Origin of the sequence: Pseudomonas sp. B111 (assembly GCF_026428275.1) — a bacterium.
Classification (GTDB): domain Bacteria; phylum Pseudomonadota; class Gammaproteobacteria; order Pseudomonadales; family Pseudomonadaceae; genus Pseudomonas; species Pseudomonas aeruginosa.
Genome location: NZ_CP097857.1, coordinates 5,513,922 through 5,739,644 on the forward strand (window position 1 = coordinate 5,513,922; position 225,723 = coordinate 5,739,644).

A 225,723-nucleotide genomic window follows, 5' to 3' on the forward strand; every position below is an offset into this window, starting at 1 on the left:
GACCCGCGCCCGTCTGCGTGCCGCCGCCGAAGCGGTGGACGCCGGCGGCGCGCCGCTGGGCGAAGGCGAGGCGCGTCTCGACGAGGAACAGCGCCAGGCGCTGCATGCGCGGCTGGCCGAACTGCAGGCGCAACTGAGCGCGTTGCAGGGCGAAGAGCCGCTGATCCTGCCGACCGTGGACTACCAGGCGGTGGCCTCGGTGGTCGCCGACTGGACCGGCATCCCGGTCGGCCGCATGGCGCGCAACGAGATCGACACCGTGCTCAACCTCGACCGGCACCTGAAGAAGCGCATCATCGGCCAGGACCACGCGCTGGAGATGATCGCCAAGCGCATCCAGACTTCCCGCGCCGGCCTCGACAACCCGAGCAAGCCGATCGGCGTGTTCATGCTCGCCGGCACCTCCGGGGTGGGCAAGACCGAGACCGCGCTGGCGCTGGCCAAGGCCATGTACGGCGGCGAGCAGAACGTCATCACCATCAACATGAGCGAGTTCCAGGAAGCCCACACCGTCTCCACCCTCAAGGGCGCCCCGCCCGGCTACATCGGCTACGGCGAGGGTGGCGTGCTGACCGAGGCGGTGCGTCGCAAGCCCTACAGCGTGGTGCTGCTGGATGAAGTGGAGAAGGCCCACCCGGATGTCCACGAGATCTTCTTCCAGGTCTTCGACAAGGGCGTGATGGAGGACGGCGAAGGCCGGGTGATCGACTTCAAGAACACCCTGATCCTGCTCACCACCAACGCCGGCACCGAGATGATCGCCAGCCTCTGCGCCGATCCGGAACTGATGCCCGAGCCGGAAGCCATCGCCAAGTCGCTGCGCGAACCGCTGCTGAAGATCTTCCCGCCGGCGCTGCTCGGCCGCCTGGTGACCATCCCCTACTACCCGCTCAGCGACGACATGCTCAAGGCCATCTCGCGCCTGCAACTGGGGCGGATCAAGAAGCGCGTGGAGGCGACCCACAAGGTGCCGTTCGAGTTCGACGAGGGCGTCGTCGACCTGATCGTCTCGCGCTGCACCGAGACCGAGAGCGGCGGCCGGATGATCGACGCGATCCTCACCAACACGCTGTTGCCGGACATGAGCCGCGAGTTCCTCACCCGCATGCTCGAAGGCAAGCCGTTGGCCGGGGTACGTATCAGTAGCCGCGACAACCAGTTCCACTACGACTTCGCCGAGGCCGAGTGACAACCGGCGACACGCAGAGCAGTAGAAGGAACCGTCGATGGGATTGATGCAACTGACCCGCCTGGTCCAGGTGGATTGCCCGCTGGGGCCGGACGTGCTGCTGTTGCAGCGCATGGAGGGACGCGAGGAACTGGGACGGCTGTTCGCCTACGAGCTGCACCTGGTATCGGAAAATCCCAACCTGCCGCTGGAGCAGTTGCTCGGCAAGCCGATGAGCCTGTCGCTGGAGCTGCCCGGCGGCAGCCGGCGCTTCTTTCACGGTATCGTCGCGCGCTGTAGCCAGGTGGCCGGGCACGGCCAGTTCGCCGGCTACCAGGCCACCCTGCGGCCCTGGCCGTGGCTGCTGACGCGCACCTCGGACTGCCGCATCTTCCAGAACCAGAGCGTGCCGGAGATCATCAAGCAGGTGTTCCGCGACCTCGGCTTTTCCGATTTCGAGGATGCCCTCACGCGCCCCTACCGCGAGTGGGAATACTGCGTGCAGTACCGCGAGACCAGCTTCGACTTCATCAGCCGGCTGATGGAACAGGAGGGCATCTACTACTGGTTCCGCCATGAGCAGAAGCGCCACATCCTGGTGCTCTCCGACGCCTACGGCGCGCATCGCAGCCCGGGTGGCTACGCCAGCGTGCCGTACTACCCGCCGACCCTCGGCCATCGCGAGCGCGACCACTTCTTCGACTGGCAGATGGCACGCGAGGTCCAGCCCGGTTCGCTGACCCTCAACGACTACGACTTCCAGCGCCCCGGCGCGCGCCTGGAGGTGCGTTCGAACATCGCCCGGCCGCACGCGGCGGCCGACTACCCGCTGTACGACTATCCCGGCGAATACGTGCAGAGCCAGGACGGCGAGCAGTACGCGCGCAACCGCATCGAGGCGATCCAGGCGCAGCACGAGCGCGTGCGTCTGCGCGGCGTGGTGCGTGGGATCGGTGCCGGGCACCTGTTCCGCCTGAGCGGCTATCCGCGCGATGACCAGAACCGCGAGTACCTGGTGGTCGGCGCCGAATACCGGGTGGTCCAGGAACTCTACGAAACCGGCAGCGGCGGCGCCGGCTCGCAGTTCGAGAGCGAGCTGGACTGCATCGACGCCAGCCAGTCGTTCCGCCTCCTGCCGCAGACCCCGGTGCCGGTGGTGCGCGGTCCGCAGACCGCGGTGGTGGTCGGTCCCAAGGGCGAGGAGATCTGGACCGACCAGTACGGCCGGGTCAAGGTGCATTTCCACTGGGATCGCCACGACCAGTCGAACGAGAACAGCTCCTGCTGGATTCGCGTGTCCCAGGCCTGGGCCGGGAAGAACTGGGGTTCGATGCAGATCCCGCGGATCGGCCAGGAAGTGATCGTCAGCTTCCTCGAAGGCGACCCGGACCGGCCGATCATCACCGGGCGGGTCTACAACGCCGAGCAGACGGTGCCCTACGAGCTGCCGGCGAACGCCACCCAGAGCGGGATGAAGAGCCGTTCGAGCAAGGGCGGCACGCCGGCCAACTTCAACGAGATCCGCATGGAGGACAAGAAGGGCGCCGAGCAGTTATACATCCACGCCGAGCGCAACCAGGATAACCTGGTCGAGAACGATGCCTCGCTGTCGGTCGGCCACGACCGCAACAAGAGCATCGGCCACGACGAGCTGGCGCGCATCGGCAACAACCGCACCCGCGCGGTGAAGCTCAACGACACCCTGTTGGTGGGCGGGGCGAAGAGCGACAGCGTCACCGGCACCTACCTGATCGAGGCCGGCGCGCAGATCCGCCTGGTCTGCGGCAAGAGCGTGGTGGAGTTCAACGCCGACGGCACCATCAATATCTCCGGCAGCGCCTTCAACCTCTACGCCAGCGGCAACGGCAACATCGACACCGGCGGCCGCCTCGACCTCAATTCCGGCGGTGCCAGCGAGGTCGACGCCAAGGGCAAGGGCGTGCAGGGCACCATCGACGGCCAGGTACAGGCGATGTTTCCGCCGCCGGCGAAGGGCTGAGGCTGCTTAGCGGAAGGGAAAGCCGCGTTCATATTCCTCGCGGCTGATCTCCCGGCCGAAGCGCAACGCGTCGTTGAACAGCCGGTTGTGATACGCCACCGGCTCCGGGCATTCCGCTGTGCCGTAGAAGCGCACGTAGATCAGCGCGGTGCGGTGGTCCCAGCGGTAGGTGACCGCCTCGAAATCGTAGTCGAGGTAGATGTCCCGACTGGCGAAGGCTTCGCCCTTGTGCATGCCCATCGCCGCTACAGCGCGCTGCCGCGGTCGTTGCCGGGTGCGACCAGCAGCAGATGGTCCATTTGCCGGCGTCGGCAGCGTTCGACGAACTCCAGCGCCGAACCCATGTCGCGGAGGTAGCGGGCGAAGTCGTCGGCATCGATCCGGTAGTACTCCTCGTAGTCCACCAGGCGGTTGCCCACCGGGAAGGACAGGTAGTGCTGGCCGGAGTCGGTCTCGATACCGATGCTGAAGACGTGCTCGCGGCTGACCAGGTAGGTTTGCAGATTCATCGGTTGCTTCTCGCTGGTTCGTTCGGCTGGCGTCAGCGTCCGTGCCTCACGGGGTGTCGGGAACGAAATCCGGCCCGTCGAGTTTGTCGCGTACCGTCGTGGATGTGCGCAAGAACGGACCCCACAGGCCGTTGCTGCTGTTCCAGGTAGCGCCCGCCCAGCGGGTGTCGCGGATCAGTTCGTCCTTGTTCGCCTCGAGCTGCCGCTTCAGCGCGACCGCGACGGCGCCGAGGTCGACCTCGAACAGATTACCGTAGGGGCCCTGCGGATTCGCGCGTTTCTTCGACAGGCAGAAGCGGTAGTACCAGATCCAGTTCTGGGCGACGTAGATCGCCCGGTTGCGATCGGGATAGGTGGCGAGGATCTTCAGCAGGGCGTCGGCGAAGCGGCGGGGAAGGTAGGGAAAACGACCGCTTTGCCAGCATGGCAACAAGCAGCGCTCGATGGCCCGGCACACGTCCTGCGGTTCCTCTTCGCCGCTATGGCTTTCGATGAAATAGGGCTGCTCGCCGACGAGGAACGCGACCAGATCGTCATTGGTGAGTGCCCGTGCCAGGAGGTTTTCGCAGACCTCAGCGGGCGTATCGCTCACGGCAGATCGACCTTCAGGCCGCGGCCAGTGCGTATGCCGACGTAGTAGGCGTCCTTGAGGGCCCTGGAGAGTTCCGGGTCGGTTTCGTCGAATTCCTTCACGGCGATGCTGCCGAGGGTCAACTGGTGCAGTGCGGAACGATCCAGGCTGCGGTCGAGCAGGACGGACCTGATGTACTGCAACTGCTTTTCCGCGGACAGCAGGACCTCGTATCCCGGATAGCGGGCCAGCCGGTCGGCGACCAGCGCCAGAGCGCGGTCGATGTATTCGATGGGTGTCATGATCCCTCCCGGGGAAGCAGACCGAAGGAGCCTTTCTCGTTGGAGAACAGTTGTTGCGCGCCGCCTTTGGCGGGATAGGACTGTCCCTTTACCGACCAGAAGTCATCGGTCGGCGCAGCGGTGCTGCGCAGAACCTCGACCTTCTGGGTCGTCCTGTAGGAGTTGAGGACCTTGGGTTCGATGGTGTTCGCCGCCCGGTTGGTGCCCATGGGGTTGATTCCCAGCTCCGTGGGCTGCACGCGCGGGCTGAGTGTATACCAGTTGCCCTGCGGCGCTCCGGGGGACTGGTACTGCCACAGGTTCTTGCCGGGCGCGAGGGTTTCCACGCGGACCGGATGGTTGAAGTCCAGGCCGTTCATGTACGACTCGGCATCGGCAGGATCGATGTCCTTCGACTTGAAGAACTTGGCGGCGGTTTCACGATTCCCGCGGTAGTTGATGTCGTGGTCGAGGTTGCCGGAACGACCGAACTTGTTGTTCAGGTAGGCGCGTCGTTGCGCGGTTTCGGAGGTCACCGCTGCCGGACGACGACCGGCGAGTTTCGGCCCGAAGCCCAGCAATGCCATCCCCGCCACGCCCTGGAACAGGTCGCGGTAGCCGGGACCGAGGCGGTCGCCGAGGTCGCCGAGCAGGGCCATGCCGCCCATCATCAGGCCGCCGATGGCGACCACTCCAACCAGCGCCGCGACCCCGGCCATCGCCGCCAGCAGCAGGCCGCCGGCAAGGGCCGCCAGGCCCAGCGCCTCGAGGCCGGTGTGCAGCCATTCCTCCAGATCGAGGACGAAGGCCACCCGCTCGGTGGGGCCGCCGATGAAGGTGTTCTGGCTGCCGGTCTTGATGTGCGCGCCGCAGACCATCTTGCTCTGCAGGCGCGCCGCCGGCTTGCCGTTGATGTACACGGTGGCGCTGCCTTCGGCGATCAGCACCGGGAACGGCCACAGCGGATGGTTCAGCGGCAGGCCGCTGCAGGTGGCGGAGACGTCGTCGCCGGCGCGCATCGCGTTGCGACTGTTCACGTAGACGTTGAAGCTGCCGCGTATGAGCACCCCGGTGGTCGGCTCGGGTAGCTCGAAGATGGTGGTCAGGCCCTTGACGATCTGGAACATCGACAGCCCGCCGGCGGCGATCGAACCGGCCAGGATCACCGCGGCCAGGCCGCCGGTGGCGGCGGTGGCGGCGACCACGGCGGCGCCGATCAGGGCTCCGGCCACGGCTCCGGCGACCATCGCGGCGACACCGAAACCGTGGGCTATCTCATCGCCCAGTCGGGCGGCGGCTTGCGCATCCATGCGTCGGTACTCGGATCAGCTAGGGGTCGGGCGCGGGACCAGGGTCTGCATCGCCTGCTTCCAGGCCGGCTCGTGGTGCGGCAGGTCAGCCGGGGTGGTGGTCAGGGTGGTGATCAGCACCGCCGGGCGGCGCTCGATGAATACCTGGCGCAGCATCAGGTCGCGGCCCTCGCGCTGCCACTGGTAGTCGAGGAGCACGGCGGCGTGGCCGTGGATGTTGATGTCCCAGCGCTTGTGCAGCTTGAAGCCGGGCAATTGCTTCTCGGCGTTTTCCAGTTGGCGGGCGACATAGTCGGCGAACGGCGCGTCGCCCTGGCTGGCGTCGCGGCTGATGACGAAACTGGCTTCGCGGGCGGGGCCGCTGGCGGGGAGCTTGAAGATGTTGATGCTCTGGTCCTGCCAGGCATCGGGAATCTCGAGATCGGCTTCGTGGAGGCGATAGAGCGTCACTGTGTTAACCCCTTCCCTAGGATTCTGAGTGAGTCATTGCTGGACAAAAGCTTTACGGAATGTTGCTCGCGAATCAAGGCTTTCCTGGCCCGAAGCGGCCTTTCGTGATGGCCTTCTGCCTGTTCACCGTCGGTCGGGGCGCTCGTCGGAATCTGTGTCACGCATCTCCCCTTTCCACCGCATCCGCGCCTATGCTGCTTGGGTGGCGCCGCTCCAACGGCGCCAGTGATGGACGTGGATCAAGGATGATTTCATGGCACTTGCGCAACAGACCCGCCTGGTCCGGGTCGACAGTCCGCTCGGCGCGGAGGTCCTGCAATTGCAGCGAATGGAGGGTCGCGAAGAGCTCGGCCGGCCGTTCGCCTACGAGCTGGAACTGATCTCGGAAAACCCCGACCTGCCACTCGACGGGCTGCTGGGCAAGCCGGCCAGCCTGGCGCTGGAACTGCACGACGGCAGCCGGCGGCATTTCCACGGCATCGTCGCCGCTTGCAGCCAGGGATCCGGCAACGGCCAGTTCGCCAGCTACCAGGTCACCCTGCGCCCCTGGCTGTGGCTGCTGACGCGCACCTCCGACTGCCGCATCTTCCAGAACCAGAAGGTCCCGGACATCATCAAGCAGGTGTTCCGCGACCTCGGCTTCTCCGACTTCGAGGACGCCCTGAGCCGCTCCTACCGCGAGTGGGAATACTGTGTGCAATACCGCGAGACCAGTTTCGACTTCGTCAGCCGGCTGATGGAGCAGGAAGGCATCTACTACTGGTTCCGCCACGAGCGGAATCGGCACATCCTGGTTCTATCCGACGCCTATGGCGCGCACCAGAGCCCGCCGAACTACGCCAGCGTGCCCTACTACCCGCCGACCCTGGAACAGCGCGAGCGCGACCATTTCTACGACTGGCACATGGCGCGCGAGGTGCAGTCCGGCTCACTGAGCCTCAACGACTACGACTTCCAGCGCCCCGGCGCGCGCCTGGAGGTGCGCTCCAATATCGCCCGTTCGCATGCGGCGGCCGACTACCCGCTGTACGACTACCCTGGCGAATACGTACAGAGCCAGGACGGCGAGCAGTACGCGCGGACCCGTATCGAAGCCTTGCAGGCGCGCTACGAACGGGTGCGCCTGCGCGGCCGCGCCCGCGGCCTGGGTTCGGGCCACCTGTTCAAGCTCAGCGGCTACCCGCGCGAGGACCAGAACCGCGAGTACCTGGTGGTCGGCGCCGAGTACCGGGTGGTCCAGGAACTCTACGAGACCGGCGGCGGCGGGGTGGGCGCGCAGTTCGAAAGCGAGCTGGACTGCATCGATGCCGGCCAGGCCTACCGCCCCTTGCCGACCACTCCGCTGCCGATCGTCCGTGGCCCGCAGACTGCGGTGGTGGTCGGGCCCAAGGGCGAGGAGATCTGGACCGACCAGTATGGCCGGGTCAAGGTGCATTTCCACTGGGACCGCCACGACCAGTCCAACGAGAACAGCTCCTGCTGGATGCGCGTCTCGCAGGCCTGGGCGGGGAAGAACTGGGGCTCGATCCAGATCCCGCGGATCGGCCAGGAAGTGATCGTCAGCTTCCTCGAAGGCGACCCGGACCGGCCGATCATCACCGGGCGGGTCTACAACGCCGAGCAGACGGTGCCCTACGAGCTGCCGGCGAACGCTACCCAGAGCGGCACCAAGAGCCGTTCGAGCAAGGGCGGCACGCCGGCCAACTTCAACGAGATCCGCATGGAGGACAAGAAGGGCGCCGAGCAGTTGTTCATCCATGCCGAGAAGAACCAGGACATCGAGGTCGAGAACGACGAGAGCCACTGGGTCGGCCACGACCGGACCAAGACCATCGACCACGACGAGACGGTGCATGTGAAGCACGATCGCACCGAGACCGTGGACAACAACGAGACCATAACCATCGGCGTCGACCGCACCGAGAAGGTCGGCAACAACGAGAAGATCAGTATCGGCGCGAACCGCACCGAGGACGTCGGCAGCAACGAGACCATCAGCATCGGCGTCGACCGCACCGAGAAGGTCGGCAGCAACGAGAAGATCAGCATCGGTGCCAATCGCACCGAGGACGTCGGCAACGACGAGACCATCAGCATCGGCGCGAACCGTAGCGAGTCGGTGGGCAACAACGAGACGATCAGCATCGGCGCCGACCGCAGCGAGTCGGTGGGCGCCAACGAGACCATCGACATAGGCGGCAACCAGAGCACCAGCATCGGCAAGAACGAGTCGCGCAGCGTCGGCCAGGGCCGCGATACCTCGGTGGGCAAGGACGATAGCCTGGACGTGGGCAAGAGCTTCACGCTCAACGCCGGCGACTCGATCACCCTGGTCACCGGTGCCGCCAGCATCCGCATGAAGAAGGACGGCAGCATCGTCATCAGCGGCAAGAACATCACCATCGACGGATCCGGGGCGATCAACGTCAAGGCCGACAAGAACGTGGTGGTGAAGGGACGCAAGATCCTCCAGAACTGAAGCGGCGCAGAGCCAGGGAGTCAGCGCATGAGTGTCGAGATCCATCTACCTGGGGCCACGACGGCCCTTCCCGCGCGCCTGGACGGCGTGGTCATCGGCGTCCTCCTCGACGTGCCGGACGCCGCCGCTCCGGTGGTCGCCTATCCCGGTTGCCCGAGCGAGCACGGCCTGGCGGCGGCCACCACCACCCAGCTCAGTCGCGCCGATATCGGCGCCCAGGTGGCTTTGCTGTTCGTCGCCGGCGACCCGCGCCAGCCACTGGTGATCGGGCGTATCCAGCGCCTGCCGCAGGAAGCGTCCGCCCGGCTGGACGGCGAACGCCTGGAGTTCAGCGCCGAACGCGAGATCGTCCTGCGCTGCGGCAAGGCCAGCATCACCCTGACCCGCGCCGGCAAGGTGATCATCCGTGGCGCCTATCTTTCCAGCCGCTCCACCGGGGTCAACCGGATCAAGGGCGGTTCGGTGCAGATCAACTGAGCGCGGCGGGCCCGACATGGAACTGTTGAACGCCACCCCGCTGGCCGCCGCCTACAACCAGGGGCTCGACGCCGAAGGCCGGGAGTCGCTGGTGGTGATCGCCAAGGGCAGTTTCGACCTGCCGCTGGACGGTCGCGAGGCGCGCCTGCTGGACGAGCAGCAGGCGCTGCTGATGGTCGATGAATTCTATGGCGAGCCGGGGCTTTCCGCGCCGCGCCGGGAGTGCGAGTTCGTTCCCTTCAAGCCGTTCTGCGATGTGCTGGTGCTGGGCAGCGCCCAGGCGCCCGGCGGGCGGCCGGTACAGCAGTTGACCGCGGGCATCCGCGTCGGCCGGGTGAGCAAGGCGCTGACGGTGCATGGGCCGCGCCAGTGGGAACCGGGATTGCTCGGTGCCGGCGCGGGCGTCGCGCAGCCGTTCCAGCGCCAGGACATTTCCTACGCCAGTGCCTTCGGCGGCAGCCATGCCTCGCCGGACAACCCCGGTTTCATGGATTGCTACATGGCCAATCCGGCCGGATGTGGCTGGTTTCCGCGCAGCGCCGACACCGCCGAGATCGTCGGCACGCCGATGCCGGCCACGGAAAAGCTCGGCGAGCCGGTGGACAGCCCCCACGGCCGCTTCACGCCGATGGCGCTCGGCCCGCTCGGCCGCCACTGGCAGGCCCGGGTCGGCTTCGCCGGCCGCTACGACGACGCCTGGTTGGCCGAGCGCTTCCCGTTCCTGCCCGCCGACTTCGACGAGCGCTACTTCCAGTCCGCGCCGGCCGACCAGTGGACCGACCATCTGCGCGGCGGCGAGGAGGTCCTGCTGCTCAACCTCACCGGCGAGGAGCGCGCGGCCTTCCGCGTGCCGCGCAGGGAGGTCCCGGTGACCTTCTTCCTGAAAAAGGGTGGCCACGAAACCGCGCAGGCACGGATCGATACCCTGCTGGTGGACTGCGACGCCCGTCGCGTGGAAGTCACCTGGCGCATTCGCCGGCCGTTGAAGCGCAACCTGTTCGAGATCGCCCAGGTGCTGGTCGGCAGCAAGTCCGCCGCCTGGTGGCGCGCCCGCGAGCTGGGCAAGGACTACTACCCCTCGCTTGCCGCGTTGGCACGCAGCCGCCAGGCCGAGGAGGACGAGGCATGAGCCAGGCCCTGAGCATCGTCGCCTCCGGCATGGTCAGCGCGGTCGGCCTCAGCGCGCCGGCCAGCTGCGCGGCGATCCGCTGCGCCCTGGACAACTTCCAGGAAACCCGTTTCATCGACCAGGGCGGCGAATGGTTGGTCGGCGCTCCGGTGATGCTGCCCGAGCCGTCCTCCGGCTACGCGCAATTGGTGGGGATGGCTGCCATGGCCATCGCCGAATGTGTGGCCGGATTGCCCGCCGAGGACATTCGCGAAATGCCGTTGCTGCTTGGCGTTGCCGAAGTCGACCGGCCCGGACGACTGGCGGGGTTGGAGCAGCCTTTGCTACAGGCCATCGAAGAGCGCCTGGGTTACCGCTTCCATGAACGTTCCTGCGTCATCCCGCGCGGTCGGGTGAGCGCCGCGGTGGCGCTCCTCAACGCGCGAAAGCTCATGGAACAGGGGTGTTCGAAGGTGCTGATCGCCGGAGTCGATTCCTACCTGACCGCGGCGACGCTGGCGGCCTACCAGGAACGCGACCGGCTGCTGGGCAGCCACTGCCAGGATGGCTTCATCCCCGGCGAAGGCGCGGCGGCGGTACTGGTGACGGCCGCGTGCGCCAGCGAGGAACCGCAATTGCTGTGCCTGGGGCTGGGGTTCGGGGTGGAGAAGGCTACCGTCGAAAGCGAGGGCCTGCCGCTGCGGGCGGACGGCCTCACCCAGGCGGTGAAAGCGGCGTTCGCGGACTGCGGGTTCGGTTACGAACTTGTCGACTATCGCCTGGCAGACCTCCCCGGCGAGCAGTATTACTTCAAGGAGGCCGCGCTGGCCTTGAGTCGAACCCTGCGGGTGCGCAAGGAGCGCGTCGAACTCTGGAGCCCTGCGGATTGCATCGGCGAGTGCGGAGCGATGACAGGCCCCGCGCTGCTGTGCATCGCCCTTGCCGCCTCACGCAAGGGGTATGCACACGGCCCGCAGGTACTCTGTCATTCGGGTAACGATGCTGGCGAACGGGCCGCGGTGGTGCTTGGCTACCAGCGAGTGAGGGCGAACTAGATGGCCAACGAGGTCTATGCCAACGGCCGCGAGCTCTCCTGCAAGTCGGCCTCGGGGAAATCGATAGCGTCGTTCCCCGACGTCTGCTTCACGCCGCCTCAGGCACCACCGACGCCGTTGGGCGTGCCGGTCCCCTACCCTAATACCGGCATGTCGAAGGACACCACCCGAGGTAGCCGGACCGTAAGGATCACCCGCAAGGAAGTGATGCTCAAAAACAAGAGCCACTTCAAGAAGAGCTACGGCGACGAGGCTGGGCGTGCGCCGAAGAAAGGCATCATCACCAGTACCAATACCGGCAAGGTCTATTTCACTTCATGGTCGATGGACGTGAAGATCGAAGGCCTGAACGTCGTCCGCCATCTCGACCTGACCACCCACAACCACAACCCCTCTCCCGGCAATACCGCGACCTGGCCGCACACCTCGAAGATGAAGGCGGCCTTCAAGCCGGGCGGCAAGTGTGCCGGCATGGAGCACCTGCGCCTGCAGCCCTACAGCAAGGCGTGCCCTAGCACGGCGGGCGGGGGCGCACAGACCGGCCACCACCTGATTCCTGGTCGCTGTATGCGCGGCAAGGCCGGCTACAGCCACTCCAAGGCCCCGGTGATCTGTGTGTCGCGCGGCAACCAGCACCAGGGCTCGCACAAGCGTTGTCACGCGAAGTTCGATCCGGTCGAACTGGACCACTTCGACAAAGGCAAGCCGTTCAAGTACGAAACCGCGCGCAACACCGCGGCTGCTTCGGCAGGGGGAGCGTTGAGCCCGCCGCGCGAGCTGACGAAAAAAGAAAAGGAGTGCGTCGCCTTCCAGCTCGACCAGTACTACAAGGCCAAGCCCAAGAAGGGGCCGGGCTGCACCACCGCCACGAACCTCCGCGCCTCGGGCGCGGCGGGAAAAGTCATACCACCCGCGCGTTCCGCGCCGGCACCTGCGGGACGTCCATAGGAACTGAACCATGGCAAAGAGCGAGACCGCCCTCTATTTCACCAACGTCATTGCGATCGGGCCTCGAGAGGCGCTGCTCGCCGGGCACCTCTACCTGGAGGGCGCGGAACCCAGCGTGACCCGGGTGATGATGATCGACCAGGACGACTGGTTCCACGTCTACGATATCCCCGAAGTCGTCTACAGCGCCCTGCAGAGGAGTCCGCGGCGCGGGCAGCAGAAAGGTGACTACTGCTTCCTGGGACGCGCCGGCCTGTTGCGTGAACACCCGTCCGGGCAGTCCAGCACGGATGCCACGCTGGACATCGACAACGTCTACCTGATGGATCTCTGCGAGGTGGACGGTGAGCTCTATGCCTGCGGCACCCAGAACCAGGTGCTGCGGCAGAACAAGGGCGTTTGGCAGCGTATCGACCAGGGGCTTTATGTCCCCCTGGGGGACGAGGTTACCGCTTGCCTGAACGGTATAGACGGGTTTTCGCGCGACGATGTGTATGCCGTCGGCGATGCCGGCGCCATCTGGCATTGGGACGGCAAGGGCTGGCAGGCATCGGCGGCGCCCACCAACCTGCCGCTCTACTGCGTGCACTGCGCCGCCGATGGCACTGTCTACATAGGCGGTTCCGGCGGCATCCTGCTACGCGGCAGCGCACAGGTCGGCTGGACCGATATCGGCGACCGCGACCTGTGCTCGGAGGTACTGGAGAATATGGTGGAGTTCGCCGGCAAGCTCTATGTGACCGCGACCGACCAGTTGCTCGAGTACGACGGTACGCGCCTGAGTGAGACCAAGGTGCCAGTGCAGGGTAAGAAGGCTTACTACGCCATCGATGCCAAACCCGAGGTGATGTGGGTGGTGGGCGATGAATGCGTGCTCAGCTACGACGGCGGCACCTGGCAGCGTCATGTCTGCCCGGAGAACTGATCGACGATGAATGTCGCCGCTGTCATCGACCAGCACGTCGAGGAGGCCGGCTTTCTGGCGGGGCTGCGCGACCATGCCGTGCGTGCTCCCCACTACGACCTGGCGCACCTGCTGGATCTCGACAATCGGATTGAGGCGCATCTGGATGCGTTGCAGATAGGTGGACTGAGGAGCCTGGACCTGGTGCTGAAGGCGCTGGACACAAACGCCGAGGGAGAGGTTTTCGTCGCTGCGATACTGGTGTTTCGTGGCACGAACGGTACAGCCCTGGCCCAGTTGTGCGAGCACCTACGGCGTTTTCCCGAGGGCGCGCGATTCTTCGCCGCAGCCCTCGGCTGGCTCGACTGGGACCAGGCGCGGCCCTGGGTGGAGCGCCTGCTGGCCTCGCCCGAGCCGCTGTTCCGCGCCATTGGCCTGGCCGCCTGCGGCATGCACCGGCATGACCCGGGGCCGGCGCTGCTGTCCGCCCTTGGCCACGCCGACCCGGCGGTGCTGGCGCGCGCCGCGCGCACCGCCGGCGAACTGCGTCGGCGCGACCTGATGGCGAATATCCGCGCCTACCGCGCCCACGACGACCCGAGCCTGCGCTTCTGGGCCAACTGGGCCACCGCGCAGATGGGCGACGAGGAGGCGTTAGGGCCATTGCGTGCGTTCGCCGGGCAGCCCGGCCCGTTCCAGCTGCCGGCGACCATGGTGCTGCTCGCCTGGCAGCCGCGTGACACCAGCATGGCCTGGATTCGCCAACTGATGCAGGCGGCGGACACGCGGCGGATCGGCATCCAGGCCACCGGCCTGTTCGGCGATCCGGTGGCGGTGCCCTGGCTGATCCAGCAGATGCGCGACGAGAGTCTGGCGCGGGTCGCCGGCGAGGCCTTCAGCCTGATCACCGGCGCCGACCTGGCGTTGCTCGACCTGGAGCTGGAGGCCTTGCCCGACTACGACCCAGGCCCCAACGACGATCCCGACGACGACAACGTCGCCCTCGACGACGACGAGAACCTTACCTGGCCGGAGGCGGAGCGAGTCTCCGCCTGGTGGCGTGACAACGGCGCGCGCTTCGTCGCCGGGCGCGCCTACCTGCTCGGCGAACCTCTGGGCGAGGCGCGCTGCCGCCAGGTCCTGCGCAACGGCCAGCAACGCCAGCGAATGGCTGCGGCGTGCCTGCTGGCGCGCTTCGTGCCGAACCTGCCGCTGTTCCCCACCGGTGCGCCGGTGCGCCGCCAACTGGACCTGTTCTGATAGCTGGCTGGCACCGGGCGGCCAGGTCATGGCCGCTGGCGCGGTGCGCCGGGTTTTCCCATTCGACGAATTTCCCTGCACGTAGCCAACCGGTTGACTGAAACCTTTCACCACTTATGCGGGGCGAATGGAAATGCCACTCGTTTGCCATGATAGCCTGTCGACATCCTCTGGAAATATCGTGAAAAAAGCTGGCAACGTGCGAGATAGAGGGATTTTTTAATTTATGGTTAAGCTTCGGGCATTAGCGTTGAGCACCAGAAGTGACCGATCGGTCACGTAGGTCGCTCTGCGTTTGTTGTGCCTTTTTCCTATGGGGAAAGCGTCGGCAGACGTGGGAAAATTCAATCGATCCATTCATCGAGGTTCCGAACCATGCCAGACCGTATGCGGGGCGTTAAGTCCGATTCTCCAGAGCAGGAAAGCGCTGACGACGCATTGAAAAGGATTGTCGATGGATTCCAGCATTTCCGCCGGGAGGTCTTTCCCGAGCAGCAGGCGCTGTTCAAGAAGCTCGCCAATAGCCAGCGGCCGCGGGCGATGTTCATCACCTGCGCGGATTCGCGCATCGTTCCCGAGCTGATCACCCAGAGTTCCCCCGGCGACCTGTTCGTCACCCGCAACGTCGGCAACGTGGTGCCGCCCTACGGGCAGATGAACGGCGGCGTCTCCACCGCCATCGAATACGCCGTGCTGGCGCTGGGCGTGCACCACATCATCGTCTGCGGCCACTCCGACTGCGGGGCGATGCGCGCCGTGCTCGACCCGCAGACCCTGGAACGCATGCCGACGGTCAAGGCCTGGCTGCGGCACGCCGAGGTGGCGCGCACGGTGGTGGCGGACAACTGCGACTGCGGCGCCAGCCACGACACCCTCGGGGTGCTCACCGAAGAGAACGTGGTGGCCCAGCTCGATCACCTGCGCACCCACCCCTCGGTGGCCTCGCGCCTGGCCAGCGGGCAACTGTTCATCCACGGCTGGGTGTACGACATCGAGAGTGCGCAGATCCGCGCCTACGACGCCAAGCAGGGTCGCTTCCTGCCCCTCGACGGCGAGCATCCGGTGCCGATGGCCACGCCCGCGCCGCGCTACCTGAACTCGTGATAGCGGCGGCCGTGCGGGCCGCCGGATAACAACAGCGTTTTCGCGTCACCTTTCGCCGTTCCTGCCATGGACGACCTCTGGGAAGCCCCGTTCCGGGGCTGAACGGGTCGCTATTACAAGAAAAAACACACTGCGCACACACAACCGGCGCCGGGCCTGGTCCTGGCGTCGCTCCCTCGTCGTGGAAAAAATTCGCAGGAGAACTGTGCCATGCATGTTTCAAAGGTGTTTCCGTCCCTCCGGGACACGTTGCCGCGGGACCTGATGGCCTCCGTGGTGGTGTTCCTCGTCGCCCTGCCGCTGTGCATGGGCATCGCCATCGCCTCCGGGATGCCGCCGGCCAAGGGCCTGCTCACCGGCATCGTCGGTGGCCTGGTGGTCGGCTTCCTGGCCGGCTCGCCGCTACAGGTCAGCGGCCCGGCGGCCGGCCTCGCGGTGCTGGTCTTCGAACTGGTGCGTACCTACGGGGTGGCCATGCTCGGGCCGATCCTGCTGCTCGCCGGCGCCATCCAGCTGCTCGCCGGGCGGCTGCGCCTGGGCTGCTGGTTCCGGGTCACCTCGCCGGCGGTGGTATACGGGATGCTCGCCGGCATCGGCATCCTCATCGTCCTTTCGCAATTGCACGTGATGCTCGACCTGGCGCCCAAGGCGTCCGGCCTCGACAACCTGCTGGCATTCCCCCAGGCGGCGTTCGCCGCGCTCGGTTCGCTGGGCATGGACAGCGGCCTCGACGCGGCGCTGCTCGGGCTGGGCACCATCGCGGTGATGTGGGGCTGGGACAAGCTGCGTCCGCAACGCCTGCGCTTCCTACCCGGCGCGCTGCTCGGCGTGAGCCTGGCGACCCTGGCCAGCCTCTGGCTGGCGCTGGACGTGCGACGGGTCGAGGTACCGGCCAACCTCGGCGAGGCCATCGACTGGCTACGCCCGGTCGACCTGCTGGCCCTGGCCGATCCCTCCCTGCTGCTGGCGGCGGTGGTGGTGGCCTTCATCGCCAGTGCGGAGACCCTGCTCTCGGCGGCGGCGGTGGATCGCCTGCACGACGGCCCGCGCTCGGACATGGATCGCGAGTTGTCCGCCCAGGGGGTCGGCAACATGCTCTGCGGCCTGCTCGGCGCGCTGCCGATGACCGGGGTGATCGTACGCAGCTCGGCCAACGTCAACGCCGGTGCGCGAACCCGCGCCTCGGCGATCTTCCACGGCCTCTGGTTGCTCGCCTTCGTCCTCCTGCTCGGCAGCCTGCTGCGGCAGATTCCGGTGGCGAGCCTGGCCGGGGTGCTGGTCTATACCGGGGTCAAGCTGGTCGATTTCAAGGCCCTCGGCAACCTCTCTCGCTACGGCCGGATGCCGATGCTGGTGTACGCGGCCACCGCCCTGGCCATCGTCTTCACCGACCTGCTGACCGGCGTGCTGGTGGGCTTCGCCCTGACCCTGCTGAAGCTGGTGCTGAAGGCGGCGCGGCTGAAGATCGCCCTGCGCTACACCGGCGAGCATGAAGCCGAGCTGCGCCTGAGCGGCGCCGCGACTTTCCTCAAGGTGCCGGCGCTGTCGCGGGTGCTCGACGAGGTCAAGCCGGGGACCACCCTGCACGTACCGATGGATAACCTCAGCTATGTCGACCATGCCTGCATGGAGCTGCTCGAGGATTGGGGGCGGATGGCACCGGTGCAGGGCTCGCGCCTGGTGATCGAACCGCGCGCCTTGAAGCGTCGCCTGGAAGGGCGCCTGCGCGGCAGCGTCGGGTTGGGCGGCGCGCGCAATGGCGGGGCGGTCAGCCCAGGCTGAGTTCCACCCCGAGCTGCTTCGACAGGCACGGCCACTGCTGCCAGGCGGCGACCACCCGCGGGTTCTTCAGGTTCTCGCGGTAGGCGCGGGCCGAGTCGGCGTCGAAGGTGGTGGCGTCGAGCATGTTCTCCACCGCATGGTGGACGGCTTCGTCCAGCCGATTGGCGAACGGTTCGCCGATCAACTGGTGGGCCACCAGGTTGGCCACGGTGGTGTCCAGCGGGATCAGCGCCTGGCCGAAGTGGGCGATGTAGCGGTCGTTCACTTCTTCCACCAGGCGGTGCGCCAGGTAGGCCTCGTCGAGCAGGGCGTCGAGGCCGTCGTGGCCGGCGAGCAACGCCGGCGGGGTGAGGAAGAACTGCTCGGCGACCTTCAGCACCGGCTTGATCCGTTCCTCGATGCCGGCTTCGCGGGCCACGCTGTTGGCGGCGTCGAGCAGGTCCGGCACCTGTTCGACATAGGCGTGGACGAAGCGGGTGAGTATGTCTTCCGTGTTCTCGCCTTGCGGCTGGATGGTGCGATGCAGGCGGGGCAGGCAGCTGGCTATCAGATCAGCCAGGTGACCGTGGCGGGCTTCGCTGAGGTGCGCCTGCTGGATGAGTTCACGGAGGGCAGCGGTGTTCATGGGTTCTCCCATACAACGGGGATGGTGAAGAAGAGGAGAAACATAGCCGGCGGCGCGCGCCGGCTAAGACGCGATTGTCATAATCGCTTCGTGGTTATGCGAGGATGATATATCAGGCGGCCACCATTCGCCTGCAAAGCCACGCCGCTCGCGGCTTTTAGAGAAGAATCGGCACTTTCCAGCGACGTTTTTACGCTGCGTTGTTATGTCGCAGCCGCTGTCTATACTCCCACTCGAATGCTGAACCTGATGAACCCGGCCTGCCTTGCTGTGTGCCGAGGTGCGACGGTCAAAGTTCGTTGTCTTGGCGGTCCACCCCTTGGCCGTTGGCGTCTGCCGGCGGGATAAAAACAACGATAAGGGGAACCCGAATGCTGCGACATCCACGAGTCTGGATGGGCTTCCTTTTGCTCTCGGCGATCAGCCAGGCGAATGCCGCCTGGACGGTCAACATGGCCCCGGGCGCTACCGAGGTGAGCCGGTCCGTCTTCGACCTGCACATGACCATCTTCTGGATCTGCGTGGTGATCGGCGTGCTGGTCTTCGGCGCGATGTTCTGGTCGATGATCGTCCACCGCCGCTCCACCGGCCAGCAGCCGGCGCATTTCCACGAGAGCACCACGGTGGAAATCCTCTGGACGGTGGTGCCGTTCGTGATCCTGGTGGTGATGGCGGTGCCCGCCACCCGCACCCTGATCCACATCTACGACACTTCCGAGCCGGAGCTGGACGTGCAGGTCACCGGCTACCAGTGGAAGTGGCAGTACAAGTACCTGGGCCAGGACGTCGAGTACTTCAGCAACCTGGCCACCCCGCAGGACCAGATCCACAACCGGCAGGCGAAGGACGAGCATTACCTGCTGGAGGTGGACGAGCCGCTGGTGCTGCCGGTGGGCACCAAGGTGCGCTTCCTGATCACCTCCAGCGACGTGATCCATTCCTGGTGGGTGCCGGCCTTCGCGGTCAAGCGCGACGCCATCCCCGGCTTCGTCAACGAGGCCTGGACCAAGGTCGACGAGCCCGGCATCTACCGCGGCCAGTGCGCCGAGCTGTGCGGCAAGGACCACGGCTTCATGCCGATCGTGGTCGACGTCAAGCCCAAGGCCGAGTTCGACCAGTGGCTGGCCAAGCGCAAGGAAGAGGCGGCGAAGGTCAAGGAACTGACCAGCAAGGAGTGGACCAAGGAAGAACTGGTCGCGCGCGGCGACAAGGTCTACCACACCATCTGCGCCGCCTGCCACCAGGCCGAAGGCCAGGGCATGCCGCCGATGTTCCCGGCGCTGAAGGGCTCGAAGATCGTCACCGGGCCCAAGGAGCACCACCTGGAAGTGGTCTTCAACGGCGTGCCCGGCACCGCCATGGCGGCCTTCGGCAAGCAGCTCAACGAGGTCGACCTGGCCGCGGTGATCACCTACGAGCGCAACGCCTGGGGCAACGACGATGGCGACATGGTCACCCCGAAAGACGTCGTCGCCTACAAGCAGAAACAACAATAGGAGACCGCCATGAGTGCTGTGATCGATACGCCCGACCACCATGCCGGCGACCACCACCACGGACCGGCCAAGGGCCTGATGCGCTGGGTGCTGACGACCAACCACAAGGACATCGGCACCCTCTACCTGTGGTTCAGCTTCATGATGTTCCTGCTCGGCGGCTCGATGGCCATGGTGATCCGCGCCGAGCTGTTCCAGCCCGGCCTGCAGATCGTCGAGCCGGCGTTCTTCAACCAGATGACCACCATGCACGGCCTGATCATGGTCTTCGGCGCGGTGATGCCGGCCTTCGTCGGCCTGGCCAACTGGATGATCCCGCTGATGATCGGCGCGCCGGACATGGCCCTGCCGCGGATGAACAACTTCAGCTTCTGGCTGCTGCCGGCGGCCTTCGGCCTGCTGGTCAGCACCCTGTTCATGCCCGGCGGCGGTCCCAACTTCGGCTGGACCTTCTACGCGCCGCTGTCGACCACCTTCGCCCCGCACAGCGTGACCTTCTTCATCTTCGCCATCCACCTGGCCGGGATCAGCTCGATCATGGGCGCGATCAACGTGATCGCCACCATCCTCAACCTGCGCGCCCCGGGCATGACCCTGATGAAGATGCCGCTGTTCGTCTGGACCTGGCTGATCACCGCGTTCCTGTTGATCGCGGTGATGCCGGTGCTGGCCGGCGTGGTGACCATGATGCTGATGGACATCCACTTCGGCACCAGCTTCTTCAGCGCCGCCGGCGGCGGCGACCCGGTGCTGTTCCAGCACGTGTTCTGGTTCTTCGGCCACCCCGAGGTGTACATCATGATCCTGCCTGCCTTCGGTGCGGTCAGTGCGATCATCCCGACCTTCGCGCGCAAGCCGCTGTTCGGCTACACCTCGATGGTCTACGCCACCGCCAGCATCGCCTTCCTCTCCTTCGTGGTCTGGGCGCACCACATGTTCGTGGTCGGCATCCCGGTCACCGGCGAGCTGTTCTTCATGTACGCCACCATGCTGATCGCGGTGCCCACCGGGGTGAAGGTGTTCAACTGGGTGACCACCATGTGGGAGGGTTCGCTGACCTTCGAGACGCCGATGCTGTTCGCCGTGGCCTTCGTCATCCTGTTCACCATCGGCGGCTTCTCCGGACTGATGCTGGCGATCGCCCCGGCGGACTTCCAGTACCACGACACCTACTTCGTGGTCGCCCACTTCCACTACGTGCTGGTGCCCGGCGCGATCTTCGGCATCTTCGCCTCGGCTTACTACTGGCTGCCGAAGTGGACCGGCCACATGTACGACGAGACCCTCGGCAAGCTGCACTTCTGGATGAGCTTCATCGGCATGAACCTGGCGTTCTTCCCGATGCACTTCGTCGGCCTCGCCGGCATGCCGCGACGGATCCCCGACTACAACCTGCAGTTCGCCGACTTCAACATGGTTTCGTCGATCGGCGCCTTCATGTTCGGCACCACCCAGCTGCTGTTCCTGTTCATCGTCATCAAGTGCATCCGCGGCGGCAAGCCGGCCCCTGCCAAGCCCTGGGACGGCGCCGAGGGCCTGGAGTGGAGCATCCCCTCGCCGGCGCCCTACCACACCTTCAGCACCCCGCCCGAGGTCAAGTGAGGAGCGCGCCATGAGCGATGCCAAGGTCGATACCCGCCGCCTGGTCGGCCGCCTGCTGCTGGTGACCGTGCTGATGTTCGCCTTCGGCTTCGCCCTGGTGCCGCTCTACGACGTGATGTGCCGCGCCCTGGGGATCAACGGCAAGACCGCCGGCAGCGCCTACAGCGGCGAGCAGCAGGTGGATGTCGGGCGCGAGGTGAAGGTGCAGTTCATGACCTCGAACAATATCGACATGGTCTGGGAGTTCCGCTCCGCCGGCGACCAGTTGGTGGTGCATCCCGGCGCGGTGAACCAGATGGTGTTCTACGCGCGCAACCCGAGCGACAAGCCGATGACCGCGCAGGCCATCCCGAGCATCGCCCCGGCCGAGGCCGCCGCCTACTTCCACAAGACCGAATGCTTCTGTTTCACCCAGCAGGTGCTGCAACCCGGCGAGAGCATCGAGATGCCGGTGCGCTTCATCGTCGACCGCGATCTGCCCAAGGATGTGCGGCACGTGACGCTGGCCTACACCCTCTTCGATATCACTGCGCGGAAGCCGCCCGTACCGGTTGCGGGACGATAAGGAGAACAACATGGCAAGCCACGAACACTATTACGTCCCCGCCCAGAGCAAGTGGCCGATCATCGCCAGCATCGGCCTGCTGGTGACGGTGTTCGGCCTGGGTACCTGGTTCAACGACCTCACCGCAGGCCACAAGGAATCCCATGGCCCGTGGATCTTCTTCGTCGGCGGGCTGATCATCGCCTACATGCTGTTCGGCTGGTTCGGCAACGTCATCCGCGAGAGCCGCGCCGGACTCTACAGCGCGCAGATGGACCGCTCGTTCCGCTGGGGCATGAGCTGGTTCATCTTCTCCGAGGTGATGTTCTTCGCCGCCTTCTTCGGCGCGCTGTTCTACGTCCGCCACTTCGCCGGTCCCTGGCTCGGCGGCGAGGGTGCCAAGGGCGTGGCGCACATGCTCTGGCCGAACTTCCAGTACAGCTGGCCGCTGCTGCAGACCCCGGACCCGAAGCTGTTCCCGCCGCCGAGCGCGGTGATCGAGCCGTGGAAGCTGCCGCTGATCAACACCATCCTGCTGGTCACCTCCAGCTTCACCGTGACCTTCGCCCACCACGCCCTGAAGAAGAACAAGCGCGGCCCGCTCAAGGCCTGGCTGGCGTTGACCGTGCTGCTGGGGATCGCCTTCCTGATCCTGCAGGCCGAGGAGTACGTGCACGCCTACAACGAGCTGGGCCTGACCCTCGGCGCCGGTATCTACGGCTCGACCTTCTTCATGCTCACCGGCTTCCACGGCGCCCACGTGACCCTCGGCGCGCTGATCCTCAGCATCATGCTGATCCGCATCCTGCGCGGTCACTTCGATGCCGAGCACCACTTCGGCTTCGAGGCCGCCAGTTGGTACTGGCACTTCGTCGATGTGGTCTGGATCGGCCTGTTCATCTTCGTCTACGTGATCTGACCGCCACCGGGGGAATCAGAAATGCCAGGGCGCGTGGCTGTTCAGCTCGCCGCTGTAGAAGCCCCAGGCGACCAGCGCCAGGGTCGCCGCGGCGAGCACCACGCGGACGGTCAGCGAATTGACCACGCGGGAACCATGGCCCTGGTCCTTGACCAGGAAGAACAGGCCGCTGAACAGGCTCACCAGGGTAGCCAGCAGTAGCAGGACGATCGCCACTTTCAACATGGTGGGACTCCGGCGATGGGGGGATTCATGCAGTATAGCCAGCGCCTCGGGGAGGCCGGACGCAATGACAGACGCAGCATGCGTGGCGCGTTCCGCCCCGGCCTGCTGCCGACCCTGGTGGTCCTCGGCCTGCTGCCGGTGCTGCTCTGGCTGGGCACCTGGCAGTTGCAGCGGGCCGACGAGAAGCGCGCCCTGCTGGCCAGCTACGAGGCCCGGCGCGGCGCCGAGCCGGTGTCGCCCGGGCAGCTAGAGGGGCTGCGCGACCCGGCGTACGTCCGCGTGCGCCTGCACGGCCGCTTCGACGAGCGGCATACGCTGCTGCTGGATAACCGGCTGCGCAACGGGCAGGCCGGGGTCGAGGTGCTGCAACCCTTCTACGACCAGGCCAGCGGCCTCTGGCTGCTGGTCAACCGCGGCTGGGTCGCATGGACTGACCGACGCTCGCCGCCGGCGCTGGAAACCCCCGACCGCGTCCTCCTGCTCGATGCCTGGACCTACCTGCCGCCACCCGGCGGCCTGCACCTGGCCGACGCGCCGGCCGGCGGCTGGCCGCGCCTGGTGACCCAGCTCGACATCCCGGCGCTGTGGCAGGCCTTCGGTCGCGCCGGGCTGCCCTGGGAAATCCGCCTGGAACCGGGCGACGCCAGCTTCGACACCGACTGGCCCCTGGTCTCGATGCCGCCGGAGCGGCACACCGGCTACGCCGTGCAGTGGTTCGCCCTGGCGACGGCCCTGCTCGCCCTCTACCTCTACCTCGGTGTGCGCCGCGCACGGGAGAAAAACCATGAGTCTCGCGATTCCGATGCCTGAACGTCCGCGCCGCGCCCGTGGCCGCCTGCAACTGCTGGCGATCATCGGCCTGGTGGTGGGGCCGATGCTGCTCGCCAGCGCCATGTACAAATGGAATTTCTGGGTTCCGCAGGGGCGCAGCTACAGCGGCGCGCTGATCGGCAACGGCCAGACCCCCGCCGACCTCGGCGTGCAGGGACGCAGCCAGGGCGAGCAGTGGCAACTGCTGGTGACCGCGCCGGGCACTTGCGGCGAGGACTGCCAGCAACTGGTCTACCTGGCCCGCCAGGTCAACATCGCCCTCGGCCGCGAAGCCTCGCGCGCCGGCCACGCCCTGGCCGCCAGCGGCGAGCTGCCGGCGGACTTCGCCAACCTGGTGAGGCAGGACTACCCGCGCCTGCAGCGCTACGGCCTGGACCCGGCCCTGTACGACAAGGCCGGCGGCGGCGAGCGGCCGCTGCTGTGGGTGGTCGACCCGCACGGCAACCTGGTGCTGCGCTACGACGCCAAGGCCAACGGCAAGAAGCTGCTGAAGGACGTGCAACTGCTGCTCAAGCTCTCGCATATCGGTTGATCGGCGTGGCCGGCGCGGTTCCCGGCCCGATGAGGACAGAACGACAAGAAAAAGGGGCCCGCGAATGTCAGGCGCAACCCGCAAACCCGGTTTCACCGTCGCCGTGCTGGCGACCCTGCTGGCCGCCGTGGTGGTCCTGCTCGGCGCCTATACCCGGCTGACCCACGCCGGCCTCGGCTGTCCGGACTGGCCAGGCTGCTACGGCTTCGTCCACGTGCCGCTGAGCGAGGCGCAACTGGCCCACGCCGAACTGCACTTCCCCGACGCCCCGGTGGAGGCACAGAAGGGCTGGAACGAGATGATCCACCGCTATTTCGCCGGCGCCCTCGGCCTGCTCATCCTTGGCCTGGCGTTGCATGCGCTGGTCCGCCGCGGGCGCGACGGCCAACCGCTGAAGCTGCCGCTGCTGCTGCTCGCGGTGGTGATCGCGCAGGCCGCCTTCGGCATGTGGACGGTGACCCTCAAGCTCTGGCCGCAGGTGGTCACCGCCCATCTGCTCGGCGGCTTCACCACCCTGGCGCTGCTCTTTCTCCTCGCCCTGCGCCTCTCCGGACGCTTCGCGGCGCGGCGCTACCCGGCGGCGACCCGCGGACTGGCGGGGCTGGCCCTGCTCCTGGTGATCGGCCAGATCGCCCTCGGCGGCTGGGTCAGCAGCAACTATGCGGCGGTGGCCTGCATCGACCTGCCCACCTGCCATGGCGAGTGGTGGCCGCGGATGGACTTCGCCAACGGCTTCCACCTGACCCAGCACATCGGCCCCAACTACCTCGGCGGCCAGCTCGACAGCGACGCGCGCACGGCGATCCACATGACCCACCGGATCGGCGCGCTGTGCGTGACCCTGGTCCTCCTGCTGCTCGCCTGGCGCCTGCAGCGCAGCGGCGTGGTCTGGCCGACCGCGCTGATGCTGCTCGGCCTGTCGCTGCAGATCGGCCTGGGCATCAGCAACGTGCTGCTGCACCTGCCGCTGCCGGTGGCGGTGGCGCACAACGGCGGTGGCGCCCTGCTGCTGCTCAGCCTGGTGCTGGTCAACTATCGCCTGCGCGCGCCGGCCAGCGTCCGCGCGCCGGCACCGTCGCCGCAGCGCGTGCGCCGCACGCTGCCGCCGGCGCAAGGTTCGCGGCTGAAGGCCGCCTGACAGACAGAAGGATGGAGGTAAGGATATGGCCACCGTCATCGATCGCCACAGCCAGCCGACCTGGCGCGACTTCCTCGAACTGACCAAGCCCAAGGTCGTGGTGCTGATGCTGATCACCTCGCTGATCGGCATGCTGCTCGCCACCAAGGCGCCGCTGGATGGCTTCGTGCCCTGGCAGGTGCTGATCTTCGGCAACCTCGGCATCGGCCTTTGTGCCGGCGCGGCGGCGGCGGTCAACCATGTGGTGGACCGGCGCATCGACTCGATCATGGCGCGGACCCACAAGCGGCCGCTGGCCGAGGGCCGGGTGTCGCCGAGCATGGCGCTGGGCTTCGCGCTGCTCCTGGCGCTGGCCGGGATGGCCGTGCTGCTGGCCTTCACCAACCCGCTGACGGCCTGGCTGACCCTCGCCTCGCTGCTCGGCTACGCGGCGCTCTACACCGGCTTCCTGAAGCGCGCCACGCCGCAGAACATCGTCATCGGCGGGCTCGCCGGGGCGGCGCCGCCGCTGCTCGGCTGGGTCGCCATCACCGGCCACCTGAGCGCCGAGCCGCTGTTGCTGGTACTGATCATCTTCGCCTGGACCCCACCGCACTTCTGGGCGCTATGCATCCACCGCAAGGACGAATACGCCAAGGCCGACATCCCGATGCTGCCGGTGACCCACGGCGAGCGCTACACCAAGCTGCACATCCTGCTCTATACCCTGGTGCTGTTCGCGGTGAGCCTGATGCCGTTCGTCATCCACATGAGCGGGCTGGTCTATCTGCTCTGCGCCCTGGCCCTGGGCGCGCGCTTCCTCGACTGGGCCTGGGCGCTCTACTGTGACAGCCGGCCACATGCGGCGATAAAGACCTTCAAGTACTCTATCGTCTACCTGTTCCTGCTGTTCATGGCGCTGCTGGTGGACCACTATCTGCCGCTGAAGCTGCTTCTCTGATCCCACTCTAGAGCCTTGCCCACCCATGACTCGAGTCAACAAGACCGTCCTCGTCCTCGTCGCCCTGGTTGCCCTGGTCCTCGGCCTCACCGTGCACAAGGTGCTCACCGCCCAGCGCCAGGCCGATCCCACCGTGCTGCTCGACGCCGGCATCGTGATCCTGCCGCAGACGCGCAAGGTGCCGGCGCTGGAGTTCACCAACCAGGACGGCCAGGCGGTCAGCACCGCCAGTCTCAAGGGTCGCTGGCACCTGCTGTTCTTCGGCTACACCTTCTGCCCCGATGTCTGCCCGACCACCCTCGCCCAGCTCCGCGAATTGCAGGGCAAGCTGCCGCAGGAGGTGCGCGACGACCTGCAGGTGGTATTCGTCAGCGTCGATCCGAACCGCGACACGCCGCAGCAGATCAAGCAATACCTGGGCTACTTCAACGCCGGCTTCCAGGGGCTCACCGGTACTCCGGAGAACATCCAGAAGCTGGCCAACGCCATGAGCATCCCCTACATCCCCGCCGACACCAGCAAGCCCAACTACACCGTCGACCACAGCGGCAACCTGGTGATCATCGGCCCGGACGGCGAGCAGCACGGCTTCATCCGCGCGCCGCTGAACAACGCCAAGCTGGAAGCCCAACTGCCCGGCGTGCTCAAGCCGCAGGCCTGATTCCCTTCCCTCCCCCCACCGTCCGCGGCGTTCCGGGCCTCAGGCCCGGCGCATGCCGATGTGCGGGATGTCGTCTTCCAGGTAGACCTCGGTGACCGCGACGAAGCCATAGCGGCTGTAGTAGCCCTGCAGGTGGGCCTGGGCCGAGAGGTATACCGGGGTGTCCAGCCAGAGGCGCTCCGCCGCCTGCAGCGCGCGTTCCATCAACTGGTGACCGAGCCCCTGGCCGCGCGCGGCCGAGGAACTGACCACTCGGCCGATCACCACCTGGCCCTCGTGGCGAACCGGGTCTAGCAGGCGCAGGTAGGCGAGCAACTGGCCGTCGCGCCAGGCCATCAGGTGATGGGTATCGCCGACCAGGTCGAGGCCGTCGACTTCCTGGTAGGGGCATTTCTGTTCCACCACGAAGACCTCGGTGCGCAATTGCAGCAGTGCGTAGAGTTCCTTCAGGGTGAGGTCGGCGTGGTGCTTGCAGGTCCAGTCGAGCGACATGGTCGGGATTCCGGGACAGGGGACAGGAACGCGGTTATGCCATGGGCGGCGGGCCGCTGGAAAGGCGTGGCCGGTCGGTTTCGTTTCAGAACCCACGCGGCTATCCTTTGCCGAACGGCTGGAGGTGTCTCATGCGTTGGGAAGAACTGAGCGAGCAACCCTGTTCGCTGGCGCGGGTGCTGGCGATCCTCGGCGATCGCTGGACCCTGCTGGTATTGCGCGACTGCTTTCTCGGCGTGCGCCGTTTCGACGACTTCGAGCGCAGCCTCGGCGTGACCCGCCACGTCCTCGCCGACCGCCTCAAGCGCCTTGTCGAAGCGGAGATACTGGCCAAGGTGCCCTACCAGGAAAGGCCGCTGCGCGAGGAATACCGGCTTACCGAGAAAGGGATGGAACTGTACCCGGCCATCCTTTCCCTGGTGAACTGGGGCGACCGCCACCTCGCCGGCGTCGAGGGGCCGCCACTCGAGCATGTGCACAAGCATTGCGGCCAGCACATGCATGGCGTGCTGGTCTGTTCCGAATGCGGTGAGCCGCTGCACGCGCGGGACGTGACGGTACGCGAGGGGCTGTTCTGGAAGGGGCGCCTGCTGCGGCGCGGCTGAGCGTTCCAGGCCTGGCCGCCGACGCGAATCGGCGGATAAACGCCGATGGCGTTACGGCAGGAAGGACGCTGTCGTACCAGGCTCCGCCGACCGGTCCCCTCTCTTCAGGGAGAGGACGTGCCGGGCAGGCCGGGACAGGCAGAGTAATTGGTGCGCGGATATCACTCGAGCCCTTGCCAGTTGACAAGTTCCTTTTAAGAACTAACTATCGTCTCTATTGGGTTCTAAAAAAGAACTAACAAGAGAGGCCTCTGCAATGACCCAGCGCAAAGCGGTTCTGGTAATGGGCGCCGGCGACGCCACCGGTGGCGCCATCGCCCGGCGGTTCGCCCGCGAGGGCTACGTGGCGTGCGTCGCCCGGCGCAACGCGGAGAAGCTGGAGCCGCTGGTGCAGGCCATCCGCGACCAAGGCGGCGAGGCCCTGGCCTGCGGCTGCGACGCACGCCAGGAGCAGCAGGTGATCGACCTCTTCGCCCGCATCGAGGGTGAGGTCGGTGCGCTGGAGGCGGTGATCTTCAACGTCGGCGCCAACGTCTGGTTCCCGATCACCGAAACCACCGAACGGGTCTATCGCAAGGTCTGGGAGATGGCCGCCTTCGGCGGCTTCCTCACCGGCCGCGAGGCGGCGCGGGTGATGCTGCCGCGGCAGCGCGGAACGATCATCTTCACTGGCGCCACCGCCTCGTTGCGCGGCCGCGCGCATTTCGCCGCGTTCTCCGGCGCCAAGTTCGCCCTGCGTGCCCTGGCCCAGAGCATGGCGCGCGAGCTGGGGCCGAAGGGCATCCACGTCGCCCACCCGATCATCGACGGCGCCATCGACACCGACTTCATCCGCGAAACCCTGCCCGAGCTGTACAAGCGCAAGGAGCAGGACGGCATCCTCGATCCCGAGCACATCGCCGAGACCTACTGGCAGATCCACTGCCAGCCGCGCGACTGCTGGGTACACGAACTGGACCTGCGCCCCTGGATGGAAACCTTCTGATCCCCGCCACGGAAAGAGCCACGCATGAGCAAGCAAATCGAGTTCTTCTTCGACTTCGGCAGTCCCACCACCTACCTCGCCTGGACCCAACTGCCGCGCATCGCCGCCGCCCATGGCGCGAGCATCGCCTGGCGGCCGATGCTGCTGGGCGGCGTGTTCAAGGCCACCGGCAACCATTCGCCGATCGAGGTGCCGGCCAAGGGGCGCTACACCCTCCACGACCTGGCGCGCTATGCGAAACGCTACGGCGTGCCGCTGGCCTTCAACCCGGCCTTCCCGATCAACACCCTGACGCTGATGCGCGGCGCCCAGGGCTATCTCGGCGGCGAAGGGTTCCACCCCTACCTGAAAGCGGTGTTCGAAGCGTTGTGGGTACGACAGCAGAACCTCGGCAAGCCCGAGGTGGTCGCCCAGGTGTTGGCGGAGGCCGGGTTCGATCCGGATGAGTTCCTCCGCCTGGTTGGCGACGAGCAGGTCAAGGAGGGGCTCAAGGCGACCACCGAAGAGGCGGTGCGGCGCGGCGTCTTCGGCGCGCCCAGCTTCTTCGTCGGCGACCAGTTGTTCTTCGGCCAGGATCGCCTCGATTTCGTCGCCGAGGCCCTTGCCGGCTGACCTCCCCTTCCCCGCGGCGAGCCGCTCTGGCCCGCCGCCTTGCGCCATCCGAGCGCCCTTCTCCCGGCTGCGGCCCGCGCGTGCCGCGGTTCCTGGCCATTCGTCGCGCCCGCCGATAGCGGCTTGTCAGGCCGACTTCTTTGCGTATAGGCTGAACTGGTCAGACCGGTAATACCACAATAAAAATGCGTTCATCGCCCGCCTCCGCGAGGCCCGATGGAAGCGCCGAATGGAGACTCCTGCGATGTTCATCAAGCGCTGTTCCCGCTCGATATTCCTGCAAGTCGTGATTGGCCTGGTGATAGGCGTCATCTGCGGGGTCGGCATTCCCGACCTGGCCGTGCAGATGAAGCCGCTGGGCGATGGCTTCATCAAGCTGATCAAGATGCTCATCGCACTGATCGTCTTCTGCGTGGTGGTCAACGGCATCTCCGGCGCCGGCGACCTGAAGAAGGTCGGCCGCATCGGCCTGAAGTCGGTGATCTACTTCGAAATCCTCACCACCATCGCCCTGGTCCTCGGCCTGGTGGTCGCCTACAGCCTGGGCCTGGGCAGCGGCGCCAACATCCATCTCAACGAACTGCCCGCCGGCGACGTCGCCCTGTATACCGGGCGCACCCAGGAGATCCACGGCCCCGTGGCATTCCTCATGGGCCTGATCCCGACCTCTGTGTTCAGCGCCTTCGCCGAGAACGACATCCTCCAGGTCCTGTTGTTCTCCGTGCTGTTCGGCAGCGCCCTGAACCTGGTCGGCGAGCAGGCCAGCGGCGTGGCCCGCCTGATCAACGAATTCAGCCACATCGTGTTCCGCATCATGGGCATGATCGTGCGCCTGGCACCGCTCGGCGTGTTCGGCGCGGTGGCCTTCACCACCGCCCGCTACGGCGTCGACTCGCTCAGCCACCTGGGCGCGCTGGTGCTGGTGTTCTACGCCACCTGCCTGGTCTTCGTCATGGCGGTGCTCGGCAGCGTCCTGCGTCTCTCCGGGGTGCGCATGCTGCCGTTCCTGCGCTACTTCCGCGAAGAGCTGCTGATCGTGATGGGCACCGCCTCCTCCGACGCGGTGCTGCCGCAGGTGATGCGCAAGCTCGAGCACATGGGCATCCGCAGCTCCACGGTAGGCCTGGTGATTCCCACCGGCTACTCGTTCAACCTCGACGGATTCTCGATCTACCTGACCCTGGCGGTGGTGTTCATCGCCCACGTCACCGGCACGCCGCTGGCGATGACCGACCTGGTCACCATCCTGCTGGTTTCGCTAGTGACCTCCAAGGGTGCCCACGGCATTCCCGGCTCGGCCCTGGTGATCCTCGCCGCCACCCTCACCGCGGTGCCGGCGATCCCGGTGGCCGGCCTGGTGCTGGTGCTTTCGGTGGACTGGTTCATGGGCATCGGCCGCGCGCTGACCAACCTGATCGGCAACTGCGTGGCCACCGTGACCATCGCCCGCTGGGAAAACGACATCGATATGCCGCGCGCGCAGGCCATACTCGACGGGCGCCTGGAGGCGCCGGCCAAGGCCGACGGCGAGCCGCTCAAGCGCAGCGCGGTGGCCGGGGAAGGCAAGCTGCATGGCTGACGCGCCGAGGCGCGTTGCACGTCCGATTGGCAAGTAAAGGGAGGCGACATGTTTTCTTCGTCCAAGCTGGTCAACGCGGTTGCCCAGCGCCTGCTCGACACCATCGAGCAGGGTCGCTGGGTCGCCGGCCAGATGTTGCCCGGCCAGCGCGAGCTGGCTGAGCAGATGGAAATCAGCCGGCCGAGCCTGCGCGAGGCGATCATGGTCCTGGAGACCCTGGGCGTGGTCCGTTCGCTGCCGGGCAAGGGCGTGATGGTCCTCGAACGCAGCGAGCCGCTGCGCGAGGTCGCGGCGCCCGGCGAGGCGACCATGGAAGACGTCCTGCAACTGCGCTATGCGCTGGAGCCGTTCATCGTCGGCATCGTCGCGCAGAGCGCCGGGGCGGCGGAGATCAGCGAACTGCGGCTGTTGCTGCTGGACCTGCGCGAAGCGGTCGAGGATGGCGACCCGCAGGCTCTGGTGGAGGCCTACACGGCCTTCCACCGGCGCCTGGTGAAGCTCACCTCGAACCCGATCTTCCTCAGCGTTTCCGAGCAGATCGGCAGCGCCCTGGAACGCAGCGACAACCTGGTCCGCCGCCAGCCGGAATACGCCGAGGAGATCCTCCAGGAACACGACGCCATCCTCCGTGCGATCCGCCAGCACGACAGCGAGCGGGCGAGCCAGGCGATGCGCCAGCACATCCTCAACGAAGGCGCGCGCCTGAACATCGACCTGCGCTTGCCGCAGGTCTGATCGCCCGCGCCAGGGTTCCAACCCGGGACCGTCGCGGCGCCCGGACGGCTTTCGTCCGCCGCCTGCGAAGGCCCACAAGCACGACTCGACAGGTGTGAACATGGTCGGATTCGACGCACGTACCCAGCAGGGCGCCGCGCTGCGCCCCACCAGCCATTTCGTCTACGAAAGCATCTACACGGCAATCCTGGAAAAGCGCCTGGCGCCGGCCGCCAAGCTGAGCAAGGAAACCCTCGGGCAGATCTTCCGGGTCAGCAACGGCACCATCCAGCGTGCCCTCACCCGTCTCGCCGAGGACGGCGCGGTGGTGATGCCGCCGAAGGAGGTCGCCAGCGTCGCCCGCCCGGACGAGCGCCAGGCGCGGCAGGTGCTGGACGCGCGCCTGCTGGTGGAAAGCGAAGTGGTGCGACAACTGCCCGCGGGGCTGGATCCCGCCGCCCTTGCCGAGCTGCGGGCGCTGGTCGACGAGGAGCAGGCTTGCCTCGCGGCCCGCGACAGCGCCGGGCTGATCCGTCTCGCCGGGCGTTTCCACCTGCGCCTGGCCGAACTGACCGAGAATCCCTTGCTGCAGGGTTTCGTCCGCGGCCTGGTGGCACGCGCCTCGCTGGACATCGCGCTGAACAAGGGGGCGGTCTATACCGCCGAGGCCTGCGCCGCGCAGCGCGCCCTGCTCGATGCCCTGGAGGACGGCGACAGCGCGGCGGCGGCCGCGCTGATGGACGCTTACCTGCGAGGCCTGTTCGCCCGCATGCGCTTCCTGCCGCCACCCACCACCGACCTGCGCGAGGCATTCGGCATGAAGGCCCCTCGCGGGGAAAAACGCCGGAGGGCCTGACCTCCCCGGCCGCCGCCTACCAGATCTGGCAGGCGGTGGTGGCTGGTGGCCAGCCTATAGTGAAGCGGGTCAGGGATGGCGCCGTGCTGGTCGAAGTAGCCAAGGGTCCGTTGTGAGCGCCCGGTCCTGTCCGTGACGTCCTACAGGAAGCTGTGAACGCATGGTTAACGGAGATCGACATGGCATACGCAGAATGGATCGCAGTGAAGGTCGTGGTATCCAAATCCATCGGCACGGTGGGCATCCGCAACGCCACCTTGCAATGGGGCAAGTTCTACCGCTACACCAACAAGGACGACGAGATTTCCACCGAGGAAGTCAGCAGCATGAACGTGCAGGCCGGCAGCCCGCAATGGATCGCCTCCTGCGGACGGGAGAACGCTTCGTCCGGCACCCAGGGCAGCTTCGACTGCTACGACGGCAACACCAAGATGGGCACCTTCAGCTGGGATGACCCGTGGAAATCCGGCGCCACCAACACCTGGGGCTTCACGCCGGCATCGGCGGACTATGCCGGCATCACCAGCGGCGGCAACGCCACGGGCACGGACATCGGCGAGGTCACCCTGACCCTCGGCCGCTTCTCCTGACGGTACCTGGAGCTGGCCGGCAGTCCGTCGGTCAGCTCCAGCGCTCATCCCCGTCCGTGGCGAACGCTCGCCGCAGCGCCTCGATGGCGACCTTCACCTTGGCCGGCTGGGCCTCTCGCCGTGGCGTCACCGCATAGATGCCGAGCCCGGGAATCCTCCACTCCGGCAAGAGCTGTTGCAGGCGCCCGTCGTTCAGCGCGTCGCGCACCTCCGGCAGCGGCTGGTAGGACACGCCGAGTCCGTCGAGGGTGAACTGACGCACCGCGAGCATCCCGTTGGCGGCCACCCGTGGCTCCAGGCGCAGTTTGCAGACTTCCCCGCCCGGCCCGCTGAGCGTCAGGTGGTTGAGGTGGTTCGAGGTGTTCAGGGAAATCCAGTCGACCTCGGTCAACTGCTCCGGACGGTTGATGGGCGCCCGTTGGCGCAAATAGGCCGGCGCCGCGCAGAGCACGCTGCTCCAGTCGCCGAGGTGGCGCGCCACCAGGCTGGAGTCGGCGAGATTGCCGACGCGGATCGCCAGGTCGATGCGCTCGGCGACCAGATCGATGCGCTCGTCCTGGAAGAACAGTTGCAGGCGCAACTGGCGGTGGTTCTCCAGCAACGGTTTCAGCGCCTGGGTGATCAGCGTGCCGGAGAACCCCACCGGCGCCGCCAGGCGCAACTCACCCACCGGCGCATCGCGCCATTCGCCAAGCCGCCGCTCGGCTTCCTCGGCGATCGCCAGCATCTGCGCGCAACTGCGATAGAACGCCTCGCCGGCCTCGGTCAGGGTCAGCCGGCGGGTGGTGCGATGCAGCAAAGTGACCTGGGCGCGGCTCTCCAGCTTGCGGATCTGCTGGCTGACTGCCGAAGGGGTCATGCCCAGGCTCTGGGCCGCGGCTGCCATCGAGCCCTTGTCCACCACAGTGGCGAAGATCGCCATGCCTTTCAGCGAATCCATGCCGGTTCCTCCTTGCGGGAGACTGCTCCTGGGGAAAAATCACCGGAAAAAGCGCGAGAAAGCATGCCCAGCGGGCGAGGTCGTCGGGTTTCGGAAAAATACGGATGCATATGGGAGCGAAGCATAAGTCAGTTAAAGAACTAATCAGGTTGCAGTGGTCGCAAGTTGGTCGCTCTCATTTGTCTGGTCGAAAAATGTCCATTTCTTGTGAGTTATGGATGTTTTGTCCGAAATAAATAACTACGTACAAGTCAAGGTAAATATTCGTTTTGAAACATCTTGTAACCGTGTGACCACTTTCAGGGGGTAATTTCGACCCTGTCGATGCGCAAAATCTGGATTTCCTTGCCTTTTACCCGAAAAGGGGCGCTGAACGGCCAGCGCTCCAGGGTCAGGGTGCGTACGCCTGGCACCTCGCTGGGCCGCCCTGCCCCCTGGTTGGCTACCTGCTGCAGCGGTTTCACCTGCTCGACGATGTCCTGGACGGCTTTCAGGGCTTTTTCCGGGCCGATCAGCACGACGTAATGGTCGTAGATGGCGTCCAGGTCGGCGGCCGCCTTACGGGTCCACTTCAGGCTCATTGCAGCCCCCAGCGCTTCTCGATCTCGGTGTGTTCCAGCAGGCGACCGGCATTGGCATCGGCCAAGCCTTCATCGATGGCAGCGACCTGCCACTGCTGCCTTTCCAGGTACTGCGCGAGCGCCTGCCGCAGGTGATACGGGCGGTCGCGGTGGGTGGCGCGGGCCAGTTCGTCGAGGGCCGCGACCAGGGCGTCATCGGCGCGGAACGAGACTACGGTGCTCATTTTCTGATCAGCTTCGTTTTCGTTGTATACGGTGTTTACAGTGAAAACAAATGTATACGAAAGCCCTCGGGCGAGCAATCGCCAGGCTGTTTCGTCCGACGAAAAAACCTTTATCGATCAGTGGGTTGAATGAGGAGCCCGCCCCGAGCGGGGCGGGCGGAAGGGGGGCGCGGGATTACCAGGCCTGGTTGAAGTGGAAGCCCTGCCTGGGCGAGAAGCGGGTGTTGACGAGCTTGTAGCCTTCCTCGCCGCGTGGCTTGACCAGCGAGACCTGGCCGACCTGCGGTTGGGTGATCTGTTGCAGGGTGGTCAGGCTGGCCTGCTTGAGCACCTCGGGGTTCTTCGCCCAGTCCTTCACTTCGCGTGGCTTGACCTCGACGGTGACCAACCAGCCCTTTTCCACGGCCGGGCCGTAGTCGTCGGGCTTGGCGGGGTCCACCGAACGGACGCTGACGTCGAAGCCGCTGCTGTAGCAGAAGGCCTTCGACTCGGGCTTGTAGTCCTCGCGGCCGGCGGGCGTGAGGTCGTAGGAATCGCCGTCGCGGCGCAGCAGGCCGACGCCGACCAGCGCGTCGTAGACCGCAGCGTTGCCTTTCGCCGGGCCGGGGCCGGAGAAGCTGTCGGAGAGCGTCACCGGGAAGGTCTTGAACAGGGTGGAGCTGGCGCAGGCGGGTTTGTCGAAGCCGCGCTCGGCGAGCAGGCGGGCGATCTCCTCGCTGGACGGAGCGGAGTCCGAGCAGGCGGCGAGGAACAGTGGGAGGGCGGCGACGAGGCCGCGCAGAACGCGTGTAGGCATGGGCATGTCCTTTGTCCATTGGCGCAGCCGGATCGGCTGCGCGGCGAATTCTAGCGGCTGTGGCACCATGGGCGCACATTCGACCCAAGGAGGAGAACCCATGCGCCTGCCTGCGAACCTCGGCCGCCTGCTGCCGGCCCTGTGCCTGGGCGTCCTGTTGAGCGCCTGCAGCACCTTCGGCCAGCGCGATCCGTTGCGTATCGACCTGGTCGGCCTGGAACCCCTGCCGGGGCAAGGCATGGAGATGCGCTTCATGGTCAAGCTGCGGGTACAGAACCCCAACGACGAGCCGATCGAATACAACGGCATCGCCCTCGACCTCGACGTCAACGGCCAGCCCCTGGCCAGCGGCGTCAGCGACCAGACCGGCGAGGTGCCGCGCTTCGGCGAGCGGGTGGTGAGCGTGCCGCTGACCGTCTCCGCCTTTTCCGCCTTCCGCCAGGCCTGGGGCCTGAGCAACAACGCGCCGACCCGGGGCATGCCCTACGTGGTGAAGGGCAAGCTCGCCGGAGGCCTGTTCGGCACCGTGCGCTTCAGCGAAAAGGGCACCCTCGACTTCTCCGGGCCGGCCCTCGGCGCGCCGAAGACCAAGGGGCTCTGAGGCGGTTCGGCAGGGGAGCGAGAAACCCTATATAATCTGCGGTTTTCGTCCCCCTGCTGAAGAGAGAATGCCGTGAGCACGCTGCCGCCCTGTCCCCAATGCAACTCCGAATACACCTACGAGGATGGTGCGCTGCTGGTCTGCCCGGAGTGCGCCCATGAATGGTCGCCGAACGAGGCCGCTACGGCGTCCGATGATGGCAAGGTGATCAAGGATTCGGTGGGCAACGTTCTCCAGGACGGCGATACCATCACCGTGATCAAGGACCTGAAAGTGAAAGGCTCCTCGCTGGTGGTGAAGGTCGGCACCAAGGTGAAGAACATCCGCCTGGTGGACGGCGACCACGACATCGATTGCAAGATCGACGGCATTGGCGCGATGAAGCTGAAATCGGAATTCGTCAGGAAGGTCTGAGACGACCTTGCCTGAAGAAGCCCGGCCATTGGCCGGGCTTTTCTTTGGAGGGCTGCCTGGGTTCTTCCCCCGGTGGTGGGCTCAGACCCGCGCCGTCTTCCCGGCGTAGTCCTCGCCGAGGCGCGGCTTGCGTCGCGCGTTGAGCAGCCCGAGGCAGACGGTGAAGATCGTCAGCAGAGCGGTGGCGAACACCTCGTGACGGTGCTCCGGCATGATCAGCATGATGCTCAGTGCGGCGACGATGAACAGGATCACCGCCCAGGTCAGCCAGGGATATAGCCACATGCGGAACTCGATGGGCTGGCCGCTGGCCTGCAATTGCTTGCGCATGCGCAACTGGGCCACGGCGATCACCAGGTACACCAGTAGCGCCACGGCGCCGGAGCTGGCGAGGAGGAAGGTGAAGACCTTCTCCGGTGCGAAGTAGTTGACGATGGTGGTGAGGAAGCCCACCGCGGTGCTGGCCAGCACCGCCGGGCGTGGTACGTGGGCGGTGTTGGTCAGCTTGAGCACGCTCGGGGCGTCGCCGCGCTTGGCCAGGGAGAAGACCATCCGCGACGAGGTGTAGATCGCCGAGTTCAGGCAACTGGCCACGGCGACCAGTACCACCAGGTCGACGATCAGCTTGGCGTGCGGGATGTCCAGCAGCTCCAGGGCGCGCTGGTAGGAGCCGACCTGGATCAGCAGCGGGTCGTTCCACGGCACGATGGAGATCACGATGAAGATCGACACCAGGTAGAACAGGCCGATCCGCCAGATCACCGAGTTGGTGGCGCGGGTGATCTGCTTCGCCGGGTCCTTGGACTCGGCGGCGGCGATGGTGACGATCTCGGTGCCCATGAAGCTGAACATGGTCGTCAGCAGGGCGCCGAGCACCGCGCCGTAGCCGTTCGGCACGAAGCCGCCGTGGCTCGCCATCAGGCTGGACAGGCCGCTGACCTCGCGTTCCGGCAGGCCGCCGACGATGGCCACCGCGCCGAGCACGATGAAGGCGATGATGGCGATCACCTTGAGCAGCGCGAACCAGAATTCGAACTCGCCGTAGCGGGCCACGCTGAAGAGGTTGGTGACGGTGAGCAGGAAGGTCACCGCGAGGGCGAAGATCCAGGTGTCGATGGCCGGGAACCAGGCGTTGAGGATGGCCGCGGCGGCGATCGCTTCGAGGGGGATCACCAGCACCCAGAACCACCAGTAGAGCCAGCCGATGGTGAAACCGGCCCAGCGGCCGATGGAGCGATCGGCGTAGGTGGAGAAGGAACCGGTATCGGGGGAGGCGACCGCCATTTCGCCGAGCATGCGCATGACCAGCACCACCAGGGTGCCGGCGATCAGGTAGGCGAGCAGGGCGGCCGGGCCGGCGGCGGCGATGGCATGGCCGGAGCCGACGAACAGGCCGGCGCCGATCACCCCGGCGATCGACAGCATGGTGACGTGGCGTTGTTTCAGGCCGGGCGCGAGCGAGGCGTTGCGCTTGTTCGGCAGTTGTGAAGCCAGTACGACTTTGGACATCGTTGAGACCCTTTAATTGTTCTTGGGCAAGGTCTGGGCCGCCTTGTGGGCGACGCCATGGGTGCGGCCGTGGGTGAGGTTTCACGGCGGTGGAACGTTGCGGACTCCTGATTGCGGAAAAAGAAAAAAGGCATGGTCGTTACCGACCATGCCTGTTGTCGTCAGCCTTCAGAGGCTGGGGAAGGCGAATTGCGAGGCCTCGTGGCTGGCCCGCTGCGGCCAGCGCTGGGTGATGGCCTTGCGCCGGGTGTAGAAGCGCACGCCGTCCGGGCCGTAGGCGTGGAGGTCGCCGAACAGCGAGCGCTTCCAGCCGCCGAAGCTGTGGTAGGCCACCGGCACCGGCAGCGGGACGTTGACGCCGACCATGCCGACCTCGATCTCGTCGCAGAACAGGCGGGCGGCCTCGCCGTCGCGAGTGAAGATGCAGGTGCCGTTGCCGTATTCGTGGTCGTTGATCAACTGCATGGCCTCTTCCAGGCTGTTGACGCGAACCACGCACAGCACCGGGCCGAAGATCTCTTCCTTGTAGATGGTCATTTCCGGGGTCACCCGGTCGAACAGGCTGCCGCCGAGGAAGAAGCCGTTCTCGTGGCCGGCGACCTGGTAGCCGCGGCCGTCCACCACCAGCTCCGCGCCCTGGGCCACGCCGCTGTCGATGTAGCCGGTGACCTTGGCCTGCGCGGCGGCAGTGACCAGCGGGCCCATGTCGAGGCCGCAGGAAGTGCCGGCGCCGATCTTCAGCGCCTTGATCTGCGGAACCAGCTTGGCGATCAGCGCGTCGGCCACCTGGTCGCCGACGCATACCGCCACCGAGATCGCCATGCAGCGCTCGCCGCAGGAGCCGTAGGCGGCACCCATCAGCGCGCTGACGGCGTTGTCGAGGTCGGCGTCGGGCATCAGCACCGCATGGTTCTTCGCGCCGCCCAGGGCCTGCACGCGCTTGCCGCGCTTGGTGCCCTCGGCATAGATGTATTCGGCGATGGGGGTCGAGCCGACGAAGCTGATGGCTTTCACTTCCGGCGCCTGGAGCAGGCCGTCCACGGCTTCCTTGTCGCCGTGCACCACGTTCAGCACGCCCTTCGGCAGGCCGGCTTCGTGGAACAGCTCGGCGATCAGCAGGGTGGAGCTGGGGTCGCGCTCGGAGGGCTTGAGGATGAAGGTGTTGCCGCAGGCGATGGCCAGCGGGTACATCCACAGCGGCACCATCGCCGGGAAGTTGAACGGGGTGATCCCGGCGACCACGCCGATCGGCTGGAAGTCGCTCCAGGCGTCGATGTTCGGGCCGACGTTGCGGCTGTACTCGCCCTTGAGGATTTCCGGGGCGGCGCAGGCGTACTCGACGTTCTCGATGCCGCGCTTGAGTTCGCCGGCGGCGTCTTCCAGGGTCTTGCCGTGCTCTTCGCTGATCAGCTTGGAAATCCGCGCCTCGTTCTGCTCCAGCAGTTGCTTGAAGCGGTACAGCACCTGTGCGCGCTTGGCCGGCGGGGTGTTGCGCCAGGCCGGGAAGGCGGCCCTGGCGGCATCGATGGCTTTCTGCAGGGTCTTGCCGTCGGCCAGCGGGACCTTGTGGATGGCTTCGCCGGTGGAGGGGTTGAAGACGTCGGCGCTGCGGCCGTTGTCGGCGACCATTTCGCCGTTGATCAGGTGGTGGAGGGTGCCCATCTTGTCTTGTTCTCTCTTCGCTAGGGGTGACGAAAGGGCCGTGGCCCTTTCCCTTTACCCGCTCCCTGGGGAGCGGGTGCGGATTACTTGATCTCGGTCTCGACGAAGACCACTTCGTGTGCGCTGGCGTTGATCACGTTGTGCTCGACGCCGGCCTTGCGGAAGTAGGCCTGTCCGGCGACCAGCGGCGCGTGGCGGTCGCCCTCGGGGGTTTCCAGCAGCAGCGTGCCGTCGGTCAGCGGTACCACCACATAGTCGTGTCCGTGGCGGTGGCGCCCGGTTTCCGCGCCGGGGGCGAAGCGCCATTCGGTCACGATCACCTCGGCGTTGTCCACCTGCACGGTGGGTACGGCTTGCGGGCGGCCGCTCATCAGGCGATGCCGTTGAGCGCTTCGCCGACCGCGTCGAACAGGCGGTCCAGCTCTTCCGGCCTGGCGTTGAAGGTCGGGCCGAATTGCAGGGTATCGCCGCCGAAGCGCACGTAGAAACCCTGTTGCCAGAGCTTCATGCCGGCCTCGAACGGACGCACGGTCGGATCGCCGTCGCGCGGGGCGATCTGGATCGCGCCGGCCAGGCCGCAGTTGCGGATGTCGATGACGTTCTTCGCGCCTTGCAGGCCGTGCAGGACCTTCTCGAAGTGCGGCGCCAGTTCGGCGGACTGCTGCACCAGGTTGTCCCTGGCCAGGATGTCCAGCGCGGCGAGGCCGGCGGCGCAGGCGACCGGGTGCGCGGAGTAGGTGTAGCCGTGGCTGAACTCCACCGCGTGCTCGGGCAGCGCCTGGTTCATGAAGGTGTCGTAGATCTCGCTGCTGGCGATCACCGCGCCCATCGGCACGGCGCCGTTGGTGACCTGCTTGGCGACGTTCATCAGGTCCGGGGTGACGCCGAAGTACTCGGCGCCGCTGTAGGTGCCCAGGCGGCCGAAGGCGGTGATCACCTCGTCGAAGATCAGCAGGATGTTGTGCTGGTCGCAGATCTCGCGCAGGCGCTGCAGGTAGCCGACCGGCGGTACCAGTACGCCGGCGGAGCCGGACATCGGCTCGACGATCACCGCGGCGATGTTCGAGGCGTCGTGCAGTTCGATCAGCTTGAGCAGTTCGTTGGCCAGCTCGACGCCGCCGGTCTGGGCCATCCCGCGGGTGAACGCCATGCCTGGTTGCAGGGTGTGCGGCAGGTGGTCGACGTCCATCAACTGGCCGAACATCTTGCGGTTGCCGCCGATCCCGCCGAGGCTGGTGCCGGCGACGTTGACCCCGTGGTAGCCGCGGGCGCGGCCGATCAGCTTGGTCTTCTGCGGCTGGCCTTTCAGGCGCCAGTAGGCGCGGGCCATCTTGATCGAGGTGTCGGCGCACTCGGAGCCGGAACCGGTGAAGAACACGTGGTTCAGTTCGCCTGGCAGCAACCCGGCGATCTTCTCGGCCAACTGGAAGGACAGCGGATGGCCGTACTGGAAGCCCGGCGAGTAGTCGAGGGTGCCGAGCTGGCGAGCCACCGCCTCCTGGATTTCCTTGCGCGAGTGGCCGGCGCCGCAGGTCCACAGGCCGGACAGGCTGTCGTAGACCTTGCGGCCCTTGTCGTCGGTCAGCCAGCTGCCTTCGGCGGCGACGATGATCCGCGGGTCCTTCTGGAAGTTGCGGTTGGCGGAGAAGGGCATCCAGTGGGCGCGCAGGTTGAGTTCGCTGGAAACCGGCGGGGCCACGTTGAGCGGCTGGTTCATCGTTCGATCCTCGGGCTTTCTTGTTGGAAGGTTCCGCGCACGCGGCGGCGGAGCGTTGGGATCAAGCTTGGCCCTGACGAAAGGTTAGATAAAGCTTATTCTTCTCACGTTTAGTTTCGACTGGGTAAAACAATAATGGCCAAATCCCGCAACCCGTCGCTCGGCCAGGTCAGCGATTTCGATATCCGCCTGCTGCGCATCTTCAAGACCATCGTCGAGTGCGGCAGTTTCTCCGCCGCCGAGAGCACTCTCGGCCTCAGCCGCTCGGCGATCAGCCTGCACATGGGCGACCTGGAGAAGCGCCTGGGCATGCGCCTGTGCCAGCGCGGCCGCGCCGGCTTCGCCCTGACCGACGAGGGCCGCGAGGTCTATCGCGCGACCCAGACCCTGCTGGCGGCGCTGGAGGGGTTCCGCGCCGAGGTCAACGACCTGCACCAGCACCTGCGCGGCGAACTCAACATCGGCATCATCAACAACCTGGTGACCCTGCCGCAGATGCGCATCACCCACGCCCTCAGCGCGCTCAAGGGGCAGGGACCGCAGGTGCGGATCAACATCGGCATGACCACCCCCAACGAGATCGAACTGGGCGTGCTCGACGGCCACCTGCATGTCGGCGTGGTGCCGTTGATCAGTCCGCTGTCGGGGCTCGAGTACCTGCCGCTGTATGACGAGCACGCGCAGCTCTATTGCAGCCGCGGCCACGCACTGTTCGAACGCGCCGACGGCGATATCGCGGTGGACGAGGTGCTCGCCGCGGACGCCGTGGCGCCCAGCTACCGCCTGCCCGCCGAAGCCCAGGCGCGCCACCAGGAGCTGAACAACAGCGCCAGCGCCTCGGACCGCGAGGGCATGGCGTTCCTGATCCTGACCGGCAACTTCATCGGCTACCTGCCGTCGCACTACGCCGCCGACTGGGTCGCCGCCGGGATGCTGCGGCCCCTGCTGCCGGAGCGTTTCCACTACGCCATCGCGCTGACCATCGTGACCCGCAAGGGACGCCGGCCGAACCTGGTGCTGGAACGGTTCCTGGAGGCGGTGGCGGTGTCGTGAGGGCGCGGATGGAGTGACGCGAGCTTCGGCCGCCCGCCGAACGGCGTCTTTTCTCTACGGCGCGAGGAGGTGGCATGCAGCGACGGGCCGAGCCAACGCGGGAAAGAGGCTCTCAGCCCTTCGCATGGCGCCGCTCCCCCATCACCCAGGTCTCCGCCACCGCGCGGTCGTCGCCCAGGGTGTTCAGCACGAACAGGGTATCGGCCAGGCCGCGCGCATGCTCCATGCGCTGGGCGATCATCGGCGTGGCGGCCAGGTCGAGAGCGACGAAGTCGGCCTCGCGGCCGGGCAGGAAGTTACCGACCAGGCCGTCCAGGTCGAGCGCCCTGGCGCCGCCGAGGGTGGCCAGGTAGAGCGCCTGGAACGGATCGAGGCTGGTGCCGCGCAATTGCTGGATCTTGTAAGCGTCGGCGAGGTTGGCCAGCAGCGACAGGCTGGTGCCGCCGCCGACGTCGCTGCCGATGCCGACGCGGATGCCGTATTGCTGGGCGCGGCCAAGGTCGAACAGGCCGGAGCCGATGAACAGGTTGGAACTGGGACAGTGCGCCAGCGCCGCGTTCTTGTGCGCCAGGCAGCGGCATTCGCGTTCGGAGAGATGGATGCCATGGGCGAACACGCTGCGTTCGCCGACCAGGCCGGCGCGATGATAGACGTCCAGGTAGTCCTGTGCCTGGGGAAACAGCTCGCCGACCCAGGCGACTTCCTTGAGGTTCTCCGAAAGATGGGTGTGCAGGTAGACGCCGGGATACTCGTCCAGCAGGCGCGCCGCCGCGGCCAGTTGCTCGGGCGAGGAAGTCGGCGCGAAGCGTGGGGTGACCGCGTATTGCAGGCGCCCGTTGCCGTGCCAGCGCTCGATCAGCGCGCGGCTCTCGGCGTAGCCGCTGGCCGCGGTATCGCACAGCGCCGGCGGCGCGTTGCGGTCCATCAGCACTTTGCCGGCGATCATCCGCAGGCGGCGCTTCTGCGCGGCCTGGAAGAATGCCTCGGCGGATACCGCATGGACCGTGCCGAACACCAGCGCGGTAGTGGTGCCGTGGCGCAGCAGTTCGTCGAGGAACAGCTCGGCCTGGGCGGCGGCGTAGCCGGCATCGGCGAAGCGCTGCTCGGCGGGAAAGGTGTGGGTTTCCAGCCAGTCCAGCAGTTGGGTGCCGTAGGAGGCGATCACTCCGAGTTGCGGGTAATGCACATGGCAGTCGACGAAGCCGGGCAGCAGCAGGCGCTGCGGATGCTCCTCCAGCGGCAGGTCGGCGGGCAGTTGTGGCAGCAGGTAGGCTGCGTGATCGAGCGCGCGCACGTGGCCGTGTTCGATCCACAGCAGGCCGTCCTCGAAATACTCCCAGGCCTTGTCGCCGAGCTTCGCCGGGTCGCCGAGGAAATGCAGGATCCGCCCGCGATGGGCCGAACTGCTCATCGCGCTCCCGCCGTGGTCGGAGCGCAGGACAAGTGGGGGGACGAAGTTGCCAGCAGGTACTGCATCGTTCATCTCCTCTGCTGCCGGAACGGCGCTTTCGCCTCTTTAGTCCGGGAAATCGCCGGAAATATCCCGTCCTTGGCACGTGATCCCGCGGTGCAGGACGGATGACCGCCTAGCGGTCATCCGTCCTGCACATGGCTGCCGCCATTATGCACTGTGCGCATGCTGTGGATAAGTCTGTGTGTAGCGCGTGTGCGGAGAGATTGCACGAGCCATTGCGGGATGCGCCCATCTGGCTTCCGGCAGGCGATCCGCGAAAAGCGTTCCGGCACCTTGAATCCGCCTTGCGAAATGCCCGGTCGGCAACTGGCGCTTCTGTGGGTTTGTCTGTGGAAAAGCTGTTCGCATTCCCCGTTGAAAAAATGCCTTCGGCGGTCGGGGGAAAGGCGTTGGACGGGGCCGCAGGATTTCTCCCGGTTGGCGAAAGAGCCAGGGAAAAGGCGCTGTGGAATGCGCCACGACGGTGCGTCGCGAAACTGTGGACAGTGGATCCACCCATGGCGCCGCCGAGCATGCTTCCGTCGATCGCCGCGGACTTTCCTGAAAAGCCGGAAAACCCAGTATTCATGGGCGTTCTGGCGTCGAAAGGGGAAGTCCTGGAGACATTTTCACGGGCATTCCCGTTCCGCGGGTTTCCTGTGGAAAAGCTGTTGGCAAACTGTGCCGGAAGCGGGCCGCCGGGGCTGCCCCAGGGATTCGGCCGAGCCATGGCTTGGCCGGGAGAGATCGTTCTGCCGGGTTCCTCCGAACGGCTGTAGATATCTTGTGGATAAAGCTGTTGGCAAAGTGTTGGAGAAAATGCCTTGCCAGGTCGCGCTCATGGCCTGCCGGGTTGGCTGTTTTCTGTCCATCGCCGATGTTGCGAAAATTGCCGGGACGGTCGGCGCGGGAGGCTTCCCAAGGTCCCGGATGGGCTCCCGACACGCTGTGGATAACTCTGTGAGCAAGGTGGTGATGACTGTTTTGCGACAAATGCTCACGCGGGTGCGCCGCAGGGTTGCCCGCAAATGTGCCGCGGCGTCCCAGGCGTGCCCCGGCTTGGTGCCGCTCGGCGCGGCAGCCTGGCCCGTGGCTCCCGGCGCAAGCCGCGTTCCAGGGCTTTCCTGACCTCCTGGCCAGGTATTTGCACCGGCCGCGGCATCGTCGAGCAACCGACCGGGTCCGCCATGTCCGCACCTACCTCCTTCGCGCCGCCGCGCCTCGAACTGCGCGGGATCAGCAAGCGCTATCCGGGTTGCCTGGCCAACGACCGCATCGACCTGTGCATCGACGCCGGCGAGATCCACGCCCTGCTCGGTGAGAACGGCGCCGGCAAGAGCACGCTGATGAAGATCATCTACGGCGTGACCCGTCCCGATGCCGGCGAGATCCGCTGGCAGGGCGAGCCGGTGCAGGTGCGCGACCCGGCTCGCGCCCGGGCGCTGGGGATCGGCATGGTGTTCCAGCATTTCTCCCTGTTCGAGACGCTCAGCGTGGCGGAGAACATCGCGCTCGCCCTCGGCGCCGAGGCGGGCAGCCCGCGCCGGTTGGAGGCGCGTATTCGCGAGGTGTCGCAGCGCTACGGCATGCCGCTGGAGCCTCGCCGGCTGGTCCATGGGCTGTCCATCGGCGAGCGCCAGCGGGTGGAAATCGTGCGCTGCCTGATGCAGGACATCCGCCTGCTGATCCTCGACGAGCCGACCTCGGTGCTGACCCCTCGCGAGGCCGAGGATCTCTTCGTCACCCTGCGCCGTCTTGCGGAGGAGGGTTGCAGTGTCCTCTTCATCAGCCACAAGCTGGCCGAGGTCCGTGCGCTCTGCCAGCGCGCCACGGTGCTGCGCGGCGGACGGGTGGCCGGACAGTGCGTGCCGGCGCAATGTTCCGATCTCGAGCTGGCGCGGCTGATGGTGGGCGACGCCGAGGGCCTGGCGGCGGAGTATCCGAAGGTCACCGGCGGCGCGCCTTTCCTCCAGGTGCGCGACCTGCACTGGCGCAACCCGGACCCCTTCGGCGTGTCCTTCGCCGGCCTCGACCTGGAGGTGCGCAGCGGCGAGATCCTCGGTATCGCCGGGGTCGCCGGCAACGGCCAGGACGAGTTGCTTGCCCTGCTCAGCGGCGAAGTGCGCCTGCCGCGCGCCCAGGCCGAGCGCATCCGCCTCGGCGGCTGCGCCGGCGCGCACCTGGCGCCGGATGCGCGGCGCCGCGCCGGCCAGGCCTTCGTGCCCGCCGAGCGGCTGGGGCACGGCGCGGTGCCGGAGATGAGCCTGGCGGACAATGCGCTGCTCACCGCCTTCCAGCAGGGCCTGGTGAGGCGCGGGTTGGTCCGGCGGCGCAAGGTGCTGGCGCTGGCCGAGGAGATCATCCGCCGTTTCGCCGTGAAGGCCCCGGCTGCCGGGGCGCCGGCACGCAGCCTTTCCGGCGGCAACCTGCAGAAGTTCATCCTCGGCCGCGAGATCCTCCAGGCCCCGCGCCTGCTGGTGGCGGCGCATCCCACCTGGGGCGTGGACGTCGGCGCGGCGGCGCTGATCCACCGCGCGCTGATCGCCTTGCGCGATGCCGGTACGGCGATCCTGGTGGTCTCCGAGGACCTCGACGAGCTGTTCCTGCTCAGCGACCGCATCGCCGCGCTGTGTTCGGGTCGGCTGTGCCCGGCGGTCGCCACCGCGAGCGCTTCGCCGCAGCAGGTCGGCGGCTGGATGGCCGGTCAATTCGAGGCGCCGGCGGCGGTCGCCGGCGCCGTTGCCCAAGGGAGCCTGTGATGCTGTTGTCCCTGGAACCGCGCGGCCGGCAGTCGCGCTGGATGCTGCTGGCCTCTCCGCTGCTGGCGGGGTTGCTGACCCTGGTCTGCGGCGCGCTGCTGTTCGCCTGTCTCGGCCACGATCCCTGGCAGACCCTGCATACCGTGCTGGTACAGCCGCTCAGCGACCTCTATGGGCTCGGCGAGCTGCTGGTCAAGGCCATGCCGATCCTGCTCTGTGCCCTCGGCCTGGCACTGGCCTACCAGGCGCGCGTGTGGAACATCGGCGCGGAGGGCCAGTTGCTGGTCGGCGCCCTGGCCGGCAGCGCGGTGGCGATCCAGTTGCTCGACTGGCAGAGCCGCTGGGCGCTGGCCTGGGTGCTGCTCGCCGGCACCGCTGCCGGGGCGCTCTGGGCCGGGTTCGCCGCCTGGCTGCGAACGCGCTTCAACGCCAACGAGATCCTGACCACCATCATGCTCAACTACATCGCGCTGAACCTGCTGCTGTACGGCGTGCACGGGCCGTTGAAGGACCCGGATGGCTTCAACTTCCCGCAGTCGGCGCTGTTCGGCGAGGCCAGCCGCCTGCCGGCGCTGTTCGAGGACAGCCGGGTGCACCTCGGCGCATTGTTCGGCCTGCTGGCGCTGGCGGCGGTCTGGGTGCTGGCGCAGCGCAGCTTCCTCGGTTTCCAGGTCCGCGTGCTCGGCCTCGACCGCCGCGCCGCCGGTTTCGTCGGTTTCCGCGAGAAGCGCCTGGTCTGGTTCGTGCTGCTGTTCTCCGGCGCGCTGGCAGGCCTGGCCGGCGTCTGCGAGGTCGCCGGGCCGATCGGCCAACTGGTGCCGCAGGTCTCGCCGGGCTACGGCTATGCGGCGATCACCGTGGCCTTTCTCGGCCGTCTCAATCCGTTCGGCATCCTCTGCGCCAGCCTGCTGATGGCGTTGCTCTACCTCGGCGGCGAGGCCGCGCAGATGAGCCTCAACCTGCCGTTGGCGCTGACCGGGCTGTTCCAGGGGATGATGCTGTTCTTCCTCCTCGCCTGTGACGTGCTGATCCTCTACCGCCCACGTTTGCACGGACGCTGGCGCAAGCGCCCGGCGCTGCGCGACGCCCTGGCCTGAGCCGAACCGCCGAGGAACCACGATGGATATCGATCTGCTCGACAACCTACTGTTCGCCATGGTCCGCACCGGTACTCCGCTGCTGCTGGTGGCCCTGGGCGAACTGGTCTGCGAGAGAAGCGGAGTGCTCAACCTGGGCCAGGAGGGGATGATGCTGTTCGGCGCGGTGATCGGCTTCATGGTCGCCTTCTCCAGCGGCAGCCTGTGGCTCGGCGTGCTCCTCGCGGTGCTCGCCGGCATGCTGTTGGCGGCGCTGTTCGCCGGGGTCGCCCTGTACCTGAACGCCAACCAGGTGGCCTGCGGCCTGGCGCTGACCATCTTCGGCGTCGGCCTGTCGTCGTTCGTCGGCGCCGCCTGGGTCGGCAAGCCGCTGCAAGGGTTCGCCCCGCTGGCGCTGCCGGTGCTGGGCGAGTTGCCGCTGCTCGGGCGCATGCTGTTCGCCCAGGACGCGCTGGTCTACCTGAGCCTGGCGCTGTTCGCCGCGGTCGCCTGGATGCTCCTGCGCAGCCGCGCCGGGCTGGTTCTCCAGGCGGTCGGCGAGAACCCCGACGCGGCCAGCGCGATGGGCCTGCCGGTGCTGCGCGTGCGCACCCTGGCGGTGCTCTTCGGCGGCGCCATGGCCGGCCTGGCCGGTGCCTACCTGTCGCTGGCCTACACGCCGATGTGGGCGGAGAACATGACCGCCGGACGCGGCTGGATCGCCCTGGCGCTGGTGGTCTTCGCCAGTTGGCGGGTGTTCCGCGTGCTGCTCGGTGCCTGGTTGTTCGGCCTGGCCAGCATCCTGCACCTGGTGGCCCAGGGGATCGGGCTGTCGATTCCGGCCAACCTGCTGGCGATGCTGCCCTATGCGGCGACCATCCTGGTGCTGGTCCTGCTCTCCCGCGATGCCCTGCGCACCCGGCTGTATGCCCCGGTTTCCCTGGGCCAGCCGTGGAAGGCCGGGCACTGACGAGGGCAGATTCTTCGATTAGTTGTTTTAACTATTTATATATTCTTCGATAGATTTAGATAATTTCACTGATGGCCTAAATCAATGGGGCATTTTTGCCGAACCCCGTTAAGATTCTCCCAGTCGATTTGAAACACCCCATTCAACTGAGAGAGGAACGACTGATGTCCCTGATCAACACTCAAGTCCAACCGTTCAAGGTCAACGCTTTCCACAACGGCAAGTTCATCGAGGTGACCGAGGAATCCCTGAAGGGCAAGTGGTCGGTCCTGATCTTCATGCCGGCTGCCTTCACCTTCAACTGCCCGACCGAGATCGAAGACGCCGCCAACAACTACGGCGAGTTCCAGAAAGCCGGTGCCGAGGTCTACATCGTGACCACCGACACCCACTTCTCGCACAAGGTCTGGCACGAAACCTCCCCTGCCGTCGGCAAGGCCCAGTTCCCGCTGATCGGCGACCCGACCCACCAGCTGACCAACGCCTTCGGCGTGCACATCCCGGAAGAAGGCCTGGCCCTGCGCGGTACCTTCGTGATCAACCCGGAAGGCGTGATCAAGACCGTCGAGATCCACTCCAACGAGATCGCTCGTGACGTCGGCGAGACCGTACGCAAGCTGAAGGCCGCCCAGTACACCGCCGCTCACCCGGGCGAAGTCTGCCCGGCCAAGTGGAAGGAAGGCGAGAAGACCCTCGCTCCGTCCCTGGACCTGGTCGGCAAGATCTAAGACCGCGCCGGCGGCATTCGCCGCCAGCCTCTCCGGCGGACGATCCCTCGCGGATCGTCCACCCTTCACCCAGCCAACGCGCCGTGCAGGGCGGATGTCCCATCCGCCGGGGATACGTTTGCCCGAATTTCGAGGAGCTGAACCATGTTGGACGCCAATCTTAAAACCCAGTTGAAGGCCTACCTGGAAAAGGTCAGCCAGCCGTTCGAGATCGTCGCGTCCCTCGATGACAGCGACAAATCCCGCGAGCTGCTGGGCCTGCTGCAAGACATCGTCGGCCTGACCGACAAGATCACCCTGAAGACCGACGGCAGCGATGCGCGCAAACCGTCGTTCTCGCTGAACCGCCCCGGTGCGGACATCGGCCTGCGCTTCGCCGGTATCCCCATGGGCCACGAATTCACCTCGCTGGTGCTGGCCCTGCTGCAGGTAGGCGGCCACCCCTCCAAGCTCGACGCGGACGTGATCGAGCAGGTCAAGGGAATCGAGGGCACCTTCGAGTTCGAAACCTACTTCTCGCTGTCCTGCCAGAACTGCCCGGACGTGGTCCAGGCGCTGAACCTGATGGCCGTGCTCAACCCGAACATCCGTCACGTCGCCATCGACGGCGCGCTGTTCCAGGATGAGGTCGAGGCGCGCCAGATCATGTCGGTGCCGAGCATCTACCTCAACGGCGAAGTCTTCGGCCAGGGCCGCATGGGCGTGGAAGAGATCCTCGCCAAGATCGACACCGGCGCCGCCGCCCGCGACGCCGAGAAGCTGACCGCCCGCGACGCCTTCGACGTGCTGGTGGTCGGCGGTGGCCCGGCCGGAGCCGCGGCGGCGATCTACGCCGCGCGCAAGGGCATTCGCACCGGCGTCGCCGCCGAGCGCTTCGGCGGCCAGGTGCTGGACACCATGGCCATCGAGAACTTCATCTCGGTGCAGGAGACCGAAGGGCCGAAGCTGGCGCGGGCGCTGGAAGAGCACGTGCGTCACTACGAGGTCGACATCATGAACCTGCAGCGCGCCAGCAAGCTGGTTCCGGCGAAGAACACCGGCGAGTTGCACGAGGTGCAGTTCGAGAGCGGCGGCAGCCTCAAGGCCAAGACCCTGATCCTCGCCACCGGCGCTCGCTGGCGCGAAATGGGCGTGCCCGGCGAGCAGGAATACAAGGCCAAGGGCGTGTGCTTCTGCCCGCACTGCGACGGCCCGCTGTTCAAGGGCAAGCGCGTGGCGGTGATCGGCGGCGGCAACTCTGGCGTCGAGGCGGCCATCGACCTGGCCGGCATCGTCGCCCATGTGACCCTGCTGGAATTCGACAGCAAGTTGCGCGCCGATGCCGTGCTGCAACGCAAGCTCTACAGCCTGCCGAACGTCGAGGTGATCACCAGTGCCCTGACCAGCGAAGTGAAGGGCGACGGCCAGAAGGTCACCGGCCTGGTGTACAAGGACCGCAACTCCGAGGAGTTCAAGTCGATCGAGCTGGAAGGCATCTTCGTGCAGATCGGCCTGCTGCCCAACACCGAGTGGCTCAAGGGCAGCGTCGAGCTGTCGCCGCGTGGCGAGATCATCGTCGACGCCCGTGGCGAGACCTCGCTGCCCGGCATCTTCGCCGCCGGCGACGTGACCACGGTGCCGTACAAGCAGATCGTGATCGCCGTGGGCGAGGGCGCCAAGGCTTCGCTGAGCGCCTTCGACCACCTGATCCGGACCTCCGCGCCGGAGTGACCCGACCAGCGACCGTCGAACCAGGGACGCCCGGAGCGCGAAAGCGCCCCGGGCGTTTTCGTTGGCGCGACCGCCCGCCTCAGGCCGGGATATCCAGGTTCGCGTGGCCCGGCGCGGCGGCCGCCTCGGCGTAGACCTTCTCGTCCTCCTCGATCACCCGCGAGGCCGGCCCCACCAGCAACGGGTCGGGCTCATGGGCGATGCGCCGGTCCTTGTCCGGGTAGTCCAGCGCGTGCAGGAAGTGGCGGATGCAGTTGAGTCGCGCGCGCTTCTTGTCGTCGGACTTGATGACCGTCCACGGCGCGTCGGCGGTGTCGGTATGGAAGAACATCGCCTGCTTGGCGGCGGTGTAGTCGTCCCACTTGTCCAGAGACTTGATGTCGATGGGCGACAGCTTCCAGTGCTTGAGCGGATCGTCGCGGCGCGAGATGAAGCGCCGCAGTTGCTCCTCGCGGCTCACCGAGAACCAGTACTTGAACAGCAGGATGCCGCTGTTGCTCAGCATGCGCTCCAGCTCGGGGGCCTGGCGCATGAACTCCAGGTATTGCAGTGGCGAACAGAAGCCCATGACCCGCTCGACGCCGGCGCGGTTGTACCAGGAGCGGTCGAAGAAGACCATCTCGCCGGCGGTGGGCAGGTGCTGGATGTAGCGCTGGAAATACCACTGGCCCTGCTCCTGGGAGGAGGGTTTCTCCAGGGCTACGATCCGCGCGCCGCGCGGGTTCAGGTGCTCCATGAAGCGCTTGATGGTACCGCCCTTGCCGGCGGCGTCGCGGCCTTCGAACAGGACCACCACGCGCTGGCCGGTCTCCTTCACCCAGCTCTGCACCTTGAGCAGTTCGATCTGCAGGTCGTGCTTGGCTTTCTCGTACTCGTTGCGGCGCATCCGCGTGTGATAGGGATAGTTCGCCGGCAGGCTCGCCGAGGTGCTGTCCTCGCTGCTGCCGTGGGGCGCGCTGGCGACCTGCAGGGCCACCGGCTTCTGGCTGATCGCCTGGATCTCCTCGCGGGCTTTCTGCGCCGGGCTGGCCACCCGCGGGCGGCGGGTCGCCGGCTTGCGTGGGGCGCGGCGGGCGGCTGGCCGGGCCGGCTTGGCCGGCTGCGCGGCGGGTTGCTCGGGGGAGGGGGGAGTGACAGTGGGTTCTTCGCTCATGCGGGGCTCCTTCCGTTCTACGTTTTCAGCTATGCAGTCCCCCACTCTATGCCCCTGCCGGAGGTCGTCCGTTGACCCCCATCAAACCGCGCCCGGCTGCCGCCGGGAGGAAAGCCTTACACCTCTCCGACAATCCCTTGTAGGATATCGCCACGCGCGCGGCGTCCCGTCGCCCCGCGGACCTGGATCAGCAGACAGGGTGAACACTGAGCTGGCTCTCATCAACCGAGGGCCGGCAGCGTTCGCGCCGGCCCGCCGATCCGACGAAGGTCCGCACATGTCCCGCACCTGGATTCGCAACCCCCTCGCCATCTTCACCGCCAACGGTCTCGACGCCGCCGGCGGCCTGGTCGTCGAAGACGGCCGCATCGTCGAGCTGCTCGGCGCCGGCCAGCAGCCCGCGCAGCCCTGCGCCAGCCAGTTCGACGCCAGCCGGCACGTGGTCTTGCCGGGACTCATCAACACCCATCACCACTTCTACCAGACCCTCACCCGCGCCTGGGCGCCGGTGGTCAACCAGCCGCTGTTCCCCTGGCTGAAGACCCTCTATCCGGTCTGGGCGCGGCTGACCCCGGAGAAGCTCGAACTGGCCACCAAGGTGGCGCTGGCCGAGCTGCTGCTGTCCGGCTGCACCACTGCCGCCGACCACCACTACCTGTTCCCCGGCGGCCTCGAACAGGCCATCGACGTGCAGGCCGGGGTGGTCGAGGAACTGGGCCTGCGCGCCATGCTCACCCGCGGCTCGATGAGCCTCGGCGAGAAGGACGGCGGCTTGCCGCCGCAGCAGACGGTGCAGGAGGCCGAGACCATCCTCGCCGACAGCGAGCGACTGATCGCTCGCTACCACCAGCGCGGCGAAGGCGCCCGGGTGCAGATCGCCCTGGCGCCCTGCTCGCCGTTCTCGGTGACTCCGGAGATCATGCGCGCCAGCGCCGAACTGGCGGCGCGCCACGACGTACGCCTGCACACCCACCTGGCGGAGACCCTCGACGAGGAAGACTTCTGCCTGCAGCGCTTCGGCCTGCGCACCGTGGACTACCTGGACAGCGTCGGCTGGCTCGGCCCGCGCACCTGGCTGGCCCACGGCATCCACTTCAATGCCGAGGAGATCCGTCGTCTCGGCGAGGCCGGCACCGGTATCTGCCACTGCCCGAGTTCGAACATGCGCCTGGCCTCGGGCATCTGCCCGACCGTGGAGCTGGAGGCGGCCGGCGCGCCGATCGGCCTGGGGGTCGATGGCTCGGCTTCCAACGACGCCTCGAACATGATCCTCGAGGCGCGCCAGGCCCTGTACCTGCAACGCCTGCGCTACGGCGCCGAGCGAATCACCCCGGAACTCGCCCTGGGCTGGGCCACCCGTGGCTCGGCACGCCTGCTCGGACGCAGCGACATCGGCGAGCTGGCCCCCGGCAAGCAGGCCGACCTGGCCTTGTTCAAGCTCGACGAGCTGCGCTTCTCGGGTAGCCACGACCCGCTCTCGGCGCTGCTGCTATGCGCTGCCGACCGTGCCGACCGGGTAATGGTCGGCGGCGCCTGGCGAGTGGTCGACGGTGCCGTGGAAGGGCTCGACCTGGCCGCCCTGATCGCCCGCCACCGCGAGGCGGCGAGCGCCCTGATCGCCGGGTGAGGCGGGCGCCGACGGAGGAGGCGCCAGGCTTCCTCTGTCGGTTCGCATAGGTCGGCGCCTGGCCTGCAACCGGCTAGACTTCGGCATCCCCCACCAGGAGCCGACCATGTCCCGCGCCGCCCGCCCCCGCAATCGCTTTTGCAGCCTTCTGCTAGGACTCTCCCTGCTGATGCCCGCCAGCCTTCCTCTGTCCGCTGCCGAAACGGCGGCGGCGCAATCGCCGCGGACCCTGATCATCGACACCGACCCGGGCGCCGACGACGTGATCGCCCTGCTGTTCGCCATGGCCTCGCCGAAGGAGCTGAAGATCCAGGCGCTGACCACCGTCGCCGGCAACGTGCCGCTGGAAAAGACCGCGCGCAACGCCCGGCTGGCCCGCGAGTGGGGCAAGCGCCCGGATATCCCGGTCTACGCCGGCGCCCCGCGGCCGCTGCTGCGCACGCCGATCTACGCCGCCGACGTACACGGCAGCGAAGGCATCACCGGCGTCGAGGTGCATGAGCCGAAGCAGCCGCTGGCCGAAGGCAACGCGGTGGACTACCTGATCCGTACCCTGCGCGCGGCGCCGGAGAAGAGCGTGACCCTGGCCATGCTCGGCCCGGAGACCAACCTCGCGCTGGCCCTGACCCAGGCCCCGGACATCGTCAAGGGCATCCGCGAGATCGTGATCATGGGCGGCGCCCACTTCAACGGCGGCAACATCACCCCGGCCGCCGAATTCAATATCTTCGCCGACCCCCACGCGGCGGAAATCGTGCTCAAGAGCGGGGCGCCGATCACCATGCTGCCGCTCGACGTGACCCACAAGATCCTCACCAGCCCCGAGCGCATCGCCAAGCTGCGCAACCTCGGCAACCGAGCCGGCAAGACCGTCGCCGATATCCTCGACGCCTACGTCCAGTACGACATCAAGTACTACGGCCTGAAGGGCGGCCCGGTGCACGACGCCACGGTGGTCGCCTACCTGCTCAAGCCCTCGCTGTTCAAGGGCAAGCGGATCAACGTGCAGGTCGACAGCCGCGAGGGCATCACCTTCGGCCAGACCGTGGCCGACTGGTACGGCGGCCTCAAGCAGCCGGCCAACGTCGAGTGGATCAACGAGGGCGATGCCCAGGGGTTCTTCGACCTGCTCACCGAGCGTATCGCCCGCCTGCCCTGAGCGGGCTTCCCGCGGCGCCCGGCGTGGGCGCCGCGCTCAGAACGCATAGCCGACGTTGAAGTAGTGGCCGATCCCGCTGGAGTCGGTGCGGCGTCCGTCCAGTTGCTCGCCGTCGCGCCACTGGGTCATGTTGCGGTAGACCTTGGCGCCGTAGCCGAACTTCCAGTGTTCGGTGTGATACCAGAGCCCGAGGTAGGCCTGGAAGCCGTTATCGGTACGGTATTCGCGCTCGAAGGCATCGTCCTTGTCGGGCAGCTTCGAGCCGAACTCGTAGTCGAAGAAGCCCTGGAAGGCGATGAAGCGCTTGCCGCCGAACTGCGCCAGCGGCTTGAACCAGTTCATGTGGGCGACGTAGCCGTCCCAGGCGTTCTCGTTGGACGCGCCGTAGTTCTTGTCGATGTAGCGCGCGTAGAGATTGAGCCCCACCGTACCCAGCCAGGGCAGCTCGGTGTTGGTGCCGATGCCCGACCACAGCACGTTCAGCCCCGGTCCCTGGCGCGCGTCGGCGTAGTAGTAGTCGAAGGCGACGAACCATTCGCGGATCGGGCCGATGGAGAAGTCGCGGCCGAGCAGGCGGTCGATGGAGAGACGCGGCTCGATGTCGACGAACCAGTTCTCGCCGTCGGGTACGTCCGAGCTGGCGTCGTCGAAGAGGTTCTTGTAGTCGATGTAGCCGTACAGGTCGAGCACCCCCTTGCGGCCGCCGAACTCCCATTCCAGGTAGCTGTCGTCGGTCAGGTAGGGGCCGCCGCGCTGGTTGAACGCGCGGTAGACGTGCAGGTTGTTCCAGAGCCCTTCGCGGGCGGCGTTCTCGTCGTTGTTTTCGGCGCCGAAGGCGGCGGCCGCGCACAGCGGGGCGGCACAGCACAGCAGGGCTTTGCGCATGGGAAGTCCTTGCCTGGAGTGGGACGGGTCGGACTCAGCCGCGGGATTGCCCGGCGAGTTGCCGGAGAGCCTGCTCGGCGTCGCCGACGACGATCCTGCCGGGCACCGCCAGCATCAGGTTGAGCGGCAGGCCGAACTCTTCCAGGGCCATGCCGTCGCGGTCGCGGGTCGGATCCTCGCCGACCAGCTCCGGGGCGTGCCGGCGGATCCGCTCGGCGTAGCTGCCGGCGTCGTCGACGTAGCCATAGACCGGCTTGCCGAGAGCGGTGGCGTAGCCGACCTCGAAGGCGGTGCCGCTGTCCGGCTCGGCGCCGCGGAAGAAGTTCAGGTTGGCCAGCACCGCGTCGGCGCGTTCGATCAGGCCGATGTTGGCGCGGTAGATCCAGGCCGCCTGTTCGCGCGGCTCGGCGAGCTGTTTCGGCAGCGCGTTGTCCAGCGGGTAGAGGCCTTCGAAGCCGTAGCGTGCGCACAGTGCCTTGAGCGCTTCGCCGTGGGCGACGGCGTCGGCGCGGAACACGTCGGGACCGGCCAGATAGAGTTTCCGCGGTCTGGCCGCGGCGCGTACGCCCGGCAGGCTGCCGAGCAGGGCGCCGGCGGGCAGCAGCAGGGCCGCCAGGCGCAAGAAGGTACGACGGCTGCTGGAACCGTTGGATCGGCTCATCGGATGCTCCCCCCAGGATGCCGGACGCCCCGCGCGGGGGCCGTTGTTGTCCGGGGATTATGGGCAGCAAGCGACATGCCAGGCGGCGCCTACCTGTCAGCAGATAGGCGGCGGCTCGCGTGCTTCTTCCGGCGCTCGGCGCGGGCGCTTCAGGCGTTCCCGCCGAGTTCCTCGGCGAGGCGTCGCAGGGCCTCGCGCGGGCCGCCGGCGACCAGCCGCGAAGGCACCGCCAGCATCAGGTTCAATGGCAGGCCGAAACCCTCCAGTTGCCAACCGTCGCGGTCCTCGCCGGGGTGCTCGCCGAGCCATTCCGGCGCCAGCCGGGCGAGGCGCTCGGCGTAGGCGCCGGCATCGCTGAGGTAGGCATATACCGGCTTGCCCAGGGCCAGGGCGTAACCCACTTCGAAGGCGGTGCCGCTGTCCGGCTCGCTGCCGCGGAACGGTTCGAGGTTGGCCAGCACGCAGTCGGCGCGCTCGATCAGGCCGACATTGGCGCGGTAGATCCAGGCGGCCTGTGCGGCTGGCTCGCGGATGTCGGCGGGCAGGGCGTGGTCGAGCGGGTAGAGGCCGAGGAAACCGAACTCGGCGCAGAGCGCCTTGAGGGTTTCGCCATGGGCTTCGGCGTCGGGGCGGAAGACGTCCGGCCCGGCCAGGTAGATCGCGGTCATCGCGTGCGTGCCTTGTTACGGAAAGCCAGCGCCCATGGTAGCGCCATCGTGGCGGCGCCGGCATGCACCAAGCGATGGCGCGCTGCACCGTCCTGCAGCCGCGCCGGCATGGCGCGGCACGCAGAAGCGCGGGCTTGAGCGGAGTTGTCCGGGTGGTCAGGTAATTGCATCGGCGGGCGGGCTGAACGCGAAGCCACGCCCGATGGCCAACCCTGCACTCACCGGAGCACGCCCATCCATGAAACACCGTCGCACGCAATCCCGCATGTCCGTCCTGCGCCGCCTTGCCGTCGTCCTCGGCCTCGGCGCCTGCGCTCTCGCCGCCGAGGCCGCCGAACCGCTGAAGATCGGCTTCGTCTATGTCGGCCCGGTCGGCGACCACGGCTGGACCTACCAGCACGAGCTGGGCCGCCGCGAACTGGTGGAGCACTTCGGCGATAAGGTGAAGACCAGCTTCGTCGAGAACGTCGCCGAGGGCGCCGACGCCGAGCGGGTCATCCGCAACCTGGCGAAAGACGGCTACGGCCTGGTCTTCACCACCTCCTTCGGCTACATGAACCCCACCGCCAAGGTGGCCCGACAGTTTCCCAAGGTGACCTTCGAGCACGCCACCGGCTACAAGCGCGACAGGAACCTCGGCACCTACCTGTCGCGCTCCTACGAGGGACGCTACGTCGGCGGCTTCCTCGCGGCGAAGATGACCCGCAGCCACAAGATCGGCTACATCGCCTCGTTTCCGATTCCCGAGGTGATCCGCGACATCAACGCGATCCAGCTGGCGCTGGACAAATACGACCCGCAGGCCGAACTCAAGGTGATGTGGGTGAGCACCTGGTTCGATCCGGGCAAGGAGGCCGACGCGGCCAACGCGCTGATCGACCAGGGCGTCGACGTGGTGTTCCAGCACACCGATAGCCCGGCGCCGATCCAGGCCGCCGAGCGTCGCGGGGTGTACGCCGTGGGCTACGCCTCGGACATGCAGCACTTCGGTCCGAAGACCGTGCTCACCTCGATCGTCAACGACTGGGGCCCGCACTATATCCGCTCGGCCCAGGCGGTGATGGACGGCACCTGGAAATCCGAGGACTTCTGGGGCGGCCTGGCCGAGAGTACGGTGGTCCTGCCGCTGAACCAGGAGGTGCTGCCGGCGCCGGTGCGGGAAGAGGCGGGCAGGCTGATCGAGTCGATCCGCAGCGGAGCCTTCCACCCCTTCACCGGGCCGATCCGCGACCAGTCCGGCAAGGAGCGTTTCGCCGCCGGCGTCAGCGCGACCAATGCCGACCTGGCGTCGATGAACTATTACGTGGAAGGCATCAAGGCCGACCTGCCGAAGTGAGCCCTGGCCTTGTATGGAAAAAGTCGCCGAGCGCAGGCACTTTCCGTACAGGGCCCATCGAGGAGAGCGCGATTGGACCGTCTACCCATCATCGACATCGCCCCGCTCTACGGCGCCGACCGTGGCGCCTGGAACGACGTGGCGCGGCGGATCGACCAGGCCTGCCGCGAGTGGGGCTTCTTCTACATCGCCGGACACCCGTTGCCGGCCGCGCGCTTCGAAGCCCTGTTGGCGGCGGCGCGGGAGTTCTTCGCGCTGCCCGTCGAAGAGAAGCTGAAGATCGATATCACCCGTAGCCGCAACCATCGCGGCTATGGCGCGATCGCCACCGAGCAGCTCGACCCGGCGTTGCCCAGCGACTTCAAGGAGACCTTCGACATGGCCCTGCACCTGCCGGCGGAGCATCCCGACGTGCGCGCCGGCAAGTCCTTCTACGGGCCCAACCGACACCCCGACCTGCCCGGTTGGGAGGCCCTGCTGGAAGGACACTATGCCGACATGCTGGCGCTGGCCCGTACCGTGCTGCGTGCCCTGGCCATCGCCCTGGGGATCGAGGAGGACTTCTTCGACCGCCGCTTCGAGCAGCCGGTCAGCGTATTCCGCCTGATCCACTATCCGCCGGCCGCCGCCCGGCAGAGCGCCGACCAGCCCGGCGCCGGCGCGCACACCGACTACGGCTGCGTGACCCTGCTCTACCAGGACGCCGCCGGTGGCCTGCAAGTGCAGAACCGCCAGGGCGAATGGATCGACGCGCCGCCCATCGACGGCACCTTCGTGGTCAACATCGGCGACATGATGGCGCGCTGGAGCAACGACCGTTACCGCTCGACCCCGCACCGGGTGATCAGCCCGCGCGGGGTGCATCGCTACTCCATGCCGTTCTTCGCCGAACCGCACATGGACACCGAGATCCGCTGCCTGCCGGGCTGCTTCGACGCGGACAACCCGCCGAAGTATCCGCCGACCACCTGTGGCGAGTGGCTGACCTCGCGCTTCGCGCAGACCTATGCCTATCGGCGCGGCGAAACGGCCTGAGCCGCCCGTCGCGCGCGGGAGCGGCTCGCGGGTTTCCCTCGGGCCTGACTCCCGGGACAGGTTAAACTTGCCGGCAAAGACCAGCCTGATCGAGAACCCACCCCATGTACGAATGGCTCAACGCCTTGCCCAAGGCCGAACTGCACCTGCACCTGGAAGGTACCCTGGAGCCGGAGCTGCTGTTCGCCCTCGCCGAGCGCAACCGCATCGCCCTGCCCTGGAACGACGTCGAGACCCTGCGCAAGGCCTACGCCTTCAACAACCTGCAGGAATTCCTCGACCTCTACTACGCCGGCGCCGACGTGCTGCGCACCGAGCAGGACTTCTACGACCTGACCTGGGCCTACCTGCAGAAGTGCAAGGCGCAGAACGTCGTCCACGTCGAGCCGTTCTTCGACCCGCAGACCCACACCGATCGCGGCATTCCCTTCGAGGTGGTGCTCGCCGGCATCCGCGCCGCGCTGCAGGACGGCGAGAAGCTGCTGGGCATCCGCCATGGGCTGATCCTCAGCTTCCTCCGCCACCTCAGCGAGGAACAGGCGCAGAAAACCCTCGACCACGCGCTGCCGTTCCGCGACGCCTTCATCGCCGTCGGCCTCGACAGCTCGGAAGTCGGGCATCCGCCGAGCAAGTTCCAGCGGGTCTTCGACCGCGCCCGCAGCGAAGGCTTCCTCACCGTCGCCCATGCCGGCGAAGAGGGGCCGCCCGAGTACATCTGGGAAGCCCTCGACCTGCTCAAGGTCGAGCGCATCGACCACGGCGTGCGCGCCTTCGAGGACGAGCGGCTGATGCGGCGGCTGATCGACGAACAGATCCCGCTGACCGTCTGCCCGCTGTCCAACACCAAGCTCTGCGTGTTCGACGACATGAGCCAGCACACCATCCTCGACATGCTCGAACGCGGCGTGAAGGTGACGGTGAACTCCGATGACCCGGCCTACTTCGGCGGCTATGTCACCGAGAACTTCCATGCCTTGCAGCAGAGCCTGGGAATGACCGAGGAGCAGGCCAGGCGCCTGGCGCAGAACAGCCTGGATGCGCGCCTGGTGAAGTGAGGGGCGGCGCGCCGGGCAACCCGGCGCGCGACCCGCAAGGCGTTTCGTCGTCGCCGGCTTCTCGGTATTGATGATAAGCATTATCATTTGCGGGCTGCTCAGCATTCCCATGGCGCCGCCCCGGCGCCGGCTTTCGTGCAGCCGTCCCTCACCGATGCCCGACCGCGACCTACCCTCCGGCCCGCGCCCGGATGCCTTGCCGGCAGACGGCGAGGCGGCGCGCCGCGCGGATCTGCTCAAGGCCTTCCTGGCCCAGCGCCAGCGCATGGAAAGCCTGGTCAGCCGCTGGGTCGGCTGCCGGGCGACCGCCGCCGACCTGGTCCAGGAACTGTTCCTGCGCTTCTGGCGGCGCCCGGCCGCCCCGGTGGAGGAGCTTGGCAGCTACCTCCTGCGCAGCGCGCGCAACCTGGCCATCGACCACTTGCGTGGCGAAGGATCGCGGCAGCGGCAACTGGACGACTGGCTGCCGGAGCAGCGCCAGGGCGAGCCGGTCGGTCCCGAGCAGGCGCTCGAGGCCGGCGACCAGTGGCGCCGGGTCGAGGCCGCCTTGCGCGGCCTGCCCGAGCGGACCCGGCGGATTTTCCTGCTCAATCGCATCCACGGCCGCACCTACGCGGAGATCGCCCAGGCCATGCAGCTTTCCCAAAGCGCCGTGGAAAAACATATGATGCGCGCCCTCGACGCCTGCAAGGCGAGCCTGGCCGGCCCGGCCGGCGAGCAGGCAAGGAGCGCCCAGCCATGACCCGACCCGATAGCGACGCCGCGCCCTACGATCCCGTCCTCGAGCAGACCGCCCAGGCCTGGCTGGTGCGCCTGCGCGGTACGCCGGATGCGGCGACCCGGCGGGCCTTCGAGGACTGGCTGGCGCAGCGGCCGGCGCATGCCGAGGCCTATGCTCGCGCCGAGGCGCTCTGGCGCCTGACGGAAATACCGGCGAGCCGCCTGGCCATCGAAGAGGCCGATGCCCTGGAAGCCTACCTGCGGCCGCGCCGAGCGTCGCGCAACCCGCGGCGCTGGGCCTACCCGCTGGCCAGCGTCGCCTGCCTGCTGGCGATGCTCTGGCTGGGCGGCTGGTGGCAGCCCGGCGACTGGCTGCAGGACTGGCGTGCCGACTATGTCGCCGCGCCGGGACAGGTCGCCGAATGGAAGCTGGCCGATGGCTCCTACCTGAGCCTGGACGCCGGCAGCGCGGTGCGCGTGCGTATCGACGGCGGCCAGCGGCGGGTCGAACTGCTGCGCGGCGCCGCCGCGTTGCGGGTGAAGCGCGACACGCTGCCATTCGTGGTCGAGGCCGGCGAAGGCCGGGCGCGGGTACTGGGCACCGAGTTCGAGGTCCGTCGCGGCGCCGGGGAGACCCGCGTCACCGTGCTGCAAGGGCGGGTCGCGGTGAGCGCCGGCACGGGCGCGGGCGCCGCCGAGGAAGTGCTGGGCGCCGGCCAGCAGGTCGGCTTCGCCGACGGCAGGCTGGGCCGGCCCGTGGCCATCGACGCCGCCGCCGCGCTGGCCTGGCGCCAGGGCTGGCTGAGCTTCTACCGGCGGCCGCTGGCGGAAGTGCTCGACGAACTCGCTCGCTACTACCCCGGACGCATTCTCCTGCTCGACGACGCGCTCGGCCGCCAGCCGGTCAGCGGCAGCTTCCGCAGCGACGATCCCGAAGCCGCGCTGAAGTCGCTGCAGGCGGTGCTCGGCTATCGCCAGCAGATCCTGTTCGGACGCCTGGTGGTGATTCGCTGACGGCGGCCCCGGTCCGTTTGGCCGCAGGAATCTTTCCCGGCGAAGAATTTTTTTGCGCTGGGGGGTGAGGTAAATCCGGCGCCGCTTCGTGTAGTGCTCATGACCGCGATTGATTCGCATTAGAAAAGCGACCGACACGAGCAACCCATGACCCCCTTCCTGCGCTTCGCCCTGCGTACTCTCCCCGCCCTGTTCCTCAGCCTCGGCTGTCTCGCCGCCACCGCGCAGGCCGCCGAGGCGGTTCGCTACCGCTTCAGCCAGGCTGCCGCGCCGCTGGCCCAGGCGCTCAACGCGTTCAGCCGGGCCAGCGGGCAGACGCTGCTCTACACCGCCGAGCTGCCGCCGCAGGCGACCGCTCCGGCATTGCACGGTTCGCTGGACGCGGAGGAGGCGCTGCAACGCCTGCTGCAGGGCAGCGGCCTGCGCGCGCGGCGGATCGACGAGCGCACCCTGACCCTGGAGCCGATCCCCGCCAGCGGCGCGCTCGACCTCGATGCCACGACGGTCTCCGCCGCCGCCCCGGCGCAGGGCTACCGGCCGGCGGCCAACGCCTCGATCAGCCGCGGCGATGCGCCGGTACTGGAAATCCCCCAGGCGATCAGCGTGGTCCCGGCACAGGCGCTGCAGGACCAGCGCCCGCGCAACCTTGACGACGCGCTGGGCAACATCAGCGGCATCACCCAGGCCAACACCCTCGGCGGTACCCAGGACGCGGTGATGAAGCGCGGCTTCGGCGACAACCGCGACGGCTCGATCATGCGCGACGGCATGCCCTCGGTGCAGGGCCGCAATTTCACCGCCACCGCCGACCACGTCGAGGTGCTGAAGGGGCCAGCATCCCTGCTCTATGGCATCCAGGACCCGGGCGGGGTGGTCAACGTGGTGAGCAAGAAGCCACAACTGCAACAAGCCAACGCCCTGACCCTGCGTGGCTCGGCCTACGCCCACGGGCGCAACGGCAGCGGCGGCCAGCTCGACTCCACCGGCCCGCTGGGCGACAGCGGACTGGCCTACCGGATGATCCTCGATCATGAGGACGAGGATTACTGGCGCGACTTCGGCAAGAGCCGCGAGACGCTGGTGGCGCCCTCGCTGGCCTGGTACGGCGAGGACACGACGGTCAACCTGAGCTACGAGCACCGCGAGTTCACCACGCCGTTCGACCGTGGCACGGCCATCGACCCGCGTACCAACCGCCCGCTGGACATCCCGCGCAGCCGGCGCCTGGACGAGCCCTTCAACATCACCGAGGGCCGTTCCGAGCTGACCCGCCTGGATCTCGAACGGCAGCTCGACGACACCTGGAAGGCCCACTTCGGCTACGGCTACAGTCGCGAGACCTACGACGACAACCAGGCCCGGGTGATGGCCGTGAATGCCGACGGCACCCTGACCCGGCGCATGGACGGCACCCACGGCGCGGTCAGCAGCGACAGCTTCGCCACCCTCGGCCTGAGCGGAACGCTGCAACTGGCCGGGATGCAACATGACCTGCAATTCGGCATGGACCACGAGAAGCGCAAGATCTTCCGCGCCGACCTGCTGCGCGACAGCAAGACCAGCCGCTTCGACTACCTCGGCCCGGTCTATGGCCAGGTGGTGCCGTCGACCCGGGTGGTCGCCGGCGACAGCGACCAGACCGACAAGCTGCGCAGCGACTCGCTGTATTTCCAGGACTCGATCCACCTGGACGAACGCTGGATCCTGGTCGGCGGCGCGCGCTACCAGATCTACGACCAGCTCGCCGGGCGCGGCCGGCCGTTCAACGCCAACACCGATATCAACGGGCAGAAATGGGTGCCGCGCGGCGGCCTGGTCTACCGCCTGAGCGACGAGGTTTCGCTGTACGGCAGCTACACGCGCTCGTTCAAGCCGAACTCGACCATCGCCCCGCTGAGCACCGGCGAGACCATCGATTCGGCGATCCTGCCGGAGCAGGCGACCTCCTGGGAGCTGGGCGCCAAGCTGGATGTGCCGGGGCGTCTCAGCGGCACCCTGGCGCTGTTCGACATCCGCAAGAAGAACGTGCTGGTCAACGAACTGGACGGTGCCGGCAACAGCAGCGTGCGCGCCGCCGGCCGGGTCCGCTCGCGCGGCCTGGAGCTGGACCTCACCGGCCAGCTCAGCGAACGCTGGAGCCTGATCGGCAGCTACGCCTGGCTCGCCGCGGAAGTCACCGAGGACCCGACCCTGGAGGGCAAGCGCCTGCAGAACGTGGCGCGCAACACCGCGTCGCTGTCGGCGGTCTACGAACTCGGCCAGCTCTTCGGCGGCGACCGCCTGCGCCTGGGCGGCGGCGCGCGCTACGTCGGCAAGCGCCCGGGCGACCCGGCCAATTCCTTCGACCTGCCGTCCTACACCGTGGCCGATGCCTTCGCCAGCTACGACACCCGCTTCGGCGGGCACGGCGTGAAGTTCCAGCTCAACGTGAAGAACCTGTTCGACCGCACCTACTACCCGTCCAGTGCCAATCGACTGTACGTGGCGATGGGCGAGCCTCGGCAGTTCCAGGTATCGACGACGGTGGAGTTCTGAGTCGGCGCTCGCTCCAGGTGGGGTTCCTGGCCTCCTCCTGGACGATGGGAGGCCTCTACCGCCCTCTGGCCAGGCAGGGAGAAGGGCCGCCGCGGTGCTGCCCGGCGCAGGATCGGTGAATCGTTCCGTTCGACGATGGTCCATCCAGTGCCTTCTCCCTTCAGGGAGAAGGACGCGGAGCAGCGCCTGGGCGCGATCTCATCGCACGCCACCTCGTCCCCAACCTGCCCGTTGGGTACCATGCCCGCACCACTCGCCGCCACGGCCACCCCATGAACCTCAACAACCGCATCAAGTTCCGCCACCTCGCCTGCTTCCTCGAAGTCGCCCGCCAGCGCAGCTTCGCCAAGGCGGCGGACGCCGTGGCGGTGTCGCAGCCGGCGATCTCCAAGACCCTCAAGGAACTGGAGGAAATCCTCGGCGCGCGGCTGTTCGAACGGAGCAAGGCCGGCGCCGAGCTGACCGAGGCGGGGGTGACCTTCCTGCGCTATGCCGGCCCCTGCGTGCAGGCCCTGCGCGACGGGGTGAACACCCTGCGCGGCCACGAGGCGCAGGTCGAGACGGTGCGGGTCGGCGTGCTGTCGACGGTGGAGAGCCTGGTGGTGCCCGAGGTGATCCGGCGCCTGCACCGGCGCCACGGCGCGCTGGTGGTCAGCGTCGCCACCGGACCCAGCGCCTACCTGCTGGCGCAACTGAAGGTCGGCGAGCTGGACCTGGTGGTCGGGCGGATGACCGATAGCCCGGAGATCCAGGGCCTGACCTTCGAGCACCTGTACAGCGAGTCGATGATGCTGGTGGTGCGTCCCGGCCACCCCTTGCTCGCCGCGCCCCTCGGCGACCCGCAGCGGCTGGCCGAATTCCCGCTGGTGCTGCCGCTGGCCGGCACCACCATCCGCCGCCACGCCGACAGCCTGTTCGTGCAATGGGGCATCCCGCTCGCCGGACAGCGCCTGGAAACCCTCTCGCCGACCCTCAGCCGCAGCTATGTGTTGCGCAGCGAGGCGATCTGGGTGGCGCCGCGCGATGCCGTGCGCCTGGACGTCGGCAATGGCGAGCTGGCCGAGCTGGACCTGGGTATCCGCGAACCGGGCGGTTCGGTCGGGCTGTGCCACAACGCGGCCTTGCCGTTGCCACTGGGGGCGCAATGGTTCAGCGCGGTGTTGCGCGAGGTGGCCGCCGAGTTGCACTGATGAAGCATAACCAAATGGTTATGTATAGGGCCGGATAATTCACTGTCCCCGTCCCGTCTCCTGCGCAAGACTTCGTTTTCCATGCCTGAATCCACAAGCCTGGCGACCGATAACGCGAATAACAGGAGCCCGACATGCACGACGCCGAAAGCCGTCGTTTCGTCATCCGTGACCGAAACTGGCACCCCAAAGCCTTGACCCCCGACTACAAGACCTCCGTGCCGCGCTCGCCGAGCCAGGCGCTGGTGAGCATCCCGCAATCGCTCTCGGAAACCAGCGGGCCGGACTTCTCCCACCTCAGGCTCGGCCGCCACGACAACGACCTGCTGCTCAACTTCGACCACGGCGGCCTGCCCCAGGGCGAGCGCATCATCATGTTCGGCCGGGTCTTCGACCAGTACGGCAAGCCGGTCCCGCACACCCTGGTGGAGATGTGGCAGGCCAACGCCGGCGGGCGCTACCGGCACAAGAACGACCGCTACCTGGCGCCGCTCGACCCGAACTTCGGCGGCGTCGGCCGGACCCTCACCGACAGCGAGGGCCACTATTACTTCCGCACCATCAAGCCCGGGCCCTATCCCTGGCGCAACGGCCCCAACGACTGGCGCCCGGCGCACATCCACGTGTCCGTCAGCGGCCCGGCGATCGCCGCGCGGCTGGTCACCCAGATGTACTTCGAGGGCGACCCGCTGATCCCCAAGTGCCCGATCATCCGCACCCTTGCCGACCCGGAGGCGGCGCAGAGCCTGATCGGCCGGCTCGACATGAGCATGGCCAACCCGATGGATTGCCTGGCCTACCGCTTCGACATCGTCCTGCGCGGGCAGCGCAAGACCTTCTTCGAAAACGCCTGAGGAGCCGACCATGAGCCACGAACTGCTGCGGGAAACCCCTTCCCAGACCGCCGGTCCCTACGTCCACATCGGCCTGGCGCTGGCCGCCGCCGGCAACCCGACCCGCGACCTGGAGATCTGGAACCGCATGGCCCGCGAAGGCGCGCCGGGCCAGCACATCCTCCTGCTCGGCCACGTCTACGACGGCAACGGCCACCTGGTGCGCGACTCGTTCCTGGAGTTCTGGCAGGCCGACAGCGAAGGCCGCTACCAGGAGCGATACGATCCGGAGCGACCGTTCAACAGCTTCGGCCGCACCGCCACCACCTTCGATGCCGGCGAGTGGACCCTGCACACGGTCAAGCCGGGGGTGGTGCGTAACGCCCAGGGCGTGCCGATGGCGCCGCACATCAACGTCTCGCTGTTCGCCCGCGGCATCAACATCCACTTGCAGACTCGGCTGTACTTCGATGACGAGACCGAGGCCAACGCCGCCTGTCCGGTGCTCAACCTGATCGAGCAGGCGCCGCGTCGCGACACCCTGCTCGCGCGGCGCTGCGAAGTGGACGGACAGCTCGCCTACCGTTTCGACATCCGCATCCAGGGCGACAACGAGACGGTGTTCTTCGACTTCTAGGTGCATCGATCGCGCGGGACGCGCGGGAAGGAAGGGCGCCCTTGCCGGAGCGGCAAGGGCGTACCCAGAACCCGCCGATGGGTACCTGACATTACTCCCGGAGGGTGATGGGTAGTCCCGACAGTACTACAGTCGGAGGCGCTCCGGTCAATTGCGATGATCGAACGAGTGTCCGATAATCGGCGAGCCTTTCCGTGACCCGAGCCCGAACGTCCATGAGCGAACTCCCGGAACACCCCGCCACCCTGGCGCCGCCGACCGTCCTTTCGCCAGCCAAGCGCATCGAGGCCTTCACCGGCGATCCCAACTTCATGACCTCGCTGGCCCGTGGCCTGGCGGTGATCCATGCGTTCCAGGAGCGCAAGCGGCACCTGACCATCGCCCAGATCAGCCACCGCACCGAGATACCCCGCGCCGCCGTGCGTCGCTGCCTGCACACGCTGATGCAGCTTGGCTACGCCACCACCGACGGGCGCACCTACTCGCTGTTGCCGAAGGTGCTCACCCTCGGTCACGCCTACCTGTCGTCGACGCCGCTGGCGATCACTGCGCAGCCGATCCTCGACCGCCTCAGCGAACAGCTCCACGAAGCCTGTTCGATGGCCACCCTGGAGGGCGACGACGTGCTCTACATCGCCCGTTCGGCCACTCCCCAGCGGCTGATTTCGGTGGACCTCAACGTCGGCAGCCGGCTGCCCGCCTATTGCACCTCGATGGGCCGCATCCTCCTCGCCGCGCTGGACGACGACGCGCTGCACGCCTACTTCGGCGGAGTGGAGATGCAGGCCAAGACCAGCCGTACCCTGTATACCCCCGAGACCCTGCTGCCGTGCCTGGTGGAGATTCGTCGCCAGGGCTGGTGCATCGTCGACCAGGAGCTGGAAGTCGGCCTGCGCTCGCTGGCGGTGCCGGTACGCGACTCCGCCGGCCACGTGCTCGCCGCGCTGAACGTCGGCACCCATGCCGGGCGGGTCTCCCGCGCCGAACTGGAAAGTCGCTTCCTGCCGTTGCTGCTGGAGGCCAGCCGCGAGCTGAGCGCGCGCCTGTTCACCTGACGCCGGAGGCGATCCCCTCCACAAGTTTGGAAAAGGAACCCCCGCTTCCATCTGATAGTCGCAATCCTTGGGGACGCGGCTAGAATCCCTGCCAATTCTGGGAGTTTCCGGCCGTATCGGCCGGTATCTGTATGGATCGCGAAGGGGAAGGCATGTCAGACGCCAGAGGCGCTTTTCATTCCAAAGGTCGCTGGTCGCGGATGGCGCTGCCCGCCATCCTGTGCGCCAGCCTGCTTGTCGGTTGCGGCGCCGAGCCGCCCGCCGAGGAACACGTCCGTGTGCTGGCGCAGACGGTGAAGATGGCCGAGTTCGCCTCGGCCACCTCGATCACCGGCGACATCCAGGCACGGGTACAGGCCGACCAGTCGTTCCGTGTCGGCGGCAAGATCGTCGAGCGCCTGGTCGATGTCGGCGACCACGTCGCGGCTGGCCAGGTGCTGGCGCGGCTCGACCCGCAGGACCAGCGCAGCAACGTGGAGAACGCCCAGGCGGCGGTCGCCGCGCAGAAGGCGCAGTCGAAGCTCGCCGACCTCAACTACCAGCGGCAGAAGGCGCTGCTGCCCAAGGGCTACACCAGCCAGAGCGAGTACGACCAGGCGCTGGCCTCGGTGCGCAGCGCGCAGAGTTCGCTGAAGGCCGCCCAGGCGCAGTTGGCCAACGCCCGCGACCTGCTTTCCTATACCGAGCTGCGTGCCTCCGACGCCGGGGTCATCACCGCCCGCCAGGCCGAGGTCGGCCAGGTGGTGCAGGCCACCGTGCCGATCTTCACCCTGGCCCGCGACGGCGAGCGCGACGCGGTGTTCAACGTCTACGAGTCGTTGTTCAGCCACGATGTCGACGGCCAGCGGATCACCGTCAGCCTGCTCGGCAAGCCGGAAGTCACCGCCAGCGGCAAGGTCCGCGAGATCACCCCGACGGTGGACGAGCGCAGCGGTACGCTGAAGGTCAAGGTCGGCCTCGACTCGGTGCCGGCGGAAATGAGCCTCGGCAGCGTGGTCAACGCCAGCGTCGCCGCGCCGGCCGCGCACAGCGTGGTGCTGCCCTGGTCGGCGCTGTCCAAGGACGGCGAGCAGCCGGCGGTCTGGTTGCTCGATCAGGAAAGCAAGGTGCGCCTGCAACCGGTGCGGGTGGCACGCTACGCCAGCGAGAAGGTGGTCATCGACGGTGGCCTGGAGGCGGGCCAGACAGTGGTCACGGTGGGCGGCCAACTGCTCCATCCGGGCCAGGTGGTCGAGGTGGCCCAGCCGCCGCAGCCGACCCAGAGCACCGCCAGCCGCGACGCCGTGGGCGGAGGCCAGCCATGAAGCCGTTTTCCCTCGCCGGCCTGTTCGGCTTCGCCCTGCTCCTCTCCGGCTGCGGCGACGAGCCGCCGCCGGCACCGCCGCGGCCGGTGCTGACGGTGACCGTGAAGACCCTGAAGAACGACGACCTCGGTCGCTTCGCCGGGAGCATCCAGGCGCGCTACGAGAGCGTGCTCGGCTTCCGCACCAACGGACGGATCGCCTCGCGCCTGTTCGACGTCGGTGACTTCGTCGGCAAGGGCGCGCTGCTGGCAACCCTCGACCCCACCGACCAGCAGAACCAGTTGCGCGCCAGCCAGGGCGACCTGGCCAGCGCCGAGGCGCAGTTGATCGACGCCCAGGCCAATGCCCGGCGCCAGGAAGAACTGTTCGCCCGCAGCGTCACCGCCCAGGCGCGCCTGGACGATGCGCGGACCCGCCTGAAGACCAGCCAGGCCAGCTTCGACCAGGCCAAAGCGGCGGTGCAGCAGGCCAGGGACCAGCTTTCCTACACGCGCCTGGTGACCGATTTCGACGGCGTCATCACCACCTGGCACGCCGAGGCCGGGCAAGTGGTCAGCGCCGGCCAGGCGGTGGTCACCCTGGCCCGGCCCGAGGTGCGCGAGGCGGTCTTCGACCTGCCCACCGAGGTCGCCGAGAGCCTGCCGGCCGACGCGCGCTTCCTGGTCAGCGCCCAGCTCGACCCGCAGGCCAGGACCACCGGCAGCATCCGCGAGCTGGGTCCGCAGGCCGACGCCTCGACCCGCACCCGTCGCGTGCGCCTGAGCCTGGCGCAGACGCCGGAGGCGTTCCGCCTCGGCTCGACCATCCAGGTCCAGCTGAGCAGCGCCGGTAGCGTGCGCAGCGTGCTGCCGGCCAGCGTGCTGCTGGAACGCGACGGCAAGACCCAGGTCTGGGTCGTCGATGGGAAACAGTCCAGCGTGGCCCTGCGCGAGGTACAGGTGCTCAGCCGCGACGAACGCCAGGTGGTGATCGGACAGGGCCTGGCCGACGGCGACCGGGTGGTCCGCGCCGGAGTCAACAGCCTCAAGCCCGGCCAGAAGATCAAACTCGACGAGGATGCGCGATGAAGGGCGGTTTCAACCTGTCGGACTGGGCCCTGCGCCACCAGTCCCTGGTCTGGTACCTGATGGCGGTATCGCTGGTGATGGGCGTGTTCTCCTACCTCAACCTGGGGCGCGAGGAGGATCCCTCGTTCGCCATCAAGACCATGGTCATCCAGACCCGCTGGCCGGGCGCCACGGTGGACGACACCCTGGAGCAGGTCACCGACCGCATCGAGAAGAAGCTCGAGGAGCTGGACTCGCTGGATTACGTGAAGAGCTACACGCGACCCGGCGAATCGACGGTCTTCGTCTACCTCAAGGACACCACCAAGGCCGGCGACATCCCGGATATCTGGTACCAGGTGCGCAAGAAGATCTCCGACATCCAGGGGGAATTCCCCCAGGGCATCCAGGGACCGGGTTTCAACGACGAGTTCGGCGACGTGTTCGGCAGCGTCTACGCCTTCACCGCCGACGGCCTGGACTTCCGCCAGCTGCGCGACTACGTGGAGAAGGTGCGCCTGGACATCCGCTCGGTGAAAGACCTGGGCAAGGTGCAGATGATCGGTGCGCAGAACGAGGTCATCTACCTCAACTTCTCTACCCGCAAGCTGGCCGCCCTCGGTCTCGACCAGCGCCAGGTCGTGCAGAGCCTGCAAGCGCAGAACGCGGTGACCCCATCCGGCGTGGTCGAGGCCGGCCCCGAGCGCATCTCGGTGCGCACCTCCGGCAACTTCCGTTCGGAAAAGGACCTGCAGGCGGTCAACCTGCGGGTCAACGATCGTTTCTACCGGCTGTCCGACCTGGCCAGCATCAGCCGCGATTTCGTCGACCCGCCGACCTCGCTGTTCCGCTACAAGGGCGAGCCGGCCATCGGCCTGGCGGTGGCGATGAAGGAGGGCGGCAATATCCTCGAGTTCGGCGAGGCGCTCAATGCGCGCATGCAGGAGATCACCGGCGAACTGCCGGTCGGGGTCGGCGTGCACCAGGTGTCGAACCAGGCCCAGGTGGTGAAGAAGGCGGTCGGCGGTTTCACCCAGGCGCTGTTCGAGGCGGTGGTGATCGTCCTCATCGTCAGCTTCGTCAGCCTCGGCCTGCGCGCCGGGCTGGTGGTGGCCTGCTCGATCCCGCTGGTGCTGGCGATGGTCTTCGTGTTCATGGAATACACCGACATCACCATGCAGCGGGTTTCCCTCGGCGCGCTGATCATCGCCCTCGGCCTGCTGGTGGACGATGCCATGATCACCGTGGAGATGATGATCACGCGCCTCGAACTGGGCGACTCGCTGCACGACTCGGCGACCTATGCCTACACCTCGACGGCCTTCCCGATGCTCACCGGGACCCTGGTGACGGTGGCCGGCTTCGTGCCCATCGGGCTCAACGCCAGCTCCGCCGGCGAGTACACCTTCACCCTGTTCGCGGTGATCGCCGTGGCCCTGCTGCTGTCGTGGATCGTCGCGGTGCTGTTCGCCCCGGTGATCGCCGTGCACATCCTGCCGAAGACTCTCAAGCACAAGTCGGAGCAGAAGAAGGGGCGCATCGCCGAGCGTTTCGACAGCCTGCTGCACCTGGCGATGCGCCGGCGCTGGACGACCATCTTCCTCACCGCGCTGCTGTTCGGCGTGTCGCTGTTCCTGATGAAGTTCGTCCAGCACCAGTTCTTCCCGTCTTCCGACCGTCCGGAACTGCTGGTCGACCTCAACCTGCCGCAAAACAGCAGCATCCACGAGACCAGGGCGGTGATGGACCGCCTGGAAGCGACGCTGAAGGACGACGAGGACATCGACCACTGGAGCGCCTACGTCGGCGAAGGCGCGATCCGCTTCTACCTGCCGCTGGACCAGCAGTTGCAGAACAACTTCTATGGCCAACTGGTGATCGTCACCAAGGACTTGGAGGCCCGCGAGCGCGTCGCCGCGCGCCTGCGCGATCGCTTGCGCAAGGACTATGTCGGCATCAGCACCTACGTGCAGCCGCTGGAGATGGGGCCGCCGGTGGGACGGCCGATCCAGTACCGGGTCAGCGGACCGCAGATCGACAAGGTCCGCGAGTACGCCATGGGCCTGGCCGGCGTGCTCGACGGCAACCCGAACATCGGCGATATCGTCTACGACTGGAACGAGCCCGGGAAGATGCTCAAGATCGACATCGCCCAGGACAAGGCGCGCCAGCTCGGGCTGTCCTCCGAGGACGTGGCGCAGATCATGAACAGCGTGGTGACCGGCAGCGCGGTGACCCAGGTGCGCGACGACATCTACCTGGTGAACGTCATCGGCCGCGCCGAGGATAGCGAGCGCGGCTCGCTGGAGACCCTGGAGAGCCTGCAGATCGTCACGCCCAGCGGCACCTCGATCCCGCTCAAGGCGTTCGCCAAGGTCAGCTACGAGCTGGAGCAGCCGCTGGTGTGGCGCCGCGACCGCAAGCCGACGATCACGGTGAAGGCGTCGCTGCGCGGCGAGATCCAGCCCACCGACCTGGTCGCCAAGCTGGCGCCGGAGGTCAAGCGCTTCGCCGACGGCCTGCCGGCGAACTACCGGATCGAAGTGGGCGGCACGGTGGAGGAGAGCGGCAAGGCCGAGGGCCCGATCGCCAAGGTGGTGCCGCTGATGCTGTTCCTCATGGCGACCTTCCTGATGATCCAGTTGCAGAGCGTGCAGAAGCTGTTCCTGGTGGCCAGCGTCGCGCCGCTGGGGCTGATCGGCGTGGTCGCGGCGTTGCTGCCGACCGGCACGCCGATGGGCTTCGTGGCGATCCTCGGGATTCTCGCGCTGATCGGCATCATCATCCGCAACTCGGTGATCCTGGTGACCCAGATCGATGCCTTCGAGAAAGACGGCAAGACGCCCTGGGAAGCCGTGCTGGAAGCCACCCACCACCGCACCCGGCCGATCCTGCTGACGGCGGCGGCGGCCAGCCTGGGGATGATCCCCATCGCCCGCGAAGTGTTCTGGGGGCCGATGGCCTATGCGATGATCGGCGGCATCGTTGCCGCCACGCTGCTCACGCTGATCTTCCTGCCGGCGCTGTACGTCGTCTGGTACCGGATTCCGGAACCGGGACGCTGAGCGCGACGGAAGGGGAAGGGGGCGCCGCCGTAGCAGAGTCTGTGCGGGGGGAAGGAGAGCGGACGGTGGGTGGGCCATCCGCCCCAACGCCGGGCAGGGTATGCCCGGCGTTGCTACGGCGACGGCGGCCAGTATAGGCAGCCCGGCGCCAGGGAAAATCCGACCAATTTACGAATCTGTTTTGCAACCGAGGTAATAGTGGACACATTGCAAGGCATGCGCGTGTTTGCCAGGGTGGTGGACAGCGGCAGCTTCACTTCCGCCGCCCAGGCCCTGGACCTGTCCACCGCGCAGGTATCGCGGCTGATCTCCGACCTGGAGGCGCACCTGCAGACGCGCCTGCTGCACCGCACCACCCGGCGCCTGGCCCTGACCGAGGCCGGCGAGCGCTACCTGGAGCGGTGCCGCGGGATCCTCGAGGACATCGAGGTCGCCGAGGCCGAAGCCGCCGGCGCGCACATCCGCCCCTGCGGCCGCTTGCGCGTGCAGTCGCTGATGGGCATGGGCCAGCATCACCTGGTGCCGATGATCGCCCGCTACGGCGCACTGTTCCCCGACGTGGTGATCGAGCTGACCCTGTCCCAGCGCAACCCGGACATGCTCGAGGAAGGCCAGGACGTGCTGATCACCGGCGAGCGCCAGTTGCCCGACTCGGAGTTCGTCGCCCAGCGCCTGGGCAGCATCCACAGTGTGCTCTGCGCCAGTCCCGGCTACCTGCAGCAGCACGGCGTGCCGCGCTCGGTGGACGACCTGGAGCGCCACGTCTGCCTGCGCCTGCAGGATCCGGCCTACCCGGAGGGCTGGATCTTCGCCGACGAGCAGGGCGAGCGCACCGTCAGCCCGCAGAACACCTTCATGGTCAATGTCGCCGAGGTCATGGCCCAGGCGGCCAAGGCCGACCTCGGCATCGCCCTGCTGCCCAGCTACGTGGCGGCCGCGGCGCTGCGCAACGGCGAGCTGCTACGGGTGTTGCCCGGCCATGCCATGCACGAGCGGACCATCTATGCGCTGTATCCCTCGCGGCGTTACCTGGACGCGAAGATCCGCACCTGGGTCGATCTGTTGCAACAGGAACTTCCCCAGGCATTCGCCCGCGACGAAACCACCATGCAAAGTTCAAGTTACTGGGCACAGTGAAGGATTGTTGTTATTGAGGTAATACTCTCTCGTCTGTTTGGCTATTTTTCCGAGCATGGCGGTTAACTAATATGGCGCCTGTCCCAAGTGAACAGGGTGTCATCGGAGACCCGCCATGAATCGCCAGATCCTTGCTGCCGCCATACTCAGTTTGTTTTCCCTCGCATTTTCCCAGGCCGGTTTCGCCGAAGAGTCCTCGCTGATGACCAACCGCATGGTCGACGCCAACCAGCAGGCCATCGAGCACCAGCAGGAACTTTCCGCCTCCGCCGCGCAGGCCGGGGCCCGCAGCGACTCCTGATCTAGCGCATGGCGCCAGCCGCGCCATGGCTTCCCCCGGGTACTCGGGAAGCGTGAGCCTGGGTACCCTGTCCTTGCGCCGCATATGATATGCGGCGTTTTTTTTGCCTTCCTGACCGTTCGGACAATTCTTGCAGAATATGTAAAAGACTTTCGTTGGATATCGGGTTTTTCCGATAGTGGCAAAAAAATATAATCGCGCCAGCTCAATGGATAATTGTCGCTGGCTGTCGACGATATTCGTTCTGTCTTCATCGATCTCGCCATGCAAGAGCGGGACGTGGAAAGCCTAAAGCCCGATGAGTCGAAGAGACTTTCAATAGAAGAGTCCGACTGCGTTCCAGCCGGTTTCCAGTGTCCGGAAATACACTGGCAAGACTTCCCGACGCCGAACTTTGATTGCTCCTATTCGACGTCTTCTCAAGGCCGCTGATACCAGCGGCCTTTTTTTTCGGGTTGCGCCCGGCTGGGCGCCCCATGGGAGCGATCGCCCGCGCGAGGCCAGCAGAAGCGTCGCCGGGAACGACACCACAACACGCTTTCCGGCCTTGCCGGATTTCACCACGCTGTAAGAAGGAGCAACCGCAATGAGGAATCTGTTCGCCTTGACGCCGATGGCGCTGGCGCTGTGCACCGCGTCCGCCGCCTGGGCCGATGAGGGGGAAGCCAAAGAAGGCTTCATCGAAGGCTCCAGCCTCCAATTGCTGACCCGCAACTACTACTTCAACCATGACCGCCGGCACGCTTCCGGGCACGACAGCAAGGAATGGGCGCAAGGCTTCATCGCCACCTTTCAGTCCGGCTACACGCCCGGCGTGGTCGGCTTCGGCGTCGACGCCTACGGCATGCTCGGGCTGAAGCTCGACGGCGGCGGCGGTACCGGCGGCACCAGCATCCTGCCGATCACCGCGCCGAGCAAGGAAGGCTACGAGTCCGGCAAGGCGCCCGATGAGTTCTCCAGTGGCGGGGCGGCGCTGAAGATCCGCGCCTTCGACACCGAGCTGAAGCTGGGCGACCAGTTCCTCAGCAACCCGGTGGTCGCCGGCGGCGAGTCGCGCATGCTGCCGCAGACCTTCCGCGGCGTGAGCCTGACCAACAACAGTTTCGAGGACCTGACCCTCACGGCTGGCCAGGTCAGTTTCACCAAGTACTACAACCAGAGCGGCCACCGTCGCCTCGGCTCGTACTACGGCGAACTGCCGGGCGACCGCGACAGCCATCATCTCAGCTGGCTGGGCGGCACCTGGGGCGGTATCGAGGGCTTCACCAGCAGCCTGTACGCCGCCGAACTGCAGAACGTCTGGAAGCAGTACTACGCCGACGTCGACTACACCTACGAGATCGACGACAACTGGTCGCTGAACCCCGGCGCGCACTACTACAAGACCGTCGACAGCGGCGACTCGCTGCTCGGCCGGATCGACAACAACACCTACAGCCTGCATTTCGCGGTCGGCTACAAGCAACACACCGTCACCGCGGTGCTGCAGAAGGTCAACGGCAACACGCCGTTCGACTACATCAACCAGGGCGACAGCATCTTCCTCGACAACTCGCAGCAGTATTCCGACTTCAACGGTCCCAACGAGAAGTCCTGGAAGCTGCAATACGACTACGACTTCGTCGCCCTCGGCCTGCCCGGCCTGAGCGCCTCGGCCTCGTACTCGCGCGGCAAGCTGGACCTGACCCGGGTCGATCCGGACAGCCCCGGCTACGGCGGCTGGTACAGCGCCGACGGCAAGAACGCCAAGCACTGGGAACGCGACCTCGACCTGCAGTACGTGGTCCAGGGCGGTCCGGCCAAGGACCTCTCGCTGCGCCTGCGCTGGGCCACCCACCGCGGCACCGGCGGCTACAGCGCGGTGGACAACGACATCGACGAATACCGGGTGATCGTCGACTACCCCATCGACGTGTTCTGAGCCCCGCGCGCTGGGCCCTTCGCCGGGCTCAGCGCTGGCGGAACAGTTCGCCGGGAGTGAAGCCGAAGAGTCCCTTGAAGGCGGCGATGTAGGCCGAGGTCGAGTCGTAGCCGCTGTCCAGGGCGGCGCCGGTGACGCTGTCGCCGGCCTCCAGCGCGTTGAGCGAGGCGAGCAGGCGCTGGCGTTGGCGCCAGAGCCGGTAGTTCATCCCGGTCTCGCGCTGGAACAGGCGCGACAGGGTCTTTTCCGAGGTGCCCAGGCGCTGCGCCCAGTCGCCCATGGTCAGGCTCTGGGTCGGTTCGTCGATCAGTGCCTGGCACAGCCGCAGCAGGCGCGGCTCGCGCGGCATCGGCAGGGAGAAGGCGACCTCCGGCAGCAGCCGCAACTGGTCCAGCAGCACCTGCACCAGCCGCGATTCGGCGCTGTCGCCCTCCGGGTAGTCCACCGGCAACTCGCAGAAACTCTTGATCAGCTCGCGCGCCAGCGGCGTCACCTCCAGCACCCGGCAGCGCGTCGGCGCCCAGGCGCAGGCGTCGCCACGGATGTACAGGCTGCGCATCTCGGCGCGGGTGGAGGTGACCACCTCGTGTTCCAGCTGCGCCGGAATCCAGATCGCCCGCTGCGGCGGGGCGAAGAAGCTGCCCTCGGCGGTATGTACGCCGAGCACGCCGCTGATGGCGTAGGAAAGCTGTACCCAGGCGTGCTGGTGGCGCGAGGTCCAGGAGCCGGCGCGCAGGCTTTCGGCGCGCGCGTAGACCGGCCGTGGCAGGCGGGCGAGGGTGGGAATCGGGCGGTGCAGTTCCGCAGGCTGTCCGTTCATCGTCATGACTTGGCGTCGTGTCGCTAGTCGGCAGAGTCTGGCAGGGCTAACCTGCCGCCTCAAGTTTCCCGGAGCCCACGCCGATGCTCGACTTCTCCGCCCACGCGCTTCCCTACGCCTCGCAACGTTCGCCGGTCCATGCCCGCCGCGGCATGGTCGCCACCTCGCAGCCGCAGGCGGCGCAGGTCGGGTTGGAGATATTGCGCCGTGGCGGCAATGCCATCGACGCGGCGATCGCCACCGCCGCCGCGCTGACGGTGGTCGAGCCGACCGGCTGCGGGATCGGCGGCGATGCCTTCGCCCTGGTCTGGACCCGCGGCCGTCTGCACGGCCTGGACGCCAGCGGGCGCGCGCCGGGCCTGCTCGATCGCGAGCGGGTGCGCGCCGCCGGCCACGAGCGGATGCCGCTGTACGGCTGGACGCCGGTCACCGTGCCGGGCTGTCCGGCGGCCTGGGCCGAACTGTCGCGGCGCTTCGGCAAATTGCCGTTCGAACAACTGCTGCGGCCGGCGATCGAGCTGGCTCGCGATGGCTTTCCGGTCTCGCCGGTGATCGCCCGCCTGTGGCAGAGCGGCCTGGACAAGTTCCGTGCGGCGTTGCCGCAGCGGCCCGAGCTGCGGGCCTGGTTCGACGAGTTCCTCATCGACGGCCGGGCTCCGCGCGCCGGCGAGGTGTTCCGCCAGCCGGGCCAGGCCGACACCCTGGACGAGCTGGCGCGCAGCCAGTGCGAAAGCTTCTATCGCGGCGAGCTGGCCAAGGCCATCGTCGGCCACGCCGAGCGCAGCGGCGGCTACCTGCGCGCGGAGGACCTGGCCGGCTACCAGGCGAAGTGGGTCGAACCGATCTCGCTGAACTACCGTGGCTATGACGTCTGGGAGATTCCGCCGAGCGGCCAGGGCCTGATCGCCCTGATGACCCTGAACATCCTCAAGGGCTTCGAATTCGGCGAGCGCGACTGCGCGCGGACCTGGCATCGCCAACTGGAGGCGATGAAGCTGGCGTACGTCGACGGGCTGCACTACATCAGCCAGCCGCAGTCGATGCGGGTCTCGGTCGAGGAACTGCTGCACGAGGACTACGCCGCCAGCCGCCGTGCGCTGATCGGCGAGCGCGCGCTCGATCCCAGCCCCGGCCAGCCGAGGCCGGGCGGCACGGTGTACCTGGCCTGTGGCGACGAGGAGGGCAACCTGGTCTCGTTCATCCAGAGCAACTACCACGGCTTCGGCTCCGGCGTGGTGGTGCCCGGCACCGGCATCGCCTTGCAGAACCGCGGCGCCGAGTTCAGCCTCGATCCGGACCACGTGAATTGCCTGGAGCCGGGCAAGCAGACCTTCCACACCATCATTCCCGGTTTCCTCAGCAAGGACGGCGTGCCGCTCGGCCCGTTCGGCGTGATGGGCGCCTATATGCAGCCGCAGGGCCACGTGCAGATGGTGATGAACCTAGTGGACTTCGGCCTCAACCCCCAGGCCGCCCTCGACGCGCCGCGCTGGCAGTGGCTGGGCGGGCTGCGCGTCGGCATCGAACATGCCGCGCCGCGCGCGCTGGCGGCGGAGCTGGCGCAGCGTGGGCACCAGGTGGAGATCGCCTACGACTCGACCAGCTACGGGCGCGGCCAGATCGTCCTGCGCGACCCGGCCAGCGGCGTGCTCTGTGGCGGCACCGAGCCGCGCACCGATTCGCAGATCGCGGTGTGGTGAGGGGGCCCATGTGGGTGAGGCGGGGAGACCTGTCCGGCGGATAATGCCCAAGGCGTATCCGCCCTGCGGATGGCGAAGCAAGAAGTCCCGGCAGAGGCATAGGCTGCCAGGCGACCCGTACTCGAGCGCGCTCCGCTACGCGACATCGAGAGCGCTTTCTGGATGTCATGCCACCGGAGTCTCCCAGGCCCTGGCGAATTTACGTCCGGGCGTCCTGAAACCCGACGAAAAACCCCATTCGGGGATGAATTCCGCCCGCCGTCTCTGGCATCATCCGCGCCGCTTCTCGCCCGAACGCCGGGGCGGTGATGTGTAGAAATACCACGCAGTGTTTTGTGTACAAAATCCTACTGATTCTTTTTGTCACAAAACGCTTTTGTGTATCCAGTTTTCTTCGCGCTGCCATCCCAAAGTCGAGCACGCCCCTCCCGACCACGCACCAGCGCAAGGCAGAAACTGTCCTTGGGGTCAGGTTTTGCCGTCGTAGAGAGGTTGGAGGCATTTCGCCGCCTTTGTCCAGAACACTGAAAAAACAGGCGTTCCCTTCGCCGTTGGAAACCCGGCGAAGCGCCCGCGCCGTCTTGGCTTCGTTCTTGCTATCCATGGCGAGGCCTGACCGCTCGGACAGGTTCGCCCACTAGAAAAAAAGCTATTCACTCCAGGAGCGTTTCAATGAGCCGCACACTCGCCACCGTGATGCTAGCCGGGGGGCTGCTGGCCGCAGGCCAGGCTGTCGCCGAAGACCATGACATGACGCCGACCCACGAGACCGACTCGGGGCCGCTGCTCTGGCACAACGAGAGCCTGACCTACCTCTACGGCAAGAACTTCAAGATCAACCCGCCGATCCAGCAGACCCTCACCCTGGAACATGCCAGCGGCTGGACCTGGGGCGACCTGTTCATCTTCTTCGACCAGATCAACTACAACGGCAAGGAAGACGCCAGCAACGGCAAGAACACCTACTACGGCGAGATCACTCCGCGCCTGAGCTTCGGCAAGCTCACCGGAGCGGACCTCTCCTTCGGCCCGGTGAAGGACGTGCTGCTGGCCGGCACTTACGAGTTCGGCGAAGGCGACACCGAGGCCTACCTGCTCGGCCCGGGCTTCGACCTGGCGATCCCCGGCTTCGACTACTTCCAGCTCAACTTCTACTACCGCAAGCCCGACGGCAACCGCGTGCGCGCCGGCGCCTGGCAGATCACCCCGGTGTGGTCCTACACCATTCCGGTGGGCAACTCCGACATCCTCATCGACGGCTACATGGACTGGGTGATCAACAACAAGAGCGCCAGCACCAGCCGCCGCAACCAGAGCGACTACCACGCCAACCTGCACTTCAACCCACAGGTCAAGTACGACCTGGGCAAGGCCCTCGGCTACGAGGCGAAGCACCTGTACGTGGGCCTGGAGTACGACTACTGGTCCGACAAGTACGGCGTGAAGGACTCGCAGTACTTCACCACCGACCAGAACACCGCCAGCTTCCTGGTCAAGTACCACTTCTGAGTCCGTCGCGCGGGGCTGCCGGCCGGGCCCCGCCAGCGCGCCCCGTCATTGCGCGCCGTGCATCGGCACGGTGCGCGACGGTCGCCTCCGTGGTCCTTGCGTTTGCCTCCCGTTGTTCGCTCGACCCACGCCGGGCGCGCCCTGCAGCCTGAGCGGCAGGAATAAGCTGATCACCTGGACAGCTTTTTGCAGAAGCCGTGCATCCTCCTCCTGTCCGAGGAGCGCCACTTGAGACGGCCCGATGCATAGCGAAGACCAACGCCCCAACGACCTCATCTACGGCCTCGACGACCGGCCGCGCCCGCTTCCCGCCTTCCTTGCCGCGCTACAGCACGTGCTGGCCAGCTTCGTCGGTATCGTCACTCCGCCGCTGGTGATCGGCTCGCTGCTCGGCCTCGGCGAGCACCTGCCGTACCTGATCAGCATGGCGCTGATGGTTTCCGGCGCCGGCACCCTGATCCAGGCGCGCCGGCCGTTCGGCATCGGCGCCGGGATGATCTGCCTGCAAGGCACCAGCTTCGCCTTCCTCGGCGCCGTGCTGGCCGCCGGGATGCTGGTGAAGCAGCGCGGCGGCGGTCCCGAGGAGATCCTCGCGATGATCTTCGGCGTGTGCTTCTTCGGCGCCTTCGTGCAGATCGTCCTCAGTCGTTTCCTCGGCCATCTTCGCCGGGTGATCACGCCGCTGGTCACCGGCATCGTCATCACCCTGATCGGCGTCAGCCTGATCAAAGTCGGCATCACCGACCTCGGCGGCGGAGCCGGGGCCACGGACTTCGGCGCACCGGCCAATCTCGCGCTGGGCGCGCTGGTGCTGCTGAGCATCGTCCTGCTGAACCGCTCGCGCCTGCCCTGGCTGCGCCTGGCCGCCATCGTCATCGGCCTGGCGCTGGGTACCCTGGCGGCCTGGGCGACCGGCCTGTTCGTTCCGCGGGCGCTGCCCGAGCTGCCGCTGGTCAGCCTGCCGCAGCCGTTCCGCTTCGGCTTCGCCTTCGACTGGATGGCCTTCCTGCCGGTGGCGCTGATCTACCTGATCAGCAGCATCGAGACGGTCGGCGACCTGACCGCCAACTGCATGCTCTCGCGGCAGCCCCTGGAGGGGCCGGCGTATCTGCAGCGGTTGCGCGGCGGAGTGCTCGGCGACGGCGTCAGTTGCCTGCTGGCAGCCACCTTCAGCGCCTTCCCGAACACCACCTTCGCGCAGAACAACGGGGTGATCCAGCTCACCGGGGTGGCCAGCCGGCACGTCGGGATCTATATCGGCGGCGTGTTGCTGGCGCTCGGCCTGTTCCCCTGGATCGGCGCGATCCTCCAGCAGATCCCCAAGCCGGTGCTCGGCGGCGCCACCCTGGTGATGTTCGGCAGCGTCGCCGCCGCCGGCATCCGCATTCTCGGCCAGACCGCGATGGACCGCCGCAGCGTGCTGATCATCGCCGCCTCGTTCGGCGTCGGCCTCGGCGTGGCCGCGCAGCCGACCCTGCTCGACCAGATGCCGGCGGTGGTGAAGACCCTGTTCGACTCGGCGATCACCAGCGGCGGCATCACCGCCATCCTGCTCAACCTGCTGCTGCCCGAGGAGCGCGTTGCCGAAGCGGCGCAGGCCAGCGCGAAGGGCGGCGCCCTGGCGCGCTGGCGCAAGCCGCTGGGTTGATACGGGCGTTTGCAAATTTTTCCGCGCCTGGCTTGTGTCCCGCGGCCGGGCTGGGGTATCAACGCGGGGATCACGCCGATGGAAACCTGCGCATGACCCTGACAGTGCCCGCCCACGACCCGGCCGCCCGCGACAAGCCGGCCGGGCGCATCCGCCAGAAGAACGAGGAGGCGATCCTCGCCGCGGCCGAGGAGGAGTTCGCCCGCCACGGCTTCAAGGGCACCAGCATGAACACCATCGCGCAGAACGTCGGCCTGCCCAAGGCCAACCTGCACTACTACTTCGGCAACAAGCTGGGCCTCTACACGGCGGTGCTGAGCAACATCCTCGAACTCTGGGACAGTACCTTCAACACCCTCGGCGTCGACGACGATCCGGCCGAGGCGCTGGCCCGCTACATCCGCGCCAAGATGGAGTTCTCCCGCCGCTACCCGCTGGCCTCGCGGATCTTCGCCATGGAGATCATCAGCGGCGGCGAGTGCCTCACCGCGCATTTCAACCAGGACTACCGCAGCTGGTTCCGCGGCCGCGCCGCGGTATTCGAGGCCTGGATCGCCGCCGGCCGGATGGACCCGGTGGATCCCGTGCACCTGATCTTCCTGCTCTGGGGCAGCACCCAGCACTACGCCGACTTCGCCAGCCAGATCGGCCTGGTCACCGGCCGCAAGCGCATGTCCAGGCAGGACTTCGCCGCCGCCGCCGACAACCTGGTGCGGATCATCCTCAAGGGCTGCGGACTGACCCCGCCGGCGGCCTGAACGCGATGCCGAGCACCCTGCAAGGCCTCGCCGAATACCGCGAGGAAATCCGCAAGAGCCGCTTCCACACCATCGCCGCGCCGGTGGCCGACGAGGACGAGGCGCAGGCGTTCATCGCCGCCCACCGCGACGCTTCCGCCGGACACAACTGCTGGGCCTGGAAGTGCGGCGCGCAGTACCGCTTCAGCGACGACGGCGAACCCGGCGGCAGCGCCGGGCGGCCGATCCTGGCGGCCATCGAGGGACAGAACATGGACTGCGTGGCGGTGCTGGTCAGCCGCTGGTTCGGTGGCATCAAGCTCGGCACCGGCGGCCTCGCCCGCGCCTATGGCGGCGGCGCGGCCAAGTGCCTGCAGCAGGCGCCGCGCAGCGAGCTGGTCGAGCGCTGCCGGGTGCGCTTCGCCTGTGCCTTCGCCGACCACGCGCTGCTCAAGGCGCGCAGCCTGGCGCTGGGCGCCAGCGTGGCGGCGGAAGACTACGGCGCCGACGGCGTCGTCCTGACCCTGGAGTTGCCGGTGGCGCGCTTCGAGGCGCTTCAGGCGCTGCTGGTGGACCTCAGCCGAGGCCAGGTGCGGCCGCAGCGGCTGGACGCCTGAGGAGGCTCAGCGCGCTGGAGCCGGGCGGGAAGGGGCAGGAAGCGGCGGGAGCGCGGCGAACACGCATTTGTCGCGGCCGCTGCGCTTGGCGTCGAGCAGTGCGGCGTCGGCGCGATTGACGGTCTGCGAATAGGTTTCGCCGATGCGGTGTTCGGTGACGCCGACGCTGGCGGTGACGCTCAGCGCCTCGGTGCCGACGCGTACCGCCAGGGTCCGTACGCTGTCGCGCACCCGCTCGAGTACCGGGCCGGCATCCTGCAGGCGGGTCTGCGGCAGCAGCAGGAGGAATTCCTCGCCGCCCCAGCGGCCGCAGAGGTCGTATTCGCGCAGCTCGGACTCCATGGCCCGGGCGATTTCCACCAGCACCCGGTCGCCGCTGTCGTGGCCCCAGGTATCGTTGACCTGCTTGAAGAAGTCCACGTCGAGCATCGCCAGCACGTAGCTCTGGCCGTGGCGCTGGGAGCGTTCGTTCTCCTCCCTGAGGCGCTCCAGCAGCATGCGTCGGTTGGGCAGGCCGGTCAGCGGGTCGCGGATCGAGGCTTCCTTCAGCGCCAGGTTGAGGTCGCGCATCATCTGCTGGTAGCGGTCGGAGATCCGCGCCACCTTTTCCAGGCGCCGCAGTTGCTTGTGGTAGCGCTCGGACAGCGACAGGTTCTGCTCCCGCGCCATCGACTGGAAACCGTCGGAGATCCGGGCGATGCGCTCCAGCCGCACCAGTTGCTCCAGCGATTGCTGGCGCAGGCGGGCCAGCGCCTGGTGCAGCGGATGTCCGTGGAACTGCGGATCGGCCAGCAGGCCGTCGATCCAGGCGTCCAGTTCGCGTTCGCGGCTCATCGTCGGCTACTCGTCGTGGGCCTGGATGGCGAAGGGGAAGCTGCAATCCTCGCGGAACTCCTCGGCCAGCTCGGCGACCCGTTCGTTGCGCCGGTCGTAGTGCCAGCGCAGGCTGACCGGGCGACCGCCCTGGTGGGCCTCTTCGAGCAGGTCGAGGATGTCCATCATGGCCTTGATCGAACTGGTGTTCAGGTACAGCAGGCGCAGGTCCAGTTCCAGCGGCCGCTGCCCGTCGGCGAGGAAGCGCTCGACCCAGTCGATCACCTGGCCGAACAGTTCATAGGAGTTTTCCGGGTAGGAATCGCCTTGCATGGACAGGCGTCCGGCCTGCCAGTCGCCCTGGATGGCGGGCGTGGACTGGGTGCCGGGTATGTGCAGGTCACTCATGATGGTGTTCTTCCTAAAACACGGGGTCAGATCACGGCGCGCAGGCTGAAGAAGGCGCGCCCGTCGGGCTGTTCCTTCAGCGATGCGGCCAGTGGTTCGCTGGACTTGCGGGCGATGTCCAGCAGGCCGAGACCGGCTCCGCTGGCGCAGCCGCTGTCGCGCGGGCGGCGTAGCTGCTCCTTGTAGGCGGCCTTGAGGGCGGCCTTGTCGAGGTTGGCGATGGCCTGGATGCTGCGCACCAGGCTCTGGCCGTCGTCGCGCTCCACCAGGTTGCCGGCGGACACCACGTAGTGGCCGTCCTCGTTGCGGGCGATGGCTACCGTGGCCGCCGCCTCGTGTTCGCCGTAGCCCTTGAGATTGGCGTAGTGGCGGATGTTCTGGGTCATCTCGATGTACACCGCGAAGACGTCCATCGCTTCGCTCGGCTTGGCCTGTTCGGCGTGCAGGTAGTTGCGCAGCGCGTGGCCTATCTCCTCGATCAGGCTGCGCGAGATCGGTCCGTTGAAGCAGAGCAGGATGCGTTGGCGGGTGTAGCTTTCACGCATGGCCAGCAGGTCTAGCGTTTCCATGGGTGCCCCTAGTCGAATCGGAAGGACAGGATGGTGATGTCGTCGCGTTGCGGGTGCTCGCCCTGGTACTCGGCGAGCGTCGCCACGAAGGCCTCGGCCTGCTCGGGGAGCGGCTGCCGTGCGTGGTCGCGGAGCATGTCGGCGAAGCGCCGGCTGCCGAAGCCGAAGCCGTGTTCGCCGCCGGCCTGGTCGAGGAAACCGTCGGTGCTCAGGTAGAAGGTCCAGCCCGGCGCCAGCGGTACCTCGATGTTGCGGTAGTCGCCACGGCGCTTGTCGCCGATCGCCCGGCGCGCGCCCTTGAGTTCCTGGACCTCCTCGCCGTCGCTGGCGTACAGCGAGATCTTCGCCCCGGCGAAGGCCAGCTGGCGGCGCCGGCGGTCGACCCAGACCAGCCCGGCATCCATGTTGGTGGCCAGCGCCTGGGGGATCTGCTCCTGGCTGAGCATGCTGCGCATCGCCTGGTCGGTCTCGCCGAGGATCGCCGCCGGGTCGCGGCTGCCCACCGCCTCGATGGCGTGGTCGATGGCGGCGCGGGCGAGCATGGTCATCAGCGCGCCGGGCACGCCGTGACCGGCGCAGTCGACCACGCCGATCAGGTAGCCGTCGGCCTGCTCGCGGTACACGTAGAAGTCGCCGCCGACCACGTCGCGCGGTTTCCACAGGATGAAGTGATGCTCGCCGAGGGTGGCGCTGAGCTGGCGGTCGGGGAGGATCGCGCGCTGGATCAGGCTGGCATAGTCGAGGCTGTCGCCGATCTTCTTCTGCGCGGCGGCCATCTCGCGGTTGGCTTCCTCCAGCGCCTGGGTGCGCTCCTGGACCTTGTCTTCCAGCTCGGCGGTGTGCCGGCGGACCTGGTCGGCCATGCTGGCGAAGGCCTTCGACAGCGAGCCGATCTCGTCCTGGCGCGCCAGCGGCAGCGGCGTGTCGTAGCGTCCGGCGGCGATCGCCTTGGCCGAGCGCTTGAGGCTGCGCAGGGGGCGCAACAGCAGGCGCTCGACGGCATAGGCGAAGCCCAGCAGCAGGGCCACCAGCAACAGCAGGAACGTGCCCGCCAGCGGCCAAAGCCAGCGGTTGTCGAGGACCTGGGCGGCGTGCAGGTCGACGGCGGTGAGCACGTACCAGCGCAGTTGGGGAATGTAGGCCACGGCGAAGAGTTGCTGGCGGCCGTCGAGGCCGGCCCACAGGCAGTGCACCGAGCCGGCCTTGGCGCGGGCCAGGCGCATGGCCTCGCGCAGGGCGTCGCGCTGTTCCGGCTGGTCGAGCAGGTCGAACACCCGGTGGCGTTCGCTGGCGCCGCCGGCGGCGGAGCTGTAGGCGATCAGGCGGCGGTCCGGGTGGGCCTGGATGGCGCCGTCGTCGCCGACGATCATCGGCGTCACGCCCGGCTCGCGGGCGATGATGAAGTCGTCGAGGAAGCCGCTCAGGTCCAGGCCGCTGCCGGCCAGGCCGATGGGCCGGCCCTGGTCGCGGATCACCAGGTTGAACCAGACCTTGGTCAGGTTCAGCTTGCTGTCGACATTGACGTTGATGTTGTAGGCGGCGCTGTTGCGCAGGGTATTGAAGTACCAGGCGTCTTCCGGGTCGCCGGCCTCCAGGGTGTAGCGCGGCCGTTCGCTGTAGGGTTGGCTGCCGTCGTTGAAGTAGTAGTGCTGGGAGCCGCTGGCGATGATGAAGTAGGCGTGGTCGCGGAAGTCGCCGCGGTAGCCCTCGGCCTCGCGGAAGAACAGCGCGCGGCGCGCCGGGTCGTCTTCCTTCAGCAGCCAGTCGCGGGTCACCACCGATTCGGCGAAACGGCGCGACAACGCCAGTTCGCGGGAGACCGGGGCGAGGATCTTCTGCCGGTGCAGCAGGGTGAAGTTCTTCGCGTAGGCCAGGCCGAAGTGCGTACGGATGTCGTCCATCGCGCGCCAGCCCAGCAGCACCGCCGGGACCAGTGCCAGGGCACAGGCCAGCAACAGCGCCACCACCGATTTGCCGCGCAACCCCCAGTTCGCCGCCATGGCTATCCCTATCAGTTTCTCGCCCGGCCCGCGGCCGAAATCATGGATCGAAAGCGTGTGTCGAACTTTTGGCGAAAGGGCCAATTGTGCAGATGTGCATTATTTCAGGCAACGTAATTTGGTTTTATTTCGCCATTAATTTGACGCCACAATGATGGCGAGCAGGCAAAGGCCCGTGGTTCGGGCCTGTCGTCGGCGGGGGCTCGGCGGGGGAGGTTGCGGGGGGCGGCGAAAAAGCGCAGCGGGCCGGCCAGGATCCCGCTCAGAGGCGGTTGCCGCTGCCGCGCCGGGCGGCTTGCTGGAGCAGCGCGGCGGCGATCCGTTCGAGCGGCAGCACGTCTTCCGCGGCGCCCAGTTCCACCGCTTCGCGGGGCATGCCGTAGACCACGCAGGTAGCCTCGTCCTGGGCCAGGGTGTAGCCGCCGGCCTGGCGGATCGCTAGGAGCCCGCGCGCGCCGTCCTTGCCCATGCCGGTGAGCAGGCCGGCGAGCAGGTTGCGCCCGGCGCAGCGAGCCAGCGACTCGAACATCACGTCCACTGCCGGGCGGTGGCCGTTGACCTGCGCCTGGCGGTTCAAACGCACCACGTAGTTGGCGCCGGAGCGCTGCACCTCCATGTGGTGGTCGCCCGGCGCGACCAGGGCGTGGCCGGGCAGTATGCGGTCGCCGTCGCGCGCTTCGCTGACGCTGAGCCGGGTCAGGCGATCCAGGCGCTCGGCGAAGCTGCGGGTGAAGCCGGGAGGCATGTGCTGGGTGATGACCACCCCGGGACTGTGCGCCGGCAGGCCGAGCAGCACTTCCTTGAGCGCCTCGGTGCCGCCGGTGGAGGCGCCGAGGGCGATGATCTTCTCGGTGCTGAGCAGCGGCGCCGCGCTTTCCGGCGGCGCCGGCGCGTCCGCCGCACGGCGGCGCAGGCGGGCGCGGGCGACGGTCTTGAGCTTGGCGCGGATTTCCTCGGCATAGGCCTGCATGCCTTCGGCGATGCCCAGCCGGGGCTTGGCGATGAAGTCCACCGCGCCCAGTTCCAGCGCGCGCAGGGTGGCTTCGGAACCGCGCTCGGTGAGCGAGGAGATCATCAGCACCGGGGTCGGCCGCGCCTTCATCAGCTTGTCGAGGAAGGTCAGGCCGTCCATCCGCGGCATTTCCACGTCGAGGCTGATCACGTCCGGCGCGTGCTGCTTGATCAGGTCGCGGGCGACGAAGGCGTCCGGCGCACAGCCGACCAGGCGTAGCTCCGGGTCGGCCTGGATGATCTCCTTGAGCAGGCTGCGGATCAGGGCGGAATCGTCGACGACCAGGACACTGATGGGCATGGCGGGCTCTCCCGGAGAGTCAGAACAGGTCGATGGGGCCGCCGTCCGCGTTGCGATCGATACGGCGGCGGTAGTCGCGTTCACGCTGCAGCACGGTGTCGTTCTTCAGCTCCACCAGGGACTTCACCAGGACCCGGCCATTGCGCGGGAAGAAGTAGATCTTGCGCGGGAAGGCCTCCAGCACGTCGCTGGCGAGCAGCGGGATACGCTCGGTGGCCAGGTAGTCGAGGGTGAACTCGACGTTGCGCTGGCCGATGGCGGCGCTGATCTGGCGCAGTACCGAGCCGCCGCCGAAGACCTTGGCCTGCAGGCGCTCGCGGTTGGCGCCGAGGGCCAGCATGCGGTTGATCAGCAGTTCCATGGCGTGGCTGCCGTAGCGCGCCGACGGCGAGGCCGGGTCGCCGCCGAGGCCGCGCTCGGGGAGCATGAAGTGGTTCATCCCGGCGATGCCGTTGAGCGGGTCGCGCAGGCACACCGAGACGCAGGAGCCGAGCACGGTGACGATCACCAGGTCTTCGCCGCTGGCGAAGTACTCGCCGGGCAACAGCTTCACCGCATCGCAGGCGAAGTACGGATCGTAGTAGCGGTTCAGCGGCGCGCCTTCCCGGGCCTGGAGATTCATCGCGATCAGGCCGGGCTGTAGACGGTCTGGCCGACGGGCCGCACCAGGTGGCTGGCGTGGACGAAGTTCTCCGAATGCCCGGCGAAGAACAGGCCCTCCGGCCGCAGCAGGGCCACCATGCGTTCCAGCAGGCGGGTCTGGGTCGGCTTGTCGAAGTAGATCATCACGTTGCGGCAGAAGATCGCGTCGAGTTCCCCGGCGATCGACCAGTCCGCTTCCAGCAGGTTGATCTGGCGGAACTCCACCAGTTGCCGCAGTTCCTCCACCACCCGCGCCTTGCCGGCGTTGGGCCCGGTGCCACGGAGGAAGAAGCGTTTCTTCAGCGGCGCCGGCATCTGCTCCAGGCGTTCCAGCGGATAGACGCCCAGGCGGGCGCAGTCGAGCACCCCGGTGTCGATGTCCGAGGCGACGATCTTCACCGGCGGATCGAAGCTGCCCAGCGCCTCCACCAGGGTGATGGCGATCGAATAGGGTTCCTCGCCGGTGCTCGCCGCCGCCGACCAGATGCGCAGCGGGCGATGCCGCTGCAACTGGCGGCGGGCGAGGTCGGCGAGCAGGGGGAAGTGGTGGCGTTCGCGGAAGAATGCGGTGAGGTTGGTGGTCAGCGCGTTGACGAACAACTGCTGCTCGCCCGGCTCGCGGTCGAGGTGGGTGAAATATTCGGCGAAGCTGCCGAGCCGCAGCAGGCGCAGGCGCCGCGAGAGGCGGCTATAGACCAGTTGCGCCTTGCTCTCGGCCAGGCTGATGCCGGTCAGCCGGTAGAGCCGCTCGCGTACTTGCTGGAAGTCCTCGCGGGTGTAGTGGAACTCCTGGTTGCCGAACACCGGCGAAGGCGTGGAGGTGGGCATTGGCGTCGGGTTTCCCTGGTCGACCCTAAGGGCTTGCCGCCCTCCGCCTGGCGGAGGCGCGGCGTGGTCTCAGAACTCTTCCCAGCCGTCTTCCTTGCGCGCCTTGCTGGCCCGCGCCATGCCGCTGCGGGCCAGCGGCGCCGGCGCGCTGGGGCGTGGCGCGGACGGCCGCGCGCTGGCGAGCTGGACCACGCTCGGCGGAGTGTCCAGCCTGAACACCGCCACCGACTGGTTGAGCAGGCCCGCCTGCTCCTGCATGGCCTCGGCGGCGGCCGCGGCTTCCTCCACCAGCGCGGCGTTCTGCTGGGTCATGTCGTCCATCTGCGAGACCGCGCTGTTCACCTCTTCGATGCCGGTGCTCTGCTCGGCGGAAGCGGCGGCGATCTCCGACATGATGTCGGTGACCCGGCGGATCGCCACCACGATGTCGCTCATGGTCTGTCCGGCCTGGGCCACCAGGGTGTTGCCGTTCTCCACCTTGTCCACCGAGTCGGAGATCAGCGTCTTGATCTCCTTGGCCGCGGCGGCGGAACGCTGGGCGAGGGTGCGCACTTCCCCGGCGACCACCGCGAAGCCGCGGCCCTGCTCGCCGGCGCGGGCTGCCTCGACCGCGGCGTTGAGGGCGAGGATGTTGGTCTGGAAGGCGATGCCGTCGATCACCCCGATGATGTCGGCGATCTTGCGCGCCGACTCGTTGATCGAGGACATGGTGCTGACCACCTTCTGCACCACGGTGCCGCCCTGGGTCGCCACTTCCGAGGCATTGGCCGCCAGCGAGTTGGCCTGGCGGGCATTCTCGGCGTTGAGCTTCACCGTGCTGGTCAGTTCTTCCATGCTCGAGGCGGTTTCCTCCAGGCTCGACGCCTGCTGCTCGGTGCGCGCCGACAGTTCGGCGTTGCCGCTGGCGATCTCGCTGGCGGCGGTGTTGATGGTATCGGCGGCCTCGCGAATCTGTCCGAGCATCCGCGACAGGCTCAGCGCGGTCTCGTTGGAGAAGTCCTTGAGCTGGCCGAAGGTGCCCTGGTAGTCGGCCTCGATGCGCTGGGTGAGGTCGCCCTGGGCCAGCGCCCCGAGCATCCGCGAGACGTCGCGCAAGCCGCGGTCGGCGGTATCCACCAGGCTGTTCAGGTCCTTCGCCAGCCTGAGGAAGAAGCCTTCCTTGCCGGCCTCCTCGACGCGCTTGCTGAAGTCGCCGGCGGCCGCCGCCTGCACCAGTTGCGAGACTTCCTGCTCGGCGCGGTGTTCCTCGGTGCGGTCGGTCCATTGCACGGCGGAGCCGAGGCGTTCGTTGGCGTCGTTGAACACCGGCACCACGTCGAGGGAGAAGCGCCGGCCGCCGAGGTTGAGCTCGGCCTTGTGCACGCCGGTGAGGTTGGCCAGCAGGTGCCGCTGGTGCGCCGGGTTCTTGTGGAACACGTCGATGTTGGCGCCCATCAGGCGGCCGGCGTCGAAGTTCGGCAGTTGCTTGCGGATATCCGCTTCGGCGCGGCCGAGCATCTCGCTGACGGTGCGGTTCATGTAGATGATGTTGAGGTCGTTGTCGGCGATCATCACGTTGGCCGAGACGTTGTCCAGCGCGCTCTTGATCCGCGCGTTGTAGGCCGCCGTGGCCAGTTGCGCCGAGGTCGCCTCGGCGGCCCCGCGCAGGCGCTCGCGAACGCCGTCGATGGCTTCGGTGATCTGCGCCTTCTTGCCCGGCAGGCGGTCCATTAGCGGCTCGAAGTTGCCCTGGCCGTAGGCGGTGACCACGCTGACCACCTTCATCTTCACCGCGATGTGCGCGGCCACCAGTTCGTTGACGCCCTTGGCGATGCGCGCCGCGCGACCTTCCAGGCGTTCGGCGGGAATCGTCTGGTCGATCCAGCCGGCTTCGTGCTGGCGGCTCATCTCCGCCAGCCCCGCCTCCAGGCTTTCCACCTGCTGGAGTTCGGCGCGTTGTTCGCGCAGTTGCCGCTGCAGCGCCCGCAGGCTGTCGTAGAGACGCTCGTAGCCGGGCGCCGGGGCCTCGCCGACGGCGGTGTCGAGCTGGCCGTCGGCGAACGACTGGAGGAGCGTGGCGATCCGGTCGGCGCGTTGCTGCGCCACCGCATGTGCATTGAACAGACCCATTTCGATATCCCCTGCCTATCCCTCGTTGGCGCCGCTCAGGCCGCGGCTTCGTCGACCAGCGCCATTTCGCGGCTGGTCATCAGTCTTTCGATGTCCACCAGGATCAACATGCGCTCGCCCGCGGTGGCCAGGCCGAGCAGGTATTCGGTGTCGAAGCTGGCGCCGAACTCCGGCGGCGGCCTGATCGCGTCGCCGCCCAGGGCGATCACGTCGGATACCGAGTCCACCACCACGCCGACGATGCGCCGGCCGATGTTGAGGATGATCACCACGGTGAACGGGTCGTAGGTGACCTCGGCGAGGTGGAACTTGATGCGCAGGTCGACGATCGGCACGATCGCCCCGCGCAGGTTGATCACGCCCTTGATGAAGGGCGGCGCGTTGGCGATCGCGGTGACCTGGTCGTAGCCGCGGATCTCCTGCACGCGGAGGATGTCGATGGCGTACTCCTCGCGGCCCAGGGTGAAGGTCAGGTATTCCTGCGCCGGGCCGTTCGCCTGGCTTGCCTCAGTGCCGTTCATCGGCGGTGTCCTCCCGCGCCGCCAGGCGTGGCAGCGCATCGACGTCGAGAATCAGGGCGACGCTGCCGTCGCCCATGATGGTGGCGCCGGCGATACCCTCCACGCGGCGGAAATTCTGTTCCAGGCTCTTGATCACCACCTGCTGCTGGCCGACCAGCTCGTCCACCTGCAGGGCGAAGCTGCGCTCCTCGGACTCGAGGATCACCACGATGCCCTGCTCCGGCGCCGGCGCTTCGCCGCCGATGCGCAACAGCTCGTGCAGGCTGAACAGCGGCAGGTACTCGCCGCGCACGCGGATCATCGCGTTGTCTTCGCCGCCGAGGCCGCGCACGTCGTCGCTGCGCGCCTGCAACGACTCGACGATGTAGGTCAGCGGAATCACGTAGTTGATCGCTTCGACGGCGACGATCAGGCCGTCGAGGATCGCCAGGGTCAGCGGCAGGCGGATGCCGATGCGAGTGCCCATGCCGGGCGCCGAGTCGATGTCGATGCGCCCGCCCATGGCACCGATGTTGCGCTTCACCACGTCCATGCCGACGCCGCGTCCGGACAGCTCGGTAACCGTCTCGGCGGTGGAGAAGCCGGGCATGAACACCAGTTGCCAGACCTCGGCGTCGCTCATCCCGTCATGCACCGGCAGGTTGCGCTCGCGGGCCTTGGCGAGGATGCGCGGACGCGACAGGCCGCGACCGTCGTCGGAAACCTCCACCACCACGCTGCCGCCCTGGTGGCTGGCGGCGAGCTTCACCGTGCCGCTCGCCGGCTTGCCGGCGGCGAGGCGTTCGGCGGGCGTTTCGATGCCGTGGTCGATGCTGTTGCGGACGATGTGGGTGAGCGGATCGCTGAGTTTCTCGATCACGCTCTTGTCCAGTTCGGTGTGCTCGCCGTGCAGGTGCAGCTCGACCTGCTTGCCCAGGCGCGTGGCGGTGTCGCGCACCAGCCTGGGGAAGCGGCTGAAGATGAAGTTGATCGGCAGCATGCGGATCGACATCACCGATTCCTGCAGGTCGCGGGTGTTGTGTTCGAGCTGGGCCAGGGCGTGCTGCAAGCGCTCGTGGCGGCTCGGATCGAGCTGCTCGCCGAGCTGGCCGAGCATGGCCTGGGTGATCACCAGTTCGCCGACCAGGTTGATCAGGCTGTCGATCTTTTCCACGCTGACCCGGATCGAGCCGGACTCGCCGTCGCCACGCACGGGCGCGACTGCGCCCCTGGCCGGCGCGGCGACGGCTTGCGCGGGCGCGCTGGGCGCGGCGGGGCTGCCGGGGGCGCCGTCGAACAGGCCGAAGGCGCGTTCCTCCGTGGGCGGGGAGCCCGGCGCGTCATCGAAGAGGCCGAACGCTTCGCTCGCGGCCGGTGCGCCGGGCGCCTCGTCGAAGAGCCCGAACGCTTCCGGCGCGGCCGCTCGTTCCGGAGCGCCCGGGCCTTCGTCGAAGAAGCCGAAGGCATCGTCGTCCGCGGTTTCCCTGGCGGGACTGGTGGGCGCGTCGTCGAACAGGCCGAAGCCTGCCTCCGCCGCTTCCTGCTCCGGCGCCCGCAGCCAGCCGCGCAGCCGCTCGACCGTCTCCAGCAACGGCACCCCGGGGTCGGGACGGCCGCTGCGATGGGCGTCGAGCAGGCGCTGCAGTACGTCGCGGGCTTCGAGGAAGGAGCTGATCATGTCCGGCCGCAGGCCCATCTGGCCGCAGCGGATGCGGTCGAGCAGGGTCTCCAGTTCGTGGGTGACGGCGGTGATGTCGTCGAAACCGAACATTCCGCTGGAACCCTTGATCGAATGCGCGGCGCGGAAGATGCCGTGCAGCGTCTCGCTGTCCGGCCGGTCCAGGTCGAGACCGATCAGGAGGAGTTCGAGGGTGGCCAGGTGTTCCTCGGTTTCCTCGAAGAACACCTGGAGAAACTGGCTCATATCCTGGGGCATGGGACCTCCCCCGCGGGGGAACGGGAATCAGGGCAGGACCTTGCGCGTCACTTCGAGCAGTTTCGGCGGGTCGAACGGCTTCACCAGCCAGCCGGTGGCGCCGGCGCTGCGTCCCTGCTGCTTCATCGCGTCGCTCGATTCGGTGGTCAGCATGAGGATCGGCACGCTGCGGTAGCCGGCCAGGTTGCGCAGGCTGCGGATCAGCGACAGGCCGTCCATGTTCGGCATGTTCTGGTCGGTGAACACCAGGCTGTAGCTCTTGCTCTGGGCCTTGCCGAGGCCTTCCTTGCCGTCCGCGGCCTCGTCCACCTCGTAGCCGGCGGACTTCAGGGTGAAGCTCAGCATCTGGCGGATAGACGCCGAGTCGTCGACGATCAGAATCGGTTTGCCCATGGTCTTGCGTCCTCACGGTGTCCCTACCGCAGCGCCAAGTTCGGCGGCGAAGGTGGTGTGTGCCAGGTGGCTGTGACGGAGGGCTCTGATGGCCCTTTGCTAGTTCCAGTAAAGACAATGTCCGGTGGATTTCAATTATTGGCGCCGGTTTCTCGTCGGATAGTTATCCGGTTAGACGGATTGGCTATCGATAACCCTCAGAACAATTCCACTTCGCCCACGTTGACGCTGTTCTGGCTCACCGGGCTGGGCAAGGGCCGGCGCAGTTCCTCGACCTCCCGTGCGACCCGTTCGGGCCATTCCTGGCGCGGCCGCGCCTCCAGCGCGCCGAGGCCGAAGGCGAAGGCGCCAAGACGCGCATGGTGCTTGCGCATCTGGCCGAGCAACTGGCTGCCCATGTCCTGGAATTGCAGGGCGGTGACCGCCGCATCGACGCCCTGGCCGACTTCCAGCGAGAGCCGGTCCAGTTCGTGGATGACCTTCAGGGTGTGCCGGTTCATCGCCTCCAGGTCATCGAGCATGCCCTGGATCTTCTGCTTGGAATCGAGGGCGAAGGACATGTCCTTGTCGGCCAGTTGCGAGATCGCGCTCTCGGCGTCCTGGATCTCGTGGTGGACCACGTCGACGTGCTTGCGGATGGCGGCGGAAAACTCCGTGGAGCGGGTCGACAGCGCGCGCACCTCATCGGCGACCACGGCGAAGCCGCGGCCGCTCTCGCCGGCTCGGGCGGCCTCGATGGCGGCGTTGAGGGCGAGCAGGTTGGTCTGCTTGGCGATGGCGTCCATGTCCTGGGTCGACTGCAGGATCTCGGTGATCTTCAGGCGCACCTGGTCCATGCGTTCCACCAGTTGCTGCGAGGTCCGGCTGGTTTCCAGGGTAGCCTCGACGAACAGGCTGAGGGTCTGCTGGGTGGTCCTGACGAAGTCCTGGAAGTTGATGCCTTCGTCGACCTGGCCGCGCCCGTCGTAGCGCTCGATCAGCGAATGGGACAGGCCGCGCTGGGTATCGATGCGTTCGGCGAGGCCGTGGAAGCTGTCGCTGAGCTGGCGGATCGCCGAATGCAGCAGTTCATCGATCTGCCGGGCGTGGCCGTCCAGTTGCGCGGTTTCGTCGGCGAGCGCCCGTTGCGCCGCGCTCCAGGCCGGCGAAGCGGCATCCGCCTGCGGGCTGGCATTCGCTACCGCTTGCCGAGGGTCGCGCAGGAGGAGGAAGAGCATGGCCAGGCTGGCGAACCAACCGAGAGCCAGGGCCAGCCAGACGCCGAGGCCGACGGCATGCAGCCCGGCGCACAACGCCCAGGGTAGGGAAAGCAGGCCCAGCTTCAGCAGCAGGGGCCGGGATGGTAACGAAACACCGAGGGACTCGCGCATGCTGCACTCCATGTGCCGGATCGGAGCAGGGCTTCCAGGTGGTCCCGGGACCGTGCGGAAGACACCTTCCAAGCTCGTCGGCGGCGTTTTCTAAAACTAGAGTCCCAATCGGTAATGTCAAACTGCCGTTTTTCCGGCGAGGCCGGTGCCAGGGCCTTTTCCCGGTTGCCGAAGCGACGGATGGCTGGCGCTAGCCGGTTGGGAAGGCGGAGAAGCGCCGGGCCAGGTCCTGGCGGCGGAAGTAGTCGACGACGAAGTCGACGAAGACCCGGGTCTTGGCCGGTAGCAGCTTGTTCGCCGCGTAGTAGAGGCTGGTGTTGCCGGCGTCGACGTACCAGTCCGGCAGGACCCGCACCAGGGCGCCGGACTCCAGGTAGGCATAGGCGTGCTGCATGCATACCAGGGTGATGCCCAGGCCCATGGCGGCGACCTCGCAGGTGGCTTCCGGGTCGCTCATGGTCATGCGTTCGCGCAGCTCGATCGGCGCCTCCTCGCCGTTGCGCCGGCGCAGCGGCCAGGAGCGCACGCGGCCGGTCTGCGGCGAGCGGATGCGGATCCCGTCGAAGCCGCCCAGGTCGCCTGGATGGCGGATCGGCGGCTTGTCGCGGAGGTAGGCGGGCGAGGCGAGGAGGATCAGGTGGCCCGGCGTCAGGTTGCGCGCCACCACCCCGGGAGGCAGTTCGAAACCGCCGCCGATGGCGGCGTCGAAGCCTTCGCCGATGAGGTCGACCTGGCGATTGTCGAAATGCCAGTCGGGCACGATGTCGGGATAGCGTTCGAGGAACTCGCCGAGCAGCGGCAGGATGTAGTCGCGGCCGAAGGCCAGCCCCATGCTGACCTTCAACGTGCCGCTGGGTTGGTTGCCGACGCTGGAGACGTTGGCGAGAGCGGTCTGGATGCCCTCCAGGCTGCCGCCGACCTCTTGCAGGAAACGCTCCCCGGCTTCGGTCAGGGTCAGGCGCCGGGTGCTGCGCTGGAACAGGCGCACGCCGAGGTTGCTTTCCAGGCGGGCGACGTTCTTGCCCACCCCGGCCGGCGTCAGGCCCAGGCGCCTGGCGGCCTCGGCGAAGCTGCCGGCCTCGGCGCTGCGGACGAAGCACTGGATGTTGCTGAGGGTTTCCATGGGAAAGGGCCCGCATAAACCATTGGTATCGGCTGAATATAGCGATTACCCGCTACCAGGTCTGCAATGGACGGCGGAAACTCGGGGCCTGTCTATCCACTCCGATGGAGATTTCCATGTCCGTATCCTCTGCATCCCTCGCCGGCAAAGTCGCCTTCGTCCAGGGCGGTTCCCGCGGCATCGGCGCCGCCATCGTTCGCCGGCTGGCCGCCGAAGGCGCCAGCGTCGCCTTCACCTACGTCAGCTCGGCGGACAAGTCCCGGGCCCTGGCTGCCGAACTCGAAGGCGCCGGAGCCAGCATCCTGGCCCTGCATGCCGATAGCGCCGACGCGGCCGCGCTCGTCGCCGCCGTCGACGAAGCGGCGGCTCGCTTCGGACGCATCGACATCCTGGTCAACAACGCCGCCGTCCTCGCCCTCGGTTCGGTGGAAGAGCTGCCGCTGGCCGACTTCGAGCGGACCCTGGCGATCAACGTGCGCAGCGTCTTCGTCGCCACCCAGGCGGCGGTCAAGCACATGGGCGACGGCGGGCGGGTGATCAGCATCGGCAGCACCAATGCCGAACGCATGCCGTTCGCCGGCGGCGCCACCTACGCGATGAGCAAGTCGGCGCTGGTCGGCCTGACCAAGGGCCTGGCCCGCGACCTCGGCCCGCGCGGGATCACGGTGAACAACGTGCAGCCGGGTCCGGTGGATACCGACATGAACCCGGACGACGGCGACTTCGCCGAGACCCTCAAGGGCCTGATGGCGCTGCCGCGCTACGCCCGCAGCGAGGAAATCGCCAGCTTCGTCGCCTACCTGGCCGGGCCGGAAGCGGCCTACATCACCGGGGCCAGCCTGACCATCGATGGCGGTTTCTCGGCCTGACCCGGGGCGCCTCGTTCCGCCCGGCGAAGTAGCCCCTCTCCCCGACCTTATGGCCAGACGTTCCCTCCTGAAGGGAGAGGGCGAGGGGAGAGGTTCCGCTTATCGCACCAGGAAAGGCGAAGCCCCCTCTACGACACCGGTCTCGCTGACGTAGCGCTTCCAATGCTCGATCAGCTCCGCCAGCTTGCCCGGCTGGCTGTCAGCGAGGTCGTGGATCTCGCCCGGGTCGCGGGCCAGGTCGTAGAGCTGCCAGGTGGCCGGACCCACCGGGGCCGGCAGGTACACCGCCTTCCAGTCGCCCTGGCGGATCGCACGCATGCCGAACAGCTCCCAGCCGGTCACGGTGTTCTCGTCGTGGGCCGCCTCGGTCTCGCCGGAAAGCCAGCCCAGCCACGACCTGCCGCGCGGTTCGGCGATCTCGCGGCCGCGCCAGCGCTTGCCTGGGTGGCGGACACCGGCGAGGTCGAGGAGGGTCGGGGTGACGTCCATCACCGTGGCGAAGGCATGGCTGATCGCGCCCTGCCGGCTTAGCCGCGGGTAGCGCACCAGCGCCGGCACGCGAATGCCGCCCTGGGTGGTGAACGCCTTGTACAGGCGCGACGGCGCGGTGGCCGCCTGGGCCCAGCGCGGGCCATACCAGACGTAGGAATTGGCGCGGCCGATGTTTTCCAGGCTGTTGTCGTAGTGCCGGTCGAGAAAGCCCAGCAGGTCCGGGCCGAATTTCGGGAACGCCTCCAGCAGGGCGCCTTCGGCGCCGTTGTCGGACATGAACAGGACGAAGGTGTTGTCCAGCTCGCCCTGCCGGCGCAGGTAGTCCACGACCCTGCCGATGTTCCAGTCCATGCGCTCGACCATCGCCGCGTAGACCTCCATCGCCCGCGCCGACTTCGCCCGTTCCTCGTCGTCCAGGGCTTCCCACTCGCGGCTCAGGGCGAGCACCGGATGGGCTTCGACGTCCGCCTCCACCAGGCCCAGCTCCTTGAGCCGGGCCAGGCGTTCCTGGCGCAGCGCCTCTGGGCCGGCGTCATAGCGGCCGCGGTACTTCTCGACGATCTCCTGCGGCGCCTGTAGCGGCCAGTGCGGCGCGGAGAACGGCAGGTAGGCGAAGAACGGCCGGCTCTGGTCGCGCTCCTTGAGGTAGTGCAGCAGCTTGTCGCCGAAGGCATCGGAGGAATAGAAACCCTCCGGCAGCGTGTCGAGGTAGCGTTCGTCTTCCACGTAGAGCGCCGGCGTGCCCTTGAGGATGCGCGGAGTGCTTTCGTCGTAGGGAGGCTCGAAGCCGTAGTGGTTGGCGGCGCCCGGCAGCAGCGAGAAGGAACGCTCGAAACCGCGTGCATGGGGCGTCTGTTCCGGCTTCAGACCGAGGTGCCACTTGCCGGCCATGAGGGTCTGGTAGCCGGCCTCGCGGAGCAGCTCCGGCAGCGCCACCACGCGCTCGTTGAGATGCCCTTCGTAACCCGGCTTGCCTGCCAGTTCCGGGGTCAGCGCCTCGGCCATGGTGCCGATCCCGGCGATGTGGTGGTCGGTGCCGGTGAGCAGCATCGAGCGGGTCGGCGAGCAGGTCGAGGCGGTGTGGAAGTCGGTCAGGCGCAGGCCGGCGATGGCCAGGGCGTCGAGGTTCGGCGTGGCGATCTCGCCGCCGAAGGCGCCGATATCGGAGAAGCCCAGGTCGTCGGCGACGATCACCAGGAAGTTGGGGCGTTTGCTCATGCGCGGGTCTCGTCTGGATGGGAGGAGAGGGTGGGGCCCTCGCCCCCGCCCTTCCCGCAGGGGGAAAGGGCCAGGGCAAGGGGCTTTTCAGCAAGCGAGGAATTCGAAAGGCAGGTTTTCCACCCGTCGCGGCGGTGGCGCGACGTACTCGCCGTCGGCGGTCAGTTCGTGCAGCAGCGCTTCGCGCTGGCGCAGGAAGTCGAAGCCACCGCGCTCGCGCGGGTGCGCCAGGTCCACCTCGACCACCCGCCTGATCCGCCCCGGGCGCGGCTCCATCACCACCACCCGGTCGGCCAGGTAGAGCGCCTCCTCGACGTCGTGGGTGACCAGCAGGGTGGTGATGCGGGTGCGCCGACGGATCGCCAGCAACTCTTCCTGCAACTGCTGGCGGGTCAGTGCGTCGAGGGCGCTGAACGGCTCGTCGAGCAGCAGCAGGCGCGGGCTGGCCACCAGGCCGCGGGCGATCGCCACGCGCTGGGCCATGCCGCCGGACAACTGGTGCGGGTAGGCACGCTCGAAGCCGTGCAGGCCGACCAGGCGGATGTATTCGTCGATCCGCGCCGCCTTGTCGGTTTCGCCAAGGGCTTCGTTGACCAGGCCGAGGGCGACGTTCTGCTGCACCGTCAGCCAGGGGAACAGGCGGTGCTCCTGGAACACGATGCCGCGTTCGCCGCCGATGCCGGCGATTGGCCGGCCGTCGACGCGGATCTCGCCGTCGTAGTCGCGGTCCAGGCCGATCAGCAGGCGCAGCAGGGTCGACTTGCCGCAGCCACTGGCGCCGACGATGGCAATGAACTCGCCCTCGCCGATCTCCAGGTCGAACTGCTGGATCGCTTCCAGTCGCCGGCCGTCCACGGCGAAGTGCTTGCGCACCTGGCGGAAGCTGACCAGCGGGGTGCCCGTGGCGGGCGCGGTGAGTGCGTTCATGCGTGTCTCCAGCGCGTGGCGCGCGCTTCGATGCGTTGGCCGAGAGCATTGAGCAGGGCGCCGGTGAGGCCGACCAGGAGCATGCCGGCACCGATCAGGTCCATGCGGAACAGTTGCTGGGCGCCGATCATCAGGCTGCCGATGCCGCCGTCGGAGGGCATGAAGTACTCGGCGCCGATGGTTCCCAGCCAGGCGTAGATCAGCGCCAGACGCAGGCCGGCGAACACCGACGGGGCGGCACCCGGCAGGACCAGCCGGAGCAGCCGTCGCCAGGGACCCAGGCGCAGCACCCGGGCCGCCTCGCCGAGGCTCGGCGGCAGGCTGGCGATGCCGCGCTGGGTGGCCAGCAGCAGCGGGAAGAAGGCGGCGATTGCGACGAACGTCAGCTTGGCCGGTTCGCCCAGGCCGAACCAGGCGGTGAGCAGCGGCACCCAGGCGAAGATCGCCACCTGCCGCAGTGCCGCGAAAGCGGGGCCGAAGAAGCGTTCCGCCGGGCGCCACAGGCCGAGCAGCAGGCCGCCGAGGAAACCCAGGCCGCCGCCCAGCAGGAGGCCGCCGAGCGTGCGCTTCAGGCTGTCGAACAGGGCGCCCGGCAGGCTGCCGTCGAGCGCTCCGCTCCAGGTCGCCCGCGCCACTTCCAGAGGGCTGGCGAGGATCGCCGGATCGACCCATTCGGCGCTGCTCGCCGACTGCCACAGGAGCAGCAGCGCCAGCGGCGGCAGCCAGACCTGCAGGCGCTGCCAGCCGCGTCCCGGCGGGCGCCGGCGGAATTCGCCGGTGGCGGCTTGCGGCCAGTGCAGCAGGCGGTGGTCGAGCCACTGGATGGCGCGGTCCATGCCCACCCCGACCAGGCCGATGACGAGGATGCAGACGAACACGATGTCGAGCATGAACAGTTGCCGGCCCTGCACCATCAGGTAGCCGATGCCCTCGCTGGAAGCCAGCAGCTCGACCGCCAGCAGCGAGGTCCAGCCCTGCGCCAGGGCCAGGCGCAGCCCGGTGAGGAAGGCCGGCAGCGCCGCCGGCAGGATCAGCCGCCAGACCAGCAGGCGTGGCGGCAGGCGCAGCACCGCGGCGGCTTCGCGCAGCTTGGGCTGGGCGTCGCGCACGCCGACCAGGGTATGGATGGTCACCGGCACCACGACCGCTTTCACCAGCACCACCAGCTTGAGCAGTTCGCCGATGCCGAAGAACAGCATGAACAGCGGGATCCAGGCCAGCGTGGGGATCTGCGCGAGGGCGCTGAAGGTGGGGAAGACCAGGCGCTCGGCACGCGGACTGAAGCCCAGCCAGGCGCCTAGCGCGGCGCCGCTGGCGACCCCGGCGAGCAGGCCCCAGGCCAGGCGCCGCAGGCTGATCGCCAATTCGCTCCAGAGTTCGCCGGCGAGCAACTCGCGGGCGCTCTGCCAGACCAGCTCGGGAGTCGGCAGCACCTGGGCCGACATCCAGTGGCGATGGCTGGCGACCCACCACAGCAGCGCCAGCCCGAGCGGCAGCAACCAGGGCAGCAGGCTGTCCCCCAGGCGCCGGGCGAAAGCCGCGGAGGGCGGCGGCGCCAGGCGCGGCAGGGGCCGGCTCCAGGCGGGCGAAAGGGTTTTATCGATATTCTTCATGGGAATATAAATCGCCGCATCAATGCATTTTTTCGCTAAGAAGGGTCATTTAAAGAAAGGCGCCAGGCAGCGGCAAATGCATTTGGAGAATATTTTCCATGCTCTGGCTGCATATGACGCGGAGAGGCCCGTGCGGCCTGTCATACTGCTTATGGTTATAAAAAAATGAATTTTTATTATTTATTTTCGAGGCGCCGCTGTGCATAGCTAGCCGCTCACCCGCTCCCGGCGGGAATCCCTCTCTTCCCGTTCCAAGGAGCCGCCCCATGAAAGCGCTTACGTCTTCCCTGCTCGGTCTGTTCGCCGCGCCTGTCCTCGCCGGCCTGCTCGGTGCCTACGTGCCGCTGGCGAGCGCCGCTCCGCCGAAGGAAATCCGCATCGCGGTGCCGGACGTCAGCGCCGGCAGTTCGCACTCGGGCGGCGGCGTGGTCGACGTGCTCTACACCCGCCAGTTGCTGGAGAAGGAATTCGCCAACGACGGCATCGCGGTGAAATGGAGCTTCTTCAAGGGCGCCGGCCCGGTGGTCAACGAAGCGTTCGCCAACGGCCAGGTGGACTTCGCCTACCTCGGCGACCTGGCGGCGATCATCGGCAAGTCCGGAGGCCTGGACAGCCGTCTGCTGGCCGCTACCGCGCGAGGGGTCAACCACTATCTCGGCGTGCAGCCGGGCTCCGGGATCAAGACCCTGGAGGATCTCAAGGGCAAGCGCGTAGGCATCTTTCGTGGCACCGCCAGCCAGTTGTCGTTCGACAATGCCCTGGCCAGCGTCGGTCTCAGCGAGAAGGACCTGAAGGTGATCAACCTCGACTTCAGCGCCGCCCTGTCCGCCCTCGCAGCCAGGCAGATCGATGCCACCTGGGGCCTGGCCGGGCTGTTCGCCCTGCGCGACCGCGGGCTCGCGGAAATTCCGCTGAGCACCCGCGACCTGAACGGCGCCGGGACCCTGCAGGCGCTGCTGGTCGGCTCCGGGGCTTTCGTCGATGCCCATCCGGACATCACCGAGCGGCTGCTCAAGGTGCAGTTGCAGGCCCAGGACTGGCTGGCCCGCGAGGAGAACCGCGACGCCTACATCGAACTGGTGTCGAAGCAGGCCAGCTACCCGGTGGTGATCCTGCAGAGCGAGTACCGTGGCCGCAAGCTGGGCGACGCCCTGTCGCCGCGCCTGGACGCCGACTTCCTTGGCCGGCTGGATGCTTCGATCCAGGCGGCCAAGCGTTTCGGCCTGATTCGTCGCGAATTCAGCGCTGAGCAGTGGGCCGCGCCGGAACTGCTGGAGGCGGCCGGCAAGCTGGCGAAGGCCAAGGCCGTGGCGCAGGCGGCGGAGTGACGCCGAGCCGGGGACGGCCGAGGCGGCGCCGTTTCGTAGCAATTTGTAATATGTTTCGAAATTCTTGCACCGACCCAACCAATGACTGGATCGAGCGAAGTATCCAGCCGTTGGTCGGGGATTCTGCGTATATCGCGTCATGAAAGTTTCACGCGGGTAATCCGCAGGTTATTCCGCGATCATTTCGTTCGTTAATCGCCCCATATATTCAGATACAAAATCGGCACTGCCAATTCTTCCAGTTTTCCCTTCCGACAATTCTCCCGACCCTCCCCGGAAACAACTCCAAGTATCTCGCGGCGAACCGCCGCGTCCCGCATCTAGCCTGCCCATCACTACGACAGCGCGGCGCCAGCGCCGGGCCTCGCCCTGCGCGTCGGCGGCATTCCTGATTTTCTTTCGGAGGAGAGCGGTCATATGAATCTCGATAGCAAATTGTTCGACGCGACACTCGATCTCGAACGCGTGAAAGTTTCGGTGAGAACGCTGGTGAAGTTATCCCGCCAGGAACAATCGGCGATCATCCTGACCCTCAACGAGTTTGGTTTCCTGCTGTTGCGCAGCGAACAGGGCGAAGACAGGCAGGAACTTCTCGCGCTCAAGGAGTTGTTCGGCCGCGCCGCCCCCCACCCGCGCGCCGACGCCGACGGCATCGTGCCGATCAGCAATGCGCGGTATGTCAGCGGCTACCTCGGCTCCACGCCGCTGGAGCACAAGCTGCACACCGACGGCGCTTTCCTCGACACCCCGGAGCAATTGTGCAGCCTGCAATGCGTGCGCAACGCCCGGGAGGGCGGGGAGACTCTGCTGGCCAGCGCCGGACTGGCCTTCGAGCGCCTGCGCCGGCGCATGCCGACCAAGCATCTCGGCCTGCTGCGTGGCGACGCCCTGACCATCGTGCGCAAGCACCAGAGCAGCACCCAGCCGGTGTTCCGCCTGAACGGCGAGGCGCTGGGCATCAAGTTCCGGCAGAACGACGGGGCGGCCGAGGTGGTCGAGCACCCTGTGGCGGTGGAGGCCTTCGCCGAACTGGTGGCGGCGCTCGAGGATCCGGCCTGCCAACTGCGGATCAAGCTCGAGCCGGGGGAAATCCTGGTGCTCGACAACACCGCGGTGTTGCACGGGCGCACTGCCTTCTGCGCCAACGAACTGCGCGAGATGCGCCGGCTCAACTTCGACGGCCACGGCCGCCTGCGAGCGGAGCTGGAACTGGGCTTCAAGGTGGGGTTGTGATCGCACAGTTCGTCGCGGTGGTGCTGCCGATCCTGATCTGCACCGGGATTGGTTTCGCCTGGAGCCGTTCCGCCGGGCCGGTGGATACCCGCGCGCTGGTGTTCCTGGTGGCCAACGTCGGCTTTCCCTGCCTGCTGCTGTCGTCGCTGGACCGCCCCGGCCTGTCCATTGGCATGGTGGCCGGGGTGTTCCTCGCCACCGCGCTGGCGGTGCTGGCGTTCGCCCTGCTGGGCCTGGTCTCCCTGCGCCTGCTGCGGATGCCGGTGCGGCGCTACCTGCCGTCGATCATGCTGCCGAACTCCGGGAACATGGGCATCCCCATCGCCTACCTGGCCTTCGGCGAGGAGGCGCTGGTGTATGCGGTGGCGTTCTCCACCCTGATCCAGGTGGGTCACGCGACGCTCGGCGTCTGGTTCGCTTCGGGCGATATCACCCCGGCGAGCATCCTGCGCAACCCGATGATCTATGCCCTGGCCGTGGCGCTGGGCCTGATCGCCCTGGGCTGGAGCCTGCCGCCGCCGTTGCGCGATGTGACCCGCCTGCTGGGCGGGATTACCGTGCCGCTGATGCTGGTGATGCTCGGCCTGTCGCTGGCCGGTCTGCGCCTGCACGAGACCTGGCGGCCGTTGCTGCTGTCTCTGGTGCGGGTCTGGGGCGGTTTCGCGGTCGGCTATGGGATCGCTGCCGGCCTGGGCATGGAGGCGGTGGCGGCGGGCACCTTCGCCATCCAGTGCGGGATGCCGACCGCGGTGCTCACCTACCTGTTGGCCAAGCGTTACGACGGCCCGGTGAACGAAGTGGCAGGCATGGTGCTGATCACCACGCTGCTGGTGCTGCTCTCCACGCCTTTGTTCATCCAGTTGCTGCCGCGCGCGTGAGGACGATCCGGGCCGCCTCGCGGGGCGGCCCGGGGTGTCACCAGATCGAGCGGGAGTAATCGACGACCAGCCGGGTTTCGTCGATGTCGCCGTCGAGATAGCTCGCGTTGCCCCGGTGCCAGGCCTGCGAGGCGCGCAGCGCGAGGCCGGCGAGGGGGCCCGCCTTGACCCGATAGGCGAAGCCGAGGTCGCTTTCCCGGTGCCGCCCGTCACGCCCGTAGAGTCCGGCGTAGATGCTCTCGGCGGCACTGCTGGCGCTGGCCCCGGCACGGCCGCGGGCATGCAGCGCGTGCAGGCTGAGCCCAGGCAGGCCGAGCGCGCCGAGGTCCAGGTCATAGCGTAATTGCCAGGAACGCTCGCCCGGTCCGTTGAAGTCGGAGTAGCCCACCGAGTTGGCCAGTACCATGGATGCGCTGGAGCGCCCGTCGCCGAAGGCCATGTAGTCGAACGGCTGCTCGCCATGGACACGCTGGTAGGCCAGGGTGATGCGCTGCGGCCCCTGTTCGTAGCCTAGGGCCAGGGAGCTGGCCAGGGTGTCGATGCGGCCGAAGCGGCTCTGGCCGCTGTCGCGGGTGCGGTAGGCGTCGAGGTCGACCCGCAGCGCGCGCTCCCCGCCCAGCGGCTGGCGATGGCTGGCGCCGAAATAGGCCTGCTGCCAGATGTCGTCGAAGCGCGAGGCGTAGAGCGACAGTTGCAGCCGCTCCGTGGCCTGCCATTGACCGCCGAGGAAGCCGACCGCGTCGAGGCGCACCGGATAGGCGCCGAGGCGTCCGTAGACGGTGCTGATGTCGCCGCGGACCTTGGATTCGCCGGGGCCGGAGGCGGCGGTGAAGCGCCCGCCCTCGAGCAGCAGCCCGTCGAACGAGCGGTCCTCCAGCAGCAGGCCGTAGGCCATGCCGGCCAGCGTGCGGTTGCTGCTGGCGGCGAACACCGGCGCGCTGGTGGTGGTCTGGCCGTACTTCAGGCGGGTTTCGCCGTGGCGTAGCCTGAGGGCGCCACCGACCTTGCCGTAGCGATGGTCGGGATGGCCGTCGGCGCCGACCGGCAGGTTGCCGGTGCCGGTGCGGCCGCCGCCGCTGTCCAGTTGCAGGCCGAGCATGGCATGGGCGTCGAGGCCGAAGCCGAGGCTGCCCGGCGTGTAGCCGGAGGCGAACTGGAGGCGCAGGCCCTGGGTGGTTTCCTCGCGGTAGCCGTTGCGCTCGCTCCTGGGCTTGAAGCGGTTGCGCCCGGCGTTGTTCGGGCTGTCGCGGTAGTCGCGGTTGAAGTAGTAGGTGCGGGCGAGGAACTGCAGTTCGCTGTCCTCGACGAAGCCCCCATCCCCGGCCGTCGCGGCCGCCCCTTCGGAAAGCGTGCCGGCGACCAGGCCGGCGAATACAGCGCGTCTGAGATTTTGCATTTATTGTTTTCTCCCACCTGAGTGCCAGGTGGGCGCAGTCTCGGAAGTCGCTCCGCAGGCCGCTTGTGTTTCCCTGCCTCGGCTTTTGCCGGGGCCTGCCATTGGCAGGGGCTGGCATGTGCAACGGCAGGCCGGGTCAAGCATTTCGGAAGTCACCGACGGAGAGTGTGGCGTCGGCCGTCATCCGCAACGGCCGTGGGTGGGAGCCTCGGCTCCCGATGCAACCTCGCCTCAGGGAATACGCTTCATGAACAACAAGACCCTATGCCCTTCGCTCTTGCTCTGCCTTTCGCTGCTCGCACCGCTGTCTTGTCTCGGGGAGACCGCCGCCGCGCCCTATCCGCTGGCCCACCCACCGCGCCTGGCCGACTACCTCCCGCCGCCGCCGGCGGCGGACTCGGCTGCGGCCGTCGCCGATCTCGGCGCGGTGCTGGAGGCTCAACGCCTGCGCACGCCCGAACAGGTACGCCGGGTGCGCGCCCACGACCAGTGGGAGGACAACGTCTTCCCCTTCGCCGGCGACCTGCTGGGCGCGTCGTTCGACAAGGAACGCCTGCCGCTGACCCGGAGCTTCTTCAACCGCGCCCAGGAAAACCTGGTCGAGGTGCTGATGCCGGCGAAGAAGCACTTCGCCCGCCCGCGTCCCTACGAAGTGACACCGAAGGTGAAGCCGGTGCTGCCGCCGCCGGAGGGGGAGTCCTATCCCAGCGGCCACACCATGGACAGCTACTTCAAGGCCTCGCTGCTGAGCATGCTGGTGCCGGAGCATCACGATGCGTTCTTCGCCCGCGCCGAGGAGCATGCGCAGAGCCGGGTGCTGGCCGGCGTGCACTTCCCCAGCGACCTGGAAGGCGGGCAGACCGCCGCCGCGGCGCTGGTGGCGAGCCTGCTGGCCGATCCGGCGGTGGCCGCCGACTTCGCCGCGGTGCGCGAGGAGCTGCGCGGCGCGCTGGGGTTGCCGAAACTCCAGTAGAGGAAGGGAAACCGCGCGGCGGCTCAGGCCGCCGCGTGTTGCGCCTGGTCCAGTTCCACCAGCGTCTGGATCATCGCCTTGGCCGCTGCCGAAAGCCGGTAGCCGCTGCGGCTGATGATGCCGCAGCGGGCGCTGAGGCTATCCAGGTTCTGCGGCAGGTTGCGCCACTGTAGCGGTTGCAGTTCGCCGCGCTGCAGGTAGGGGCGCAGGGTCTCGTCGCTGGCGATGCCGATGGCGTCGGTCTGGCGGACGATGCGGATCAGCGCGTGCATGTTCTCGCAGCGGATGTTGGCGGCGAAGTCGATCTTGCCGCTGAGGTTCGCCAGCAGCTTGCGGATGCCCGGGGGAATCAGGGTCGAGGCCAGCGGGTAGTTGAACAGGTCGTTGGTGGACAGGCTGTCCTTGCCCAGCAGCGGATGTTGCGGACGGCAGAAGAACTGGCCGCGGCGCGGGGTCAGCGGGCGCGTCTGGAAGTTCGGGTCGGCCTCGAAGTCGCGGATGTCGGCGACGAAGAATTCGATCTCTTCGCGGAGCAGGGAGCGGCTGAGCTTTTCCCAGTTGTCCACGTCCAGGCTGATCTGCACCCGCGGGTGGCGGTTGATGAAGTCGGCCACCGCGTCCGGCACCAGTTGCTGGGCCGGCGCCGGCCCGCTGCCGAAGCGCAGCTCGCCGGCATCCAGCTTGTTCAACTGGGCGATCTCGTGGATCAGGTTGGCCGACCCCTGCACCAGGCTCAGCGCGTGTTGCAGCACCACCTGGCCTTCCGGCGTCGGGCGCAGGTCCTTGCTGCCACGGTCCACCAACTGGCAGCCAAGCTCCTGCTCCAGGCCCTGGATGCTGCGGCTGAAGGCCGGCTGGGTGATGCCCATGGCGTCCGCCGCGCGGACGAAACTGCGGTGTTCGGCGAGGGCGATGAAGTAACGCAGTTGGCGCAGATCCATGATGCTTTACCGGCATTGGAAATATTGGACAAAGGCATTTGCCGTTCGGGATGTGCTGGTTTTAAATGCAAGCTCTTATTCCGTCAACAAAGAACAAATTAGAAAAATATGCGATTTAGTAATAAGCATAGATAGACCCCAGGAGCTGAACATGGTCCACCGTGCCTTTGCCGCGCCACCTCCGCCGTTCCGAATGCCCTTCCGCGTCGCCGGCGGCTGTCGTCCCTGACAGTCGCCCGGGGCTGAGCCGTCCGCCGGCCCCCCTTCGAACCTTTCGCCAGATCGCTGCCTTGCGCGGCATGGCCGCCTGCTGCCTGCGTCCGGCTGTGCCGGAACCGAGGACATTCACGATGAAGTATCACTACCGCTTGCCGCTCCGCCGAACGCCGCCCGGCGGCTCCGACTACGCCCTGGCCCTGCTGCTCGCCCTCGGCGGTGCGTTGCCGGCCAGTGCCGCCGATGCTCCCGCGCCCGCCGAGGAGGCGCCGCCGCTGGCCGGCAGCGCACCGGCCAAGGCCGATACGGCCCTGGGCAAGGTTACCGTCACCGCGCGTCGCCGCGAGGAGGATTCGCAGAAGGTACCGACGCCGATCACCGTGCTCGGTGGCGAGACTCTCGAGGCCCAGCGCATCTCCCGGGTGCAGGACCTGCAGCAGGTGCTGCCCAGCGTCAATGTCGCCTACATCCATGCGCGGCAGTCGAGCGTCGCCGTGCGCGGCATCGGCAACAACCCCGCCAGCGACGGCCTGGAAGGCAGCGCCGGGATCTACCTCGACAACGTCTACCTGGGACGTCCGGGAATGGCCGTGTTCGACCTGCTGGATATCGAGCAACTGGAGCTGCTGCGCGGTCCGCAGGGCACTCTGTTCGGCAAGAACACCACCGCCGGGGTGCTGAACATCAGCACCCGCGCGCCGACCTTCACTACCGAGCGCACCGTCGAGGTCTCCGGCGGGCAGGACGGCTACTTCCAGGGCCGCGGCACGGTTTCCGGGCCGCTCGGCGAAACCCTCGCCGGACGCCTCTCGGCCTATCGCACCCGCGACGACGGCTACATCAAGAACATCCACGACGACAACTATCTCAACGGCGGCGAGCGCCAGGGCGCGCGCGGGCAATTGCTGTTCGAGCCGAACGAGGACTTCAGCCTGCGCTGGATCGCCGACTACAACGAGGAGGATTCGAGCAACGGCAGCATGGTGGTCTACGGCGCCGCCGAGCGTTTCTGGCAGCGCGCCGCGCTGGTCGGCGCTTCGCCGTTGCGCGATCCGCAGCGCAGGAAGGTCAACATCAACGGCCGCCAGCACGTCAGCGTGCACCAGGGCGGCAGCTCGCTGGAGGCCAACTGGAACCTCGCCGGCGGCTACCGCCTGACCTCCATCAGCGCCTACCGCTACTGGCACTTCACCCCGGCCAACGACGAGCAACTGAACGTCTCGGCGATCAACGACACCGGGGTGGAAGTGCACGACCGGCAGTTCTCCCAGGAGATCCGCCTGGCCTCGCCCACCGGCGGTGCCTTCGACTACGTGGTGGGCGCCTACGCGTTCAGGCAGAACCTCGGCAACAAGACCTTCACCTCCTACGGACCGCTGGCCGACCTGTACCTGCTCGGCGCCAATCTCGGCGCGCTGAACGACACCTACTCGAAGGCCAACGGCAAGATCGAGACCGACAGCTTCGCGCTGTTCGCCCAGGGCACCTGGCACCTCAGCGAACGCCTGGACTTCACCGCCGGCCTGCGCGGTACCTACGAGGAGAAGAACGCCAAGGTCGAGCGCTTCGCTCCGCTGGGCGGCGCGGCGGTCGGCGGGGTCGGCGCGGCGGTGCGCAACGGCCAGCTCGGCGCCTACGATTCCGGCGATCTCAGCCAGTACAACTTCGCCCCTTCGGCGTTGCTCAGCCTCAGCTACCAGTTCAGCGACGACCTGCTCGGCTACGCCAGCCTGTCCCACGGCGAGAAGTCCGGCGGGGTCAACCTGGCGGTGGGCAGCGCGCCGAGCGCCGGCGCCGATTCGCTGCTGGTCGGACCGGAGCGCGCCAACGACGCCGAGCTGGGCCTGAAGAGCACGCTCTTCGACCGGCGCCTGCTGCTCAACGCCAACCTGTTCTGGACCGGCATCCACGGCTACCAGGCCACCACCCTGTACCAGGCGCCGGGCTCGACGCAGTTGGTGCAGGTGCTGGCCAACGCCGGCAGCGTGCGCTCGCGCGGCCTGGAGTTCGAGGCCACCGCGCTGCCGTTGCGCGGCCTGACCCTGAACTTCAACGGCTCCTACAACGACGTCACCTACCTGTCGTTCAAGGATGCCCCGTGCCCTGCGGAAGTCAGCACCCGGCCCGGCGCGCCGAGCAGTTGCGACCTCAGCGGGCAGCGCGTGGTCGGCGCCTCGAAATGGATCGCCAACCTCAATGGCGAATACCAGTGGCGCCTCGACGACCGCTTCCAACCCTACGTCAGCGCCAGCTACGCCTACCGCTCCGCCGCCGAGGGCACGCTGGACAACTCCGACCTTTCGAAGATCGACGGCTACGCCCTGGTGAACCTCGCCGCCGGCCTGCGCAGCGATCTCGGCGACGGCCAGCTGGACACCTCGGTATGGCTGAAGAACGCCTTCGACAAGGACTACTACCTGAGCGCCTTCGCCAGCATCAACGGCTCCTACACCGCATCGGTGGGGCAGCCGCGCACGCTCGGCGTATCGCTGCGCTACGACTTCTGAGCCTTCACCCACGCAGTACCCCACGCATGAGGAACATGACATGAGCAATGCAGCACAAGCCCTCGCCACGCCGGTACGGCTCGACATCCAGCCGGTCGCCGGACGGATCGGCGCGGAGATTCGCGGCGTGACCCTGTCCGGCGAACTGGACGCCGCCACCGTCGAGGCGATCCAGGCCGCCCTGGTACGCCACAAGGTGATCTTCTTCCGGGACCAGAGCCATCTCGACGACCAGACCCAGGAGGCCTTCGCCCACTTGCTCGGCGAACCGGTCGCCCACCCCACCGTGCCGTCCCGCGAAGGCACCCGCTTCCTTCTCGAGCTGGATGGCGCCGAAGGCCGCCGGGCCAATTCCTGGCATACCGACGTGACCTTCGTCGAGGCCTACCCGAAGGCCTCGATTCTGCGCAGCGTGGTGGCCCCGGAGTCCGGCGGCGACACCGTCTGGGCCAACACGGCGAGCGCCTACGCCGACCTGCCGGCGGAGCTGCGCGAGCTGGCCGACCGGCTTTGGGCGGTGCACAGCAACGAGTACGACTACGCCGGGGTCAAGCCCAGCGCCTCGCTGGAGCAGTTGGAGAACTACCGCAAGGTGTTCACCTCGACCGTCTACGAGACCGAGCACCCGGTGGTCCGCGTGCATCCGCAAAGCGGCGAGCGGACGCTGCTCCTTGGCCACTTCGTGAAACGCCTGAAGGGTCTTTCGCAGCATGACTCGGCGCACCTCTTCGCGGTGCTGCAGGGGCACGTCACGCGCCTGGAGAACACCGTGCGCTGGCGCTGGCAGGCCGGCGACGTGGCGATCTGGGACAACCGCGCGACCCAGCACTACGCGATCGACGACTACGGCGACCAGCCGCGCGTAGTGCGCCGGGTGACCCTTGGCGGCGACGTGCCGGTAGGCATCGACGGGCAACGCAGCCGGACGATCCGGAAGGCATGACGGACCCGGCCCTCTCCTCGCCGGGGAGGGCGACCACAGGCAGAACGAACCCGCGAGGACCCCTTACATGAGCCAATCCGCCACCGCCCGGCAACCCGAACCCGAGGTCGCCGAGGCATTCCGCATCACCCCCCTGGAGGCGCCGCTGGGCGCCGAAGTCCGTGGCCTCGATGCGCGCCGGCCGCTGGCGCCGGAGCAGGTCCTGGCGCTCAAGCAGGCGCTGCGCGAGCACCACATCCTGGTGTTCCGCCAGCAGCACCTCGACGATGAGCAGTACTTGCGCTTCGCCACCCTGTTCGGCTCGGTGTTCCAGCCGCCGGCGGACATCCCGGTGCTGTCCTCGGGTGGCGACGGCAAGGTGCCGGAGATCGTCAAGGTGGCTAACACCGGCGACGGCGAACTGGGCAACTTCGCCCTGCCGGCACACATCGACCACCAATGGACGCCGGTGCCGTCCTCCGGCTCGTTGCTCTACGCGCTGGAGGTGCCGTCCAGTGGCGGCGAGACGCGCTTCACCAACCTGGCGCGCGCCTACGAGAGCCTCGACGAGGCGACCCGGCGCGAGATCGATGGCCTGCGCCTGATCAACTACAACCCCTTCATCCGCCTGCGCGAGGGCGGCTACGGCGGCGGTTTCGCCACCTACCGCACGCCGGACATCGAACCGATCCAGGGCAGCGAGCACCCGCTGGTACGCACCCACCCGGAAAGCGGCCGGCGCGTACTGTTCCTCAGCGCCCACACCGAGGTGGAGATTCCCGGCTACGACCCCGCGCGGGGCCAGGCGCTGATCGGTCGCCTGCGCGAACATCTGGCGCGCCCGGAACTGAGCTACAGCCACGCCTGGTCGGTGGGCGACATCGTCTGGTGGGACAACCAGGCCGTGCTGCATGCGCGCAACGCCTTCCCGGCCAGCGAGCGGCGGCGCCTGAAGCGCATCAGCCTGGCGGGCAGCCGTCCGTTCTGAACCGGCGTCCCCCAGCGTGCGCCGGCTCCTCCGTTGCCCACCGGCGTAGGTCGCTGCGCACCGCTCTGGCGAGCCCCTTCCGTTCCGGCGAATAGCTAGCAGAACTGCGACATGCTGTCGCAGTTCTGCCATTTCTCCGCGTCTATCCTGCCCATAGGGCAATTCGCCTTTGGTCTAACGAGCTGGCCTGCAGCGCCCATGGAAAGGCGATCCTGACTTTGTAGTCAAAGTTTTGCTTTGCTACTTTGGCCAGGCATCAGGGATTGCTGATACAGCGTATTAAAAACATTAATTACCCCGGCATTCCGCGGCGCTGGCAGGATATTTTCCCGTCGAAGCCGTAGCGGCTTGACCTGATAGCCGGTCATTCACGGCAGGGATGTCATATTCTCGCGCGGGCTTCCCCGGATAGGCTGCACGCCAGTCAGGACGCGCCCGGCGGCGATGGGCGGGAATTGTTGGTCGGTTTATGACTTGTAGTTTCTCTGTCGTATGCCTTCAGAACTTGTTGAAGGCTTTTCGGCTCGATTGCACAATGCCGCGCCAAGGTTCGTTCGCGAATCGCGGTATGTGAGCTAGACCTCCGCAGCCGGTGCGCCATCCGCAGTGCCCCGGACTACTCGACAATCACGCAGGAGATTCGTGAGTGCAGATCGGTGTCCCCCTCGAGACCCATGCCGGTGAGACGCGGGTTTCCGCCACCCCGGAAACCGTCAAGAAGCTGATCGGCCAAGGCCACCAGGTGATCGTCCAGAGCGGCGCCGGCGTCAACGCCAGCCAGCCGGACAGTGCCTATGAAGCCGCCGGCGCGACGATCGGCAGCGCCGCCGAGGCCTTCGGCGCCGACCTGGTGCTGAAGGTGGTCGCGCCCAGCGCCGCCGAGCTGGCCCAGATGAAAAGCGGCGCCGTGCTGGTCGGCATGCTCAACCCCTTCGACAACGAGAACATCGCCCGCATGGCCGAGCGCGGCATCACCGCCTTCGCCCTCGAGGCCGCGCCGCGTACCTCGCGGGCGCAGAGCCTGGACGTGCTCTCCTCGCAGGCCAACATCGCCGGCTACAAGGCGGTGATGCTCGCCGCCAACCACTATCCGCGCTTCATGCCGATGCTGATGACCGCCGCCGGCACCGTGAAGGCCGCCCGCGTGCTGATCCTCGGCGCCGGCGTCGCCGGCCTGCAGGCGATCGCCACGGCCAAGCGCCTGGGTGCGGTGATCGAGGCTTCCGACGTGCGTCCGGCGGTGAAGGAGCAGATCGAGTCGCTCGGCGCCAAGTTCGTCGACGTGCCCTACGAGACCGACGAAGAGCGCGAGTGCGCCGAAGGCGTCGGCGGCTATGCGCGGCCGATGCCGGCCTCGTGGATGGAGCGCCAGGCCAAGGCCGTGCACGAGCGCGCCAAGCAGTCGGACATCGTCATCACTACCGCGCTGATCCCCGGCCGCAAGGCGCCGACGCTGCTGCACGAGGCGACCGTGGCGGAGATGAAGCCGGGCTCGGTGGTCATCGACCTGGCCGCCGCCCAGGGCGGCAACTGCCCGCTGACCGAGGCCGACCAGGTCGTGGTCCGGCACGGCGTGACCATCGTCGGCCACAGCAACCTGGCCGCGCTGGTACCGGCGGACGCCTCGGCGCTATACGCGCGCAACATCCTCGACTTCCTCAAGCTCACCCTGAACGCCGAAGGCTTCAGCGTGAACCTCGAGGACGACATCGTCGCCGCCTGCCTGATGTGCCGCGACGGCCAGGCGGTGCGCAAGAACGGCTGAGCCGCTGCGTCGGGAAGCTTCGATAACGATAAATGCGCACGCCTCGCGCCTGCGCCCTGAAGACCGGTGAAAACGATGGATATCATTTCTGACGGGATCTACAACCTGATCATCTTCGTGCTGGCCGTGTACGTCGGCTACCACGTGGTATGGAACGTCACCCCTGCCTTGCACACCCCGCTGATGGCGGTGACCAACGCGATTTCCGCGATCGTCATCGTCGGCGCCATGCTCGCCGCCGCCCTGACCGTGACCCCGCTGGGCAAGGCCATGGGCACCCTCGCCGTGGCCCTGGCCGCGGTCAATGTGTTCGGTGGCTTCCTGGTCACCCGGCGCATGCTGGAAATGTTCAAGAAGAAAGCGCCGAAGGCGGGGGGCCACTGATGAGCATGAACCTGGTCACCCTCCTGTACCTCATCGCCTCGGTCTGCTTCATCCAGGCCCTGAAAGGCCTGTCGCACCCGACCACCTCGCGCCGCGGCAACCTCTTCGGCATGGTCGGCATGGCCATCGCCGTGGCCACCACCGTCGGCCTGGTGTTCAAGCTGGGCGCGGAGATCGCCACCACCGGCGTCGGCTACATCGTCGTCGGCCTGCTGGTCGGCGGCACCGCCGGCTCGATCATGGCCAAGCGCGTCGAGATGACCAAGATGCCCGAGCTGGTCGCCTTCATGCACAGCATGATCGGCCTGGCCGCGGTGTTCATCGCCATCGCCGCGGTGGTCGAGCCGCAGTCGCTGGGGATCGTCGCGCACCTGGGCGACACCATTCCCACCGGCAACCGCCTGGAGCTGTTCCTCGGCGCGGCCATCGGCGCCATCACCTTCTCCGGTTCGGTGATCGCCTTCGGCAAGCTCTCCGGCAAGTACAAGTTCCGCCTGTTCCAGGGCACCCCGGTGCAGTTCTCCGGGCAGCACCTGCTGAACCTGGTGCTCGGCCTGGCGACCCTCGGCCTGGGCCTGGTGTTCATGTTCACCGGCAACCTCACCGCCTTCGCCGTGATGCTGGCGCTGGCCTTCGTCCTCGGCGTGCTGATCATCATCCCCATCGGCGGCGCCGACATGCCGGTGGTGGTGTCGATGCTCAACTCCTATTCCGGCTGGGCCGCGGCGGGGATCGGCTTCTCGCTGAACAACTCGATGCTGATCATCGCCGGCTCGCTGGTCGGCTCCTCGGGTGCGATCCTCTCCTACATCATGTGCAAGGCGATGAACCGCTCGTTCTTCAACGTCATCCTCGGCGGCTTCGGCGCCGAAGCCGACGCCGGCGGCCCGGCGGGCTCCAAGGAGCAGCGTCCGGTGAAGTCCGGTTCGGCCGACGATGCCTCGTTCCTGCTGACCAACGCCGACAGCGTGATCATCGTCCCCGGCTACGGCCTGGCGGTGGCCCGCGCCCAGCACGCGCTGATGGAACTGGCGGAGAAGCTGACCCACCGCGGGGTCACCGTGAAGTTCGCCATCCACCCGGTCGCCGGGCGCATGCCGGGGCACATGAACGTGCTGCTGGCCGAGGCCGAGGTGCCCTACGAGCAGGTGTTCGAGATGGAGGACATCAACTCCGAGTTCGGCCAGACCGACGTGGTCCTGGTGCTCGGCGCCAACGACGTGGTCAACCCGGCGGCGAAGAACGATCCGAAGTCGCCCATCGCCGGCATGCCGATCCTCGAGGCCTACAAGGCCAAGACCGTGATCGTCAACAAGCGCTCCATGGCCAGCGGCTACGCCGGCCTGGACAACGAGCTGTTCTACCTGGACAAGACCATGATGGTGTTCGGCGACGCCAAGAAGGTCATCGAAGACATGGTCAAGGCGGTGGAGTGATTCCCCGCTGAATCCACCAGAACCCCGGCCCAGGCCGGGGTTTTTCGTTTTCGCGGGTTGCCCGCGCAGCGTTCTCCGCCGCTTCCAACGGCGAAAACACCAGCCTTTCAGGAATATTTTTCATGCCCGCAAGGCATGGATTTTTCGTCGGATCGCTGTAGCCCGCCAACCACGCGGCCTGTGGCGACATGGGCGAAACCCATAGCTCCAGAAGTTATTTCCATAACAAAAATAATTACTTCAGGCGCTAAGCCTCCTTGCCAATCATGCAACTCCCTGCGCCGCTAGGACTCCAGCACGGACCTGAGCGGCCATCGAGTTCGTCAGTGCAAGGAGCTTTTCCATGGCAACCCCCCAGCCCGTCGATGCCCGCACGCAGCCCTGGCGCGAGACGCCCGGCGGCGACCTGGTGGCGCTCGGTCGGCCGGTTCGCCAGGCGTTGCACCTGGTTCGCCACAACCCGACACAGGGTCGGGTGCTCAGCCGGCGCGAGACGATCCTGCTGGTCCTGTTCGCCCTGACCCTGCACGGAGCGGTGATCCATTGGCTGAGCCAGCAGAGAACCCCGGCGCTGCCCGAGGTGCCGCCACAGGTGCCGCCGATGACCATCGAGTTCACCGCCCCGGCGCCGCCGGTGGTGGAACCGCCGCCGCCCGAGCCGTTGCCGCCAGTGGTCGAGGAACCGCCACCGCCGGTGGTCGACGAGAACGCGGTGAAGCCGCCGCCGCCGAAGCCGGTGCCCAAGCCGAAACCCAAGCCCAAGCCGCAACCCCGGCCGAAGCCGGCGCCGAAGGCCGTCGAGCCGGCTCCGCCCGCGCCGCCGCAACCCGCCGCGCCACCCGCCCCGCCGGTGCCGGTCGCTGCTCCGGCGCCGTTGACGCCGCCGTCGGCGAACGCCGGCTACCTGCACAACCCGGCGCCGGAATACCCCGCCCTGGCCATGCGCCGCGGCTGGGAGGGCACCGTGCTGTTGCGGGTGCATGTCCTCGCCAGCGGCAGTCCGAGCGAGATCCAGGTGCAGAAGTCGAGCGGACGAGAAGCCCTCGACCAGGCCGCGGTGAAAGCGGTCAAGCGCTGGTCCTTCGTTCCCGCCAAGCGCGGCGACAAGGCCGAGGACGGCTGGGTCAGCGTACCGATCGATTTCAAGTTGAACTGAATCTGCAGCGTCACGAGGAGCATCCGTCATGAGTCTGTTAACCACCCCGCTCGAATCCGTCGAAGGCGCCGTCATCTGGCTGCTGGTCGGCTTTTCCGTGGTCACCTGGGGCCTGGCCCTGGTCAAGGGCGTGCAGTTCGCCCGGCAGAAGCGCCAGGACCGCCAGTTCCAGAAGCAGTTCTGGAGCGCCACCAGCCTCGACTCCGCCGGCGAGCAGGCGCAGGACAAGCAGGGCGCCGGCGCCCGCGTGGCCCAGGCCGGCTTCGCCGCGATCCAGGTGCAGGACAACGGCCAGCCCGACCTGGCCCAGTCGATCAACCACCAGGACCGTCTCGAACGCGCCCTGCGCCAGCAGATCCAGCGCGAGCGGCGTTCCCTGGAGTCGGGCCTGGCGGTGCTCGCCTCGATCGGCTCGACCTCGCCCTTCATCGGTCTGTTCGGCACCGTCTGGGGCATCATGGAGGCGCTCAAGGGGATCAGCGCGGCCGGCTCGGCGAGCCTGGAGACCGTGGCCGGGCCGATCGGCAGCGCGCTGATCGCCACCGGCGTGGGAATCGCCGTCGCGGTGCCGGCGGTGCTGGTCTACAACTACTTCCTGCGGCGCCTGAAGCTGACCGCCGCCGACCTCGACGACTTCGCCCACGACTTCTACAGCCTGGCGCAGAAGAGCGCGTTCCGCGTCATCGTCCATCCCTCCGCCGCGCGCCAGGCCGGCAACCCCTCGCGCAACGTGAAGGAGGCGTCCTGACATGGCCTTCTCGACCCAGGACAGCGACGAAGTCCTTTCCGAAATCAACGTCACCCCGCTGGTCGACGTGATGCTGGTGCTGCTGGTGGTGTTCATCGTCACCGCGCCGCTGCTGACCAACTCGATCCCGATCAACCTGCCGAAGACCGAATCGGTGGCCCCGCCGGAGCAGAAGGATCCCCTGGTGGTGAGCATCGATGGCGCCGGCAAGCTGTTCGTCAACAAGGACGAGATCCAGCCGGAGCTGCTGGAGAGCAACCTGGCCGCGGCCAAGGCGAAGGACGCCGAGGTCCGCGTGCAGTTGCAGGCCGACGAAGGGGTGAACTACGGCCAGGTGGCGAAGGCCATGGCTTCCATCGAGCGCGCCGGGATCACCAGGCTGGCAGTGATCACCGCACGCTGAAGCGAATCCACGCCGTCCGGCGCAGGCCGGGCGGGCAACGGTTTCGACCGCTCCGATCCGGGCAGGGGAGAGCGGTCTTTTTTATTCCGGATGGACGCTCCTCGGGCGTGTCCGCCGAGGCCGGGCTCGCGAATGCGTCGCGCACCCTGTCCGGCGCTCGCACGTCCCACGCCTGGGCGCTCAGGCCTGGCGTGCCGGCGCCTCCTGCTCCTTGGCGTCCTCCGTTCCTTCGACTTCCCATTCACCGGCCCAGTCCTCGCCGAACAGTTCGCTGGGATGCTGGGTGCGGCTGGCGCCGTTGCCGCAGCCCATCGATTCCGCCGAGCAATAGCGGTCGCAACCCCAGCAGATGCGCTCCGGGTGGCTGGGATGGAGGGGAAATTTCTTGGCCATGATCCTGTCCCGATACCTGATGCCTGCGCTCAGGTATACCGCCGATGGCATGCGTCGCCCAGGCGTTGCCGCGGAAAAGTGGCTTCGGCTTGCGCTGGATCAACTCGATTGGCTCATATGAATTCATAGAATATTAAAATTGCTTTTTATTCCTTAGAGAAAAAAGACTGCGCCTTTACACTTCCCTGGTGATGAATTTTTCTGGAGGGATCTCCATGCACAGCGAACGCGTCCGTTATGTGTTGGTGCCCGGTTGGTACGGCTCGGAAGACGCCCATTGGCAAAGTCACTGGCAGCGCGCGCTGCCCAATGCCTCACGGGTCGAGCAAGAGGACTGGATCACCCCGCTGCGCGCCGACTGGATCGCCGAGCTGGACGCCGAGATCCGCCGCCAGCCCGGGCCGGTGGTGCTGATCGCGCACAGCCTGGGTTGTGTGACAGTGGCGCTGTGGGCGGCCCAGGCCGAGCGCCGGGTGCGCGACCAGGTACGCGGCGCCCTGCTGGTGGCGCCGGCCGACGTCGAGCGCGAGAGCTGCGCCGAGGCGCTGCGCAACTTCGCGCCGATCAGCCGCGAGCCGTTGCCGTTCCCCAGCGTGCTGGTGGGTTCCGACAACGACCAGGCCTGCAGCCCGCAGCGCGCCATGCACCTGGCCCGCGCCTGGGGCGCGGAGACGGTGATCCTGCCCGAGGCCGGGCACATCAACGTGAAGTCCGGCCACGGCGCCTGGGAGGCCGGCTACCGTCACCTGTTCCGCTTGCAGTACCTGATCGACAGCCAGGCTCGTCGCCGCGCCTGATCCTTCAGATCGTTAACCTTGGCGTAACGGTTCGTCGCCCGGCTTGATTGAACAGGCCTGGCGGCCTGCCTAACGTGGCTCCTCACGACAGCGTGAAACCTGGAGCCGACATGACGACACCGATCTCTCCCCCGCCGCAGTGGTCGCGGCGCCGCCAGGAAAAGCAGCGGCGCCTCGAGCGCGTGCGCGGCCTGGCCGACGGCGCGGTGCTGCCGCGCGAACGCCTGGTCGCCGCGCTGGAGGCGCTGATCGCGCCGGGCGATCGGGTGGTGCTGGAAGGCAACAACCAGAAGCAGGCGGACTTCCTCTCCCGTTCGCTGGCGCGGGTCGATCCCGGCAAGCTGCACGACCTGCACATGATCATGCCCAGCGTCGGTCGTCCGGAGCATCTCGACCTGTTCGAACTGGGCATCGCGCGCAAGCTCGACTTCTCCTTCTCCGGCCCGCAGAGCCTGCGCATCGGCCAGTTGCTCGAAGACGGCCTGCTGGAGATCGGCGCGATCCACACCTACATCGAGCTGTACGCGCGGCTGGTGGTCGACCTGATCCCCAACGTCGCACTGGTCGCCGGTTTCGTCGCCGACCGCGAAGGCAACGTGTACACCGGGCCGAGCACCGAAGACACCCCGGCGCTGGTGGAGCCCACCGCGTTCAGCGACGGCATCGTCATCGTCCAGGTCAACCGTATCGTCGACGACCCGCGCGACCTGCCGCGAGTGGACATCCCGGCGTCCTGGGTGGACTTCGTGGTCGAGGCCGACCAGCCGTTCTACATCGAGCCGCTGTTCACCCGCGATCCGCGCCACATCAAGCCGGTCCACGTGCTGATGGCGATGATGGCGATCCGCGGCATCTACCAGCGGCACAACGTGCAGTCGCTGAACCACGGCATCGGTTTCAACACCGCGGCCATCGAACTGATCCTGCCGACCTACGGCGAGTCCCTCGGCCTGAAGGGCAAGATCTGCCGGCACTGGACCCTCAACCCGCACCCGACCCTTATCCCCGCCATCGAGAGCGGCTGGGTCGAGAGCGTGCACTGCTTCGGCACCGAGCTGGGCATGGAGGGCTACATCGCCCAGCGTCCCGACGTGTTCTTCACCGGTCGCGACGGCTCGCTGCGTTCCAACCGGATGTTCTGCCAACTGGCCGGGCAGTACGCGGTAGACCTGTTCATCGGCGCCACCCTCCAGGTCGACGGCGACGGCCATTCCTCCACCGTCACCCGCGGACGCCTGGCCGGTTTCGGCGGCGCCCCGAACATGGGCCACGACCCGCGTGGCCGGCGCCACTCGACGCCGGCCTGGCTGGACATGCGGGGCGAACCCGAGGCCTTGCTGGAGCGCGGCAGGAAGCTGGTGGTGCAGATGGTCGAGACCTTCCAGGACGGCGGCAAGCCGACCTTCGTCGAGCGTCTCGACGCGCTGGAGGTGGCGCGCCAGACCGGCATGCCGCTGGCGCCGGTGATGATCTATGGCGACGACGTCACCCATGTGCTCACCGAGGAAGGCATCGCCTACCTGTACAAGGCGCGCTCGCTGGAGGAACGCCAGGCGATGATCGCCGCGGTGGCGGGGATCAGTCCGATCGGCCTGCGCCACGATCCGCGCGAGACCCTGCGGATGCGCCGCGAAGGGCTGATCGCGCTGCCCGAGGACCTCGGCATCCGCCGCACCGACGCCTCGCGCGAGCTGCTGGCGGCGAAGAGCATCGCCGAGCTGGTCGAGTGGTCCGGCGGCCTGTACCAGCCGCCGGCGCGTTTCAGGAGCTGGTGATGAACGCCATCGCGAACCTCGCGGCGACGCTGCGCGCCGACCTCGGCGAATGCCTGGCCGACCTGGCGGTGGACGCCCTCATCGACGAAGCCGAACTGTCGCCCAAACCGGCCCTGGTGGACCGTCGCGGCAATGGCGCGCATGCCGACCTGCACCTGGGCCTGATGCAGGCCTCGGCGCTGAGCCTGTGGCCGTGTTTCAAGGAAATGGCCGACGCCGCCCAGCGGCATGGGCGCATCGATGCGCGCCTGCGCGGCGTCCTTGGCCAACTGGGGCGCGACGGCGAGGCGGCGATGCTGCGTACCACCGAAGGCGTGAACACCCATCGCGGAGCGATCTGGGCGCTCGGCCTGCTGGTCGCGGCCGCCGCTCTCGAACCGCGCCGCACGCAGGCCGGCGAAGTGGCCGCGCGCGCAGGACGCATCGCCCTGCTCGACGATCCGGCGGCCGCCATCGGCGACAGCCACGGCGAGCGCGTCCGTCGGCGCTACGGCGTCGGCGGCGCCCGCGAGGAGGCGCGTCTCGGCTTCCCCCGCGCAGTGCGCCACGGCCTGCCGCAGCTATGGCGCAGCCGCGAAGGCGGCGCTGGCGAGCAGAACGCCAGGCTCGATGCGCTGCTGGCGATCATGAGCGTCCTCGACGATACCTGCGTGCTGCACCGCGCCGGCCGCGTCGGCCTCGCCGCGATGCAGGATGGCGCCCGCGCGGTGCTCGCCGCCGGCGGCAGCGCCAGTCTCGCCGGGCGTCGCCGCCTGTGCGAGCTGGACCGCCGCCTGCTGGCGCTGAACGCTTCGCCCGGCGGCGCCGCCGACCTGCTGGCCGCCTGTCTTTTCCTCGATCGCCTGCCCGCCGTGTCCGGTGGGTGGGCTGGGAGTCTCTGAGATGGAAACCCTGACCTTCGAATTTCCCGCCGGCGCTCCGGCGCGCGGTCGCGCCCTGGCCGGCTGCGTCGGCTCCGGCGACCTGGAGGTGCTGCTCGAGCCGGCCGCCGGAGGCGCGCTGAGCATCCAGGTGGTGACCTCGGTAAACGGCAGCGGCCCGCGCTGGCAACAACTTTTCGCGCGGGTCTTCGCGGCGTCCACGGCGCCGGCCGCGTCGATCCGCATCCACGATTTCGGCGCCACTCCCGGGGTGGTCCGCCTGCGCCTGGAGCAGGCATTGGAGGAGGCTGGCCATGACTGACGTCGCCCGCCTGCTGGCGCTGCGCAGCTTCACCGAACTGGGAGCGCGCCAACGCGCCCGGGCCCTGCTTGACGCGGGCAGCTTCCGCGAGTTGCTCGATCCCTTCGCCGGCGTGCAGTCGCCCTGGCTGGAACGACAGGGCATCGTGCCCCAGGCCGACGATGGGGTAGTGGTCGCCCGTGGCCTCCTCGACGGCCAGCCGGCGGTGCTCGCCGCCATCGAAGGTGCTTTCCAGGGCGGCAGCCTTGGCGAAGTCAGCGGAGCGAAGATCGCCGGCGCGCTGGAGCTGGCCGCCGAGGACAATCGCAACGGCGTTCCGACCCGGGCCCTGCTGTTGCTGGAAACCGGTGGCGTGCGCCTGCAGGAAGCCAACCTCGGACTGGCGGCGATCGCCGAGATCCAGGCGGCCATCGTCGATCTGCAGCGCTACCAGCCGGTGGTGGCGGTGATTGCCGGGCCGGTCGGCTGCTTCGGCGGCATGTCCATCGCCGCCGGGCTGTGCAGCTACGTGCTGGTGACCCGCGAGGCGCGCCTCGGCTTGAACGGTCCGCAGGTGATCGAACAGGAGGCCGGCATCGCTGAATACGACTCGCGCGACCGGCCGTTCATCTGGAGCCTCACCGGCGGCGAGCAGCGCTTCGCCAGCGGTCTCGCCGACGCCTACCTGGCCGACGACCTCGATGAGGTACGCACCTCGGTACTCGCGTATTTCGCCAAGGGCCTGCCGGCACGGCCGCGCTGCCGCCGCGCCGAGGATTACCTGCGGCGGCTGGGCGACCTCGATACCGCCGAGCAACCGGATGCCGCCGGCGTGCGCCGGCTGTACCAGGGGCTGGGCCAAGGAGATGCAACATGAGCCAACCGTTCGCTTCCCGTGGCCTGGCCTGGTTCCAGGCGCTGGCCGGTAGCCTCGCGCCGCGTCCCGGCGATCCTGCTTCGTTGCGCGTCGCCGATGCCGAGCTGGACGGCTACCCGGTGCGTTTCCTGGCCGTCGTGCCCGATCCCGACAATCCGTTCCCGCGCGCTCGCCAGGGCGAGGTCGGGCTGCTCGAGGGCTGGGGCCTGGCCGCCGCCGTCGACGAGGCGCTGGAGGCCGACCGCGAGGCGCCACGCAAGCGCGCGCTGCTGGCCATCGTCGACGTGCCGAGCCAGGCCTACGGCCGCCGCGAGGAGGCCCTGGGTATCCACCAGGCGCTGGCCGGGGCGGTGGATGCCTACGCCCGCGCCCGACTCGCCGGGCATCCGCTGATCGGCCTGCTGGTGGGCAAGGCGATGTCCGGCGCGTTCCTCGCCCACGGCTACCAGGCCAACCGCCTGATCGCCTTGCACGATCCGGGGGTGATGGTCCACGCCATGGGCAAGGCCGCCGCCGCGCGGATCACCCTGCGCAGCGTCGAGGAACTGGAGGCGTTGGCGGCGAAGGTGCCGCCGATGGCCTACGACATCGACAGCTACGCGTCGCTCGGCCTGCTCTGGAGGACCCTTCCGGTGGAGACCGTCGAGGTGCCGTCGACGGCGGACCTGGTGCGGGTCCGCACCTGCCTGGGCGAGGCCCTGGCCGATATTCTCGGCGGCCCGCGCGACCTCGGCGGCCGCCTCGGCGCGGCCAACCGCGAGGCGTCGGCGCGGGTGCGCCGGCTGCTGCGCGAGCAGTGGTGAATTCAGGAGCGAGCCGTGGTCATCGCGAACAGCTCACAGCGGGGCTCCAGCCGGCGACGGCTCGCTCCTGATCCGATGCGCCGCTGGGCAGCGCCGGAACCCCATGACCTGCTCCTGGGCATGGCGCCGGCGCATCTGCCGGAGAATGCTCCGGCCTGGGTCTGCGCGGCCCTTGAGGCCGGCTGGCCGGTGGTGGTGCGCCGTGCGCCGGCAGATCCTGCGCGGGTGGCCATCGGCGTGCGCGGCCTGGCGCGGGAGCAGCGCTGGGCCGGCTGGATGCCGTTGGCGGCAATCACCCGGCGCTTGCGCCCGGAAGCGCTGGGCCAGCGCGAGCCGGCGATGCTGCGCGATCTGCCGGCCTGGCGTGCCTTGCGCGACCTGCGTGCGCCGCTGAACGCGCTGGGACTGGCCTGGGGCGTGACCGGCGGCGCCGGTTTCGAGCTGGCCAGCGGGGTCGCCGTGCTGCATCCGGACAGCGACCTCGACCTGCTGCTGCGCACCCCGCGCCCGTTCCCGCGCGATGACGCGCTACGCCTGCTGCAATGCTTCGAGCAGTGTCCCTGCCGGATCGACCTGCAACTGCAGACCCCGGCGGGCGGCGTGGCCCTGCGCGAATGGACCGAGGGTCGGCCCCGGGTGCTGGCGAAAGGCAGCGAGGCGCCGCTGTTGCTGGAAGACCCCTGGCGGGCCGCGGAGGTCGAGGCATGAGCGTGCTGTTCGCCTATCCCGGCCAGGGCGCCCAACGTCCCGGCATGCTCGCGGCCTTGCCCGACGAACCGCCGGTGCGCGCCTGCCTGGAGCAGGCGGCGGACTGTCTCGGCCAGGCGCCGGCCGAACTGGAGAGCGCCGAGGCCTTGCGCGGCACCCGCGCGGTGCAGTTGTGCCTGCTGATCGCCGGGGTCGCCGCCAGCCGCCTGCTGGAGACGCGCGGGCATCGGCCGGGGCTGGTCGCCGGGCTGTCCATCGGCGCCTATCCGGCGGCGGTGGTGGCCGGCGCGCTGGACTTCGACGACGCGCTGCGTCTGGTGGCGCTGCGCGGCGAACTGATGCAGGCCGCCTGGCCCGAGGGCTACGGGATGAGCGCCATCCTCGGTCTCGACCAGGCGCAACTGGATGCGCTGATCCTGATGGTGCGGCGCGAGCACCCGCCGCTCTACCTGGCCAATGTCAACGCCGAGCGGCAACTGGTGGTGGCCGGCAGCGAAGCGGCGCTGGCCGCCCTCGCCGAACGCGCCCGTGCCGCCGGCGCCAGCGCGGCGAAGCGCCTGGCGGTGAGCGTACCGTCGCACTGTGCGCTGCTCGACGAACCGGCCGCGCGCCTGGCCGAAGCCTTCGCCGGCATCCACCTGCATCGGCCGCGCGTGCCCTACCTGAGCAGCAGCCGGGCGCGCCTGGTCGCCGAACCTGCCGCGCTGGCCGACGATCTCGCCGGCAACATGGCGCGCCGCGTCGAGTGGCTGGCGACATTGCGCAGCGCCTACGAGCGCGGTGCCCGCCTGCATCTCGAGTTGCCGCCGGGACGGATCCTCAGCGGGCTGGCGCGGCCTCTGTTCGGCTGCGCCACGCCGGCCTTCGAAGGCTCCCGGGCGGATACCCTGGACGCGCTGTTGCGCGAGGAGGAAAAGAGAACCCGATAAGCGTTCGTTCGAGGCATAAAAACAACAACATCGATCCGCAACCGAGGACAACAATAATGATTATCTACGGTGTCGCACTGCTGTCTCTGTGTACCCTCGCCGGGCTGTTCATCGGCGAGATCCTTGGCGTGCTGCTCGGCGTGCCGGCCAACGTCGGTGGCGTCGGCATCGCCATGCTGCTGCTGATCTTTGTCGGCAGCTACCTGGGCAAGCGTGGCCTGCTCTCGGCGAAGACCGAGCAGGGCGTGGAGTTCTGGAGCGCGGTCTACATTCCCATCGTGGTCGCCATGGCCGCCCAGCAGAATGTCCTCGGCGCGCTGAGCGGCGGGCCGGCCGCTATCCTCGCCGGCATCGCCGCGGTCGCCGTGGCCTTCGCCCTGGTCCCGCTGCTCGACCGCTTCGGCCGGAAGAAAGCCGAAGGCGCCCCGCCGTTGAAACCGCGCACCAGCGTGCAGGGGTGAGCGCCATGTTCGAGTCCCTGAACAAAGTCATCAATGGCTACGGCCTGATCAGCGGCTTCGCCATCATCGGCGTGACCATGGCGGTGTCCTACTGGTTGTCGGCGCGCCTCACCCGCGGGCGCCTGCACGGCTCGGCGATCGCGATCTTCCTCGGCCTGGTGCTGTCCTACGTCGGCGGCGTCGCCACCGGCGGGCAGAAAGGATTGGTGGACGTGCCCCTGATGTCCGGTATCGGCCTGCTGGGCGGCGCCATGCTGCGCGACTTCGCCATCGTCGCCACGGCCTTCGGGGTGAATGTCGAGGAACTGCGTCGGGCAGGGGTTTCCGGGGTGGTGTCGCTGTTCCTCGGGGTCGGTTCGTCGTTCGTCGCCGGGGTCGCGGTGGCCATGGCGTTCGGCTACACCGATGCGGTCAGCCTGACCACCATCGGCGCCGGCGCGGTCACCTACATCGTCGGACCGGTGACCGGCGCCGCCCTGGGGGCCAGCTCCGAGGTGATGGCGCTGAGCATCGCCGCCGGGCTGGTGAAGGCGATCCTGGTGATGGTCCTGACGCCTTTCGTCGCGCCCTACATCGGCCTGAACAATCCACGTACGGCGGTGATCTTCGGTGGTCTCATGGGCACCTCCAGCGGCGTCGCCGGCGGCCTCGCCGCCACCGACCCGAAGCTGGTGCCCTACGGTTGCCTGACCGCGGCGTTCTATACCGCCATCGGTTGTCTGCTGGGGCCGTCGCTGCTGTATTTCAGCGTGCGCGGCCTGGTTGGGTGAGCGGGCTCGTCCGGGCACCCTCTCCCTGAAGGGCGAGGGTTGGGGAGAGGTCAGCGGGCCAGCGGTAATGTGGACTTCCGTCCGCTATCCCGCCGCCTCCTGCTCCAGGCGCAGGCTGTACATCCGGCACTCCGCGAGCAACGCCAGCAGGTTCGGGTCGCGCTCCTTGGCCTTGAGGAACACCACGCCGATGTGCTGCTGCAGGCGATAGCGCGGTTGCAGCGGGATCAGCCGCACGCGGTTCTCGTAGACCGCCTCGATGCGTTTGGGCAGCAGCGCATGGCCGACCCCCGAGCTGACCATGCTGAGGAGGGTGAAGATGTCGTTCACCTGCATGGCGATCTGCGGTTCGAAACCGGCCTGCTGGAACACCCGGGTGCCGTCCTGATGGGTGGCGAAGCCCTGGGTGAGCGTGACGAAGGGCGTGTCGCGCAGGGTGCTGAGATCGATCTCGGCGAGCCTGGCGTAGGGTGAGTCCACCGGCACGGCGAGGAAGATGTCATCGGAGAACAGCGGCAGGTGCTCGCAGTCGGGATCGCTGACGCTGTCGTTGAGCGACACCAGGATGGCGTCCAGCTCCATGTTCTTCAGCTGGTAGAACAGGTCGACGTTGGAGCCGAGGATCAGGTCGATATTCAGCGCGCTGCGTCGCAGCTTGAGGCCCATGATCAGTTGCGGCACGGTCTTCACCGTCAGCGAATAGAGCGCGCCGAGCTTGAAGCGCTCGGCGGAGAAGCCGGCCGCCTCGCGGGTCAGGCGCACCGTGTCGAGTACCTCCTGGACCAGCTTCTGCGCGCGCTCCTCGAGCACGTAGGCGCTTTCCAGCGGGGTCAGGTTGCGTCCCTCGTGCTTGAACAGCGGGCAGCGCAGGGCGCTTTCCAGCGAGTGGATGGCGCGGTGCACGCTGACGTTGCTGGTGCCCAGTTCCGCCGCCGCGCGCGCCAGGTTGCCGGTGCGCATGAAGGCGAGGAAGGTTTCCAGCTTCTTGAGGGTGATTTCTTCGTCGATCAGCATCCGCGTTCCCCTGGCCGGTGGCGTCGGGGGATTGTGCCTGAGGCGGCGCGGGAGGGGTAAAAAGGGCCGTCATGTCCTAGCGCGTGGCGGAGCATGACGGCCTGGAAACGCCTTGGGGAAGGCGGAGTTGCACTGACCGGATGGAATCCCGCTTCGGCAGCCTGAGCCGCCGATAGGCTAACGGAACTCAGCGGATGGAGCGGATGGTGCGCCGGACCGGGGTGGTCCGGAGCGCCGGCCACCCTAGCAACGGAGGCTTTTTGCCACAGTCATCGGATTCGTCTTTGTCAGAAAGAAAGTTCCTCTTGGAATGTCGGAAAGCTGAGGGTCAGTGCCGGCGCTCGGCAAGCTTGCCCAGTTGCTCCCGGCAGTAGTCGACGAACAATCGTGCCGGCTTGGTCAGTTGCGCGCGTTTCAGCCAGGCGGCGGCGAGCCCGGAGGTGGACACCGGCTCGGCGAGGTCGACCATGACCACCTTCTTGCCGTCGTAGGTGCATTCCGAATGCGGGCGGGTGACCAGCAGGGAGAAGCCGAAGCCCTGGCCGACCATGCCGCGCACCATCTCGATGGACGGCGAGCTGAAGGCGATGTTCGGCGTCAGGCCGAGTTCCTCGAACAGGCTGACGAAATAGGTGCGGCTGGGCTGCACGTCGAGCAGGATCATCGGTTCCAGGCACAGGTCGCGCAGCGACACTTGCGCCTGCCCGGCGAAGCGGTGGCCTTCGGGGAGCAGCGCGTGGGGTCGTTGCGGCGGCATCAGCGGCTCGGTCTCGATGGTCGAGTCGAGGTCGTGCTCGTAGAGGAAGGCCAGGTCGAAGCGCCCCGAGGTGAGGCCTTGCACCAGTTCCTGCTGCTCGCCGTCGCGGATGCGGATCTCCACCCCCGGATAGGCCTGGCGAAAGCCGGCGATCAGGCCCGGCAGGTAGAGCGGGGCGACCGTCTCGAAGCAGCCGATGTCGATCTGCCCGGCGATCACGTCGTTGTCGGCCAGGGCGTTCTGCTCGAACTCGTGGGCCATCCGCAGCAGCTCCTGGGCCTTGCGGTAGAAGCGCGCGCCGGCGGGGGTCAGCGACACGCCCTGGGCGTGGTGGCGGATGAACAGCTGCACGCCGAAGCTTTCCTCCAGACCCTTCACCGCCGTGGAGATCGACGGCTGGGCGATGTACAGCTTGCGCGAGGCCTCGGCCACGCTGCCGCATTCCACGGTGGTCACGAAATACTTGAGTTGCCGCAAGGTATAGGACGCCACTGCAAGACCTCATCGGCGCATCATCCTCCCCGGGCCGGGCGTGCGCGCCTCGATTGTTGTGTCCGCCGCGCTGCAAGCAAGTTGCAGGCCGCCGCCGAGCGTCGCGGCGCTGGCCGCGACGACGATTGCCCGCCTGCACGATAACCCAGCACGACGCACTTTGCCGGGGCACGCCTGGCCAGCTTTTTCTTATGTCCCGAGGACATTTTTAATAATTTTCCTTCGCCGCGGCTTGCGCGACCATCCTTCCCCATCGACCCCATGGACAGCGGTCCGCCTCCCGGCGGTCCGGGCCATGCGTGCAGAACCACGACCGGCGCAGACCGGCGAGATAACAAGGAGAAGGTGGGGTGTTCGAACTCAGCGATTGGCAACGGCGCGCCGCGACACAGCGCTTCATCGACCAGGCCCTGATCGGCGGCCGCCAGCGTCCGGCCGCCAGAGGCGCTACCTTCGACGCCATCGATCCGGCGAGCAATCGCCTGCTGGCGCGGGTCGCGGCCTGTGATGCGGCCGACGTCGACGCGGCAGTGGCCGCCGCCCGCCGCGCCTTCGACGAAGGCCCCTGGGCGCGTCTCGCCCCGGTCGAGCGCAAGCGCGTGCTGCTGCGCCTGGCCGAGCTGATGCTGGCCCATCGCGAAGAGCTGGCGCTGCTCGACTCGCTGAACATGGGCAAGCCGGTGATGGACGCCTGGAACATCGATGTGCCCGGCGCCGCCCACGTCTTCGCCTGGTATGCGGAAAGCCTCGACAAGCTCTACGACCAGGTCGCGCCGACCGCCCAGCAGGCCCTGGCCACCATTACCCGCGTGCCGCTGGGGGTGATCGGCGCGGTGGTGCCGTGGAACTTCCCGCTCGACATGGCCGCCTGGAAGCTCGCCCCGGCCCTGGCCGCCGGCAACTCGGTGGTGCTCAAGCCGGCCGAGCAGTCGCCGTTCTCCGCCCTGCGCCTGGCCGAGCTGGCCCTGGAGGCGGGGGTGCCGGAAGGCGTGCTGAACGTGGTGCCGGGTCTCGGCGAGCAGGCCGGCAAGGCCCTCGGCCTGCACCCGGAGGTGGACGCACTGGTGTTCACCGGCTCCACCGAGGTCGGCAAGTACTTCATGCAGTATTCCGCGCAATCCAACCTCAAGCAGGTCTGGCTGGAGTGCGGCGGCAAGAGTCCGAACCTGGTGTTCGCCGATTGCCGCGATCTCGACCTGGCGGCGGAGAAGGCCGCCTTCGGCATCTTCTTCAACCAGGGCGAGGTCTGTTCGGCGAACTCGCGCTTGCTGGTGGAGCGTTCGATCCACGACGAGTTCGTCGAGCGCCTGCTGGCCAAGGCCCGCGACTGGCAGCCGGGCGATCCGCTGGACCCGGCCAGTCGCGCCGGCGCCATCGTCGACCGCCGGCAGACCGCCGGGATCCTTGCCGCCATCGAGCGGGCGCAAGGCGAGGGCGCGACCCTGCTCGGCGGTGGTCGCCAGTTGACGATCAACGGTTCGGACAACTTCATCGAACCGACCCTGTTCGGCGACGTACGCCCGGACATGCAGCTGGCCCGCGAGGAAATCTTCGGTCCGGTGCTGGCGATCAGCGCCTTCGACTCCGAGGACGAGGCCATCCGCCTGGCCAACGACAGCCGCTACGGCCTCGCCGCCTCGCTGTGGAGCGACGACCTGCACCGTGCGCACCGGGTGGCGCGGCGCTTGAATGCCGGAACGGTGTCGGTGAATACCGTGGACGCGCTGGACGTCGCGGTGCCTTTCGGCGGCGGCAAGCAGTCCGGCTTCGGTCGCGACCTGTCGCTGCATTCCTTCGACAAGTACACCCAGTTGAAGACGACCTGGTTCCAGTTGCGCTGAAGACGCGACGGACGCGACACGACTCGATGCCGATAACGACAACAAGAGGACGATCGAATGAACGACACGCCGAACGTGCGTGAGCCGGCCCTGCGCCGTGTGCTCGGGCTGGGACCGCTGCTGGCGGTGGCCATCGGCCTGGTGGTTTCCCAGGGCGTGATGGTACTGATGCTGCAAGGCGCCGGGACGGCCGGCCTGGGCTTCATCGTGCCGCTGGGAGTGGCCTACCTGCTGGCGCTGAGCTACGCCTTTTCCTTTTCCGAGCTGGCCCTGATGATTCCCCGCGCCGGTAGCCTGAGCAGCTACACCGAGGTGGCCATCGGGCATTTCCCGGCGATCCTGGCGACCTTTTCCGGCTACGTGGTGGTGGCGATGTTCGCCCTCTCGGCGGAACTGCTGCTGCTCGACCTGATCATCGGCAAGGTCTACCCCGGCGCGCTGCCGCCGATGCTGGTGGCCTACGGCGTGCTCGGCCTGTTCACCCTGCTCAACCTGCTCGGCATCGACATCTTCGCGCGCCTGCAGAGCGCCCTGGCGCTGCTGATGATGATCGTCCTGCTGGTGCTCGGCCTGGGTGCGGTGAGCAGCGACCACGCTTCCGCGCAGACCGCCCTGGCGAGCGGCTGGAACCCGCTCGGGGTAAGCGCCCTGGCGCTCACCGCGATGGCCGTGTGGGGCTTCGTCGGCGCCGAGTTCGTCTGCCCGCTGGTGGAGGAGACGCGGCGTCCGGAGCGCAACATCCCGCGTTCGATGATCCTCGGCCTGAGCATCATCTTCCTGACCATCGCCCTCTACTGCTTCGGTGCGCTGCTGTGCATCCCGCAGGCGGAACTGGCCGGCGACCCGCTGCCACACTTCCTCTTCGCCAACCGCGTGTTCGGCGAGTACGGCCAGCTGTTCCTGGTGATCGCCGCGATCACCGCCACCTGCAGCACCCTCAACTCGTCGCTGGCGGCGATCCCGCGGATGCTCTACGGGATGGCGCAGAACGGTCAGGCCTTCCCGCAATTCAAGCAGCTCAGCCGGCGGGCGCGCACACCCTGGGTGGCGGTGCTGTTCGTCGCCGCGATCACCGGCCTGCCGATCCTGATCCTCGGCCAGGACCCGGACTCGATCAACCTGCTGCTGCTCGCCGCCGCGCTGGCCTGGCTGCTGGCCTACATCATCGCCCACGTCGACGTGCTGGCCCTGCGCCGTCGCTATCCGCACATCGCCCGTCCGTTCCGCACGCCGTTCTACCCGCTGCCGCAACTGTTCGGCATCGCCGGGATGATCTACGCGGTGGTCCACGTCTCGCCGACCCCGGAAATGACCGGACGGATCTTCGCCAGCGCCGGCGTGGTGCTGGGCGTGGTCTCGCTGGTGGCGGTGGTGTGGATCAAGGGCGTGATGCGCAAGCCCCTCTTCGTACCCGAACCGCTCGAGACGGCCGGTGAGACTGCCCAGGGCAAGTCCGTCGCCCTCGATCCCCTGCAATCCCCTTCGGCCTGACGCGCCAAGGGAACAAGGAGAACACAGACGATGACCGCTCAGCTCAACCCGCAGCGCGACACCCGCGACTACCAGCAACTGGACGCCGCGCACCACATCCACGCCTTCCTCGACCAGAAGGCGCTGAACCGCGAAGGCCCGCGGGTGATGGTCCGCGGCGATGGCCTGCAGCTCTGGGACAACGACGGCAAGCGCTACCTGGACGGCATGTCCGGCCTCTGGTGCACCAACCTCGGCTACGGCCGCCAGGACCTCGCCGCCGCCGCCAGCCGCCAGCTGGAACAACTGCCGTACTACAACATGTTCTTCCACACCACCCACCCGGCGGTGGTGGAGCTTTCCGAGATGCTCTTCAGCCTGCTGCCGGACCACTACAGCCACGCGATCTACACCAACTCCGGCTCCGAGGCCAACGAGGTGCTGATCCGTACCGTGCGGCGCTACTGGCAGATCCTCGGCAAGCCGCAGAAGAAGATCATGATCGGCCGCTGGAACGGCTACCACGGCTCGACCCTGGGCAGCACCGCGCTCGGCGGGATGAAGTTCATGCACGAGATGGGCGGCATGCTGCCGGACTTCGCCCACATCGACGAACCCTACTGGTACGCCAACGGCGGCGAGCTGAGCCCGGCCGAGTTCGGTCGCCGCGCGGCGCTGCAACTGGAGGAGAAGATCCTCGAACTGGGCGCGGAGAACGTCGCCGCCTTCGTCGCCGAGCCCTTCCAGGGCGCCGGCGGCATGATCTTCCCGCCGCAAAGCTATTGGCCGGAGATCCAGCGCATCTGCCGGCAGTACGACGTGCTGCTGTGCGCCGACGAAGTGATCGGCGGCTTCGGCCGCACCGGCGAATGGTTCGCCCACGAACACTTCGGCTTCCAGCCGGACACCCTGTCCATCGCCAAGGGCCTGACGTCCGGCTACATCCCCATGGGCGGCCTGGTTCTCGGCAAGCGCATCGCCGAGGTGCTGGTGGAGCAGGGCGGGGTGTTCGCCCACGGCCTGACCTATTCCGGCCACCCGGTGGCGGCGGCGGTGGCCATCGCCAACCTCAAGGCGCTGCGCGACGAGGGCGTGGTCACGCGGGTCAGGGAGGAGACCGGTCCCTACCTGCAACGCTGCCTGCGCGAGGTCTTCGGCGACCATCCGCTGGTCGGCGAGGTCCAGGGCGCCGGCTTCGTCGCCGCGCTGCAGTTCGCCGAGAACAAGGCGACCCGCAAGCGCTTCGCCAACGAGAACGATCTGGCCTGGCGCTGCCGCACCATCGGCTTCGAGGAGGGCGTGATCATCCGCTCCACCCTCGGCCGCATGATCATGGCCCCGGCGCTGGTGGCCGGGCGTGCCGAGATCGACGAACTGATCGACAAGACCCGTATCGCGGTGGATCGCACCGCGCGCGAGATCGGCGTGCTGTGACGCGCCCCGGTGGCCCGGCCTCGGCCGGGTCGCCTGCGACACGGAGCGTCCCCCCATAACGACGACGCGGCGCCTGGCGACCGCGCGCGGAACCGTTTCGGCCTCTGGCCGGCAACTGCCTCAGCAACATCACAACAATGCCAATCGGCTGTGGGAGTGTTCCATGTACAAGTCCTTGCACCAGTACGCACACGTGTTTTCCCGGTTGTCCCTGTTCGGCCTGGCGTTCGCCGCGGCGGCCCAGGCGCAGAGCCAGAGCCTGACGGTGATCTCCTTCGGCGGCGCGACCAAGGCCGCCCAGGAACAGGCCTATTTCAAACCTTTCGAGCGAAGCGGCGGCGGGCAGGTGGTCGCCGGCGAATACAACGGCGAAATGGCCAAGGTGAAGGCCATGGTCGACGTCGGCAAGGTCAGCTGGGACGTGGTCGAGGTGGAGAGCCCCGAACTGCTCCGCGGCTGCGACGAGGGGCTGTTCGAACGCCTCGACCCGGCGCGTTTCGGCGACCCCGCGCAGTTCGTCCCGGGCACTTTCAGCGAGTGCGGGGTGGCCACCTACGTCTGGTCGATGGTGATGGCCTACGACTCGACGAAGCTGGCCAGGGCGCCGCAGTCCTGGGCGGATTTCTGGAACGTCCGCGAGTTCCCCGGCAAGCGCGGCCTGCGCAAGGGCGCCAAGTACACCCTGGAAGTGGCGCTGCTGGCCGACGGGGTGAAGGCGGAGGACCTCTACAAGGTACTCGCCACCCCGGAGGGGGTCAGCCGCGCCTTCGCCAAGCTCGACCAGCTCAAGCCGAACATCCAGTGGTGGGAGGCCGGCGCCCAGCCGCCGCAATGGCTGGCGGCCGGCGACGTGGTGATGAGCGCGGCCTACAACGGGCGCATCGCCGCTGCGCAGAAGGAGGGGGTGAAACTGGCCATCGTCTGGCCCGGCAGTCTCTACGATCCGGAGTACTGGGCGGTAGTGAAGGGCACGCCGAACAAGGCGCTGGCGGAGAAATTCATCGCCTTCGCCAGCCAGCCGCAGACGCAGAAGGTGTTCTCCGAGCAGATCCCCTACGGGCCGGTACACAAGGGCACCCTGGCGTTGCTGCCGAAGACGGTGCAGGAGGCGCTGCCGACCGCGCCGGCCAACCTCGAAGGCGCGCGGGCGGTGGATGCCGAGTTCTGGGTGGACCACGGCGAGGAGCTGGAACAGCGTTTCAATGCCTGGGCGGCGCGCTGAGCGCGCTGCGCGTCGGCAAAAAAAACGACGGGCCCCAAGTCGTCCGGGCCCGTCGGGTCAAAGCGCTGACGGGGTGATCAGCGCAGCTCTTCCAACAACCCCTGCAGATACCGACAGCCCTCGGTATCCAGCGCCTGCACCGGAAGGCGCGGCGCCCCCACCTCCAGGCCGGAGAGGCCCAGGCCGGCCTTGATGGTGGTCGGCAGGCCCCGGCGGAGGATGAAGTCGAGCAGCGGCAACTGCCGGTAGAACAGCGTGCGGGCCTTCTCCAGGTCGCCGTCGAGCACCGCCTGGTAGAGCTGGCCGTTGAGCGTCGGGATCAGGTTCGGCGCGGCGCTGCACCAGCCTTTCGCGCCGGCCACGAAGGCCTCCAGCGCCAGCGGGTTGCAGCCGTTGTAGAAGGGCACCCGGCCTTCGCCGAGCAGGCGCAGCTTGTGCATGCGCTGGATGTCGCCGGTGCTCTCCTTGACCATGGTCACGTTGTCCACTTCGCGGACGATGCGCAGGATCAGTTCCACCGACATGTCGATGCCGCTGGTGCCCGGGTTGTTGTAGAGCATCACCGGCACGCCGATGGCTTCGCCCACCGCGCGGTAGTGCTGGAACACTTCCGCCTCGTTGAGCTTCCAGTAGGAGATCGGCAGGACCATCACCGCCTCGGCGCCGAGGGATTCGGCGAACTGCGCGCGGCGCACGGTCTTGGCGGTGGTCAGGTCGGAGACGCTGACGATGGTCGGCACGCGATGGGCGACGGTCTTCAGGGTGAAGTCGACCACCTCGTCCCATTCCGGATCGCTCAGGTAGGCGCCTTCGCCGGTGCTGCCGAGCGGGGCGATGGCATGCACGCCGCCGTCGATCAGGCGCTCGATGGAGCGGCCGAGGGCCGGCAGGTCGAGACCGCCGTCGGCGGCGAAGGGGGTGATGGTGTAGCCGATGATGCCGTGGATGGATGCGGACATTGGATGTACCCGTGACATTGAGTGGGAAATGCCAGGACGGACCTGGTGGGAAAGGTCGTTCAGCTCAGGCAGTCGCTGTTGCGCGGCAGGCAGCGCCGGGCGTAGTAGTTGAATGCGGCGCCGTGGCGCTTCGGGGTGGAGATCCAGTCGTGGGCCTCGCGCGCCAGGGCCGGCGGGATCGGCTTGATCTCCCCAGCGGCCATCGCCAGCAACTGCATCTTCGCCGCGCGCTCGAGCAGCACCGCGATCACGCAGGCCTCCTCGATGCTCGCACCGGTGGCCAGCAGGCCGTGGTGGGAGAGCAGGATGGCGCGCTTGTCGCCGAGGGCGGCGGAGATGATCTCGCCTTCCTCGTTGCCTACCGGCACGCCCGGCCAGTCCTTGAGGAAGGCGCAGTCGTCGTATAGCGGGCAAAGGTCCATGTGCGAGACCTGCAGCGGTACTTCCAGGGTCGACAGCGCGGCGATGTGCAGCGGGTGGGTGTGGATGATGCAGTTGACGTCCGGGCGGGCGCGATAGACCCAGCTGTGGAAGCGATTGGCCGGATTCGCCATGCCGTGCCCGTGGAGGACGTTGAGGTCTTCGTCGACCAGCAGCAGGTTGCCGGCGCTGATCTCGTCGAAGCCCAGGCCCAGTTGCTGGGTGTAGTAGGTCCCCGCCTCCGGGCCGCGCGAGGTGATCTGCCCGGCGAGCCCGGAGTCGTGGCCGGCCTCGAAGAGAATCCGGCAGGTCAGGGCCAGCTTTTGCCGGTCAGTCCACGTATTATCGCCGAGGCTGCTTTTCATCTGCTTCAGCGCGTGCTGGATCAGTTGATCCTTGGGTAATTCCAGTGTCGTAGCCATGCGAGGTTCCTTTGACGGAGCGAGTCGGGGGAAACGCCAGGCAGTTGCGCGCCACGCAACGACCCGGCTGTAAATGACACGGATCAAGTTATATGACACAAAGTGTCATTAGCAAGAGAAAAGTTTCATCGCCATCGGGAGAAGGCTGTCCTCAATGTCCATGCGCTTGAAATTGCTGAGAAAAAAACTCGGGGTCACGCTGGAGACCCTGGCCGAGAAGACCGGCCTGACCAAGAGCTACCTGTCCAAGGTCGAGCGCGGGCTGAACACGCCGTCCATTGCCGCCGCGCTGAAGCTGGCGAAGGCGTTGAACGTGCAGGTGGAGGAGCTGTTCTCCGAGGAAAGCGACGGTGTCGACGGCTACAGCATCGTTCGTCGCGACCAGCGCAAGTCGCTGTCCAGCGGCGACGACGGCCCGGCTTACGCCTCCCTCGCGCAGCAGATCGGCGCCCGTGCGTTGTTGCCGTTCATCGTCCACCCGCCGCGCGATTTCAGTCACTCGACGTTCAAGGAGCACCTCGGTGAAGAGTTCATCTTCGTCCATGAGGGCCAGGTCGAGGTCGACTTCATGAACCAGCGGATCATCCTCGAGCGCGGCGACGCCCTGCATTTCAACGCACAGAAGCCGCACCGCATCCGCTCCCTGGGGGAGACCCAGGCGGAGTTGCTGGTGGTGATCCACAGCGACGAATGAGGCGACGGCTTCGGTCGATCGGATGCTTGCTAACGTTCTGTTCGATTATCGAACTATTAATCGATTATCGGATTGTGAGCCCTCGGACCCCGGCGTAAGGTTCTCGTCACGTGCCGTCCAGGCAGCGCACAACAAGACGAGACCCGACCGATGGCTGAAATCCTCTCCCTGCGCGAAGCGGTGCGACGCTTCGTCCACGATGGCGACAGCGTCGCCCTCGAAGGCTTCACTCACCTGATCCCGACGGCCGCCGGCCACGAGCTGATCCGCCAGGGCAGGAAAGACCTGACGCTGATCCGCATGACTCCCGACCTGGTCTACGACCTGCTGATCGGTGCAGGCTGCGCGAAGAAGCTGGTGTTCTCCTGGGGCGGCAACCCCGGTGTCGGTTCGCTGCACCGCCTGCGCGACGCGGTGGAGAAGGGCTGGCCGCAACCGCTGGAGATCGAGGAACACAGCCACGCCGACCTCGCCAACGCCTATGTCGCCGGCGCCTCCGGGCTGCCCTTCGCGGTGCTGCGCGCCTACGCCGGCTCCGACCTGCCGAAGGTCAACCCGCTGATCCGCAGCGTCACCTGCCCGTTCACCGGCGAAGTGCTGGCGGCGGTGCCCTCGGTGCGCCCGGACGTCAGCGTGATCCACGCGCAGAAGGCCGACCGCAAGGGCAACGTGCTGCTCTGGGGCATCCTCGGCGTGCAGAAGGAAGCGGCCCTGGCGGCGAAGCGCTGCATCGTCACCGTCGAGGAGATCGTCGACGAACTGGACGCCCCGATGAACGCCTGCGTCCTGCCGAGCTGGGCGCTCAGCGCCGTGTGCCTGGTGCCCGGCGGCGCGCATCCGTCCTATGCCCACGGCTACTACGAACGCGACAACCGCTTCTACCAGGACTGGGACCCGATCGCCCGCGACCGCGAAAGCTTCACCGCGTGGATCGACGAATACATCCGGGGGACCGAGGATTTCGGCGCCTTCCAGGCCAAGCTCGCGGAGGGCAAGCGATGAGCAGCTACAGCACCAACGAGATGATGACCGTGGCCGCCGCCCGCCGCCTGCACAACGGCGCGGTGTGCTTCGTCGGCATCGGCCTGCCGTCGAAGGCCGCCAACCTGGCGCGCCTGACTTCCTCGCCGGACGTCGTGCTGATCTACGAGTCCGGCCCGATCGGCGCCAAGCCCAGCGTCCTGCCGCTGTCCATCGGCGACGGCGAGTTGGCCGAGACCGCCGATACCGTGGTCCCCACCGGCGAGATCTTCCGCTACTGGCTGCAGGGCGGACGGATCGACGTCGGCTTCCTCGGCGCGGCCCAGGTCGACCGCTTCGGCAACATCAACACCACCGTGATCGGCGACTACCGCCAGCCCAAGGTGCGCCTGCCGGGAGCCGGCGGCGCGCCGGAAATCGCCGGCAGCGCCAAGGAAGTGCTGATCATCCTCAAGCAGTCGCACCGCACCTTCGTCGACAAGCTGGCCTTCGTCACCTCGGTCGGCCATGGCGAGGGCGGCGACTCGCGCCAGCGCCTCGGCCTGCCGGGCAAGGGGCCGGTGGCGATCATCACCGACCTGTGCATCATGGAGCCGGAAGCCGGCAGCAACGAGTTCGTGGTCACTTCGCTGCATCCGGGCGTGACCCGCGAGCAGGTGGTCGAGGCCACCGGTTGGGCGATCCGCTTCGCCGAGCGGGTCGCCGAGACGCCCGCGCCGAGCGAGGTCGAACTCGCCGCGCTGCGCGACCTCGAGGCGCGCACCGCGGCCGCCCATGGACAGAAGGGGAGCGACGAATGAGCCGCGAGGTATTCATCTGCGATGCCGTGCGCACGCCGATCGGCCGTTTCGGCGGCAGTCTTTCCGCGGTGCGCGCCGACGACCTCGCGGCGGTGCCGCTGAAGGCCCTGGTCGAGCGCAACCCGGGGGTCGACTGGTCGGCGTTGGACGAGGTGTTCCTCGGCTGCGCCAACCAGGCCGGCGAGGACAACCGTAACGTGGCGCGCATGGCGCTGCTGCTCGCCGGTTTGCCGGAGAGCGTGCCCGGCGTCACCCTCAACCGCCTCTGCGCCTCGGGGATGGACGCCATCGGCACGGCGTTCCGCGCCATCGCCTGCGGCGAGATGGAGCTGGCCATCGCCGGCGGCGTCGAGTCGATGTCGCGCGCGCCGTACGTGATGGGCAAGGCCGATAGCGCCTTCGGGCGCGGCCAGAAGATCGAGGACACCACCATCGGCTGGCGCTTCGTCAATCCGCTGATGAAGGAGCAGTACGGCATCGACCCGATGCCGCAGACCGCCGACAACGTCGCCGACGACTATCGCGTGTCGCGTGCCGACCAGGATGCCTTCGCCCTGCGCAGCCAGCAGCGCGCCGGCAGGGCGCAGGCGGCCGGTTTCTTCGCCGAGGAAATCGTCCCGGTGACGATTCGCGGGCGCAAGGGCGACACCCTGGTCGAGTACGACGAGCATCCGCGTCCCGACACCACCCTGGAGGCGCTGGCCCGGCTCAAGCCGGTCAACGGGCCGGAGAAGACCGTCACCGCCGGCAACGCGTCCGGGGTCAACGACGGCGCCGCCGCGCTGGTCCTGGCCTCCGCCGAGGCAGTGGAGAAGCACGGCCTGACTCCGCGCGCGCGGGTGCTGGGCATGGCCAGCGCCGGCGTCGCCCCGCGGATCATGGGCATCGGCCCGGTGCCGGCGGTGCGCAAGCTGCTGCGGCGCCTGGACCTGGCGATCGACGCCTTCGACGTGATCGAACTCAACGAAGCCTTCGCCAGCCAGGGCCTGGCCTGCCTGCGCGAACTGGGCGTGGCCGACGACAGCGAGAAGGTCAACCCGAACGGCGGTGCCATCGCCCTCGGCCACCCGCTGGGGATGAGCGGTGCGCGGCTGGTCCTCACCGCGCTCCATCAACTTGAGAAGAGCGGCGGCCGGCGCGGCCTGGCGACCATGTGCGTAGGCGTCGGCCAAGGCCTGGCGCTGGCCATCGAGCGGGTCTGACTGGCACAACCGGGTCGCCCGCCCGGTATCAAGAGCGCGCGTCGCGCGGCGCTGCCCATGGTTCGGCGGCGGCGCGGCGCGTGTGCAGCGGAACAGGACGCTCCGTCGCACGGTCAGGATGAAACGGACCCTGTCGAGAGAACAACAGCATGACTGTCCCTGTTCACCAGTACAGCAACGAAGAACGCCGCAAGCGCATCTTCGCCATCGTCGGCGCCTCCTCCGGCAACCTCGTGGAATGGTTCGACTTCTACGTCTACGCCTTCTGCGCGATCTACTTCGCACCGGCCTTCTTCCCCTCCGACAACCCCACGGTGCAGTTGCTGAACACCGCCGGGGTCTTCGCCGCCGGCTTCCTCATGCGCCCCATCGGCGGCTGGATGTTCGGCCGCATCGCCGACAAGCACGGGCGCAAGACCGCCATGCTGATCTCGGTGGTGATGATGTGCGCCGGCTCCCTGGCGATCGCCTGCATGCCCACCTACGCCAGCATCGGCACCCTGGCGCCGGCGCTGCTGTTGCTGGCGCGGATGTTCCAGGGCCTGTCGGTGGGCGGCGAGTACGGCACCAGCGCGACCTACATGAGCGAGGTGGCGCTCAAGGGCCAGCGCGGCTTCTTCGCCTCGTTCCAGTACGTCACCCTGATCGGCGGACAGTTGCTGGCGGTGCTGGTGGTGGTGATCCTGCAGCAGTTGCTGAGCGAAGACGAACTGCGTGCCTGGGGCTGGCGGATTCCCTTCGTGATCGGCGCGATCACCGCGGTGATCGCCCTCTGGTTGCGGCGCTCGCTGAACGAGACCGCTTCGAAGTCGACCCTGGCGCGCAAGGAATCCGGCACCTTCGCCGAGCTGTTCAAGCACAAGCGGGCCTTCTTCACCGTGCTCGGTTTCACCGCCGGCGGCTCGCTGATCTTCTACACCTTCACCACCTACATGCAGAAGTACCTGGTCAACACCGCCGGGATGAGCGCCAAGACCGCCAGCGCGGTGATGACCTTCGCCCTGTTCGCGTACATGCTGATGCAACCGCTGTTCGGCATGCTTTCCGATCGCATCGGGCGCAAGACCTCGATGCTCTGGTTCGGCACCCTGGGCACGCTCTGCACCTTGCCGATCCTGCTCGCGCTGAAGACCGTGAGCAGTCCCTACATGGCCTTCTTCCTGATCATCCTGGCGCTGGCCATCGTCAGCCTGTACACCTCCATCAGCGGCCTGATCAAGGCCGAGATGTTCCCGCCGGAGGTGCGCGCCCTCGGCGTCGGAGTGTCCTACGCGGTGGGCAACGCGATCTTCGGCGGCTCGGCCGAGTACGTCGCCCTGGGGCTGAAGTCGGTAGGGATGGAGAACGTCTTCTACTGGTATGTTTCAGCCATGTGCCTGCTGGCGCTGCTGGTCTGCGTGAGCCTGCCGGACCTGCGCAAGGTCAGCTACCTGAACGACGAGCCCTGACGGGCCGGGAAAAGGAAAACCGATGAGCGACGTACCCGCCAACCAGTTGTTCGATGCCTATTTCACGGCGGCGCCGATGCGCGCGGTGTTCTCCGACCGCGGCCGCCTGCAAGGCATGCTCGACTTCGAGGCCGCCCTGGCTCGCGCCGAGGCGCGCACCGGGGTGGTTCCCGCGACGGCGGTGGCGCCGATCGAGGCGGCCTGCCGCGCCGAACTGTACGACCCGCTGGCGCTGGCCGAGGCGGTCGCCACTGCCGGCAACTCGGCGATCCCGCTGGTCAAGGCGCTGGGCCGCCAGGTGGCGGCTGGCGACGCCGAGGCCGAGCGCTACGTGCATCTCGGCGCCACCAGCCAGGACGCCATGGACAGCGGCCTGGTGCTGCAACTGCGCCGTGCGCTGGCCTTGCTCGAGCAGGATCTGCAACGTCTTGCCGAGGTCCTGGCGGACCAGGCCGAACGGCATGCCGACACGCCGCTGGCCGGGCGCACCTGGTTGCAGCACGCCACCCCGGTGACCCTGGGCATGAAGTTCGCCGGCCTGCTCGGTGCCTTGACCCGGCACCGCCAGCGCCTGCGCGAGTTGCGCCCGCGCCTGCTGGTGCTGCAATTCGGCGGCGCCTCGGGGACGCTCGCCGCGCTCGGCGAACAGGCCCTGCCGGTGGCCGCGGCGCTGGCCGAGGAGCTGGGCCTGGCTTTGCCCGAACAACCCTGGCACACCCAGCGTGACCGCCTGGTGGAGTTCGCCAGCGTGCTCGGCCTGGTGGCCGGTAGCCTCGGCAAGTTCGGGCGCGATGTCAGCCTGCTGATGCAGACCGAGGCCGGCGAGGTCTTCGAGCCGGCCGGCGCCGGGCGCGGCGGTTCCTCGACCATGCCGCACAAGCGCAACCCGGTGAGCAGCGCGGTGCTGATCGCCGCCGCCACCCGTGCGCCGGGGCTGGTCTCGACCCTGTTCGCGGCGATGCCGCAGGAACACGAGCGCAGCCTCGGTCTCTGGCACGCCGAGTGGGAAACCCTGCCGGAACTCTGTTGCCTGGTTTCCGGCGCGCTGCAACAGGCGATCGGCCTGCTCGAAGGCCTGGAGGTGGACGCCGAGCGGATGCGCCGCAACCTTGGCCTGACCCACGGCCTGGTGCTCGCCGAGGCGGTGAGCATCGCCCTGGCCCGTCGTATCGGCCGCGAAGCCGCGCACCATCTGGTGGAACAGTGCTGCCGCCGCGCCGTCGAGCAGCGCCGCGAGTTGCGCGCGGTGCTCGGCGAAGAGGCGCGGGTGAGCGCCGAGCTGTCCGGCGACGAACTGGACCGCCTGCTCGATCCCGCCCATTACCTCGGCCAGGCCCGCGCCTGGGTCGAGCGCGCGCTCGCCGAACACCATGCCCTGGGCTTCGAACCCCATCCCGCCTGACTGGAGATCCCTTCGTGCCAACCGTACGCCTCGCCGACGGCGACCTGAACTACTCCCTGGAAGGACCGGCCGGCGCGCCGGTCCTGCTGTTGTCAAACTCGCTGGGCACCGACCTGGGCATGTGGGACACGCAGATCCCCGCACTCACCGCCCATTTCCGCGTGCTGCGCTACGACACCCGCGGCCACGGCGCCTCGCTGGTCACCCCCGGACCGTACGCCATCGGCCAGCTCGGCGCCGACGTGCTTGCCCTGCTCGATGCCCTCGAGCTGCCGCGCGTGCATTTCTGCGGGCTGTCCATGGGCGGCCTGATCGGCCAGTGGCTGGGCATCCACGCCGGCGAGCGGCTCGGCCGGCTGGTGCTGTGCAACACCGCGGCGAAGATTGCCAGCGACGAGGTCTGGAACACCCGCATCGATACCGTCCTGAAAGGCGGTGAGCAGGCCATGCGCGACCTGCGCGACGCCTCGGTGGCGCGCTGGTTCACCGCGGGCTTCGCCGAGCGCGAACCGGCGCAGGTCGAGCGCATCGTCGCGATGCTCGCGGCCACCTCGCCGCAGGGCTACGCGGCCAACTGCGCTGCGGTACGCGACGCCGACTTCCGCGAGCAGCTCGGGCTGGTCCAGGCGCCGACGCTGATCGTCGCCGGCAGCCACGATGCCGTGACCACTCCGGACAACGCCCGCTTCATGCAGGCGCGCATCGCCGACGCGCAGTTGGTCGAGTTCGCCGCCGCGCACCTGTCCAACGTCGAAGCGGGCGACGCCTTCAGCCGCCGCCTGGTCGATTTCCTGCTGTCCGCCTGAGGAGCCGCCGATGGACGAGAAACAACGCTACGAAGCCGGCATGCAAGTGCGCCGCGCGGTGCTCGGCGACGCCCATGTCGAGCGCAGCCTGGCCAACCTGACGCCGTTCAACGAAGAGTTCCAGGAGATGATCACCCGCCACGCCTGGGGCGACATCTGGACCCGTCCGGGGCTGCCGCGACACACCCGCAGCCTGGTCACCATCGCCATGCTGATCGGCATGAACCGCAACGAGGAACTCAAGCTGCATCTGCGCGCGGCGAAGAACAACGGGGTGAGCCGCGACGAGATCAAGGAAGTGATCATGCAGAGCGCCATCTACTGCGGCATTCCCGCGGCCAACGCGACCTTCCACCTGGCCGAATCGGTGTGGGACGAGCTTGGCGTGGAGTCGCAGCAGGCGTCCCGGTAGGCCGCCGGGCGGGGCTATCGGTAGGGCGAATGGCGTCGCAGGCGTTATCCGCCGAGGCGGCGCTTCCCCTTGCCATTCGCCGGCGTTTCCCGGAAGGTCGACAGCTCCGTCATCCCTTCGGTCCGCCATGAGCCGCAAGCTGCATATCCACGCGCCCGCGATCCACTACTTCGACATGGTGCGCCGCTGCCATTCGATCCGCGAAGCCGCGCGACGCCTGAACGTCGCCTCGTCGGCGGTGAACCGGCAGATCCTCAAGCTGGAGGACGAGATCGGCGCGCCGCTGTTCGACCGCCTGCCCGGCGGCCTGCGCCTGACCGGTGCCGGGGAGATCTTCGCGCGCCACGTCACCGTGGTCCTGCAGGACATGGAGCGCGTGCGTTCCGAGCTGGACGCGCTGCAAGGCCTGCGCACCGGCCATGTGGAGATCGCCACCATCGAGGCGGTGACCAGCGACCTGCTGCCCTGCGTGCTCAAGGCGATGCGCGAACGCTACCCGGACATCACCGTTGGCGTCACCCTGCTCGGTTCCCAGGCGATACCCGAGGCGGTGAGCAGCGGCGCGGTCGACCTCGGCCTGGCCTTCGCCCTGCCGCGCAGCGCCGACCTGCAACAGGTCAGCGTCGGCCATTTCCGCCTCGGTGCCATCGTCTCCCCGCAGCACCCGTTGGCGCGACACCAGGCCATCGCCTTCGCCGATTGCGTCGAACATGGCCTGATCATGGCCAAGAGCGAGCTGTCCATCCATCACCTGCTGGCGCCGCTCCAGCGCCGTTTGCGCGAACCGCGCCGGGCGGTGCTGGAGAGCAGCTCCCTGGAGCTGTCGCGACAACTGGCGCGGCGCGGGCTCGGCGTCGCCTTCCAGACCCGCCTGGGGATCGAGGCCGACATCGCCCAGGGCGAGCTGCGCTTCCTGCCGCTGAAAGACAATGGCGGCATCCACAGCGACCTCGGCCTCTACGTGCGCACCGGCCGCTACCTGCCGGTGGCGGTGGACGCCCTGGCCCGGCAGATCGCCGAGGAAGTGCGCCTGCGCGAGCGCGAGGAAGCGCGCCTGAACGAGGCCTGAGCGGCGCTCGCGCCGATGCCAGACGGCTTGCCCGAGCTTGCTCGTTCGCTGATGCCGTTTCGGCATCGGTATGTTCGATATTCTGTTCTTTGGTCAGCGCGGCGAAGTGCCGATACTGCCCCGCGACCCCGGCGCGAAACCGGGGGCTGAGTCGCCACAAGAACAACAAGCAACCAGCAGGACACACAGCATGAAGAAGATGATGCAGGGCGCCGCCGCCCTGATCGCGCTCGTCGGCGCCGGGGAGAGCATGGCGCTGGAATGGATGAGCAACAGCGTCGGTTTCCGCTACGGCCAGCAATTCACCAACCCGAACAACCCGGACAAGTTCTCCAAGCGCATCTACAGCTTCACCCACGCCGACGGCTATCGCTACGGCAGCAATTTCTTCAATCTCGATGTGTTCCTTTCCGACAGCCGCGACCCGCGCAAGGGCACCGACCACGGTGGCAGCGAGGTCTATGCGGTCTACCGCCACCAGCTCTACGCCTCGCGGGTGTTCGACCGGCCGTTGGGCACCGGCCTGGTCAAGGACTACGCCTTCACCCTGGGCTTCGACGCCAGCCGCAACAACAACCTGGCTTCGGCCAAGAAGCGCGCCCTGGTGTTCGGCCCGACCCTCAAGTTCAACGGTCCCGGCGTGCTCGACCTGAGCCTGCTCTACTACCGCGAGAAGAACCACTTCGGCGTGCCCGGCGCGCGCCATCCCGACCACACCTTCGACACCACCTACATGCTCAACCTGACCTGGATGCGGCCGTTCAAGGTCGGCAACCGTGCGGCGAAGTTCCAGGGCTTCGTCAACTACGTGGGAGAGAAGGGCGAGGACTACAACGACAAGGACACCGCGGCGGAAACCCTGGTCCGCACCGCCCTGATGGTCGCCGCCCTGCCAGGCGACAAGCGCCAGCCGAACCTGTGGCTCGGCGTCGGCTACGAGTATTGGCACAACAAGTTCGGCGTCGACGGCGGCACCGGCAGCCGAACCTCGACGCCGACGTTGAACATGGAATTCACCTTCTGAGGCGATGCGCCGTCGCCCTACGCGATGCCGCCAACCCTGGGGTGGGGCGGATAACGCCACCGGCGTTATCCGCCGATACACCGAAACCCGGCGGCGGATAACCGCGAGCGGTTATGCGCCCTACGCGATGCCCACCCCTGGGGTAGGGCGAATAACGCCACCGGCGTTATCCGCCGATACACCGAAGCCCGGCGGCGGATAACCGCAAGCGGTTATGCGCCCTACGCGATGTCGCAGCCCTGGGGTGGGGCGAATAACGCCACCGGCGTTATCCGCCGATACACCGACGCCCGGCGGCGGATAACCGCAAGCGGTTATGCGTCCTACGCGATGGGGCAGTTTCACCCCGCATCCGCGTGACTGACCAACCCCTTCAGCAGCACCGCGGCGGTGGCCAGTGCAGCCGGCAGCACCAGGGCGGTCAGCACCTGTTCGAAGTTCCAGCCCAGGCCCAGCAGGGTGGCGCCGATCCAGGCGCCGAGGATGGCGCCGAAGCGGCCGATACCGAGCATCCAGGAGACCCCCGTGGCCCGCCCCTGGGTTGGATAGAAGCGCGCCGCCAGCGACGGCATCGCCGACTGCGCGCCGTTGATGCACATGCCGGCCAGCAGCACCAGGGTCGCCAGTAGGGTGACCTGGCCGAGGCTCTGGCCGACGCACCAGGCGAACACCCCCGCCAGCAGGTAGAACAGGCCGATCACCTTGTGCGGGTTGAAGCGATCCATCGCCCAGCCCACCGCTACGGCGCTGAGCACCCCGCCGAACTGGAACAGCGCGCCGATGAACGCCGCCTGCTCCAGGCTCGCCCCGCTATCGCGCATCAGGGTCGGCAGCCAGCTGGTGAGCAGGTAGACGATCACCAGGCCCATGAAGTAGGTCAGCCAGAGCAGCAGGGTGCCGGCGCTGTAGGTACCGGAAAAGATCACCGCGAACACGTTGCGGGCCTGCACCGTCTGCTGCTCGGGGACGTGGAAACTCCGTGCCAGCGCCACCTGCGCCGGGGCGATGGGGGCCAGCACCTGGCGTACCCGCTCGCTGCCGCGGTTGCGGACCACCAGGTAGCGCGCCGATTCCGGCAGGCGGAACAGCAGGACTACCGCCAGGACCAGCGGTAGCAGGCCGCCGAGCAGCAGCAGGCTGTGCCAGCCGAACAGCGGGATCAGCTTCGCCGAGACGAATCCGCCGCAGGCCATGCCCAGGTTGAAGCCACAGAACATGCTGGTCACCAGCAGCGACTTGAGGCGCTCGGGGGTGTATTCGGAAAGCAGGGTGGTGGCGTTGGGCATCGCCGCGCCGAGGCCGAGGCCGGTGAGGAAGCGCAGCGCCAGCAGTTGCTCGACGTTGGTGCTGTAGGCCGAGGCCAGGCTGAACAGGCCGAAGAGGAAGACCGCCGCGACCAATACCAGCTTGCGTCCGTAGCGGTCGGCCAGCGGTCCGGAACCGAGGGCGCCGAAGACCATGCCGATCAGCGCGGCGCTCATTACCGGACCGAGGCTGGCGCGGTCGATGCCCCAGTCCTGGGTCAGCGCCGGCGCGATGAAGCCCATCGCGGCGGTGTCGAGGCCATCGAGGAAGACGATCAGGAAGCACAGCAGGACGATCCGCCATTGGTACGGCGAAAGCGGCTGGGCATTGATGAAGGCTTGCACGTCGAGTCGTTCGACGGCGGGCAGGCTGGGGCTGTTCATGGGACGGGTTCCGCGGCGAGAGTGAGGGCGTGGGACGAGGGTCGGACGCGTGGCTCAGGTGCAGGCGGCGGAAGGCAAGGCGTGCTGCGGCATGTCGGGATTCCCCTGTTGTTTTTGTAGCGGAGGCGCTCGGCCTGCCGGGGTGCAGACACATTACGGAGGGCCATGGGGAGTGGCAATCCGATAATCGTTTATCGGTTCGCTGATCGAACGGAACCCTGTGAAATCTCGACCTTCGCCAGGCTGTGAAAATCCGGAACCAGATTCTAGAATCCTGCCTTCCCTCGACTCAGGAACGTCCTTCCATGGCCGGTAGCCTCATCGAACGCGCCCTCGGCTTGCTCGAACTCCTCGCCAGCGATGCCCGCGGCCTGCCCCTGCAACAACTGGCGGACCGCCTGGATATCCCCAAGAGCGCCGCGCACCGCATGCTCGCCGAGCTGATCCGGCTCGGCTACGTGCGCCAGGACCACGACACCAGCCGCTACCGCCTCAGCACCCGCCTGGCCGCGCTGGGCTTCCGCTTCCTCGCGTCCAGCGGGGTGGTCGATCTGGTCCAGCCGGTGCTCGACGGGCTCGCCCGGGAGACCGGCGAACTGGTGCGCCTGGGGGTGATCGAAGGCGATCGCCAGACCTGGATCGCCAAGTCCCAGGGCGCCACCTCCGGGCTACGCTACGACCCCGACATGGGGCGCGAGGCGCCGCTGTTCTACACCGCGTCCGGGCACGCCTGGCTGGCCAGCCTGAGCGACAAGGCGGCGCTGGCGCTGGTGGAGCGCCAGGGCGTAGGGGCGGCGCGGGACTTCGGTCCCAACGCGCCGCGCTCCAGGAGCGAGCTGCTGCGTTACCTGAAGCGCGCCCGCGAGCACGGCTATGCCTGGCAGATCGAATGCTCGGCGCCGGGCATGGCGGCAATGGCCGCACTGGTGCGCCACCCCGAGGACGGACGGGCTCTCGGCGTGCTCAGCGTGGCCGGGCCGAGCGCACGCTTCGGCGAGGCGCGCATGCACGAACTGGCGCCCCTGCTCCTGGCCGCGGCGCAGGACCTGTCCCACGCCAGCCAGGCGTCCGAGCTGTTCCGCTGAGCCATCCGGCCCGGCCCCAGTCCTTTCCCGACATCGGCGTTCGAATAGCGAACGCTTTCTTGCCTGCCACGGAGCCCGCATGCAGCGGGCCTTTCCGCACTTCCATGGAGGTCCTGGCGGCGCTGCCGTCTCGAAGCGCTCTTGCGCGGGGCCAACTCCTCGTTCAAATAATCTCCTTCGTTAAATCTGGAACGACGTTCTGGAATCCAGAGACGAACAAGAAAACAACGATTGGGGACCGTCTTGGACGCACCGCTTCGCATCGCCCTCATCGGCGCCGGCAACATGGGCCGCCAGCATTACCATCGCTTGCAGCGAATCGCCGGCGCGCGCCTGTGTGCGGTGGCCGATCCCCAGGGCCAGGCGTTCGCCGCGGACGCCGGCGTGCCCTGGTTCGGCGATCATCGGAGGTTACTGGAAGAAGCCCGGCCGCAAGCGGCGATCGTCGCCAATCCGAACAACCTGCATGTCGCCACCGCCCTCGACTGCCTCGCCGCCGGGGTGCCGCTGCTGCTGGAAAAACCGGTCGGCGTGCAGCTCGACGAAGTGAGCGAGCTGGTCGCCGTCGCCCGGCGATCTGGCGTTCCGCTGCTGGTCGGTCACCATCGTCGGCACAATCCGCTGGTCGTGCGGGCGCGCCAATTGATCGCCGAGGGCGCGCTCGGTCGGTTGCTGTCGGTCACCGCGCTCTGGCAGTTGAAGAAGCCCGACAGTTATTTCGAGGTGGCCTGGCGTCGCGAGCCCGGCGCGGGAATGTTGCTGACCAACCTGATCCATGACCTCGACCTGCTCCGCCACTTGTGCGGGGAAGTGCGGGAGGTGCAGGCGCTGGCCGGCAACGCTATCCGTGGCCTGCCCAACGAAGACAACGTCGCGCTGCTCCTGCGCTTCGCCAATGGCGCGCTGGGCAGCCTGACCGGTTGCGACGCTGCGGCGGCGCCCTGGAGCTGGGAGCTGGCCGCCGGGGAGAACCCGGTCTATCCGCGCCAGGCCGAGCAACCCTGCTACCTGCTGGCCGGCACCGAGGGTGCCCTGAGCCTGCCCCAGCTCCGCCGCTGGCGCTACGCCGAGGCCCGGCAGGGCTGGCACGACCCGCTGGCGGCCAGCGTGGAGGCCGTGGCGGCAGGCGACCCCCTGCAACGCCAGCTAGAGCACTTCGTCCGGGTCGCGCGGGGCGAGGAAGCGCCATTGATGGATGCCACCGACGCCGCTCGCACCCTGGCGCTGGTCGAGGCGGTTCGCGAGGCCGCGCGCAGTGGCCGGGCCTGCGCGCCGGCCAGTTTCTGAACCGCTGACGATGAGGTAGTGCATGGAATCGAGGATTCTTTCCCTGGCGGCGCTCACAGTGCTCGAGCTGTCGCCCCCGGACATGGTCGAGGCTGCCGCCCGCGCCGGCTACAGTCATGTCGGCCTGCGCCTGGTGCCGGCCACCGTGGAAGAGCACCACTATCCGCTGCTGGCCGATGCCGGCCTGCGCCGGCGGACCCTGGCGCGGCTGCGCGACAGCGGAGTGCGCACGCTGGACGTGGAGATCCTGCGCCTGCGTCCGGACACCCGCGTCGGCGAGTTCGCCGCGGTGCTGGAGGTCGGCGCCGAGTTCGGCGCGCGCTATGTGCTGGTGGCCGGCAACGATGACGACGAGCGGCGCAGCGCGGACAATTTCGCCGCGTTGTGCGACCTGGCGCGGCCGCTCGGCCTCGATCCGCACCTGGAGTTCATGCCCTGGACCGGGATCCGCGACCTGCGGCAGGCCGCACGGGTGGTCGAGGCGGCGGCGCGGGACAACGCCGGCCTGTTGCTGGACGCCTTCCATTTCGACCGCTCGGCCAGCAGCCTGGAAGACCTGCGGGCGATCCCGCCTGCGCGCCTGGGCTACGCGCAACTCTGCGATGTCGTCGGGCCGCGTCCGACGTCGATGGACGAAATCCTTCGCCAGGCCCGCGAGGAACGGCGTTTCCCTGGCGATGGCGGGCTCGATCTGCTGGCGCTGCTGCGCGCCTTGCCGGAGAACCTGCCGCTGAGCCTGGAGGTGCCCGCGCTGGATCTGCTCGCGCGCGGCGTGGATGGCGCGGAGCGGGCGCGGCTGGCGATCGAGCGGACCCGGGCGCTGCTCGCCCGCCTGTAGCGCCACCGCGCAGGCAGGTTGCCCGTTTGCATAATGGAACGGGGTTCTATAGTTTCCAAACGTTGAAGCCGATCGTTTCTTTCCTCGATGGCGGGTACCGTCAGAATAAATAGCCTGCTATCGATTTGCCCTGGTGCCCGGACCCTCCGATGAACGCATCCACCTCCCCGCTGCCCGCCAGCGACCAGACCCTGCGCGGCATCCTGCTGATCTGTGCCGCGGTGTTCCTGTTCGCCAGCCACGACGGGTTGTCCAAGTTCCTTTCCGGTTTCTACCCGATCGTCATGGTGGTCTGGGCCCGCTACCTGGTGCACACCCTGCTGATGGTCGCCGTGTTCGTGCCGCGCAACGGCCTCGCGGTGATCCGCACCCGCCGTCCGCTCATGCAGTTGGCGCGGGCGCTGTGCCTGATCGGCACCAGCCTGTTCTTCACCACCGGCCTGCGCTACCTGCCCTTGGCCGAGGCGACCGCGGTGAACTTCCTGGCGCCGCTGCTGGTGACCGCGTTATCCGTGCCGTTGCTGAAGGAGAAGGTCAGCCTCGGTCAATGGCTGGCGGTGCTCACCGGCTTCATCGGCGTGCTCTTCATCGTGCGTCCCGGTGGCGCGCTGTTCACCCCGGCGGCGTTGTTCCCGCTCGGCTCGGCGCTGTGCTTCGGGCTCTACCAGCTGCTCACGCGGATGCTCGCCAACAGCGACAGCCCGACCACCAGCAACTTCCTCGCCGGCATCTTCAACACGCTCATCATGAGCCTGCTGGTGCCGTTCTTCTGGCAGACCCCAAGTCTTCTCCACGGCCTGATGATGATCGCCCTGGGCGGTTGCGGCATGGGCGGCCACCTGCTGCTGACCCAGGCCTTCCGCCATGCGCCGCCGGCGACCCTGGCGCCGTTCAGCTATGGCCAGATCATCTTCGCCGGCCTGCTCGGCCTGCTGGTGTTCGGCCACGTGCCGGACGCCTGGGCGCTGCTCGGCATCCTCGTCATCTGCGCCAGCGGCCTGGTGGTCGCCTGGCGCCGTGGCCGCTGAACGCAACGGGGTCGGCGCGTAGGCTTCACAACAGGCTCAGCGGATAGCTGACGATCAGCCGGTTCTCGTCGAAGCGGGTATTGCTGCCCCAGTCGCGGCGCTGGCTGGAGTTGCGCCAGCGGACGTTGAGACGCTTGAAGGCGCCGCTCTGCAGCGTGTAGCCCAGCTCGCTCTCGCGTCCCCATTCGCTGCCGTCGTCGGTGACTCCGGCCAGGCGCACATGGTCGCCATGCAGGTAGCGGGTCATGAAGGTCAGGCCGGGTAGGCCGAGGCCAACGAAGTCGAAGTCGTAGCGCAGTTGCCAGGAGCGCTCGCCGGGATTGTCGTAGCTGGCGTTGTAGCTGTCGTTGGCCAGGGTTCCGCCGCTGGTGCCGTTGACCCGCATCCAGCCATCGTCGCCACTGACCTTCTGCAAGCCGAGATAGAGGGTATGCAGCCCGTAGCGCGCGGAGAACAGCGCGGAAACGGTGCGGTTATCGAGCTTGCCGGCGCGCGCGCTGCCAGCGTCGCGGCCACGGAAGCCGCCGAGGTTGGCGCCCAGCAGCCAGTCGCCGAGCGGCTGGCTGTGTTGCAGTTGCAGGTACTGTTGGCGGTAGATGTCCTTCAGCTCGGCGTTCCACAGGCCGAGCAGGCTGCGTTCGCCATTGAAGCGATATTCGCCGCCGGCGAAATCGAAGCGGTCGGAAGTGGCGGCTGGCCGGCCGAACAGCGACATGTCCTGCATGCTTGCGTCGTTGCGCGGGCTGTTGCCGCGGAACTGGCCGGCGTAGAGGGTCAGGCCGGCGATCTCGTTGGCGCTGAGCTGGCCGCCGCGGAAGGTCTGCGGCAGCGAGCGGCCATCGTCGGAGCGGAGGATCGGCAGCACCGGCATCCATTCGCCGATCTTCAGTTCGCTGTTCGACACGCGCAGCTTGCCGGCCACCGCCAGGCGTCCGAAGTCGTCGGCCGGGCGGCCGTCGTCGTGGGTTGGCAGCAGTTGGGTGCCGGCCGTTCCCTTGCCGCCATCCAGCTTCAGGCTGTAGAGACCGAGGACATCGAGGCCGAAGCCGACGCTGCCCTGGGTGAAGCCGGAGCGGGCGTCGAGGATGAAGCTCTGCGTCCACTCCTCGGCCTTGCCCTGGCTGGCATCGCCGACGAAGTTGCGGTGCAGGTGGAAATTGCGCGCGGTGAGGCTGGCCTTGGCATCTTCGAGGAAACCTTGCCCGGCATGGACGTGCCCGGCATGGACTGGCAGGCCGGCGCCCAGGCAGAGGGAAGCGCAGAGCGCGCGGACGTGGCTCGGGTGCGACATGGGAGTGTCCCTTCGTTCTTGTTCTCTAGGCAGGGAGGCGCCCGGCGAGCGCCGGGCGCTTGGACTCAGGCTTCGATCCGGCGCGGGGCCATGAAGTACAGCCAGGTCAGGGCGATGAAGTACATCGCCGGGATCATGGTGAAAAGCACCGCGTAGTTGTTGTTCGTCGCGGTCAGTACGCCGCCGACGATCTGGGTCATGAACATCCCGCCCAGCGCCGCGCACATGCCGCCGAAGCCGAACACCGTGCTCATCAGGTGCTTGGGCGTGTAGTCCATCACCAGGCTCCAGATGTTCGCCGTCCACGCCTGGTGTGCGCCGACCGCCAGGGCGATGGCCAGCACGGCGATCCACAGGCCGCTGGCGTTGGCGGCGAACACCACGCCGACGATGGTGCAGGCGAACAGCAGCATCGACAGCAGGCGCGCGCGGATCGCCGGCATGCCGCGGCCGATCAGCCAGGACGAAAGGATGCCGCCGCCGACGCTGCCGAAGTCGGCGGTCAACCAGATCAGGATCAGCGGGATGCCCATCTGCGTCACGCTGATGCCCAGGCCGTACTGCTGGTTGAGGAACGGCGGCAGCCAGTAGAGGTAGAACCAGAACACCGGCGCGGTGATCGAGTAGGCCAGGGCGAAGGCCCAGGTGCCGCGGCGGCGGAGAATCTGCGAGAAGGGCACGCGGGTGGCGGGCGGCTCCTCCTGCTGCTGGATGTATTCCAGCTCGCTCTGCTTCACCCGCGGATGCTCCTCGGGGTTGTAGTAGTTGCGCCACCAGAACACCAGCCAGACCAGGCCCAGCGCCGACATGCAGAGGAACGCCGCCTGCCAGCCCCAGACGCCGAGGATCAGCGGCAACAGGGCCGGGGTGACCATCGCGCCGACATTGGTGCCGGCGTTGAAGATGCCGGTGGCCACCGCCCGTTCCCCGGCGGGGAACCACAGGCGGGTGGTCTTCACGCAGGCCGGGTAGTTGGCCGCCTCGGTCAGGCCGAGGATGAAGCGGCAGACCATGAAGCCCGCCGCCGAGGTCGCCAGGCCGTGGGCGCCGGTGGCCAGGCTCCAGAGCAGCACGGCGAGGAAGAACGCGCGCTTGACCCCGACCTTGTCGATGAAGCGGCCCTGGAGGATGAAGCCGATGGCGTAGCCGACCTGGAACCAGAAGTTGATGTTGGCGTAGTCCATTGCCGTCCAGCTCATCTTCTCGGCCAGGATCGGCTGCATCACGCCGAGGGCGGCGCGATCGATGTAGTTCAGGGTGGTGGCGAAGAACACCAGGGCGAGCATGCCCCAGCGCGTCCGGCCGACGGCGAAGGCGTTGCGGATCCTGCCGCCGCGGGATTCCCGCGGGGCGTCGGCGGCGAGCAGTCGAGAGCTGGAAGAGTGGATCATTGACGGGGCCATCCTTTCGGCGGCCGGCGCCTGGGCGCCCGGCCTGGATTTGTCGTTCTGGGTTGCACGCAGGCGGGCCAGGGGCCGCGCCGGTGTCAGCGGGCCAGGGGCGGTCGGGCCGGGCGAGCGGCGAGCGGACGGGATGGAGGGCGGACGGAGAGGTCGGCGATGGACATGAGCGGGTACCCGATTCTTGAAATTGTTATGTCGCGTGGGTTGCGCAGGTGCCCGGGGAAGAAGCGCGGAGCGCTTCCGGCAGATCGGGACGGCCTGCACGGGTGGCTGCGATGGTGCGCGATTGGTCGAAAAAGCGTCAATTCGATAATCGTGCTTCCGTTCGATATTCGAACGGAATACTAACCAGTTCGTACATTTTGCGTTGCCCGTCAGTTGGCGCAAACCAATAATCGGCTTGCCGGGCGAGCGGTCTCAGCGACCCGAAGTGGCTTCCCGGCGCATCCCGCGCGGGCTATCCGCGCCTCCGCCGTTCCGCCGCCGGCCCTCGCGCGGCGCCAGGCGCCGTAGAGCGCATTGAGGAGTCGAAGCATGCAGCGTTCGATCGCCACCGTATCCCTGAGCGGCACCCTGCCGGAAAAGCTCGAGGCCATCGCCGCCGCCGGTTTCGACGGGGTGGAAATCTTCGAGAACGACCTGCTTCATTACGACGGCAGCCCGCGCGACGTACGCCGGCTGTGTGCCGACCTGGGCCTGGAGATCCTGCTGTTCCAGCCGTTCCGCGACTTCGAGGGCTGCCGCCGGGAACGCCTGGGGCGAAACCTGGAGCGCGCCGAACGCAAGTTCGACCTGATGCAGGAACTCGGCACCGACCTAATGCTGGTGTGCAGCAACGTCGCTGCCGATGCCCTCGGCGAACCGGCGCTGCTGGCCGATGACCTCCGGCTGCTGGCCGAGCGCGCCGCCGTCCGCGGCCTGCGCATCGGCTACGAGGCGCTGGCCTGGGGGCGCCAGGTGAACACCTGGGAGCAGGCCTGGGACCTGGTGCGGCGGGCCGACCAGGCTAACCTCGGGCTGATCCTCGACAGCTTCCATACCCTTTCGCTGGACGGCGATCCGCGCGGCATCGCCGATCTTCCGGGGGAAAAGATCTTCTTCGTGCAGATGGCCGACGCGCCCTTGCTGGCAATGGACGTGCTGGAATGGAGCCGGCACTTCCGCTGCTTCCCGGGTCAGGGCGGCTTCGACCTGGCAGGCTTCCTCGCGCCGGTCGTCGCGTCCGGCTATCGCGGTCCGCTGTCGCTGGAGGTCTTCAACGACGGCTTCCGCGCCGCGCCGACCCGCGCCAACGCCGTCGACGGCCTGCGCTCGCTGCTCTACCTCGAGGAGAAGACCCGCGAGCGCCTGCAACGCCAGACGCCGCACGTGGCGGTGGACGAGCTGTTCGCGCCGCCGCCGGCGAGCCTCTGCGACGGCATCGAGTTCCTCGAGTTCGCCGTCGACGAGACGCTCGGCGCGCGCCTTGGCCAGTGGTTGCAGCGACTGGGCTTCGCCAGGGCCGGCGAGCACCGTTCGAAGAACGTCAGCCTGCTGCGCCAGGGCGGCATCAACCTGGTACTGAACGCCGAACCCTATTCCTTCGCCCACGGTTTCTTCGAGGCCCACGGACCGTCCTTGTGCGCCACCGCGCTGCGCGTGCGTGACGCCGGCCAGGCGCTGGAGCGCGCTCGTGCGTACGGAGGCCAGCCGTACCGCGGACTGCTCGGCCCCAACGAGCGGGAAATCCCGGCGGTGCGCGCCCTCGACGGCAGCCTGCTGTATCTGGTCGACCGGCACACCGAGGGCCGCAGCATCTACGACAGCGACTTCGTGACGAACGACGCCGACACCTCCGGCCTCGGCCTGCGACGCGTCGACCACGTGGCCCTGGCGCTGCCCGCCGAAGGCCTGGACAGCTGGGTGCTGTTCTACAAGAGCCTGTTCGACTTCGGCGCCGATGACGAGGTGGTGCTGCCCGACCCCTATGGCCTGGTCACCAGCCGTGCCGTGCGTAGCCCCTGCGGCAGCGTGCGCCTGCCGCTGAACATTTCCGAGGACCGCAACACCGCCATCGCCCGTTCGCTGTCCAGCTATCGCGGTTCCGGCGTGCACCACATCGCCTTCGATTGCGCCGACATCTTCGCCGCCGTGGCCCAGGCCAAGGAGGCCGGGGTCGCGCTGCTGGAAATCCCGCTGAACTATTACGACGACCTCGCCGCGCGCTTCGACTTCGACGACGAGTTCCTCAGCGAACTGGCCTACTACAACGTCCTCTACGACCGTGACGCCCAGGGCGGCGAGCTGTTCCATGTGTTCACCGAGCCGTTCGAGGAACGCTTCTTCTTCGAGATCCTCCAGCGCCGCCATGGCTACGCCGGCTACGGCGCGGCCAACGTGCCGGTGCGCCTGGCGGCGATGGCGCAAGCGCGGCGGGGTGTGCGCCGGGCCAAGCTGTGAGAATTGTCGGGGCTCCGGCAGGTGCTCTTCCTACAGCCGGGCGGGCCCCGCATAATCGGCCGCAATTCCCGCCGGCCACGAGTGAGTCACCGATGTCCAAGCCTGATCCCGCCCTCGTGGAGGAATCCGCTCCGCGCGGCAAGGGACGCAAGAACAATCCCGAGAAGACCCGCCAGGACATCCTCCGCGCCGCCATCGACGAGTTCGTCGCCCAGGGCCTCTCGGGTGCGCGGGTGGACGCCATCGCCGAGCGCACGCATACCTCGAAGCGGATGATCTATTACTACTTCGGCAGCAAGGAGCAGCTTTACCAGGCCGTGCTGGAGAAGCTCTACAGCGACATCCGCGGTATCGAGGGCACCCTGCGGCTGGGCGCGCTGCCGCCGGCCAAGGCGATGGAGAAGCTGGTGGAGTTCAGCTTCGACTACCACGACCGGCACGTGGATTTCGTGCGCATCATCAGCATCGAGAACATCCACAAGGGCGAGCACATCGCCAGCAGCGAGCTGGTGCAGAGCGTCAACAGCTCGATCGTCCAGAGCATCGCCGAGATTCTCCGCCGCGGCGAAGCGGAAGGGGTGTTCCGCGCCGGGCTGGAGGCGCTCGACGTGCACATGCTGATCAGTTCGTTCTGCTTCTACCGGGTGTCCAATCGCTACACCGTGTCGCGGATCTTCCGCACCGACCTGCACGACGCCGAGATTCGCCAGCGGCATCGGCGGATGATCGGCGAGGCGGTATTGCGCTACATCCGTGCTTGACTGCCGTCCCCTCTCCCCTTGGCGGGAGAGGGGGGCCATTCAGTCGCCCAGGCTGGCGAAGTGCGCCTGCATGCGCGCGGCGTCAGCCTCTACTCCGCTGAACAGTTCGAATGCCTTCACCGCCTGGAACACCGCCATGGTGCCGCCGTCCAGTGTGCGGCAGCCGAGGGCGCGGGCCTGGCGCAGCAGCTCGGTTTCCAGCGGAAAGTAGATCACCTCGGCGACCCACAGGTCGGCGCGCAACAGTTCCGCCGGCACCGGCATGCCGGGCAGCTTGGCCATGCCCACCGGGGTGGTGTTGACCAATCCCTGGGCGTCGCCCAGGGCGCCGGCCAGGTCGCTGCCGGCGAGCGCTCGTGGCGCGCCGAAGTGCTGGTTGAGGTTGTCCGCGAGGGCCTGGACCCGCGCCGGGTCGACGTCGAACAGGACCAGCCGCTCGACGCCCTCGGCGAGCAGCGCGTGGGCCACTGCCGCGCCGGCGCCGCCCGCGCCCATCTGCACCACGCGCTGGCGCGGCGCGTCGGCCAGGCCGCGCCGAAAGCCCTCGGCGAAGCCCAGGCAGTCGGTGTTGTGGCCGATGCGCCGGCCATCGCGCAGCACCACGGTGTTCACCGCGCCGATGCCGCGCGCCTCGGCGGAGAGTTCGTCGAGCAGGGGGATGATCGCCTGCTTGCAGGGGAAGGTGACGTTCAGCCCGGTGAAGCCGAGGTCGCTGGCGGCGGCGAGCAGGAACTCCAGGTCGTCCGCCGACTTGCCCAGCGGGTCGAGATCGATCAGCCGGTACAGATAGCGGATGCCCTGGGCGTCGCCCTCGCGCTCGTGCAGGGCAGGGGTCCGCGACGCCTGGATGCCGGCACCGATCAGGCCGGCGAGAACCGATCGCGGCGCGCTCATGCGGCCGCCTCGAAACGCTCGGCGAAATGTTCCAGGGCCAGGCGGTAGCCGAGGCTGCCGAATCCGCAGATCACCCCCAGCGCCACCGGCGAGACGTAGGAGTGGTGGCGGAACGCTTCGCGCTGGTGGACGTTGGACAGGTGCACTTCGACCACCGGCAGTTCCACCGCGGCCAGGGCGTCGCGCAGCGCCACCGAGGTGTGGGTCCAGGCGGCGGGGTTGATGACGATGCCGGCGACCCGGCCGCGGGCCTGGTGGATCCAGTCGAGCAGTTGGCCTTCCTGGTTGGTCTGGCGGAAGTCCACGGCGAAGCCGCGCGTTTCGGCGAAGGCCGCGCATTCGGCGGCGATTTCGCCCAGGGTCCGCCGGCCGTAGGTCTGCGGCTCGCGGGTGCCGAGCAGATTCAGGTTGGGGCCGTTCAGGACCAATACCGTGCGCGTCATGGCGCAGCCTCCACAGCAATGATGTCATCGATGCCGGGAAAATGTACCGAACGGTTACTTTTGTAAACCGGACGCCGTCGCCAACGGGACGAAAGCGTTCGATTATCGGCGTCCGCTCACTCGCCTGCCGCCGGTTGCGTCGCGCCGCGGCCGCGCAGGGTCATGTCGGGCAGTGCCGAGGCCACCGCCAGGCCGAGCAGCGCCACCGCCGCGTTGACCAGGAAGAGCACCTTGAAGGCATCCGCGAGGACATGCTGGAGGATCACCCGGGCCGGCCCGCTGGCGGCGTCCAGGCTGCTCAGCAGGGCGCTCTCGGAAAAGCCCTGGTCGAGCCCGCCGCCGATCCGCAGGTGCTTGAGCAGGGCTAGCAGGATCGCCGACATCAGCGCCACCCCGACCGCCCCGCCGAGGGAGCGGAACAGCGTCGCGTTGCTGGTGGCGACGCCGATGTGGCGTTGCTCCACGGCGTTCTGCGCGGCCACCAGGCTGGTCGGGAACTGGGTACCGATGGCGATCCCGGTGAGCAGCATGCACAGCCCGGACAGCCAGTGGTCGCCGACCGGGACCAGGGCCAGGCCGGCGATGCCGCAGGGCAACAGGACGGCGCCGAGCAGGATCAGCGGCTTGTAGCGTCCCAGGCTGGCGGTCAGCCGCCCGCAGCAGTACGCGCCCAGCGGCAGGCCCATGACCAGCGGCAGCAGATGCAGCGCGGCGCTGTCGGCGCCGGCGCCGGTAACGCTCTGGTAGCGCAGCGGCACCAGCACGGTCAGCGAGATGGCCTGGAAGCTGGCGAAGAACGCAACCAGCCAACTGAGGGTGGCGGCGCGGACGGCGAACAGTTGCATCGGCACCAGCGGTTCGCGGAAGCGCCGCTCCTGGGCGACGAACAGCAGCAGGGCGAGCGCCGCCAGGGCGAACAGGCCGAGCAGCGCCGGGTCGCTCCAGGCTGCGCCCTGGCCGATCTGGGTGATGGCCAGGAGCAGCGCGGTGAGGCCCACCACCATCAGCACGATGCCCAGGTAGTCGATCACCGGTTGCCGGCGCGGCACCGGCAGGCCGACCAGGGTCCGCCGCGAGATGGCCAGCGCGAGAAGGCCGATCGGCAGGTTGATCCAGAACACCCAGCGCCACGACAGGTACTCGGTGAGCAGGCCGCCGAGCACCGGGCCGGCGACGCTGGCGATGGCGTACATGCTGCTGAAGTAACCCTGGTAGCGGCCGCGCTCGCGCGGCGGGACGATGTCGCCGATGATCGCCTGGCTCACCGCCATCAGCCCGCCCGCGCCGACCCCTTGCAGCACTCGCGCCAGCACCAGTTGGCCCATGCTCTGCGCGAGCCCGCAAAGCAGCGAGGCGGCGGTGAACACGACGATGGCGAAGAGCATCAGACGGCGGCGGCCGTAGAGGTCGCCGAGCTTGCCGTAGATCGGCATCGATACGGTCATCGCCACCATGTAGGCCGAGATCACCCAGGCCAGCAGGTCGAGGTCGGCGAAGTCGGCCGAGATCGCCGGCAGGGAGACGGCGACGATGGTCTGGTCGAGGGCGCTGAGGAAGATCGACAGCATCAGGCCGGCGAGGACGGTACGGACGGCGGGCGGGTTCTGGGCGAGATCGGACAAGACGGCACCTGGGGCGGACGGAACGCGAAGGCAGCGGGCATCATACTGCGCCTGGGGTAGGACAGGTGCCGGGGAATATCGATCCGAGGGTCGTCTTTCGTCGATATTCGCCTGCGCCAACGTTGCGTCCCGCCTTGGGAACGGTGCCCCGGCGTTGCGCCGGGGTGGCGCGGCCTACTCGATTTCCTCGTAGGGCAGGCCGACATAGTTCTCGGCGATGGTCGCCAGGCCCGCCTCGGAGCCCAGGTAGTACTCCAGTTCGGTCTGCTGGATGCGCTGGCTGAACGCGTCGGTGTCGGGGAAGCGATGCAGCACCGAAGTCATCCACCAGGAGAAGCGTTCGGCCTTCCAGATCCGCCGCAGGCAGATTGCCGAGTAGCGTTCCAGCAGTTCGCCCCGCCCTTCGCGGTAGGCCTTCAGCAGCAGCCGGTAGAGCGTGCTGACGTCGCTGGCCGCCAGGTTCAGTCCCTTGGCGCCGGTGGGCGGCACGATGTGCGCGGCGTCGCCGGCGAGGAACAGCCGGCCATGCTGCATCGGCTCGACCACGAAGCTGCGCAGCGGCGCGATGCTCTTCTCCAGCGAAGGACCGGTCACCAGTTTCTCCGCCACCTCGGCCGGGAGGCGCGCTTTCAGTTCCGTCCAGAAGCGCTCGTCGGACCAGTCCTCGACCTTCTCTGTCAATGGCACCTGTACGTAGTAGCGGCTGCGGGTCGCCGAACGCTGGCTGCACAGGGCGAAGCCGCGCGGATGGTTGGCGTAGATCAGTTCATGGCTGACCGGCGGGGTGTCGGCGAGCAGGCCGAGCCAGCCGAACGGATAGACCCGCTCGAAGACCTTCAGCCGTTCCGCCGGGATCGATTGCCGCGAGATGCCGTGGAAGCCATCGCAGCCGGCGATGTAGTCGCAATCCAGGCGCAGCCGTTCGCCGTCGCGTTCGAAGGTCACGTAGGGGCGCTCACCTTGCAGGTCGTGCAGGCGCACCTCGGCGGCCTGGTAGACGGTAGTGGCGCCGCAGGCTTCGCGGGCTTCCATGAGGTCGCGGGTGACCTCGGTCTGGCCGTAGACCGTCACCGTCTTGCCGCCGCTCAGGCGCTTCAGGTCGATGCGCCGGCGCTGCCCGGCGAAGGCGATCTCCACGCCTTCGTGGACCAGCCCGTCGCGCGCCATGCGCCGGTCGACGCCGGCCTCGCGCAGCAGGTCGACCATACCCTGTTCCAGCACGCCGGCGCGGATGCGGCCGAGCACGTAGTCCGGGGTCTGGCGTTCGAGGATCACGTTGTCGATGCCGGCCTTGTGCAGCAACTGGCCGAGCAGGAGGCCGGACGGACCGGCGCCGATGATGGCGACTTGAGTCTTCATTGCGGATAGCCCTCTCGCTGTTATGGCTGGCCGGCGGCGCATGCGCCGGCGCTGATCTTGTCTGGAGGTGGCTGTATTTTTGTTTGCCGTGGGGTGCTATAGAAGGCAAATTGCCGATCTATTTCTGGACTTTTATAAACTCTGTTCGGCAATCGGCCATTTCGCTCGGAGGGCTCGATGACGGATTCCACCCGCGACGTCCCGGTGTTCAAGCTCTACGGCGCGCCCCTCGAATGGCCGACCCCGGACCTGCTGCACTGCGAGTCGATCCCCGCCCGCAGTCGCCTGCACGACTGGGAGATCAAGCCGCACCGGCATGCCGATCTCGCTCAGTTGCTCTACGTGCGCAAGGGCTGGGCGCAGCTCCAGGTCGAGGGCGAGCCGACTCGCGTCGAGCAGCCCTCCATCCAGTTCGTACCGCCGTTGTGCATCCATGGCTTCCAGTTCTCCGAGCGCATCGACGGCTACGTGCTGACGCTCGCCGCACCGTTGCTGGCCCGCTTGCAGGCGCACCTCGGCGCGCAGCGCCAGGCGCTGGAAGCGCCGGGGCTGTACCCGGTGGGCGCGGACCGGCGCTATATCGACACGCTGTTCGACGCCATAGACGGCGAGTACGCCGGCGCTGCGCCGGCGCGCGAGCTGTTGTTGCAGTCGCTGATCGGCGTGCTGGCGGTGTGGCTGGGGCGGCAGGTGATGGTCCGGCGGGCGGAGGCACGGCCGGGTCGTGGTCAGGAATACCTATCGGCCTTTTCGCAACTGGTCGAGCGGCATTTCCGCGAGCACCTGGGAATCGACGAGTACGCGCGTCGCCTGGGCATCTCCCCGGCACACCTGAACAGCGTGGCGCGCCGCCTCAGCGGGCAGACCGCACTGGGCATCGTGCACCAGCGCCTGCTGCTGGAGGCCAAGCGCGACCTGGTCTACACGGCGATGACGGTGAACGAGATCGCCGACCGCCTCGGCTTCAGCGAGCCGGCCTACTTCACCCGTTTCTTCAAGCGCCTGAGCGGCGTCTCGCCGAGCGTCTTCCGCAAGGGCGACTAGTGTTCGCGGCGCAACTGGACGATCTCCAGCGCGCGCCCCTCGTCGTCACGCGGGCGTCGGCCGCTCTCGACGAAGCCGCAGCGTGCGTAGAACCCCAGCGCCTCGCGGTTGGCGGCGTAGACCTCGACCTCCAGCGCGCCCTTCAGGGTTGCCGCGTGCTCCACCAGTTGCCGGCCGATCCCGCGCCCGTGGGCCGTCGGGGCGACGAACAGGCCGCCGATGAAGGCATCGAGCAGGCCGATGAAGCCCAGCGGCGTATCGCCGTCCAGCGCCAGCCAGGTTTCCGAGGCATCCAGATAATGATCGCGAACCAGTGCCTTCTGCTTCTGCAACTCGGCTTCGCCGAGGAAACCGTGGCCGACGCGCGAGGCCTCCAGCCAGATGGCGAGGGTGGCATCGCGGTCGGCGGGAATGTAGCGGCGGATCTTCGGCGGAGAGGACATGGCGGCGGCTCGCAACGGGAACAGCCGCGGATTATCGCGTGAGCCGGCGGGAAAAGGGCAGGGCCGGCATGTACGCTTCAGTCGCCGCGGATGTACTGTTCCAGTTGCTGGATCAGCTCGGCCTGCTCGGCGATCGCCGCCTTGACCAGGTCGCCGATGGACAGCAGGCCGAGCAACTGGCCGTCTTCCACGACCGGCAGGTGGCGCAGGTGGCGATCGGTCATCAGGTTCATGCAGGTGTCGACGCTCTGCTTCGAGTCCACGCTGACCACCGGCGCGCTCATGATCGCGCTGATCGGCGTACCGATGGACGAACGGCCCTTGAGGACCATCTTGCGCGCGTAGTCGCGCTCGCTGACCACCCCGACCACCTCGCCATGGTTCACCACCAGCAGCGCGCCGATGTTCTTTTCCGCCATCAGGCGCAGGGCGTCGAGCACCATCTCGTCCGGTCCGATGGTGTACACCTGCTGGTTCTGCTTGGCGTTCAACAGTTGTGCCACGGTTTTCATGCGCGCCCCTCCGGAGCCGTTCTCACGTCCAGCAAGAATCGTAGACGGCGAGCGGATCGGCAAGCGGGGAAAACGGCATCGAACCGATTGAAAAACGTCATCGCCGGCTTCCCCGACGAAGGTAGGGCCTGGCGACGGGCCTCTTGCTCCGGTTGTCCGGCGACCTAATGCAGTATCCGCTCGAACCCTTCCGGACGTAGGCCGGTGACGTAGCAATGGCGATGCCGGTCGAGGCTGAGCGGATGTCCGGCGTCGTTCAGCACTTCGGCGATGCCTTCCAGGTGCTTGTTCACTTTCACCTGGTATTCCTGCTCGGTTAGCGGCACGACCCAGAGCAGGTCGACCGGATGGGCGGACAGGTCGAAACCGTCGAACAGGGCGGCATCTTCGCCCAGCGGGGTCGGCAGGAGAAGGAAGTGACGCAGCAGGCTGTGCTCGTAGAGCGGGAAACCGAATGCCACGCTGTGTCCGTGGCCGAGGGCCAGGCGTTCGTGGAACGGCAGGCCGGCGAGCCACTGCAGGTGGCGCAGGTCCTCACCGCCGAGGACGTCAAGGTAGCAGATCAGCTCGCTGGACCAGCGCGCGCTGCCCATATAGGGCGCGAAGTGCATCCGTGCCTGGCTCATCCCCGCGGTGATCACCACGTGGTGCGGGCGCCGGCTGCTTTCCAGGCGGTAGCCGAACACCGCCATTTCCGGTGCCGTCACGCAGTGCCTCCAGAAGTCACGGCAGTCCAGGACGATGCTCGGCGCACAGCCGAAATGGTCGTCGTATTTCTCGCGCAGCCGGGCGATGTAGTCGTTCATCTTCAGTCCTCGGAGTGGGGCGGGTAGGGCCGGACATGGGCAGGCGCCGGGGGCGCGTCCGTTGCCATGCGAGGGCAATCCAGTCATGGCCGATCCTCGTTGCCGTTGGGTGACCAATGGAATGCGAACGGCGACTGCCGAGAAATCGGCTCGTTCCGAGAGAGGCGAGAGGCTTTCCTTCTTGGTGCGTAGGAAAGCGCTGAGGGCAGCTGAGGGTATCTGTCGGGAACGGAAAAAAGCCCGTCGGGAACGGGCGAAGAGGGAAGCTTACCAGGGCAGCGGGAAGTGGCCTTCCGCGCGCAGGTAGTCAGGATCGGGGGTGAACGGGTCGATCTTCTGCCGCTCGCTGCAACCCTGGCGTTCGCAGTCCCGCAGGCGCTGCAACGGCGAGCGGTCGTCGCGCTGGATGCGGATGCCTGTGACAGGCGCGTCCTCGGAAAAGCTGTAGCTGCGGCCGCTCTCGCAACCGGGCAGGGTCAGGCAAAGGCAGAGGAGCAGGGTGGTGTGCGGGTGTCGTGGCATTGCGGGTCGAATGGGCTTGCGAAGGCCGCCCATGCTATCAGTCGGCCAGCAAATAGGGGGCCGGATGGTCAGTCCATGACCGGGATGAGAGTTGCTTCGCAAACCCGGAGATGCCCTCGAAAGGCTATTGCGTCACGCGGGAAAGCCCGTCGAAGGCCCGCAGCAACTTGCCCAGGGCGAGGGTCAGCGCCTCTTCTTCCGGGCCGGCGCCGAGAGCCGCCAGCAGCCTTTCGTCGAGCCCTGCGACCTGTGCCAGGGCCTGCTCGAACACCGCCTGTGCCGCGGGGCTGCGGCGCACCAGCACGGCGCGACCGTCGTCCGGGTCCGGCAGGCGGCTGACCCAGCCGCGCCGCACCAGCCGTTCGATGGTCCGGCCCAGCGCGGTGCGGTCGGTCTGCGAGTGCTCGATGAGCACGCTCATCGGCACGTCACCGTCGAAGGCGTGGATGATCCGCAACGCACGCCATTCATGCAGCCCCAGTTCGAGAGGGGCAAGCAGGGCGGTGAGTTGCCGTTCGCGCTGGCGGACGATCTCCGTCATCAGGTACAGCGGGCCTTGGGGCAGCCCCAGTGCGTTCGTCTCGGTCATTGGCCCGGTCACCTTCCTCGATCCTCTTTCGCCAGGGCGGGGATTGTAGCGCTCAGGCGTCGGCGAATCCGTAGTCGCTCCAGCGTTCTTCGACTCGCCTGCGCAGCGCCGTCGGATAGGCGTGGCGGAACGACGCCGTAGCGGCACGCATTTGCCCGGCGAACTGTTCCGGGTACAGGCAGTTGATCACCAGCCGACCGCCGCTGCCTCGTGCCTTGTCCTCGGCATCGAGGTAGGGAACCATCGGGAAGTCACGGATCTGCGGGAAGGCGAAATGGTCGTGCAGCGGATGCGCGCGGGTCGCCAGCGCCCATACCACCTGGTCGATCTCGGTGACGTCGATGTCGTTGCCGACCAGGATCAGCTTCGGCACCAGGTGCCCGGCATGCGAGCCGAAGACGGTCTCGGCGACCCGTGCGGCGAAGGCCGCGGCGTCGGTGCCCAGGGCCGCCAGGCGCTGCACGTCGATCGACAGCACGGCCCAGCAGGTCGCCGCCTCGTAGGAGCACCAGGCCATGTCCACCGGCAGTCCGGCGTTCTGCGCCACGTCCAGCAGTTGCGCGGAAATCATGGTGCCCCAGATGGTGTGGTTTTCCTCCGGCGGCGTGCCGGCGACGCAGATTGGCAGGATCGGTTGGTCGCGGAAGCTCAGCGCATGGACGTGGAACAGCGGCTGCGGCTTGCCGGTGGGGAAGGAATAACCGTGGTATTCGCCCATCGGGCCTTCCAGCGCGGTTTCGTCGAGGCTGATCTCGCCCTCCAGGACGATCTCGGCATTGGCCGGAACCCACAGGCCGTTGGTCTGCGTGCGCACCACCTCCACCGGCTCGCCGACCAGGGCGCCCACGTAGCCGGCTTCGCTGACCCCCTCCGGCAACGGCATACCGGCCGCCGCGAGTGCCGCCGGCGGTGCGCCGAGGGCCATCGCCCAGGGCGTTGGCTTGCCCTGGCGGCGCCACTGCTCGCGGATGATGCCGATGTGCTGGGTGGGAATGGTCGGACCCGCCAGGGTGTTGCGGTCCACCAGCATCAGCCGGCCCACCGACCAGCTGTCCCAACTGCCGTCCGGCGTCTGTACCACGTGGAAACCGTAGGTGCCGAAATAGCGGCCGCCGTCCTGCTCATGGAGCAAGGGGACCGGGAAGCGGGTCAGGTCCACCTGCTCGCCGAGCCAGACGTTTTCCTGCACCGGCCCGCGCTCCAGCCGGCGCGGCGCGATCGGTTCCGCGCGCATCGCGGCGCGCAGCGTGGCCACGATGTCCCGTGGCCCGCTGTGTTCCGGCAGGCCGAAATGCAGCGCCAGGCGCGAATGGGCGCGGGCCCTGTCGGCGCGCAGGCCGGCCGGCGCGCCCAGTACCCGCGCGCCGGGCAGGCTGTCGCGGATGTTGTGGAACAGCGGGGCGGGTGCGCGGCGTTCGTAGACCCGGCGGGTGATGGCGCCGATCTCCAGGTTGGCGTCGACCTCGGTGTGCACGTCCACCAGGTCGCCCTGGCGACGCAGGTGGTCGACGAAGTGGCGGAAATCCAGGGCGCTGCGGTTCATCGGCTCGCCACTCCATATAAGTGCGTGTGCATGCATCTTATGTGCTGGCGCGTTCTTTAGACAAGCGGAGCCCGGTCGGTTCGCGGGCTGGCCGGAAGGTCGCCACCTAGGCAAGATATATGGTTGGTTGGAAGCCCTGGCAAGCTTCCTTGCGCAGTCGCGGCACAGGATCGGCAAGCGCCGTCGTGGAGGAAACATGGAAGCGTGCGATACAGCGGGCATTATGGATGCGATCACGGCTGTCACCGGCGTACTCACCCTTCTGGTGGCGTGGGCAGCATTGTTTTCGTGGCGCCGGCAAGAGCGTCAGAAAGCGATATTGGCGTGGAAGGCCGATCTGGTGGACTACGCCTACGGGTTTCCCAATCTGCCGGTGATATGGGGTTACCAGACGCACAAGGACGAGATCGACCAGGCCGCAGAGCGTTTTTATCGGTGCGTGAAAAGCTACATGGTCATGCGCGAGCTGGTGTCGCGGAAGCGGATGAAAGCCTATGAGCGAATCTGGCGCCAGGCTCATTTCGTTCATGAGAAATGTACATTCGAAGGGCAAATGACCTGCGCCATCGCCCGGGATCTGCTTTCCCAGGCTTACCTGAACGATTTTCTGAAATCTTGATGGGACAGCTCCCGGCCGCTCAACGCACCATATAGTCCATCTGCCATGGCCGCGGAATCACCAGTGCCAGCAACGCGAGAAGAGCCGCCAGCGCTGCGCTCGCCGCCATCGCCGCGAGGCCCAGTTGCTGTTCCAGTAGGGCGCCGAGCACCGCGCCGACGCACATGCCGCTCCAGGGCACCAGTTGCACCCGCCAGCCGTTGCGCCGCTCGCCCAGCAGCCAGCGGCCGAGGCCGCGGCCGAAGCGGGAGAGGGCGCCGGTGACGTAGGTCAGGCCGATGGGCAGGCCGTTGACCTGCTCGACCACGGCGTTGAGCATGCCCATGGCGAGGATCGCGGCGACCAGCGCCGGCACGTTCCAGTCGAATGGCCAGACCGCCGACAACGCCAGCAGCATCGCGCAGCAGACCAGGATCGGCGCCGCCCGGCGCCCGCTGAAGCGCGCCAGTATCACTCCCAGCGCGTTGCCGACGACGAAACTGGCCAGGGCGACGCTCAGCCGCACCAGCCCGCCGAAGTCGCCCTCGCCCAGCGATACCGCCAGGCGCGTGGTGTTGCCGCTCATGAAGGAAACGAAGTCGCCGGTGGCGAGGAAACCGATGGCGTCGGTCATGCCTGCCAGTACCGACAGCCCGGCCACCAGGCCGAGCCCGACACGCCCGCGCGTCCGCCGCAAACGAAGGCGCCGCGCGCTGCTACCCACCATGCTGTCTGGAAGCATCCGGAGAAACCACCCGCAGGAAGAGAAGGTCCGCCCCAGTGCGGACTCCCGATCTTAAGGCTCTCCCCAGGGAAAAGGCCAGGGGCGAGGCGGAGCGTCTGGGGCCGAAGATCCTGGGCAATCGGCAATGACAGTGCGGAGCGGGGCCTCAGATATCGAATACCGGTACCTGGTTTCCACCCAGTACCTCGATCTTGTCGGTCCGGTAGACCACCATCGCCTTGCTGCAGGTCACCGTGGAACGACCCTCTTTGCTGGCATTGAGATACACCGTGCCCTTGCCGGCGTAGACCGCTCTCGCGTTGGCGGCGATGCGCAGCTCGAGGGCCGCGGCTTCTCCGTCCTCGTCCCCGGCGAAGTCGCACCCGTAGAGGGCGATGGCCAGTTCCTTGCCGAACAGTTCGAGAAGGGTCGCACCAAAGGCCTGGGGCTCGACGAACTGCTTGCCCTGGACACGCCGGGCCATTACGTCCGCGGTGCTATCGCCGTGGGGGTTGCCCAGCCAGAGTTGGCCAGCCGTGCCGTGGGTGGCGATGAGGATCGTATCGATGAAGTACTGTTCGCCGCTCTCCGCGGCAACCTTGCCTAGATCCCGAACCAACTGGGCGTAGTTGGTATCGGCCTTGATCGCGAAGGCCGGCTTGTAGAGCTTGTTCCGCGCATAGGCGACGACCGCCTCCGCGAAGGCGCTGCCGGAGTCGCCTCTCCGGATCTCCTGCTGGAAGTCGTGGTAGATGACCAGGACCGCCCCTTTCCTGACCGGGCCGCTGAGCCCTCCCTTGACGATGTCGAGGGCGAAACGGAAATTGGCGCTGAGCACCTGGGACGCATGGGTAGGAAAGGTATCCGTATCGGTCAGCAGTTCCACTTCGGTACCGACCAGCACCTCCTTTCGTTCGTCGCCCTCCGCCCAGGGCGTGTCGTCCACATCCGTTCCGTAGATCCTTGCGTCCAGGTCGACCTCGACGAGCGTACTCACTGTGAAGGGCACCAGAAGCTCTTCCGGGCCGAGTCGATTCTTGACCACGGCGCCCTTGCCTTGCTTGGCGATTTTCGTGACTACGCCATGCCATGAGCGCATCCTGTTGCTCCTGTGGGAGTCCTGGTAGGAACGGCATCCGAGCATGCAGAACTATAGACGTGAAACGGCCAGCCCCGAGGAACTATCCGCCGATCGACCCTCCATCTGGCACCCGGCCTTGGGTGCCATTCCCGGCCGGACAGGATCGGTTGCTCTGGTCTCTGTGGCGAGGGAGAGGCGCCGCTCGGCGGAGCGGGTGGCGGCGAGGCAGGTCTTGTCTAGTCCTGAAATAGGTTTACACCTGCTCAGGTAGGCCGATAGGCCTCAAAACGCCCGATGCACCGCATCGGGCGTTTTGTTTTTCAGGGCCATGTGAGGCCGCTCTGTGTTGTAGATCTGCACGGCTTCAGCAACCATCTTCCTTGTCTGCTCCAGATTTTCAGGGCTACTCAGCAGCAGCTCTGTTTTGAGGATCCCGTTGATGCGCTCAGCTAGCGCGTTCTGGTAGCAGTCATATCCGTCAGTCATCGAGCACTGGACGCCATGCCGTGCATGCAGTGACTGATACAGCGCCGAGCAATATTGAATACCGCGATCCGAGTGGTGGACCAGTGACTGGCGACGCTGCCGTTTGCGTAGGGCCTGCCTAAAGGCTTGTGCAACTGACTTGGCATGCAGGCTTTCATGCACATGGTGGCCAACAATTTTTCTGGAATACGCATCCGTTACCAGGCTTAGGTACAGCGGGCCGCTACTGGCTGGCAGGTAAGTAATGTCCGCCACCCAAACATGCTCCGGTCCTGACGGGACAACCTGGTTCGGGCCTGACTTGAGTAGGTTCGGATGGCGGTAGAAGCGATGAAAGCTTTGTGTTGTCTTGTGATACGCCCGCTTGGGCAACACCAGCAAACGGCGCTCTCCCAGGACCTGAAATAGTCGGTCTCGGCCAATTTGGAGCCGCCTATCAGGCTGGCAATGCAGCAGATAGTGCAGCTTTCGTGCGCCTAGTCGTGGCTGACGTATCCGGATTTGTTGAACAAATTCGACAACCCGATCTGCCTGGCGTGCTTTGCTATCAGCAGCTCGATTGCGCTTGTAGTAAGCCTGTCGGCTCATGCCAAGAAACTGACAAGCCCTGGCAATGCTCAGTCCTGCGACTTGACCTTGCGAGAGGACTTGCCGGATCGCTTTTTTACGACCGATACACCGTAATCATTTTTCAGGACATCGACGACGGTCTCGAAGAACTGAGTCTTCTGGCTCATCAACTCAAGCTGCTGCTCAAGCTCTTTGATCCGCTGCTCTGGAGTGAGCGTTTTGGGGTCAGACATCGCGCAACTCTTCTCGGCCCGAATCGACGCCCCTTGGCTCCAATCCTGCCGACCATGCTTGCGCAACCATACCAGAACCGTCGACCGGCCCTGGATGCCATACCGCACCTGGGCCTGCTTGTAGGTCACCTGTCCTTGTCATCTGACGAAAACTCCATCTGGCGCGGGACACCATCGACCTACAAATCGTCCTGCCAGTCGGTGCTGGGTTTGAGGCTGCTCAGGAACTCTTCCAGGGCATAGTCTTCGCCGGGCGGCAACCGGGTCGTGAGCCGACTGGCGGGCGCCACCGGGTCGGCCGATGGCGGCGGACCGTCGCCGCTGGCGGTCTGCGGCAGCAGGTCGACGCCGAACGGGTCGTGAGCGGGCTTCTTCCCAGGCGTCGGCGAGCTGATGCCGATCAGGGTCGCCTGGTCCTTGCGCCGCAACGGCATCACCATGCTGCTGTCGCCGTTGAGGTAGCTGGCCATGGTCGCCAGGGCAATGCCAACGAAGGGCGAGGCCGCGCCGGTGTCGCCCAGGCGCTGGGTCAGGTCGTAGCTTTCCCGCGAGTCCAGCAAGTCCAGCGAACTCTGCGCGGCGCCCAGCGCCGGGGTGAGTTCGGCCAGCGGCGTGGCGTTCAACCCGCCGTCGTAGAACAGCCGGGCGGGCGCCGGCCTGAGCCCGGCACTGGCCGTCTTCCAGGCAGCGGCCAGTTGTGCGGTGAGAGCTTCGCGCTTGAGCCGTTCGCCGGTATCCGGGCGGGTCAGCGGCACACTCACCGGCCGATGCAGCCTGGCCAGCACCGGCAACGCATCCCACTGCTCCAGAGCCCGCTCGGTCCAGGGCTGGGGAATGAACGGCGTGGGGCGGAACTCCACCGGCGGCTTGCGCCAGCCCCAGCCACGGAACTCGGGGTCGATCCGGTTTTCGTTGACCTTGGTGTAGGGGGCGAACTGGCGTAGCCAGTCGACCCGCTCGGGGCGGCCGACGATCAGGGCGACCATGGTGTCTGTCAAGGTCCCCGGTACACGTGGGCCAGAACCTCCCCCTAATGATTTTAAAGGTACATCCCGACTCGATAAGGAACCGGCCATATTGAAGCCTTCGTTGGCGTACACCAACACTGCTGGCAAGTCTGGGTTGCGTTCGAACAAACTGAACAACGCCTCCAGTACTCCTTCAGGCGTATCGTTACAGATAATGCCATCCTGCAAATTGGCAATCCGATGCCAATGCAGTCCAGCCGGAACACGGAGATCATTGACTTTTACTGACAGGCTTTCCCGCGTCTCCTCCGGAGTGAAGCGTAGGTTAGGAGTGCTCGGATCCCAACTACGCACCACCGTCACCGTTGGTATCGGCCATTTCTCCAGAAAGTTTTTCAGCCCCAGTTCCAGGGCGTCCGCTTGGCGCTTTTCATACGCCATATCCTTGTCATCCGCAGACGTCGGATACTTCTTCGGGTCCATCGGCAGGATGCTGCCGACATGCAAGGCCTCGGCCTGCACCGCATTCTGCTCCTGCAAGGCCTTCCATACCTGGCCCTGGCGAAACACATCCAGGCTCATGCCTATGCTGAGCACATCCAGGGTTTCCAGGCGCGGCGAAGTTTTCGGAGCGTGATAAGCATCAGCGGACATGGCGGCCTCCTTGGCCGGGGTGTAAGCGGTAACGGACGTCGCTGGATTAACGAAACAACGCATCGAAGACAAAAGTGACTCGGCGGCATACCCAGCAGAACTGCTCAAAAGCAAACCGACGAGAGAGAGTGTTGAGAACGTCAAACGCATCAGCTCGCTCCTCCAAAACGCACCGGCCGGCTGTAATAGCGGTCTTCGATGGTTTGTGTCGCCACCAAGGAAGGCAGGCTGTCTCCTACTGTCACAGGGAGTTTGCCACTCTTGCGGTAGACTACAGTGGCGTCTATTAGCTCGCTATTTTTAGGCTCTTCCGCGTGATACAACGCTTGCACCTCTTCGCTCGGAATATGTATTTCGTCATTTGCTTGGCCATTTAGCCCCTTGTCCTTAGCCTTCCAATCCAACCGCCAATCCGCCACTCGACACAGATACTGATAGAAAACCACATCATCCACGCTGTCCCCGGCCCCGATGGCCAGGTCATAGGCCAGTACCCGCCGGTTATGCTCCGGGTTGTTGGGTATGGCCGAGTGGAACGACAAGGGCTCCAGATGGCCCTCCGCCGTCTGCAGGCGCAGCCGGGCCTCGTAGGGAGTTTCCGCGCGGGTGACCAGAACCATGCCGGTGCCCAGTTCACGAGCGGAAAACACATGGGTCTGCAGGGCCAGTTCCTTGCCTTCGTTCAACGCCCTCTCCACGCAGCGCGCGTCGCGCCCGTAGCGGTACGCCAGCGCGGCGTCCACCTGTTGCGCGACGGCGTGCCCGCTGTCCTTTTCCTTCCAGCCGCCGTTGCTTATGCCGATGGCGGCGTCGATCGGATCGAGGGTATCGCGCACCTGATAGACGCCGCTGGCGGAGTTCTCTCCCGGCGCCGTGACGGTTCCGTCGAAATCGAATCGCGCTTCCGTCGGCAACGGCAGACGCGGCGCGGTCAGCAGCACGCTGTCGCCCTGGTCGAAGTTCGCCCGGCCGAATCTGTCCTTGCCGCCCAGCCCGGTGTCTTCCCAGGTCTTCTCGCCGGCCAGCAGAAGAGGGTAGACATGGGGAGGGGCGTGCCCGCCGATCTTTTCCTTCTCGCCATTGCGCTTGCGTACGGTGAAGATGCGCTGGTGAAAACCCTGCGGCAGCCCGGTCCTTCCCGGGAGCCCCTTGACCTGCTCAGCAATGCCGCGCCAGCCGATACCCTGGACGTTGGCAAGTCCCACCGTCTGGTCCTGGGGCGTGAAATACAGGTAGACACTGCCGCGATTGTCGCGCTCATCGAAGCTGAGCCGTTCCCCGTCGATGGTCGTCTGGCAGCCCTGGCCACCCACCCAGCCGGGGCCGCCTATCGCGCCGTAGCCTTGGCAGTTGCGCAACGCGACGCTGCTCAGCGCGGGGACCGGATGGCGTCGGCCGCAGATGAACTCGAGGATACCTTTGAGCGTGGCCAGCCGCGCCTCTCTGGTCTGCTGGCTGCTCCAGCCCTGGAGCTTCTCGTTGAGGGGTTCGAACAGGCCGTAGGGTGAGTTGAGCATGATCACCCCGTCCGCCGGCTCCACGCCGTCATCCTTGAGGAAGGCATGTGCCAGCAGGGTCAACAGGGTGCCCTGGCTGGGCCCGACGACATTGATGGTGTCGTCGGGGTAACGCTTGCGGATGATCTTGATCAACATGGCCAGGCGCATGGCCGCAAGGACCATGTACTTGCGCCCTGCCGCCGAAAACAGCGGATGGGTCATGGTGCCGCCGAACCAGTCCAGCGAGATGAAACCGAACAGCTTGCCGTTGAAACCCTGGCCCCACATGTCCGGCAGGTTGGTGGTGGCATTGACGAACTGCCCGCCTTCCTTGGTGCCGGACTTGTCCAGCCGGTTGCCGTTGCGGTCCAGCCATTCGCCGTGGGCCGCGGTCTTGTTGATGTATTGCTCTTCCTCGCGGAAGCCCCAGTAGAAAGGTACGACTACGCTGCGTACGGCGGCCCCGCCGGCGCCACTGGCGAACTTGCGCCGGTAGTAGACGGCGTCGGGGTTCTCCGCCTTGCCTTCGTCGTCCGCCGGCAGGCTGTAGCCCGCCGGCGTCAGGTAGCCGGGATTGGCCTGCCCGCCGGGCAAGGTCGGCGGCATGTCCAGGCGTTCGTTGAGCCCCTGGCAGAGCCCTCGCTCGATCCGTTCGTAGCAACCCGCGAGATCGTTGACGCCATGCACCACGATGGTCACGCAAGGCTTGGGCGGAGGCGGCACCAGGTGCACGTCGCCGCCCTTGGGCAAGGTGATGGACTGGGCAGAGACGATCGTCCTCGACCGAACCCTATCGTTCATGGCTTCTCTCCTTGCCGCTCCTCGGCGTTGCGTCGTGCCAGGCAGGTCGCTTCGTCGAGCAGCATCCAGTTGCCAGGTTCGCCGGCCAGGCAGAATTCGACGGCAATGCTGGAAACCGTTTGCCGGTGCCGACGGCTACGCTCGTTGAAATGAATGAATGCGTTGTAGCTCCCATCTGGCTGCAAGCGCTCCGGCCGGCGCAGGAGCACGCTGGAGCCGGGATAGTCGCCGAAGACCTCGATCTCCCCGGCACGCCACCCGGGCGGGAGCTCGATCCGCCACAGCGTTTCCTGGCAATGGCTGCCGACCCGCCGACATACCGAAACACGGGTGATCTCGACGTCGTTGGTTTCCGCCAGCAAGGGGCGTAGATCCAGTGTCACGCGCCCGGAGCCGGCGTGCACCGGGATCTGCGGTGGCAGTTTGGAAACGGCCAGGGCCTGGACGCTTCCCAGGCCGAACAGGCAGGCAATGAGCAAGGTCTTGCATTTCATTGGTCAGTATCCCGTTGGGAAGTTTTTCAGTACGCCAGCGAACCTGCTGTTCGCAGAGGCTTCCCCGAACTCGTTCTTCTCGAGGAAATAATCTCGAACGATGTCTCCCTGCTGTTCGATGTTGTAGTCCTTCAACGTCTTACCCGGCTCCAACCGGTAGGCGTACTGGTCGCCTAGGAGAAACTGCCTGGCTTGCTGGTAGGCCCCCACCAGAAGGACGTTGACGCCATGCTGGTGCTGCCAGACATGGGTCATTTCGTGGATGAACAGGCCCTGGCGCTGCAGACTCTCCAGGCTCCAGTCCGCCACGCCGCGCAACTCCTCGCCGAAGTAGATGTGGCCGTTCGGCGCCATCACGTAGTCCTTGCCCTGCCAGGGGACATAGTCCTCGTCGCGCAGGCGGACCGTGGAATAGTCGATGGAATCGCCGAATACGCCTTTCGCCAGGCTGATTTCCCCTTCGCTGAGAGCACGTCCGGCCTCGGCGTCGGAGCCACCCAGGAGTTTGCCGGCGACCAGCGATTTCGCGTGCTGCAGCAGCTCAGCTTCCAGGCAAACTGCACGCATGGAGGTCGCCGACCTGCCGAGAATGCCTAAGCTCCTCCATTCTCCTACTCTAGGCCGCCCTCTGCGACCCACTGGCAATCAGGCATCCTCATCTCGAGCAAGGCGGCCGGCGTTCCCATCCACATCCAGCAGCGCACTGCTCCCGATGATGGGAAATATGCTCGTCATCGGGAGCAGACCACCTGGTGGCCTCCGCCATCGATCAGTCTGGCCAAACGGCTCCGTGACCGTGATACCGTGGTAGGTGCTTTCACCGAGCCAAACGATATCCATTGCCAATTACTCCTTCTTCTGGTCCTTACAAGTCATCCAACCAATTCTCTTTCGGCGTCAAACTGGTGAGAAACTCCTCCAGAACATAATCGTCTCTGTCATAGGTCATCAGTGGTGCCGGGCGAACAGGAGGGCTACCGACGCTACTGGCCATTGGACCCGAGTTTGGTGGAGGAGGTGTCAGTGCTCCGGGGCGATAACGGACACTATTGAGAATTGTGTCCCAGAGTTCAAAGAACTCTGCCTCAGTCGGGTAAGCCGGAGCCTCGTCGTGGGTGGGGAAATCACCAAGTTCCGCAGGCTTCGTCGCAGTCTTAAAGGTCGTTTCCAGATCAATGCCAACGCTCGGCATCGGATAAGGACTTCCGGCACCAGGGAAACTCCATTCGCCACCGATGTTGGTTTTGAAATACTTCCAATTACCTCTTCCTTCAGTGCCACCAACCACACGCTCATCGCCCTCCAGATCGCCTACATTGCGTTTGCGAGCTCTATATTCCTTTCGACCGGCGACAACCCCCGGCTTGGCAAGATCTTTCGCCAGAAGCCCGGTGAATTCATCCTCTCCTTCCCGATAACGTTCCAACATTGGCTGCTCGGGTTCCCACACCTTCGCATGACGCACTACCAACCCTAGCTCCTTTGGCAGTCTGAATCCCCAGCTAACTGACTCGAACGGAGCATTGAGGTCGTAGTATGACTCAACAAAGGCTCCATTCAGGCATAGCCCTGGCCTGTCGGGTATTTCATTGTTCTTCCGTGTATACAGCCGGGGAAGCCAACGCAGAATATCCTCAGCAGCGTTTAGCGTGCGGCCGAAGGTGAACAATGTGTTGTCACGCCACAAATATCCCTCAGCCTCATGAAAAACCTCTTTACGCATAACTCCATTCAGGTCAGGTCCTTCGACCCACACATAGTTATATATAAATACTGAGCTATTTTTTAGAGGACTCCTTTTATTTGCCGACCGTGGAGCAAGTCTGGTGGATTTCTTTTCTTCTGCCTCGATCTCCGCCCATCGTTTCTCCATCAAAATAGCGTAATCAGCCTCAGACACTCCCGTGGTGACCGAAAGAGCTAAATAACCGTCAAGATGCGCCCCGCTGGCGGTAGGCTCCCACTCCGTTCCTTCTGGTAGATCGATGAGTAAGCGCCCAACACAATGGGTCTGCATTTTTTTTGTCAATTCTGTCATGGGATAATTCCTATGCAATTTGCTGTCACCCCAGTAACGCAAGGCATAGAAGCTCACGGCTATCGCTATGCCCAGCAAGATAGCGTGCGGTATATACTTACGCCATTTCATGCGGGTATTTCTGTAGTTGTCGTGGATTTTCCGGCCTCTTTTCGTATTGCCAACGCACCGATACATAGAACCGAATACAGAGTGACGTTTTGCACCATTCGATTATCGTACGAGGCCTGATGGTCAAACCCTGTCATACGAGCGGAGAAAACAGCGGCCTTTGCCGAGTCTTCGGAAGAATGCGCAGGTACCGTCGCATCACCTACTTGGTCTTGCCCCTGTATTTTCCCAACATAAGAGTTGCCTTTAGTGCTTCGCATGACCCCCACTCCATGCTGCATGACCATATCCTGTCCATCAGCATCATTAACCAGATAAGCCGTCCCCTCGTGGTCATCGCGCCACATACGCAACCCTATAGCGTGAACGGTCGATGGTACGGGCCCTCGGGTAGCAGGCAGGTCCTTGCGGTATGCAGCGATCATTTGCGGCTGAAGATTCCATGTGACGCGATGAAAAGCCATTTCCCCTTCATCTGCGCCGTAATGCGAGTATGTATTAGGGTGATAGCTGCTACCGAGTTCGGTGTGAAAATGCTTTGCCTCGCCCAGTCGCATTCCATAGCGCCCCCAGGCTTTCTGAAGTGCTTGAAGCGCTGCGGGACCTTTTATTTTATTGACCGCCGGATCAATCCAAAGCGGATCAACCAAGCGCCACCACGCTCGAGGCTCCATATAAATTTGCATATAGGGATCCGCCTGCCCCACACGTGCCTCCGGTAGTTGTGCGACAACTCTGCCCTCGCAAGTGATGCGCAGCCAACCGGCCCCATAACGATGATTGGGCAAAAGCTCCAATGGGCCTGCTGCATTAGCAAATACCGGCATAATTTTCTTTCCAGTTCCACCAAGCCCGATGCTTCCGGCGAAGTCCTCCCAACCCGCACGCACCCTACGATAAGCCGTTCCGGCTCCAACCGCTGGCTGCACGCCATGAACTACTCCCTGAATCAAAGCGGGATAGCGTTTGGCACACATTCGGCCAACTAACCCTCCCATAGAGTGGGTAACCAGTATCACCCCATGGTCACACTTGACTCGAAGTTCTTTCCTGCAACGATCAATGATGGCTTCGATTTTTCCCGCCAGATAGTCGGCGGCTTTGCCGTTGGTCTGCAGCCAGTTGTAGCCCACTGCATAGACGGGATAACGAAACTCGGCAGCCTCCCGCAACATCTCCTTTGTGAGTACTTGATAGCCATTGAGCTGCCCCCACACCTCTGGGTTGTGCGGCACCGCACCTTGCACCCCCGGATACACCTCCCCCTTCGAGGTGATGATGAAGCGAAGCTGCGCTTCTAGGAAATTGAGAATGCCGCCGTACGAGCTGATCATCACCGACCCCCAACCACGACTAAGTGCCTCCTGCAACGGCAGAGTAGTAATGTGCTCGGAAACAACTTCACGATCTGCATCCTCGGGAGACGAGACTGGCCGTGTAGTGTCGGGATCAAGCAACAATTTCCGCTCTGTCGGGCTCAGATGACGGTACCCTCTTTTCGCAGTAAACCCCGCCACCCACCCCACGCCATCGTCTGGAAACCAAGCCCAACGATTGTTTTCCCCAAGTAACCTTCCAGCCTCCGCATTTGACGTCAATAACGGACTACCCATGATGCCCGGCACAAAAACAACCGGAATCGCCTGATCCGGAGGGGCAGTAATTTCGGCACGAACCTTGTTACTAGTTGGACTCATCGTCACACGAGCAGTGGTGTGTCCATTGGTCCCAATGTGCGTAGACACAAGCCTAGTTGGCTCACTCATCTCGATCTCCTCTCCATGTGGGCCCATATGCCAAGTTGCATCAGACCTCTGCCGGCCCTAGCAACTCGATCTCATATCCCTCCGAAGTCAGTCCTTGCTGCAGCGCTGTCCAGCCGTCCTTGTCGGTAACGCCCTCTACCCTTGCCCCATCGCTATACACAAGCGCATAACGATAGTTGGGAAGCGGTCTACCTCCACGCACAACACGTACGCGCTGATCGAACGGTGCTCCGGACCAAGAGTTGAAGGCCGTAGACGCATAGGCAGGACCAACATGACTATGCTTCGCCGCCTTGACCACGAAGTTGCCGGGCATGCCCAGCTCGATGTTGCCGCCCTTGAGGGTCAGGTAGGCGCCGCCGCACATCAGGGTGATGTGCTCCTTCGCGGTGACCAGCACGTGCTGCTGGCTGGCGCTGACCTCCACGCTCTGCTCGGCCTCCAGGCGGATGTCGTTCTTCTGCGCCTGCAGCAGCATCGGCCCCTGGTGGGTGATCTGGCGCAGCTCGCCGCCCTGGGCGAACAGGCCGATGTCGCTGCCGGCGTTGATCACCACCTTCTGCCCGGCGGTCACCTGCTGGTTCTGCCGGGCCACGCTGTCGACGTGCTCGCCGGCGGCCAGGGTCAGGCTCGCCGGCGTCGCCGCGGCGATCCCTGCCGGACCGCTCAAGGCGATCGCCGGCTTGCCTCCGTTGCTCTTGCCGGACTCGTCGTTGGCACCGTGGCCGAGGTCGCGCACGGCTTCCTGGAGGGTTTGCTGCGGCGCCGCGTCGTGCCCCACGCCCTGGTGCTCCCCGGCGTAGTCGCCCAGCTCGCGGGCCAGCTCCAGCGCCGCCTCCAGCACCTGCACCACGACGCCTCGGTCGAGATGGCCGGCGCCGGCCCTGAGCTGCTCCTCGGTGCTCAGCAGCAGGCCCCTGGCCGCACGTACCGCGCCATGTTCGTCGGTGCGCAGTTCGAAGCCCTCGCCGCGCGGCTTGCCGCCTTCGGGCCGAGGATGGGTCAGGTAGCCCAGGTGCAGCGCGCTGGCACCGTGGTCGCTCATCAGCGCCGCACTGATCTGCGCCGTGGTGTCGTCGATGCGCAGCTCGTTGGCCCGACTGCCCTTGTACTCCTTGCTCTTGATGGTGCTGAGGATCTTGTGGTCGGGCAGCGCGTAGGGCGGTCGGTTGGTCGCCCGGTAGGTGCGCCCGGTGACGATCGGCTGGTCGCAGTCGCCGTCCAGGTAATCGACGATCACCTCCTGGCCAATCCGCGGGATCGCCATGTGTCCCCAGTCGGCACCCGCCCAGTTCTGCGCGACCCGTATCCAGCAGGTACTGAATTCATCGTGACGTCCCTCGCGATCCCAGGGGAACTGGACCTTCACCCGTCCCCACTCGTCGCAATGGATCTCTTCCCCTGCCGGGCCGACTACCGTCGCGATCTGCGGACCATCGATACGCGGCCGAGGCAGCGGTGCGGGACGCCATTCGACGTCCTCGGGTACCAGTTCGGCGCGCAGGTCGTAGCTCACCCCCAGAGGGGCGTCGGCGGACTCTTCCTCCTGGCCGGCATACTGGGTGCCGCGATGGACCACCCGCACCGGCCGCCACCAGGCGTTGAAGTCGGCACGCGGATGACCTTCCAGGGCAAAGGCGTGGCCCGGGATCAGCCGCGGGTCGTCGCCGCTGACCGATGCCACCCGTGCATCGCGCCGATGTCCTCTGAGGCGGCTTTCGCTGAAAGGCCGGCCCGCGCCGCTCTGCTTGTAGCGACCGGGGTAGTCGTAGCGCTCGTAGGACGAGTCCTGATGCTCGAGCGCCTCGCCAGCGAGATGCTCCTCCTCGGTCGGTCGGGCGCTTGAAGCTGTAGTCCCGCTGGGTCTGTCGAGCCGTACGAACATTTTCGCTGTAGCGGAAAGAATGAAGCACCGGCTGTGGGTTGTCGCCCTCCGGCTGGGCGCTGAACAGTACCGGGCCGCCGGCGATACGCTCCTGGACGTAGAGCCGGTCGCTGCAGACCAGGGTGTGGCGGTGTTCGTCGAAGCGGAAGTAGTAGACCAGGCCTTCCTCGAAGGCCAGCCGGTCGTGCAGGTAGTGATCGCTGTCGCCGGCCTGCACGCAGTATTCGCGCTCGGCAGGTGCTCGAGGTAGATAGCTGTTCGTAGTCGAGCACCCGGTGTTCCTTGAGCAGCGCCTGGAGAATCTCCGGAACACTCTTCTCCTGGAAGATCCGCCAGTTGCAGCACAGCTCCAGGCGCGCCAACTGCGGTTCCAGCAGCAGTTCGTAGCGGGTCCGGCGAAAACCCGAGCTGCCCTGGGTGAAGTGGCTGACGATGCCATGGACATAGCGTGCCGGACGGCCGTCCTGCCAGAGGGTGAAGGTGCCCGGCTGGTCGAGTACCTGCTTGAAATCGATGGCGTTCTTGTCGCTGACCAGCTTCAGGTTCGAGGCGAAAGGCTCGCAGAGCGCTTCGCGGCCAGTTCGAACTCGACGCACCTGCATCGAGGGCGAGGCCCTTCGCCATGGACGAAGGTGAATTTCAGGTCTGGTTGACGCATGGATCGTTCCCTGTTCACTGGCGGGCGACCGTTCCTTGTCCTGCCTGGCGCGGGCGAGACAAGGGCGCGTTAGGCTCGATCGGAAGCCGCCTGCAACGAAAAAGCGGCATCGACCCGGCGCGGGCTTTCCGGTAGCGGCGCTTTGGGTCATCGAGGGCACGACGGCCAGCGAGGCTGGCCGCGTGCGGCGGTCGCGGCTCAGCCGGCGACCGGGGAGCGCCAGTCGTCGGAGCCGGAGGTGCCGGAGACTTCGTGGGTCCAGGTGATCTTGCGGTAGGTGAAGTGCACGTCTTCCAGGTGGGTGAAGTGGGCGCCCGGGTCCTGGCAGTTGTGCATGTAGTCCTTGATGTCGACGATGATCGCGTCTTCCAGGACGGTGGTGTAGTAGTGCTCCTGGGTGCCGGCGGCGGAGGTGCGGTACCACTGGATCTCGACCTTGGTCAGGCGCTCGCCGGAGGTCAGGGCGGCCAGCAGCAGCGGCGAGGCCTTGTCGAAGACCTTGGTGATGACCACAGGCTTGTGCACGCGCTGGCCGGTCGGCTGGCCGGACTGCGGGTCACGCGGGATGATCACTTCGTGGTTGAAGCCCTGGACCATCACCTGGTCCTCGTGGCCTTCCTGATAGGTGTTGCCGACCGAGTCCTCGGTGAAGGCGCCGGCGGTGATCAGGCCCTGCTTGGTGCCGGTGATGGACATATAGGCGGGGGTTGCCATGGATACGTTCCTTGTCGTTGAAAGTGCCCAGGCGATATGCCGGGGACATCGGTGCTAGACAAGAACCGTGCCACTAGTCTTGAAACTCTTTTCCATCAAGGCGTTATTGGGGGAAGCCAAAAACTCGCTGGCGATTCTCATGGGAAGAACACTGAAAATTGCGCAACTTTTTGCGCACCGCTTGCAAAAAGTTGCGCACTCTCTCGGAGCCCTTTGGGTATTTGTTCCCTAGCGTTCTATCCACAACGTTATCAACCAAAAAGTTGCACAATGGCTTTTGGATTGTGAGGCTGAATGGTTGGAGTATTTTCTGCCTCTGCCCCTATCCAAACAACGCTTCAGCACGCGTAGTCTGATTGTCCAAACGTTCACCAAGCCCAGCCGGTACAAGCTCACCTTTCCACCGTATGCGTGACCTCTCCCTCAGCCGGTATTCCCCCAATGGGGGCGAACCGCCGTTCAAATGCGGGTGGCCGGCTTGAAGTCGGATAGTCCGACCTCAAAACCGGCAAATCGCCGGTTTTGGATCTCCTGCATTGCAGGCAAAGGCTCGCTGCGTTCAAGCGCAAATACGGGAATATCCCGCATTTGAAAACCCGGCTTCAAAAGTACGCAAAACGTCCTTTTGACTGCGGACGAAATTCGTCGTCAGTCGGTGTTTTGTGCGTCCGAATTTCGGACGCACAAAATCCCCCAGATTCGGGGTATTACGAGAGTCTCGTAAAACTCTCACTCCAGCCACCGGCTGAAGCCGCCACTACAAAATATTCGTAGTGAACATGCCCTGATTTTTCAGGAGATGATCGCGCGACCGTGGCCGCAATTTTGTGGAGACGGCGACCCCGCTGAGTTACGGCCTCGGGCATTAACGTTGGAGCAACGTTGGCTAACGGTGGACTAACGTTGATCGCGTTACCGGGAAGGGGCGCATTTCAAGTGCGCCCCTTGGCGCGACCAGCGATGGCTCCGAACTGAGCCATGGGCTAACGCGGCGCTATCTCACAACCGCCAATGGGGGAAGTGAGGAAAATCCCACCTTGCCTGACCAATCGCCAGGGGATCGAACTTACCGGGAGCGACGCAGACCACCCGGTTGCCCTGCTGGAACTGACGACAGACATTTGAGCTGGCCGGCATAAAAAAGCCCCGCCTGAGCGATTCAGGACGGGGCTTTCCTTTAGGCTTACTGCACCTACCATGCACCCATGAGAGGTGGCTTGTGGCTAATGACTTTTGGTAAGTGCTTGATTTGTATGGCGCATCCGGCGGGATTCGAACCCACGACCCCTGCCTTCGGAGGGCAGTACTCTATCCAGCTGAGCTACGGATGCAGCGCCGCGGCTCGCGCGGCAGGCCGCAATCATACGCATCTCGTCGGCGGGAGTCCATTCCATGTGCGTACGTTCGTGATTTCGAACGAAAACGACCGTCCGTCGAGGATGTGCTCAGAAAAGCAGCAGGATTTTCCGACTTTCGTTGATTTTATCGAACGGGGTATTGCCCTTTGTCAGTGGTGGCCCTAGGATTCGTTTGAGATTTCAAACGCCCCCAAAGCCACAACAACAGGAGACCGGGGAATTGGCATCAGTTCAGCCGGCCGCGTGCCCCTGGAATGACCTCTTTCTGACCTGCCCGTCGCTCGTCCGGCCTTTCGCGCTGCCGGGCCGCCGTGGTGCCGGCGTGGCGTTTCGTCCGCAATCCCTTTCCCGCACGAGTCTTTCGTATCCTCCCCGACGCCTGTCGGCGGACGCGTTCGTCCGCGTCCGCCCGTTGCGCACGGTGGCCGGCCGGTAACGGCGACGCCGCTGGCACAGGGCGCAGGAAATGGAACACCGGGGCGCTGGCCCTTTCGAATAACCAGCAGGCAACACTTTCCGGTTACAACCGAACCAGACAACCAGGCACGCGGGGTAGTCGAGGTAGACCCGCTGCTCACGGCATTCCTCGAAGGAGACAGGTCATGCAACTCAAAGATGCCAAGCTGTTCCGTCAACAAGCCTACGTCGATGGCGCCTGGGTGGATGCCGACAACGGCCAGACCATCAAGGTGAACAACCCGGCCACCGGCGAGATCATCGGCAGCGTGCCGAAGATGGGCGCCGCCGAGACCCGCCGCGCCATCGAGGCTGCCGACAAGGCCCTGCCGGCCTGGCGCGCGCTGACCGCCAAGGAGCGCGCCAACAAGCTGCGCCGCTGGTTCGACCTGATGATCGAGAACCAGGACGACCTGGCCCGCCTGATGACCATCGAGCAGGGCAAGCCGCTGGCCGAGGCCAAGGGCGAGATCGCCTACGCCGCCTCCTTCCTCGAATGGTTCGGCGAAGAAGCCAAGCGCATCTACGGCGACACCATTCCCGGCCACCAGCCGGACAAGCGCATCATCGTGATCAAGCAGCCGATCGGTGTGACCGCGGCCATCACGCCGTGGAACTTCCCCTCGGCGATGATCACCCGCAAGGCCGGCCCGGCCCTGGCCGCCGGCTGCACCATGGTGCTCAAGCCTGCTTCGCAGACCCCGTATTCCGCCCTGGCCCTGGCCGAGCTGGCAGAGCGCGCCGGCATTCCGAAGGGCGTGTTCAGCGTGGTCACCGGTAGCGCCGGCGAAGTCGGCGGCGAGCTGACCAGCAACCCGATCGTGCGCAAGCTGACCTTCACCGGTTCCACCGAAATCGGCCGCCAACTGATGGCCGAGTGCGCCCAGGACATCAAGAAGGTGTCCCTGGAGCTGGGCGGCAACGCGCCGTTCATCGTGTTCGACGACGCCGACCTGGACGCCGCCGTCGAGGGCGCGCTGATTTCCAAGTACCGCAACAACGGCCAGACCTGCGTCTGCGCCAACCGCCTGTACGTGCAGGACGGCGTGTATGACGCCTTCGTCGACAAGCTGAAGGCCGCCGTGGCCAAGCTGAACATCGGCAACGGCCTGGAAGCCGGCGTGACCACCGGTCCGCTGATCGACGCCAAGGCCGTGGCCAAGGTCGAGGAACACATCGCCGACGCGGTCTCCAAGGGCGCCAAGGTGGTTTCCGGCGGCAAGCCGCACGCCCTCGGCGGCACCTTCTTCGAGCCGACCATCCTGGTCGACGTGCCGAAGAACGCCCTGGTGTCCAAGGACGAGACCTTCGGCCCGCTGGCGCCGGTGTTCCGCTTCAAGGACGAGGCCGAGGTCATCGCTATGTCCAACGACACCGAGTTCGGCCTGGCGTCCTACTTCTACGCCCGCGACCTGGCCCGCGTGTTCCGCGTCGCCGAGCAACTGGAGTACGGCATGGTCGGCATCAACACCGGCCTGATCTCCAACGAAGTGGCGCCGTTCGGCGGCATCAAGGCCTCGGGCCTGGGCCGCGAAGGCTCCAAGTACGGGATCGAGGACTACCTCGAGATCAAGTACCTCTGCCTGGGCGGTATCTGAGTCCGGCGAGAAACGCATCCGGAGGGGCCGGACGGCAGGCAAGAGCTGCGCCGTCCGGTGTCGACGTTGCCGGTGGTGGCACCGGACGAACCGGGAGTCGCGGTCGCCGATCGCGAAGCGGCTCCGAGCCCTGGCGGGCCTGCAAGTCCCGAGGCAGTCGATCATCGCATGCTGCCTTGGGGAGCTTCCTTCCCGCCTTCATCCTTTGACCCGGCCGACCCGATGAGCGGCCACTGAGGAAGCCATGAGCAAGACCAACGAATCCCTGCTGAAGCGTCGCCAGGCCGCGGTACCCCGCGGCGTGGGCCAGATCCACCCGGTCGTCGCCGAGCGCGCCGAGAACTCCACCGTCTGGGACGTGGAAGGCCGCGAGTACATCGACTTCGCCGGCGGCATCGCCGTGCTGAACACCGGCCACCTGCATCCGAAGGTGATCGCCGCGGTCCAGGAGCAACTGGGCAAGCTGTCCCACACCTGCTTCCAGGTGCTGGCGTACGAACCCTACATCGAGCTGGCCGAGGAAATCGCCAAGCGCGTGCCGGGCGACTTCCCGAAGAAGACCCTGCTGGTCACCTCCGGCTCCGAAGCCGTGGAGAACGCCGTCAAGATCGCCCGCGCCGCCACCGGCCGCGCTGGCGTGATCGCCTTCACCGGCGCGTACCACGGCCGCACCATGATGACCCTGGGCCTGACCGGCAAGGTGGTCCCGTACTCCGCCGGCATGGGCCTGATGCCGGGCGGCATCTTCCGCGCCCTGGCGCCCTGCGAGCTGCACGGCGTGAGCGAGGACGACTCCATCGCCAGCATCGAGCGCATCTTCAAGAACGATGCCCAGCCCCAGGACATCGCCGCGATCATCATCGAGCCGGTGCAGGGCGAGGGTGGCTTCTACGTCAACTCCAAGTCCTTCATGCAGCGCCTGCGCGCCCTGTGCGACCAGCACGGCATCCTGCTGATCGCCGACGAAGTGCAGACCGGCGCCGGCCGTACCGGCACCTTCTTCGCTACCGAGCAACTGGGCATCGTTCCTGACCTGACCACCTTCGCCAAGTCGGTCGGCGGCGGCTTCCCGATCTCCGGCGTGGCCGGCAAGGCCGAGATCATGGACGCCATCGCGCCCGGCGGCCTGGGCGGCACCTATGCCGGCAGCCCGATCGCCTGCGCCGCGGCACTGGCCGTGCTGAAGGTGTTCGAGGAAGAGAAGCTGCTGGAACGTTCGCAAGCCGTCGGCGAGCGCCTCAAGGCCGGCCTGCGCGAGATCCAGGCCAAGCACAAGGTGATCGGCGACGTTCGTGGCCTGGGTTCGATGGTGGCCATCGAGCTGTTCGAGGGCGGCGATACCCACAAGCCGGCCGCCGAGCTGGTCAGCAAGATCGTCGTCCGTGCGCGCGAGAAGGGCCTGATCCTGCTCTCCTGCGGCACCTACTACAACGTCATCCGCTTCCTCATGCCCGTCACCATCCCCGACGCGCAACTGGAGAAGGGCCTGGCCATCCTGGCCGAGTGCTTCGACGAACTCGCTTAAGCTTCACCGGCAAAGCGATACCCCCGAGGCCCGCGCGTCCGCGCGGGCCTTTCTTTCAGAGGCTTCACGGAAACGGAAGCCTCTTTTTTCTGCCAGGGTTTTCCGCGAAACGCCCGACGAACGGTTTTCCCCTGTTACCCTTGGGCGCCTGGCGCATACGAATCCTCCCGCATTCCTCCGGTCGTTCCGTTCGTGGCGATTAGGACAGGTCCTAGAGGCGCACCGTGTTCGCCCGTCATACCCTTGTGTGCCCGCGGGCCGTGTCGTGCCCGCCTGTCATGCCTGGTGCGGCCTGCTCGGTTCGCCAGGTTCGAAGAGGAAAGCCATGAGTGCCGCGAAAAAGGCCCCCGTCATCCTGATTGCCGATCCGGACCCCTGGAGTCGCGACTTGCTTGGCCAACTGGTCCTCGGCGTGCGTTGCGATGCGCGGCTGGTCCTCTGCGGCGATGGCGGGGAAGCGCTGGCGCATTGCCGGCGCCGGCGCTTCGCGTTGATCCTGGCCGAGCTGAACCTGCCGCAAGTGGATGGCTTCGAGCTGCTGCGCGAAGCGCGCCTGCGCCGCTCGGTCGCCGAGCAGCCGTTCATCCTGATCAGCGACCGCGCCGACCAGGCCAGCGTGCGCGCCGCCGTGGCACTGGCGCCGACCGCCTACCTGGTGAAGCCGTTCCAGGCCGAGAACCTGATGCAACGCCTGCGAGGGTTGTTGCTGAAGGGCGACGAAGTGGTCGCCTGTCCGCTGCCGGAGCGGGACGCGGGCGAGAACCTGGAGGCTTTCCTCGAACGCGCGCGCGACTCCGCGGAGGGGGCGCCGTTGCTGGCCGACGTGCGTGCCGCCAGCGATCGTTGCCTGAGCGCCGAGGAGCATCCGCTGCGCGTGCTGGAGGATGAGTTCGGTCGCGACCCGCAGATCACCGCTGGCCTGATCGCCGCCGCCAACAGCGCCGCCCGGCACGTCGGTCCGGCCTGCCAGACCCTGGGCCAGGCCCTGCGGCGGCTGGGACTCGGGCACAGCCTGAACCTGGTGCTCGGTTTCAGCCTGCAGCGGGCCATCCAGCTCGGCGAGCCGCTGCTGGCCGAGCGCGCCATGCACTTCTGGGATCTTTCGCAACGTTGCGCGGACATCGCCTGGGAACTGGCCGACGCCCTCGGCGCGGACGTCGAGCGCTGCTATACCGCAGGGCTGCTGCATCGCCTGGGCGACCTGGCGCTGCTGCGGACATTGCAGGATTGGTGCGATGGCGGCGGCGCGCTGGACGAGGCGCGGCTCGACGAGCTGCTGGGGCGTTTCGGCGCCAGCTTCGGCTCGGCCCTGCGGGCGCGTTGGCGGCTGCCGCTGGAGCTGCGCCGGCTGATCGCTGCGGCGTACCAGTTCGGTGGCGTGCTTTCCCGCGAAGAGCTGATCCTCAGCCTGGCGACCCAGGCCGCCAGCCTGCCCGAGGACGACGCGGAGCAACTGGCCGAGAGCAAGGCTGCCCGCATGCTCGGCCTGGACGGCGAACGACTGGCGAAACTGCTGCAGCCCTGAGCCGCCCTCGCCGGGCCTTTGCAAGGGGCGGCGCCTCCCGTAGGGCGGATAACGCGGCGCGTCATGCGCCGCTGGGCATGGGGCGCGGTTGCAATCGAGCCTCTGGCCGGGGAGATCGGCACCTACCTGCGCGCCGCCGAGTTGCCGGCCGTGGATGGGCGGAAGCGCGCCTAGCGCCGCAGCTCGGCGCGCAACAGGTCCAACGCCGGGTCGATGTCGTCCCGTTCGATGCAGCCGAAGCCGAAGAGGAAGCCGGCCTGTGCCGGGGTTTCCGCGTAGAAGGGCGGCAGGGTGCCGACCTCCAGACCTTGCTGGCGCAAATGACGGGCGATGCGCAGCACATCCAGCGGTTCGCGACAGCGCGCCGCGAAGTGGATCCCGGCCACCGCCGGCAGCGCTTCGAGCCAGGGGCTCAGGTCGCCGTGCAGGCGTTCCAGCAGGCGCCGGCGACGCTGGGCGTATTCGCGTTGCAGGCGGCGCGTATGGCGGGCGAAGTCGCCGCGCTGGATGAACAGCGCGAGGGCGCGTTGCTGCAAGGTCTCGCTGTGCCGGTCGACCAGCTTGCGCGCCGCCAGCACCGCTTCGCGCAGGCTCGCCGGCGGTAGCAGGTAGCCGAGGCGCAGCTCGGGGAAGAGGGTCTTGGAAAAGGTCCCGAGGTAGGCCACCTGGCCGTGCCGGTCGAGGCTGCGCAGCGACTCCAGCGAACGCCCGTCGAAGCGGTACTCGCTGTCGTAGTCGTCCTCGATGATCAGCGCCCGGTGGCGCTGCGCCCAGTCCAGCAACTGCAGGCGCCGCTCCAGGCTCATCGGCATGCCCAGCGGGAACTGGTGCGACGGGGTGACGTAGACCAGCTTGGCGTTGTCCGGCAGCAGGTCGACGCGCAGCCCCTCGGCGTCCACCGGCACTCCGCGCACCTCGGCGCCGGTGGCCAGCAGGCTGGCGCGGGCCGGCGGATAACCGGGTTCCTCGACCACCGCCAGGTCGCCGGGGTCGAGCATCACCCGGGCCAGCAGGTCGAGTCCCTGCTGGGCGCCCTGGGTGACCATCAGGGCGTTCCAGTCGCACTGCACGGCGCGGTTGATCGCCAGGTAGCGGGAGATCGCCAGGCGCAGCTCGGGGTCGCCTTCGGTTTCCTTGTAGAACGCCGGCGAGCGCTGTTGCAGGCGTAGCGCCTGGAGCACGCAGGTACGCCAGGTATCGAAGGGAAAGCGGCGCTTGTCGGTCGTGCCGCCGGCGAAGCTGTAGCGGAGCGGTGCTCGCTGGTCCATCAGACCGGACTGCGGTTCGATGTGTGCCCAGCGCGCGGCCGGCCGCAACGGACCGTCGGCGCGCTGCGGCGGCGCTTCCCCGGCGGGCCCGCGGGCGACGAAGGTGCCGCTGCCGACCCGGCCTTCGAGGAAGCCCTCGCTGGTGAGGCGCTCGTAGGCTTCGCTGACGGTCTTGCGCGACACTTCCAGGCGTTCGGCGAGGTAGCGCGTGGCTGGCAGGCGATCGCCGGTGGCCAGGCGACCGTGGAGGATCGCGTCGCGCAGCTGGCGATAGAGCTGGCCGACCAGGTCGTGGCGGCCGTCGAGGATCAGTTGCAGTTCCATGGCGAAATTGGCTACCTGGTATTTCTGGTAATTGGCTCTTCGTGGAAGCCAAAGGCAGGCTTAGTGTTACCCCATGCCGCGCCGCTTTCCACCCTCGCGGCTGCCAATCAGCCAAGGAGATTCGCCATGACCACCCGCCTCGAATGGGCCAAAGCCTCCCCCGACGCCTATGCCGCCATGCTCGGCCTGGAAAAGGCCCTGGCCAAGGCCGGCCTGGAACGCCCGCTGATCGAACTGGTCTACCTGCGCACTTCGCAGATCAACGGTTGCGCCTACTGCGTGAACATGCATGCCAACGACGCGCGCAAGGCCGGCGAGACCGAGCAGCGTCTGCAAGCGCTCTGCGTCTGGCAGGAAACCCCCTACTTCACCCCGCGCGAGCGCGCCGCCCTGGCCTGGACCGAGCAACTCGCCCGCCTCAGTCAGGGTCCGTTGCCGCACGGCCTGCTCGACGAACTGCGCGAGCACTTCGACGACAAGGAGATCGCCGAACTGACCCTGGCGGTCTCGGCCATCAACGCCTGGAACCGCTTCGGCGTCGGCATGGGCATGCAACCGGAGTGAGGTGGGCGGCGATGAAGGCCAATCGATCGATCGCCTGCCTGCTGCTCGCCGCGCTGCCGACGCTGGCCAGCGCCCATGCTGCGGAGAAGGTGGAAACCCTGCGCGACCAGGCCCTGGCCGAGATTCCCGGCCATCGTGGGTTGATGCTGACGGTGTCGTTCAAGCCCGGTCAGGTCTCCGCGCCCCATGTGCATCCCGGCTCGGTGTTCGTCTACGTGCTCGAAGGCACCGTGCAGACGCAACTGGAAGGCGGCCCGGTGGAAACCTACACGGTGGGCCAAAGCTGGTACGAGCCGGCGAACGTGCCGCACCTGCTGGCACGCAATCCCGATCCGATGAAGCCGGCCAAGTTGCTGGTCTGGGAGTTGCTCAAGGAGGGCGACCCGATCCTCAAGCCACTGGAGCGCGGCGCCCACTGAGGCGTCGCTCGTTCGTCCGGAGGAGCGTCCGTCATGAGCGCCAGCCAGGTCATCCGTATTCGCGCGCGCAACGGTCAGTCGGAACGGCTTGGCCTGCGCCTGCAACAACTGGTCGAACCGGGGCTGGAGGCGCCGGGTTGCCTGGAGTACCAGGTGCGCAGGGACGCCCTCGAGCCGGATCTCTGGCTGGTGTGCAGCCAGTGGCGGGAAGCGCAGCAGATGTTCGACTACCTGGCCGGCGGCATCCAGCAGGTATTCGCCGAAGTGCTCTGGCGCTCCCTGGCGGCGAGCCTCGAAGTGCAGGATGACGCAGGCTAGAGCAAACCCAGCTCGGCGCAGACGATCAGCACCTGTTCGCGCAGCCAGAGGTTCGCCGGGTCCTGGTCGGCGGCGCGGCTCCATGATAGGTGCAGGGCGAACGGCGGCAGCCCCGACGGTGCGAGGCAGGCGCGATGGCGGCCATCGTCGAGCAGCGCGTGGATACGTCGCGGCAGCATCAGCACGAAGTCGCTGCCCGGCAGCAGTTGCAGGGCGGCGACGTAGCTGTTGGCGCGCGCGGCGACTTCGCGGCTGCGGCCCTGGCGTCGCAGCCACGTGTCCACCAGGTTGGCGTTGCTGGCGTTGAGCGGGGTCGGGAAGACGAAGCGGCGCCGGCAGAACTCGTCCAGCTCCAGGCGCTCGTGGCGCGGCTGGGCACGATCCTGTACGCAGAGCAGCTCGTCGCTGAACAGGGCGAGCGCCTGTAGCTCCGGTGCCGGTCGGTGGTACTCGGGACCGAAGTCGAAGACCAGGTCGACCTGGCCGTCGAGCAATGCTTCGGTGGGCAGTTCGGGACCCAGGCGGCGGATGTCCAGGCCGATCCTCGGGCCGTTGGCGGCGAGCCGTCGCAGGAGTGCCGGAAGGATCAGCAGCTCGACGTATTCCGGCGCGCAGAGGGTAAAGGTACGCGGCTCGCCACGCGGGTCGAAGCTGCCCTGGGCGGCGTGACAGGCGTTGATGCGGGCGAGCATTTCCTCCACATGGGGCAGCATGGCGCGACTCTTGTGGGTCGGCTGCATGCCGCCGCGGGTGGCGATGAACAGCTCGTCGTCGAAGGCCTGGCGCAGCTTCTTCAGGCAGTAGCTGACCGTCGACGGGCTGAGGTTCAGGTGTTCGGCGACCTCGACGAGGTTCTGCCGTTGGTGGACCTGGAGGAAGACCAGCAGGTCCTGCATGTCGACCTTGCGCAGGCCGTTGGCGATCAGCATCGGGGCGTCCTGACGGCGTCGGGAGCGCCATCAGAACCCGTCCCCTTCCTCAGCGCAAGCTTTCGGCGCCGACGCCTCGCGCCTGCCGCTCGGCGAACAGTGCCGCATAGCGCCGTGGGTCGAAGCGCAGGCCCAGTCCCAGTAGCAGCGCCGCCACCGCGGTCAGTCCGAGCCAGGCGCCGGTGAAGCTGCCGAGGCTGTCGCGCAGCAGCCCGGCGACCCATGGCGAGACCCCGGCGATCAGGTAGCCGGCGCCTTGTACCAGGGCAGCCAGTTGACCGGCGCGTTGCGGCGCGTCGAAGTGATCGAGGCAGACGATCAAGCCCATGGGGAACAGCCCGCCGATGCCCAGTCCGAGGCACAGCGCCCAGAGCAGCGGCAGGCTGGCCGGCGTCCAGGCGAGGCCGAGGAAGCCGGCCAGCATCAGCGCGGTTAGCCCGACCAGCACCGGGCGGCGATCCCGCGAGCGGCTGGCCAGGGCCGGCGCGAGCAACCCGGAGAGTACCTCCACGGCCGTCAGGAAACCGAGCAGCAGGCCGGATTCCTGGGCGCTCCAGCCCTGTTCCAGGTAATAGGGCGCGAGCCAGGCCAGCACACAGGTGTAGCAGGCGGTGCCGAGGCCGAAGAACAGGATCAGCAGCCAGGTCCGCGGATAGCGCAGGAGGCTCCTGCCGGGCTGCGCGTCGGGCAGGCGCAGGCGGGTGCCGGGTTGCAGCCACCAGGCCAGCAGCGCGAGCGCGGCGAGCGCCGCCCAGGCACCGAGGCCGAGCCGCCAGCCGGCGTGCTCCGCCAGGGTCGGCGCAGCACTGGCGGATAGCGCCGCGCCAGCCATGATGGCGGTGACGTAGAGCCCCATGCAGAGCGGCGTGCGCGCGCCGAAACGGGCCTTGATCAGGGCCGGCATCAGCGCCTGGATCAGGGCGATGCCGAGGCCGGCGAGCATGGCGCTGCCGAGCAGGTCGGGCAGGCCTCGGCTGCCCAGGCGCAGGGCGCTGGCGGCGCCGATCAGCAGCAGGGCGAGGGCCACCGAACGCCACTCGCCGACGCGGCGGGCGATGCCCAGGCCGAAGAACATGCCGAGGCCGAGGGTCAGCACCGGCAGGGCGGTCAGCAGCGAGACGTTGCCGAAGCTGAGCACGATCTCGCCGCGCATGGCGTTCAGCAGTGGGCCGACGGCGGCCATGGAGGGCCGCAGGTTGAGGCCGACCAGGACGATGGCGGCCATCAGCCAGAGGGTGCGGCCGGGTGGGTTGGCAGTGGGCATGGCGATCTCCTTTCGGGAGCACCATTGCGCCTGCGCCAGGGCGTGGCGGCAAATCAAAATCCGCAGGGCGGATTCGAAAAAATGCGCTGGCCAGGGAGTCGGGGCGGACGCTGGCGCAGCGTGGCGAGTGGCGAGGTTATCCGCCCCGTGCGGCGCGTGGCCTCACTCCGCACTCAAGCGCATCAGGCTTTCGCTCAGGGCCCGCGCGTGGCGGTCGACGATGATCGGCGCCCAGGGCCTGCCGGAAGCGCTGACCAGCGCGCTGCTCTTGCTGTTCAGGTCGCGCAGGGCCTGGCTCAGGTACTCCCAGCGGTTTTCCAGTTTCTTCAGTCCCGCCGGGTTGGCGCTTTGCGCCACCAGCAGGGCGATGCGCCGGTCGATCAGCGGGACCAGCACGCTCTCGTCCTGGCCGAGATAGTCCCGGGGCTGTTCGCGGGCAATCTCCAGCCCGCCCAGGTAGGCGCGCGCCAGGTATTGCAGGGACAGGTACTCGACCCGCACCGGCAACTGCCAGAGCGGCAGGGGCTGGCCTGGCGGGGGCGGCGGCACCTGGCGTTCCACCAGGTTGAGGAAGTCACGCAGGGCGCGGCTCAGTTGCTGCGGGTAGCGCCAGGGCAGGTCCTCCTCGCGGGGGCCGTAGGCCGCGCCTTCACGGATGCGCGCCACCAGCGTCTTTTCGCCTTGCCGCAGGAGCACCCCCTCGGGGGCGGCGGCGAGCGCGCGGTCGAGGCTGGCGAGATCCTTCTCCAGTTGCGCCGCGTGCTGTTCCTGGAAGCCCTCGCCGCGCAGCAGCAACAGGCTGCCCACCGCGCGACAGGCCTGGACCTGCAGTTGTTGCAGGGCGCGTTGCTGGTCGTCGAGGGCGGCGCGCGCCGGCAGCGCCAGCAACAGGCAGCAAAGACAGAGGACAGCGGGAAGCGCGGGACGGAGCATGGGGAGATCCTGTTGTTGTCGTTATGGATATCCGCACCGAGGGCAGGTGCCCTGCACACGGTAGCCGGCCATGGCGCGCCTGCAAGTGTTCGAAAGTGTGATTCGCGCTCAGCCGTGGGTGGCCGCGCGCAGGCCGGCGAGGTCGAGGATCTCGATGCCGCCGTAGCTGAGCTGGAGGATGCCCTGGGCTTCGAGGTCCTTGAGGATCTGGTTGGTGGTCTGCCGCGACAGCGACAGCATCAATGCCAACTGCTCCTGCGGCAGGTGCAGGACCTGCCGGCTGCGGCTGTTGTCGTAGCCCTCGGCGAGCATCAGCAGGCGCCGCGCCAGGCGTTGCGCGGCCGGCAGCAGGGCCATCTCTTCCAGGGCGATGAATGCCAGGCGCAGTTTGTGGCTCATCAGCAGGGCCATGTCGCGCCAGTAATGCGGCTCGCGGCGAAGCAGTTCGAGCAGCGCCGCCTGCGGTACCTGGAGTAGCTGGGTGTGGCCTTCGGCGTAGGCGTCGTGGGTGCGCGCCTGGCCGTCGAACAGGGCGATCTCGCCGAACCAGTGCGGTGCTTCCACCAGGATCAGCAGCGCCTCCTTGCCGTTCTCGCTGACCGCGCTGATACGGATCGCGCCCTCGACCACGCAGTACAGTCCGCAGGGCGCGTCGCCGCGGGCGAACAGGCGCTGGCCCGGCGGCAAATGGCGCGGTTGGGCGAGTGCCAGCAGGTGCGTCTGCAAGGCCTCCGGCAAACCCTGGAACCAGCGGCCGGCCTGGAGTTGCGAACGGTAGTCGGTACGCTCGTTCATGTTTGTCGTCTAGCTGACAGAGTGGAAAACCGGGGCGGCGCGATGATGCGAGAACCCTGGCGTGAGACCACAACAATGAAAACCCTAGTCGATCACCTTGCGCAATACGCCGCCTACCACCGCGACCGGCGCAACATCTTCAGCCATTTCATCGGCATTCCGATGATCGTCCTCTCCATCGCCGTGTTGCTGGCGCGGCCGGCGCTGGGGTTCGGCCTGTCTCCGGCGCTGCTGCTGGCGCTCGCCGCGGCGCTGTTCTACCTGCGCCTGGACCTGCGCTTCGGCGCGGCCATGACGGCGCTGCTGGCGCTGACGGTGTGGGGCGCTGCGCAATTGGCGGCGGGGACTACCGCGGCCTGGCTGGGCTGGGGCGTCGGCCTGTTCGTGGTCGGCTGGATCATCCAGTTCGTCGGTCATTACTACGAAGGGCGCAAGCCGGCCTTCGTCGACGATCTCAGCGGGTTGATCGTCGGTCCGCTCTTCGTGCTGGCGGAACTGGCCTTTCTGCTGGGGCTGCGCGGCGACGTGCAGCGCGAGGTCGAGGAGCGCGCCGGCCCGACCTGCATTCGCGAGCACAAGCGGGCGGCGTGAGGCGGTCTCCCGCGAGCGCGGGAGACCGGGGCGGGAGCGTTACTTGCGATCCGCGGCGATGCGCTGGCGGATGTGATCGGCGCGGGCCTGGGAGCCCGGGTGCGAATCGAACATGCTGCTGTCGCCGCCGCCCAGCTTGGCCAGCTTCTCGAAGGCGGTGACCAGGCCCTGGGTGTTCACTCCGCGCTTCTTCAGTAGCTCGTAGGAAAAATCGTCGGCGTCGGACTCCTGGGACTGGGAGAACTGCGCGTTGATCAGCGATTCCGTGAGTTCGCCCAGCTGGGAGCCGGACAGGGCGGCCAGCGCGCCGCTCTTCGAGGCGCCGGCGGCGCCGCGCACCGCGGCGGCCGCGTAGGCGGTCTGGGCGGCCTTGCGGGTGTGGCCGAGGGCGACGTGGCCCATCTCGTGGCCGAGTACGCCTTCGATCTCGTTGTCGCTCATCAGCTCCATCAGCCCGCTGTAGACGCGGATGCAGCCGTTGGCCATGGCCCAGGCGTTGACCTCCTCGGTGAGGTAGACCTTGTAGTTCACCGGCACGCCGTCGATCTGGTCGCCCAGGGCCTTGGCGATCTTGTCCAGGCGCTGGCCGTACTTGCTGTTGGCCGGGGCGATGCGGTTCTGCTGGTCGGACTCGGCACAGGCCTGGTCGGCGACCTGGCGGACCTCGGCGTCGCTCAGGGTGGCGGCCTTCACCGCCATCATGCCGTGCTGCATGAGGTCCCCCTGGGGCAGGTTCTGGCAGCCGGCCAGGGTGGCGCAGGCGAGGGCCAGGGCGGAAAGGGAAAGACGGGTCTTCATCGTGTGCTCCTTGCGATAGGTGGCGTTCCGTGCCGGACGGGCGTGTTCCGCCCGGTGCCGCGCGCCCGGTGGGGGTCGCGCGGCGGCGGATGATAGCGGCTTGTGCCGTTCGTCGGAAGTCCCGCGAAGGCCGCAGGCCCGCCCTGGCGGGTGCGCAATGCGTCCCTGGCGTCAGTGGAAACCGCGCCAGGCGAGGTCGGCGCCGAGCAGCAGGAGACCGACGAAGAAGCAGCGCCTGAACAGCGTCGCGCTGATCCGCTGGCGCAGCCACTGGCCGAGGAGCATCCCGCCCAGCGCCGGGACCAGGGTCAGCAGCGAGGCGCCGAGCATCTGCGGTTCGAGCAGGTCGCCATGCACGCCGAGAGTGACCGCCAGGGCCAGGGTCGAGGCGCTGAACGACAGGCCGAGGGCCTGGACCAGTTCGTCGCGCTGCAATCCTAGGGCTCCCAGGTAGGGCACCGCGGGAATCACGAAAACCCCGGTGACCGCGGTCAGCGCGCCGGTCGCCAGCCCGACCAGCGGGCCGGCCCAGGGCTCGTGGCGTGCCGGCAGGTGCAGCGGGATCGCGGCCAGGCCGAGCAGCGCGTAGGCCGCCAGGGCCAGGCCGAGCACGCCGGTGGCCTGCCTTGGCGCGTCGCCGCCGAGCCATGCGCCGACCAGCAGGGTGCCCACGACCACCCCGAACAGCAGGCCGGCCAGGCGCTTCATCAAGCCGAGGAAGCGCGGGCCGCAGGCGAGCTGCCAGAGGTTGGTCACCATCGACGGTACGATCAGCAGCGCCGCCGCCTGCATCGGCGGCATGGCCAGGCCGAGCAGGCCCACCGAGACCGTCGGCAGGCCCAGGCCGACCACGCCCTTGACGAAGCCGGCGAGAAGGAAGGTGAGGGCGATCAGCGGGATCAGGGCGTGGAGGTCGACGGACATGCGGGTTCTTCCTTGTCTCGGGCTGGCGCGAGCGGGCGATGGCGGCCAGTATCTCTCGTCGTCGACAGGCAATGTTTCATCCGGAGGTGAAGCATGCAATTCAATCCCGGCTTCAGTTCGCTGGCGGCGCTGCTCGCCGATCCCGGCCGCGCGCAGATGATCTGGGCACTGATGGATGGCAGCGCCCGCCCGGCCAGCGAGCTGGCGCTGCTGGCAGGCGTCTCGCCGTCCTCCGCCAGCGGCCACCTGGGACGGCTGGTCGAGGGCGGCGTGCTGAGCCTGGAGGCGCGCGGGCGCAATCGCTTCTATCGCCTGGCCGGGCCGGAAGTGGGGCAGGCGGTGGAAGCGCTGGCCAGCGCCTCCCTGGCCCTGCAGCCGCAGCGGCGCAGCCTGCCGCCGAGCCACGGCACGCCGTCGGCGTTGCGCGAGGCGCGATCCTGCTACGACCACCTGGCCGGCGAACTCGCGGTCGGTGTGTTCGCACGGATGCTGGATGCCGGCTGGATCGAGCAGGAGGGCAGGACGCTGCGCCTGAGCGCGACCGGCGAGGCCGGGCTGGCCGGGTTGGGGATCGACCTGGCGGAGGTCCGCCGCCGCCGTCGGCAGTTCGCCTGCGCCTGCCCCGACTGGAGCGAACGCAAGCCGCACCTCGGCGGCGCGCTGGGGGCGGCGTTGCTGGAGGCCTGTCTGCGCCAGGGCTGGTTGCGGCCGCAGGACGGCTCGCGGGCGTTGCAGGTGTCGTCGAAGGGCCGCGCGGGACTGCGCGGCCTGGCGGAGCGCACGGCGGGCTGAACCCGCCGGGGATCAGAGATTGGCCACCGGCTGGAAGGCCTTCGGCTTGAAGTAGAGGGTCTCGCCGCGGGCCAGGCCGGCCAGGCTGTCGTGGTCCTTCACCACTTCGGCTTCGATCAGTTCGTCCTGGCCGTCGACCTTCAGCGTTACCCGGGTGATCGCCCCCAGCGGACGGATGTCGCGGACCTCGGCGGCGCGGTGCTCGGCCACCGCGGAACGCGACAGCGACACTTCGTGGGGGCGGAACAGCAGGTGCTGGTCGTTGCCCAGTTGCAGGCGGTTGGAGTCGCCGAGGAAGTGGTAGACGAAATCGCTGGCCGGGTTCTCGTAGACCTCGCCGGGCGAGCCGATCTGCTCGATCACGCCCTTGTTCATCACCACGATGCGGTCGGCCACTTCCATCGCTTCTTCCTGGTCGTGGGTGACGAACACCGAGGTCAGGTTGATCTCCTCGTGCAGGCGCGCCAGCCAGCGGCGCAGCTCCTTGCGTACCTTGGCGTCGAGGGCGCCGAAGGGTTCGTCGAGGAGCAGGATCTTCGGCTCCACCGCCAGCGCGCGGGCCAGGGCGATACGCTGCCGCTGGCCACCGGAGAGCTGCTCGGGATAGCGGTCGGCGAGCCAGTCGAGCTGCACCATGTTGAGCAGCTCGTGGACCTTGGCCTTGATCGCGGACTCGCCCGGCCGCTCGCCCTTGGGCTTCATGCGCAGGCCGAAGGCGACGTTGTCGAACACCGTCATGTGGCGGAACAGCGCGTAGTGCTGGAAGACGAAGCCGACGTTGCGGTCGCGCACGTCGTGCTGCGAGACGTCCTCGCCATGGAACACGATGTTGCCGGCGTCCGGGGTTTCCAGCCCGGCGATGATCCGCAGCAGGGTGGTCTTGCCGCACCCGGAGGGGCCGAGCAGGGCCACCAGCTCGCCGCTCTGGATGTCCAGGTTGATGTCGTCCAGGGCCTTGAAGGCGTTGAAGTTCTTGCTGACGTTACGGATTTCGATGCTCATGGTTCATTCCTCGTCAGCATTGCTTTTCAGTCGGGACATGCGGGATTCGCTCCACTGCTTGAGCAGAAGGATGACCAGCGCCATCAGCAGCAACAGGCTGGCGACGCTGAAGGCGGCGACGTGGTTGTATTCGTTGTAGAGGATCTCGACGTGCAGCGGCAGGGTGTTGGTGACGCCGCGGATGTGTCCGGAAACCACCGACACCGCGCCGAACTCGCCCATCGCCCGGGCGGTGCAGAGCACCACGCCGTAGATCAGGCCCCACTTGATGTTCGGCAGGGTCACGTGCCAGAACATCTGCCAGCCGTTGGCGCCGAGCAGGCGGGCGGCCTCCTCTTCCTGGGTGCCCTGTTCCTGCATCAGCGGGATCAGTTCGCGGGCGACGAAGGGCACGGTGACGAAGAGGGTCGCCAGGACGATGCCGGGCACCGCGAAGACGATCTGGATGTCGTGGTCGCTCAGCCATTCGCCGAAGTAGCCCTGGGCGCCGAACAACAGCACGTAGATCAGGCCGGCGATCACCGGCGAGACCGAGAACGGCAGGTCGATCAGGGTCACCAGGATGCTCTTGCCGCGAAACTCGAACTTGCTCACGCACCAGGCGGCGGCGACGCCGAACAGCAGGTTGAGCGGCACCGAGATGGCCACCGCGATCAGGGTCAGCTTCAGCGCGGCCAGCGCGTCGGGCTCGAGGATCGCCTCGAAGAAGGTGCCGAACCCCTGCTTCAGCGCCTCGCTCAGGACCACGTAGAGCGGCAGCAGGAGGAACAGGGCGAAGACCAGCCAGGCCAGGACGATCAGGGCCAGGCGGCCGCCGGCGTTGCCGCGGCGGGAGGCGCTGGCGGTGGCAGCGGAAATGCTTGCACTGGACATGGCGCCCTCCTTACGGGGTTTCGATGCGGCGCTGCAGCAGGTTGATCAGCAGCAGCAGGATGAAGGACACCACCAGCATCAGCACGCCGATGGCGGTGGCGCCGGTGTAGTCGTACTGGTCCAGCTTGACCATGATCAGCAGCGGCAGGATCTCGGTCTTCATCGGCATGTTGCCGGCGATGAAGATCACCGAGCCGTATTCGCCGACGCCCCGGGCGAAGGCCAGGGCGAAACCGGTCAGCCAGGCCGGCAGCAGCGCCGGCACGAGGATATGGCGGAACACCTGCAGCGGCCTGGCGCCGAGGCAGGCGGCGGCTTCCTCGACTTCCTTGGGAATGTCGGCGAGCACCGGCTGCACCGTGCGGACCACGAACGGCAGGGTCACGAAGGTCAGCGCCAGGGTGATCCCCAGGGGGGTATAGGCGATCTTGAAGCCGAGGTCGCTGGCGAACTGGCCGACCAGGCCGGCCGGCGCATAGAGCGCGGTGAGGGCGATACCGGCGACGGCGGTGGGCAGGGCGAAGGGCAGGTCGATCATGGCGTCGATGATCTTCCGTCCGGGGAATTCGTAGCGCACCAGGACCCAGGCCAGCAGCGTGCCGATCAAGCCGTTGAGCACGGCGGCGGCGAGCGCGGTGCCGAAGCTCAGCTTGAGCGCGGCGAGCACCCGCGGCGCGCTGATGATGGCCCAGAATTGCTCCCAGCTGAGCTGGGTGGTCTTGAGGAACATGGCCCCCAGCGGGATCAGGACCAGCAGGCTGAGGTACACCAGGGTGTATCCCAGGGTCAGCCCGAAGCCGGGTATGACCGGGGAAATGCGTCGTGACATGTTCTGTCCTTACTCTGCGTTGGAACGCTTGGTGGCTCTCCCGGTGCCGGTTCCTTCCGGCAGTGGGCCCGGTACGGGACCGGGCCTGCCAGCCCCCTCGCCCATCCGGGAGAGGGTCTGGGAGAGGGGCCGTGGTTCGGGCGACGGGCCTGCCGTCGCGATCATTGCGCCTGGTAGATCTGGTCGAAGATGCCCCCGTCGTTGAAGAACTTCGGCTGGGCCGTCTTCCAGCCGCCGAAATCGGAGTCGACGGTGACCAGGTTCAGTTTCGGGAACTGCGTGGCGAACTCGGCGGCGACCTTCTGGTTGCGCGGCCGGTAGAAGTTCTGCGCGGCGATGCGCTGGCCTTCCTCGCTGTACAGGTATTGCAGGTAGGCCTCGGCGACCTTGCGGGTGCCTTTCTTCTCGACCACCTTGTCGACCACCGCGACCGGCGGTTCGGCGAGGATGGAGATGGAGGGTACGACGATCTCGAAGTTTTCCCCGCCCTGTTCCTTCTTCGCCAGGAACGCCTCGTTCTCCCAGGCCAGCAGCACGTCGCCGATCTGGTTGTTGACGAAGGTGATGGTCGAGCCGCGGGCGCCGGTGTCGAGCACCGGTACGTGCTTGTACAGCGCCTGCACGTAGTCCTTGGCCTTCTCGTCGCTGCCGTACTGCTTCTTCGCCCAGGCCCAGGCGGCGAGGAAGTTCCAGCGCGCGCCGCCGGAGGTCTTCGGGTTCGGCGTGATGACTTCCACGCCTTCCTTGGTCAGGTCGCCCCAGTCCTTGATGCCCTTGGGGTTGCCCTTGCGCACCAGGAACACGATGGTCGAGGTGTAGGGGGTGCTGTTGTCCGGCAGGCGTGCCTGCCAGTCGGCCGGCAGCAGCTTGCCGAGCTTGTGCAGTTCGTCGATGTCGCCGGCCAGGGCCAGGGTCACCACGTCGGCCTTGAGCCCGTCGATCACCGCGCGGGCCTGCTTGCCGGAGCCGCCGTGGGACTGCTGGACGGTCAGGTCCTCGCCGCCCTGGGCCTTCCAGTGCTTGATGAAGGCCGCGTTGTAGGCCTGGTACAGCTCGCGGGTCGGGTCGTAGGAAACGTTCAGCAGTTGCGTGGCCGCGGCAACCGGGCCGGAAACCAGGGCGCTGGCGAGTGCGGCCAGGGCGAAACGACGAAGGGACATGTGCAGCTCCTAGGTGTGTGCTGTTTCGATTGTTCTAATGGGGTGTTGGCGGAACGACGGGAACACGGGGCGTCAGGCGCGCATTCGCGGCCGACAGCTGCAGTACCGGTGCGGATGGGGTATCGAACGGATGTTCATGGCGAGACGCCTCCGGTGGTCCAGTCGGGTCGTGTGCTTCAGGCCTGCTTGACGGCCGGTTGCTGCAGACGGAATTTTTCCTTGCGCTCGATCTGCACCACCTGGCCGTTGTGCACGGTGATCTCGACGGCGCCGAAGCGCAGGCCGCGCAGGGCACTCTGGATTTCACGCAGGATGGTGGCTTCGTCCTGGCCATCCAGGCTTCTGAGGGTTGCGCTCATGGGTCTCTGCTCCTGTGGCTCGAGGTGCCGCGTTGCTCGACGAAGTGGAGGCGGCGTGAGGCGCATAGTAAGCAGTGGGCAATATTCTTAAAAATATTGTTTAAGAATCTTTATAGGTAAAGTAGTTATAAGACGGCGAAGCGGCCCGGCTTCGCCGCCAGGCTCAGTCTTCCGGCAGCGCCACGGGCGGCAGGTCGAAGCGCAGCGCTTCCGCCGGTTGCGGTCGTCCGTACCAGTAGCCTTGGCCGAAGTCGCAGCCATGTTCGCGCAGGAACAGCGCCTGGTCCTGGTGCTCGATACCCTCGGCGACCACCCGCAGGCCCATGCTTTGCGCCAGGGCAACGATCGCCCGGGCGATCGCGGCGTCGTCCACCGCGCCGGGCAGGCCGGCGACGAAGCCCTGGTCGATCTTCAGCTTGTGCACCGGCAGCCGCTTGAGGCGCATCAGCGAGGAATAGCCGGTGCCGAAGTCGTCGATGGCCAGGTTCACGCCGAGGATGCGCAGGCGGCAGAGCAGGTTGAGGGACTGTTCGAAGTCCTCCATCACCGCGCTTTCGGTGACTTCCAGCTCCAGGTAGCGGGGCTCCAGCCCGGACTCTTCCAGGGCGTTGGCGATCCTTTCCTCCAGGCCGCCGCGGTTGAACAGCCGGCTGGAGACGTTGACCGCGACGAACTCCAGCTCGACGCCGCGCTGTTGCCACTCGCGCATCTGCTGGCAGGCACGCTTGAGCACCCAGTTGTCCAGCGCGGCGATCAGCCCGCATTCCTCCGCCACCGGGACGAACTCGCCTGGCGGCACCAGGCCGCGCTCGGGATGCTGCCAGCGCACCAGCGACTCGACGCCGACGATCCGCCCGCTGGCCAGGTCGTGCACCGGCTGGTAGTGGACGCGCAGTTCGTCGTGCTCCAGCGCATGGCGCAGGGCCGATTCCACCTGGACATGGGCGCGGGCCCGGGCGGTCAGCACGCGGGTGTAGAAGGCGTAGGCGTTACGCCCGCTGTCCTTGGCCTGGAACAGCGCGGCGTCGGCGTGTTGCATCAGGTGGTCGACGTCGCTGGCGTCTTCCGGGTAGAGGCTGACACCGAGGCTTGCGCTGATATAGATCGGCTGGCAGTGGATGTCGAACGGCGCGTTGAAACCGTCGAGGATGCGCTGTGAGAGTCGCGCGACGGCTTCCGGGTCGTCGTTCTCGACGAGGATGGCGAATTCGTCGCCGCCCAGTCGCGACAGCAGGCAGCGCTCGTCGAGCTGGTGTTGCAGGCGCTTGCTGACTTCCTTGAGGAGCATGTCGCCGGTGGTGTGGCCGAGGCTGTCGTTGATGTGCTTGAAGTGGTCGAGGTCGATCAGCAGCAGGGCCCCGGCCACCGTCCGGTCCTTGCCGTTCTCCAGCGCCTGCTCGATGCGCTCGCGCAGCAGCACGCGGTTGGGCAGGCCGGTCAGCGAGTCGTGGTGGGCGAGAAAGTCCAGCTCGTTCTCCGAGCGCTTGATGCTGCTCAGGTCGGAGAACACCCCGACGTAGTGGGTCAGTTGGCCCTGGTCGTTGCGCACCGCGCGGATGTGCAGCCACTGCGGGTAGATCTCGCCGCTCTTGCGCCGGTTCCAGATTTCTCCGCTCCAGACGTCCTGCTCGCGCAGGGCCAGCCACAGGCGCTGGTAGAACGCCTGGTCCTGGCGGCCGGAGCGGAGGATCGCCGGGGTCTTGCCGAGCACGTCCTCGGAACGGTAGCCGGTGATGCGCTCGAAGGAAGGGTTGACGTGCACGATCACCGCCTGGGCGTCGGTGACCAGAACGCCCTCGCGGGTGCTGTCGAACACCGCCGCGGCCTGGCGCAGGTGGTCTTCCTTGAGCCGCTGCAGGGTGATGTCGCGGGCCACGCCGGTGTAGTGCAGCGGCTTGCCCAGGGCGTCGCGGAGGACCCGGCCGCGCGAGTGGATCCAGCGGTAGTCGCCGTCCTTGTGGCGCAGGCGGTAGATGTGGTCGAGATTGTCGGTCAGGCCCTGCAGGTGGTTGCGGTGGGCCTCCAGCACGGTGGCGTACTCTTCGGGGTGCAGGCGCTTCTTCCAGGTCTCGATGGGGTCGCCGAGTTCCTCCGGGGCGAGGCCGATCAGCGCGGCGTAGCCCGGCGAGACGAACATCCGGTCGGTCACCAGGTCCCAATCCCAGAGTCCGTCGCGCACCGCTTCCAGGGCACGGTTCAGGCGCTGCTCGCTGCCGTGCAGTTCGTCGTAGGCCTGGGCCTTGCGGCGAAACTGGCGTACCAGGTAGAGGTACAGGAGCAGGCCGGTGGCGGCGAAGAAGAACAGCCGCTTGGCGGTCATCCAGAACACCAGCTGGTCGTGGTCCTGGACCCGGTTTTGTAACAAATGATCGCTCAGGAACGCCCAGGCGATGGCGATTGCGAGATAAGCCAGGCTCAGGCGAAGGGCACTCAGGCGGGGGCTCATGGGATTTTCAGTGGGCAATTATTGGCCGGGCAGTATAAATGATGGCCATCCGGCCCTGTTCATATCTAAAAGAACGGATGGTAATCCCCAGCCGCTTGGTGATAATGCCCCCAGGTTTTGTCAGACAAGGCCCTCATCACTCCCAAGTCCCCCCGAGGTTCAGTACCGCCTATGTGGTTCAACGGTTTTCTCGACCTGTCGCCCTGGCAACTGGTGGCAGTTACCCTGGTGCTGACGCATATCACCATCGTCAGCGTGACCGTCTACCTGCATCGCTATTCCGCCCACCGTGCACTCGACCTGCACCCCGCGTTGCAGCACTTCTTCCGTTTCTGGTTGTGGTTGACCACAGGGATGAACACGCGCGAATGGACCGCGATCCACCGTAAGCACCATGCCAAGTGCGAGACCGTCGAGGATCCGCACAGCCCGGTGCACAAGGGCCTGTTCACCGTCCTGCGCGCAGGCGCGGAGCTGTACAAGGCCGAGGCGAAGAACCAGGACACCCTGCGCATCTACGGCAAGAACTGCCCGGACGACTGGATCGAGCGCAATCTCTACTCGCGCTTCCCGATCGGCGGCGTGGTGCTGATGGCGCTCATCGACCTGGCCCTGTTCGGCGCCCTTGGCCTGACCGTCTGGGCCGTGCAGATGGCATGGATTCCGTTCTGGGCCGCCGGCGTGGTCAACGGCCTCGGCCACGCGGTCGGCTATCGCAACTTCGAATGCCGCGACGCCGCCACCAACCTGGTGCCCTGGGGCATCCTCATCGGTGGCGAAGAGCTGCACAACAACCACCACACCTACCCGAACTCGGCCAAGCTGTCGGTGAAGAAGTGGGAATTCGACCTGGGCTGGGCCTGGATCAAGCTGTTCAGTTTCCTGCGCCTGGCCAGGGTCGCCCGGGTCGCGCCGATCGCCCATCGGGTCGAGGGCAAGCACAGCCTGGACATGGACACCGCCATGGCGATCCTCAACAACCGCTTCCAGATCATGGCGCAGTACCGCAAGCTGGTGATCGCGCCGCTGGTCAAGCAGGAAGTGGCCAAGGCCGACGAGTCGGTGCGCCACCTGTTCCGCCGCGCCAAGCGCCTGCTGTCGCGCGAGACCAGCCTGCTGCAGGACCGCCACCACGTGCGCATCGACTCGATGCTCGCCCACAGCCAGGCGCTGAAGGTGATCTACGAGAAGCGCCTGGCGTTGCAGCAGATCTGGGCCAAGACCAGCGCCAACGGCCACGACATGCTGGCGGCGATCAAGGACTGGGTGCATGAGGCGGAAGCCAGCGGTATCCAGTCGTTGAAGGAGTTCGCCGCGCAACTGAAGACCTACTCGCTGCGTCCCGCCTGACGCCTGGCGCGCCCTCGCGGGTGCGTCAGCCGCCTCTGCAACGCGCCGGCTCCTGCCGGCGCGTTGCGTTTCGGCGTCGCCAATGCGACGCCCCGCCGATACTTCTCTTCCTCCGCAAGTCGACTTGCCCGATCCGGGATTCAGCCCGGGCGGCGCCCGGCCTATCTTCGGCGTGCCCAGGCGCCACGCCGGGCGTCACGCAGAACAACAAGAAAAGGAGCGCGGGCGATGTTGCTGGATTACCTGATCATGCTGGTCTACGCCCTGGCCATGCTGGGCCTGGGCTGGTACGGAATGCGCAAGGCGAAGAGCCAGAGCGATTTCCTCGTCGCCGGACGCCGCCTCGGCCCCGGCCTCTACCTGGGAACCATGGCCGCGGTGGTGCTCGGCGGCGCGTCGACCATCGGTACGGTCAAGCTCGGCTACCAGTTCGGCCTGTCCGGCTTGTGGCTGGTGTTCATGCTCGGCCTGGGGATCATCGTCCTCAGCCTGGTGTTCTCGCGGCAGATCGCGCGCCTGCGGGTGTTCACCGTGACCCAGGTGCTGGAGCAGCGCTACCAGGCCTCCTCGCGCCTGATCGGCGGGGTGGTCATGGTCGCCTACGACCTGATGGTGGCGGTCACCGCGACCATCGCCATCGGCTCGGTCACCGAGGTGGTATTCGGCATCCCGCGGATCCCGGCGATCCTCTGCGGTGGCGGGATCGTCATCGTCTATTCGGTGATCGGCGGCATGTGGTCGCTTACTCTGACCGACATCATCCAGTTCGTGATCAAGACCGTCGGTATCTTCCTGGTCCTGCTGCCGTTGTCGATCGACGGCGCCGGTGGCCTGGCGCGCATGCAGGAGGTGCTGCCGGCGGGCTTCTTCGACCTCGGCCACATCGGCCTGGATACCATCCTCACCTACTTCCTCCTGTACTTCTTCGGCGCGCTGATCGGCCAGGACATCTGGCAGCGGGTGTTCACCGCGCGCAGCGAGACGGTGGTGCGCTACGCCGGGCTTGGCGCCGGCGTCTACTGCATGCTCTACGGCGCCGCCTGCGCGCTGATCGGCGCGGCGGCGCGGGTCCTCCTGCCGGACCTGGCGGTGCCGGAGAACGCCTACGCCGAGATCACCCGCGAGGTACTGGCGCCGGGCCTGCGCGGCCTGGTGGTGGCGGCCGCGCTGTCGGCGATCATGTCCACCGCCAGCGGGTGCCTGCTGGCAGCGGCCACCGTGCTGCAGGAAGACATCTACGCGCGCTTCCTGCGCCCCGGTACCACCAGCGACATCCGCCTGAGCCGTTGCATCACCCTGCTGATGGGCGTGGCGATGCTGGTCCTGGCGTGCCTGGTCAATGACGTCATCGCGGCCCTGAGCATCGCCTACAACCTGCTGGTCGGTGGCCTGCTGGTGCCGATCGTCGGCGCGCTGCTGTGGCGTCGGGCCAGTCCGCAGGGAGCGATCGCCAGCATCGTCGCCGGTTGCCTGGCGGTGATCGCCTGCATGGCCCGCGACGGCCTGCTCGCCAACTCGCCGATCATCTACGGCCTGCTGGCCAGCCTGGCGACCTTCGTCGCGGTCAGCCTGGCTACCCGTCCTGCCGCCAGCCTGCGAGCCCAGCCGGAATGAACCCACCGCGCCGGGCGGCGCCCGGCGCTTTCTTCCCGCCACACGGAGACGCCCCATGTCGAACGACCATCCGCAGCCCCTCGACGCCGCCGAGATTCCCCGCTTCGCCGGTATCCCGACCTTCATGCGCCTGCCGGCGTTCACCGACCCGGCGGCGCTGCAGGTCGGCCTGATCGGCGTGCCCTGGGATGGCGGCACCACCAACCGCGCCGGTGCCCGCCATGGCCCGCGCGAGGTGCGCAACCTGTCCAGCCTGATGCGCAAGGTGCATCACGTCAGCCGCATCGCGCCCTACGACCTGGTGCGGGTCGGCGATCTCGGCGACGCGCCGGTGAATCCCATCGACCTGCTCGATTCGCTGCGCCGCATCGAAGGCTTCTATCGCCAGGTCCATGCCGCCGGTACCCTGCCGCTGTCGGTCGGTGGCGACCACCTGGTGACCCTGCCGATCTTTCGCGCCCTGGGTCGCGAGCGGCCGCTGGGCATGGTGCATTTCGATGCGCATTCCGATACCAACGACCGCTACTTCGGCGACAACCCCTACACCCACGGCACGCCATTCCGCCGAGCCATAGAGGAAGGCCTGCTCGATCCGCTGCGCACGGTGCAGATCGGCATCCGCGGCTCGGTGTATTCGCCGGACGACGACGCTTTCGCCCGCGAGTGCGGCATCCGCGTGATCCACATGGAGGAGTTCGTCGAACTGGGCGTCGAGGCGACCCTGGCCGAAGCGCGGCGGGTGGTGGGCGCCGGGCCGACCTATGTGAGTTTCGACGTCGACGTGCTCGACCCGGCCTTCGCGCCCGGCACCGGCACCCCGGAGATCGGCGGCATGACCAGCCTCCAGGCCCAGCAGCTGGTCCGCGGCCTGCGCGGGCTGGACCTGGTCGGCGCCGACGTGGTGGAAGTCTCGCCGCCGTTCGATGTCGGCGGCGCCACGGCGCTGGTGGGGGCGACCATGATGTTCGAGCTGCTCTGCCTGCTTGCCGAGTCGGCCGCGCGAAGCGCCTGACGGCGTTCCGCCGGCCCGGCTTTGGCGCTATAACGAAGGCGGACCGAACGCCATGGGGGCGGGAATGCTGGGCAACATCAACGACATCGACCTGCGCATGCTGCGCACCTTCTGCGCCATCGTCGAGGCCGGCGGCTTCACTGCCGCCCAGGCGCGCCTGAACACCAGCCTGTCGCGCCTGAGCGTGCTGGTGCGCGACTTGGAGGTGCGCCTGGGCTATTCCCTGTGCCGGCGCGGCAACGGCGGTTTCCAGTTGACCGAGGAGGGACAGGAACTCTACGACGCCGCGCTCGGCCTGTTCAGCGACATCGCCCGTTTTCGCGAGCAGGTCCGCGGCCTCGGCGGGCGCGATCGCGAGGCGTTGCACCTGGGCTGCGTCGATGGCGTCATCGGCCAGCATTGCCTGCCGTTGCCGCTGGCCATCCGGCTGTTTCGCCAGCGCGCCCCGGAGGTGCTGCTCAAGCTGCACACGCGGCGTCCCGACGAACTCGAACACGCGGTGCTGGAAGAGCGCCTGCAACTGGCGGTGGGGGCCTTTCACCACCGGTTGTCCGGGCTCTACTACCAACCCCTGTTCCGCGAGGAGCAGAACCTCTATTGCGGCAGCGCGCACCCCTTCTTCGCCCGGGCGGACGACGAGCCGACGCTGGGCGAGATCTGCGCCGCCGACTATGTCGGCCGCGGCTACATGGCGGAAAACCATCGCCCGCACGACCTGCGCTTCAACCAGGGGACCGACGCCTACACCATGGAGGCCATCGCTACCCTGGTCTTCAGCGGCACCTACATCGGCTACCTGCCGACGCACTATGCCGCCACCTGGGTCGCCGAAGGGCGCATGCGGGCGATCCGGCCACGGCAACTGGCCTACGACTCGGAATTCCATTGCATTACCCGCCAGGGACACGAAGAACGACCGACCCTGACCCTGTTCCTGCGCTCGCTGTTCGAGGCGCAGAAACAATTGGGCGTGCAGGCTCCGGCGAATACGAACGGCATCGCTCGGCAATTGTGATCGAGCGCACTGGCTGGAGCCTTTCCCTGCCGTTCGGCGGGCATTTCTGTATCGCCGCGACCCCTGCGCTAAGTTGGCGGTCGAACCCGTTCCGCGAGCAGAGCGACGATCCATGGACGACCTAACCGGCATTCCCGAAGACCCGCAGGAGGCCGCGCTGGCCTTGCTGCACAGCCGTGCCGAAGTGGCCCGGCTGAAGGAGCGCGAGCAACTCTTCAGCGCCTTGCTGGCCAGCGTCAACTCGGTGCTCTGGGCCTACGACTGGCAGAACCGGCGGATGGTCTACGTCAGCCCCGCCTACGAGAAAATCTTCGGCCGTTCCGCGGCGCTGCTGCTGGCGGACTACGAGGAGTGGCGCAACAGCATCTACCCGGACGACCTCGACTACGCCGACAGCAGCCTGCTGCAGGTGCTCGAACGTGGCGCCATGGAACAACGCGAATACCGCATCGTGCGCGGCGACGGCGAGGTCCGCTGGCTCAACGACAAGTGCTTCGTCAGTCGCCAGGGCGAGGCGGGACTGCCGCTGATGGTGGTGGGCATCGCCGAGGACATCACCGACAAGAAGCACATGGAGAGCGAGCTGCAACGGTTGGCCACCACCGACGTGCTGACCCAGAGCAGCAACCGTCGCTATTTCTTCGACAGTGCCGAGGCGGCCTTCAAGGAGTGTCGCCGCGAGGGGATACCGTTGGCGTTCCTGCTGCTGGACGTCGATGACTTCAAGAAGATCAACGACCGCTTCGGCCACCAGGTCGGCGACCAGGTCCTCCAGCGTATCGCCCAGAGCGGCAGTGCCGCGTTGCGCCGTGGCGACCTGTTCGGGCGGATCGGCGGCGAGGAGTTCGCCGTGCTGCTGCCCGGCTGCGACGAGCAGACCGCGCGACAGATCGGCGAACGCCTGCAGCGCGAGGTGCAACGCCTGCGCTTCCAGGAGGGCGAACAAAGCTTCGGGATCACCGTCAGCCAGGGCCTGACGGTCCTCCAGGCTGATGACGAGGGGCTCGGTGCCCTCTACAGCCGGGCCGACGCCGCGATGTACTCGGCCAAGCGCCAGGGCAAGGACTGCATCGTCGTGGGCTGACCGCTGGGCAAACGTTTCCGTTTTGTCGACGGCGCCACGGAATACCTCTTTGGGGAGGCGACCGGCAGGCTGCGGCTGCGGTACAATATTCCTTAAAGCTATTAAATGCGAATAATTAATTCTTTTTAGGTTTATTGCGGATATTTTACTGTTTATTACCCACGCGCTATAAAGCGCAGGAAATAACGATTTTCTGAAACGTGGCGGTAACTCGCCAGAAAGGAAGCTGTAATAGGCGGTTTTCTGCCGATACCCTCCGGCCCCGTCAGCCGGGAGAAGGGCAGGAAGCCCGAGAGGACGCGAAGGCGGAGCCCGATGGAAAGATTGGCTTACAAATTGCCTTCACTGGCGGTGGGTCGAGACACCCGCCGCACAATAACAAGACACGAGTACACCCATGCACACGCTTCCGTTCGCTGCCTCCCTGCCTGCTTGCCTGCCCCGTCGTTCCATCGTCGCGGGTTGCGCCGTTTCCTGATCCATCGAATGCCGAGTTTCGCGCGCGCCATCTTCCGGGATGGTACGGCGCTCAGTGTTTCAACGACCGGTCGGGCCCACGCGTTCCACTTCCCCCGACCGGAAGACAATTAGCAATACCAATGGGGAAAAGACCAATGAAGAGTCGCAAGATCAACAAGTCACGACTGGCCCTGGCCATCACTGCCGGTACCCTCGGTGCCCTGGCGCAACAGGCGGTCGCCGCCGGTTTCATCGAGGACAGCAAGGCATCGCTGACCCTGCGCAACTTCTACATCAATACCGACAACCGCAATGGCAGCGCCTCGCCGAGCAAGCAGGAAGAGTGGGGCCAGGGCTTCATCCTGAATTACCAGTCGGGCTTCACCCAGGGCACCGTCGGCTTCGGCGTCGACGCGCTGGGCCTGCTCGGCGTGCGCCTGGACGGCGGCGGCCGTGCCGGCAAGAGCGGCCTGGACCGCCAGCCGGGCACCGTGTTCCCGCTGGAAAGCAACGGTGAGCCGGTGCACGACTTCGCCAGCCTGGGCCTGACCGCCAAGGCCAAGGTATCCAACACCGAGTTCCGCTACGGCACCCTGCAGCCGAAGCTGCCGGTGGTCACCTACAACGACGGCCGCCTGCTGCCGGTCACCTTCGAGGGCGGCCAGGTCACCTCGACCGATCTCAAGGACTTCACCCTGGTTGCCGGCCAACTGGAGCACTCCAAGGGCCGTAACTCCACCGACAACCGCAGCCTGAGCATCGCCGGCGCCAACGGCAGCAGCGCCAGCTCGCGCGACAGCAACAAGTTCTACTACGCGGGTGGCGACTACAAGGTCAACAAGGACCTGACCCTGCAGTACTACTACGGCAACCTGGACGACTTCTACAAGCAGCACTTCCTCGGCCTGATCCACAACTGGCAGATCGGCCCGGGCGTCCTGAAGACCGACCTGCGTGCCTTCGACAGCAGCTCCGACGGCAAGAACGGCAGCCGTTCCGGCCGTGCCGACGGCTACGTCAGCAGCGGCTACTACGGCAGCGGCGTGACCAAGGGCGAAGTCGACAACCGCGCCTTCAGCGGTCTCTTCACCTATACCGTCAGCGGCCACAGCATCGGCGCCGGCTACCAGATCCTCAACGGCGACAGCGACTTCCCGTTCCTGAACCGTGGCGATGGCGAAGGTTCCACCGCGTACCTGATCACCGACGTGCAGATCGGCAAGTTCCAGCGTGCCGGCGAGCGCACCTGGCAGGTCCGCTACGGCTACGACTTCGCCACCGTCGGCGTGCCGGGCCTGACCTTCAACACCATTTACCTGAGCGGCGACAAGATCAAGACCGCCCGCGGCGACCAGAGCGAGTGGGAACGCGATATCTCCCTGGCCTACGTGATCCCGGACGGCACCTTCAAGGGCCTGGGCTTCACCTGGAAGAACGCCTCCTTCCGCAGCGGCCTGCCGGCCGCCGGTTCGAGCAACAACCAGCGCGACCAGGACGAGAACCGCCTGATCGTCAGCTACACCCTGCCGCTGCTGTAAGCTCCGGCCGGACAGGAAAAAGCCCGCGTCCTCCAGGAGGACGCGGGCTTTTTTCATTCAGGGCGCCACTCGGCGTGCCGGGCCGGCCAGCGCGAACAGCGCCGCGGCTGGCCATCCGCCCTGGGGGATGCCCGTCAGGCCTTGCGCGGCGCCGGTTGCTGCTGGGTGATGCAATGGATGTTGCCGCCGCCGAGGAGGATCTCGCGCCCCGGGACCATCACCACCTCGTGCTCGGGGAACACCCGCTGGAGGATCGCCCTGGCCTCGGCGTCCTTGGGATCGTCGAAGCTCGGTGCGACGATGCCGCCGTTGACGATCAGGAAGTTCACGTAGGAACCGGCCAGGCGAATGGAGGGATCGCGCGGCTGGCTGCCCTCGACGATATCCACGCCGTCGCACTCTTCCTGGGTCGCGTACAGCGGGCCGGGGATCGGCATCTTGTGCACCACCAGCTTGCGTCCCTTGGCGTCGCGGCTTTCTTCCAGCACGCGGAGGGCGGACTGGCAGCGCAGGTAGTTCGGGTCGTCCTGGTCGTCGGTCCAGGCCAGCAGCACCTCGCCGGGACGCACGTAGCAGCAGAAGTTGTCGACGTGGCCGTCGGTCTCGTCGTTGTAGAGGCCGTTCGGCAGCCAGATGATGCTGTCCACCGCAAGGTAGTCGCGCAGGGTCCGCTCGATCTCCGCCTGGCTCAGGTGCGGGTTGCGGTTGTGGTTGAGCAGGCATTCCTCGGTGGTGATCAGCGTGCCTTCGCCGTCGACGTGGATCGAGCCGCCCTCGAGGACGAAGTCGTCGGTGCGGTAGCGGGCGCGCCGTTCGATCTCGAGGATCTTGCGTGCCACCTGGTCGTCGCGCTGCCAGGGGAAGTACAGGCCGCCTTCGAAGCCGCCCCAGGCGTTGAAGCCCCAGTCGACGCCGCGTACATCGCCCTTGTCGTCGATGACGAAGGTCGGGCCGGTGTCGCGGACCCAGGCATCGTCGCTGCTGATTTCCACGACGCGGATGTTGCCGTCGTCGAGGCGTGCGCGCGCGTTCTCGTACTGCCCGGCGCTGGCGCAGACGGTGACCGGCTCGAAGCGCGCGATGGCCTTGGCCACCGCGGCGAAGGCCGCTTGGGCCGGCTTGCCGCCGTTGCGCCAGTTGTCCGGGCGCTCCGGCCAGACCATCCAGGTCTGCTCGTGGGGTTCCCATTCGGCGGGCATGCGGAAGCCGTCGGCGCGTGGGGTGCTGGTCGGATTGCTCATCGCTGCTCCTGAAATCGTTGCTATGCGCGGCGGACGCCGGCGCGGAATGCGCGGGGCGTCCCCGCGCGGATCGTTTCCCGAGGCCTCAGGACTCCAGCGAGCCGTCCAGGGTCTTCAGCGGACCGTAGAGGTTCGGCCGGCGGTCGCGGAACACGCCCCAGGCGCTGCGGGTGCGCTCCAGCGCATCGAGGTCGAAGGTGTGGACAAGGATACCTTCCTCGGTGTGGTTCAGCTCCTCGACTTTCTCGCCGAACGGGTCGGCGATGAACGAAGAACCATAGAAGGTGATGTCGTAGCCGTCCTGCTCCTCGCGGCCGATGCGGTTGGAAGCCACCAGCGGCATCAGGTTGGCCCCGGCATGGCCTTGCTGCACGCGCTGCCAGTGATCGCGCGAGCTGATACTGGCGTCGTGCGGTTCGCTACCGATGGCGGTCGGGTAGAACAGGAGTTCCGCGCCGAGCAACGCCATGCTGCGCGCCGATTCGGGGAACCACTGGTCCCAGCAGATACCGACGCCGATCCGTGCGTAGCGGGTCTGCCAGACCTTGAAGCCGGTGTCGCCCGGATTGAAATAGTACTTCTCGTGGTAGCCCGGGCCGTCCGGGATGTGGCTCTTGCGGTAGACCCCGAGGTTGCCGCCATCGGCGTCGATGACCGCGATGCTGTTGAAGCGGGCGCGCCCGGCGCGTTCGAAGAAGCTGATCGGCAATACCACCTGCAACTCCCGGGCGAGGGCCTGGAAGTGGGCGATGGCGGCGTTCTCCTCGACCGTGGTGGCCAGCTGCAGGTAGTCCGGGTTCGGCTTCTGGCAGAAGTAGGGGGTCTCGAACAGTTCCTGGATCAGGATGATCTGCGCACCCCTGGCGGCGGCCTGGCGCACCAGTTTCTCGGCGCGGGCGATGTTCGCCGGACGATCCCAGGAGCAGGCCATCTGGGTGGCGGCGACGGTGACGTTGCGGGTCATGGAACACCTCGTGTGCTGGCTCGGATGGCTGCCGGGCTTGGCGGCGGCCGGTTGTGGGTCGGGCGGGCGGGAACGGGGTGTCGCGCCCGATCGAGTGATGGGCGGATTTATATCCGATAAAAATCGGACTGTGAAGCGGTTTAAGGGAGTTTATGGATTTTCTATCGATTTAAATCGGATATAAATCCGGTTAATGGTTCGCTACGCTTTTCCAGGATCGGCGGCAGGTAGAGCCCCAGGTAGGCGTCGAACACCCGCATGCCTTCTTCCGCCAGGCGTGCGTCGATGATCCCGTGACGCTGGACCGACAATGCGTAGACGCGATCGCCTAGCTCCATGGCCAGGCTGAAGATCTCGATATCGGTCGGCAGCGGAGGCAGCAGGAAATGCCGCTCGAACAGGGCGCGCATGGCCTGGCCGAGTTGCACGTCATGTTGGCGATCGGCCTGGGTGACTTCGGCCAGGCCGTGGCTGGCGAGAATCAGTTGGCGGGCCGCCGCGTCGCGGGCGTAGACCGCCAGCATGCGCTCCTCGACGATCCGCGACAGGTCGCGCCAGCAGCGCAGGCCTGCATGGTCCACCGGCTGTTCGAGGCACGCGCGGAAGGCGGCGTGGACCTCGCCGGTCAGCCCCTGGAGCAGGGCCGGCACGCTGGGGAAGAAGTGGTAGACCGACGATGGCGGCATTTCCGCGCGTTCGGCCACGCTATAGATGGTCAGGCCGCCGATGCCTTCGTCGGCGAGCAGGCCGCGAGCGGCGTCGAGGATCGCGGCGATCCGGGCCTGGCTGCTGGCGCGGGGCTTGCGGATGGACGAGGTGGGCTGCATGGCGGGTCTCCGGGCGTGAGCGGCTATTGGACGCCAGCTCACGCGACCGGGGCAAGCCGCTCAGTGGCTGGCGCCGCGGAAGGCCTTCCAGATCTCGTCGACCACCGGCCGGAGTTTTTCCGGCGGCGTTTCCAGGGCGAACAGGCGGCGGCTGGTGTCGCGGTCCGGATACAGGCCGGGTTGCTGGCGCAGGGCGGGATCGAGGAAGCCGGCGGCGTCGGCGTTGCCGCTGGGGTAGAGGGTGGCGGCGGTGATCTGTGCGGCGATCTTCGGTTGCATCAGGTAGTCGATGAAGCGGTGCGCCTGTCGTGGATGCTGGGCGCTGGCCGGAATCACCAGGTTGTCGATGAACAGCACCGAGCCTTCCTGCGGTACCTCGAAACTTACCGGCTGGCCCGCCTTGGCCGCGCGCAGGGCGTCGCCGACCCAGGCCATGGCCAGGCAGAGGCGACCGCCTTCGAGGTCGGCGATGTAGCGCTCGCTGTCGACGTAGCGCAGGTTCGGTCGCAGTCCGTGCAGCGCCTCGGCGGCGCGGCGTACCTGGCTCGGAGCGGTACGACCGAGGTTGCGGCCCTGGTAGTTGAGGAGGATCGCCAGGGTTTCGTCCGGCGCGTCCAGCAGGCTGATGCCGCAGCTTTTCAGGCGCTGGCTCTGGCTGGCGTCGAACAGCAGGCTCCAGCTGTTGGGCAGCGGCCCGCCATAGGCGGCTTCGGCCTGCGGGGTATTGATGGCCAGGCCTACGGCACCCCATAGATAGGGGACGGCGTGGCGGTTGTCAGGGTCGACCGCGGCCAGTTTGCTCAGCAATTGACGGTCGAGATGGCTGCGGTTGGGCAACTGGGTGAAGTCCAGCGGCCGCAGCAGGTTGTCCTTCAGCAGGGCCGGCAGGGTGTCGTGGGAGGGGACGGCGACGTCGATCGCCTCGCCACTGCGCAGCGCCTTGTCCAGTTCCTCGGCGGTGGCGAAGGTGTGGTATTCGACGCGGATGCCGGTGTCCTTCTGGAAGGACTCGAGCACCTGCGGGTCGATGTAGTCGTTCCAGTTGTAGACGCGCAGGGTCTCCTCGGCTTGGGCCAGCCAGGGTGCGAGGGCGAGGAACAGCAGGACGGAAAGGCGGGGCATGGAATCTTCTCGCTGGACGGAACGGAGCGGACGATGGTGCCGGAGCCACGCGGCAGCGGCATTGATGCAGGCCAGCATCGAGTCTGGCGGGAGGCGTGGCGGCAGGCTGTGCCGTGGCGCACATTTCCCGGTTCCGAGAAAAGGACCGGGGCGGTTTCCCAGACACAGACGCCCCCGCGTTGAGTGTCTGCGAAACCGCCCCGGATTTCGCTGCGTACGGCGCTGGTCCGGAGCCGGCGCGCCGATACCGCTACCTCAGACGGTATGCAGGTACCAGTTGTACTCGAGGTCGGAGATCGAGTGCTCGAACTCCTCCAGCTCGCTTTCCTTGCAGGCGACGAAGATGTCGATGTACTTCGGGTCGATGTACTTCGCCATGATCTCGCTTTCGTCCAGCTCGCGCAGGGCGTCGCGCAGGTTGTTCGGCAGGCTCGGCTCCATCTGCTCGTAGGAGTTGCCTTCGATCGGCGCGCCCGGCTCGACCTTGTTGGTCAGCCCGTGATGAACGCCTGCCAGCACCGCTGCCAGTAGCAGGTAGGGGTTGGCGTCGGCGCCGGCCACGCGGTGCTCCAGGCGCACCGCGTCCGAGCTGCCGGTGGGCACGCGCAGGGCCACGGTGCGGTTGTCCAGGCCCCAGCTCGGCGCGTTCGGCACGTAGAACTGCGAACCGAAGCGGCGGTAGGAGTTGACGTTCGGGCAGAGGAAGGCCATGGAGGCCGGCAGGGTCTCGAGCACACCGCCGATCGCATGGCGCAATGCGGCGTTCTGCTCGGGATCCTCGCTGGTGAAGATGTTGTTGCCGTGCTTGTCGAGCAGCGAGATATGCACGTGCAGTCCGTTCCCGGCCTGGCCCGGATAGGGCTTGGCCATGAAGGTGGTGTCCATCTCGTGGTCGTAGGCGATGTTCTTGACCAGGCGCTTGAGCAGCACCGCGTGGTCGCAGGCCTTGAGGGCGTCGTTGACGTGGTTGAGGTTGACCTCGAACTGCGCCGGTGCGGATTCGGCGACGATGGCGTCGGCCGGGATGCCCTGGGCGCGGGCGCCGTCGATGATGTCCTGGAGGCACTCGACGTATTCGTCGAGGTCGTCGATGGAGTACACCTGCACCGACTGCGGACGCTTGCCGGAGATCGGCGAGCGCGGCGGCTGCGGCCGGCCGTTCACGTTCTCCTGGTCGATCAGGTAGAACTCCAGCTCGAAGGCGGCGACGATGGTCAGTTCCATCTCGGTGAACCTGGCCACCACCTGGCGCAGGACTTCGCGGGGGTCGGCGAAGAACGGCTCGCCTTCCAGTTCGTGCATGGTCATCAGCAGTTGCGCGGTCGGGCGCTTCTGCCAGGGTTCCATGGAGAGGGTGCCGGGGATCGGGTAGCAGATCCGGTCGGCGTCGCCGATGTCGAGACCCAGGCCGGTACTCTCTACGGTGGAGCCGGTGATATCGAGGGCGAACAGGGAAGCGGGGAGATTGATACCTTTTTCGAAGACTTTGTTCAGACTGTTGCGTTCGATCCGCTTGCCGCGAACCACGCCATTCATGTCTGCAATAAGGAGGTCGACGAACTGGACCTCGGGATGTTCCTTGAGGAACTCGCTCGGTTCAGTGAGCTGAACGGCACGCTGGGGTACCGACATGATGCAACACCTTTTTTGTTAAAAATTTCAATCATGCGGGGGGTAGGCTATGAGTCAATCCGAAAGCCTGTGGGATGTCAATAGCCGCCAAAAACGCCCTCTTGTGGGGCATTGAGGCCGTTTTCAGGGCATTTTCGCCGGACGAAAAGCCGAAAAAAACCTCGCGTCGAAGGGTGTTCAGGAGTGCGTGTTCAATTTTTTACAGGCCTATTGTGTAAAAAAATGAACAACGCTAAGCTCGGCCAAACCCCATAACATCTACAAACAACGGGTGTCTCATGTCTCGCCTGCCGTTAATCGGCGTCACCGCCTGCACCAAGCAGATCGGTCTTCATCCCTACCACATTGCCGGCGACAAATATCTGCGTGCCGTCGTCAACGGCGCTGGCGGTCTCCCGCTGATCATTCCTGCGCTGGGCGAGTCGATCGACCAGGCAGCCCTGCTGGACAGCGTCGACGGCTTGCTCTTCACTGGCTCGCCGTCGAACGTCGAGCCCCGTCATTATAGTGGACCGGCGAGCGAGCCCGGCACCCTCCACGACTCCGACCGCGACGCCACCACGCTGCCGCTGGTCCGCGCCGCCATCGACGCCGGCATTCCGGTCCTCGGCATCTGCCGCGGTTTCCAGGAAATGAACGTGGCTTTCGGCGGCAGCCTGCACCAGAAGGTGCACGAGGTCGGAACCTTCATGGACCACCGCGAGCCGGCCGACCAGCCGCTCGAGGTTCAGTACGCGCCGCGCCATGCCATGCATGTGCAGCCGGGCGGAGTGCTCGCCGGTATCGGCTTGCCGAGCGAGTTCCAGGTCAATTCCATCCATGGCCAGGGCGTTGATCGTCTGGCGCCGGGCCTTCGAGTAGAAGCACTGGCGCCTGACGGGTTGGTCGAAGCCATCTCCGTAGAAGGTGCAAAAGCCTTCGCTCTTGGTGTGCAATGGCACCCGGAGTGGCAGGTTCTGACGAACCCCAACTATCTCGCTATCTTCCAGGCTTTCGGTAAGGCCTGCAGCAAGAGGGCGGGGCAACGTTGAGTCCGGCTGTTGGGGCCGGACTCTCAACCCTGAGGTCTTTATGACTACCAAGTTAGACCAGCTGACCAGCTGGCTGAAGGAACGCAAGATCACCGAAGTGGAATGCCTGATTTCCGATCTGACAGGCATCGCCCGCGGCAAGATCTCGCCGACCAACAAATTCATCGCGGAAAAGGGCATGCGCCTGCCGGAGAGCGTTCTGCTGCAGACCGTCACCGGCGACTACGTGGAAGACGACATTTACTACGACCTGCTCGACCCGGCCGACATCGATATGGTCTGCCGCCCGGACGAGAATGCCGTGTTCCTCGTCCCCTGGGCCATCGAGCCCACCGCGATGGTGATCCACGACACCTTCGACAAGCTCGGCAATCCCATCGAGCTGTCGCCGCGCAACATCCTCAAGCGCGTGTTGAAGATGTATGCCGACAAGGGCTGGCGGCCGATCGTGGCGCCAGAGATGGAGTTCTACCTGACCAAGCGCAGCGACGACCCCGACTATCCGTTGCAGGCCCCGGTGGGCCGCTCCGGACGCCAGGAAACCGGGCGTCAGTCGTTCTCCATCGACGCCGCCAACGAGTTCGACCCGCTGTTCGAGGACATGTACGACTGGTGCGAGGCCCAGGGCCTTGACCTGGATACGCTGATCCACGAGGAAGGCACCGCGCAGATGGAGATCAACTTCCGTCATGGCGACGCCCTCGACCTGGCCGACCAGATCCTGGTGTTCAAGCGCACCATGCGCGAGGCCGCGCTCAAGCACAACGTCGCCGCGACCTTCATGGCCAAGCCGATGACCGGCGAGCCGGGCAGCGCGATGCACCTGCACCAGAGCATCGTCGACGTGAAGACCGGCAAGAACATCTTCTCCAATGCCGACGGCACCATGAGCGAGCTGTTCCTGCACCATATCGGCGGCCTGCAGAAGTTCATCCCGGAAGTGCTGCCGCTGTTCGCGCCCAACGTGAACTCGTTCCGCCGCTTCCTGCCCGATACCTCGGCGCCGGTGAACGTCGAGTGGGGCGAAGAGAACCGTACCGTCGGCCTGCGCGTGCC

Annotated in this window: 207 protein-coding genes, 1 tRNA gene and 3 pseudogenes (2 of these 211 running past the window's edge); 121 read left to right on the forward strand and 90 right to left on the reverse strand. The window is 67.1% G+C overall.

Features of this window, described 5'->3' with window-relative positions; translation table 11 throughout:
* Both tssH and vgrG1a read left to right on the forward strand, forming a co-directional pair.
* Positions 1–1,189: the final stretch of a type VI secretion system ATPase TssH gene (gene tssH, locus M6E97_RS25500; RefSeq protein ID WP_058187939.1), read on the forward strand. The gene continues 1,520 nt to the left of window position 1, outside the view; the window shows 1,189 of its 2,709 coding nt (coding positions 1,521–2,709); its start codon lies off the left edge, out of view; the stop codon is at positions 1,187–1,189.
* A 46-nt stretch (positions 1,190–1,235) separates the two neighbouring features.
* On the forward strand, positions 1,236–3,167 hold the full coding sequence (gene vgrG1a / locus M6E97_RS25505; protein WP_003142374.1) for a type VI secretion system spike protein VgrG1a: 1,932 nt from the start codon (positions 1,236–1,238) through the stop codon (positions 3,165–3,167).
* Between the two features lie 6 nt (positions 3,168–3,173).
* On the opposite strand, the gene M6E97_RS25510 is transcribed toward vgrG1a, so the two are convergent.
* The 6 genes from M6E97_RS25510 to eagT6 are packed head-to-tail and all read right to left on the reverse strand — an operon-like array spanning position 3,174 to position 6,288.
* Entirely contained in the window at positions 3,174–3,401 is a 228-nt protein-coding gene (locus tag M6E97_RS25510) for a hypothetical protein (RefSeq protein WP_269326411.1), read from the reverse strand.
* An 11-nt stretch (positions 3,402–3,412) separates the two neighbouring features.
* Positions 3,413–3,676, reverse strand: a complete 264-nt coding sequence (locus M6E97_RS25515) for a hypothetical protein (protein WP_003123786.1) — start codon at positions 3,674–3,676, stop codon at positions 3,413–3,415.
* Between the two features lie 46 nt (positions 3,677–3,722).
* Positions 3,723–4,268, reverse strand: coding sequence for a hypothetical protein (locus tag M6E97_RS25520; protein WP_033938671.1), 546 nt, complete (start codon positions 4,266–4,268; stop codon positions 3,723–3,725).
* Positions 4,265–4,549, reverse strand: a complete 285-nt coding sequence (locus tag M6E97_RS25525) for an immunity protein Tsi6 family protein (protein WP_003128272.1) — start codon at positions 4,547–4,549, stop codon at positions 4,265–4,267. The genes M6E97_RS25520 and M6E97_RS25525 overlap by 4 nt, the downstream gene beginning before the upstream one ends.
* Entirely contained in the window at positions 4,546–5,838 is a 1,293-nt protein-coding gene (tse6, locus tag M6E97_RS25530) for an NAD(P)+ glycohydrolase Tse6 (RefSeq protein WP_003115074.1), read from the reverse strand. The genes M6E97_RS25525 and tse6 overlap by 4 nt, the downstream gene beginning before the upstream one ends.
* Before the next feature lie 15 nt (positions 5,839–5,853).
* Complete coding sequence (gene eagT6 / locus M6E97_RS25535) at positions 5,854–6,288, reverse strand: type VI secretion system effector EagT6 (RefSeq protein WP_003083692.1); 435 nt, start codon at positions 6,286–6,288, stop codon at positions 5,854–5,856.
* Positions 6,289–6,541: 253 nt separating this feature from the next.
* Here eagT6 and vgrG1b point away from each other — a divergent pair, with 253 nt between their 5' ends.
* The 9 genes from vgrG1b (at position 6,542) to M6E97_RS25580 (ending at position 17,405) form a co-directional block, all read left to right on the forward strand.
* Positions 6,542–8,767, forward strand: a complete 2,226-nt coding sequence (gene vgrG1b / locus M6E97_RS25540) for a type VI secretion system spike protein VgrG1b (protein WP_033938670.1) — start codon at positions 6,542–6,544, stop codon at positions 8,765–8,767.
* Between the two features lie 27 nt (positions 8,768–8,794).
* Positions 8,795–9,244, forward strand: a complete 450-nt coding sequence (locus M6E97_RS25545) for a DUF6484 domain-containing protein (RefSeq protein ID WP_003083695.1) — start codon at positions 8,795–8,797, stop codon at positions 9,242–9,244.
* A gap of 16 nt (positions 9,245–9,260) precedes the next feature.
* A complete protein-coding gene (locus M6E97_RS25550; protein ID WP_023094295.1) occupies positions 9,261–10,373 on the forward strand; it encodes a DUF2169 family type VI secretion system accessory protein in 1,113 nt (370 codons plus the stop codon).
* Entirely contained in the window at positions 10,370–11,407 is a 1,038-nt protein-coding gene (locus tag M6E97_RS25555; RefSeq protein WP_019485458.1) for a 3-oxoacyl-ACP synthase, read from the forward strand. The genes M6E97_RS25550 and M6E97_RS25555 overlap by 4 nt, the downstream gene beginning before the upstream one ends.
* Positions 11,408–12,355, forward strand: coding sequence for a DUF4150 domain-containing protein (locus tag M6E97_RS25560; protein WP_003123791.1), 948 nt, complete (start codon positions 11,408–11,410; stop codon positions 12,353–12,355).
* Positions 12,356–12,365: 10 nt separating this feature from the next.
* Positions 12,366–13,280, forward strand: a complete 915-nt coding sequence (locus M6E97_RS25565; protein WP_034005128.1) for a WD40/YVTN/BNR-like repeat-containing protein — start codon at positions 12,366–12,368, stop codon at positions 13,278–13,280.
* A gap of 6 nt (positions 13,281–13,286) precedes the next feature.
* On the forward strand, positions 13,287–14,519 hold the full coding sequence (locus tag M6E97_RS25570; RefSeq protein WP_033938669.1) for a TIGR02270 family protein: 1,233 nt from the start codon (positions 13,287–13,289) through the stop codon (positions 14,517–14,519).
* Positions 14,520–14,894: 375 nt separating this feature from the next.
* Positions 14,895–15,623, forward strand: a complete 729-nt coding sequence (locus M6E97_RS25575) for a carbonic anhydrase (protein ID WP_003083701.1) — start codon at positions 14,895–14,897, stop codon at positions 15,621–15,623.
* A 210-nt stretch (positions 15,624–15,833) separates the two neighbouring features.
* On the forward strand, positions 15,834–17,405 hold the full coding sequence (locus M6E97_RS25580; protein ID WP_003136999.1) for a SulP family inorganic anion transporter: 1,572 nt from the start codon (positions 15,834–15,836) through the stop codon (positions 17,403–17,405).
* Here the strand turns inward: M6E97_RS25580 and M6E97_RS25585 are convergent.
* Positions 17,392–18,030: a hypothetical protein gene (locus tag M6E97_RS25585; protein WP_016254346.1), complete on the reverse strand. Its 639-nt coding sequence runs from the start codon at positions 18,028–18,030 to the stop codon at positions 17,392–17,394. The genes M6E97_RS25580 and M6E97_RS25585 overlap by 14 nt on opposite strands.
* 371 nt (positions 18,031–18,401) lie before the next feature.
* Between M6E97_RS25585 and coxB the strand changes: the two genes are divergently transcribed.
* From coxB to M6E97_RS25605, 4 genes are read left to right on the forward strand one after another with little or no spacing between them, the layout of a single operon-like run.
* A complete protein-coding gene (gene coxB, locus M6E97_RS25590) occupies positions 18,402–19,526 on the forward strand; it encodes a cytochrome c oxidase subunit II (protein ID WP_003101203.1) in 1,125 nt (374 codons plus the stop codon).
* A 9-nt stretch (positions 19,527–19,535) separates the two neighbouring features.
* Complete coding sequence (gene ctaD, locus M6E97_RS25595) at positions 19,536–21,128, forward strand: cytochrome c oxidase subunit I (protein WP_003083723.1); 1,593 nt, start codon at positions 19,536–19,538, stop codon at positions 21,126–21,128.
* Positions 21,129–21,138: 10 nt separating this feature from the next.
* The gene (locus tag M6E97_RS25600; RefSeq protein WP_003083725.1) at positions 21,139–21,693 is read left to right on the forward strand and encodes a cytochrome c oxidase assembly protein; all 555 of its coding nucleotides are present in this window, start codon (positions 21,139–21,141) and stop codon (positions 21,691–21,693) included.
* A 10-nt stretch (positions 21,694–21,703) separates the two neighbouring features.
* On the forward strand, positions 21,704–22,591 hold the full coding sequence (locus M6E97_RS25605; protein ID WP_003083728.1) for a cytochrome c oxidase subunit 3: 888 nt from the start codon (positions 21,704–21,706) through the stop codon (positions 22,589–22,591).
* Positions 22,592–22,606: 15 nt separating this feature from the next.
* On the opposite strand, the gene M6E97_RS25610 is transcribed toward M6E97_RS25605, so the two are convergent.
* Entirely contained in the window at positions 22,607–22,816 is a 210-nt protein-coding gene (locus tag M6E97_RS25610) for a twin transmembrane helix small protein (RefSeq protein WP_003110653.1), read from the reverse strand.
* A 15-nt stretch (positions 22,817–22,831) separates the two neighbouring features.
* On the opposite strand from M6E97_RS25610, the gene M6E97_RS25615 reads away from it, so the two are divergent.
* The 5 genes from M6E97_RS25615 to senC all read left to right on the forward strand — a co-directional run bounded on the left by M6E97_RS25615 (position 22,832) and on the right by senC (position 26,918).
* A complete protein-coding gene (locus tag M6E97_RS25615; RefSeq protein ID WP_023092256.1) occupies positions 22,832–23,626 on the forward strand; it encodes an SURF1 family protein in 795 nt (264 codons plus the stop codon).
* Positions 23,601–24,179: a hypothetical protein gene (locus M6E97_RS25620; protein WP_003101218.1), complete on the forward strand. Its 579-nt coding sequence runs from the start codon at positions 23,601–23,603 to the stop codon at positions 24,177–24,179. The genes M6E97_RS25615 and M6E97_RS25620 overlap by 26 nt, the downstream gene beginning before the upstream one ends.
* A 64-nt stretch (positions 24,180–24,243) precedes the next feature.
* The gene (locus M6E97_RS25625; protein ID WP_023874786.1) at positions 24,244–25,317 is read left to right on the forward strand and encodes a COX15/CtaA family protein; all 1,074 of its coding nucleotides are present in this window, start codon (positions 24,244–24,246) and stop codon (positions 25,315–25,317) included.
* A 25-nt stretch (positions 25,318–25,342) separates the two neighbouring features.
* Positions 25,343–26,257, forward strand: coding sequence for a heme o synthase (gene cyoE, locus M6E97_RS25630; RefSeq protein ID WP_003083746.1), 915 nt, complete (start codon positions 25,343–25,345; stop codon positions 26,255–26,257).
* 25 nt (positions 26,258–26,282) lie between these two features.
* Positions 26,283–26,918: a cytochrome c oxidase copper chaperone SenC gene (gene senC / locus M6E97_RS25635; RefSeq protein ID WP_003083748.1), complete on the forward strand. Its 636-nt coding sequence runs from the start codon at positions 26,283–26,285 to the stop codon at positions 26,916–26,918.
* A gap of 39 nt (positions 26,919–26,957) precedes the next feature.
* On the opposite strand, the gene M6E97_RS25640 is transcribed toward senC, so the two are convergent.
* Positions 26,958–27,410: a GNAT family N-acetyltransferase gene (locus M6E97_RS25640; RefSeq protein WP_009314933.1), complete on the reverse strand. Its 453-nt coding sequence runs from the start codon at positions 27,408–27,410 to the stop codon at positions 26,958–26,960.
* Positions 27,411–27,541: 131 nt separating this feature from the next.
* Between M6E97_RS25640 and M6E97_RS25645 the strand changes: the two genes are divergently transcribed.
* The 7 genes from M6E97_RS25645 to M6E97_RS25675 all read left to right on the forward strand — a co-directional run bounded on the left by M6E97_RS25645 (position 27,542) and on the right by M6E97_RS25675 (position 33,351).
* On the forward strand, positions 27,542–28,015 hold the full coding sequence (locus M6E97_RS25645; RefSeq protein WP_003083753.1) for a winged helix-turn-helix transcriptional regulator: 474 nt from the start codon (positions 27,542–27,544) through the stop codon (positions 28,013–28,015).
* 256 nt (positions 28,016–28,271) lie between these two features.
* On the forward strand, positions 28,272–29,000 hold the full coding sequence (locus M6E97_RS25650) for an SDR family oxidoreductase (protein ID WP_003083755.1): 729 nt from the start codon (positions 28,272–28,274) through the stop codon (positions 28,998–29,000).
* A 24-nt stretch (positions 29,001–29,024) separates the two neighbouring features.
* The gene (locus tag M6E97_RS25655; RefSeq protein ID WP_003083757.1) at positions 29,025–29,612 is read left to right on the forward strand and encodes a 2-hydroxychromene-2-carboxylate isomerase; all 588 of its coding nucleotides are present in this window, start codon (positions 29,025–29,027) and stop codon (positions 29,610–29,612) included.
* 229 nt (positions 29,613–29,841) lie between these two features.
* Positions 29,842–31,191 (forward strand): C4-dicarboxylate transporter DctA, encoded by a 1,350-nt coding sequence (locus M6E97_RS25660; RefSeq protein WP_003119513.1) that lies wholly within the window; start codon positions 29,842–29,844, stop codon positions 31,189–31,191.
* A gap of 48 nt (positions 31,192–31,239) precedes the next feature.
* Positions 31,240–31,926, forward strand: a complete 687-nt coding sequence (locus tag M6E97_RS25665) for a FadR/GntR family transcriptional regulator (protein ID WP_003083762.1) — start codon at positions 31,240–31,242, stop codon at positions 31,924–31,926.
* Positions 31,927–32,026: 100 nt separating this feature from the next.
* Complete coding sequence (locus tag M6E97_RS25670; protein WP_003110658.1) at positions 32,027–32,761, forward strand: GntR family transcriptional regulator; 735 nt, start codon at positions 32,027–32,029, stop codon at positions 32,759–32,761.
* A 179-nt stretch (positions 32,762–32,940) separates the two neighbouring features.
* Positions 32,941–33,351: an aegerolysin family protein gene (locus M6E97_RS25675; protein ID WP_003110659.1), complete on the forward strand. Its 411-nt coding sequence runs from the start codon at positions 32,941–32,943 to the stop codon at positions 33,349–33,351.
* Positions 33,352–33,382: 31 nt separating this feature from the next.
* On the opposite strand, the gene M6E97_RS25680 is transcribed toward M6E97_RS25675, so the two are convergent.
* From M6E97_RS25680 to M6E97_RS25695, 4 genes are all read right to left on the reverse strand, one after another.
* Positions 33,383–34,291, reverse strand: a complete 909-nt coding sequence (locus tag M6E97_RS25680; protein WP_003083769.1) for a LysR family transcriptional regulator — start codon at positions 34,289–34,291, stop codon at positions 33,383–33,385.
* A 299-nt stretch (positions 34,292–34,590) separates the two neighbouring features.
* Positions 34,591–34,872: a type II toxin-antitoxin system toxin ParE gene (gene parE / locus M6E97_RS25685; RefSeq protein ID WP_003083773.1), complete on the reverse strand. Its 282-nt coding sequence runs from the start codon at positions 34,870–34,872 to the stop codon at positions 34,591–34,593.
* Entirely contained in the window at positions 34,869–35,096 is a 228-nt protein-coding gene (locus M6E97_RS25690; protein WP_003083775.1) for a CopG family ribbon-helix-helix protein, read from the reverse strand. Before M6E97_RS25690 ends, parE begins: the two co-directional genes overlap by 4 nt.
* A gap of 175 nt (positions 35,097–35,271) precedes the next feature.
* Positions 35,272–35,892: a hypothetical protein gene (locus M6E97_RS25695; RefSeq protein WP_003101226.1), complete on the reverse strand. Its 621-nt coding sequence runs from the start codon at positions 35,890–35,892 to the stop codon at positions 35,272–35,274.
* Positions 35,893–35,992: 100 nt separating this feature from the next.
* Between M6E97_RS25695 and M6E97_RS25700 the strand changes: the two genes are divergently transcribed.
* Positions 35,993–36,493: an LEA type 2 family protein gene (locus tag M6E97_RS25700; protein ID WP_003162763.1), complete on the forward strand. Its 501-nt coding sequence runs from the start codon at positions 35,993–35,995 to the stop codon at positions 36,491–36,493.
* Between the two features lie 72 nt (positions 36,494–36,565).
* On the forward strand, positions 36,566–36,907 hold the full coding sequence (locus tag M6E97_RS25705; RefSeq protein ID WP_003101229.1) for a zinc ribbon domain-containing protein YjdM: 342 nt from the start codon (positions 36,566–36,568) through the stop codon (positions 36,905–36,907).
* An 81-nt stretch (positions 36,908–36,988) separates the two neighbouring features.
* Here the strand turns inward: M6E97_RS25705 and gabP are convergent, their stop codons facing one another.
* The 4 genes from gabP to bauA all read right to left on the reverse strand — a co-directional run bounded on the left by gabP (position 36,989) and on the right by bauA (position 41,795).
* Positions 36,989–38,416: a GABA permease gene (gabP, locus tag M6E97_RS25710; protein WP_003083784.1), complete on the reverse strand. Its 1,428-nt coding sequence runs from the start codon at positions 38,414–38,416 to the stop codon at positions 36,989–36,991.
* Positions 38,417–38,584: 168 nt separating this feature from the next.
* Complete coding sequence (locus M6E97_RS25715) at positions 38,585–40,078, reverse strand: CoA-acylating methylmalonate-semialdehyde dehydrogenase (protein WP_003101230.1); 1,494 nt, start codon at positions 40,076–40,078, stop codon at positions 38,585–38,587.
* A gap of 83 nt (positions 40,079–40,161) precedes the next feature.
* Entirely contained in the window at positions 40,162–40,449 is a 288-nt protein-coding gene (gene bauB, locus M6E97_RS25720; protein WP_003083790.1) for a beta-alanine degradation protein BauB, read from the reverse strand.
* Positions 40,449–41,795 (reverse strand): beta-alanine--pyruvate aminotransferase, encoded by a 1,347-nt coding sequence (gene bauA, locus M6E97_RS25725; RefSeq protein WP_003101231.1) that lies wholly within the window; start codon positions 41,793–41,795, stop codon positions 40,449–40,451. Before bauA ends, bauB begins: the two co-directional genes overlap by 1 nt.
* Positions 41,796–41,930: 135 nt before the next feature.
* On the opposite strand from bauA, the gene bauR reads away from it, so the two are divergent.
* A complete protein-coding gene (gene bauR / locus M6E97_RS25730; protein ID WP_003083805.1) occupies positions 41,931–42,848 on the forward strand; it encodes an HTH-type transcriptional activator BauR in 918 nt (305 codons plus the stop codon).
* Positions 42,849–42,960: 112 nt separating this feature from the next.
* Here the strand turns inward: bauR and guaD are convergent, their stop codons facing one another.
* Positions 42,961–44,331: a guanine deaminase gene (gene guaD / locus M6E97_RS25735; protein WP_003137018.1), complete on the reverse strand. Its 1,371-nt coding sequence runs from the start codon at positions 44,329–44,331 to the stop codon at positions 42,961–42,963.
* Positions 44,332–44,651: 320 nt separating this feature from the next.
* Here guaD and M6E97_RS25740 point away from each other — a divergent pair, with 320 nt between their 5' ends.
* The 6 genes from M6E97_RS25740 (at position 44,652) to ahpF (ending at position 51,544) form a co-directional block, all read left to right on the forward strand.
* Entirely contained in the window at positions 44,652–45,080 is a 429-nt protein-coding gene (locus tag M6E97_RS25740) for a hypothetical protein (protein ID WP_171946871.1), read from the forward strand.
* A 408-nt stretch (positions 45,081–45,488) separates the two neighbouring features.
* Positions 45,489–47,060 (forward strand): ABC transporter ATP-binding protein, encoded by a 1,572-nt coding sequence (locus M6E97_RS25745; RefSeq protein ID WP_033938660.1) that lies wholly within the window; start codon positions 45,489–45,491, stop codon positions 47,058–47,060.
* Positions 47,060–48,157 (forward strand): ABC transporter permease, encoded by a 1,098-nt coding sequence (locus M6E97_RS25750; RefSeq protein WP_003107144.1) that lies wholly within the window; start codon positions 47,060–47,062, stop codon positions 48,155–48,157. Before M6E97_RS25745 ends, M6E97_RS25750 begins: the two co-directional genes overlap by 1 nt.
* 22 nt (positions 48,158–48,179) lie before the next feature.
* Positions 48,180–49,106 (forward strand): ABC transporter permease, encoded by a 927-nt coding sequence (locus M6E97_RS25755; protein ID WP_003083821.1) that lies wholly within the window; start codon positions 48,180–48,182, stop codon positions 49,104–49,106.
* Between the two features lie 164 nt (positions 49,107–49,270).
* Positions 49,271–49,834 carry an alkyl hydroperoxide reductase subunit C gene (gene ahpC, locus M6E97_RS25760; RefSeq protein WP_003083828.1) on the forward strand — a complete coding sequence of 188 codons (564 nt, stop codon included), beginning with the start codon at positions 49,271–49,273 and terminating at the stop codon, positions 49,832–49,834.
* A gap of 144 nt (positions 49,835–49,978) precedes the next feature.
* Positions 49,979–51,544 (forward strand): alkyl hydroperoxide reductase subunit F, encoded by a 1,566-nt coding sequence (ahpF, locus tag M6E97_RS25765; protein WP_003083830.1) that lies wholly within the window; start codon positions 49,979–49,981, stop codon positions 51,542–51,544.
* A 79-nt stretch (positions 51,545–51,623) separates the two neighbouring features.
* On the opposite strand, the gene ppk2 is transcribed toward ahpF, so the two are convergent.
* A complete protein-coding gene (gene ppk2, locus M6E97_RS25770) occupies positions 51,624–52,520 on the reverse strand; it encodes a polyphosphate kinase 2 (protein WP_003137024.1) in 897 nt (298 codons plus the stop codon).
* A gap of 454 nt (positions 52,521–52,974) precedes the next feature.
* Here ppk2 and M6E97_RS25775 point away from each other — a divergent pair, with 454 nt between their 5' ends.
* On the forward strand, positions 52,975–54,324 hold the full coding sequence (locus M6E97_RS25775; RefSeq protein WP_033938659.1) for an 8-oxoguanine deaminase: 1,350 nt from the start codon (positions 52,975–52,977) through the stop codon (positions 54,322–54,324).
* Between the two features lie 106 nt (positions 54,325–54,430).
* The gene (locus M6E97_RS25780) at positions 54,431–55,483 is read left to right on the forward strand and encodes a nucleoside hydrolase (RefSeq protein WP_003137027.1); all 1,053 of its coding nucleotides are present in this window, start codon (positions 54,431–54,433) and stop codon (positions 55,481–55,483) included.
* A gap of 36 nt (positions 55,484–55,519) precedes the next feature.
* On the opposite strand, the gene M6E97_RS25785 is transcribed toward M6E97_RS25780, so the two are convergent.
* From M6E97_RS25785 to M6E97_RS25795, 3 genes are all read right to left on the reverse strand, one after another.
* On the reverse strand, positions 55,520–56,368 hold the full coding sequence (locus tag M6E97_RS25785; RefSeq protein ID WP_003083838.1) for an outer membrane protein OmpK: 849 nt from the start codon (positions 56,366–56,368) through the stop codon (positions 55,520–55,522).
* Between the two features lie 34 nt (positions 56,369–56,402).
* Positions 56,403–57,029, reverse strand: coding sequence for a nucleoside 2-deoxyribosyltransferase (locus M6E97_RS25790; RefSeq protein WP_003083840.1), 627 nt, complete (start codon positions 57,027–57,029; stop codon positions 56,403–56,405).
* A gap of 149 nt (positions 57,030–57,178) precedes the next feature.
* Complete coding sequence (locus M6E97_RS25795; RefSeq protein ID WP_003083842.1) at positions 57,179–57,697, reverse strand: nucleoside 2-deoxyribosyltransferase; 519 nt, start codon at positions 57,695–57,697, stop codon at positions 57,179–57,181.
* A gap of 238 nt (positions 57,698–57,935) precedes the next feature.
* Between M6E97_RS25795 and M6E97_RS25800 the strand changes: the two genes are divergently transcribed.
* From M6E97_RS25800 to M6E97_RS25875, 16 genes are all read left to right on the forward strand, one after another.
* On the forward strand, positions 57,936–59,033 hold the full coding sequence (locus M6E97_RS25800) for a BMP family ABC transporter substrate-binding protein (protein ID WP_009314963.1): 1,098 nt from the start codon (positions 57,936–57,938) through the stop codon (positions 59,031–59,033).
* A gap of 72 nt (positions 59,034–59,105) precedes the next feature.
* Positions 59,106–60,068, forward strand: coding sequence for an oxidoreductase (locus M6E97_RS25805; protein ID WP_003128351.1), 963 nt, complete (start codon positions 59,106–59,108; stop codon positions 60,066–60,068).
* Positions 60,069–60,172: 104 nt separating this feature from the next.
* Positions 60,173–61,123 carry an adenosine deaminase gene (locus M6E97_RS25810; RefSeq protein ID WP_003128352.1) on the forward strand — a complete coding sequence of 317 codons (951 nt, stop codon included), beginning with the start codon at positions 60,173–60,175 and terminating at the stop codon, positions 61,121–61,123.
* Positions 61,124–61,319: 196 nt separating this feature from the next.
* A complete protein-coding gene (locus tag M6E97_RS25815; protein WP_003112642.1) occupies positions 61,320–61,865 on the forward strand; it encodes an RNA polymerase sigma factor in 546 nt (181 codons plus the stop codon).
* Positions 61,862–62,857 (forward strand): FecR family protein, encoded by a 996-nt coding sequence (locus M6E97_RS25820; protein WP_009877356.1) that lies wholly within the window; start codon positions 61,862–61,864, stop codon positions 62,855–62,857. The genes M6E97_RS25815 and M6E97_RS25820 overlap by 4 nt, the downstream gene beginning before the upstream one ends.
* Before the next feature lie 147 nt (positions 62,858–63,004).
* The gene (locus M6E97_RS25825) at positions 63,005–65,392 is read left to right on the forward strand and encodes a TonB-dependent siderophore receptor (protein ID WP_033938656.1); all 2,388 of its coding nucleotides are present in this window, start codon (positions 63,005–63,007) and stop codon (positions 65,390–65,392) included.
* Between the two features lie 272 nt (positions 65,393–65,664).
* Positions 65,665–66,582, forward strand: coding sequence for a pca operon transcription factor PcaQ (pcaQ, locus tag M6E97_RS25830; RefSeq protein WP_033938655.1), 918 nt, complete (start codon positions 65,665–65,667; stop codon positions 66,580–66,582).
* A gap of 134 nt (positions 66,583–66,716) precedes the next feature.
* Positions 66,717–67,436 (forward strand): protocatechuate 3,4-dioxygenase subunit beta, encoded by a 720-nt coding sequence (pcaH, locus tag M6E97_RS25835; protein ID WP_003102187.1) that lies wholly within the window; start codon positions 66,717–66,719, stop codon positions 67,434–67,436.
* Positions 67,437–67,446: 10 nt separating this feature from the next.
* The gene (pcaG, locus tag M6E97_RS25840; RefSeq protein ID WP_003137038.1) at positions 67,447–68,052 is read left to right on the forward strand and encodes a protocatechuate 3,4-dioxygenase subunit alpha; all 606 of its coding nucleotides are present in this window, start codon (positions 67,447–67,449) and stop codon (positions 68,050–68,052) included.
* A 215-nt stretch (positions 68,053–68,267) separates the two neighbouring features.
* Positions 68,268–69,107, forward strand: a complete 840-nt coding sequence (locus tag M6E97_RS25845; RefSeq protein ID WP_003083866.1) for an IclR family transcriptional regulator domain-containing protein — start codon at positions 68,268–68,270, stop codon at positions 69,105–69,107.
* Between the two features lie 152 nt (positions 69,108–69,259).
* Positions 69,260–70,411 carry a triclosan efflux RND transporter adaptor protein TriA gene (gene triA / locus M6E97_RS25850; RefSeq protein WP_079381492.1) on the forward strand — a complete coding sequence of 384 codons (1,152 nt, stop codon included), beginning with the start codon at positions 69,260–69,262 and terminating at the stop codon, positions 70,409–70,411.
* The gene (gene triB / locus M6E97_RS25855) at positions 70,408–71,478 is read left to right on the forward strand and encodes a triclosan efflux RND transporter adaptor protein TriB (protein ID WP_003083872.1); all 1,071 of its coding nucleotides are present in this window, start codon (positions 70,408–70,410) and stop codon (positions 71,476–71,478) included. The genes triA and triB overlap by 4 nt, the downstream gene beginning before the upstream one ends.
* Positions 71,475–74,522, forward strand: coding sequence for a triclosan efflux RND transporter permease subunit TriC (triC, locus tag M6E97_RS25860; RefSeq protein WP_033938648.1), 3,048 nt, complete (start codon positions 71,475–71,477; stop codon positions 74,520–74,522). Before triB ends, triC begins: the two co-directional genes overlap by 4 nt.
* Positions 74,523–74,720: 198 nt before the next feature.
* Complete coding sequence (locus M6E97_RS25865) at positions 74,721–75,659, forward strand: LysR family transcriptional regulator (protein WP_003083876.1); 939 nt, start codon at positions 74,721–74,723, stop codon at positions 75,657–75,659.
* Positions 75,660–75,774: 115 nt separating this feature from the next.
* Positions 75,775–75,960, forward strand: a complete 186-nt coding sequence (locus M6E97_RS25870) for a hypothetical protein (RefSeq protein WP_003083879.1) — start codon at positions 75,775–75,777, stop codon at positions 75,958–75,960.
* Positions 75,961–76,546: 586 nt separating this feature from the next.
* Complete coding sequence (locus M6E97_RS25875) at positions 76,547–77,881, forward strand: OprD family porin (protein ID WP_003112121.1); 1,335 nt, start codon at positions 76,547–76,549, stop codon at positions 77,879–77,881.
* 28 nt (positions 77,882–77,909) lie between these two features.
* On the opposite strand, the gene M6E97_RS25880 is transcribed toward M6E97_RS25875, so the two are convergent.
* On the reverse strand, positions 77,910–78,707 hold the full coding sequence (locus tag M6E97_RS25880) for an AraC family transcriptional regulator (protein WP_079385778.1): 798 nt from the start codon (positions 78,705–78,707) through the stop codon (positions 77,910–77,912).
* Positions 78,708–78,784: 77 nt separating this feature from the next.
* On the opposite strand from M6E97_RS25880, the gene M6E97_RS25885 reads away from it, so the two are divergent.
* Positions 78,785–80,401: a gamma-glutamyltransferase family protein gene (locus M6E97_RS25885; RefSeq protein ID WP_034005126.1), complete on the forward strand. Its 1,617-nt coding sequence runs from the start codon at positions 78,785–78,787 to the stop codon at positions 80,399–80,401.
* A gap of 199 nt (positions 80,402–80,600) precedes the next feature.
* Here the strand turns inward: M6E97_RS25885 and M6E97_RS25890 are convergent, their stop codons facing one another.
* Positions 80,601–81,005, reverse strand: a complete 405-nt coding sequence (locus M6E97_RS25890) for a hypothetical protein (protein WP_126620911.1) — start codon at positions 81,003–81,005, stop codon at positions 80,601–80,603.
* Between the two features lie 68 nt (positions 81,006–81,073).
* Here M6E97_RS25890 and M6E97_RS25895 point away from each other — a divergent pair, with 68 nt between their 5' ends.
* From M6E97_RS25895 to M6E97_RS25910, 4 genes are all read left to right on the forward strand, one after another.
* The gene (locus M6E97_RS25895; protein WP_034005124.1) at positions 81,074–81,910 is read left to right on the forward strand and encodes an outer membrane protein OmpK; all 837 of its coding nucleotides are present in this window, start codon (positions 81,074–81,076) and stop codon (positions 81,908–81,910) included.
* Between the two features lie 241 nt (positions 81,911–82,151).
* The gene (locus M6E97_RS25900; protein ID WP_003083900.1) at positions 82,152–83,558 is read left to right on the forward strand and encodes a uracil-xanthine permease family protein; all 1,407 of its coding nucleotides are present in this window, start codon (positions 82,152–82,154) and stop codon (positions 83,556–83,558) included.
* A gap of 92 nt (positions 83,559–83,650) precedes the next feature.
* Positions 83,651–84,316 (forward strand): TetR/AcrR family transcriptional regulator, encoded by a 666-nt coding sequence (locus tag M6E97_RS25905; protein WP_003083903.1) that lies wholly within the window; start codon positions 83,651–83,653, stop codon positions 84,314–84,316.
* 5 nt (positions 84,317–84,321) lie between these two features.
* The gene (locus M6E97_RS25910; RefSeq protein ID WP_034005122.1) at positions 84,322–84,912 is read left to right on the forward strand and encodes an IMPACT family protein; all 591 of its coding nucleotides are present in this window, start codon (positions 84,322–84,324) and stop codon (positions 84,910–84,912) included.
* Between the two features lie 6 nt (positions 84,913–84,918).
* On the opposite strand, the gene siaD is transcribed toward M6E97_RS25910, so the two are convergent.
* The 13 genes from siaD to M6E97_RS25975 form a co-directional block, all read right to left on the reverse strand.
* On the reverse strand, positions 84,919–85,746 hold the full coding sequence (gene siaD, locus M6E97_RS25915) for a biofilm formation regulator diguanylate cyclase SiaD (protein WP_003083910.1): 828 nt from the start codon (positions 85,744–85,746) through the stop codon (positions 84,919–84,921).
* 6 nt (positions 85,747–85,752) lie between these two features.
* Positions 85,753–86,133, reverse strand: a complete 381-nt coding sequence (gene siaC, locus M6E97_RS25920) for a biofilm formation regulator SiaD modulator protein SiaC (protein ID WP_003083913.1) — start codon at positions 86,131–86,133, stop codon at positions 85,753–85,755.
* Positions 86,134–86,159: 26 nt separating this feature from the next.
* Positions 86,160–86,702 carry a biofilm formation regulator kinase SiaB gene (gene siaB, locus M6E97_RS25925; RefSeq protein WP_003083916.1) on the reverse strand — a complete coding sequence of 181 codons (543 nt, stop codon included), beginning with the start codon at positions 86,700–86,702 and terminating at the stop codon, positions 86,160–86,162.
* An 8-nt stretch (positions 86,703–86,710) separates the two neighbouring features.
* Positions 86,711–88,702: a biofilm regulation protein phosphatase SiaA gene (gene siaA / locus M6E97_RS25930; protein WP_003083920.1), complete on the reverse strand. Its 1,992-nt coding sequence runs from the start codon at positions 88,700–88,702 to the stop codon at positions 86,711–86,713.
* A gap of 262 nt (positions 88,703–88,964) precedes the next feature.
* Positions 88,965–90,014 carry a protein-glutamate methylesterase/protein-glutamine glutaminase gene (locus M6E97_RS25935; RefSeq protein WP_003083922.1) on the reverse strand — a complete coding sequence of 350 codons (1,050 nt, stop codon included), beginning with the start codon at positions 90,012–90,014 and terminating at the stop codon, positions 88,965–88,967.
* Positions 90,015–90,033: 19 nt separating this feature from the next.
* Positions 90,034–90,636, reverse strand: a complete 603-nt coding sequence (gene cheD, locus M6E97_RS25940) for a chemoreceptor glutamine deamidase CheD (RefSeq protein WP_003137051.1) — start codon at positions 90,634–90,636, stop codon at positions 90,034–90,036.
* 5 nt (positions 90,637–90,641) lie between these two features.
* Positions 90,642–91,484: a CheR family methyltransferase gene (locus M6E97_RS25945; RefSeq protein ID WP_003083930.1), complete on the reverse strand. Its 843-nt coding sequence runs from the start codon at positions 91,482–91,484 to the stop codon at positions 90,642–90,644.
* A gap of 69 nt (positions 91,485–91,553) precedes the next feature.
* On the reverse strand, positions 91,554–93,593 hold the full coding sequence (gene aer2 / locus M6E97_RS25950; RefSeq protein WP_003123817.1) for an aerotaxis transducer Aer2: 2,040 nt from the start codon (positions 93,591–93,593) through the stop codon (positions 91,554–91,556).
* A 35-nt stretch (positions 93,594–93,628) separates the two neighbouring features.
* Entirely contained in the window at positions 93,629–94,114 is a 486-nt protein-coding gene (locus tag M6E97_RS25955; protein ID WP_003083938.1) for a chemotaxis protein CheW, read from the reverse strand.
* Positions 94,101–96,029 (reverse strand): chemotaxis protein CheA, encoded by a 1,929-nt coding sequence (locus M6E97_RS25960; protein WP_034005786.1) that lies wholly within the window; start codon positions 96,027–96,029, stop codon positions 94,101–94,103. Before M6E97_RS25960 ends, M6E97_RS25955 begins: the two co-directional genes overlap by 14 nt.
* A gap of 27 nt (positions 96,030–96,056) precedes the next feature.
* Positions 96,057–96,422, reverse strand: a complete 366-nt coding sequence (locus M6E97_RS25965) for a response regulator (RefSeq protein ID WP_003083943.1) — start codon at positions 96,420–96,422, stop codon at positions 96,057–96,059.
* Between the two features lie 197 nt (positions 96,423–96,619).
* Positions 96,620–97,804 (reverse strand): trichloroethylene chemotactic transducer CttP, encoded by a 1,185-nt coding sequence (cttP, locus tag M6E97_RS25970; protein ID WP_404936398.1) that lies wholly within the window; start codon positions 97,802–97,804, stop codon positions 96,620–96,622.
* A 178-nt stretch (positions 97,805–97,982) separates the two neighbouring features.
* Positions 97,983–98,915, reverse strand: coding sequence for a LysR family transcriptional regulator (locus M6E97_RS25975; RefSeq protein ID WP_003083951.1), 933 nt, complete (start codon positions 98,913–98,915; stop codon positions 97,983–97,985).
* Positions 98,916–99,031: 116 nt separating this feature from the next.
* Here M6E97_RS25975 and M6E97_RS25980 point away from each other — a divergent pair, with 116 nt between their 5' ends.
* Positions 99,032–99,784 carry a 3-oxoacyl-ACP reductase family protein gene (locus tag M6E97_RS25980; RefSeq protein WP_003083953.1) on the forward strand — a complete coding sequence of 251 codons (753 nt, stop codon included), beginning with the start codon at positions 99,032–99,034 and terminating at the stop codon, positions 99,782–99,784.
* 99 nt (positions 99,785–99,883) lie between these two features.
* Here the strand turns inward: M6E97_RS25980 and atsA are convergent, their stop codons facing one another.
* From atsA to M6E97_RS25995, 3 genes are all read right to left on the reverse strand, one after another.
* Positions 99,884–101,494: an arylsulfatase AtsA gene (gene atsA, locus M6E97_RS25985; protein ID WP_003137060.1), complete on the reverse strand. Its 1,611-nt coding sequence runs from the start codon at positions 101,492–101,494 to the stop codon at positions 99,884–99,886.
* A gap of 87 nt (positions 101,495–101,581) precedes the next feature.
* Positions 101,582–102,421, reverse strand: a complete 840-nt coding sequence (locus M6E97_RS25990; protein ID WP_003128394.1) for an ABC transporter ATP-binding protein — start codon at positions 102,419–102,421, stop codon at positions 101,582–101,584.
* Positions 102,418–104,034, reverse strand: a complete 1,617-nt coding sequence (locus M6E97_RS25995; RefSeq protein WP_079381533.1) for an ABC transporter permease — start codon at positions 104,032–104,034, stop codon at positions 102,418–102,420. Before M6E97_RS25995 ends, M6E97_RS25990 begins: the two co-directional genes overlap by 4 nt.
* A 266-nt stretch (positions 104,035–104,300) precedes the next feature.
* Here M6E97_RS25995 and M6E97_RS26000 point away from each other — a divergent pair, with 266 nt between their 5' ends.
* The 3 genes from M6E97_RS26000 to M6E97_RS26010 all read left to right on the forward strand — a co-directional run bounded on the left by M6E97_RS26000 (position 104,301) and on the right by M6E97_RS26010 (position 107,473).
* Entirely contained in the window at positions 104,301–105,362 is a 1,062-nt protein-coding gene (locus M6E97_RS26000; protein ID WP_003112655.1) for an ABC transporter substrate-binding protein, read from the forward strand.
* A gap of 417 nt (positions 105,363–105,779) precedes the next feature.
* Entirely contained in the window at positions 105,780–106,595 is an 816-nt protein-coding gene (locus M6E97_RS26005; protein ID WP_033939438.1) for a TauD/TfdA family dioxygenase, read from the forward strand.
* Complete coding sequence (locus tag M6E97_RS26010) at positions 106,592–107,473, forward strand: AEC family transporter (protein ID WP_003083960.1); 882 nt, start codon at positions 106,592–106,594, stop codon at positions 107,471–107,473. Before M6E97_RS26005 ends, M6E97_RS26010 begins: the two co-directional genes overlap by 4 nt.
* 37 nt (positions 107,474–107,510) lie before the next feature.
* On the opposite strand, the gene M6E97_RS26015 is transcribed toward M6E97_RS26010, so the two are convergent.
* Positions 107,511–108,869 (reverse strand): OprD family porin, encoded by a 1,359-nt coding sequence (locus M6E97_RS26015; RefSeq protein ID WP_003083961.1) that lies wholly within the window; start codon positions 108,867–108,869, stop codon positions 107,511–107,513.
* Between the two features lie 247 nt (positions 108,870–109,116).
* On the opposite strand from M6E97_RS26015, the gene M6E97_RS26020 reads away from it, so the two are divergent.
* Positions 109,117–109,842: an acid phosphatase gene (locus M6E97_RS26020; RefSeq protein WP_003083962.1), complete on the forward strand. Its 726-nt coding sequence runs from the start codon at positions 109,117–109,119 to the stop codon at positions 109,840–109,842.
* Positions 109,843–109,865: 23 nt separating this feature from the next.
* On the opposite strand, the gene M6E97_RS26025 is transcribed toward M6E97_RS26020, so the two are convergent.
* Entirely contained in the window at positions 109,866–110,783 is a 918-nt protein-coding gene (locus M6E97_RS26025; RefSeq protein WP_267262417.1) for a LysR family transcriptional regulator, read from the reverse strand.
* A gap of 350 nt (positions 110,784–111,133) precedes the next feature.
* On the opposite strand from M6E97_RS26025, the gene M6E97_RS26030 reads away from it, so the two are divergent.
* The 9 genes from M6E97_RS26030 (at position 111,134) to M6E97_RS26070 (ending at position 121,308) form a co-directional block, all read left to right on the forward strand.
* Positions 111,134–113,506, forward strand: coding sequence for a TonB-dependent receptor (locus M6E97_RS26030; protein ID WP_033939437.1), 2,373 nt, complete (start codon positions 111,134–111,136; stop codon positions 113,504–113,506).
* Positions 113,507–113,546: 40 nt separating this feature from the next.
* Positions 113,547–114,449, forward strand: a complete 903-nt coding sequence (locus M6E97_RS26035; RefSeq protein WP_033939435.1) for a TauD/TfdA dioxygenase family protein — start codon at positions 113,547–113,549, stop codon at positions 114,447–114,449.
* A 67-nt stretch (positions 114,450–114,516) separates the two neighbouring features.
* Positions 114,517–115,416, forward strand: a complete 900-nt coding sequence (locus M6E97_RS26040) for a TauD/TfdA dioxygenase family protein (protein ID WP_003137071.1) — start codon at positions 114,517–114,519, stop codon at positions 115,414–115,416.
* A gap of 646 nt (positions 115,417–116,062) precedes the next feature.
* Positions 116,063–117,181 carry a Re/Si-specific NAD(P)(+) transhydrogenase subunit alpha gene (locus M6E97_RS26045; RefSeq protein ID WP_003083972.1) on the forward strand — a complete coding sequence of 373 codons (1,119 nt, stop codon included), beginning with the start codon at positions 116,063–116,065 and terminating at the stop codon, positions 117,179–117,181.
* A 75-nt stretch (positions 117,182–117,256) separates the two neighbouring features.
* A complete protein-coding gene (locus M6E97_RS26050) occupies positions 117,257–117,565 on the forward strand; it encodes an NAD(P) transhydrogenase subunit alpha (protein ID WP_003083974.1) in 309 nt (102 codons plus the stop codon).
* Positions 117,565–119,001, forward strand: a complete 1,437-nt coding sequence (locus M6E97_RS26055; RefSeq protein ID WP_003083975.1) for an NAD(P)(+) transhydrogenase (Re/Si-specific) subunit beta — start codon at positions 117,565–117,567, stop codon at positions 118,999–119,001. Before M6E97_RS26050 ends, M6E97_RS26055 begins: the two co-directional genes overlap by 1 nt.
* Positions 119,002–119,344: 343 nt before the next feature.
* A complete protein-coding gene (locus M6E97_RS26060; RefSeq protein WP_033990144.1) occupies positions 119,345–120,157 on the forward strand; it encodes an energy transducer TonB in 813 nt (270 codons plus the stop codon).
* 28 nt (positions 120,158–120,185) lie between these two features.
* Complete coding sequence (locus M6E97_RS26065; RefSeq protein WP_003083979.1) at positions 120,186–120,905, forward strand: MotA/TolQ/ExbB proton channel family protein; 720 nt, start codon at positions 120,186–120,188, stop codon at positions 120,903–120,905.
* Between the two features lies 1 nt (position 120,906).
* Complete coding sequence (locus M6E97_RS26070; RefSeq protein WP_003106175.1) at positions 120,907–121,308, forward strand: ExbD/TolR family protein; 402 nt, start codon at positions 120,907–120,909, stop codon at positions 121,306–121,308.
* A gap of 180 nt (positions 121,309–121,488) precedes the next feature.
* Here the strand turns inward: M6E97_RS26070 and M6E97_RS26075 are convergent, their stop codons facing one another.
* On the reverse strand, positions 121,489–121,701 hold the full coding sequence (locus M6E97_RS26075) for a DUF3079 domain-containing protein (protein ID WP_003111981.1): 213 nt from the start codon (positions 121,699–121,701) through the stop codon (positions 121,489–121,491).
* A gap of 215 nt (positions 121,702–121,916) precedes the next feature.
* On the opposite strand from M6E97_RS26075, the gene M6E97_RS26080 reads away from it, so the two are divergent.
* The 10 genes from M6E97_RS26080 to madM all read left to right on the forward strand — a co-directional run bounded on the left by M6E97_RS26080 (position 121,917) and on the right by madM (position 129,982).
* Positions 121,917–122,498 carry an alpha/beta hydrolase gene (locus M6E97_RS26080; protein ID WP_033939432.1) on the forward strand — a complete coding sequence of 194 codons (582 nt, stop codon included), beginning with the start codon at positions 121,917–121,919 and terminating at the stop codon, positions 122,496–122,498.
* Between the two features lie 110 nt (positions 122,499–122,608).
* A complete protein-coding gene (mdcA, locus tag M6E97_RS26085) occupies positions 122,609–124,273 on the forward strand; it encodes a malonate decarboxylase subunit alpha (RefSeq protein ID WP_003111980.1) in 1,665 nt (554 codons plus the stop codon).
* On the forward strand, positions 124,273–125,154 hold the full coding sequence (locus M6E97_RS26090) for a triphosphoribosyl-dephospho-CoA synthase (RefSeq protein ID WP_003137092.1): 882 nt from the start codon (positions 124,273–124,275) through the stop codon (positions 125,152–125,154). Before mdcA ends, M6E97_RS26090 begins: the two co-directional genes overlap by 1 nt.
* Position 125,155: 1 nt before the next feature.
* Entirely contained in the window at positions 125,156–125,455 is a 300-nt protein-coding gene (locus M6E97_RS26095; RefSeq protein ID WP_003084001.1) for a malonate decarboxylase subunit delta, read from the forward strand.
* Positions 125,448–126,311, forward strand: coding sequence for a biotin-independent malonate decarboxylase subunit beta (locus tag M6E97_RS26100; protein ID WP_003084003.1), 864 nt, complete (start codon positions 125,448–125,450; stop codon positions 126,309–126,311). The genes M6E97_RS26095 and M6E97_RS26100 overlap by 8 nt, the downstream gene beginning before the upstream one ends.
* The gene (gene mdcE / locus M6E97_RS26105) at positions 126,308–127,114 is read left to right on the forward strand and encodes a biotin-independent malonate decarboxylase subunit gamma (protein WP_003112668.1); all 807 of its coding nucleotides are present in this window, start codon (positions 126,308–126,310) and stop codon (positions 127,112–127,114) included. The genes M6E97_RS26100 and mdcE overlap by 4 nt, the downstream gene beginning before the upstream one ends.
* Before the next feature lie 15 nt (positions 127,115–127,129).
* Entirely contained in the window at positions 127,130–127,822 is a 693-nt protein-coding gene (locus M6E97_RS26110; protein ID WP_079381532.1) for a malonate decarboxylase holo-ACP synthase, read from the forward strand.
* Positions 127,819–128,751, forward strand: a complete 933-nt coding sequence (gene mdcH / locus M6E97_RS26115) for a malonate decarboxylase subunit epsilon (RefSeq protein ID WP_023092275.1) — start codon at positions 127,819–127,821, stop codon at positions 128,749–128,751. Before M6E97_RS26110 ends, mdcH begins: the two co-directional genes overlap by 4 nt.
* A gap of 56 nt (positions 128,752–128,807) precedes the next feature.
* Positions 128,808–129,212 carry a malonate transporter subunit MadL gene (gene madL, locus M6E97_RS26120; protein WP_003084010.1) on the forward strand — a complete coding sequence of 135 codons (405 nt, stop codon included), beginning with the start codon at positions 128,808–128,810 and terminating at the stop codon, positions 129,210–129,212.
* Positions 129,213–129,217: 5 nt separating this feature from the next.
* Positions 129,218–129,982: a malonate transporter subunit MadM gene (gene madM / locus M6E97_RS26125; protein ID WP_003084016.1), complete on the forward strand. Its 765-nt coding sequence runs from the start codon at positions 129,218–129,220 to the stop codon at positions 129,980–129,982.
* 84 nt (positions 129,983–130,066) lie between these two features.
* Here madM and M6E97_RS26130 read toward each other — a convergent pair whose 3' ends face one another.
* Together M6E97_RS26130 and M6E97_RS26135 are read right to left on the reverse strand one after the other, a co-directional pair.
* Positions 130,067–130,996: a LysR substrate-binding domain-containing protein gene (locus tag M6E97_RS26130; protein ID WP_003084019.1), complete on the reverse strand. Its 930-nt coding sequence runs from the start codon at positions 130,994–130,996 to the stop codon at positions 130,067–130,069.
* 328 nt (positions 130,997–131,324) lie between these two features.
* Positions 131,325–132,245, reverse strand: coding sequence for a LysR substrate-binding domain-containing protein (locus M6E97_RS26135; RefSeq protein ID WP_003084035.1), 921 nt, complete (start codon positions 132,243–132,245; stop codon positions 131,325–131,327).
* Positions 132,246–132,595: 350 nt separating this feature from the next.
* Here M6E97_RS26135 and M6E97_RS26140 point away from each other — a divergent pair, with 350 nt between their 5' ends.
* The 4 genes from M6E97_RS26140 to M6E97_RS26155 all read left to right on the forward strand — a co-directional run bounded on the left by M6E97_RS26140 (position 132,596) and on the right by M6E97_RS26155 (position 138,212).
* Positions 132,596–134,086, forward strand: coding sequence for an aldehyde dehydrogenase (locus M6E97_RS26140; RefSeq protein WP_033939427.1), 1,491 nt, complete (start codon positions 132,596–132,598; stop codon positions 134,084–134,086).
* A 57-nt stretch (positions 134,087–134,143) separates the two neighbouring features.
* Positions 134,144–135,577 (forward strand): APC family permease, encoded by a 1,434-nt coding sequence (locus M6E97_RS26145; RefSeq protein WP_003084045.1) that lies wholly within the window; start codon positions 134,144–134,146, stop codon positions 135,575–135,577.
* Positions 135,578–135,607: 30 nt separating this feature from the next.
* Positions 135,608–136,990, forward strand: coding sequence for an aspartate aminotransferase family protein (locus M6E97_RS26150; RefSeq protein ID WP_033939425.1), 1,383 nt, complete (start codon positions 135,608–135,610; stop codon positions 136,988–136,990).
* A 163-nt stretch (positions 136,991–137,153) separates the two neighbouring features.
* A complete protein-coding gene (locus M6E97_RS26155) occupies positions 137,154–138,212 on the forward strand; it encodes an ABC transporter substrate-binding protein (protein ID WP_003133095.1) in 1,059 nt (352 codons plus the stop codon).
* Positions 138,213–138,289: 77 nt separating this feature from the next.
* On the opposite strand, the gene M6E97_RS26160 is transcribed toward M6E97_RS26155, so the two are convergent.
* Positions 138,290–139,171, reverse strand: coding sequence for a dihydrodipicolinate synthase family protein (locus M6E97_RS26160; RefSeq protein WP_003110235.1), 882 nt, complete (start codon positions 139,169–139,171; stop codon positions 138,290–138,292).
* 59 nt (positions 139,172–139,230) lie between these two features.
* Positions 139,231–140,013: an aldolase gene (locus M6E97_RS26165; RefSeq protein ID WP_003084054.1), complete on the reverse strand. Its 783-nt coding sequence runs from the start codon at positions 140,011–140,013 to the stop codon at positions 139,231–139,233.
* 154 nt (positions 140,014–140,167) lie between these two features.
* On the opposite strand from M6E97_RS26165, the gene M6E97_RS26170 reads away from it, so the two are divergent.
* The 10 genes from M6E97_RS26170 (at position 140,168) to M6E97_RS26215 (ending at position 149,851) form a co-directional block, all read left to right on the forward strand.
* Positions 140,168–140,707, forward strand: coding sequence for a helix-turn-helix domain-containing protein (locus M6E97_RS26170; RefSeq protein ID WP_003112674.1), 540 nt, complete (start codon positions 140,168–140,170; stop codon positions 140,705–140,707).
* A gap of 150 nt (positions 140,708–140,857) precedes the next feature.
* Positions 140,858–141,709, forward strand: coding sequence for a CoA transferase subunit A (locus tag M6E97_RS26175; protein WP_003084060.1), 852 nt, complete (start codon positions 140,858–140,860; stop codon positions 141,707–141,709).
* Positions 141,706–142,488: a CoA-transferase subunit beta gene (locus M6E97_RS26180; protein ID WP_003084062.1), complete on the forward strand. Its 783-nt coding sequence runs from the start codon at positions 141,706–141,708 to the stop codon at positions 142,486–142,488. The genes M6E97_RS26175 and M6E97_RS26180 overlap by 4 nt, the downstream gene beginning before the upstream one ends.
* Positions 142,485–143,690, forward strand: a complete 1,206-nt coding sequence (gene pcaF, locus M6E97_RS26185) for a 3-oxoadipyl-CoA thiolase (protein WP_003110233.1) — start codon at positions 142,485–142,487, stop codon at positions 143,688–143,690. Before M6E97_RS26180 ends, pcaF begins: the two co-directional genes overlap by 4 nt.
* A 149-nt stretch (positions 143,691–143,839) precedes the next feature.
* Positions 143,840–145,138 carry an MFS family transporter gene (locus M6E97_RS26190; protein ID WP_033939423.1) on the forward strand — a complete coding sequence of 433 codons (1,299 nt, stop codon included), beginning with the start codon at positions 143,840–143,842 and terminating at the stop codon, positions 145,136–145,138.
* 22 nt (positions 145,139–145,160) lie between these two features.
* On the forward strand, positions 145,161–146,540 hold the full coding sequence (locus M6E97_RS26195; protein WP_033939422.1) for a 3-carboxy-cis,cis-muconate cycloisomerase: 1,380 nt from the start codon (positions 145,161–145,163) through the stop codon (positions 146,538–146,540).
* Positions 146,541–146,554: 14 nt separating this feature from the next.
* On the forward strand, positions 146,555–147,346 hold the full coding sequence (gene pcaD / locus M6E97_RS26200; protein WP_003084070.1) for a 3-oxoadipate enol-lactonase: 792 nt from the start codon (positions 146,555–146,557) through the stop codon (positions 147,344–147,346).
* Between the two features lie 10 nt (positions 147,347–147,356).
* Positions 147,357–147,758 carry a 4-carboxymuconolactone decarboxylase gene (gene pcaC, locus M6E97_RS26205; RefSeq protein ID WP_003084072.1) on the forward strand — a complete coding sequence of 134 codons (402 nt, stop codon included), beginning with the start codon at positions 147,357–147,359 and terminating at the stop codon, positions 147,756–147,758.
* Positions 147,759–147,885: 127 nt separating this feature from the next.
* Entirely contained in the window at positions 147,886–148,827 is a 942-nt protein-coding gene (locus tag M6E97_RS26210) for a LysR family transcriptional regulator (protein WP_003084073.1), read from the forward strand.
* 190 nt (positions 148,828–149,017) lie between these two features.
* On the forward strand, positions 149,018–149,851 hold the full coding sequence (locus tag M6E97_RS26215) for a hypothetical protein (protein ID WP_023112623.1): 834 nt from the start codon (positions 149,018–149,020) through the stop codon (positions 149,849–149,851).
* A 341-nt stretch (positions 149,852–150,192) separates the two neighbouring features.
* On the opposite strand, the gene M6E97_RS26220 is transcribed toward M6E97_RS26215, so the two are convergent.
* The gene (locus M6E97_RS26220; RefSeq protein WP_003101875.1) at positions 150,193–151,539 is read right to left on the reverse strand and encodes a 4-hydroxybenzoate transporter PcaK; all 1,347 of its coding nucleotides are present in this window, start codon (positions 151,537–151,539) and stop codon (positions 150,193–150,195) included.
* A 305-nt stretch (positions 151,540–151,844) separates the two neighbouring features.
* Between M6E97_RS26220 and M6E97_RS26225 the strand changes: the two genes are divergently transcribed.
* From M6E97_RS26225 to M6E97_RS26240, 4 genes are all read left to right on the forward strand, one after another.
* A complete protein-coding gene (locus M6E97_RS26225) occupies positions 151,845–152,624 on the forward strand; it encodes an IclR family transcriptional regulator (protein WP_003110229.1) in 780 nt (259 codons plus the stop codon).
* Between the two features lie 243 nt (positions 152,625–152,867).
* Positions 152,868–153,911 carry a Gfo/Idh/MocA family protein gene (locus tag M6E97_RS26230; protein WP_003121655.1) on the forward strand — a complete coding sequence of 348 codons (1,044 nt, stop codon included), beginning with the start codon at positions 152,868–152,870 and terminating at the stop codon, positions 153,909–153,911.
* A 22-nt stretch (positions 153,912–153,933) separates the two neighbouring features.
* Positions 153,934–154,749 carry a sugar phosphate isomerase/epimerase family protein gene (locus M6E97_RS26235; protein WP_003084082.1) on the forward strand — a complete coding sequence of 272 codons (816 nt, stop codon included), beginning with the start codon at positions 153,934–153,936 and terminating at the stop codon, positions 154,747–154,749.
* 149 nt (positions 154,750–154,898) lie between these two features.
* A complete protein-coding gene (locus M6E97_RS26240; RefSeq protein ID WP_003121656.1) occupies positions 154,899–155,777 on the forward strand; it encodes a DMT family transporter in 879 nt (292 codons plus the stop codon).
* Positions 155,778–155,802: 25 nt separating this feature from the next.
* Here the strand turns inward: M6E97_RS26240 and M6E97_RS26245 are convergent, their stop codons facing one another.
* Both M6E97_RS26245 and M6E97_RS26250 read right to left on the reverse strand, forming a co-directional pair.
* On the reverse strand, positions 155,803–157,068 hold the full coding sequence (locus M6E97_RS26245; RefSeq protein ID WP_003110226.1) for an OprD family porin: 1,266 nt from the start codon (positions 157,066–157,068) through the stop codon (positions 155,803–155,805).
* 65 nt (positions 157,069–157,133) lie between these two features.
* Positions 157,134–158,459 (reverse strand): MFS transporter, encoded by a 1,326-nt coding sequence (locus M6E97_RS26250; RefSeq protein WP_003101861.1) that lies wholly within the window; start codon positions 158,457–158,459, stop codon positions 157,134–157,136.
* Between the two features lie 546 nt (positions 158,460–159,005).
* Here M6E97_RS26250 and quiC point away from each other — a divergent pair.
* Together quiC and M6E97_RS26260 are read left to right on the forward strand one after the other, a co-directional pair.
* Positions 159,006–160,910 (forward strand): 3-dehydroshikimate dehydratase QuiC, encoded by a 1,905-nt coding sequence (gene quiC / locus M6E97_RS26255; RefSeq protein ID WP_033939420.1) that lies wholly within the window; start codon positions 159,006–159,008, stop codon positions 160,908–160,910.
* A 92-nt stretch (positions 160,911–161,002) separates the two neighbouring features.
* Positions 161,003–161,671, forward strand: coding sequence for a TetR/AcrR family transcriptional regulator (locus M6E97_RS26260; protein WP_033939418.1), 669 nt, complete (start codon positions 161,003–161,005; stop codon positions 161,669–161,671).
* 39 nt (positions 161,672–161,710) lie between these two features.
* Here the strand turns inward: M6E97_RS26260 and M6E97_RS26265 are convergent, their stop codons facing one another.
* The 4 genes from M6E97_RS26265 to pobA form a co-directional block, all read right to left on the reverse strand.
* Positions 161,711–162,565 (reverse strand): shikimate dehydrogenase, encoded by an 855-nt coding sequence (locus tag M6E97_RS26265; protein WP_033939417.1) that lies wholly within the window; start codon positions 162,563–162,565, stop codon positions 161,711–161,713.
* Positions 162,562–163,008, reverse strand: coding sequence for a type II 3-dehydroquinate dehydratase (gene aroQ / locus M6E97_RS26270; RefSeq protein ID WP_003084089.1), 447 nt, complete (start codon positions 163,006–163,008; stop codon positions 162,562–162,564). The genes M6E97_RS26265 and aroQ overlap by 4 nt, the downstream gene beginning before the upstream one ends.
* A 116-nt stretch (positions 163,009–163,124) precedes the next feature.
* Positions 163,125–164,630 (reverse strand): MDR family MFS transporter, encoded by a 1,506-nt coding sequence (locus tag M6E97_RS26275; RefSeq protein WP_003084091.1) that lies wholly within the window; start codon positions 164,628–164,630, stop codon positions 163,125–163,127.
* Between the two features lie 174 nt (positions 164,631–164,804).
* Positions 164,805–165,989, reverse strand: coding sequence for a 4-hydroxybenzoate 3-monooxygenase (pobA, locus tag M6E97_RS26280; RefSeq protein ID WP_003084095.1), 1,185 nt, complete (start codon positions 165,987–165,989; stop codon positions 164,805–164,807).
* A gap of 177 nt (positions 165,990–166,166) precedes the next feature.
* Between pobA and M6E97_RS26285 the strand changes: the two genes are divergently transcribed.
* Complete coding sequence (locus M6E97_RS26285; protein ID WP_023086877.1) at positions 166,167–167,033, forward strand: helix-turn-helix domain-containing protein; 867 nt, start codon at positions 166,167–166,169, stop codon at positions 167,031–167,033.
* On the opposite strand, the gene M6E97_RS26290 is transcribed toward M6E97_RS26285, so the two are convergent.
* The 6 genes from M6E97_RS26290 to hudA form a co-directional block, all read right to left on the reverse strand.
* Complete coding sequence (locus tag M6E97_RS26290) at positions 167,030–167,476, reverse strand: GNAT family N-acetyltransferase (RefSeq protein WP_003084100.1); 447 nt, start codon at positions 167,474–167,476, stop codon at positions 167,030–167,032. The genes M6E97_RS26285 and M6E97_RS26290 overlap by 4 nt on opposite strands.
* Positions 167,477–167,553: 77 nt before the next feature.
* A complete protein-coding gene (locus M6E97_RS26295) occupies positions 167,554–167,988 on the reverse strand; it encodes a CBS domain-containing protein (RefSeq protein ID WP_003084101.1) in 435 nt (144 codons plus the stop codon).
* A 164-nt stretch (positions 167,989–168,152) separates the two neighbouring features.
* Complete coding sequence (locus tag M6E97_RS26300; RefSeq protein ID WP_003106166.1) at positions 168,153–168,794, reverse strand: suppressor of fused domain protein; 642 nt, start codon at positions 168,792–168,794, stop codon at positions 168,153–168,155.
* 267 nt (positions 168,795–169,061) lie between these two features.
* Positions 169,062–169,349 carry a hypothetical protein gene (locus M6E97_RS26305; RefSeq protein WP_003137130.1) on the reverse strand — a complete coding sequence of 96 codons (288 nt, stop codon included), beginning with the start codon at positions 169,347–169,349 and terminating at the stop codon, positions 169,062–169,064.
* A 91-nt stretch (positions 169,350–169,440) separates the two neighbouring features.
* Positions 169,441–169,917 carry a MarR family winged helix-turn-helix transcriptional regulator gene (locus M6E97_RS26310; protein WP_003118626.1) on the reverse strand — a complete coding sequence of 159 codons (477 nt, stop codon included), beginning with the start codon at positions 169,915–169,917 and terminating at the stop codon, positions 169,441–169,443.
* Between the two features lie 40 nt (positions 169,918–169,957).
* Positions 169,958–171,448, reverse strand: a complete 1,491-nt coding sequence (gene hudA, locus M6E97_RS26315; protein WP_033939412.1) for a UbiD family decarboxylase HudA — start codon at positions 171,446–171,448, stop codon at positions 169,958–169,960.
* 196 nt (positions 171,449–171,644) lie between these two features.
* On the opposite strand from hudA, the gene M6E97_RS26320 reads away from it, so the two are divergent.
* Positions 171,645–172,067: a hypothetical protein gene (locus M6E97_RS26320; RefSeq protein WP_003118121.1), complete on the forward strand. Its 423-nt coding sequence runs from the start codon at positions 171,645–171,647 to the stop codon at positions 172,065–172,067.
* A gap of 19 nt (positions 172,068–172,086) precedes the next feature.
* Here M6E97_RS26320 and M6E97_RS26325 read toward each other — a convergent pair whose 3' ends face one another.
* The 12 genes and pseudogenes from M6E97_RS26325 to M6E97_RS26395 all read right to left on the reverse strand — a co-directional run bounded on the left by M6E97_RS26325 (position 172,087) and on the right by M6E97_RS26395 (position 188,059).
* Complete coding sequence (locus M6E97_RS26325; RefSeq protein WP_003106170.1) at positions 172,087–172,773, reverse strand: YoaK family protein; 687 nt, start codon at positions 172,771–172,773, stop codon at positions 172,087–172,089.
* Positions 172,774–172,936: 163 nt separating this feature from the next.
* Entirely contained in the window at positions 172,937–173,869 is a 933-nt protein-coding gene (locus M6E97_RS26330; protein WP_003084116.1) for a hypothetical protein, read from the reverse strand.
* A 264-nt stretch (positions 173,870–174,133) separates the two neighbouring features.
* Positions 174,134–175,278 (reverse strand): annotated as a pseudogene (locus M6E97_RS26335) (IS3 family transposase); the annotation flags it as partial.
* Positions 175,279–175,319: 41 nt separating this feature from the next.
* Positions 175,320–176,912, reverse strand: a complete 1,593-nt coding sequence (locus M6E97_RS26340; protein ID WP_277424738.1) for a type VI lipase adapter Tla3 domain-containing protein — start codon at positions 176,910–176,912, stop codon at positions 175,320–175,322.
* The gene (locus tag M6E97_RS26345) at positions 176,912–179,062 is read right to left on the reverse strand and encodes an effector protein Tle3 domain-containing protein (protein WP_033939410.1); all 2,151 of its coding nucleotides are present in this window, start codon (positions 179,060–179,062) and stop codon (positions 176,912–176,914) included. Before M6E97_RS26345 ends, M6E97_RS26340 begins: the two co-directional genes overlap by 1 nt.
* Positions 179,059–179,556: a hypothetical protein gene (locus M6E97_RS26350; RefSeq protein ID WP_003111943.1), complete on the reverse strand. Its 498-nt coding sequence runs from the start codon at positions 179,554–179,556 to the stop codon at positions 179,059–179,061. The genes M6E97_RS26345 and M6E97_RS26350 overlap by 4 nt, the downstream gene beginning before the upstream one ends.
* 3 nt (positions 179,557–179,559) lie before the next feature.
* Positions 179,560–180,078 (reverse strand): annotated as a pseudogene (locus M6E97_RS26355) (type VI secretion system tip protein VgrG); the annotation flags it as partial.
* A gap of 343 nt (positions 180,079–180,421) precedes the next feature.
* Positions 180,422–181,705: a T6SS immunity protein Tli4 family protein gene (locus tag M6E97_RS26360; protein ID WP_153549362.1), complete on the reverse strand. Its 1,284-nt coding sequence runs from the start codon at positions 181,703–181,705 to the stop codon at positions 180,422–180,424.
* Positions 181,702–183,471, reverse strand: a complete 1,770-nt coding sequence (locus M6E97_RS26365) for an esterase/lipase family protein (RefSeq protein ID WP_023109553.1) — start codon at positions 183,469–183,471, stop codon at positions 181,702–181,704. The genes M6E97_RS26360 and M6E97_RS26365 overlap by 4 nt, the downstream gene beginning before the upstream one ends.
* Positions 183,472–183,511: 40 nt before the next feature.
* Positions 183,512–186,014 (reverse strand): annotated as a pseudogene (locus tag M6E97_RS31145) (type VI secretion system Vgr family protein).
* A 198-nt stretch (positions 186,015–186,212) separates the two neighbouring features.
* On the reverse strand, positions 186,213–186,728 hold the full coding sequence (locus M6E97_RS26390; RefSeq protein ID WP_267262429.1) for an Hcp family type VI secretion system effector: 516 nt from the start codon (positions 186,726–186,728) through the stop codon (positions 186,213–186,215).
* A gap of 1,254 nt (positions 186,729–187,982) precedes the next feature.
* Positions 187,983–188,059: transfer RNA gene (locus M6E97_RS26395), tRNA-Arg, on the reverse strand.
* Between the two features lie 629 nt (positions 188,060–188,688).
* Between M6E97_RS26395 and gabD the strand changes: the two genes are divergently transcribed.
* From gabD to M6E97_RS26410, 3 genes are all read left to right on the forward strand, one after another.
* A complete protein-coding gene (gene gabD, locus M6E97_RS26400) occupies positions 188,689–190,140 on the forward strand; it encodes an NADP-dependent succinate-semialdehyde dehydrogenase (protein ID WP_003106269.1) in 1,452 nt (483 codons plus the stop codon).
* A 244-nt stretch (positions 190,141–190,384) separates the two neighbouring features.
* Positions 190,385–191,665 (forward strand): 4-aminobutyrate--2-oxoglutarate transaminase, encoded by a 1,281-nt coding sequence (gabT, locus tag M6E97_RS26405; protein WP_003106268.1) that lies wholly within the window; start codon positions 190,385–190,387, stop codon positions 191,663–191,665.
* A gap of 325 nt (positions 191,666–191,990) precedes the next feature.
* Positions 191,991–193,190: an HDOD domain-containing protein gene (locus M6E97_RS26410; RefSeq protein WP_003084206.1), complete on the forward strand. Its 1,200-nt coding sequence runs from the start codon at positions 191,991–191,993 to the stop codon at positions 193,188–193,190.
* 170 nt (positions 193,191–193,360) lie between these two features.
* Here the strand turns inward: M6E97_RS26410 and M6E97_RS26415 are convergent, their stop codons facing one another.
* The gene (locus M6E97_RS26415; RefSeq protein ID WP_033939761.1) at positions 193,361–194,782 is read right to left on the reverse strand and encodes a PLP-dependent aminotransferase family protein; all 1,422 of its coding nucleotides are present in this window, start codon (positions 194,780–194,782) and stop codon (positions 193,361–193,363) included.
* Positions 194,783–194,908: 126 nt separating this feature from the next.
* On the opposite strand from M6E97_RS26415, the gene M6E97_RS26420 reads away from it, so the two are divergent.
* Genes M6E97_RS26420 through M6E97_RS26430 form a run of 3 tightly spaced genes read left to right on the forward strand, consistent with a single transcriptional unit; the run spans position 194,909 to position 196,083 of the window.
* Entirely contained in the window at positions 194,909–195,346 is a 438-nt protein-coding gene (locus tag M6E97_RS26420; protein ID WP_003084211.1) for a carboxymuconolactone decarboxylase family protein, read from the forward strand.
* Between the two features lie 11 nt (positions 195,347–195,357).
* Positions 195,358–195,765 carry a cupin domain-containing protein gene (locus M6E97_RS26425; protein ID WP_003084212.1) on the forward strand — a complete coding sequence of 136 codons (408 nt, stop codon included), beginning with the start codon at positions 195,358–195,360 and terminating at the stop codon, positions 195,763–195,765.
* A gap of 33 nt (positions 195,766–195,798) precedes the next feature.
* Positions 195,799–196,083 (forward strand): antibiotic biosynthesis monooxygenase family protein, encoded by a 285-nt coding sequence (locus M6E97_RS26430; protein ID WP_003106257.1) that lies wholly within the window; start codon positions 195,799–195,801, stop codon positions 196,081–196,083.
* Here M6E97_RS26430 and M6E97_RS26435 read toward each other — a convergent pair.
* From M6E97_RS26435 to M6E97_RS26450, 4 genes are all read right to left on the reverse strand, one after another.
* Complete coding sequence (locus tag M6E97_RS26435) at positions 196,080–197,012, reverse strand: LysR family transcriptional regulator (protein ID WP_033939759.1); 933 nt, start codon at positions 197,010–197,012, stop codon at positions 196,080–196,082. The two genes, M6E97_RS26430 and M6E97_RS26435, sit on opposite strands and share 4 nt — an antisense overlap.
* A gap of 49 nt (positions 197,013–197,061) precedes the next feature.
* A complete protein-coding gene (locus M6E97_RS26440) occupies positions 197,062–198,276 on the reverse strand; it encodes a cyanate transporter (RefSeq protein WP_033939758.1) in 1,215 nt (404 codons plus the stop codon).
* Between the two features lie 162 nt (positions 198,277–198,438).
* Entirely contained in the window at positions 198,439–199,209 is a 771-nt protein-coding gene (locus M6E97_RS26445; protein WP_033939755.1) for a hypothetical protein, read from the reverse strand.
* Positions 199,210–199,317: 108 nt separating this feature from the next.
* The gene (locus tag M6E97_RS26450; protein WP_003137209.1) at positions 199,318–200,004 is read right to left on the reverse strand and encodes a Crp/Fnr family transcriptional regulator; all 687 of its coding nucleotides are present in this window, start codon (positions 200,002–200,004) and stop codon (positions 199,318–199,320) included.
* Positions 200,005–200,079: 75 nt separating this feature from the next.
* Between M6E97_RS26450 and M6E97_RS26455 the strand changes: the two genes are divergently transcribed.
* Positions 200,080–200,595, forward strand: a complete 516-nt coding sequence (locus M6E97_RS26455) for a DUF962 domain-containing protein (protein ID WP_003084225.1) — start codon at positions 200,080–200,082, stop codon at positions 200,593–200,595.
* Positions 200,596–200,634: 39 nt separating this feature from the next.
* On the opposite strand, the gene M6E97_RS26460 is transcribed toward M6E97_RS26455, so the two are convergent.
* Both M6E97_RS26460 and M6E97_RS26465 read right to left on the reverse strand, forming a co-directional pair.
* On the reverse strand, positions 200,635–201,393 hold the full coding sequence (locus tag M6E97_RS26460; RefSeq protein WP_003112168.1) for a M48 family metallopeptidase: 759 nt from the start codon (positions 201,391–201,393) through the stop codon (positions 200,635–200,637).
* Positions 201,394–201,564: 171 nt separating this feature from the next.
* A complete protein-coding gene (locus M6E97_RS26465; RefSeq protein WP_033939744.1) occupies positions 201,565–202,317 on the reverse strand; it encodes a sulfite exporter TauE/SafE family protein in 753 nt (250 codons plus the stop codon).
* A gap of 93 nt (positions 202,318–202,410) precedes the next feature.
* Between M6E97_RS26465 and M6E97_RS26470 the strand changes: the two genes are divergently transcribed.
* Positions 202,411–203,109, forward strand: coding sequence for an ArsR/SmtB family transcription factor (locus M6E97_RS26470; protein WP_033939742.1), 699 nt, complete (start codon positions 202,411–202,413; stop codon positions 203,107–203,109).
* A gap of 12 nt (positions 203,110–203,121) precedes the next feature.
* Here the strand turns inward: M6E97_RS26470 and M6E97_RS26475 are convergent, their stop codons facing one another.
* The 6 genes from M6E97_RS26475 to M6E97_RS26500 form a co-directional block, all read right to left on the reverse strand.
* Positions 203,122–204,111 carry a sulfate/molybdate ABC transporter ATP-binding protein gene (locus tag M6E97_RS26475; protein ID WP_003084237.1) on the reverse strand — a complete coding sequence of 330 codons (990 nt, stop codon included), beginning with the start codon at positions 204,109–204,111 and terminating at the stop codon, positions 203,122–203,124.
* Between the two features lie 3 nt (positions 204,112–204,114).
* Positions 204,115–204,984 carry a sulfate ABC transporter permease subunit CysW gene (gene cysW / locus M6E97_RS26480; RefSeq protein ID WP_003084239.1) on the reverse strand — a complete coding sequence of 290 codons (870 nt, stop codon included), beginning with the start codon at positions 204,982–204,984 and terminating at the stop codon, positions 204,115–204,117.
* A gap of 10 nt (positions 204,985–204,994) precedes the next feature.
* Positions 204,995–205,813: a sulfate ABC transporter permease subunit CysT gene (gene cysT, locus M6E97_RS26485; protein ID WP_003084241.1), complete on the reverse strand. Its 819-nt coding sequence runs from the start codon at positions 205,811–205,813 to the stop codon at positions 204,995–204,997.
* 161 nt (positions 205,814–205,974) lie between these two features.
* Positions 205,975–206,973 carry a sulfate ABC transporter substrate-binding protein gene (locus tag M6E97_RS26490; RefSeq protein WP_003084243.1) on the reverse strand — a complete coding sequence of 333 codons (999 nt, stop codon included), beginning with the start codon at positions 206,971–206,973 and terminating at the stop codon, positions 205,975–205,977.
* A gap of 176 nt (positions 206,974–207,149) precedes the next feature.
* A complete protein-coding gene (gene oscA / locus M6E97_RS26495; protein ID WP_003084246.1) occupies positions 207,150–207,332 on the reverse strand; it encodes a sulfur starvation response protein OscA in 183 nt (60 codons plus the stop codon).
* A 163-nt stretch (positions 207,333–207,495) separates the two neighbouring features.
* The gene (locus M6E97_RS26500; protein ID WP_023107599.1) at positions 207,496–209,778 is read right to left on the reverse strand and encodes a putative bifunctional diguanylate cyclase/phosphodiesterase; all 2,283 of its coding nucleotides are present in this window, start codon (positions 209,776–209,778) and stop codon (positions 207,496–207,498) included.
* 171 nt (positions 209,779–209,949) lie between these two features.
* Here M6E97_RS26500 and desA point away from each other — a divergent pair, with 171 nt between their 5' ends.
* The 6 genes from desA (at position 209,950) to M6E97_RS26530 (ending at position 217,850) form a co-directional block, all read left to right on the forward strand.
* Complete coding sequence (gene desA / locus M6E97_RS26505) at positions 209,950–211,128, forward strand: delta-9 fatty acid desaturase DesA (RefSeq protein WP_003084252.1); 1,179 nt, start codon at positions 209,950–209,952, stop codon at positions 211,126–211,128.
* A gap of 228 nt (positions 211,129–211,356) precedes the next feature.
* Positions 211,357–212,742, forward strand: coding sequence for a sodium:solute symporter (locus M6E97_RS26510; protein ID WP_033939738.1), 1,386 nt, complete (start codon positions 211,357–211,359; stop codon positions 212,740–212,742).
* Between the two features lie 55 nt (positions 212,743–212,797).
* Positions 212,798–213,754, forward strand: a complete 957-nt coding sequence (gene speB / locus M6E97_RS26515) for an agmatinase (protein ID WP_003112934.1) — start codon at positions 212,798–212,800, stop codon at positions 213,752–213,754.
* A 52-nt stretch (positions 213,755–213,806) separates the two neighbouring features.
* The gene (locus M6E97_RS26520; RefSeq protein WP_079381539.1) at positions 213,807–214,769 is read left to right on the forward strand and encodes a LysR family transcriptional regulator; all 963 of its coding nucleotides are present in this window, start codon (positions 213,807–213,809) and stop codon (positions 214,767–214,769) included.
* Positions 214,770–214,881: 112 nt separating this feature from the next.
* Positions 214,882–215,853 carry a GGDEF domain-containing protein gene (locus tag M6E97_RS26525; protein WP_033939734.1) on the forward strand — a complete coding sequence of 324 codons (972 nt, stop codon included), beginning with the start codon at positions 214,882–214,884 and terminating at the stop codon, positions 215,851–215,853.
* A gap of 614 nt (positions 215,854–216,467) precedes the next feature.
* The gene (locus M6E97_RS26530; RefSeq protein ID WP_009875698.1) at positions 216,468–217,850 is read left to right on the forward strand and encodes an OprD family porin; all 1,383 of its coding nucleotides are present in this window, start codon (positions 216,468–216,470) and stop codon (positions 217,848–217,850) included.
* A 134-nt stretch (positions 217,851–217,984) separates the two neighbouring features.
* Here M6E97_RS26530 and aguA read toward each other — a convergent pair whose 3' ends face one another.
* The 5 genes from aguA to M6E97_RS26555 form a co-directional block, all read right to left on the reverse strand.
* Positions 217,985–219,091, reverse strand: a complete 1,107-nt coding sequence (aguA, locus tag M6E97_RS26535) for an agmatine deiminase (RefSeq protein ID WP_033939733.1) — start codon at positions 219,089–219,091, stop codon at positions 217,985–217,987.
* A gap of 85 nt (positions 219,092–219,176) precedes the next feature.
* Positions 219,177–220,055, reverse strand: a complete 879-nt coding sequence (gene aguB / locus M6E97_RS26540; protein WP_003084270.1) for an N-carbamoylputrescine amidase — start codon at positions 220,053–220,055, stop codon at positions 219,177–219,179.
* Between the two features lie 161 nt (positions 220,056–220,216).
* Complete coding sequence (locus M6E97_RS26545) at positions 220,217–220,882, reverse strand: TetR/AcrR family transcriptional regulator (RefSeq protein WP_003084271.1); 666 nt, start codon at positions 220,880–220,882, stop codon at positions 220,217–220,219.
* A 60-nt stretch (positions 220,883–220,942) separates the two neighbouring features.
* Entirely contained in the window at positions 220,943–222,004 is a 1,062-nt protein-coding gene (locus M6E97_RS26550; RefSeq protein WP_003084273.1) for a polyamine ABC transporter substrate-binding protein, read from the reverse strand.
* 255 nt (positions 222,005–222,259) lie between these two features.
* Entirely contained in the window at positions 222,260–223,636 is a 1,377-nt protein-coding gene (locus tag M6E97_RS26555) for a glutamine synthetase family protein (RefSeq protein ID WP_034005637.1), read from the reverse strand.
* Positions 223,637–223,914: 278 nt separating this feature from the next.
* Between M6E97_RS26555 and M6E97_RS26560 the strand changes: the two genes are divergently transcribed.
* A complete protein-coding gene (locus M6E97_RS26560; RefSeq protein ID WP_003112938.1) occupies positions 223,915–224,667 on the forward strand; it encodes a gamma-glutamyl-gamma-aminobutyrate hydrolase family protein in 753 nt (250 codons plus the stop codon).
* Between the two features lie 40 nt (positions 224,668–224,707).
* Positions 224,708–225,723, forward strand: partial view of a glutamine synthetase family protein gene (locus M6E97_RS26565; protein ID WP_003084290.1) — the 5' portion only. 343 nt of this gene lie beyond the right edge of the window; the window shows 1,016 of its 1,359 coding nt (coding positions 1–1,016); it begins with the start codon at positions 224,708–224,710; its stop codon lies beyond the right edge, outside the window.

Coding starts and splice junctions, on each gene's coding strand:
- vgrG1a (WP_003142374.1), top strand. CDS start 1,236: ATGCAACTGACCCGCCTGGTCCAGGTGGATTGCCCGCTGGGGCCGGAC.
- M6E97_RS25510 (WP_269326411.1), bottom strand. CDS start 3,401: ATGCACAAGGGCGAAGCCTTCGCCAGTCGGGACATCTACCTCGACTAC.
- M6E97_RS25515 (WP_003123786.1), bottom strand. CDS start 3,676: ATGAATCTGCAAACCTACCTGGTCAGCCGCGAGCACGTCTTCAGCATC.
- M6E97_RS25525 (WP_003128272.1), bottom strand. CDS start 4,549: ATGACACCCATCGAATACATCGACCGCGCTCTGGCGCTGGTCGCCGAC.
- tse6 (WP_003115074.1), bottom strand. CDS start 5,838: ATGGATGCGCAAGCCGCCGCCCGACTGGGCGATGAGATAGCCCACGGT.
- vgrG1b (WP_033938670.1), top strand. CDS start 6,542: ATGGCACTTGCGCAACAGACCCGCCTGGTCCGGGTCGACAGTCCGCTC.
- M6E97_RS25545 (WP_003083695.1), top strand. CDS start 8,795: ATGAGTGTCGAGATCCATCTACCTGGGGCCACGACGGCCCTTCCCGCG.
- M6E97_RS25550 (WP_023094295.1), top strand. CDS start 9,261: ATGGAACTGTTGAACGCCACCCCGCTGGCCGCCGCCTACAACCAGGGG.
- M6E97_RS25555 (WP_019485458.1), top strand. CDS start 10,370: ATGAGCCAGGCCCTGAGCATCGTCGCCTCCGGCATGGTCAGCGCGGTC.
- M6E97_RS25560 (WP_003123791.1), top strand. CDS start 11,408: ATGGCCAACGAGGTCTATGCCAACGGCCGCGAGCTCTCCTGCAAGTCG.
- M6E97_RS25565 (WP_034005128.1), top strand. CDS start 12,366: ATGGCAAAGAGCGAGACCGCCCTCTATTTCACCAACGTCATTGCGATC.
- M6E97_RS25570 (WP_033938669.1), top strand. CDS start 13,287: ATGAATGTCGCCGCTGTCATCGACCAGCACGTCGAGGAGGCCGGCTTT.
- M6E97_RS25575 (WP_003083701.1), top strand. CDS start 14,895: ATGCCAGACCGTATGCGGGGCGTTAAGTCCGATTCTCCAGAGCAGGAA.
- M6E97_RS25580 (WP_003136999.1), top strand. CDS start 15,834: ATGCATGTTTCAAAGGTGTTTCCGTCCCTCCGGGACACGTTGCCGCGG.
- M6E97_RS25585 (WP_016254346.1), bottom strand. CDS start 18,030: ATGAACACCGCTGCCCTCCGTGAACTCATCCAGCAGGCGCACCTCAGC.
- coxB (WP_003101203.1), top strand. CDS start 18,402: ATGCTGCGACATCCACGAGTCTGGATGGGCTTCCTTTTGCTCTCGGCG.
- ctaD (WP_003083723.1), top strand. CDS start 19,536: ATGAGTGCTGTGATCGATACGCCCGACCACCATGCCGGCGACCACCAC.
- M6E97_RS25600 (WP_003083725.1), top strand. CDS start 21,139: ATGAGCGATGCCAAGGTCGATACCCGCCGCCTGGTCGGCCGCCTGCTG.
- M6E97_RS25605 (WP_003083728.1), top strand. CDS start 21,704: ATGGCAAGCCACGAACACTATTACGTCCCCGCCCAGAGCAAGTGGCCG.
- M6E97_RS25610 (WP_003110653.1), bottom strand. CDS start 22,816: ATGTTGAAAGTGGCGATCGTCCTGCTACTGCTGGCTACCCTGGTGAGC.
- M6E97_RS25615 (WP_023092256.1), top strand. CDS start 22,832: ATGGGGGGATTCATGCAGTATAGCCAGCGCCTCGGGGAGGCCGGACGC.
- M6E97_RS25620 (WP_003101218.1), top strand. CDS start 23,601: ATGAGTCTCGCGATTCCGATGCCTGAACGTCCGCGCCGCGCCCGTGGC.
- M6E97_RS25625 (WP_023874786.1), top strand. CDS start 24,244: ATGTCAGGCGCAACCCGCAAACCCGGTTTCACCGTCGCCGTGCTGGCG.
- cyoE (WP_003083746.1), top strand. CDS start 25,343: ATGGCCACCGTCATCGATCGCCACAGCCAGCCGACCTGGCGCGACTTC.
- senC (WP_003083748.1), top strand. CDS start 26,283: ATGACTCGAGTCAACAAGACCGTCCTCGTCCTCGTCGCCCTGGTTGCC.
- M6E97_RS25640 (WP_009314933.1), bottom strand. CDS start 27,410: ATGTCGCTCGACTGGACCTGCAAGCACCACGCCGACCTCACCCTGAAG.
- M6E97_RS25645 (WP_003083753.1), top strand. CDS start 27,542: ATGCGTTGGGAAGAACTGAGCGAGCAACCCTGTTCGCTGGCGCGGGTG.
- M6E97_RS25650 (WP_003083755.1), top strand. CDS start 28,272: ATGACCCAGCGCAAAGCGGTTCTGGTAATGGGCGCCGGCGACGCCACC.
- M6E97_RS25655 (WP_003083757.1), top strand. CDS start 29,025: ATGAGCAAGCAAATCGAGTTCTTCTTCGACTTCGGCAGTCCCACCACC.
- M6E97_RS25660 (WP_003119513.1), top strand. CDS start 29,842: ATGGAGACTCCTGCGATGTTCATCAAGCGCTGTTCCCGCTCGATATTC.
- M6E97_RS25665 (WP_003083762.1), top strand. CDS start 31,240: ATGTTTTCTTCGTCCAAGCTGGTCAACGCGGTTGCCCAGCGCCTGCTC.
- M6E97_RS25670 (WP_003110658.1), top strand. CDS start 32,027: ATGGTCGGATTCGACGCACGTACCCAGCAGGGCGCCGCGCTGCGCCCC.
- M6E97_RS25675 (WP_003110659.1), top strand. CDS start 32,941: ATGGCATACGCAGAATGGATCGCAGTGAAGGTCGTGGTATCCAAATCC.
- M6E97_RS25680 (WP_003083769.1), bottom strand. CDS start 34,291: ATGGATTCGCTGAAAGGCATGGCGATCTTCGCCACTGTGGTGGACAAG.
- parE (WP_003083773.1), bottom strand. CDS start 34,872: ATGAGCCTGAAGTGGACCCGTAAGGCGGCCGCCGACCTGGACGCCATC.
- M6E97_RS25690 (WP_003083775.1), bottom strand. CDS start 35,096: ATGAGCACCGTAGTCTCGTTCCGCGCCGATGACGCCCTGGTCGCGGCC.
- M6E97_RS25695 (WP_003101226.1), bottom strand. CDS start 35,892: ATGCCTACACGCGTTCTGCGCGGCCTCGTCGCCGCCCTCCCACTGTTC.
- M6E97_RS25700 (WP_003162763.1), top strand. CDS start 35,993: ATGCGCCTGCCTGCGAACCTCGGCCGCCTGCTGCCGGCCCTGTGCCTG.
- gabP (WP_003083784.1), bottom strand. CDS start 38,416: ATGTCCAAAGTCGTACTGGCTTCACAACTGCCGAACAAGCGCAACGCC.
- M6E97_RS25715 (WP_003101230.1), bottom strand. CDS start 40,078: ATGGGCACCCTCCACCACCTGATCAACGGCGAAATGGTCGCCGACAAC.
- bauB (WP_003083790.1), bottom strand. CDS start 40,449: ATGAGCGGCCGCCCGCAAGCCGTACCCACCGTGCAGGTGGACAACGCC.
- bauA (WP_003101231.1), bottom strand. CDS start 41,795: ATGAACCAGCCGCTCAACGTGGCCCCGCCGGTTTCCAGCGAACTCAAC.
- bauR (WP_003083805.1), top strand. CDS start 41,931: ATGGCCAAATCCCGCAACCCGTCGCTCGGCCAGGTCAGCGATTTCGAT.
- guaD (WP_003137018.1), bottom strand. CDS start 44,331: ATGAACGATGCAGTACCTGCTGGCAACTTCGTCCCCCCACTTGTCCTG.
- M6E97_RS25745 (WP_033938660.1), top strand. CDS start 45,489: ATGTCCGCACCTACCTCCTTCGCGCCGCCGCGCCTCGAACTGCGCGGG.
- M6E97_RS25750 (WP_003107144.1), top strand. CDS start 47,060: ATGCTGTTGTCCCTGGAACCGCGCGGCCGGCAGTCGCGCTGGATGCTG.
- M6E97_RS25755 (WP_003083821.1), top strand. CDS start 48,180: ATGGATATCGATCTGCTCGACAACCTACTGTTCGCCATGGTCCGCACC.
- ahpC (WP_003083828.1), top strand. CDS start 49,271: ATGTCCCTGATCAACACTCAAGTCCAACCGTTCAAGGTCAACGCTTTC.
- ahpF (WP_003083830.1), top strand. CDS start 49,979: ATGTTGGACGCCAATCTTAAAACCCAGTTGAAGGCCTACCTGGAAAAG.
- M6E97_RS25775 (WP_033938659.1), top strand. CDS start 52,975: ATGTCCCGCACCTGGATTCGCAACCCCCTCGCCATCTTCACCGCCAAC.
- M6E97_RS25780 (WP_003137027.1), top strand. CDS start 54,431: ATGTCCCGCGCCGCCCGCCCCCGCAATCGCTTTTGCAGCCTTCTGCTA.
- M6E97_RS25785 (WP_003083838.1), bottom strand. CDS start 56,368: ATGCGCAAAGCCCTGCTGTGCTGTGCCGCCCCGCTGTGCGCGGCCGCC.
- M6E97_RS25790 (WP_003083840.1), bottom strand. CDS start 57,029: ATGAGCCGATCCAACGGTTCCAGCAGCCGTCGTACCTTCTTGCGCCTG.
- M6E97_RS25795 (WP_003083842.1), bottom strand. CDS start 57,697: ATGACCGCGATCTACCTGGCCGGGCCGGACGTCTTCCGCCCCGACGCC.
- M6E97_RS25800 (WP_009314963.1), top strand. CDS start 57,936: ATGAAACACCGTCGCACGCAATCCCGCATGTCCGTCCTGCGCCGCCTT.
- M6E97_RS25810 (WP_003128352.1), top strand. CDS start 60,173: ATGTACGAATGGCTCAACGCCTTGCCCAAGGCCGAACTGCACCTGCAC.
- M6E97_RS25820 (WP_009877356.1), top strand. CDS start 61,862: ATGACCCGACCCGATAGCGACGCCGCGCCCTACGATCCCGTCCTCGAG.
- M6E97_RS25825 (WP_033938656.1), top strand. CDS start 63,005: ATGACCCCCTTCCTGCGCTTCGCCCTGCGTACTCTCCCCGCCCTGTTC.
- pcaQ (WP_033938655.1), top strand. CDS start 65,665: ATGAACCTCAACAACCGCATCAAGTTCCGCCACCTCGCCTGCTTCCTC.
- pcaH (WP_003102187.1), top strand. CDS start 66,717: ATGCACGACGCCGAAAGCCGTCGTTTCGTCATCCGTGACCGAAACTGG.
- pcaG (WP_003137038.1), top strand. CDS start 67,447: ATGAGCCACGAACTGCTGCGGGAAACCCCTTCCCAGACCGCCGGTCCC.
- M6E97_RS25845 (WP_003083866.1), top strand. CDS start 68,268: ATGAGCGAACTCCCGGAACACCCCGCCACCCTGGCGCCGCCGACCGTC.
- triA (WP_079381492.1), top strand. CDS start 69,260: ATGTCAGACGCCAGAGGCGCTTTTCATTCCAAAGGTCGCTGGTCGCGG.
- triB (WP_003083872.1), top strand. CDS start 70,408: ATGAAGCCGTTTTCCCTCGCCGGCCTGTTCGGCTTCGCCCTGCTCCTC.
- triC (WP_033938648.1), top strand. CDS start 71,475: ATGAAGGGCGGTTTCAACCTGTCGGACTGGGCCCTGCGCCACCAGTCC.
- M6E97_RS25870 (WP_003083879.1), top strand. CDS start 75,775: ATGAATCGCCAGATCCTTGCTGCCGCCATACTCAGTTTGTTTTCCCTC.
- M6E97_RS25875 (WP_003112121.1), top strand. CDS start 76,547: ATGAGGAATCTGTTCGCCTTGACGCCGATGGCGCTGGCGCTGTGCACC.
- M6E97_RS25880 (WP_079385778.1), bottom strand. CDS start 78,707: ATGACGATGAACGGACAGCCTGCGGAACTGCACCGCCCGATTCCCACC.
- M6E97_RS25885 (WP_034005126.1), top strand. CDS start 78,785: ATGCTCGACTTCTCCGCCCACGCGCTTCCCTACGCCTCGCAACGTTCG.
- M6E97_RS25890 (WP_126620911.1), bottom strand. CDS start 81,005: ATGGATAGCAAGAACGAAGCCAAGACGGCGCGGGCGCTTCGCCGGGTT.
- M6E97_RS25895 (WP_034005124.1), top strand. CDS start 81,074: ATGAGCCGCACACTCGCCACCGTGATGCTAGCCGGGGGGCTGCTGGCC.
- M6E97_RS25900 (WP_003083900.1), top strand. CDS start 82,152: ATGCATAGCGAAGACCAACGCCCCAACGACCTCATCTACGGCCTCGAC.
- M6E97_RS25905 (WP_003083903.1), top strand. CDS start 83,651: ATGACCCTGACAGTGCCCGCCCACGACCCGGCCGCCCGCGACAAGCCG.
- M6E97_RS25910 (WP_034005122.1), top strand. CDS start 84,322: ATGCCGAGCACCCTGCAAGGCCTCGCCGAATACCGCGAGGAAATCCGC.
- siaD (WP_003083910.1), bottom strand. CDS start 85,746: ATGAGCCGCGAACGCGAACTGGACGCCTGGATCGACGGCCTGCTGGCC.
- siaC (WP_003083913.1), bottom strand. CDS start 86,133: ATGAGTGACCTGCACATACCCGGCACCCAGTCCACGCCCGCCATCCAG.
- siaB (WP_003083916.1), bottom strand. CDS start 86,702: ATGGAAACGCTAGACCTGCTGGCCATGCGTGAAAGCTACACCCGCCAA.
- siaA (WP_003083920.1), bottom strand. CDS start 88,702: ATGGCGGCGAACTGGGGGTTGCGCGGCAAATCGGTGGTGGCGCTGTTG.
- M6E97_RS25935 (WP_003083922.1), bottom strand. CDS start 90,014: ATGCCCATCAGTGTCCTGGTCGTCGACGATTCCGCCCTGATCCGCAGC.
- cheD (WP_003137051.1), bottom strand. CDS start 90,636: ATGAATCTCCAGGCCCGGGAAGGCGCGCCGCTGAACCGCTACTACGAT.
- M6E97_RS25945 (WP_003083930.1), bottom strand. CDS start 91,484: ATGCCCACCTCCACGCCTTCGCCGGTGTTCGGCAACCAGGAGTTCCAC.
- aer2 (WP_003123817.1), bottom strand. CDS start 93,593: ATGGGTCTGTTCAATGCACATGCGGTGGCGCAGCAACGCGCCGACCGG.
- M6E97_RS25955 (WP_003083938.1), bottom strand. CDS start 94,114: ATGAACGGCACTGAGGCAAGCCAGGCGAACGGCCCGGCGCAGGAATAC.
- M6E97_RS25960 (WP_034005786.1), bottom strand. CDS start 96,029: ATGCCCCAGGATATGAGCCAGTTTCTCCAGGTGTTCTTCGAGGAAACC.
- M6E97_RS25965 (WP_003083943.1), bottom strand. CDS start 96,422: ATGGGCAAACCGATTCTGATCGTCGACGACTCGGCGTCTATCCGCCAG.
- cttP (WP_404936398.1), bottom strand. CDS start 97,804: ATGGAGTGCAGCATGCGCGAGTCCCTCGGTGTTTCGTTACCATCCCGG.
- M6E97_RS25975 (WP_003083951.1), bottom strand. CDS start 98,915: ATGGAAACCCTCAGCAACATCCAGTGCTTCGTCCGCAGCGCCGAGGCC.
- M6E97_RS25980 (WP_003083953.1), top strand. CDS start 99,032: ATGTCCGTATCCTCTGCATCCCTCGCCGGCAAAGTCGCCTTCGTCCAG.
- atsA (WP_003137060.1), bottom strand. CDS start 101,494: ATGAGCAAACGCCCCAACTTCCTGGTGATCGTCGCCGACGACCTGGGC.
- M6E97_RS25990 (WP_003128394.1), bottom strand. CDS start 102,421: ATGAACGCACTCACCGCGCCCGCCACGGGCACCCCGCTGGTCAGCTTC.
- M6E97_RS25995 (WP_079381533.1), bottom strand. CDS start 104,034: ATGAAGAATATCGATAAAACCCTTTCGCCCGCCTGGAGCCGGCCCCTG.
- M6E97_RS26000 (WP_003112655.1), top strand. CDS start 104,301: ATGAAAGCGCTTACGTCTTCCCTGCTCGGTCTGTTCGCCGCGCCTGTC.
- M6E97_RS26005 (WP_033939438.1), top strand. CDS start 105,780: ATGAATCTCGATAGCAAATTGTTCGACGCGACACTCGATCTCGAACGC.
- M6E97_RS26015 (WP_003083961.1), bottom strand. CDS start 108,869: ATGCAAAATCTCAGACGCGCTGTATTCGCCGGCCTGGTCGCCGGCACG.
- M6E97_RS26020 (WP_003083962.1), top strand. CDS start 109,117: ATGAACAACAAGACCCTATGCCCTTCGCTCTTGCTCTGCCTTTCGCTG.
- M6E97_RS26025 (WP_267262417.1), bottom strand. CDS start 110,783: ATGGATCTGCGCCAACTGCGTTACTTCATCGCCCTCGCCGAACACCGC.
- M6E97_RS26030 (WP_033939437.1), top strand. CDS start 111,134: ATGAAGTATCACTACCGCTTGCCGCTCCGCCGAACGCCGCCCGGCGGC.
- M6E97_RS26035 (WP_033939435.1), top strand. CDS start 113,547: ATGAGCAATGCAGCACAAGCCCTCGCCACGCCGGTACGGCTCGACATC.
- M6E97_RS26040 (WP_003137071.1), top strand. CDS start 114,517: ATGAGCCAATCCGCCACCGCCCGGCAACCCGAACCCGAGGTCGCCGAG.
- M6E97_RS26050 (WP_003083974.1), top strand. CDS start 117,257: ATGGATATCATTTCTGACGGGATCTACAACCTGATCATCTTCGTGCTG.
- M6E97_RS26055 (WP_003083975.1), top strand. CDS start 117,565: ATGAGCATGAACCTGGTCACCCTCCTGTACCTCATCGCCTCGGTCTGC.
- M6E97_RS26060 (WP_033990144.1), top strand. CDS start 119,345: ATGGCAACCCCCCAGCCCGTCGATGCCCGCACGCAGCCCTGGCGCGAG.
- M6E97_RS26065 (WP_003083979.1), top strand. CDS start 120,186: ATGAGTCTGTTAACCACCCCGCTCGAATCCGTCGAAGGCGCCGTCATC.
- M6E97_RS26070 (WP_003106175.1), top strand. CDS start 120,907: ATGGCCTTCTCGACCCAGGACAGCGACGAAGTCCTTTCCGAAATCAAC.
- M6E97_RS26075 (WP_003111981.1), bottom strand. CDS start 121,701: ATGGCCAAGAAATTTCCCCTCCATCCCAGCCACCCGGAGCGCATCTGC.
- M6E97_RS26080 (WP_033939432.1), top strand. CDS start 121,917: ATGCACAGCGAACGCGTCCGTTATGTGTTGGTGCCCGGTTGGTACGGC.
- mdcA (WP_003111980.1), top strand. CDS start 122,609: ATGACGACACCGATCTCTCCCCCGCCGCAGTGGTCGCGGCGCCGCCAG.
- M6E97_RS26090 (WP_003137092.1), top strand. CDS start 124,273: ATGAACGCCATCGCGAACCTCGCGGCGACGCTGCGCGCCGACCTCGGC.
- M6E97_RS26095 (WP_003084001.1), top strand. CDS start 125,156: ATGGAAACCCTGACCTTCGAATTTCCCGCCGGCGCTCCGGCGCGCGGT.
- M6E97_RS26100 (WP_003084003.1), top strand. CDS start 125,448: ATGACTGACGTCGCCCGCCTGCTGGCGCTGCGCAGCTTCACCGAACTG.
- mdcE (WP_003112668.1), top strand. CDS start 126,308: ATGAGCCAACCGTTCGCTTCCCGTGGCCTGGCCTGGTTCCAGGCGCTG.
- mdcH (WP_023092275.1), top strand. CDS start 127,819: ATGAGCGTGCTGTTCGCCTATCCCGGCCAGGGCGCCCAACGTCCCGGC.
- madL (WP_003084010.1), top strand. CDS start 128,808: ATGATTATCTACGGTGTCGCACTGCTGTCTCTGTGTACCCTCGCCGGG.
- madM (WP_003084016.1), top strand. CDS start 129,218: ATGTTCGAGTCCCTGAACAAAGTCATCAATGGCTACGGCCTGATCAGC.
- M6E97_RS26130 (WP_003084019.1), bottom strand. CDS start 130,996: ATGCTGATCGACGAAGAAATCACCCTCAAGAAGCTGGAAACCTTCCTC.
- M6E97_RS26145 (WP_003084045.1), top strand. CDS start 134,144: ATGAACGACACGCCGAACGTGCGTGAGCCGGCCCTGCGCCGTGTGCTC.
- M6E97_RS26150 (WP_033939425.1), top strand. CDS start 135,608: ATGACCGCTCAGCTCAACCCGCAGCGCGACACCCGCGACTACCAGCAA.
- M6E97_RS26155 (WP_003133095.1), top strand. CDS start 137,154: ATGTACAAGTCCTTGCACCAGTACGCACACGTGTTTTCCCGGTTGTCC.
- M6E97_RS26160 (WP_003110235.1), bottom strand. CDS start 139,171: ATGTCCGCATCCATCCACGGCATCATCGGCTACACCATCACCCCCTTC.
- M6E97_RS26165 (WP_003084054.1), bottom strand. CDS start 140,013: ATGGCTACGACACTGGAATTACCCAAGGATCAACTGATCCAGCACGCG.
- M6E97_RS26170 (WP_003112674.1), top strand. CDS start 140,168: ATGTCCATGCGCTTGAAATTGCTGAGAAAAAAACTCGGGGTCACGCTG.
- M6E97_RS26175 (WP_003084060.1), top strand. CDS start 140,858: ATGGCTGAAATCCTCTCCCTGCGCGAAGCGGTGCGACGCTTCGTCCAC.
- M6E97_RS26180 (WP_003084062.1), top strand. CDS start 141,706: ATGAGCAGCTACAGCACCAACGAGATGATGACCGTGGCCGCCGCCCGC.
- pcaF (WP_003110233.1), top strand. CDS start 142,485: ATGAGCCGCGAGGTATTCATCTGCGATGCCGTGCGCACGCCGATCGGC.
- M6E97_RS26190 (WP_033939423.1), top strand. CDS start 143,840: ATGACTGTCCCTGTTCACCAGTACAGCAACGAAGAACGCCGCAAGCGC.
- M6E97_RS26195 (WP_033939422.1), top strand. CDS start 145,161: ATGAGCGACGTACCCGCCAACCAGTTGTTCGATGCCTATTTCACGGCG.
- pcaC (WP_003084072.1), top strand. CDS start 147,357: ATGGACGAGAAACAACGCTACGAAGCCGGCATGCAAGTGCGCCGCGCG.
- M6E97_RS26210 (WP_003084073.1), top strand. CDS start 147,886: ATGAGCCGCAAGCTGCATATCCACGCGCCCGCGATCCACTACTTCGAC.
- M6E97_RS26215 (WP_023112623.1), top strand. CDS start 149,018: ATGAAGAAGATGATGCAGGGCGCCGCCGCCCTGATCGCGCTCGTCGGC.
- M6E97_RS26220 (WP_003101875.1), bottom strand. CDS start 151,539: ATGAACAGCCCCAGCCTGCCCGCCGTCGAACGACTCGACGTGCAAGCC.
- M6E97_RS26225 (WP_003110229.1), top strand. CDS start 151,845: ATGGCCGGTAGCCTCATCGAACGCGCCCTCGGCTTGCTCGAACTCCTC.
- M6E97_RS26235 (WP_003084082.1), top strand. CDS start 153,934: ATGGAATCGAGGATTCTTTCCCTGGCGGCGCTCACAGTGCTCGAGCTG.
- M6E97_RS26240 (WP_003121656.1), top strand. CDS start 154,899: ATGAACGCATCCACCTCCCCGCTGCCCGCCAGCGACCAGACCCTGCGC.
- M6E97_RS26245 (WP_003110226.1), bottom strand. CDS start 157,068: ATGTCGCACCCGAGCCACGTCCGCGCGCTCTGCGCTTCCCTCTGCCTG.
- M6E97_RS26250 (WP_003101861.1), bottom strand. CDS start 158,459: ATGATCCACTCTTCCAGCTCTCGACTGCTCGCCGCCGACGCCCCGCGG.
- quiC (WP_033939420.1), top strand. CDS start 159,006: ATGCAGCGTTCGATCGCCACCGTATCCCTGAGCGGCACCCTGCCGGAA.
- M6E97_RS26260 (WP_033939418.1), top strand. CDS start 161,003: ATGTCCAAGCCTGATCCCGCCCTCGTGGAGGAATCCGCTCCGCGCGGC.
- M6E97_RS26265 (WP_033939417.1), bottom strand. CDS start 162,565: ATGAGCGCGCCGCGATCGGTTCTCGCCGGCCTGATCGGTGCCGGCATC.
- aroQ (WP_003084089.1), bottom strand. CDS start 163,008: ATGACGCGCACGGTATTGGTCCTGAACGGCCCCAACCTGAATCTGCTC.
- pobA (WP_003084095.1), bottom strand. CDS start 165,989: ATGAAGACTCAAGTCGCCATCATCGGCGCCGGTCCGTCCGGCCTCCTG.
- M6E97_RS26285 (WP_023086877.1), top strand. CDS start 166,167: ATGACGGATTCCACCCGCGACGTCCCGGTGTTCAAGCTCTACGGCGCG.
- M6E97_RS26290 (WP_003084100.1), bottom strand. CDS start 167,476: ATGTCCTCTCCGCCGAAGATCCGCCGCTACATTCCCGCCGACCGCGAT.
- M6E97_RS26295 (WP_003084101.1), bottom strand. CDS start 167,988: ATGAAAACCGTGGCACAACTGTTGAACGCCAAGCAGAACCAGCAGGTG.
- M6E97_RS26300 (WP_003106166.1), bottom strand. CDS start 168,794: ATGAACGACTACATCGCCCGGCTGCGCGAGAAATACGACGACCATTTC.
- M6E97_RS26305 (WP_003137130.1), bottom strand. CDS start 169,349: ATGGGCGGCCTTCGCAAGCCCATTCGACCCGCAATGCCACGACACCCG.
- hudA (WP_033939412.1), bottom strand. CDS start 171,448: ATGAACCGCAGCGCCCTGGATTTCCGCCACTTCGTCGACCACCTGCGT.
- M6E97_RS26320 (WP_003118121.1), top strand. CDS start 171,645: ATGGAAGCGTGCGATACAGCGGGCATTATGGATGCGATCACGGCTGTC.
- M6E97_RS26325 (WP_003106170.1), bottom strand. CDS start 172,773: ATGGTGGGTAGCAGCGCGCGGCGCCTTCGTTTGCGGCGGACGCGCGGG.
- M6E97_RS26330 (WP_003084116.1), bottom strand. CDS start 173,869: ATGCGCTCATGGCATGGCGTAGTCACGAAAATCGCCAAGCAAGGCAAG.
- M6E97_RS26340 (WP_277424738.1), bottom strand. CDS start 176,912: ATGCGTTTGACGTTCTCAACACTCTCTCTCGTCGGTTTGCTTTTGAGC.
- M6E97_RS26345 (WP_033939410.1), bottom strand. CDS start 179,062: ATGAACGATAGGGTTCGGTCGAGGACGATCGTCTCTGCCCAGTCCATC.
- M6E97_RS26350 (WP_003111943.1), bottom strand. CDS start 179,556: ATGAAATGCAAGACCTTGCTCATTGCCTGCCTGTTCGGCCTGGGAAGC.
- M6E97_RS26360 (WP_153549362.1), bottom strand. CDS start 181,705: ATGAAATGGCGTAAGTATATACCGCACGCTATCTTGCTGGGCATAGCG.
- M6E97_RS26365 (WP_023109553.1), bottom strand. CDS start 183,471: ATGAGTGAGCCAACTAGGCTTGTGTCTACGCACATTGGGACCAATGGA.
- M6E97_RS26390 (WP_267262429.1), bottom strand. CDS start 186,728: ATGGCAACCCCCGCCTATATGTCCATCACCGGCACCAAGCAGGGCCTG.
- gabD (WP_003106269.1), top strand. CDS start 188,689: ATGCAACTCAAAGATGCCAAGCTGTTCCGTCAACAAGCCTACGTCGAT.
- gabT (WP_003106268.1), top strand. CDS start 190,385: ATGAGCAAGACCAACGAATCCCTGCTGAAGCGTCGCCAGGCCGCGGTA.
- M6E97_RS26410 (WP_003084206.1), top strand. CDS start 191,991: ATGAGTGCCGCGAAAAAGGCCCCCGTCATCCTGATTGCCGATCCGGAC.
- M6E97_RS26415 (WP_033939761.1), bottom strand. CDS start 194,782: ATGGAACTGCAACTGATCCTCGACGGCCGCCACGACCTGGTCGGCCAG.
- M6E97_RS26420 (WP_003084211.1), top strand. CDS start 194,909: ATGACCACCCGCCTCGAATGGGCCAAAGCCTCCCCCGACGCCTATGCC.
- M6E97_RS26425 (WP_003084212.1), top strand. CDS start 195,358: ATGAAGGCCAATCGATCGATCGCCTGCCTGCTGCTCGCCGCGCTGCCG.
- M6E97_RS26430 (WP_003106257.1), top strand. CDS start 195,799: ATGAGCGCCAGCCAGGTCATCCGTATTCGCGCGCGCAACGGTCAGTCG.
- M6E97_RS26435 (WP_033939759.1), bottom strand. CDS start 197,012: ATGCTGATCGCCAACGGCCTGCGCAAGGTCGACATGCAGGACCTGCTG.
- M6E97_RS26440 (WP_033939758.1), bottom strand. CDS start 198,276: ATGCCCACTGCCAACCCACCCGGCCGCACCCTCTGGCTGATGGCCGCC.
- M6E97_RS26445 (WP_033939755.1), bottom strand. CDS start 199,209: ATGCTCCGTCCCGCGCTTCCCGCTGTCCTCTGTCTTTGCTGCCTGTTG.
- M6E97_RS26450 (WP_003137209.1), bottom strand. CDS start 200,004: ATGAACGAGCGTACCGACTACCGTTCGCAACTCCAGGCCGGCCGCTGG.
- M6E97_RS26455 (WP_003084225.1), top strand. CDS start 200,080: ATGAAAACCCTAGTCGATCACCTTGCGCAATACGCCGCCTACCACCGC.
- M6E97_RS26460 (WP_003112168.1), bottom strand. CDS start 201,393: ATGAAGACCCGTCTTTCCCTTTCCGCCCTGGCCCTCGCCTGCGCCACC.
- M6E97_RS26465 (WP_033939744.1), bottom strand. CDS start 202,317: ATGTCCGTCGACCTCCACGCCCTGATCCCGCTGATCGCCCTCACCTTC.
- M6E97_RS26470 (WP_033939742.1), top strand. CDS start 202,411: ATGCAATTCAATCCCGGCTTCAGTTCGCTGGCGGCGCTGCTCGCCGAT.
- M6E97_RS26475 (WP_003084237.1), bottom strand. CDS start 204,111: ATGAGCATCGAAATCCGTAACGTCAGCAAGAACTTCAACGCCTTCAAG.
- cysW (WP_003084239.1), bottom strand. CDS start 204,984: ATGTCCAGTGCAAGCATTTCCGCTGCCACCGCCAGCGCCTCCCGCCGC.
- cysT (WP_003084241.1), bottom strand. CDS start 205,813: ATGTCACGACGCATTTCCCCGGTCATACCCGGCTTCGGGCTGACCCTG.
- M6E97_RS26490 (WP_003084243.1), bottom strand. CDS start 206,973: ATGTCCCTTCGTCGTTTCGCCCTGGCCGCACTCGCCAGCGCCCTGGTT.
- oscA (WP_003084246.1), bottom strand. CDS start 207,332: ATGAGCGCAACCCTCAGAAGCCTGGATGGCCAGGACGAAGCCACCATC.
- M6E97_RS26500 (WP_023107599.1), bottom strand. CDS start 209,778: ATGAGCCCCCGCCTGAGTGCCCTTCGCCTGAGCCTGGCTTATCTCGCA.
- desA (WP_003084252.1), top strand. CDS start 209,950: ATGTGGTTCAACGGTTTTCTCGACCTGTCGCCCTGGCAACTGGTGGCA.
- M6E97_RS26510 (WP_033939738.1), top strand. CDS start 211,357: ATGTTGCTGGATTACCTGATCATGCTGGTCTACGCCCTGGCCATGCTG.
- speB (WP_003112934.1), top strand. CDS start 212,798: ATGTCGAACGACCATCCGCAGCCCCTCGACGCCGCCGAGATTCCCCGC.
- M6E97_RS26520 (WP_079381539.1), top strand. CDS start 213,807: ATGGGGGCGGGAATGCTGGGCAACATCAACGACATCGACCTGCGCATG.
- M6E97_RS26525 (WP_033939734.1), top strand. CDS start 214,882: ATGGACGACCTAACCGGCATTCCCGAAGACCCGCAGGAGGCCGCGCTG.
- M6E97_RS26530 (WP_009875698.1), top strand. CDS start 216,468: ATGAAGAGTCGCAAGATCAACAAGTCACGACTGGCCCTGGCCATCACT.
- aguA (WP_033939733.1), bottom strand. CDS start 219,091: ATGAGCAATCCGACCAGCACCCCACGCGCCGACGGCTTCCGCATGCCC.
- aguB (WP_003084270.1), bottom strand. CDS start 220,055: ATGACCCGCAACGTCACCGTCGCCGCCACCCAGATGGCCTGCTCCTGG.
- M6E97_RS26545 (WP_003084271.1), bottom strand. CDS start 220,882: ATGCAGCCCACCTCGTCCATCCGCAAGCCCCGCGCCAGCAGCCAGGCC.
- M6E97_RS26550 (WP_003084273.1), bottom strand. CDS start 222,004: ATGCCCCGCCTTTCCGTCCTGCTGTTCCTCGCCCTCGCACCCTGGCTG.
- M6E97_RS26555 (WP_034005637.1), bottom strand. CDS start 223,636: ATGTCGGTACCCCAGCGTGCCGTTCAGCTCACTGAACCGAGCGAGTTC.
- M6E97_RS26560 (WP_003112938.1), top strand. CDS start 223,915: ATGTCTCGCCTGCCGTTAATCGGCGTCACCGCCTGCACCAAGCAGATC.